Source organism: Klebsiella sp. BIGb0132 (assembly GCF_024810075.1).
GTDB lineage: Bacteria > Pseudomonadota > Gammaproteobacteria > Enterobacterales > Enterobacteriaceae > Klebsiella > Klebsiella terrigena.
The window spans coordinates 115,344-343,643 of record NZ_JANUDW010000001.1 but is presented as its reverse complement, the minus strand read 5'-3'; the positions used below and the strand labels follow the sequence as shown (position 1 = coordinate 343,643).

Annotated in this window: 214 protein-coding genes, 1 pseudogene and 1 other annotated feature (2 of these 216 running past the window's edge); of the genes and pseudogenes, 94 read left to right on the top strand and 121 right to left on the bottom strand. The window is 58.5% G+C overall.

Annotated features, from left to right (window positions below):
* A protein-coding gene (locus tag M2416_RS01555; protein ID WP_259221758.1) for an AraC family transcriptional regulator crosses the window boundary here: on the bottom strand, positions 1–267 show its 5' portion. Its footprint begins 528 nt before the window's first position; 267 of the gene's 795 nt are visible here — the first part of the coding sequence; it begins with the start codon at positions 265–267; the stop codon falls past the left edge of the window.
* 77 nt (positions 268–344) lie between these two features.
* Here M2416_RS01555 and M2416_RS01550 point away from each other — a divergent pair, with 77 nt between their 5' ends.
* From M2416_RS01550 to M2416_RS01540, 3 genes are read left to right on the top strand one after another with little or no spacing between them, the layout of a single operon-like run.
* Positions 345–2,408 carry an FUSC family protein gene (locus M2416_RS01550; protein ID WP_259221757.1) on the top strand — a complete coding sequence of 688 codons (2,064 nt, stop codon included), beginning with the start codon at positions 345–347 and terminating at the stop codon, positions 2,406–2,408.
* Positions 2,398–2,613, top strand: coding sequence for a DUF1656 domain-containing protein (locus M2416_RS01545; RefSeq protein ID WP_259221755.1), 216 nt, complete (start codon positions 2,398–2,400; stop codon positions 2,611–2,613). Before M2416_RS01550 ends, M2416_RS01545 begins: the two co-directional genes overlap by 11 nt.
* Positions 2,610–3,473 carry an efflux RND transporter periplasmic adaptor subunit gene (locus tag M2416_RS01540; protein ID WP_259221754.1) on the top strand — a complete coding sequence of 288 codons (864 nt, stop codon included), beginning with the start codon at positions 2,610–2,612 and terminating at the stop codon, positions 3,471–3,473. Before M2416_RS01545 ends, M2416_RS01540 begins: the two co-directional genes overlap by 4 nt.
* A 5-nt stretch (positions 3,474–3,478) precedes the next feature.
* Here the strand turns inward: M2416_RS01540 and M2416_RS01535 are convergent, their stop codons facing one another.
* The 3 genes from M2416_RS01535 to M2416_RS01525 all read right to left on the bottom strand — a co-directional run bounded on the left by M2416_RS01535 (position 3,479) and on the right by M2416_RS01525 (position 6,333).
* Entirely contained in the window at positions 3,479–4,510 is a 1,032-nt protein-coding gene (locus tag M2416_RS01535; RefSeq protein ID WP_076945245.1) for a methionine synthase, read from the bottom strand.
* A gap of 26 nt (positions 4,511–4,536) precedes the next feature.
* On the bottom strand, positions 4,537–5,514 hold the full coding sequence (locus M2416_RS01530; protein WP_259221749.1) for a DUF1852 domain-containing protein: 978 nt from the start codon (positions 5,512–5,514) through the stop codon (positions 4,537–4,539).
* Between the two features lie 288 nt (positions 5,515–5,802).
* A complete protein-coding gene (locus M2416_RS01525; protein ID WP_259222856.1) occupies positions 5,803–6,333 on the bottom strand; it encodes a VOC family protein in 531 nt (176 codons plus the stop codon).
* Between the two features lie 426 nt (positions 6,334–6,759).
* Between M2416_RS01525 and M2416_RS01520 the strand changes: the two genes are divergently transcribed.
* Positions 6,760–7,299 carry a DUF2058 domain-containing protein gene (locus M2416_RS01520; protein ID WP_041145028.1) on the top strand — a complete coding sequence of 180 codons (540 nt, stop codon included), beginning with the start codon at positions 6,760–6,762 and terminating at the stop codon, positions 7,297–7,299.
* Positions 7,300–7,449: 150 nt separating this feature from the next.
* Here the strand turns inward: M2416_RS01520 and M2416_RS01515 are convergent, their stop codons facing one another.
* Together M2416_RS01515 and M2416_RS01510 are read right to left on the bottom strand one after the other, a co-directional pair.
* Positions 7,450–7,932 carry a cold-shock protein gene (locus M2416_RS01515; RefSeq protein WP_041145029.1) on the bottom strand — a complete coding sequence of 161 codons (483 nt, stop codon included), beginning with the start codon at positions 7,930–7,932 and terminating at the stop codon, positions 7,450–7,452.
* A gap of 191 nt (positions 7,933–8,123) precedes the next feature.
* Complete coding sequence (locus M2416_RS01510) at positions 8,124–9,179, bottom strand: SDR family oxidoreductase (RefSeq protein ID WP_259221747.1); 1,056 nt, start codon at positions 9,177–9,179, stop codon at positions 8,124–8,126.
* Positions 9,180–9,293: 114 nt separating this feature from the next.
* Here M2416_RS01510 and M2416_RS01505 point away from each other — a divergent pair, with 114 nt between their 5' ends.
* The gene (locus M2416_RS01505) at positions 9,294–10,223 is read left to right on the top strand and encodes a LysR family transcriptional regulator (protein WP_259221746.1); all 930 of its coding nucleotides are present in this window, start codon (positions 9,294–9,296) and stop codon (positions 10,221–10,223) included.
* Positions 10,224–10,233: 10 nt separating this feature from the next.
* On the opposite strand, the gene M2416_RS01500 is transcribed toward M2416_RS01505, so the two are convergent.
* Positions 10,234–11,427, bottom strand: coding sequence for an MFS transporter (locus M2416_RS01500; protein ID WP_259221745.1), 1,194 nt, complete (start codon positions 11,425–11,427; stop codon positions 10,234–10,236).
* A gap of 154 nt (positions 11,428–11,581) precedes the next feature.
* Positions 11,582–12,808, bottom strand: a complete 1,227-nt coding sequence (locus M2416_RS01495; RefSeq protein WP_175636941.1) for an ester cyclase — start codon at positions 12,806–12,808, stop codon at positions 11,582–11,584.
* 523 nt (positions 12,809–13,331) lie between these two features.
* Here M2416_RS01495 and M2416_RS01490 point away from each other — a divergent pair.
* A complete protein-coding gene (locus tag M2416_RS01490; RefSeq protein WP_374761778.1) occupies positions 13,332–14,582 on the top strand; it encodes an MFS transporter in 1,251 nt (416 codons plus the stop codon).
* A gap of 60 nt (positions 14,583–14,642) precedes the next feature.
* Here M2416_RS01490 and M2416_RS01485 read toward each other — a convergent pair whose 3' ends face one another.
* The gene (locus M2416_RS01485; RefSeq protein WP_076945252.1) at positions 14,643–15,428 is read right to left on the bottom strand and encodes a DeoR/GlpR family DNA-binding transcription regulator; all 786 of its coding nucleotides are present in this window, start codon (positions 15,426–15,428) and stop codon (positions 14,643–14,645) included.
* Between the two features lie 270 nt (positions 15,429–15,698).
* Between M2416_RS01485 and M2416_RS01480 the strand changes: the two genes are divergently transcribed.
* The 3 genes from M2416_RS01480 to M2416_RS01470 are packed head-to-tail and all read left to right on the top strand — an operon-like array spanning position 15,699 to position 18,785.
* On the top strand, positions 15,699–17,141 hold the full coding sequence (locus M2416_RS01480) for an FGGY-family carbohydrate kinase (RefSeq protein WP_076945253.1): 1,443 nt from the start codon (positions 15,699–15,701) through the stop codon (positions 17,139–17,141).
* An 11-nt stretch (positions 17,142–17,152) separates the two neighbouring features.
* On the top strand, positions 17,153–18,379 hold the full coding sequence (eutH, locus tag M2416_RS01475; protein ID WP_259221741.1) for an ethanolamine utilization protein EutH: 1,227 nt from the start codon (positions 17,153–17,155) through the stop codon (positions 18,377–18,379).
* Positions 18,380–18,422: 43 nt separating this feature from the next.
* Positions 18,423–18,785 carry a DUF1937 family protein gene (locus tag M2416_RS01470; RefSeq protein ID WP_076945255.1) on the top strand — a complete coding sequence of 121 codons (363 nt, stop codon included), beginning with the start codon at positions 18,423–18,425 and terminating at the stop codon, positions 18,783–18,785.
* 264 nt (positions 18,786–19,049) lie between these two features.
* Here the strand turns inward: M2416_RS01470 and M2416_RS01465 are convergent, their stop codons facing one another.
* From M2416_RS01465 to hisD (M2416_RS01430), 8 genes are all read right to left on the bottom strand, one after another.
* Positions 19,050–20,261: an NAD(P)/FAD-dependent oxidoreductase gene (locus tag M2416_RS01465; RefSeq protein WP_259221739.1), complete on the bottom strand. Its 1,212-nt coding sequence runs from the start codon at positions 20,259–20,261 to the stop codon at positions 19,050–19,052.
* Complete coding sequence (locus M2416_RS01460; protein WP_259221738.1) at positions 20,258–21,655, bottom strand: NAD(P)/FAD-dependent oxidoreductase; 1,398 nt, start codon at positions 21,653–21,655, stop codon at positions 20,258–20,260. Before M2416_RS01460 ends, M2416_RS01465 begins: the two co-directional genes overlap by 4 nt.
* A 215-nt stretch (positions 21,656–21,870) precedes the next feature.
* A complete protein-coding gene (locus tag M2416_RS01455) occupies positions 21,871–23,055 on the bottom strand; it encodes a cupin domain-containing protein (protein ID WP_076945258.1) in 1,185 nt (394 codons plus the stop codon).
* Between the two features lie 10 nt (positions 23,056–23,065).
* The gene (locus tag M2416_RS01450) at positions 23,066–23,848 is read right to left on the bottom strand and encodes an HpcH/HpaI aldolase family protein (protein WP_076945259.1); all 783 of its coding nucleotides are present in this window, start codon (positions 23,846–23,848) and stop codon (positions 23,066–23,068) included.
* Positions 23,830–24,570: an alpha/beta fold hydrolase gene (locus M2416_RS01445; RefSeq protein ID WP_259221737.1), complete on the bottom strand. Its 741-nt coding sequence runs from the start codon at positions 24,568–24,570 to the stop codon at positions 23,830–23,832. The genes M2416_RS01450 and M2416_RS01445 overlap by 19 nt, the downstream gene beginning before the upstream one ends.
* The gene (locus M2416_RS01440) at positions 24,567–25,769 is read right to left on the bottom strand and encodes an MFS transporter (protein ID WP_259221736.1); all 1,203 of its coding nucleotides are present in this window, start codon (positions 25,767–25,769) and stop codon (positions 24,567–24,569) included. Before M2416_RS01440 ends, M2416_RS01445 begins: the two co-directional genes overlap by 4 nt.
* 14 nt (positions 25,770–25,783) lie before the next feature.
* Positions 25,784–26,548 (bottom strand): SDR family NAD(P)-dependent oxidoreductase, encoded by a 765-nt coding sequence (locus M2416_RS01435; protein ID WP_259221733.1) that lies wholly within the window; start codon positions 26,546–26,548, stop codon positions 25,784–25,786.
* Positions 26,549–26,558: 10 nt separating this feature from the next.
* Positions 26,559–27,866, bottom strand: a complete 1,308-nt coding sequence (gene hisD, locus M2416_RS01430; RefSeq protein ID WP_259221731.1) for a histidinol dehydrogenase — start codon at positions 27,864–27,866, stop codon at positions 26,559–26,561.
* Positions 27,867–28,049: 183 nt separating this feature from the next.
* On the opposite strand from hisD (M2416_RS01430), the gene M2416_RS01425 reads away from it, so the two are divergent.
* On the top strand, positions 28,050–29,102 hold the full coding sequence (locus M2416_RS01425) for a LacI family DNA-binding transcriptional regulator (RefSeq protein WP_076945264.1): 1,053 nt from the start codon (positions 28,050–28,052) through the stop codon (positions 29,100–29,102).
* An 11-nt stretch (positions 29,103–29,113) separates the two neighbouring features.
* Here M2416_RS01425 and M2416_RS01420 read toward each other — a convergent pair whose 3' ends face one another.
* Together M2416_RS01420 and M2416_RS01415 are read right to left on the bottom strand one after the other, a co-directional pair.
* Positions 29,114–30,898: a sensor domain-containing diguanylate cyclase gene (locus tag M2416_RS01420; protein ID WP_259221730.1), complete on the bottom strand. Its 1,785-nt coding sequence runs from the start codon at positions 30,896–30,898 to the stop codon at positions 29,114–29,116.
* A gap of 83 nt (positions 30,899–30,981) precedes the next feature.
* Positions 30,982–32,181, bottom strand: a complete 1,200-nt coding sequence (locus M2416_RS01415) for an HD domain-containing phosphohydrolase (RefSeq protein ID WP_259221729.1) — start codon at positions 32,179–32,181, stop codon at positions 30,982–30,984.
* A 311-nt stretch (positions 32,182–32,492) separates the two neighbouring features.
* Between M2416_RS01415 and fraE the strand changes: the two genes are divergently transcribed.
* Complete coding sequence (fraE, locus tag M2416_RS01410) at positions 32,493–33,536, top strand: fructose-asparagine asparaginase (protein WP_259221727.1); 1,044 nt, start codon at positions 32,493–32,495, stop codon at positions 33,534–33,536.
* Positions 33,537–33,561: 25 nt separating this feature from the next.
* Here the strand turns inward: fraE and fecE are convergent, their stop codons facing one another.
* The 7 genes from fecE to fecI all read right to left on the bottom strand — a co-directional run bounded on the left by fecE (position 33,562) and on the right by fecI (position 41,164).
* Positions 33,562–34,329: a Fe(3+) dicitrate ABC transporter ATP-binding protein FecE gene (fecE, locus tag M2416_RS01405; protein WP_259221725.1), complete on the bottom strand. Its 768-nt coding sequence runs from the start codon at positions 34,327–34,329 to the stop codon at positions 33,562–33,564.
* Positions 34,330–35,277 (bottom strand): Fe(3+) dicitrate ABC transporter permease subunit FecD, encoded by a 948-nt coding sequence (fecD, locus tag M2416_RS01400; protein ID WP_259222855.1) that lies wholly within the window; start codon positions 35,275–35,277, stop codon positions 34,330–34,332. It abuts the gene before it with no gap.
* 2 nt (positions 35,278–35,279) lie between these two features.
* On the bottom strand, positions 35,280–36,278 hold the full coding sequence (fecC, locus tag M2416_RS01395) for an iron-dicitrate ABC transporter permease FecC (RefSeq protein ID WP_259221724.1): 999 nt from the start codon (positions 36,276–36,278) through the stop codon (positions 35,280–35,282).
* Positions 36,278–37,180, bottom strand: coding sequence for a Fe(3+) dicitrate ABC transporter substrate-binding protein FecB (locus M2416_RS01390; protein ID WP_259221721.1), 903 nt, complete (start codon positions 37,178–37,180; stop codon positions 36,278–36,280). Before M2416_RS01390 ends, fecC begins: the two co-directional genes overlap by 1 nt.
* 91 nt (positions 37,181–37,271) lie before the next feature.
* The gene (fecA, locus tag M2416_RS01385; RefSeq protein WP_259221719.1) at positions 37,272–39,602 is read right to left on the bottom strand and encodes a TonB-dependent Fe(3+) dicitrate receptor FecA; all 2,331 of its coding nucleotides are present in this window, start codon (positions 39,600–39,602) and stop codon (positions 37,272–37,274) included.
* A gap of 96 nt (positions 39,603–39,698) precedes the next feature.
* Complete coding sequence (fecR, locus tag M2416_RS01380) at positions 39,699–40,646, bottom strand: ferric citrate uptake sigma factor regulator FecR (protein WP_259221718.1); 948 nt, start codon at positions 40,644–40,646, stop codon at positions 39,699–39,701.
* On the bottom strand, positions 40,643–41,164 hold the full coding sequence (gene fecI, locus M2416_RS01375) for a ferric citrate uptake sigma factor FecI (RefSeq protein WP_076945274.1): 522 nt from the start codon (positions 41,162–41,164) through the stop codon (positions 40,643–40,645). Before fecI ends, fecR begins: the two co-directional genes overlap by 4 nt.
* Before the next feature lie 265 nt (positions 41,165–41,429).
* Between fecI and M2416_RS01370 the strand changes: the two genes are divergently transcribed.
* From M2416_RS01370 to M2416_RS01355, 4 genes are all read left to right on the top strand, one after another.
* Positions 41,430–42,212 carry a class I SAM-dependent methyltransferase gene (locus M2416_RS01370; RefSeq protein WP_076945499.1) on the top strand — a complete coding sequence of 261 codons (783 nt, stop codon included), beginning with the start codon at positions 41,430–41,432 and terminating at the stop codon, positions 42,210–42,212.
* A 574-nt stretch (positions 42,213–42,786) separates the two neighbouring features.
* Positions 42,787–43,701, top strand: a complete 915-nt coding sequence (gene lpxP, locus M2416_RS01365) for a kdo(2)-lipid IV(A) palmitoleoyltransferase (RefSeq protein ID WP_167691908.1) — start codon at positions 42,787–42,789, stop codon at positions 43,699–43,701.
* Positions 43,702–43,792: 91 nt separating this feature from the next.
* Positions 43,793–44,431 carry a leucine efflux protein LeuE gene (leuE, locus tag M2416_RS01360; protein ID WP_041145044.1) on the top strand — a complete coding sequence of 213 codons (639 nt, stop codon included), beginning with the start codon at positions 43,793–43,795 and terminating at the stop codon, positions 44,429–44,431.
* A 127-nt stretch (positions 44,432–44,558) separates the two neighbouring features.
* Positions 44,559–44,822 (top strand): DUF2534 family protein, encoded by a 264-nt coding sequence (locus M2416_RS01355; protein ID WP_041145045.1) that lies wholly within the window; start codon positions 44,559–44,561, stop codon positions 44,820–44,822.
* Positions 44,823–44,864: 42 nt separating this feature from the next.
* On the opposite strand, the gene M2416_RS01350 is transcribed toward M2416_RS01355, so the two are convergent.
* From M2416_RS01350 to M2416_RS01340, 3 genes are all read right to left on the bottom strand, one after another.
* Complete coding sequence (locus M2416_RS01350; RefSeq protein WP_115193110.1) at positions 44,865–44,987, bottom strand: hypothetical protein; 123 nt, start codon at positions 44,985–44,987, stop codon at positions 44,865–44,867.
* Positions 44,988–45,190: 203 nt separating this feature from the next.
* Entirely contained in the window at positions 45,191–45,295 is a 105-nt protein-coding gene (locus M2416_RS01345) for a YoaK family small membrane protein (RefSeq protein WP_041145046.1), read from the bottom strand.
* Positions 45,296–45,352: 57 nt separating this feature from the next.
* Entirely contained in the window at positions 45,353–46,366 is a 1,014-nt protein-coding gene (locus M2416_RS01340; protein ID WP_076945277.1) for a sensor domain-containing diguanylate cyclase, read from the bottom strand.
* A gap of 299 nt (positions 46,367–46,665) precedes the next feature.
* Here M2416_RS01340 and M2416_RS01335 point away from each other — a divergent pair, with 299 nt between their 5' ends.
* The gene (locus tag M2416_RS01335) at positions 46,666–46,917 is read left to right on the top strand and encodes a putative hemolysin (protein ID WP_041145048.1); all 252 of its coding nucleotides are present in this window, start codon (positions 46,666–46,668) and stop codon (positions 46,915–46,917) included.
* Here the strand turns inward: M2416_RS01335 and M2416_RS01330 are convergent.
* Positions 46,907–47,272, bottom strand: coding sequence for a DUF488 domain-containing protein (locus M2416_RS01330; protein ID WP_076945278.1), 366 nt, complete (start codon positions 47,270–47,272; stop codon positions 46,907–46,909). The genes M2416_RS01335 and M2416_RS01330 overlap by 11 nt on opposite strands.
* Positions 47,259–47,735 carry a 2-thiouracil desulfurase family protein gene (locus M2416_RS01325; protein ID WP_259222853.1) on the bottom strand — a complete coding sequence of 159 codons (477 nt, stop codon included), beginning with the start codon at positions 47,733–47,735 and terminating at the stop codon, positions 47,259–47,261. The genes M2416_RS01330 and M2416_RS01325 overlap by 14 nt, the downstream gene beginning before the upstream one ends.
* Before the next feature lie 685 nt (positions 47,736–48,420).
* Between M2416_RS01325 and M2416_RS01320 the strand changes: the two genes are divergently transcribed.
* Positions 48,421–49,704 carry an HAAAP family serine/threonine permease gene (locus tag M2416_RS01320; RefSeq protein WP_041145050.1) on the top strand — a complete coding sequence of 428 codons (1,284 nt, stop codon included), beginning with the start codon at positions 48,421–48,423 and terminating at the stop codon, positions 49,702–49,704.
* 63 nt (positions 49,705–49,767) lie between these two features.
* Positions 49,768–51,135 carry an L-serine ammonia-lyase gene (locus M2416_RS01315; protein ID WP_041145051.1) on the top strand — a complete coding sequence of 456 codons (1,368 nt, stop codon included), beginning with the start codon at positions 49,768–49,770 and terminating at the stop codon, positions 51,133–51,135.
* A 95-nt stretch (positions 51,136–51,230) separates the two neighbouring features.
* Here M2416_RS01315 and M2416_RS01310 read toward each other — a convergent pair whose 3' ends face one another.
* Positions 51,231–51,671, bottom strand: coding sequence for a helix-turn-helix domain-containing protein (locus M2416_RS01310; RefSeq protein ID WP_259221714.1), 441 nt, complete (start codon positions 51,669–51,671; stop codon positions 51,231–51,233).
* A 335-nt stretch (positions 51,672–52,006) separates the two neighbouring features.
* Between M2416_RS01310 and M2416_RS01305 the strand changes: the two genes are divergently transcribed.
* The gene (locus M2416_RS01305; RefSeq protein WP_076945280.1) at positions 52,007–52,699 is read left to right on the top strand and encodes a CTP synthase C-terminal region-related (seleno)protein; all 693 of its coding nucleotides are present in this window, start codon (positions 52,007–52,009) and stop codon (positions 52,697–52,699) included.
* Between the two features lie 65 nt (positions 52,700–52,764).
* Here M2416_RS01305 and M2416_RS01300 read toward each other — a convergent pair whose 3' ends face one another.
* Positions 52,765–53,949 carry a CynX/NimT family MFS transporter gene (locus M2416_RS01300; protein ID WP_259221711.1) on the bottom strand — a complete coding sequence of 395 codons (1,185 nt, stop codon included), beginning with the start codon at positions 53,947–53,949 and terminating at the stop codon, positions 52,765–52,767.
* 97 nt (positions 53,950–54,046) lie between these two features.
* On the opposite strand from M2416_RS01300, the gene M2416_RS01295 reads away from it, so the two are divergent.
* A complete protein-coding gene (locus M2416_RS01295; RefSeq protein WP_167692454.1) occupies positions 54,047–54,841 on the top strand; it encodes an AraC family transcriptional regulator in 795 nt (264 codons plus the stop codon).
* On the opposite strand, the gene M2416_RS01290 is transcribed toward M2416_RS01295, so the two are convergent.
* Positions 54,825–55,271: a DUF441 domain-containing protein gene (locus M2416_RS01290; RefSeq protein ID WP_041145056.1), complete on the bottom strand. Its 447-nt coding sequence runs from the start codon at positions 55,269–55,271 to the stop codon at positions 54,825–54,827. The two genes, M2416_RS01295 and M2416_RS01290, sit on opposite strands and share 17 nt — an antisense overlap.
* A 126-nt stretch (positions 55,272–55,397) precedes the next feature.
* Positions 55,398–55,898: a YbaK/prolyl-tRNA synthetase associated domain-containing protein gene (locus M2416_RS01285; protein WP_259221708.1), complete on the bottom strand. Its 501-nt coding sequence runs from the start codon at positions 55,896–55,898 to the stop codon at positions 55,398–55,400.
* Between the two features lie 263 nt (positions 55,899–56,161).
* Between M2416_RS01285 and M2416_RS01280 the strand changes: the two genes are divergently transcribed.
* Positions 56,162–57,310 carry a glycosyltransferase family 9 protein gene (locus M2416_RS01280; RefSeq protein WP_076945500.1) on the top strand — a complete coding sequence of 383 codons (1,149 nt, stop codon included), beginning with the start codon at positions 56,162–56,164 and terminating at the stop codon, positions 57,308–57,310.
* A 133-nt stretch (positions 57,311–57,443) separates the two neighbouring features.
* On the opposite strand, the gene ttrA is transcribed toward M2416_RS01280, so the two are convergent.
* From ttrA to ttrB, 3 genes are read right to left on the bottom strand one after another with little or no spacing between them, the layout of a single operon-like run.
* Positions 57,444–60,509 (bottom strand): tetrathionate reductase subunit TtrA, encoded by a 3,066-nt coding sequence (gene ttrA / locus M2416_RS01275; protein WP_259221704.1) that lies wholly within the window; start codon positions 60,507–60,509, stop codon positions 57,444–57,446.
* On the bottom strand, positions 60,502–61,524 hold the full coding sequence (ttrC, locus tag M2416_RS01270) for a tetrathionate reductase subunit TtrC (RefSeq protein ID WP_259221703.1): 1,023 nt from the start codon (positions 61,522–61,524) through the stop codon (positions 60,502–60,504). Before ttrC ends, ttrA begins: the two co-directional genes overlap by 8 nt.
* Positions 61,525–62,253, bottom strand: a complete 729-nt coding sequence (gene ttrB / locus M2416_RS01265) for a tetrathionate reductase subunit TtrB (protein ID WP_041145060.1) — start codon at positions 62,251–62,253, stop codon at positions 61,525–61,527. It lies immediately after the preceding gene.
* A gap of 178 nt (positions 62,254–62,431) precedes the next feature.
* On the opposite strand from ttrB, the gene ttrS reads away from it, so the two are divergent.
* Together ttrS and ttrR are read left to right on the top strand one after the other, a co-directional pair.
* Positions 62,432–64,204, top strand: a complete 1,773-nt coding sequence (gene ttrS / locus M2416_RS01260) for a tetrathionate respiration histidine kinase TtrS (protein WP_259221700.1) — start codon at positions 62,432–62,434, stop codon at positions 64,202–64,204.
* Complete coding sequence (ttrR, locus tag M2416_RS01255; RefSeq protein WP_041147584.1) at positions 64,179–64,793, top strand: tetrathionate respiration response regulator TtrR; 615 nt, start codon at positions 64,179–64,181, stop codon at positions 64,791–64,793. Before ttrS ends, ttrR begins: the two co-directional genes overlap by 26 nt.
* A gap of 54 nt (positions 64,794–64,847) precedes the next feature.
* Here ttrR and M2416_RS01250 read toward each other — a convergent pair whose 3' ends face one another.
* Positions 64,848–65,735 (bottom strand): LysR family transcriptional regulator, encoded by an 888-nt coding sequence (locus M2416_RS01250; RefSeq protein WP_076945287.1) that lies wholly within the window; start codon positions 65,733–65,735, stop codon positions 64,848–64,850.
* A gap of 112 nt (positions 65,736–65,847) precedes the next feature.
* Here M2416_RS01250 and argC point away from each other — a divergent pair, with 112 nt between their 5' ends.
* Entirely contained in the window at positions 65,848–66,771 is a 924-nt protein-coding gene (argC, locus tag M2416_RS01245) for an N-acetyl-gamma-glutamyl-phosphate reductase (RefSeq protein WP_259221698.1), read from the top strand.
* Between the two features lie 30 nt (positions 66,772–66,801).
* Here argC and M2416_RS01240 read toward each other — a convergent pair whose 3' ends face one another.
* The 9 genes from M2416_RS01240 to M2416_RS01200 all read right to left on the bottom strand — a co-directional run bounded on the left by M2416_RS01240 (position 66,802) and on the right by M2416_RS01200 (position 74,401).
* Positions 66,802–67,191: a GFA family protein gene (locus M2416_RS01240; RefSeq protein ID WP_128878454.1), complete on the bottom strand. Its 390-nt coding sequence runs from the start codon at positions 67,189–67,191 to the stop codon at positions 66,802–66,804.
* Positions 67,192–67,307: 116 nt separating this feature from the next.
* Positions 67,308–67,601: a YciI family protein gene (locus M2416_RS01235; protein ID WP_259221696.1), complete on the bottom strand. Its 294-nt coding sequence runs from the start codon at positions 67,599–67,601 to the stop codon at positions 67,308–67,310.
* Positions 67,602–67,781: 180 nt separating this feature from the next.
* Positions 67,782–68,153, bottom strand: coding sequence for a VOC family protein (locus tag M2416_RS01230; RefSeq protein WP_259221695.1), 372 nt, complete (start codon positions 68,151–68,153; stop codon positions 67,782–67,784).
* A 110-nt stretch (positions 68,154–68,263) separates the two neighbouring features.
* Positions 68,264–69,376, bottom strand: coding sequence for a M20 family metallopeptidase (locus M2416_RS01225; protein ID WP_259222851.1), 1,113 nt, complete (start codon positions 69,374–69,376; stop codon positions 68,264–68,266).
* A 2-nt stretch (positions 69,377–69,378) separates the two neighbouring features.
* Positions 69,379–70,134, bottom strand: coding sequence for a glutamine amidotransferase (locus tag M2416_RS01220; protein WP_259221693.1), 756 nt, complete (start codon positions 70,132–70,134; stop codon positions 69,379–69,381).
* 14 nt (positions 70,135–70,148) lie between these two features.
* Positions 70,149–71,228: a phosphotriesterase family protein gene (locus M2416_RS01215; protein WP_076945293.1), complete on the bottom strand. Its 1,080-nt coding sequence runs from the start codon at positions 71,226–71,228 to the stop codon at positions 70,149–70,151.
* A 3-nt stretch (positions 71,229–71,231) separates the two neighbouring features.
* Positions 71,232–72,233 carry an ABC transporter permease gene (locus M2416_RS01210; RefSeq protein ID WP_166793722.1) on the bottom strand — a complete coding sequence of 334 codons (1,002 nt, stop codon included), beginning with the start codon at positions 72,231–72,233 and terminating at the stop codon, positions 71,232–71,234.
* 18 nt (positions 72,234–72,251) lie between these two features.
* Positions 72,252–72,998 (bottom strand): ATP-binding cassette domain-containing protein, encoded by a 747-nt coding sequence (locus M2416_RS01205; RefSeq protein WP_161795676.1) that lies wholly within the window; start codon positions 72,996–72,998, stop codon positions 72,252–72,254.
* 380 nt (positions 72,999–73,378) lie between these two features.
* Positions 73,379–74,401, bottom strand: coding sequence for a LacI family DNA-binding transcriptional regulator (locus tag M2416_RS01200; protein WP_041145070.1), 1,023 nt, complete (start codon positions 74,399–74,401; stop codon positions 73,379–73,381).
* Positions 74,402–74,744: 343 nt separating this feature from the next.
* Here M2416_RS01200 and M2416_RS01195 point away from each other — a divergent pair, with 343 nt between their 5' ends.
* Positions 74,745–75,698, top strand: coding sequence for an ABC transporter substrate-binding protein (locus M2416_RS01195; RefSeq protein ID WP_041145071.1), 954 nt, complete (start codon positions 74,745–74,747; stop codon positions 75,696–75,698).
* 3 nt (positions 75,699–75,701) lie between these two features.
* On the opposite strand, the gene M2416_RS01190 is transcribed toward M2416_RS01195, so the two are convergent.
* Positions 75,702–76,571 (bottom strand): PfkB family carbohydrate kinase, encoded by an 870-nt coding sequence (locus M2416_RS01190; RefSeq protein ID WP_259221688.1) that lies wholly within the window; start codon positions 76,569–76,571, stop codon positions 75,702–75,704.
* Between the two features lie 26 nt (positions 76,572–76,597).
* Between M2416_RS01190 and M2416_RS01185 the strand changes: the two genes are divergently transcribed.
* Complete coding sequence (locus tag M2416_RS01185) at positions 76,598–77,443, top strand: BtpA/SgcQ family protein (protein ID WP_259221687.1); 846 nt, start codon at positions 76,598–76,600, stop codon at positions 77,441–77,443.
* Complete coding sequence (locus M2416_RS01180; protein ID WP_259221686.1) at positions 77,443–78,087, top strand: TenA family protein; 645 nt, start codon at positions 77,443–77,445, stop codon at positions 78,085–78,087. Before M2416_RS01185 ends, M2416_RS01180 begins: the two co-directional genes overlap by 1 nt.
* A 193-nt stretch (positions 78,088–78,280) precedes the next feature.
* Here M2416_RS01180 and M2416_RS01175 read toward each other — a convergent pair whose 3' ends face one another.
* Entirely contained in the window at positions 78,281–78,979 is a 699-nt protein-coding gene (locus M2416_RS01175) for a GntR family transcriptional regulator (protein WP_259221685.1), read from the bottom strand.
* Between the two features lie 261 nt (positions 78,980–79,240).
* Between M2416_RS01175 and M2416_RS01170 the strand changes: the two genes are divergently transcribed.
* Together M2416_RS01170 and M2416_RS01165 are read left to right on the top strand one after the other, a co-directional pair.
* Positions 79,241–80,776, top strand: coding sequence for a PTS transporter subunit EIIC (locus M2416_RS01170; RefSeq protein WP_259221684.1), 1,536 nt, complete (start codon positions 79,241–79,243; stop codon positions 80,774–80,776).
* A gap of 11 nt (positions 80,777–80,787) precedes the next feature.
* Positions 80,788–82,116: a 6-phospho-alpha-glucosidase gene (locus tag M2416_RS01165; protein ID WP_259221683.1), complete on the top strand. Its 1,329-nt coding sequence runs from the start codon at positions 80,788–80,790 to the stop codon at positions 82,114–82,116.
* Positions 82,117–82,303: 187 nt separating this feature from the next.
* On the opposite strand, the gene M2416_RS01160 is transcribed toward M2416_RS01165, so the two are convergent.
* Positions 82,304–82,789 (bottom strand): NADP oxidoreductase, encoded by a 486-nt coding sequence (locus M2416_RS01160; RefSeq protein ID WP_076945301.1) that lies wholly within the window; start codon positions 82,787–82,789, stop codon positions 82,304–82,306.
* Positions 82,790–83,048: 259 nt separating this feature from the next.
* Here M2416_RS01160 and M2416_RS01155 point away from each other — a divergent pair, with 259 nt between their 5' ends.
* From M2416_RS01155 to M2416_RS01145, 3 genes are all read left to right on the top strand, one after another.
* The gene (locus tag M2416_RS01155; protein WP_076945302.1) at positions 83,049–83,663 is read left to right on the top strand and encodes a TetR/AcrR family transcriptional regulator; all 615 of its coding nucleotides are present in this window, start codon (positions 83,049–83,051) and stop codon (positions 83,661–83,663) included.
* Between the two features lie 74 nt (positions 83,664–83,737).
* On the top strand, positions 83,738–84,844 hold the full coding sequence (locus M2416_RS01150) for an efflux RND transporter periplasmic adaptor subunit (RefSeq protein ID WP_259221682.1): 1,107 nt from the start codon (positions 83,738–83,740) through the stop codon (positions 84,842–84,844).
* Positions 84,841–87,933, top strand: coding sequence for an efflux RND transporter permease subunit (locus M2416_RS01145; protein WP_259221680.1), 3,093 nt, complete (start codon positions 84,841–84,843; stop codon positions 87,931–87,933). Before M2416_RS01150 ends, M2416_RS01145 begins: the two co-directional genes overlap by 4 nt.
* A 66-nt stretch (positions 87,934–87,999) precedes the next feature.
* On the opposite strand, the gene M2416_RS01140 is transcribed toward M2416_RS01145, so the two are convergent.
* The 5 genes from M2416_RS01140 to M2416_RS01120 form a co-directional block, all read right to left on the bottom strand.
* Complete coding sequence (locus M2416_RS01140; protein WP_259221678.1) at positions 88,000–89,313, bottom strand: amidase; 1,314 nt, start codon at positions 89,311–89,313, stop codon at positions 88,000–88,002.
* 59 nt (positions 89,314–89,372) lie between these two features.
* On the bottom strand, positions 89,373–90,683 hold the full coding sequence (gene hisD / locus M2416_RS01135) for a histidinol dehydrogenase (protein WP_259221677.1): 1,311 nt from the start codon (positions 90,681–90,683) through the stop codon (positions 89,373–89,375).
* Positions 90,680–91,822 (bottom strand): nuclear transport factor 2 family protein, encoded by a 1,143-nt coding sequence (locus tag M2416_RS01130; RefSeq protein ID WP_076945307.1) that lies wholly within the window; start codon positions 91,820–91,822, stop codon positions 90,680–90,682. Before M2416_RS01130 ends, hisD (M2416_RS01135) begins: the two co-directional genes overlap by 4 nt.
* A 117-nt stretch (positions 91,823–91,939) precedes the next feature.
* Positions 91,940–92,911 (bottom strand): nuclear transport factor 2 family protein, encoded by a 972-nt coding sequence (locus tag M2416_RS01125; RefSeq protein WP_076945308.1) that lies wholly within the window; start codon positions 92,909–92,911, stop codon positions 91,940–91,942.
* Positions 92,908–93,978, bottom strand: coding sequence for a LacI family DNA-binding transcriptional regulator (locus M2416_RS01120; RefSeq protein WP_076945309.1), 1,071 nt, complete (start codon positions 93,976–93,978; stop codon positions 92,908–92,910). Before M2416_RS01120 ends, M2416_RS01125 begins: the two co-directional genes overlap by 4 nt.
* A gap of 302 nt (positions 93,979–94,280) precedes the next feature.
* On the opposite strand from M2416_RS01120, the gene M2416_RS01115 reads away from it, so the two are divergent.
* The 6 genes and pseudogenes from M2416_RS01115 (at position 94,281) to M2416_RS01090 (ending at position 98,199) form a co-directional block, all read left to right on the top strand.
* A complete protein-coding gene (locus M2416_RS01115; protein WP_076945310.1) occupies positions 94,281–95,519 on the top strand; it encodes an MFS transporter in 1,239 nt (412 codons plus the stop codon).
* A 224-nt stretch (positions 95,520–95,743) separates the two neighbouring features.
* Positions 95,744–95,908 (top strand): annotated as a pseudogene (locus M2416_RS01110) (helix-turn-helix transcriptional regulator); the annotation flags it as partial.
* 12 nt (positions 95,909–95,920) lie between these two features.
* Positions 95,921–96,433 (top strand): helix-turn-helix transcriptional regulator, encoded by a 513-nt coding sequence (locus tag M2416_RS01105; protein ID WP_254846072.1) that lies wholly within the window; start codon positions 95,921–95,923, stop codon positions 96,431–96,433.
* A gap of 68 nt (positions 96,434–96,501) precedes the next feature.
* Positions 96,502–97,251, top strand: coding sequence for an SDR family NAD(P)-dependent oxidoreductase (locus M2416_RS01100; protein WP_259221676.1), 750 nt, complete (start codon positions 96,502–96,504; stop codon positions 97,249–97,251).
* A gap of 51 nt (positions 97,252–97,302) precedes the next feature.
* Complete coding sequence (locus M2416_RS01095) at positions 97,303–97,803, top strand: P-loop nucleotide/nucleoside kinase family protein (RefSeq protein ID WP_259221675.1); 501 nt, start codon at positions 97,303–97,305, stop codon at positions 97,801–97,803.
* A gap of 51 nt (positions 97,804–97,854) precedes the next feature.
* Complete coding sequence (locus M2416_RS01090) at positions 97,855–98,199, top strand: cupin domain-containing protein (RefSeq protein WP_259221674.1); 345 nt, start codon at positions 97,855–97,857, stop codon at positions 98,197–98,199.
* 57 nt (positions 98,200–98,256) lie between these two features.
* Here M2416_RS01090 and M2416_RS01085 read toward each other — a convergent pair whose 3' ends face one another.
* Positions 98,257–99,135 (bottom strand): LysR family transcriptional regulator, encoded by an 879-nt coding sequence (locus M2416_RS01085; RefSeq protein ID WP_254846060.1) that lies wholly within the window; start codon positions 99,133–99,135, stop codon positions 98,257–98,259.
* Between the two features lie 146 nt (positions 99,136–99,281).
* On the opposite strand from M2416_RS01085, the gene M2416_RS01080 reads away from it, so the two are divergent.
* Both M2416_RS01080 and M2416_RS01075 read left to right on the top strand, forming a co-directional pair.
* A complete protein-coding gene (locus tag M2416_RS01080) occupies positions 99,282–99,998 on the top strand; it encodes an AzlC family ABC transporter permease (protein ID WP_259221672.1) in 717 nt (238 codons plus the stop codon).
* On the top strand, positions 99,988–100,293 hold the full coding sequence (locus M2416_RS01075; RefSeq protein ID WP_076945316.1) for an AzlD family protein: 306 nt from the start codon (positions 99,988–99,990) through the stop codon (positions 100,291–100,293). Before M2416_RS01080 ends, M2416_RS01075 begins: the two co-directional genes overlap by 11 nt.
* On the opposite strand, the gene M2416_RS01070 is transcribed toward M2416_RS01075, so the two are convergent.
* The gene (locus M2416_RS01070) at positions 100,294–101,487 is read right to left on the bottom strand and encodes an MFS transporter (RefSeq protein ID WP_259221667.1); all 1,194 of its coding nucleotides are present in this window, start codon (positions 101,485–101,487) and stop codon (positions 100,294–100,296) included.
* 200 nt (positions 101,488–101,687) lie between these two features.
* Entirely contained in the window at positions 101,688–102,824 is a 1,137-nt protein-coding gene (locus M2416_RS01065; RefSeq protein WP_259221665.1) for an alpha/beta hydrolase, read from the bottom strand.
* A gap of 197 nt (positions 102,825–103,021) precedes the next feature.
* Between M2416_RS01065 and M2416_RS01060 the strand changes: the two genes are divergently transcribed.
* Together M2416_RS01060 and M2416_RS01055 are read left to right on the top strand one after the other, a co-directional pair.
* Complete coding sequence (locus M2416_RS01060; RefSeq protein WP_259221663.1) at positions 103,022–103,906, top strand: LysR family transcriptional regulator; 885 nt, start codon at positions 103,022–103,024, stop codon at positions 103,904–103,906.
* A 99-nt stretch (positions 103,907–104,005) separates the two neighbouring features.
* Entirely contained in the window at positions 104,006–104,596 is a 591-nt protein-coding gene (locus M2416_RS01055) for a nucleotidyltransferase family protein (protein WP_259221661.1), read from the top strand.
* Positions 104,597–104,649: 53 nt separating this feature from the next.
* On the opposite strand, the gene ampR is transcribed toward M2416_RS01055, so the two are convergent.
* Positions 104,650–105,519 (bottom strand): LysR family transcriptional regulator AmpR, encoded by an 870-nt coding sequence (gene ampR / locus M2416_RS01050; RefSeq protein WP_259221658.1) that lies wholly within the window; start codon positions 105,517–105,519, stop codon positions 104,650–104,652.
* Between the two features lie 128 nt (positions 105,520–105,647).
* Between ampR and ampC the strand changes: the two genes are divergently transcribed.
* On the top strand, positions 105,648–106,805 hold the full coding sequence (ampC, locus tag M2416_RS01045; protein ID WP_259221657.1) for a class C beta-lactamase: 1,158 nt from the start codon (positions 105,648–105,650) through the stop codon (positions 106,803–106,805).
* Positions 106,806–107,079: 274 nt separating this feature from the next.
* Here ampC and M2416_RS01040 read toward each other — a convergent pair whose 3' ends face one another.
* Entirely contained in the window at positions 107,080–108,612 is a 1,533-nt protein-coding gene (locus tag M2416_RS01040) for an EAL domain-containing protein (RefSeq protein WP_259221655.1), read from the bottom strand.
* Between the two features lie 345 nt (positions 108,613–108,957).
* Between M2416_RS01040 and M2416_RS01035 the strand changes: the two genes are divergently transcribed.
* Both M2416_RS01035 and M2416_RS01030 read left to right on the top strand, forming a co-directional pair.
* Positions 108,958–109,269, top strand: coding sequence for a hypothetical protein (locus M2416_RS01035; protein ID WP_041145099.1), 312 nt, complete (start codon positions 108,958–108,960; stop codon positions 109,267–109,269).
* 266 nt (positions 109,270–109,535) lie between these two features.
* A complete protein-coding gene (locus tag M2416_RS01030) occupies positions 109,536–109,838 on the top strand; it encodes a putative quinol monooxygenase (RefSeq protein ID WP_041145100.1) in 303 nt (100 codons plus the stop codon).
* A 202-nt stretch (positions 109,839–110,040) separates the two neighbouring features.
* On the opposite strand, the gene M2416_RS01025 is transcribed toward M2416_RS01030, so the two are convergent.
* Complete coding sequence (locus M2416_RS01025) at positions 110,041–111,321, bottom strand: YeaH/YhbH family protein (protein ID WP_041145101.1); 1,281 nt, start codon at positions 111,319–111,321, stop codon at positions 110,041–110,043.
* A 155-nt stretch (positions 111,322–111,476) separates the two neighbouring features.
* Entirely contained in the window at positions 111,477–113,411 is a 1,935-nt protein-coding gene (yeaG, locus tag M2416_RS01020; RefSeq protein ID WP_041145102.1) for a protein kinase YeaG, read from the bottom strand.
* 429 nt (positions 113,412–113,840) lie between these two features.
* On the opposite strand from yeaG, the gene M2416_RS01015 reads away from it, so the two are divergent.
* The 3 genes from M2416_RS01015 (at position 113,841) to M2416_RS01005 (ending at position 117,089) form a co-directional block, all read left to right on the top strand.
* Positions 113,841–114,587, top strand: a complete 747-nt coding sequence (locus M2416_RS01015; RefSeq protein WP_041145103.1) for a MipA/OmpV family protein — start codon at positions 113,841–113,843, stop codon at positions 114,585–114,587.
* Positions 114,588–114,678: 91 nt separating this feature from the next.
* Positions 114,679–115,533: an aldo/keto reductase gene (locus M2416_RS01010; RefSeq protein ID WP_259221654.1), complete on the top strand. Its 855-nt coding sequence runs from the start codon at positions 114,679–114,681 to the stop codon at positions 115,531–115,533.
* A gap of 98 nt (positions 115,534–115,631) precedes the next feature.
* A complete protein-coding gene (locus M2416_RS01005) occupies positions 115,632–117,089 on the top strand; it encodes a DASS family sodium-coupled anion symporter (RefSeq protein WP_041145105.1) in 1,458 nt (485 codons plus the stop codon).
* 92 nt (positions 117,090–117,181) lie between these two features.
* Here the strand turns inward: M2416_RS01005 and M2416_RS01000 are convergent, their stop codons facing one another.
* Both M2416_RS01000 and gapA read right to left on the bottom strand, forming a co-directional pair.
* Positions 117,182–118,066: a D-hexose-6-phosphate mutarotase gene (locus M2416_RS01000; protein WP_259221653.1), complete on the bottom strand. Its 885-nt coding sequence runs from the start codon at positions 118,064–118,066 to the stop codon at positions 117,182–117,184.
* An 87-nt stretch (positions 118,067–118,153) separates the two neighbouring features.
* On the bottom strand, positions 118,154–119,149 hold the full coding sequence (gene gapA / locus M2416_RS00995; protein ID WP_041145107.1) for a glyceraldehyde-3-phosphate dehydrogenase: 996 nt from the start codon (positions 119,147–119,149) through the stop codon (positions 118,154–118,156).
* Between the two features lie 339 nt (positions 119,150–119,488).
* On the opposite strand from gapA, the gene msrB reads away from it, so the two are divergent.
* Together msrB and M2416_RS00985 are read left to right on the top strand one after the other, a co-directional pair.
* The gene (gene msrB / locus M2416_RS00990) at positions 119,489–119,902 is read left to right on the top strand and encodes a peptide-methionine (R)-S-oxide reductase MsrB (RefSeq protein ID WP_041145108.1); all 414 of its coding nucleotides are present in this window, start codon (positions 119,489–119,491) and stop codon (positions 119,900–119,902) included.
* Positions 119,903–119,946: 44 nt separating this feature from the next.
* Entirely contained in the window at positions 119,947–120,222 is a 276-nt protein-coding gene (locus tag M2416_RS00985) for a YeaC family protein (protein WP_045855010.1), read from the top strand.
* A 72-nt stretch (positions 120,223–120,294) separates the two neighbouring features.
* On the opposite strand, the gene yajD is transcribed toward M2416_RS00985, so the two are convergent.
* From yajD to sppA, 5 genes are all read right to left on the bottom strand, one after another.
* Positions 120,295–120,639, bottom strand: coding sequence for an HNH nuclease YajD (yajD, locus tag M2416_RS00980; RefSeq protein WP_041145110.1), 345 nt, complete (start codon positions 120,637–120,639; stop codon positions 120,295–120,297).
* A gap of 149 nt (positions 120,640–120,788) precedes the next feature.
* Positions 120,789–122,042 carry a chitinase ChiD gene (gene chiD / locus M2416_RS00975; RefSeq protein ID WP_259221649.1) on the bottom strand — a complete coding sequence of 418 codons (1,254 nt, stop codon included), beginning with the start codon at positions 122,040–122,042 and terminating at the stop codon, positions 120,789–120,791.
* 169 nt (positions 122,043–122,211) lie between these two features.
* The gene (gene pncA / locus M2416_RS00970) at positions 122,212–122,853 is read right to left on the bottom strand and encodes a bifunctional nicotinamidase/pyrazinamidase (RefSeq protein ID WP_259221648.1); all 642 of its coding nucleotides are present in this window, start codon (positions 122,851–122,853) and stop codon (positions 122,212–122,214) included.
* Positions 122,854–122,863: 10 nt separating this feature from the next.
* The gene (gene ansA, locus M2416_RS00965) at positions 122,864–123,880 is read right to left on the bottom strand and encodes an asparaginase (RefSeq protein WP_259221647.1); all 1,017 of its coding nucleotides are present in this window, start codon (positions 123,878–123,880) and stop codon (positions 122,864–122,866) included.
* A 559-nt stretch (positions 123,881–124,439) separates the two neighbouring features.
* Positions 124,440–126,293 carry a signal peptide peptidase SppA gene (sppA, locus tag M2416_RS00960; RefSeq protein ID WP_076945331.1) on the bottom strand — a complete coding sequence of 618 codons (1,854 nt, stop codon included), beginning with the start codon at positions 126,291–126,293 and terminating at the stop codon, positions 124,440–124,442.
* Between the two features lie 165 nt (positions 126,294–126,458).
* Between sppA and M2416_RS00955 the strand changes: the two genes are divergently transcribed.
* Positions 126,459–127,010 carry an NAD(P)H nitroreductase gene (locus M2416_RS00955; RefSeq protein WP_259221646.1) on the top strand — a complete coding sequence of 184 codons (552 nt, stop codon included), beginning with the start codon at positions 126,459–126,461 and terminating at the stop codon, positions 127,008–127,010.
* Positions 127,011–127,055: 45 nt separating this feature from the next.
* Here M2416_RS00955 and phoC read toward each other — a convergent pair whose 3' ends face one another.
* Positions 127,056–127,802 (bottom strand): acid phosphatase PhoC, encoded by a 747-nt coding sequence (gene phoC / locus M2416_RS00950; protein WP_041145115.1) that lies wholly within the window; start codon positions 127,800–127,802, stop codon positions 127,056–127,058.
* Between the two features lie 227 nt (positions 127,803–128,029).
* Between phoC and selD the strand changes: the two genes are divergently transcribed.
* Both selD and M2416_RS00940 read left to right on the top strand, forming a co-directional pair.
* A complete protein-coding gene (gene selD, locus M2416_RS00945; protein WP_259221641.1) occupies positions 128,030–129,073 on the top strand; it encodes a selenide, water dikinase SelD in 1,044 nt (347 codons plus the stop codon).
* Positions 129,074–129,077: 4 nt separating this feature from the next.
* The gene (locus M2416_RS00940; RefSeq protein ID WP_259221640.1) at positions 129,078–131,036 is read left to right on the top strand and encodes a DNA topoisomerase III; all 1,959 of its coding nucleotides are present in this window, start codon (positions 129,078–129,080) and stop codon (positions 131,034–131,036) included.
* An 84-nt stretch (positions 131,037–131,120) separates the two neighbouring features.
* Here the strand turns inward: M2416_RS00940 and gdhA are convergent, their stop codons facing one another.
* Together gdhA and M2416_RS00930 are read right to left on the bottom strand one after the other, a co-directional pair.
* Positions 131,121–132,464 carry an NADP-specific glutamate dehydrogenase gene (gdhA, locus tag M2416_RS00935; protein ID WP_045855019.1) on the bottom strand — a complete coding sequence of 448 codons (1,344 nt, stop codon included), beginning with the start codon at positions 132,462–132,464 and terminating at the stop codon, positions 131,121–131,123.
* 296 nt (positions 132,465–132,760) lie between these two features.
* Positions 132,761–133,171, bottom strand: a complete 411-nt coding sequence (locus M2416_RS00930) for a pyrimidine (deoxy)nucleoside triphosphate diphosphatase (RefSeq protein ID WP_259221638.1) — start codon at positions 133,169–133,171, stop codon at positions 132,761–132,763.
* 87 nt (positions 133,172–133,258) lie between these two features.
* Between M2416_RS00930 and M2416_RS00925 the strand changes: the two genes are divergently transcribed.
* Positions 133,259–133,882, top strand: a complete 624-nt coding sequence (locus tag M2416_RS00925; RefSeq protein ID WP_259221636.1) for a CDP-alcohol phosphatidyltransferase family protein — start codon at positions 133,259–133,261, stop codon at positions 133,880–133,882.
* Positions 133,883–133,887: 5 nt separating this feature from the next.
* Here M2416_RS00925 and M2416_RS00920 read toward each other — a convergent pair whose 3' ends face one another.
* The 8 genes from M2416_RS00920 to xthA all read right to left on the bottom strand — a co-directional run bounded on the left by M2416_RS00920 (position 133,888) and on the right by xthA (position 141,550).
* Positions 133,888–135,195, bottom strand: coding sequence for a sulfurtransferase (locus tag M2416_RS00920; protein ID WP_259221635.1), 1,308 nt, complete (start codon positions 135,193–135,195; stop codon positions 133,888–133,890).
* An 87-nt stretch (positions 135,196–135,282) separates the two neighbouring features.
* On the bottom strand, positions 135,283–135,915 hold the full coding sequence (locus M2416_RS00915; RefSeq protein WP_259221632.1) for an ATP-binding cassette domain-containing protein: 633 nt from the start codon (positions 135,913–135,915) through the stop codon (positions 135,283–135,285).
* Positions 135,915–137,450 carry an ABC transporter permease subunit gene (locus M2416_RS00910; protein ID WP_259221630.1) on the bottom strand — a complete coding sequence of 512 codons (1,536 nt, stop codon included), beginning with the start codon at positions 137,448–137,450 and terminating at the stop codon, positions 135,915–135,917. The genes M2416_RS00915 and M2416_RS00910 overlap by 1 nt, the downstream gene beginning before the upstream one ends.
* Positions 137,423–138,592, bottom strand: a complete 1,170-nt coding sequence (locus tag M2416_RS00905; protein WP_259221628.1) for an ABC transporter substrate-binding protein — start codon at positions 138,590–138,592, stop codon at positions 137,423–137,425. Before M2416_RS00905 ends, M2416_RS00910 begins: the two co-directional genes overlap by 28 nt.
* Positions 138,593–138,594: 2 nt before the next feature.
* Positions 138,595–139,164: a carboxymuconolactone decarboxylase family protein gene (locus M2416_RS00900; RefSeq protein ID WP_076945342.1), complete on the bottom strand. Its 570-nt coding sequence runs from the start codon at positions 139,162–139,164 to the stop codon at positions 138,595–138,597.
* Positions 139,161–139,871 carry a TVP38/TMEM64 family protein gene (locus tag M2416_RS00895; RefSeq protein ID WP_259221625.1) on the bottom strand — a complete coding sequence of 237 codons (711 nt, stop codon included), beginning with the start codon at positions 139,869–139,871 and terminating at the stop codon, positions 139,161–139,163. The genes M2416_RS00900 and M2416_RS00895 overlap by 4 nt, the downstream gene beginning before the upstream one ends.
* Positions 139,858–140,517 (bottom strand): TVP38/TMEM64 family protein, encoded by a 660-nt coding sequence (locus M2416_RS00890; RefSeq protein ID WP_259222849.1) that lies wholly within the window; start codon positions 140,515–140,517, stop codon positions 139,858–139,860. The genes M2416_RS00895 and M2416_RS00890 overlap by 14 nt, the downstream gene beginning before the upstream one ends.
* Before the next feature lie 226 nt (positions 140,518–140,743).
* Positions 140,744–141,550, bottom strand: a complete 807-nt coding sequence (gene xthA, locus M2416_RS00885; protein ID WP_041145127.1) for an exodeoxyribonuclease III — start codon at positions 141,548–141,550, stop codon at positions 140,744–140,746.
* 446 nt (positions 141,551–141,996) lie between these two features.
* Here xthA and astC point away from each other — a divergent pair, with 446 nt between their 5' ends.
* The 6 genes from astC to spy all read left to right on the top strand — a co-directional run bounded on the left by astC (position 141,997) and on the right by spy (position 148,858).
* Entirely contained in the window at positions 141,997–143,217 is a 1,221-nt protein-coding gene (astC, locus tag M2416_RS00880; protein WP_159236312.1) for a succinylornithine/acetylornithine transaminase, read from the top strand.
* Positions 143,214–144,245 carry an arginine N-succinyltransferase gene (astA, locus tag M2416_RS00875; protein ID WP_259221622.1) on the top strand — a complete coding sequence of 344 codons (1,032 nt, stop codon included), beginning with the start codon at positions 143,214–143,216 and terminating at the stop codon, positions 144,243–144,245. Before astC ends, astA begins: the two co-directional genes overlap by 4 nt.
* A complete protein-coding gene (gene astD, locus M2416_RS00870) occupies positions 144,245–145,723 on the top strand; it encodes a succinylglutamate-semialdehyde dehydrogenase (RefSeq protein WP_259221620.1) in 1,479 nt (492 codons plus the stop codon). Before astA ends, astD begins: the two co-directional genes overlap by 1 nt.
* On the top strand, positions 145,720–147,045 hold the full coding sequence (gene astB / locus M2416_RS00865) for an N-succinylarginine dihydrolase (protein ID WP_259221619.1): 1,326 nt from the start codon (positions 145,720–145,722) through the stop codon (positions 147,043–147,045). Before astD ends, astB begins: the two co-directional genes overlap by 4 nt.
* 10 nt (positions 147,046–147,055) lie before the next feature.
* Positions 147,056–148,021 carry a succinylglutamate desuccinylase gene (astE, locus tag M2416_RS00860; protein WP_076945351.1) on the top strand — a complete coding sequence of 322 codons (966 nt, stop codon included), beginning with the start codon at positions 147,056–147,058 and terminating at the stop codon, positions 148,019–148,021.
* Positions 148,022–148,375: 354 nt separating this feature from the next.
* A complete protein-coding gene (gene spy, locus M2416_RS00855) occupies positions 148,376–148,858 on the top strand; it encodes an ATP-independent periplasmic protein-refolding chaperone Spy (RefSeq protein WP_076945352.1) in 483 nt (160 codons plus the stop codon).
* Positions 148,859–148,940: 82 nt separating this feature from the next.
* Here the strand turns inward: spy and cho are convergent, their stop codons facing one another.
* Both cho and nadE read right to left on the bottom strand, forming a co-directional pair.
* Positions 148,941–149,813 (bottom strand): excinuclease Cho, encoded by an 873-nt coding sequence (gene cho, locus M2416_RS00850; protein WP_115193059.1) that lies wholly within the window; start codon positions 149,811–149,813, stop codon positions 148,941–148,943.
* Between the two features lie 101 nt (positions 149,814–149,914).
* Complete coding sequence (nadE, locus tag M2416_RS00845) at positions 149,915–150,739, bottom strand: ammonia-dependent NAD(+) synthetase (RefSeq protein ID WP_045855467.1); 825 nt, start codon at positions 150,737–150,739, stop codon at positions 149,915–149,917.
* Positions 150,740–151,016: 277 nt separating this feature from the next.
* Here nadE and osmE point away from each other — a divergent pair, with 277 nt between their 5' ends.
* From osmE to chbG, 7 genes are all read left to right on the top strand, one after another.
* Entirely contained in the window at positions 151,017–151,355 is a 339-nt protein-coding gene (gene osmE / locus M2416_RS00840) for an osmotically-inducible lipoprotein OsmE (RefSeq protein ID WP_041145135.1), read from the top strand.
* Between the two features lie 283 nt (positions 151,356–151,638).
* Entirely contained in the window at positions 151,639–151,959 is a 321-nt protein-coding gene (chbB, locus tag M2416_RS00835) for a PTS N,N'-diacetylchitobiose transporter subunit IIB (protein WP_041145136.1), read from the top strand.
* Positions 151,960–152,126: 167 nt separating this feature from the next.
* Positions 152,127–153,485, top strand: a complete 1,359-nt coding sequence (gene chbC, locus M2416_RS00830) for a PTS N,N'-diacetylchitobiose transporter subunit IIC (protein ID WP_259221618.1) — start codon at positions 152,127–152,129, stop codon at positions 153,483–153,485.
* 52 nt (positions 153,486–153,537) lie between these two features.
* Positions 153,538–153,885: a PTS N,N'-diacetylchitobiose transporter subunit IIA gene (chbA, locus tag M2416_RS00825; RefSeq protein WP_041145138.1), complete on the top strand. Its 348-nt coding sequence runs from the start codon at positions 153,538–153,540 to the stop codon at positions 153,883–153,885.
* 12 nt (positions 153,886–153,897) lie between these two features.
* Complete coding sequence (gene chbR, locus M2416_RS00820; RefSeq protein WP_041145139.1) at positions 153,898–154,737, top strand: transcriptional regulator ChbR; 840 nt, start codon at positions 153,898–153,900, stop codon at positions 154,735–154,737.
* A gap of 102 nt (positions 154,738–154,839) precedes the next feature.
* Positions 154,840–156,186 (top strand): 6-phospho-beta-glucosidase, encoded by a 1,347-nt coding sequence (locus tag M2416_RS00815; protein WP_237374133.1) that lies wholly within the window; start codon positions 154,840–154,842, stop codon positions 156,184–156,186.
* A 12-nt stretch (positions 156,187–156,198) separates the two neighbouring features.
* Complete coding sequence (chbG, locus tag M2416_RS00810) at positions 156,199–156,957, top strand: chitin disaccharide deacetylase (RefSeq protein ID WP_259221612.1); 759 nt, start codon at positions 156,199–156,201, stop codon at positions 156,955–156,957.
* 55 nt (positions 156,958–157,012) lie between these two features.
* Here chbG and katE read toward each other — a convergent pair whose 3' ends face one another.
* Positions 157,013–159,271 carry a catalase HPII gene (katE, locus tag M2416_RS00805; protein ID WP_259221611.1) on the bottom strand — a complete coding sequence of 753 codons (2,259 nt, stop codon included), beginning with the start codon at positions 159,269–159,271 and terminating at the stop codon, positions 157,013–157,015.
* Between the two features lie 185 nt (positions 159,272–159,456).
* Here katE and cedA point away from each other — a divergent pair, with 185 nt between their 5' ends.
* Positions 159,457–159,696 carry a cell division activator CedA gene (gene cedA, locus M2416_RS00800; protein ID WP_041145143.1) on the top strand — a complete coding sequence of 80 codons (240 nt, stop codon included), beginning with the start codon at positions 159,457–159,459 and terminating at the stop codon, positions 159,694–159,696.
* A gap of 70 nt (positions 159,697–159,766) precedes the next feature.
* Here cedA and M2416_RS00795 read toward each other — a convergent pair whose 3' ends face one another.
* The 4 genes from M2416_RS00795 to hxpB all read right to left on the bottom strand — a co-directional run bounded on the left by M2416_RS00795 (position 159,767) and on the right by hxpB (position 163,550).
* A complete protein-coding gene (locus M2416_RS00795; protein WP_076945358.1) occupies positions 159,767–161,158 on the bottom strand; it encodes an L-cystine transporter in 1,392 nt (463 codons plus the stop codon).
* A gap of 135 nt (positions 161,159–161,293) precedes the next feature.
* Complete coding sequence (locus M2416_RS00790) at positions 161,294–161,884, bottom strand: metal-dependent hydrolase (RefSeq protein ID WP_041145145.1); 591 nt, start codon at positions 161,882–161,884, stop codon at positions 161,294–161,296.
* 91 nt (positions 161,885–161,975) lie between these two features.
* Positions 161,976–162,737, bottom strand: a complete 762-nt coding sequence (gene kduD / locus M2416_RS00785; RefSeq protein ID WP_143716884.1) for a 2-dehydro-3-deoxy-D-gluconate 5-dehydrogenase KduD — start codon at positions 162,735–162,737, stop codon at positions 161,976–161,978.
* Positions 162,738–162,881: 144 nt separating this feature from the next.
* A complete protein-coding gene (hxpB, locus tag M2416_RS00780) occupies positions 162,882–163,550 on the bottom strand; it encodes a hexitol phosphatase HxpB (protein WP_076945360.1) in 669 nt (222 codons plus the stop codon).
* Between the two features lie 151 nt (positions 163,551–163,701).
* Here hxpB and M2416_RS00775 point away from each other — a divergent pair, with 151 nt between their 5' ends.
* Positions 163,702–164,238, top strand: a complete 537-nt coding sequence (locus M2416_RS00775; protein WP_076945361.1) for a YniB family protein — start codon at positions 163,702–163,704, stop codon at positions 164,236–164,238.
* Between the two features lie 32 nt (positions 164,239–164,270).
* Here M2416_RS00775 and yciA read toward each other — a convergent pair whose 3' ends face one another.
* Positions 164,271–164,669 carry an acyl-CoA thioester hydrolase YciA gene (gene yciA / locus M2416_RS00770; protein WP_041145149.1) on the bottom strand — a complete coding sequence of 133 codons (399 nt, stop codon included), beginning with the start codon at positions 164,667–164,669 and terminating at the stop codon, positions 164,271–164,273.
* Positions 164,670–164,851: 182 nt separating this feature from the next.
* Between yciA and M2416_RS00765 the strand changes: the two genes are divergently transcribed.
* Positions 164,852–165,088: a hypothetical protein gene (locus M2416_RS00765; protein WP_259221608.1), complete on the top strand. Its 237-nt coding sequence runs from the start codon at positions 164,852–164,854 to the stop codon at positions 165,086–165,088.
* A gap of 129 nt (positions 165,089–165,217) precedes the next feature.
* Here the strand turns inward: M2416_RS00765 and M2416_RS00760 are convergent, their stop codons facing one another.
* Together M2416_RS00760 and M2416_RS00755 are read right to left on the bottom strand one after the other, a co-directional pair.
* Complete coding sequence (locus tag M2416_RS00760) at positions 165,218–165,754, bottom strand: septation protein A (protein WP_045855040.1); 537 nt, start codon at positions 165,752–165,754, stop codon at positions 165,218–165,220.
* 54 nt (positions 165,755–165,808) lie between these two features.
* Complete coding sequence (locus tag M2416_RS00755) at positions 165,809–166,552, bottom strand: YciC family protein (protein WP_259221602.1); 744 nt, start codon at positions 166,550–166,552, stop codon at positions 165,809–165,811.
* A 363-nt stretch (positions 166,553–166,915) separates the two neighbouring features.
* On the opposite strand from M2416_RS00755, the gene ompW reads away from it, so the two are divergent.
* A complete protein-coding gene (gene ompW, locus M2416_RS00750; protein WP_259221600.1) occupies positions 166,916–167,551 on the top strand; it encodes an outer membrane protein OmpW in 636 nt (211 codons plus the stop codon).
* Positions 167,552–167,636: 85 nt separating this feature from the next.
* On the opposite strand, the gene M2416_RS00745 is transcribed toward ompW, so the two are convergent.
* Together M2416_RS00745 and M2416_RS00740 are read right to left on the bottom strand one after the other, a co-directional pair.
* Complete coding sequence (locus M2416_RS00745) at positions 167,637–169,112, bottom strand: alpha/beta hydrolase (RefSeq protein ID WP_259221598.1); 1,476 nt, start codon at positions 169,110–169,112, stop codon at positions 167,637–167,639.
* 301 nt (positions 169,113–169,413) lie between these two features.
* Positions 169,414–170,121, bottom strand: coding sequence for an SDR family NAD(P)-dependent oxidoreductase (locus M2416_RS00740; RefSeq protein ID WP_259221596.1), 708 nt, complete (start codon positions 170,119–170,121; stop codon positions 169,414–169,416).
* Between the two features lie 120 nt (positions 170,122–170,241).
* Here M2416_RS00740 and M2416_RS00735 point away from each other — a divergent pair, with 120 nt between their 5' ends.
* Positions 170,242–171,150 (top strand): LysR family transcriptional regulator, encoded by a 909-nt coding sequence (locus M2416_RS00735; RefSeq protein WP_259221594.1) that lies wholly within the window; start codon positions 170,242–170,244, stop codon positions 171,148–171,150.
* 157 nt (positions 171,151–171,307) lie between these two features.
* Here the strand turns inward: M2416_RS00735 and M2416_RS00730 are convergent, their stop codons facing one another.
* On the bottom strand, positions 171,308–172,255 hold the full coding sequence (locus M2416_RS00730; protein ID WP_259221593.1) for a quinone oxidoreductase family protein: 948 nt from the start codon (positions 172,253–172,255) through the stop codon (positions 171,308–171,310).
* A gap of 76 nt (positions 172,256–172,331) precedes the next feature.
* On the opposite strand from M2416_RS00730, the gene M2416_RS00725 reads away from it, so the two are divergent.
* Positions 172,332–172,796, top strand: a complete 465-nt coding sequence (locus M2416_RS00725) for a MarR family winged helix-turn-helix transcriptional regulator (RefSeq protein WP_076945372.1) — start codon at positions 172,332–172,334, stop codon at positions 172,794–172,796.
* 23 nt (positions 172,797–172,819) lie between these two features.
* On the opposite strand, the gene trpA is transcribed toward M2416_RS00725, so the two are convergent.
* From trpA to trpL, 6 genes are all read right to left on the bottom strand, one after another.
* Positions 172,820–173,629, bottom strand: a complete 810-nt coding sequence (gene trpA, locus M2416_RS00720; RefSeq protein WP_259221592.1) for a tryptophan synthase subunit alpha — start codon at positions 173,627–173,629, stop codon at positions 172,820–172,822.
* The gene (gene trpB, locus M2416_RS00715) at positions 173,629–174,822 is read right to left on the bottom strand and encodes a tryptophan synthase subunit beta (protein WP_128878382.1); all 1,194 of its coding nucleotides are present in this window, start codon (positions 174,820–174,822) and stop codon (positions 173,629–173,631) included. The genes trpA and trpB overlap by 1 nt, the downstream gene beginning before the upstream one ends.
* Before the next feature lie 14 nt (positions 174,823–174,836).
* Positions 174,837–176,195 (bottom strand): bifunctional indole-3-glycerol-phosphate synthase TrpC/phosphoribosylanthranilate isomerase TrpF, encoded by a 1,359-nt coding sequence (gene trpCF / locus M2416_RS00710; RefSeq protein ID WP_259221591.1) that lies wholly within the window; start codon positions 176,193–176,195, stop codon positions 174,837–174,839.
* A 3-nt stretch (positions 176,196–176,198) separates the two neighbouring features.
* Positions 176,199–177,794, bottom strand: coding sequence for a bifunctional anthranilate synthase glutamate amidotransferase component TrpG/anthranilate phosphoribosyltransferase TrpD (gene trpD, locus M2416_RS00705; protein WP_041145171.1), 1,596 nt, complete (start codon positions 177,792–177,794; stop codon positions 176,199–176,201).
* The gene (locus M2416_RS00700) at positions 177,794–179,356 is read right to left on the bottom strand and encodes an anthranilate synthase component 1 (protein ID WP_076945375.1); all 1,563 of its coding nucleotides are present in this window, start codon (positions 179,354–179,356) and stop codon (positions 177,794–177,796) included. Before M2416_RS00700 ends, trpD begins: the two co-directional genes overlap by 1 nt.
* Before the next feature lie 35 nt (positions 179,357–179,391).
* Positions 179,392–179,487: a sequence feature (Trp leader region), on the bottom strand.
* Positions 179,464–179,511 (bottom strand): trp operon leader peptide, encoded by a 48-nt coding sequence (gene trpL, locus M2416_RS26955; RefSeq protein WP_115193975.1) that lies wholly within the window; start codon positions 179,509–179,511, stop codon positions 179,464–179,466. Its footprint overlaps the feature before it by 24 nt.
* Before the next feature lie 135 nt (positions 179,512–179,646).
* Here trpL and rnm point away from each other — a divergent pair, with 135 nt between their 5' ends.
* The 9 genes from rnm to M2416_RS00655 all read left to right on the top strand — a co-directional run bounded on the left by rnm (position 179,647) and on the right by M2416_RS00655 (position 194,007).
* Positions 179,647–180,510: an RNase RNM gene (gene rnm, locus M2416_RS00695; protein ID WP_259221589.1), complete on the top strand. Its 864-nt coding sequence runs from the start codon at positions 179,647–179,649 to the stop codon at positions 180,508–180,510.
* Between the two features lie 15 nt (positions 180,511–180,525).
* Positions 180,526–181,146, top strand: a complete 621-nt coding sequence (locus M2416_RS00690) for an L-threonylcarbamoyladenylate synthase (RefSeq protein WP_076945377.1) — start codon at positions 180,526–180,528, stop codon at positions 181,144–181,146.
* Between the two features lie 166 nt (positions 181,147–181,312).
* Entirely contained in the window at positions 181,313–182,746 is a 1,434-nt protein-coding gene (locus tag M2416_RS00685; protein ID WP_259221587.1) for a GGDEF domain-containing protein, read from the top strand.
* Positions 182,747–182,820: 74 nt separating this feature from the next.
* Positions 182,821–185,301, top strand: coding sequence for a bifunctional diguanylate cyclase/phosphodiesterase (locus M2416_RS00680; RefSeq protein ID WP_259221586.1), 2,481 nt, complete (start codon positions 182,821–182,823; stop codon positions 185,299–185,301).
* A gap of 26 nt (positions 185,302–185,327) precedes the next feature.
* Entirely contained in the window at positions 185,328–187,931 is a 2,604-nt protein-coding gene (locus M2416_RS00675) for a bifunctional diguanylate cyclase/phosphodiesterase (protein WP_167691864.1), read from the top strand.
* 289 nt (positions 187,932–188,220) lie between these two features.
* Entirely contained in the window at positions 188,221–189,099 is an 879-nt protein-coding gene (rluB, locus tag M2416_RS00670) for a 23S rRNA pseudouridine(2605) synthase RluB (protein WP_041145177.1), read from the top strand.
* A gap of 174 nt (positions 189,100–189,273) precedes the next feature.
* Complete coding sequence (locus M2416_RS00665) at positions 189,274–190,638, top strand: MFS transporter (RefSeq protein WP_076945381.1); 1,365 nt, start codon at positions 189,274–189,276, stop codon at positions 190,636–190,638.
* A gap of 18 nt (positions 190,639–190,656) precedes the next feature.
* Entirely contained in the window at positions 190,657–193,008 is a 2,352-nt protein-coding gene (locus tag M2416_RS00660; protein WP_259221582.1) for a beta-glucosidase family protein, read from the top strand.
* A 24-nt stretch (positions 193,009–193,032) separates the two neighbouring features.
* Positions 193,033–194,007 (top strand): helix-turn-helix transcriptional regulator, encoded by a 975-nt coding sequence (locus tag M2416_RS00655; protein ID WP_259221580.1) that lies wholly within the window; start codon positions 193,033–193,035, stop codon positions 194,005–194,007.
* Here the strand turns inward: M2416_RS00655 and cobO are convergent.
* Together cobO and M2416_RS00645 are read right to left on the bottom strand one after the other, a co-directional pair.
* Positions 193,979–194,569, bottom strand: a complete 591-nt coding sequence (cobO, locus tag M2416_RS00650) for a cob(I)yrinic acid a,c-diamide adenosyltransferase (protein WP_076945384.1) — start codon at positions 194,567–194,569, stop codon at positions 193,979–193,981. The genes M2416_RS00655 and cobO overlap by 29 nt on opposite strands.
* A complete protein-coding gene (locus M2416_RS00645) occupies positions 194,566–195,327 on the bottom strand; it encodes a YciK family oxidoreductase (protein ID WP_041145182.1) in 762 nt (253 codons plus the stop codon). The genes cobO and M2416_RS00645 overlap by 4 nt, the downstream gene beginning before the upstream one ends.
* A gap of 255 nt (positions 195,328–195,582) precedes the next feature.
* Here M2416_RS00645 and sohB point away from each other — a divergent pair, with 255 nt between their 5' ends.
* A complete protein-coding gene (gene sohB, locus M2416_RS00640) occupies positions 195,583–196,629 on the top strand; it encodes a protease SohB (RefSeq protein WP_259221576.1) in 1,047 nt (348 codons plus the stop codon).
* A gap of 61 nt (positions 196,630–196,690) precedes the next feature.
* Here sohB and M2416_RS00635 read toward each other — a convergent pair whose 3' ends face one another.
* A complete protein-coding gene (locus M2416_RS00635) occupies positions 196,691–196,942 on the bottom strand; it encodes a YciN family protein (RefSeq protein WP_041145184.1) in 252 nt (83 codons plus the stop codon).
* 411 nt (positions 196,943–197,353) lie between these two features.
* On the opposite strand from M2416_RS00635, the gene topA reads away from it, so the two are divergent.
* The 4 genes from topA (at position 197,354) to acnA (ending at position 204,737) form a co-directional block, all read left to right on the top strand.
* Positions 197,354–199,951, top strand: a complete 2,598-nt coding sequence (gene topA, locus M2416_RS00630) for a type I DNA topoisomerase (protein ID WP_159869334.1) — start codon at positions 197,354–197,356, stop codon at positions 199,949–199,951.
* 324 nt (positions 199,952–200,275) lie between these two features.
* Entirely contained in the window at positions 200,276–201,250 is a 975-nt protein-coding gene (cysB, locus tag M2416_RS00625; RefSeq protein WP_076945387.1) for an HTH-type transcriptional regulator CysB, read from the top strand.
* 244 nt (positions 201,251–201,494) lie between these two features.
* Positions 201,495–201,662: a YmiA family putative membrane protein gene (locus M2416_RS00620; RefSeq protein WP_071844914.1), complete on the top strand. Its 168-nt coding sequence runs from the start codon at positions 201,495–201,497 to the stop codon at positions 201,660–201,662.
* Between the two features lie 402 nt (positions 201,663–202,064).
* Entirely contained in the window at positions 202,065–204,737 is a 2,673-nt protein-coding gene (gene acnA, locus M2416_RS00615) for an aconitate hydratase AcnA (RefSeq protein ID WP_259221569.1), read from the top strand.
* Between the two features lie 44 nt (positions 204,738–204,781).
* Here the strand turns inward: acnA and ribA are convergent, their stop codons facing one another.
* Positions 204,782–205,372 (bottom strand): GTP cyclohydrolase II, encoded by a 591-nt coding sequence (ribA, locus tag M2416_RS00610; RefSeq protein WP_041145188.1) that lies wholly within the window; start codon positions 205,370–205,372, stop codon positions 204,782–204,784.
* 164 nt (positions 205,373–205,536) lie between these two features.
* Here ribA and pgpB point away from each other — a divergent pair, with 164 nt between their 5' ends.
* The 5 genes from pgpB (at position 205,537) to yciH (ending at position 209,183) form a co-directional block, all read left to right on the top strand.
* Positions 205,537–206,295 (top strand): phosphatidylglycerophosphatase B, encoded by a 759-nt coding sequence (pgpB, locus tag M2416_RS00605; protein WP_259221568.1) that lies wholly within the window; start codon positions 205,537–205,539, stop codon positions 206,293–206,295.
* Between the two features lie 144 nt (positions 206,296–206,439).
* Positions 206,440–206,748 carry a LapA family protein gene (locus M2416_RS00600; protein ID WP_259221567.1) on the top strand — a complete coding sequence of 103 codons (309 nt, stop codon included), beginning with the start codon at positions 206,440–206,442 and terminating at the stop codon, positions 206,746–206,748.
* A 6-nt stretch (positions 206,749–206,754) separates the two neighbouring features.
* Positions 206,755–207,924 (top strand): lipopolysaccharide assembly protein LapB, encoded by a 1,170-nt coding sequence (lapB, locus tag M2416_RS00595; RefSeq protein WP_041145191.1) that lies wholly within the window; start codon positions 206,755–206,757, stop codon positions 207,922–207,924.
* A 195-nt stretch (positions 207,925–208,119) separates the two neighbouring features.
* Positions 208,120–208,857, top strand: a complete 738-nt coding sequence (gene pyrF, locus M2416_RS00590) for an orotidine-5'-phosphate decarboxylase (RefSeq protein ID WP_259221566.1) — start codon at positions 208,120–208,122, stop codon at positions 208,855–208,857.
* On the top strand, positions 208,857–209,183 hold the full coding sequence (gene yciH / locus M2416_RS00585) for a stress response translation initiation inhibitor YciH (protein ID WP_041145193.1): 327 nt from the start codon (positions 208,857–208,859) through the stop codon (positions 209,181–209,183). Before pyrF ends, yciH begins: the two co-directional genes overlap by 1 nt.
* A gap of 103 nt (positions 209,184–209,286) precedes the next feature.
* Here the strand turns inward: yciH and osmB are convergent, their stop codons facing one another.
* The 7 genes from osmB to M2416_RS00550 all read right to left on the bottom strand — a co-directional run bounded on the left by osmB (position 209,287) and on the right by M2416_RS00550 (position 215,983).
* The gene (gene osmB / locus M2416_RS00580) at positions 209,287–209,505 is read right to left on the bottom strand and encodes an osmotically-inducible lipoprotein OsmB (protein ID WP_032688354.1); all 219 of its coding nucleotides are present in this window, start codon (positions 209,503–209,505) and stop codon (positions 209,287–209,289) included.
* 288 nt (positions 209,506–209,793) lie between these two features.
* The gene (yciT, locus tag M2416_RS00575; RefSeq protein WP_076945392.1) at positions 209,794–210,543 is read right to left on the bottom strand and encodes a DNA-binding transcriptional regulator YciT; all 750 of its coding nucleotides are present in this window, start codon (positions 210,541–210,543) and stop codon (positions 209,794–209,796) included.
* Between the two features lie 72 nt (positions 210,544–210,615).
* Complete coding sequence (locus M2416_RS00570) at positions 210,616–210,798, bottom strand: YciZ family protein (RefSeq protein WP_041145195.1); 183 nt, start codon at positions 210,796–210,798, stop codon at positions 210,616–210,618.
* 177 nt (positions 210,799–210,975) lie between these two features.
* Positions 210,976–212,910 carry an exoribonuclease II gene (locus M2416_RS00565; RefSeq protein WP_259221563.1) on the bottom strand — a complete coding sequence of 645 codons (1,935 nt, stop codon included), beginning with the start codon at positions 212,908–212,910 and terminating at the stop codon, positions 210,976–210,978.
* A gap of 80 nt (positions 212,911–212,990) precedes the next feature.
* Complete coding sequence (locus M2416_RS00560) at positions 212,991–214,148, bottom strand: CMD domain-containing protein (RefSeq protein ID WP_076945394.1); 1,158 nt, start codon at positions 214,146–214,148, stop codon at positions 212,991–212,993.
* 206 nt (positions 214,149–214,354) lie between these two features.
* The gene (fabI, locus tag M2416_RS00555) at positions 214,355–215,143 is read right to left on the bottom strand and encodes an enoyl-ACP reductase FabI (protein WP_041145198.1); all 789 of its coding nucleotides are present in this window, start codon (positions 215,141–215,143) and stop codon (positions 214,355–214,357) included.
* A gap of 297 nt (positions 215,144–215,440) precedes the next feature.
* A complete protein-coding gene (locus M2416_RS00550) occupies positions 215,441–215,983 on the bottom strand; it encodes a HutD/Ves family protein (protein ID WP_259221562.1) in 543 nt (180 codons plus the stop codon).
* A gap of 312 nt (positions 215,984–216,295) precedes the next feature.
* On the opposite strand from M2416_RS00550, the gene M2416_RS00545 reads away from it, so the two are divergent.
* Complete coding sequence (locus M2416_RS00545) at positions 216,296–217,672, top strand: purine-cytosine permease family protein (protein ID WP_165972974.1); 1,377 nt, start codon at positions 216,296–216,298, stop codon at positions 217,670–217,672.
* A 71-nt stretch (positions 217,673–217,743) separates the two neighbouring features.
* On the opposite strand, the gene sapF is transcribed toward M2416_RS00545, so the two are convergent.
* The 10 genes from sapF to M2416_RS00495 form a co-directional block, all read right to left on the bottom strand.
* Positions 217,744–218,553 carry a putrescine export ABC transporter ATP-binding protein SapF gene (gene sapF / locus M2416_RS00540; RefSeq protein WP_041145205.1) on the bottom strand — a complete coding sequence of 270 codons (810 nt, stop codon included), beginning with the start codon at positions 218,551–218,553 and terminating at the stop codon, positions 217,744–217,746.
* Position 218,554: 1 nt separating this feature from the next.
* The gene (sapD, locus tag M2416_RS00535; RefSeq protein WP_041145206.1) at positions 218,555–219,547 is read right to left on the bottom strand and encodes a putrescine export ABC transporter ATP-binding protein SapD; all 993 of its coding nucleotides are present in this window, start codon (positions 219,545–219,547) and stop codon (positions 218,555–218,557) included.
* Positions 219,547–220,437, bottom strand: a complete 891-nt coding sequence (gene sapC, locus M2416_RS00530; protein ID WP_259221561.1) for a putrescine export ABC transporter permease SapC — start codon at positions 220,435–220,437, stop codon at positions 219,547–219,549. The genes sapD and sapC overlap by 1 nt, the downstream gene beginning before the upstream one ends.
* A complete protein-coding gene (gene sapB, locus M2416_RS00525; RefSeq protein ID WP_076945399.1) occupies positions 220,424–221,389 on the bottom strand; it encodes a putrescine export ABC transporter permease SapB in 966 nt (321 codons plus the stop codon). Before sapB ends, sapC begins: the two co-directional genes overlap by 14 nt.
* Entirely contained in the window at positions 221,386–223,059 is a 1,674-nt protein-coding gene (gene sapA, locus M2416_RS00520) for an ABC transporter substrate-binding protein SapA (protein WP_259221560.1), read from the bottom strand. The genes sapB and sapA overlap by 4 nt, the downstream gene beginning before the upstream one ends.
* 550 nt (positions 223,060–223,609) lie before the next feature.
* Positions 223,610–225,088, bottom strand: a complete 1,479-nt coding sequence (locus M2416_RS00515) for an EAL domain-containing protein (RefSeq protein WP_259222846.1) — start codon at positions 225,086–225,088, stop codon at positions 223,610–223,612.
* Positions 225,089–225,470: 382 nt separating this feature from the next.
* Entirely contained in the window at positions 225,471–225,785 is a 315-nt protein-coding gene (locus M2416_RS00510) for a PTS sugar transporter subunit IIB (protein ID WP_041145210.1), read from the bottom strand.
* 153 nt (positions 225,786–225,938) lie between these two features.
* Positions 225,939–226,136: a hypothetical protein gene (locus tag M2416_RS00505; protein ID WP_041145211.1), complete on the bottom strand. Its 198-nt coding sequence runs from the start codon at positions 226,134–226,136 to the stop codon at positions 225,939–225,941.
* Positions 226,137–226,287: 151 nt separating this feature from the next.
* Complete coding sequence (locus M2416_RS00500; RefSeq protein ID WP_115193009.1) at positions 226,288–226,575, bottom strand: hypothetical protein; 288 nt, start codon at positions 226,573–226,575, stop codon at positions 226,288–226,290.
* Between the two features lie 174 nt (positions 226,576–226,749).
* Positions 226,750–227,655 (bottom strand): SDR family oxidoreductase, encoded by a 906-nt coding sequence (locus M2416_RS00495; protein WP_076945403.1) that lies wholly within the window; start codon positions 227,653–227,655, stop codon positions 226,750–226,752.
* Between the two features lie 97 nt (positions 227,656–227,752).
* Here M2416_RS00495 and M2416_RS00490 point away from each other — a divergent pair, with 97 nt between their 5' ends.
* Positions 227,753–228,300: the 5' portion of a helix-turn-helix transcriptional regulator gene (locus tag M2416_RS00490; protein WP_259221558.1), read on the top strand. The gene runs 295 nt beyond the window's last position; only the first 548 of its 843 coding nucleotides appear in the window; the start codon lies at positions 227,753–227,755; its stop codon lies off the right edge, out of view.

Genomic DNA, 228,300 nt, shown 5'->3' with positions numbered 1-228,300 from the left:
TAAATAGTTGAGATGCGCGTTCCACGTGGCTTTAGCGCTATGAGGGACGCCGCCGGGGATCCACACGGCGCAGTCGGGTGGGACGATCCACAGGTTGTTCTCCGCGCGACAGATAACGGCGCCGTAAAGCGCGATAATCAGCTGCCCCTTACGGTGGGTGTGGACCGGCACTTCCGCGGCGTAATCAACGAAATCAAGCTGCCGGGCGACCGCTGGCGATCCTGCGGCGTCCGGGTCAAAGAATGTGGTGGCGTATTGGGACGGCATCGTATTGGCAGTATTTAGGTATTTTTTGACAGAATATAGTATTTAATGAGATGCGCAACCCGGTAATAATTGCCGGCATGAGCCAAATAAACGATTGTCCCTCCCGCCTGCTGCGGGCTAAAAGCGTGTTCTTCCGTCGTGCGGGAGCGCTACTCTCCTCATCAGGCCTCCTGAGCGATGCCGATGCTCTGCTCTATTCCGCAAGAAGTTTTGCGGCCGCGATGCTGGCCTATTACCTCGCCTTATCTATCGGCCTGGAAAGACCCTCCTGGGCCATTATTACCGTCTACATTGTGTCGCAAACGTCGGTTGGTGCATCGCTGAGCCGGTGCGTCTATCGCCTGATCGGTACGATAGCCGGCGCCGGGGCGACCGTGCTGATCGTGCCGGCCTTTGTCAATACGCCGCTGGTCTGCAGCGCGGTGCTCGCCGGCTGGATTACCTTCTGTCTTTACCTGTCGCTGCTTGAGCGCACGCCCCGCGCCTATGCCTATCTGTTAGCCGGCTACACCGCCAGCCTGATCGGCTTTCCTGCGGTACTCGATCCCGGCGCCATTTTTGATGTCGCCATCACCCGGGTCCAGGAGATTGCCATCGGCATCTTCTGTGCAGCCCTGGTCCACAGGTACGTTTTGCCAAAGCGGCTATCCGGACTGTTTAACAGCAAGGTTGCGGATACGCTGCGCGCCGTGCGCCAGACCCTCGCCCACGCGCTTACGGGTAAACCCGATGAGGCCGCGGGTAGCCTGCAGCTGGCGCTGGCGCTACAGTTCCTGCAGGGCGTCAATCACCATCTCCCCTATGACTTTGCGATCCCGGGATTTGCCCGCAACGGCAGAAAAGCGATCCATGACCGGCTGGCGCAGCTGCTGGTGGTCAGCTGCGAATTACGCGATCGCCTGCAGATGAACGGCGCCATTCCGGGCGATCTGCAGCGGCTGCTGGAGGATGTCAAAACATGGCTGGCCTGCGAGGCGGCGGGGCAGCGGAAAATAGCGGGAGACGCTCTGGCAGAACGCAGCGCGCGCCTAACGGCGCGGCTCGCGGCCGATGCGCAGACGTTTGCCCGGTATCAGCAGCTGAGCCTGGCCCGTCACCTTCAGCAGGCAATCATCCTGCTGCAGCAGTGCGAGCGGCTCGCTGACGCCATCCGCCATGCGCAGCCCGGGCAAATAGCCGCCGAAAGCAGGGCGGTAACGGGCTACGTTTTCCACCGCGACGGCCTGTCGGCCGCGCGTACCGCGCTGGGTGCTTTCACGATAATAGCGAGCGGCTGCGCGGTCTGGATTTACTCTGCCTGGCCCGATGGCGGCACGGCGGTTTCCATTCTCGGAGTCTGCTGCACGCTGTTTGGCAGTTTCGATACTCCGGCGCCCCATATCGTTAAGTATATCGTCGGCTCGGCCTACGGCGTGGCGGCCAGCCTGCTCTACAGCTTCGTGCTCCTGCCCCAGATTACCGATTTCAGCGTGATGGTTGCGGCGCTGGCCCCGGTCTATTTGCTGGCCGGATCGCTGCAGGCGCGGCCGCCCACCACGTTTATGGCCATGGGGATTACGCTGACGCTGCCTATTTTATGCGAGCTGGGCCCTCACTACAGCGGCGACTTCGCGGTGGCGATCAACACGGCCATCGCCCTGTTTGCCGCCACCGGTTTTGCCGTGGCGAGCATGCGCGTGCTGCAAACGGTGCAGGCAGACTCTGCCATCAATCGCCTGCTGCGCATTTGCCGCCGCGACGTCAGGCGCAGCCTGAAGGGGACGTTTGCGCCGGATGAGGCGCAGTGGACGAATCTGATGATTGACCGCACGGCGCTCCTGCTGCCGCGCCTGCCGCGAAGCCGGCAATCGTCGGGGCAGGCGCTCAACCACATGCTGCACCATCTGCGCGTGGGGCTCTGCGCGATGCGGTTACGCCGCCTGCGTCTTCAGATGGGGAGCGAGGCGGCGAAAGAGATTAACGCGCTATTTTCCCGGCTGGCCCGTGGGGAAGAGGCCTCCGTTTTACGCCAGCGGATCCTGGCCATAGCGGAGCGCTATGCGCCGGCGACGGATGGCCTATCGCGTCGGCTGACGGACGAGCTTGTCGATCTGCACTGTGCCCTGAGCGAACAAAACAGGAAGCTATCCGATGATGAATGACGTTAATTTTGGCGGAGTCTTCGTTCCCGGCCTGCTGGTGGTCGCACTGGTGGCCCTGCTGTGCACGCTGCTGCTGGTGGCGTTTTCCGCTTTCAGCAGGCTATACCGCAGTTTGCCCTGTCGTCCACTGATTGGGCTTTCGACCTATATTTTCACCTTTTTCCTGCTGCTGCAGGGACTGAACGCGCTGGGGTTATTAGCATGAAGTCATTTTTGTCTCTACTGAGCCGCTACGCGCTGACGCTTATTGCGGTCGCGGCGGCATCCATTCTGGCTTTCATGATGTGGAAGCATTATGCCCAGAGGCCCTGGACCCGGGATGGCCGGGTTCGCGCGGATGTGGTGCGGATTGCGCCGGATGTTTCCGGGCCGGTGAACGGCGTGGCGGTGAGGGATAATCAGTGGGTCAATCGGGGCGATGTGCTCTATACCATCGATCCGCACTGGCTGAAGCTGGCGGTAGCCAGCGCCGAGGCCGAAGTTGAAGCCCGGCGCCATGAGATGTCCATGCGTCAGGGCGCAGCCCGCAGGCGCGCGCAGCTCAGCAGCGTGATTTCGCAGGAGGATTTACAGCAAACGGGCAGCGCGGCGAACGTCGCGGCGGCGAACTATCACGGCGCGCTGGCGGCGCTGGAGCTGGCGCAGCTCAACCTGGCTCATGCCACGGTTCGGGCGCCGGTCGCCGGCTACGTCACCCATCTCAGGCTGCGTCCCGGCGATTACGCCACCGCCGGAGTGACCACCGTTGCCGTTATCGATGCGCAGAGTTTCTGGGTAGTGGGCTATTTTGAGGAGACGAAGCTGCGCCATATTCGGGTGGGCAACAGCGCGCAGATCGCGCTGATGGGATTTGAAGCGACCATCGTCGGCCACGTTGAGAGTATCGGACACGGCATCGGCGACAGTAATGATGACACCGGCGGGCTGGGTCTACCGGAGGTAAACCCGACCTTCAGCTGGGTGCGGCTTGCGCAGCGGGTGCCGGTACGTATCCATATAGACAGGCTACCGGCAGGGGTTGAGCTGGTCGCCGGGCTGTCGGCGAGTATCGCCATTACCCCGTAACGCGACTACCCGTTGGCGAGCTCGCGGCGAATAATCTCCGCGCCCGCGCTTAGGGCGTTGAGTTTCCCCGTAGCTACCCGGCGAGAGAGGGGAGCCATGCCGCAGTTGGTCGAAGGGTAGAGCTTGTCGGCATCGACAAACTGCAGCGCTTTTCGCAGGGTAGCAGCGACTTCATCTGCCGTCTCGATGGTATTGGTGGCCACGTCGATGGCCCCGACCATCACTTTTTTACCGCGGATCAGTTCGAGCAGATCCATCGGCACGCGCGAGTTGTGGCACTCCAGCGAGATGATATCAATATTAGAGGTTTGTAGTTTGGGGAACGCTTCTTCGTATTGCCGCCACTCTGAGCCGAGGGTCTTTTTCCAGTCGGTGTTGGCCTTGATGCCGTATCCATAGCAGATATGTACCGCAGTTTCACATTTCAGCCCTTCGACGGCGCGCTCTAGAGCGGCGATCCCCCAGTCATTCACCTCGTCAAAAAAGACGTTAAAGGCGGGCTCATCGAACTGAATAATATCGACGCCGGCCGCTTCCAGCTCTTTTGCTTCCTGATTGAGAATTTTTGCGAATTCCCAGGCGAGTTTTTCGCGGCTTTTATAGTGGTTATCGTAAAGCGTATCGATCATCGTCATCGGCCCCGGCAGGGCCCATTTAATCGGCTGGCTGGTGAGCTGGCGCAAAAAGCGCGCATCTTCGACGAAAACGGGCTTTTGACGCGCCACGGCGCCAACGACCGTCGGAACGCTGGCGTCGTAGCGGTTACGTATTTTAACCACCTCGCGTTTCTCAAAATCAACGCCGCTGAGGTGCTCAATAAACGTGGTGACAAAGTGCTGACGGGTTTGTTCACCGTCGCTGACGATATCGATCCCCGCACGAAGCTGATCTTCCAGGGAGAGGCGCAGCGCATCCTGTTTCCCCTCGACGAGCTCCTCGTTGTGCAATTTCCACGGCGACCACAGGGTCTCAGGCTGCGCAAGCCAGGAAGGTTTCGGTAAGCTGCCGGCGGTTGAAGTCGGTAATAACGTTTTCATAATGGATGACCTTTATTTTCTATTAATCAAAGAGGGCAGCTAGCAGACCATTGCGCAAGAATATTGTGGTATGGTTTGATGAAATGCTCTTCGGTAAATTTTCCCTGCTCGATAGCCAGCCGGCTACGCTCTTCCCGGTCATAAACGATTTTGGTCAATGAATGATCCTGGTGATTCAGGTTGGGCTGATAGTATTGCCCTGCCGCGGAGTTGGCATTGTAAATCTCCGGGCGGTAAATTTTCTGGAATGTCTCCATGGTGCTGATGGTGGCGATCAGCTCAAGGTCGGTGTAATCGCTCAGCAGATCTCCGGTGAAATAAAAGGCCAAAGGCGCCGCGCTATTTTTAGGCATGAAATAGCGAACCGCTAAGCCCATTTTGCCGAAATACTCTTCGGTCAAAGACGATCCGTTTTGCTGGTATTCGATACCTAATACCGGATGCCGGTTGCCGGTCCGCTGATAGGTATCCTTACTTGAAATACTTAAACAGATGACCGGCGGCTTTTTAAAGCTCTCTTTATATTCGCGGGAGCTAACAAAGTTTTTAAATATATTGCCGTGCAGGACGCCGAAGTTGTCCGGGATGCTAAACTGCGGCTGGTTCTTATTGTGCTCTAACAGCACGACGCTAAAGTCATAATCTCTCACGTAGGACGAGAAATTATTCCCCGCAATACCGTCAAGGCGCTGCTGGGTCTTTTTATCAATAATATAGGGTTTTAAAATTTCGATCGCCGGGAAGGTTTCGCCGTTGGCTTCGAGCTTCATTTCAACAGAAATAATTTCAAGTTCGACGGCATAGCGATCGCCTTTAGGGTTATCCCAATGCGCCAGCGTATTAAAACGATTGTCAATCATCACCAGGGTGTTGCGCAAATTCTGCTGACGCTCTTTGCCACGGGCTAAATTCGCGAAGTTGGTAGTAATACGCGTATTTTCAGAAGGGTTATAGTTTTCATCGAAAAGAGTGCTCTTAACCGTAAACGTAAAGTCTTTATTCATCGCGATCTGGTATCCCTGGTTCTGACATGAAAACTGAACTTGCGTGGTGATTTTCCAGCAGCGGCTGGTGTTCTCGTCCGCCGCTGTTCATGTTGTCAATAAGTTAATATTGTGTATTTATGCCAGAGGCGTTAGATGAGCGAAAGCGAGTTAATTTCATTACAACATGAGCTATCTTCATGATCCGGGATCGGACTGAATGCGTCGGCGCCGCGCACGGCCCTGGAGTGGAGGATGTCCCCCGTCAACCGACGGGGGAAGGGCGCTACGCGGAGGCGTTGGCGGGGATTAGCTTTCGCAGAAGCGCAGCCTGTTACCAAAGGGATCGTGAACCTCGAGGGTTTTTCCCCACGCCTGGTGCACGATTTCCGGCCGCCCGTAGCCGTAATTCTTGTGTCTTAACTCATCCCTGAATAATTCAATGTTGCGCATCGGTATGAAAATTGTCGCTCCCGGGCTGGCGTCGCCGTGATGTTCAGAGAGATGAATCTGCAGGCCGTTTCGGCCGATCCCGAGATAAAGGGGGAGGTCTGGCGCGAAACGATGCTCGAATTCAACGCTGAAGGCGAGGAAATCGACGTAGAATTCGCGCGCTTTGCGCTCGTCAAACATGCGTAAAATAGGAATGCTTTTTTCAAATGAGACCGCAGCGGGCGCCGCCGGCGGATCTAACCTTGCCGCTGCCGTATTCCAGTCCTTATAGCCCAGCTGCTGCGCCACAATTTCAAGCGCGGAAGAGTGGGGGAGGGTGACGTTGCGCGACTCAAGGGTGTTGCGCAGTTTGGTTGCCATAAGCTTTGCCTGCTCGATCGAAAACATCATTTCTCCTGTCGTCAGGGCGTTTTGGCGCTCGCATTACCAAACCCCGATCGTCACAAGATGTGAGCTAAGCAACGTGGGTCAATGACGTGCTTTCACCTTTTTCTTCCGGAAGCGAGCGGCGGGCAGCACGGGCCAGGGATTAAAATATATAATGAGGGTCAATGACGCAAGCCCTGCGCCAGGCCGCTGTCCCTGAATGAAAAAGCGCTAACAGCGGGCGTCGGTTTCTTCGTCCGACCATCGCCGATCGCTGGCGTACCGCTTATCGCTGCCCGTAGGTTCTTAAGCGGCTTAACGCGGATGAGCGCTTTTGCTCGGGCGCGCCGTTTGGGAAACCCCTCGCAAACGGGGCAGGTGGCCTGGTATATCGGCTAAAATTACGGGTATAATCCCACGCATTATTCAACGGGTTCAGAAGCGGAAATGACAAAACTTACCTTACAAGAGCAGATGCTAAAAGCGGGTCTGGTGACCAGCAAGAAAATGGCTAAAGTCCAAAGAACGGCTAAAAAATCACGGGTTCAGGCGCGTGAGGCCAGAGAGGCGGTGGAAGAAAACAAAAAGACCCAGCTTGAGCGTGATAAGCAGCTGAGCGAACAGCAAAAGCAGGCCACCTTATCGAAAGAGTATAAAGCGCAGGTCAAGCAGCTGATTGAAATGAACCGAATCAGCGTCGCCAGAGGCAATATCGATTTTAACTTTACCGATAACAACTTAATTAAAAAAATCGTGGTCGATAAGCCAACCCACGCTCAGCTGATTAGCGGCCGTCTCGCCATCGCACGCCTGATTGCTGAGGGCAGCGGCGAGAACGAATACGCGATTATCCCCGCCGTCGTCGCCGATAAAATTGCCCAGCGCGATGCCAACAGCATTGTCTTAAACAGCGCGCTGAGTCAGGAAGAGCAGGATGAAGACGATCCGTACGCCGACTTCAAAGTGCCTGATGATTTGATGTGGTAAATCTGCCTGTACCGCCGCGTTCAGATGAAAAGTCCTGTCGGACTTTTCATTCACTCTGCGGTGCGGATAGCTTTTGCAAAACGCGGCCCTGGTCCCGGACGCTGCGCCATGCGCAGGCGGGGCTTTGGCAGCGGGCCCGTTCGCAGGTTCTCAGACCTTGAGCATTTTCACCGTGGCATCGACGTCTATCTCGTCTTCCGAGAAGATGAGCGTTGTTCCCTGGAAGGTGGTGATCGCCAGCTTTTTCAGCGCGCGCATTTCACCCGGCTCGGCGGCTGCCTTCGGCCGAATGCTGCCCATCAGCGCCCCCACGGAGAGCACCGCATTTTCTTTATCAATGCGGATATCGGCAGGCACTTCTTCGCTGTAGACCAGGTAAGACTTGATCGACGTGAGCTTAATGCGCTCGCCGGCGATATAGATATATTTGCTTTCCGGGGCCACCTTCACCGCATAGGCTGACAGGCCCTTGTTATTGGTCGTGGGCTCAAAAGTCACCGCCGCATCTTTCTTAATCAGCTCCGGATTGGCGACCTTAATCACATGAAAATAACGGTTATCGCCGTTTTCATCTTTGATAAATCCAAAGCCTTTATCTTTAAACCAGGTTGTGATTGTTCCGTTCATCGCCATTACCGCCTACTTAATCGTTTATCTACTGAGTTTTTGCAGCGCGCAGTGTAAAACACAATCCCTGCGCAGACTACGTCTTTGCTTTAAGTCTGGATGATAAATTTCAGCTATGCGAATAGGCGGCGGCCGGCTAACGGCGAATGAGCCGCGGCCAGGCTCATTCAGCGCGGGTTAACCCGCGCAGGCATCGCTCAGGGAATGAGCTTCAGCTGGCGGAACTGGGTAAACAGCTGAAAGAACATCTGCTCGGTTTCACAGTAATCATGGAAGCCGGCGCGGCGTATTTTGCTGCCATCGGCGAACATGTCGTAGTCCCAGCTGAAAACGAAATCGACGAATTCCCAGCCCGTAATGGCGCCGATATTGCTCTCCCTGAGCTGATATTTGGCCGCCATTTTTTGCCAGATGGCCGCTTTATCCGCCATCACCTCCTGCAGCGACATCGGCAGAGGCGGGGCGACCGGCAGATCGAACCAGGCGGCAATACGCGGCCACATCTCCTGCCAGCGGAACAGATCGCCATTATTGACGTTGAACGCCTGGTTCTCAGCCGCCTCGCTGGTGGCCGCCCACAGCGTCGCCCTGGCCAGCAGGCCGGAATCGGTCATCTCAATCAAGCTGTGCCAGGCGCCCGGTCGGCCGGGGAAGCGCAGGGGAATATTGAGCTCCTTGCAGATAGCCGCATACACCGCCAGCGACAGGGCAAGGTTCATCGGATTACCGGTGGATAGCCCGCCCACGACCGACGGGCGTAACGCCGTCCAGTGCCAGTTTGTTCCCGGCTGACGCGCTTCCAACAGCATCTGCTGCGCCACGTTGAACTCCGGGGGCATATGCCCCGCATCGCTTTCGCGCGCCGGGGTCTTAAACGGGCCAAGATGCGCGCCATAGACCTTATAGCCCTGCATCAGGCTGACGTGCACAAGCCGGGGCGACTGCTCGGCGGCGCTGAGCACGTTATCCAGCATCCTGAGGTTCGGCTCCACCAGTCCGGCCCAGCTATCGGCATGCTGATAGGCGGCATAAAACAGATGGCTGACCGGCAAATCCGCCAGCGCCGCCATCGTCGCCTGGCGATCGTGCAGGTCCACCGCCAGGTAGCGAACGCCGGGACGCGAGGCGCCTCCCCGCCGCGACAGCCCGATGACCTGCCAGCCGGAGCGCTCCAGCTCATCGATAAGCTTGTTTCCGGCGACGCCGTTGGCGCCGGCAACCACGGCCAAACGCTGATGTTGTTGAGTCTTCATGCTAAGCACCTCTTTGCGAGTCGAAAGTGAAACCTGAGCATGATTCATTAGCGATGAAGGCAGAAGAGGGGCGTTTGTAATAAGATTAATAACAAAATCTTTGAAGTGAAGGCGATGAACAAGCTCAAAGCGATGGAAGTTTTTATCCGGGTGGCTGAAACCGGCAATCTCTCGGCCGCGGCCCGCAGCCTCGGGCTGACCCAGCCGGCGGTCAGCCAGCAGGTGATGGCTCTCGAGCAGAGCCTCGGGGTGGCGTTACTGTTGCGCACCACCCGCTCGGTGACCCTGACCGAGCCGGGCGAGCGCTACTACCAGCAGATCCGCCCGATCCTCGATGCGCTGAGCGAAACGGAAGAGACGCTGCTTGAGCAGCAGCAGAAACTTAGCGGAACTCTGCGCGTGCAGGCGCCAACGGGGATTGGCCAGCATCTTCTGACGCCGATCGTTGTCGCCTTTCAGCAGCGGAATCCGCAGCTCAGCGTCGAGCTGACGCTGGAGGACCGGCTTGCCGATGTGGTGAGCGAGGGCGTCGATCTGGCCATCCGTCTGGGAGAGCCCGCAGGGCTTAGCCAGGTCGTCAGACGGCTGGCTAACGTTCAGCGCGTGCTGGTCGCCGCGCCGCACTATCTGCAGCAGGCGGGGACGCCGGCGCGGCTGTCAGAGCTGGCACAGCACCGGACGCTTCGCTACAGCGGCCTCGCCGCCGGGGACGAACTAACCCTGCAAGGCGCGGACGGCAAAGAGAGCGTCCGCCTGAATCCTGTCTTCCGCGCCAACAATAGCTTCTCGCTCATTGCCGCGCTGGAGGCGGGGGCCGGGATTGGCGGTATACAGCAGCCGCTGGTGGCCAGACAGCTGGCACAGGGAACGCTGGTCCAGGTGCTGCCGGAGTATCGCTGGCAACCGCTCACGCTGTATGCGCTCTATCCTACCCGACGCTTTATCCCGCTGAAGGCGCGGATGCTCACCGAGGCCATTATCAGCGGGATGAGCAACGTCAGCGGAATAGCCATGCACCCGTCCCTGGACCCTCGCAGAATATAGTTTGTCGGCCTCAGCCGACGGCCGGCGCCGGTTCGCGACGGGCCTCAACCATGCGGATAACGTGGCGGATCAGGACGATGGAGATAATGGAGATGATGCCGACCACGAGGAACCCCTGCTTCATGGCAAAGTAGTATTTAATGTAGCCCACCAGCACCGGGCCAAAGAAGATGCCGGCGGAGTAGATGCTCTGATAGAGGCCCACGCGGGTGGACTGCTGCCACACCGGGGTATGGGTGACAATCAGGGAGTTAAGCACGGTAAAGATCATGCCGAATGCGGTGCCGGCGAGGGCCTGCAGGGCGAAAAGCACCATGATGTTGGGGGCGTAAGGCATGGCAATGGCCACCACGCCCTGCAGAATGCCGCCGATAACCGCGGTTCTGGCGAGGCCGAGGCGCCGATAGAACAGCGGGGCGCAGAGGGCGGTGGAGAGAGCATAGAAAAAGAGGTGAATGCTGCTCAGGGTGGCGAGGGAGCCGGCGGCCATGCCGAAGCCTTCGGCCAGCAGGGGCGTGAGGGTGTCGCGGGTGGCGAAGGGGACCATCATTACCGCGGCGCAGAGGGCGCCAAGATACCAGACGGATTTATCGGTAAGCTGGCTGCGCACGGCGGACTGGGCGGCGTCCTCGCGGGCCTGCAGCGGACGACGTTCCCGAATAAAGAAGGTCAGCGCCAGCGCGAGGGTGGCGGCGGCGGAGGCGACGAGGAAGCTCGACTCGGGGCCAAAATGGCGGGCCATAAAGCCGGCGAGGGAGATGCCGATAAAGGTGCCGACGGGAGAGGTCACGCTGAGGAGTGCGACGGCGGCGGCGGCCTCAAGCGGGGGGAAGAAGGCGACGAACATGACGTTGTAAATCACCCAGGTGGCGCTGGTTACGCCGTCGGCGAGCTTGGCGATGAAGAGGGTCTCCGGAGTGGGGTGCAGGAAGACCACCGGCCAGGAGAGAATGGTGAAGAGGAGGCCAATCTGAATAATGCGCTTGCGGTTATGGAAGCGGTCAGAAAGGATGCCGGTGGGGAAACGGAGCAGCATGGAGGCGAGTCCGGTGGCGCCGATGATGATGCCCATGGTCCTGGCCTCGACGTTGAGCGAGGTGATGTAGGGTGCCAGGAACGGGTCGAAGGCGTGAATGCTGACAAAAAAGAGCAGGCTGATAATAAAGAACAGCAGGACATCACGACGCAATAATGGCAGGGACATAGTAGCCTCCAGATTCAGAGTGCGGGAAGAGTTACATCGTAGAAACCCGATAGCGCAGCATTGAAAAAACACCTTCACGATCGGGTGGTACAGAGCGCTGCGGCTTAGCGTCGATATGAATAAGGGGCTGAGCGCCCCTTATTTAAGGCAAAGATCAGGAAACGAGCTGAGTGATCACGCCAAACTCGTTAAAGATGGACCACTCTTGCTGAATGATATTGTCCTGAATGCGGTACTGGCTGATCCCGACCAGATGGACCTCTTTACCGGTTGGCTTACCGTAAATACCGTGACCCAGGTGGGTACCCTGCGCGCTCCAGCGAACGGAAACCAGATATCCGCTTTGATCGTTACCCATCCAGTAAACATCGTCTACGGAGAACGTCAGGTCCGGGAACATCGCGAGCAGGGAGAGGATCCACGATTTGTAGTTGCCAAGGCCTTGATACACGCGCTCCGTCGGTCCCTGGTAGGCGATGTTGGGTGAACAGAAATCCGTCAGGGAGCGCAGCATTCTGCGATTCCACACGTTCTGATAGAACGCATTGATAAAGGCGCGCACGTCCAGCTTATTCCCCTGGGGTAAAGGCAGCAGGGCCGGCTTGCCCTGGCCCGGCACGCGGAAAGGCTCGCTTGAAACGAAATCGCGCGCCAGCGGGTTTTCGCCGTGACTGGTCATCATGTCGCGGGCAACGTCAAATACGTTAAGACCGAGTTGCTGGATCAGGCTCGCCGTGTTATGCAGCACGTGTTCATAGAAGATCTCGTTTTCCAACATCACGCAGTTCGCAATACACATGAAGCGGACGGGCCTGTTCGTCGGTGCGCCAAACTCGCTGAAGCCGGTATTGGTTCCCATGATGTAGCTACGGTGGGAGGAGTGGAACCCCACGTTCTCATCGCCGGCCCAAATCACCTCGTCCCCCAGAATGCGGATATCAGGATAAGCGTTCAGCGTGCGCGCCGTGCCGGCCACGACGCGATCGCGACCGACGTGCAGTCCCACATCATCCCACACGTTACAGTCATGACTGTAGGTATCGTAGATATAGCCGATATCTCCCTCTTCCCAGATGCGGTGGGTGATGCGGATGATGTAATCAATGATGTTGACGTACTCTTTGTCAAAACCGCGCATCGGATGACGGTGCAGGTGAGACGGGGTCTGGGCGAGGAATTTGTCCGTCCCGCCTCGCTTATAGCTGTCCCATGAGATAGTAAAATCTGCCGGCATGTGCTGTTCGTCGAGCTGACGCGGCAGGCGGTTTAATGAAACCGGCACCGTTTTCTTATCTTTCTGATTTTCATTGCTATTCTCGGCTTTTACTTCTGCCGCAGTTTTATTGTCGCTAATATCATTGACGATCTGTGGTTTGTTCATCATGCCCTCTGTATGCGGTTTAGCTTTATTTAATGTGTTATTTCAATGAATTAATTAATCACGCTGGCTGACCGGCCTATAACCCCACGCTGACTTGTTGTTGTCTTAGTGTTGTTTATGTAAAATCTTTTACGTTAAAAACAACTAAAAGCAACATAAATGTCACAGGCTAAATTGTTTTAGTGATCGTGCTCACACTAAAAGGCTAAATCCGTTCAACCAACCGCAATCTCTAACCGCGTGAGGGGCTGACTTTAGCGCTGAGATGTGACTTGTGTGTTGTTTTTATGTTGTTATGTGCGCTTTTGTGGGTTGTTATTGTGTTGTTTTTCTGTGTACACTGAAAGCAGAAGGTCGGCCCGCAGCGGTGACGGACCTCCTGCTCGCACGGAGTCGAGCGCGGCTAATAACGGGTAGGGATGAGCGAGAAAAAACAAAGGCGAGCGGTATGAGTAATATCAATTAAATATTTATCATCTACCTGCGGCGCGAATGCAGCGTGACGTGTAATAAATTCGTTCTTATGACTGTAATAACAAACCAGGATGCGAATATGTTTAAACAATTATTCACCCGGCGGGAAATTTTCCTCTTTTTTATTATGAGCCTGCTGTTTTTTATTTGTATTAATGGCTATGACGCGTTTCTCGCGTCATATATGGTTCAACACGATATTCCCCCTGAGATTGTCGGGCTGATTATGGGCGCGACCGGGCTGGCTACGGTATTACTGCGTTTTCCGTTAAGCGTTATATCCGGAACGCTGCATAACCGGAAAATATTTATCCAGATCAGCCTCCTGCTACCGATGGTGATGTGGCCTGTGGCCTATTTTCATACCAACGATATCACGCTGTACATTGCCAAAACCTCTTCAGGCATCGCGTCGGCAACGTGGGTACTCTACAACATCATGTTCATCCGCTACTTCAGTAAGAACGAAGCGCCAACCGCCGTGGCGTTACTGGCCCTCGCAAGTCCGGTTGGCGTCTTCCTGGGTAACACGCTGTGCGGCATTATTGTGCAGAATTTCCCGCCGAACCTGGGCTTCTTGATCCCTAGCGCGGCGGCGTTAGCCGCGTTATTTATCTCCTTATTCTTACAGGAACATGTTGAAACTCCGGTAAAATCGCGGCTCAACGACTGTTTTAAAAGCGCGTGGGGGCAGCTGACGGACCGCACTATCTGGTTTGTCGGGATCCTGTGCGCCATCGTGCTCCTCGTGCCCTTTGCCACCCGCGATACCCTGACGCCTATCTATATGCTGAGACTGGGAAATACGGGCATGCTGATCGCGGTGCTAAGCAACCTGCATCTGCTGTTTTATGCGCTCGCCGTCGCGCTGTGCAGCGCCGTCTTTTATCCGCGGCTGGGGCTGGTGAAAACCGCCGTCATTGGATCGCTGCTCCAGGCGATTGCCGCCCTGGGTATTCCGTTGACGCAAAACTACATGGTGATTTCGGCCTTTCAGGCGCTGGCGGGCTTTTCGTTCGGCATGGCCTTCGCCGTCATGATGTCGCTCAGCGTGGTAAACACCACCTCTGAAGAACAAACCGCAAGGATGGGCCTGTTCCAGACTATCTATTCCACCGGTATGTTCTGGGGGCCGGTGCTGATGGGGATTATGTTGAAATACTTCACGATGCAGGCCGGCTATATGCTGATCGCCGCTCTTTCGTCCGCTGCCGCGCTGCTTATTGCGCTGGCGGCCAGGCTGGTGCAGCAGCGGACGCCGCGCTGTAGCCTGCCAATCTCGGTGGAAAAAAGCGCTTAACGTTAATGGCCGTGGTAAGGGGTACCGCGGCCAGCGCGCTCAAACGCGATGACCGCGGGATTACTCCCGCTCCGCTTTGGCGAATGTGACCTGAACATTGTCCGGGAATTTGCTTTTCTTCGCCTGAGAGCCGTCATTAGTGGTAAACAGGTAATGGATTTTGTCCCACTCGCAAACGAGGGTGGTTGCGTGATTTTGCAGCTTGTGGCCATCGGCGAGAACCACCGTACGGCTGCTGTTTTCAATCATCTGGCGGGCAATGGTCGCTTCGTTAATATCCTGGTCCATTACCCCGACGGCGGTATGTACCGCGCCGGCGCCGATGACCGCATAATCCACAAAGAAGCGCTTAATATTATCGAGGGCAATGGCGCCGACGCACTCAAATTTTGAACTGATAAACTCGCCGCCAATCAGGATCGTTTTTATCGAATCATTTTCATGCAGCACGTTAGCAATCAGCGGTGAATTAGTGATAACGGTTAGATCATTTATTTCAGCCAACTGGCGGGTAAACTCCAGAGTGGTGGTACCAAAGTCGATAAACAGCGAATCTCCGGGCTTAAACAGCTTTACCGCGCTGCGCGCAATGGCCTTTTTTTCACTCGCCGCAATCTTCGCCCGCTCATTAAACTCCATTTCGAAGCCAAACTGGCTGCTAACGGCTCCGCCGTGGATTTTTTTAATCAGGCGCTGCTCTTCAAGCTTATTCAAATCGCGGCGAATGGTTTCCTGAGAGACCTGAAATATATCAGCAAGCTCATTCACAGAAACCTGACCATTATTTTTAAGTTTCTCCAGAATGATGGTTCTTCTGTCTGCCGAACTGACGATTTCAGTATTCATTGATTTTCCCTGATCGTTTTATTTTGATGCAAAAGGGCATCATAAAAGCCCTGTATATTTTCCCGACGCGCAATTATACATTACCAGCATAAACGCCTACATCATTTTATGTAACACCCGTCCAGCCGAGAGCAAATTAAAACGAGATCTCAGTCACAAATCCCTGGCGAACGATGCCTTTTCGTGTTGTGTATTTGTGGATTATGTGTAAATCTCACATTAAACACACATATAAACAACAGTTAAATCACACCTGCAAGTGAGCCGATTATGTTGAATCAACGCTATGCCGCTATCGATCAGGGAACGACGGGAACACGGGTGGTGGTCTTTTCAGAAGATGGAAAGCACCACTCGCCAGCGAGCGTTCCCCACAAGCAGATTACGCCTAACCCGGGTTGGGTTGAGCACGATCCGCTGGAGATCCTGCGCAACATCCGCAATTGTCTGGGAAGCTGTAATGCCGTTGACGCCATCGGCCTGGCTCATCAGGGGGAGAGCGTCGTTGCCTGGGATGCACGCAGCGGGCTGCCGCTCTATAACGCTATTATCTGGCAGGATCAGCGGACTGAAAACGTGGTTCGCGCGCTGAAGCTGGATGGCGTCGAAGAGATGGTTAAGGCCCGAACCGGCCTGCCGCTTGATACCTATTTCTCGGCCACGAAATTAGGCTGGATCATGCGCAACGTGCCGGGCGCAGATACGCTGGCAAAGCAGGGGCGCCTGCGTCTCGGCACGATGGACTCCTTTTTCCTGTTCCACCTTTGCGGCGTGCACGCAACGGACTATAACTCGGCCTCACGCACTTCGCTGTTTAATATCCACACGCTGGCGTGGGATGAAGAGCTGTGCCGCCTGTTTGGCGTGCCGGTCAATGCGCTACCGGCGGTACAGGATAACGTCGGTCATTTTGGCGACGTCATGCTGGACGGCAACGCGGTGCCGCTCACGGCCTGTATCGTAGATCAGTTTGCCGGGACCTACGGGCACGGCTGCCTGTCGGCAGGGCAGATGAAAATTACCTTCGGCACCGGGGCCTTCCTGCAGTCTATCGCAGGTCATACGATACCCGATCCGCAGGACTCCGGCCTTTTGCCCACCCTGTGCTGGAAAATGCCTGGAGAGGCGCCGGTCTACGGGCTGGACGGCGGCGTGTACAATGCCGCCTCTGCGATTAACTGGGCGCGCAAAATCGGCCTGTTTACCGATATCGAAGAGTTCAGCGATTTCCCCACCCAGTCGGCGATTGCGCGGGGTCTGGCCTTTGTACCTGCCCTGTCCGGATTAGGTTGCCCGTACTGGGACCGCTCTGCCGCAGGGCTGTGGGCCGGCCTGTCGCTGGAAACGGAGCGCAAGGATATGCTGCAATCTATTCTGGAAGGGATCGCGGTACGTTCGGCCGAAGTCATTACCGCTATGGCAAAGGTCGGGACCGTCGGTGAATTCATTTCTGTTGATGGCGGGCTGGCCGCCAATCACTATTTCAAGCAGTTCCTCGCTAACCTGCTACAAAAGAATATTGTTACCCCCAGCAATAAAGAGATGACGGCCCAGGGTATTGCAATGCTCGCTCGTAAGGGTTTAGGGGTCGATCGTGAATTAAAGATTAACCATCAACGGGAAGTGATTACACCCTCGGAAAATAACCTCGCGGATCTGTTCTTACGCTATCAGGACATTATCTCCCGCGCCCGCAATTTACGCCCTGAATAAGAGATTTGTTTATGTCAGAAATTGGCAACGCGATCGTTTACATTATTATGGCGGGTACGCTGTTAGGGGCTTTAGCCTCGATTATCCGTCCTGAAAGCGGCCTCGGGCGTGAATTTGTTAACGGTATTCACTCCATCGGCCCGGTTTTTCTGGCGCAGGCGGGTATTATGGCCGCGCTTCCTCTGTTAACCCATGCGATTTTGCAAACCGTCGGGCCGCTGTTTCAGGCAATGGGCTCCAATGCGGCCGTGGCGGCGCTGTCGGTGATTGCGGTCGATATGGGGGGCTATCAGCTGGCTGACGCGCTATCCGCGAATCGCGATATGTGGATAACCGCTATGCTCGTCGGCTATACCTCCGGCGCGAGCATCGTCTATCTCATTCCCGTGGGGCTGATTATGCTTAACAAAGCTGACCATAAATACCTTGCGCTAGGGGCTATGGCCGGGCTTGTCAGCATTCCTTTTGGCGTGCTGGTTTCGCTGCTGGCCATCACGCTATATCACGTGCCGGTCCGGGAGATGATCTCCACAACCTCTCCCGCCAATTACATGCTAAGCATCGACCTGTTCTCCGCGCTAAAGCTGCTGGCGCCGCTGTTCGCCTTTTGTTTTATCCTTGCTGTCGGCCTGAAGTATCGGCCATTGATTATGGTCAGCGCTTTTCTGATATTTGGTAAACTCATGGACGCTTTTATTAAAATCGTCCTCGCGCTGAGCATTATTGAACATTTTACCGGCGTATTTACCCGGCTTTTTGGCGGCTGGATTTTCGACCCGCTGTTTGCCGATGAGAAAAGCCTGTACCGCGCTATCGAAATAGCGGGATATATTGGCATTATGCTGGCAGGGACCTTCCCGATCTGCTTCCTTTTCCAAAAATATTGCCAGGGATTTATGCGCTATATCGGCAAAAAGCTTTCCCTGACCGAGACCGGCGCGCTGGGACTGGTGATGGTGCTGGCGAATATCATCGCGGTGTACCATTTATTTCGTAATATGCGCGCCAGAGACAAAGTGCTGTGTATCGCGTTTGGTATCTGCGCCCAGGCCACCCTGGGTGACCACCTGGCGTTCACCGCCAACTTCCAGCCCTCGCTGGTTATTCCAATTATGGCCGGTAAGTTTATTGCCGGAATCTTAGCCATTGCTATCGCGATGGTTATTTCGGTGCCCGCGGCAGAAAAGCTGGAGGCGCAAGCGTCGGCGTCCGCCGCAGGTAAAAAATTAATCGCCTGATGCCATCCTATATTCCCCCCTGTAAATATGGAGAGTACCCGTAATGAGAAAGGTTTTTCTGGCCTGTCCCTATAGCCACGTCGACGAAGCGGTCGTCAACCAGCGCTTTAATTCATGTAATCAGGTCGCGGCGGCGATTATTGAGTCCGGCAATCTTGTTTTTAGTCAGGTGACGCTATCGCACCCCATCAATCAGGTCATGCGACACACTGCGAAGCAGGATATTGGTAAACGCTGGGCGCCGGTGGATGCATTTTTTATGGGCGTCGTGGATGAGCTGATTATTGTTGACCTGCCGGGCTGGGATAAAAGCCTCGGTATTCAGCGGGAGATCGAGTTTTTTGAACAGCGGGGGCAGAGGGTAAGCCTATGGTCAGAGGTCGAGGACGAGTTTATTGCCAGCTAAAATAGCCTGCGGCGCGGCGGCTATCACCCGCTGCGCTTATTATCGGTAACCGGGTAAAGGGGAAGCGTCGTCTTCCCCTTTGTCATCTCTGCGGTTGACGAAGCGAGAGCGTTTGTTCCCTTTGAACCCTCGTTGGGCGGCAGGCGGAATTTCCCTGGAGAAGAGGGCGGCAGAGTCGTTGCAAAAGATGACGGGGCGTGTCGACAGGGGCGAATGCCTGCCGGCACGAGTGGCGGCAGGCGGCGGAGCAGGATCGTAAGGGCGTTAGCGCGTTTCGATAGCGATATGCAGGACGCTTTGCGCCGTGACGCCGCTGATATCAATATCTTTGAGCAGGATCCGGCGTTCTGGCATGCAGCGACGGCGGCGGCGGTAGAGCTCTTTATCGCCGTCGCGTACCACGACATCGCCAACGATAGGACGCTGTACGCGGATATTCACCGTGGTTCTGGCATCGATCCTATCGATACGAACGATGCTGGGCGCTGAGATGCGGATGCTGTCGTCATGCTGGAGCGAAATAAAGGTGGCGTCGGCAACCTCAGACCGCAGCACCCGTGACAGGGTTTGACCGATACGCAGCCCTTCCTGATAGCACTGGTCGCCCATATCGGCCGGGTGGGTCATGTTACCTACGGCATAATACTGTGGGTCGGAGCAGGCGCCGTGTTGGTCAAATAGCGGACGCCCGGTGCCAAAGTCTGCCGCCAGATGGCTTTTACGTATCAGGGTATACTCCCCGGTGAACCGGCCGGTAAAAATCACGCTATCGCAGGGTATGACTTTCTCTACTCCGTTGCCGATCGTTTCGACCGCCTCAACGCGTTCGCTGCCGGTGATTCTGGATACGTGGCTGTTGAAGTAGACCGGCACCTGCAAGAGTTTGGCAAAGAGCAGGCAGCAGCGCCAGGCCGTAGGGCGCGGGCCCTCTTCAATCATCGCCACCGCCCGAATTCCCGCGCTTCTGAGGGTCCAGATGGCGGAAAAGCTGACTAACTCCGTTCCGACGATGACCGGGCGGTTTCCCGGCTTCAGCCCGCGCAGATAGACAAACTGCTGCAGCGCCCCGGCGGTCAGCACGCCCTGCGGCCGAACGCCGCTCACCAGCCGCGGGTGGCGAGGGGTCTCCCTGACGCCGGTGGCCAGCACGATTTTCCGCGCCCGTAGCGTTTCCATGCCGCTATCCGACGAGACTTCGATCTGCCCGTTCGGCAGCAGCGCGGTGACGGTAGTTGCCGTGCGGATAGGGTAGTGGACGTAGCTCAGGAGCTTTTCCGCCCAGGTGTGCCCCTTCATCGGCCGCCAAAAGGTCAGCAGGCCAAAGGTGGGATGGCGGCAGTGTTTGGGAACGCCCCCCGGCTGATTTTCACGTTCGATCAGCAGAACGTCCTTCACGCCGGCTTCCTGCAGGGCGCGCGCAACGCCCAGTCCCGCCGGTCCGGCGCCAATGATGATGACATCGTACAGCTTGCTCATTTTATCTGTCCCGTGATCAACGTATTGCTAAAGCGATCGCCGACAATTTCGGCAACGTGGTTGCTACAGAAAAATCCGTTGCAGCGCCCCATCATGACGCGGGTTCGCCGCCGCAGCCCTCCGATGCAGCCCGGGGGAACGGCGGAATCAAACGCCGCCTCCAGCTCCCGCCGCGTGACCCATTCGCAATGGCATACCACGCCGCCGTTACCCGGGCAGGTATAGTCGCGCGGCTCATAGTCCGAGAGCATCGGCATCTGCGGCCACTCCAGGCGCTCGGGCGGCGCGTGCTCGAACAGGGTCGCAAAGTCCTGGTGATAGAGCGCTTCCAGGTAACCGGCGATACCGAGCGCGGCGGTAAGACCGGTAGAGCGAATACCGCCGACTGTTATCCACTGTTTCTCAGGGTAAGAGTAAATTCGGTACTCTTTTGACTCGGTCGCAGGGCGCAAACCAGCGTAGGTGGCGGTCACCGTGTAGTCGGCTAAGGAGGGTAAAATGCGCTCACCCTGAGCAATCAAAGACTGCAATACCGCCTCGTTGACTTCGGCGCAATCGCGATCGGTCTGCTCTTCGGCCGTCGGGCCTAAAAGTAGATTGCCGAAAATGGTTTTTGACAGCAGCACGCCTTTGCTGCGCGCGGTGGGAACCGGCAGAATAATCGCGTTGATTTGCGCCGAGGCCGGTTTATCGAATACCAGGAACTGGCCTTTACGCGGCCTGATCTCAAATTCCGGGGTACGCCATAAAGCATCGATACGATCGCCATGGTTTCCCGCACAGTTGACCGTCAGTGCGGCCCGATAAACTCCCGCGGAAGTCTGGATTGACCACCGGCCGTGATGAAATTCGGCGCCGGTCACTTCGCAGTTAAAGCGGTACTGCCCACCGTGTTTAACCCCCTGCGTCAGATAGGCCAGCGGGCTGCTCCAGGGGTCAATAATACCTTCGCCCGGGACCAGAACCCCGCCCAGCGCGCCGGTGGCCAACTGCGGCTCGCGCCGGTAGACCTCTGCCGGTGAAATTTGCGCGACGTCCTGCACCCCGTTCTGGTGCGCCTGAGCGACAATTCCCGGTAGCGCCTCCAGCTGCTCCTGATTCCAGGCGACGACAATAGCCCCGGTTTCCTGCAGCGGAAGATTCATTTTCTGGTGAATGGCTTTGTATTCGCTATATCCCGCCTGCATGCAGGCCAGCTCCAGGCTATCCGGAGGCGCATCGAAGCCGGTATGCAGAATGGCGCTGTTTGCCTTGCTGGCGCCCGAAAGAATATCGCCGCCTTTCTCGAGTAGTAGCGTACGCGCGCCCATCAGGGTGAAGCGGCGAAAGACCGCGCAGCCAATAACGCCGCCGCCAATAATGACGACATCAAAATCGTGAGTCTTCTGCTCCATAGAAATTTTGCCTGTGCTGGAATGATGCCTAATGTCACCATAAAGCAACATCAAAAACAACACATAAAAAGAAAAAACAACACCAAAACCACACAATGAGATGAGCGAACAAATAAAAAGCCATCTGATTGCTCAGATGGCCTTGCGGGAAGAGGGATTTTGGCGCCGTTTTCAGCCCGCGGTTAGCGGCCAGCGGCGCAAACATCGCGGGCGCGCTACTCCCCGAGACGATTCTGGTAGGCGCGCTGCACGCGGGGATAAACCCTGCGCGCCGTCAGCGGAAGGAGTTCGGCGGCGGCGAGATAGCCGTCGGGATCCACAGCCCAGCCCTGCTGCTCGGCGGCGGCAACGATCTCTTCGTCCCAGTAGAGGGTTTTACGTTCGTCGCCGCGGGTGGTTAAGGTGACTTCGCAGACGCCGTCCAGCGCGCGGTACTGGCGCCAGCAGTTTTCCGGGATAGAGATAACCGAGCGTTCGGGCGCGGTTATCACCACCTCTTCGCCCCGCTGGTTAAAGGTGACCTCCAGGGTGCCTTTAAACACCATAATGACCTGCACCTGCTCGCAGCGGTGGCGGCCCATTTTGCCGCCTGCCGGCAGCTTCAGCCACTCCACGGAGAACCCATGCGGGCGGATGATTTTCGCCCGGCTGCTGCGGTCCTGGCTTATACCAAAGCCAATCACCGGGGCGATTTCGGCGCCGTGGCCAGGGATGGCCGCGTCGAGTAACCCCTGCGTCGACCACTCGCGCTGCTCGCCCGTCACCGCAAACTCGGCCATCTGCTGCGGGGTATAGTGCGTCAACGCATCGATGTCGGCCTGGGAAATCTCAGGCATCAGCGCCGACTCATCGGGAACGGCGTCTCCCTTTTCGGTATCAATCAGCATATTGTCACGGCTGAGGTACAGGCCGTACTCCTTAGCCGCCTGCATCACCGAAGGGTGCCAGATAATGCCGCCGGTGTTGTCCCCGCCGAGGACGGTGAATACCCAGCCGTTGGTGTCCGTAGGAGAGGCGTTGGTAAAGCCACGGAAGATCCACGTCGGGATCGACAAAATCGCCGGGGCGCTGAAGGTCGCTTCATTTTCACCGTTTGCTCCCCAGCGAAAACGCCAGCTTCCTTCATGGATAAGGAATACCTCGGCGGTGAAGTGAAGGTGCAGGTTATTGGTGACCCCCTTCGGCATGGCGGCGGCGCCGATATTAAAGCCGTGCGGCAGCGGAATATTGATTACCTGCTCGCTCGACTGGGTCACGCCGGGGCCGATAAACGAGTAGTTCTGCTTGAGGTGGGAACCGGGCAGCTTACAGTCGATAAAGGCCACGCTGCAGGACACCATATCCGCCGGGGTGACCAGGCGCTGACGCGCTTCTTCATGTGTTAACACGGTATTTTTCATAAGGTCTCCATTAATAACCTGAACCCGAACGGGCGGGGGGAACTTCGCCGCGGGACTGCGCGACCGCATCACGTCCGGCCTGAGAGAGCTGCATAACGTCGTTGGCGGGGGTCACCATCGTAAAGCCCTGGGCGATACGCGCCGCTGCCGCAGGGCCCGAGGTGCAGAATATTCCGGCGATTTTATTGGCCGCTTTGGTATGGGTCAGCACGCGATCGATCGCCGCCAGCATCTCCGGGTGCTGAGACTCCGCGCTGGCGGTGCCGGTCAGAGTCAGGGAGAGGTCGTTAGGGCCGATGAAGATGCCGTCGAGGCCCTCGACGTCCAGAATGGCCTCGAGGTTTTTTAAGCCGTCGCGGGTTTCAATCATGGCCAGCGTCAGGATCTGCTCATTGGCGTGCTGGGGATAATCCTTGCCACCGTAGAGCAGCGCACGCGCGGGACCAAACGAGCGGTTGCCCAGCGGCGGATAGCGGCAGGCGGCCACGAAGCGGCGCGCTTCTTCAGCGCTGGAAACCATCGGGCAAATGATGCCGTAAGCGCCGGCGTCAAGCAGCTGCATGATCAGCGCGCCGTCGTTATGCGACACCCGCGCGATAGGCGTGGCGGGAGTGGAGGAGAGCGCCTGCAGCATGCTCAGCGCCGAAGCGAAGTCAATCATGCCGTGCTGCATATCAACGGTGACGCAGTCATAGCCTTGATGGCCGACAATCTCGGCGCTGTAGCTACAGGGGAGGGCCAGCCAGCCGTTGACGATCGGCTGCTGGCGCTGTTTTAGCGGATTGAATCGCATACAAGAACCTCGTTTATCCATGAATGAAGCGCAGCTGCCGTCTCCCGCGCCGCCTCAAGCGGCACAAAGTGGCCTACGCAGGGCAATTCCTGCCAGCGGGCAGAAGGCGCCGCCAGCAGCGCCGCCCGGTGATGTTGCGCCGTACAAATAGGATCCTCCTCGCCGCTGAGGAGCAGGATCGGTACCGCGAGCCGGCTCAGGTCGGCGCGGCGGTCGCGGCGACCGATGGCGATTTCCGTTTGTCGGCAAAAGACGTCATGGCCGCAGGCGTCGGCCATGGCGATAATCTGCTGGCGCAGCGGCGTCTCGTTCTGCCGCCGGCGGGCGACGTAGCGCGGCCACAGCTGCTGGGTAATAAACGCCGCGAAGCCGACGGCCCTGGCGTGCTCGACGGCCTGCCGCCGGCCCGCCGCGTTTTCCGCTTTGTCGGCCAGTGGGTTTACCGAAATCAGCGCCAGCCCGGCAATCCTCTCCGGCGCGATGGCCTGCATCTCCAGCGCGACGATCGCCCCCAGCGAGAATCCGGCCAGGCAGAAGCGCGGCGGTAATTGCGCCAGCAGGCGCTCCGCTGCGGCCGTGGCCGAATCATCCGCCTGCAGGGTAAAACGCCGCGCGTCGCTGACGTCGAACTGTTCCAGCACCGGCTGCCACAGCCGCTCATCGCAAAGCGTACCGCCGAGCAGGATGAGCGGTACGCTGGCGTTGTTGATTGGCCGCATCATACCGCCGGCACGCCTGCAGGCTGGGGTTCGCGACGGGCCTCAACCATGCGGATAACGTGGCGGATCAGGACGATGGAGATAATGGAGATGATGCCGACCACGAGGAACCCCTGCTTCATGGCAAAGTAGTATTTAATGTAGCCCACCAGCACCGGGCCAAAGAAGATGCCGGCGGAGTAGATGCTCTGATAGAGGCCCACGCGGGTGGACTGCTGCCACACCGGAGTATGGGTGACAATCAGGGAGTTAAGCACGGTAAAGATCATGCCGAATGCGGTGCCGGCGAGGGCCTGCAGGGCGAAGAGCACCATGATGTTGGGGGCGTAAGGCATGGCGATGGCCACCACGCCCTGCAGGATGCCGCCGATAACCGCGGTTCTGGCGAGGCCGAGGCGCCGATAGAACAGCGGGGCGCAGAGGGCGGTGGAGAGAGCATAGAAAAAGAGGTGAATGCTGCTCAGGGTGGCGAGGGAGCCGGCGGCCATGCCGAAGCCTTCGGCCAGCAGGGGCGTGAGGGTGTCGCGGGTGGCGAAGGGGACCATCATTACCGCGGCGCAGAGGGCGCCGAGATACCAGACGGATTTATCGGTAAGCTGGCTGCGCACGGCGGACTGGGCGGCGTCCTCGCGGGCCTGCAGCGGACGACGTTCACGAATAAAGAAGGTCAGCACCAGCGCGAGGGTGGCGGCGGCGGAGGCGACGAGGAAGCTCGACTCGGGGCCAAAATGGCGGGCCATAAAGCCGGCGAGGGAGATGCCGATAAAGGTACCGACGGGAGAGGTCACGCTGAGGAGTGCGACGGCGGCGGCGGCCTCAAGCGGGGGGAAGAAGGCGACGAACATGACGTTGTAAATCACCCAGGTGGCGCTGGTCACGCCGTCGGCGAGCTTGGCGATGAAGAGGGTCTCCGGGGTGGGATGCAGGAAGACCACCGGCCAGGAGAGAATGGTGAAGAGGAGGCCAATCTGAATAATGCGCTTGCGGTTATGGAAGCGGTCAGAGAGGATGCCGGTGGGGAAACGGAGCAGCATGGAGGCGAGTCCGGTGGCGCCGATGATAATGCCCATGGTCCTGGCCTCGACGTTGAGCGAGGTGATGTAGGGTGCCAGGAACGGGTCGAAGGCGTGAATGCTGACAAAAAAGAGCAGGCTGATAATAAAGAACAGCAGGACATCACGACGCATTAATTGCAGGGACATAATAACCTCCAGATTCAGGATGCGGTCCAGCCGCCATCGACTAATAGCGCGGTGCCGGTGATCAGCGCTGCCGCCGGTGATGCGAGAAATACCACCGGCCCCATCACATCTTCCAGCTGCCCTAAACGCCCGAGTTTGATGTTGCTCAGCACCTGCTGATGGAATGTCGGGTCGGCAAGCGAGGTCCGCGAGAGTTCGGTGGCAATAAACGTCGGGCAGAGGGTGTTGACGCGGATCCCGCTGGGCCCAAGCTCGATGGCCATCGCCCGCGTCATGCCCTCGAGGGCAAACTTTGACGCGCAGTAGACGCTGCGCATCGGTCCGCCGACGTGGCCCATCTGGGATGAAATATGCACGATCGAGCCCTGAATACCGGCATCGATCATCCGCCGCACCACCTGCTGCGACACGAAGAAGGTGGCGCGAACGTTGATGTCCATGACGGCGTCATAATTCTCCCGGCTGACGTCGGTAAACGGCTGATGCCTGGCCAGGCCCGCGCTGTTGACCAGGATATCAAGCGCCGGGAGACGCTCGATGGCCCGCTCTACCTCTGCGGATTGGGTGATATCAACCACCAGCGGGCTGAGCGTGAGCCCGGCCTCGCCGGCGGCGTCCACGGCCGCCTCAAGCTGCGCGCGGTCGCGCGCGGCAATCCATACTTCGGCGCCGGCCTCGGCCAGCGCCAGCCCGGCGGCAAAGCCGATGCCGCGCGATCCTCCGGTGACCAGGGCGCGCTTGCCGTCCAGGCGAAAGCTGGGTGTTTTTGGCAAGGTCATATGCAGGTCCTTATTCAACAATTCCGGCGTAAGGGACGTCTCTGTGGCCGTAGCGACGGACGCGAATATTGGCCTGCTCGCCGTGGCCGGCGAAGCCTTCGAGCGCGCAGAGGCGAGAGCAGTATTCGCCGACGTGGGCCGACGCTTCATCGGTCAAGACCTTTTGATAGGAGCAGGTCTTCAGGAATTTGCCGACCCACAGGCCGCCGGTATAGCGTGCTGCCTGACGGGTGGGCAGCGTATGGTTGGTGCCGATCACCTTATCGCCGTAGGCGACGTTGGTGCGGGGCCCGAGGAACAGCGCGCCGAAGTTACGCAGATTCTGCAGGAACCAGTCAGGATTACGGGTCATGACCTGGACGTGCTCGAAGGCCAGGCCATCGGCAATATCCCGCATCTCCTCGTCGCTTTCGGCGACGATCACTTCGCCAAACTTGTCCCACGCCTGGCGGGCAATGTGCGCGGTGGGCAGGACAGTCAGCAGACGCTCGATTTCGCCAAGGGTCTCTTTCGCCAGCGCTTCCGAGGTGGTCAGCAGGATGGCCGGCGAGTCAGGCCCGTGTTCGGCCTGGCCGAGCAGGTCGGTGGCGCAAAGCTCGCCGTCGACGCTGTCATCGGCAATCACCAACGTTTCGGTAGGACCGGCAAACAGGTCGATGCCAACGCGTCCGAAGAGCTGGCGCTTGGCTTCGGCGACAAAGGCGTTGCCCGGGCCAACCAGCATATCAACCGGCGCGATCGACTCCGTGCCGATAGCCATCGCCGCGACTGCCTGAATGCCGCCCAGGCAGTAGATTTCGTCGGCGCCTGCCATATGCTGCGCCACCACGATGGCCGGAGCCGGCTTGCCGTTGAAGGGCGGCGCGCAGGTGATAATGCGCGGCACGCCGGCGACTTTGGCCGTGATCACCGACATATGCGCGGAGGCTAAAAGAGGGTACTTGCCGCCGGGAACGTAGCAGCCGGCGGCGTTGACCGGGATGTTTTTGTGGCCAAGGATGACCCCGGGCAGGGTCTCCACCTCGATGTCCCGCATGCTATCGCGCTGATGGCGGGCAAAATTGCGCACCTGCTCCTGGGCGAAGGCGATATCGGCGATGTCACGCTCTGAAAGCTGCTCATAGCAGGTGGCTATCTCCTCGACGCTCAGACGATAGCTGGCGCGATCGAGGTTATCAAAGCGGATGGAAAGCTCGCGCACCGCGGCATCTCCTCGTTCAGCGATATCGGCCAGGATACCTTCTACCGTTTCCCGGACCTGACGGTCGGCGATTTTGACGGCTTCCGCCTCTGCGCCCTGTTTCAGCCATTTAGCCATGATTGTTAACTCCCGATGATGTATTGTGTGCAGGTGAATTCGAATGCAAACATATTTATCGCGAATGAATCAGGAAGGAAATCACTAATGCATTCGAATGCAACGCAGATCGCAAAAATTATGCATCGGCGCGTCAATCGCCCATAATGGGCCTACGGTTTTTCTGTCAGGAGGGATGTCTCAATGGTTGAGCGTATACGTCGCCCCGTGACCAGTTACGATGTGGCGAAACTGGCCGGAGTCTCACAATCTGCGGTATCGCGTGCGTTTACTGAGGGCGGGAAGGTCTCGGCGACAACGCGCGAAAAAATCAAAGATGCGGCCGCCCAGCTTGGCTACCGGCCGAGCTTTGTTGCCCGCTCGCTGATTACCCGCCGCTCAAACCTTATTGGCGTTGTCGTTCCTGGCCTGATGAATCCCTTTTACGCCGGCCTGGTGGATGAGCTGGCGCAGGCCTTCAAGGAGATGGGCTACAGCGTACTGCTCTTTTCGATGAACAGCGACGGGGATACCGATCCTATTCTCGAAGATATCCTGCGTCACCGGGTTGAGGCGCTGATCTTAGTTTCCACCATGCTCTCCTCACATTTTGCCGAAGAGTGTCAGCATAACGGCCTGCCCGTGCTGCTGCTCAACCGTAAGAATGTCAGTAAAAACGTCTCCAGCGTCACCAGCGATAACCTGCGCGGCGGGGAGCAGATTGCTGATTTTCTGGTGGCGGGAGGGCATCGCCAGCTCGCCTTTATTGCCGGCTTTGACTCCTCCTCAACCAGCAGAGACCGTGAGCAGGGCTTCACCGAGCGCCTGCGTCGGCACGGTTTTCCCGCGCCGCTGCGGGCTCAGGGACTCTACTGCGTGGAAACGGCGATGGCGGCGACGCGCGCCCTGCTGAACGGCAAGCAGCGCCCGGACGGCATCTTTTGCGCCAACGATATTATGGCCATCGGCGCGCTCAACGTGGCGGTAGGCGAGTTTGGGCTGGTTGCCGGGCGCGATATTTCGATCATCGGTTTTGATAATATCGCGATGGCCGACTGGCCGTTATTTAACCTCACCACCTACGTTCAGCCCATCGATGAAATGGTGGCTTGCGCGGTACGCACTATTACGCGGCAGTTTGCCGATGCCGCATCGCCGGCAGTGCAGCAGGTGCTGACCGGCCGGCTTATTGTGCGCAGGAGCGCGCGTATTCCCGCTCAGCCGACGCTGAATGAAAGCGTTGCCGAGCGGGTTTAGGCGACCCGCCGTCAGTCGCTTTTTAGCATCCCGAAGCTGACGATCCGCGAGCGGCCGAGCTCTTTTGCCCGGTACAGCGCGGCATCGGCGGCGCGCAGCAGGCTGTCGCTTTGCGTATGCTGCGGGAAGCTGGCGATCCCGATAGAGACATCTATCTGACCCATTTCGCTCAGGCCGTAGCGCAGCGTCATGTTGCGAACGTTGTTGTAGATATCCTCGGCGCACGCCAGGGCGGACTCTTCATTGGTCCCGGCGAGCAGGACTAAAAACTCTTCCCCGCCGTAGCGGAAAGCCATGCCGATATCACGCACCGCGCGCTGCACGATGGTCGCCACGTTTTTAATCACCAGATCGCCCGCCTCGTGACCGTACCTGTCGTTGATCGCCTTGAAGTGATCGATATCGATCATCAGGCAGCTCAGCGGCGTACCGTTGCGCACCGCCAGGTTCATCTGGGTATGCAGGGCGTCTTCAAGGTGATGGCGATTGCGCAGCCCGGTTAGCGAGTCGAAAAGCGCCTTTTCCAGCAGGGCGTTGCGCAGGCGCTGGTTCGCCAGCGCCAGGCCCAGCGCTTCGGCCATCAGCTCAAGGTAGGCGCGGGAAGGGGCGGTGGCCGGAGTGACGTTTCTGAAGGAGAGCAGGCCGATGGCTTCCCCTTGGGCAATCAGCGGAACGCAAAGCGAGCACTCCGCGCTTGACTCCGGCAGATGGTAGCAGGCGATATCCGGCTCGCCGTTGACCGGAGGGTGGCTCAGCCCGCGGCGCACGGCCCAGCAGTCATCGGGATGAAAGATCTCGGGCTCAGCCGGCGGCGAGAGCCAGCTGGCGACGCAGCGCATCTGCCAGGGATCGAGGTCGAGAATATAGAGCCGCCCGGGGATCTCCGGCGCGATGTTGGGCGCGAAAAGCTCGGCCACTTTAATCACATCCTCGAAAGACTCGCACCCCTGCAGGCGCTGGGTCATCCGCGCCAGCAGCTCGCGGATCGCCCAGTCGGCGTCCCGCTCCTGTTCCAGACGCTGGCGCACCAGGCCGTTCTCGCGGAAAATGCGGATCGCCTGCGCCATATCGCCAATCTCATCAATCTGGGTGAAGTTAGGCGCTTCAACGGCGTAATCCTGCGAGGCGAGCCTTTGCACGACATCGCTCAGGCGCACAACCGGGTACAGCACCCGGCGCTGCAGAATAAATCCCAGCACAAACAGGAACATCAGCGCCGTCAGCCCGACCATCAGCTCGGAGAGGCTGCGCCAGGTGTGGGACTTCTCGGTGGCCTGCGCAATAGCGCCGTTGGCCCGGCCTTCCAGCAGCAGGCGGAAGTGGTCGATCTGCGTCTGAACCCGCTCGAGCTCGCGCTCATAGACCTTGCCGTAGAGCAGGCCGATAGCCTCTTTCTCTTCGCCGCGGGCGATATTAGCCAGCGCCGCCTGCTGCTCGTCCTGCAGCTCGTCGGCGATGCGTAAACCCTCGTGCAGCAGCGCCAGCTCCTGGGGCGTTGCGCCGCTATCTTTAAGCTTTCCTAGCCGCTGCTCGATAGCGATCGTCGCCTGAGCCTGCTGGCTATACTCCTCTAAAACGTCCGGGCTTTTATTGATGACATAGGTCCGCGCGAGGTCTGAAAGCGCCCAGGCGTCGGTTTCAACTTCTTCGGTTAGCTGGTCGAAAATCTGGCGCTGCTGTACCGCCTGGCGTTCGGCAGTATCCGCGTTTGAGGCCATCAGCATCGCAATGCCTGAGGCGAGGGTCAGGGCGACGGTTATACCGTAGGCCCAGTTGGTCATGGTGGCGATTCTCACCGGTAATTTCCTTGCGTGCAGATGAATTTATAACGTTATTTTTTTATTATAGAACCCCGTCCTGTCCGCAGGCTGCCGGCAGGTTACGGCGGTGACCGGTCGCGTTTTTTACCGATGATTTCGCGATGAAGCGTGTCGGCATGCTGGCATAAAACGGCAAAAACATTCGCGTCCAGCGCGCCATTTATAACATCGTTTTCAATCAGCCGTAATGCCTGCTGATAGCCCATCGCCTGGCGATAGGGGCGATTTTCGGTCAGCGCGGTAAAAATATCGGCGATGGCGATGATTCTGTCCGGCAGATGCAGATAATCCGCGTTCAGATGCAGCGGATAGCCGCTGCCATCGAGCTTTTCATGATGGTTGGCGGCCCAGTTAATAATCTCGCCGAGCTCGCTAAAGGCGCTGAGGAGCTCGCCGGTCATATAGCTATGTTCGCGCACCTGCAGGAGCTCATCGGGGGCGAGCTCCCCCTGTTTTTCCAGAATATCCAGCGGGATAAAGATCTTGCCAATATCATGCAGGTAGCCGGCGGCCTCTATTTTCTTACACTCCTCGGGCGGCAGATCCATATAGCGCGCCAGCTGCCAGGAGATTTCGCCGACCATAATGCTGTGGCTGGCGGTGAAGCTGCTGTAGGTATCAACGATTTTGGCGATCAGCAGGCAGATATCCTTCAGGCCGTCGACGTCGATGTACAGATCGTTAATCGGGCCGATAATTTCCAGCATCCGCTGAATGTGGCCGGGATTGAGATGCAGCCAGAAGTGCTCCTTTTTCGCCAACTGACACAGGGTCTGGCACAGCTGCGGATTCAGCTCCTGATGCAGGGTGCGGAATTTATCAATAATCATATCAGTCTGATACTCGGCGTTGGCTTCGCCGACGGCGAGCAGGCGTTCGAAGGCGTCGGCAAAACAGACGATATGCTCGTCGAGGCTACCTTTGTAGTCCGCGCTGAGGTGGTGGTGGCGAATAATGGGCAAAATGGGCGCGAGGGTGGCGAGGCCGCTGAGCATCTCCGCCCCCCGGTGCTGGTGAGGATCGTTCAGATTATCTATCGCATTGAGCGAGGTAATCATCCGCTTGTCGCCCAGTACGCCGATGTCGTGCAGCAGCGCGGCGCAAAAGATGGTCTGCTGCTGCTGACGCGGCAGCCCCAGCGCCAGCGAGAGCTCAAGGGCGATCAGCGCCGTGCGCTGCATATGCAGGTGGAGTTCGGGATTGATTATCTGTATGACGCGAGTGGTAAGCATCAATGCTGATTTTAAGGCGAGACGCATCGTTTTTCCCTCATCGCGATATCCACATAAAATAGGTCGATCGTGGCCGTTATGGTATTGATAATTTAATGGCAAGGCGTCTGAAGCGGGACGACGAAAAATAATAAACGGTGAGCCCGGCGGCGGTTTTATTGCCTGACGCGCCCGTCCAGGAAGCATCGCTGCACCAAATTTGCGCGAAAAATCAATGAAAAAGCCTTTGTTGCCCGATAGTTAACCATTTTGCCCGTAAAAAGAAAATAAATAGTGGCAAGCCGTTTGCATTAACTCTCCGCCAGTTTGATAAATGTCTATTTTGGGGAAGAGTGAATATGAATTTTAGAGCATTACTTGCGATTGCGTTACTGACGATGAGTTCCCTGGCTGCCAGCGAAACGCGCCTGCCGCATATCGTGATCCTCGCCACCGGCGGAACCATTGCCGGGTCGGCGGCCAGCAATACCCAAACCACCGGCTATAAGGCCGGCGCGATTGGCGTCCAGACCCTGATTAACGCGGTGCCAGAAATGAGCAAGGTGGCGCGGGTGGACGGCGAGCAGGTGGCGAATATCGGCAGCGAAAATATGACCAGCGACATTATCCTCAAACTCTCTAAGCGGGTGAATGAGCTGCTGGCCAGGGATGACGTTGACGGGGTGGTGATCACCCACGGTACCGATACGCTCGATGAGACGCCTTACTTCCTCAACCTGACGGTGAAAAGCAATAAGCCGGTGGTGCTGACGGCGGCGATGCGGCCGGCAACGGCGATAAGCGCCGATGGCCCGATGAACCTGCTGGAGGCGGTGACCGTCGCCGCCGATCCCGAGGCGAAGGGGCGGGGCGTAATGGTGGTGCTGAACGACCGCATCGGCGCCGCGCGCTTTGTGACCAAAACCAACGCTAACAGCCTCGATACCTTCAAAGCGCCGGAAGAGGGCTACCTGGGCGTTATCGTTGGCGGCAAGCCGCAGTTTGAAACGCGCGTCGATAAGATTCATACCCTGCGCTCGGTCTTTGACGTTCGTCAGCTGAATACGCTGCCGAAGGTGGTGATTATCTACGGCTATCAGGACGATCCGGAATATATGTACGATGCGGCGATTGCCCATCACGTTGACGGCATCGTCTACGCCGGAACCGGCGCCGGTTCGGTATCCGTGCGCAGCGCCGCTGGGATCGAAAAAGCGCAAAAAGCCGGCATCGTGGTGGTCCGCGCCTCCCGCACCGGCAGCGGCGTGGTCCCGGCCGACGATAGCCAGCCTGGGCTGGTGGCCGACTCGCTGAACCCGGCAAAAGCGCGCATCCTGCTGATGACCGCCCTGACGCAAACGCGTAACTCGGAAGTGATTCAGAACTACTTCCATACGTACTGATCGTCCTGTTAGCCGATGGACCGGGCTATTTCATCACGCACATCGGGCGTCGTGAGATAGGGTCGGGGTGGATTTCCGCCTCCAGCTGGAAAACGCTGCGCAGCAGCGCGGGCGTCAGCACCTGCTCCGGCAGGCCCTGGGCCCGCACTTTTCCGCTTTCCAACACCACCAGGTGGTCGCAGTAGCGGCTGGCCTGATTCAGATCGTGAAGGACGGTCACCACCGTGTTTCTGCACATCTGCAGCTCGCGCATCAGCTTCATCAGCTCCACCTGATGATTGATATCCAGCCAGGTTGTCGGCTCATCAAGCAGTACCAGCGGCGTCTGCTGGGCAAGGATCAGCGCCACAAACGCCCGCTGCCTCTGCCCGCCGGACAGCTCGCTCAGCGCCTGCCCGGCGAGCGGCGTCATGCCGGTACGCTCGAGTGCTTCGTCAACTATCCGCCGATCGTCGGCATTGAGGCGTCCCCACAGCGGCAGCCACGGGCTGCGGCCGTAGCTCACCAGCTCGCGTACGCTAATCCCCTCCGGAACGTGGTGCTGCTGCGGCAGCAGCGCCAGATGCCGTGCCAGCTGGCGCGGGCTAAAGCCCGGCAGGGGCTGCTCGCCGAGCCATATTTTGCCGGCCGTCGGCGCCAGCAGCCGCGAGAAGCACTTCAGCAGCGTCGATTTACCGCAGCCGTTTGGCCCGAGGAGGGCGCTGATCTGCCCGCCGGGCAGGGTCAGATCCAGCCGGTCGATAATGCGCTTTGCGCCATAGCCGGCGCTCAGGTTTTCGGTTCTCAGTTCCATTCAACGTATCCTTACCAGCAGCCAGATGAACCATGGCGCGCCGATAACGGCGGTTAATACGCCCGCCGGCAGCTCCATTGGGGGATGAACCGTACGGGCCAGCAGGTCGGCCAACAGCAGCACCAGCCCGCCGGTCAGCGCCGAAACGGGCAGCAGGTAGCGATGGCTGCCGCCCGTTAAGCGGCGCACGAGGTGCGGCACCACCAGGCTAATAAACGCGATTGGGCCGCAGACGGCGACGCTCACCGAAGCGAGAGCGACCGCCAGCAGCAGGCCGCCGCGCTGAAGCTGGCGGAGATTGACGCCGAGGGTTCCGGCCCGCTCATGACCGAGCGCCAGCAAGTCCAGGCCGCGGCTGAGCAGCAGGCTTAACGGCAGCAGGAGCGCCAGAACGGGCAGGGCGATAGTGACGAATGAACCGTCCCGCGCCCACAGGCTCCCCGTCAGCCACAGCAGCGCATTGTTGATCTCCTGGGGTCGGGAGAGCAGCAGGTAGTCGGTAAGGCTGGCCCAGCAGGCCGACAGCGCCACGCCGGTGAGCGCCAGGCGCATCGGGCGGGCAAAGCCGGCCAGCGCAACCAGCGTCAGCATCGCCGCCATGCCGCCGCTAAACGCCACCAGCGGCAGCCACAGCACGGACAGCGAGGGGATAAAATAGAGCGTGGCGACCGACGCCAGGCTGGCGGCGTGGTTGATGCCAAGAATATCCGGCGAGGCCAGAGGGTTGCGCACCAGGCCCTGAATCAGCACCCCGGCGACCGCCAGCGCGGCGCCGACGATCTGCGCCAGCACCACCCGCGGCAGGCGATACTGCGTCAGCGCGTAGTGGTACTCGCTGGCGCCGTTCCAGCCCTCGAACAGCGCCCGCCAGGGCAGCGGAACGGCCCCCATAAGCAGGGAGATAACGTTTAACGCCAGCAGCGCCAGCAGCAGGCAGGCGATGCGCATTTTCATCCGCGCCTCCTGACCAGCCAGACAAAGCACGGCGCCCCAACCAGCGCCAGCACCGCGCCCGCCGGAAGCTCCGCGGGCCAGGCCAGAGCGCGGGCGAGAATATCCGCCAGCAGCATAAATATGCCCCCCAGAAGCACCGCCATCGGCAGCAGGACGCGGCAGTCCTGGCCCACCCACAGCCGCGCGAGGTGCGGTACCAGCAGGCCGATAAACGCCACCGGCCCCGCCACGCTGACGCAGGCGCCGGTCAGCAGCAGCACCGCCGCGTTGATTAGCAGCCGCAGCCGGGAGAGATTCACCCCCAGCGAGTGGGCGGTGCTATCGCCGACGTGGAGTAAATTCAGGGCGTTCGCCAGCAGAAACACGCCGGGGATAATCAGCGCCGCAAAGGGAAACAGCTGCCAGAACTCCGGCCAGCGAACGTGCGAAACGCCCCCGGCCAGCCAGTATAAAATGCCGTAGGCGCGATCTTCGGCGAGCAGCAGCGTGACGCGGGTCAGCGCCATGCACAGCGCTGACAGGGCGATCCCGGCGAGGATCAGCCGGCTGCGATCGAGCTCCTGACGCCAGCCGCCGCCGGCCGCCATCACCAACAGCCAGCAGACGCCGCCGCCGCAGGCGGCAATAAATGCCAGAGAGTAGCCCGCCAGCGGCGCCGGGCTGAAAGCGCTGGTCAGCGACATCGCCAGCGCCGCACCGCTGTTGATGCCGAGCAGGGACGGCGAGGCTAGCGGATTGTGGGTCAGAATTTGCAGCAGCGCGCCCGAAAGCGCCAGGCTGGCGCCAAGCGCGATCGCCACCAGGCTACGCGGCAGGCGCAGATTAAGCACCAGCGCCTGGGCCAGAGAGGGGTTTTTGGGGGCCAGCAGCGCCTGCAGGGCCTCCAGCGGCGCAATGGGGATCGGCGAAAAGCCAAACAGGCTCAGCCACAGCAGGCCCGCCAGCCCGACCAGCGGCAGCCCCCAGATCGGCAAAGCGGAACGGGATGATTTCATTATTGCTGCCCGTCGACCGCCCGGTGGTGAATGATGTTAACCGCATCAGCGGCGATGCGTTCGGCGGCAAACATGCCGCGCATCCGCGCCCAGCTGTTGCTGTCCACGGTGGCCACCTGCTGCTTCTGCTGCGCCTGCAGCATCTGCCATAGCGGGTCCTGCTGCCATTTGCGTACGATGCTTTCCGTCCGATAGTGGGCCACAAACAGCCACTGCGGGTTGATGGCCAGCAGCTGCTCGAGGCCGATCGTCGCCATCGGCGCGCCGCCGATAGCCGCCGGAACCGACAGCCCCAGCGCGCTCAGCACGCTGCCGGTATAGGTATCGCGCGAATGGAGGTTGAACTGCTGTTCGCGGGAGGTGCCGAAGACCACGCTGGCGCCTGCCGGCAGCTGAGCGGCGAAATCGGCCATCCGCCGGCGGTGCTGCGCCAGGCGCTGCTGCATAAGCGGGTCCTGGCCGACGACTTTGCCGATAATGGCCGCCGACTGCAGGTTTTCGGCATAGGTTTCATTGCGCGACTTTAGCAGCAGCACCGGAGCGATTTGCCGCAGGGCGGCATAAATACCGCGATGGCGGCTGCTATCGGCTACGATCAGGTCCGGGCGCAGGGCGCTAATCGCCTCCAGAGAGGGCTGGGCGCGGGTGCCGACCGACCGCCACGGCTTCAGGCGCGCGCGGACCTCGGGCAGAATGCGCTCGGGGTCGTTATCGTCAGCGATGCCGACGGGGCTGAGGTCAACCGCCGCCAGCGCATCGGCGAAAGAGAGCTCCAGCACGACGATCCGCTGCGGGGTTTTATCGAGGGTAAACTGCCCCTGCAGATCCTCGACCGTCACGGCAAAAGCCGGGCCGCCGAGCGCCAGCAGCGCGGCAAAGACAAGACGTAAAATAGCCAACATACTCACTCCACAATGGCGGGACGCTGCAACCGTCCCGCCGATATCAACCGGCAACAGCGCCGCCTCAGGTCGAGGCGGCGAACGGGCAGTGTCAGAATTTCAGCGATCCCTGCAGGTACAGGGTGCGCGGCTGACCGGCGTAAATGCCTTTGTTGTTGTCGTCGTACGAGCGGGTGTAGTACTCGTGGTCGAAGATATTCTTCACCCCGACCGCGAGGTTGAGGTCGGCCATCTGCGGACCAAAGTCGTAGGCGACGCGCGCCCCCCACAGCATAAAGCCCGGGATGCGGCCGGTGCTGCCGTCGGCGCTCTCTTCGACGGTGTTGGCGTTGTCGGCAAACTGGCTGGACTGGAAATCGCTATTGAGGTTGAAGGTCCAGCTGCCCGGCTTATAGTCGACGCCGAGGGTGCCTTTATGCTTCGGCGAGAAGGGGACCTGATTGCCGTAGGTGTCGCCTTTTTCGCGGATTTCAGCGTTAACGTACGCGTAGCTGGCGTAGACCGACAGGTTGTCGAAGCGCGGCGAGAGATCGCCGAGATCGTAGCGTGCCTGGGTCTCCAGCCCGCTGTGGCGGGTTTTGCCGCGGGCGGTGACGGTATCGTTGGTCTGGTTGGAGTCATACTGATTATTGAAGTTAATCAGGAACAGGCCCATTTCCGCGCTCAGGGCGCCGTTGTCGTAGCGGCTGCCGATTTCCCAGGTGCGGGCCTTTTCCGGCTCCACGTTGCCGCTCTCCACAGCCTTGCCAATTTGGCTGTACTGTACGGTGCCGAACGATCCTTCGGTGTTAGCATAAAGATTCCAGCTGTCGGTGAGATGATAAAGCACGTTAAGCGCCGGCAGCGGGGCGTTGTAGCTGACCTGCTCGCGGCTACCCTTCAGGTTATTGTCCTGATAAGACTCAATATGTTCGAAGCGCATGCCCGGGGTGATCGTCCAGTTGCCGATATCCACCCGGTCGTCGATATACCAGGCGTGCGCCTCGGTACCGGAGCGGGTATCGCGATCGTAAGGGCTGGCGGTGCTCGGCAGCTCGCCGCTGGCGGTGGTGGTGTAGTAGCGCATCTCATGGGTGGATTCGTTCACGTAGCGATAGCCGACGCCCACTTCGTGCGCGGTAGCGCCGAGCGTAAAGCTCTGGCTGTAGCGCGGCTCGATCCCTCGCACCCAGTATTCGCGCGGCGAGAGCGTAATGCGTTTGCCCTGCTCAAGGTAGCCGCTGCGCAGCGTATGGGTGTAGAAGCCCTGAATATTGAATTTATGCATGGCGTCCGGCTGAAACTGATAGCCGAGGCTGGCGAGCTGGCGGCGTCCCCAGAAGCGATCGTACGGGCGGGTAGACTGCCAGCGGTCGGTATCATAATCGGCGCGGGAGAGCCCGCCGGGCATGTCGGCCTCGCCGTCATAATATTGCAGCAGGCTGTTAAAGGTATGCACCTCGTTGGGCGCATATTTACTTTTCAGCATCACGTCGTCAATGCGGGTAGCGCTATGCTCGCGCCAGTCGCTGCCGCGGGTGCCGGAATAGAGCAGCGCGGAGCCAAAGCCGTTATCTGCCGTGCCGCCAATCATCAGGTTGTGCGTCTCTTTGGGATTGTTCTGCGAGGAGGTTGGGCTCAGCTGGCCCTCAACACCGCCCGCAATGGCAAAATCCTGCGGAATGGCGCGGGTGACGAAGTTAACGACGCCGCCCACGTTCTGCGGCCCGTAGCGCACGGCGCCCGCGCCGCGAACCACGTCCACGGCATCCATATTGCCCAGCGATACCGGCGCCAGCGACAGCTGGGGCTGGCCGTAGGGGGCGAAGGGCACCGGGATACCGTCCATCAGCACCGTCGAGCGGCTGGCCAGCCGAGGGTTGAGGCCGCGGATGCCAAAGTTCATCGCCAGGTCGTGACTACCGGTTCCGGTATTCTCCGGGGCGTTGACTCCCGGAATGCGGTTCAGCACCTCGCGCATAGTGGTGGCGCCGGTTTTGGCAAACTCCGCGCGGCGAATAACGTCGCGGGCGCCGGCGTGCTCAAACACGTCGTTTTCCCGGGCGTCGCCGAGCCAGTCGCCGACAACCGTCAGCGTCGCCTCGTTGTCAACGGGGGCGGGCTCCAGCGTCCAGGCGTTATTGCCCAGCGCTTTGAGCCGCAGGCCGCTGCCGTCGAGCAGCGTCTGCAGGCCATCCTCAACGTCGTAGCTGCCGTGCAGGCCGTCGCTGTGCTTGCCGCGGGTCAGGCTGGCATCGGCTGCGAGGGTGATGCCGCTGCGGGCGGCGTACTGATTGAGTGCGGTAGCTAAATCTCCGGCGGCAATATCAAACTGCGCGGCGGCAAAGGCCGGCGCGGCGGCGAGCGCTATCAGCGGCAGCAGGCTTAAGCGGATTGCCATCACCAGAGGCATTGGTTTGCGTAGAACGCGTAAAGGCGTCATCTGTTCTCCACGATTGTTTTGGTTGTTTTCACCTGTTAAGTCGAACGAGCAGGGGAAAAGGGACAATGGAGAATGAGAATTTTTTGTATTTTTTTCTCAGGCGGGCACGACGGTGACCCAGTAGCGGGTGGCAAACTGCAGTTTTACCGGCAGCGTCTGCGTAATAATCTGCAAAATCTGCCCGCTATCGCTCAGCGGAAAGGTGCCGCTGAGGCGTAAATCGGCTACGCGGGGGTCGCAGCGCAGAATGCCGGGACGATAGCGAGAGAGCGTGGCGATAACCTCGCCCAGCGGACGGTCGCGAAAGCTGAGCACGCCCTGGGTCCAGCTATCTTCCCCGGCGCTCAGCGTCCGTATGGGCGAGAAGGCCCCGGCGCTGAAGCGCAGGCTTTCTCCGGCCTCTACCCGCTGAATCTGGCCGTGCGCTAAGCGCACCTCAACGGCGTGCTGCTGCACCGCCAGACGGGTCTCATCGGCAAACTGGCGCACGGTAAACTCGGTGCCCAGCGCGGTGAGGTTCCCGTCGCGGGTCTGCACGCGAAACGGCCGCCGGCTCTCGTCGCGGGCGGTGCGGATAGCAATTTCGCCGTAGCGCAGGCGCACCAGGCGCTGGCGCGCGTCGAAATAGACGTCGGCGGCGCTGTCGGTGTTGAGGGTCAGAATCGAGCCGTCCGCCAGCGGCTGGCGTCGCGTCATCCCCTTGGCGGTGCGGTAGTCGGCGCGAAGTCCCTCCGCCAGCTCGCTGTCCCACATCCGCCAGCTTCCGCCGGCGACGGCCAGCAGCATCAATCCTTTCAGCACCTGACGGCGGGTGGCCCGACCGTCGTTGAGCGCCCGGCTGGCGAGCGCGCCCGGAAGATGGCCCATCTGCTGACGCAGGTTTTCGACCTGCTGCCAGGCCCACTGGTGATCGTGGTCCTGCTCGTACCACTGCTGCCAGCGGGCCTCCTGCTGCGGACTGGGGCGGCCGTCGCTGAGCAGGGCATACCAGTGGGAGGCCGAGCGCAGGGCCTGGCGACGGGAGTCGCTAAGCTTCGGGGTCACAGACCGTTCTCCAGGCGAAAAATCAGGCAGTGCTCGGTCGCTTTGGCAACATATTTCTTCACCGAGCTGACGGAGACCGTCAGGCGTACGGCGATCTCGGCGTAGGTCAGGCCTTCCAGCTGCGAGAGTAAAAACGCCTCCCGCGCCTTCTGGCTCAGACCGTCCAGCATCGCGTCGATCTGCTGCAGCGTCTCCAGCTGAATTTGCTGCAGCTCGGCGGAGGGCGCCAGCGCCTCCGGAAGCTGGGCGATCATCTCCAGCCAGGCGCGCTCCAGCGCATTGCGGCGAAACAGATCGATCATTACCCGCTTCGCGATGGTGCACAGAAAGGATTTCGGATCGCGGATGGTTGTTAAGGGTTCACCGCCCATCACCCGCATAAAGGTGTCCTGGGTGACGTCATCGGCGTCGAAAGAGGATTGCAGCCTGCCGGTCAGCCAGTTTTTCAGCCAGCCGTGATGGGCGTGATACAGCGAAGCAAGCGTCAGCGGTGCGGCGGTGGCGGAGAGTGAGGACATGGCCGGATTCAGGAAAAATTGAACGATAGCGCATATGTTAATATGAGAATGTTTCTCATTACAATTAAAACGCAGCGCGAAGTGCGTCTCCAGGTCGGGTTATCACCTTAAGTAATTGTTACCCATTACAATTGATTTTGTCTGCGCCTGGCGCGCGGCGGCGGCTTCTCACTGGTCAAATGCAAATAAATGTCATTATCAATATTCCCTCATCAAAGATAATAATGTATTTATAATGCATCTTATAAATCATGAGGTGCTGCAGATGAATGCGAGTGAAAAGGCCGGACACACATTTTTAGCCAGCCTGGGGAAAACCCGGCTGCGGCCCGGTGGCGTAGAGGCGACGGAGTGGCTGTTCCGCCAGGCCGATTTGTCCTCGGACAGTACGGTGCTTGAGGTGGCCTGCAATATGGGGACCACCTCAATAGAGCTGGCGAAACGATTTGGCTGTCGGGTGTACGCCATCGATATGGATAAAGACGCGCTGGCGAAGGCCCGGCAAAATACCGTTCTTGAGGGCGTGGATAATAAGGTTCTGGTGATGGAGGCTAACGCTACGAGCCTGCCGTTTCCCGACGCCACCTTTGACGCGGTGATTAATGAGGCGATGCTGACCATGTATGCCGATAAAGCCAAAGCAAAGCTGGTGGCGGAATATTATCGCGTGCTCAAGCCCGGCGGCCGCCTGCTGACCCACGATATTATGTACACCCGGCAGGCGCTGGGAGAGGGAGACCGCATGGCGCTGCAGGGAGTGGTCAAATCTCACGTTAGCCCGATGAGCCAGGCGCGCTGGCAGTCTCTCTTCGAAGAGGCGGGGTTTGACTCCGTGCGCTGCCACGCGGGACCGATGTCGCTGATGTCGGCGCGGGGGTTGATAAAAGACGAAGGTTTCCGCCAGGCCCTGAGGATCATCTGTAATGGCCTGCTTAAGCGGGAGAATCGTCCGCGTTTTCTGGCGATGATGCGCTTTTTTCGGCGTCAGCGGCGGCAACTTAATTTTATTGCCTGCTGTTCGGCTAAAGGCCGTACTGTACAAAAATAATGCGTAATAAACGTTCGAAATAAAAACAACTCTCTATATCTGTCATTATTTGTCAGGAAGATAAAATAAGCCGGGTCTTATTTTACGCTTCACCGCCGGCGGTAAATTTTTTGGCCGAATATGCGCGCGGGGATTTATTCTTCCTGCTGCCGCCGGCGATGCCGCGGCTGACTTCGCGCCGCCTCGTTCCGCGTCATGATTAAGCAGCGCCTGGGGGAGGCTGAAGGCGCGGGCAGCGCCGGATCGCCGGGCTTTTACCGATCGCCGGCGATGCCGGCAACGGCGGCGGAAAAGGGCGTTTCAGCAGGCGCAAGTTTGGCGCTTGTATAAATGAATAGCATGAAAATGATTTTCCAGATGAATATTCTTAATTAATTATTGATTTTTAATTTACATTTTGTAACAAGTGTGCTGGCATTATGTTTTTTTACCCTCAGCGTTCGTTTTTACTTGCCCGAGTGAATTTAGGCAGATTACTATTGTCGTACTTGCTATATGTACCGCCTAACGACTGATGAAGGGAATCGTTTTTTCCTTAAGCGTTACCTCATTTAGGATGTCTACAGGAAAAATGATGCCCTCCGCTTTTGATAAGAGTCTTTTGCATCCCCGCAATTGGGGAACCTGGTTTGGCCTGGCCATTCTTTGGTCGCTCGTGCAATTACCCTATCCGCTCCTTCACCGCATCGGCACCCGCGCCGGTAAGCTGTCGCGACGCTTCCTTAAGCGCCGGGAGCAGATTGCCAGAAGAAACCTTGAGCTCTGTTTCCCCGACATGTCTGCTGAAGCGAGAGAAAAGCTGATCGAGCAGAACTTTATGTCGCTGGGAATGGGGTTAATTGAAACCGGCATGGCGTGGTTCTGGAGCGACGAGCGCGTCAGGAAATGGTTTGATGTCGAAGGTCTCGACAATCTCGAAAAGGCGATGAGCGCGGGTAAAGGCGTCATGGCGGTCGGCGTGCACTTTATCTCTCTTGAGCTCGGCGGCCGTACGATGGGCATCTGCCGACCGATGATGGCAACCTACCGCCCGCACAACAGCCCGCTGATGGAGTGGGTGCAGACCCGCGGACGCCTGCGTTCGAACAAAGCGATGATCGATCGCCGCAATTTATCCGGCCTGGTGCACGCCCTGAAAGCCGGTGAGGCGGTGTGGTTTGCGCCCGATCAGGATTACGGCCCCAAAGGCAGCGTCTTTGCCCCGTTCTTCTCCGTGCCCCAGGCCGCAACGACCAACGGCACCTACGTTCTGTCGCGCCTCTCGGGTGCCAAAATGCTGACCATCAGCATGGTGCGAAAAGCGAACGGCAAAGGCTACACCTTATATATCGGCGACACGCTGGACGATTATCCTGTTGAAGATAAGCAGGAAGCGGCCACCTATATCAACAGGGTTATCGAAAAAGAGATCCTGCGCGCGCCTGAACAATATCTGTGGGTTCACCGACGCTTCAAAACGCGTCCGCTGGGCGAAGCCTCTCTGTACTAAGCCACCAGGCAGAGTAAGCTCTTTCAAAATCACGTTAGTTGCGTTAACGTGAGCGCGATCATATTTCTTGTTGAACGCGAAGGAGTGCAGTGTGTTCGCTGAGTTTGGTGTTTTGAACTATTTGACCTACCTGGTCGGGGCTATTTTTATCATCCTGGTGCCCGGCCCCAATACCTTTTTTGTCCTCAAAACCGGCATCGCGCACGGTATCAGGAAAGGCTATCTGGCGGCGGCTGGCGTGTTTATCGGTGACGCGGTGCTGATGCTGCTGGCCTTTGCCGGCGTCGCGACGCTGATCAAGACGACGCCGGTACTGTTCAATATCGTGCGCTATCTCGGGGCCATCTATCTGCTGTGGCTGGGTGGCAAAATGCTCTACGCGGTGCTGACGCAGCGGGAAGGGCATAGCGATACCGACGCCGAGCCGGCGAGTGCGATCCTCAAGCGTTCGCTGACCCTCAGCCTCACCAACCCTAAAGCTATCCTGTTTTACGTCTCCTTCTTCGTCCAGTTTATCGACGTCAGCGCGAAGACGCCGGGCCTGGCCTTCTTTATTCTGGCGCTGACTCTGGAAGTGATTAGCTTTATGTATATGAGCTTCTTAATTGTTTCCGGCTCTTTCGTGACGCGCTACGTTAAAACGAAGAAGAAGCTCGCCAAAATTGGCAACAGCCTGATAGGCCTGGTCTTTGTCGGCTTTGCCGCGCGCCTGGCGACGCTGCAGTCATAGCCGTCCGGTCGGTGGCGTTGCGCCGGCCGGCAGCGATAATCTCTGTATTGTAACAAAAGCCCTTCAATTTTAATTGCATTGGTGTTACATATACAGCCGATTATCGGTCAGATAAAAGGGAACCCGGATGATTCTGCATAAACTCATCAGCAATAAAAACAGTAAGAAATTTTTCTTGTCGATAGCGGTGGTGTTTGCCATCGCGCTTGCCGTGGTTGGTCGCGCGACGTTTGGCGGCGTGGTGAGCGAGTACAATATGCCGTACTCCGAATGGACAACCTCGATGTTCTTCCTGCAAGGGGCGATGGTGACGGTCTACAGCATCGTATTTACGCTGCTTTTTTCCATTCCGCTGGGCTTCGTCTTCTTAGGTTCTGACCGCCAGGACTAAATGAAACAAGGCGAACCCAGGTTCGCCTTGATCCGCCTTTTTTCACCAGCCTCTGCCGTCGTAATGATGGTGGTGGTGTCTGTGATGATAGCCATCATCAACAATGCATCCCGATAACAGCGTGCATAGCGCGAGCATCAACGATAACACGATCGGTTTTTTCATTTCTCACTTCTCCGTTAGTCCGCCGTTCGCCCGCAACTGGCGGACGGGTTCGGCTGGTGAAGTGAGTGTATCGCGTTAAGTTATTGAGTGGATAAGACAACTCTGCAATTTAAGCGCCCCGGAAAGGAGCGGTTACCACCAGCCAAACTGCACGCCGGCCAGCGCAATAACGGCGATAATAATCATCAAAATGGTGCTTTTTTTCACGAAGCACCGCCCGGCGCCGCGTATCCGCCAACAAAAAACCAGCCAAGAAAAATGACGGCGATAATAAAAATTACTACCGGGAAAAGAATACCCAATTTCATTGTGTTGTCCCTGAGCCTGCAAGTGATGTCCGCTATCATACTGGAAATCCCGCCGGGTTAGTCAATATCCAGGAAGGTCTCTTTGCGGCGCGACTTTTTATCCTGATACATCGCATCGTCAGCGGCCCGCAGCGCGCTCTCCATATCCATCGTTTGCGGCTCGACGTCGATCACTCCAAAGCTGGCGCCAGGGTAGCTAATCCGGTGCTCGGCGAGGAAGTAAATTCCGCCGAGCTCCTTGCGCAGATTGGCGATAAACGCCTGCTGCTCTTCGGCTTCGAGACCCGCGCCGATAATTAAGAACTCGTCACCGCCGAGGCGACCCACCAGATCCCCCTGGCGCACGCGGGCGTTTAAACGCTCGCCGACCTGGACAAGGAAGCTATCGCCGCACGGGTGGCCGAACCGATCGTTGATCGCCTTAAAGTCGTCGAGATCGATGAAGATCAGCAAGATATTGCGCTGCAGTTCGCGCGCGCGCGGGAACATCGTCGAGAGATGCTTGAACAGCGCGCGGCGGTTGGGTAAGCCGGTTAATTCGTCGGTGTAGGAGTGCAGCTCCAGCGCCGAGTTGGCGGCGCGCAGCTGCTCGACCAGCGTCTCTTTCTCAACGTAGTGCGAGATGAGGTTGGCGAACAGGCCCATCACCTGCTCGCCTTCCAGGTTGTAGGGCTGTTTCTGGCGGCTGGTCGCACAGAGCGTGCCGTACAGCGAGCCGTCGGTCAGGCGCACGGGGATACTGAAAAAGGTAGTGATCCCAAGCTCCTGGGCGGCAATGCACGAGCGCCAGCGGCTGGCGACGTCGTTGCTGAACAGGCAGTTATCATCGATAGCGCGCTTGCACAGCGACTCGTTCCACGGGACGGAAAAGCCCTCCGGGATCGTCATTTCGCTACTGTTATGCGCATACATAACCAGCTGGCGCTGGGCGCTAAGATCAATTCGGGTCAGATAGGTCGACTCCATTCGGGTCACAAGTTCCAGCATCTCAAGCAGTTGTCGCACCAACAGCTCCAGCGAATGTTCGTTGGCGAGCGTTTGCGAGACGCGAGCAAGAATAAAATCTGACATGAATGTACGGCTCCCGATCGCCGAGCGCTATCGCCGATAAAAGGCTGAAACGGCTAACAGCGAAAAGTAAACATAGATACAACAAATTTAACACATTAGCGGCGGGAATACCTGCGGTCGCAGTGGGAAAAAAAGCCCCGTCGGGGGCGACGGGGAAAAACTCATTGATTATGGAATGATCTGTTCTCTGGTCAATTCGAGAACAAGGGCTACTCTACGGCGCAAAAGTGTAGTTAAAATGGAGAAATCGTGAAGAATCAGGGCCCTCATCGCGGCGCTGGTCAATAGAAGGAGTCAAAATGAAGTGGATGACAATACTACTGCCGCTGGCGCTGGCCGGATGTGCGAAGCCGACAACGCCGCCGGATGCACCGCCGCCGCCGAAGTCAATCGGCATGGCGAACCCGGCCTCGGTCTACTGCGGCGAGAAGGGCGGTAAGCTGATACCGGTACAGACGCCGCAGGGCGTGCGTAGCGACTGCAGGCTGCCCGGCGGTGAAACCCTCGATGAATGGGAGCTGTGGCGCCGGGATCATCCTGCTAAGGCGTAACCTCGCCGACCGGCAGGTTTTCCAGCCACTCGGCCAGCACCAGCGCGTGGTTTTGCCGGGTATCTTTTGCGGCGTAGATCAGCGTTAGCGGCTGCCGGTGAGCCAGCGTGGCCAGGCGTAGCCCCTCGTCACGATGGCTTTCCAGCTCCCGGCAATACTGCTCGCGGAAGCTGGCGAAGTCGATAACGTCGCCGTGCAGGGCCTTGCGCAGCTCCGCGGATGGGGTCAGGGTTTTGCACCACTCATCGTAGCGCAGCGCCTCTTTTTTAATCCCCCGAGGCCAAAGCCTGTCGACCAGCACGCGATAGCCGTCGCCGTCGTCGGCCGGATCGTAGACGCGTTTACATTGAATCATCGCTATTCTCCATCCGTTGCATCCAGGCAAGCAGCTGCGGGATCTGCCCGTCGGAAAAAACCGTAATACCCTGTTCGCGCAGCAGCGCTGCCGCCACGCCGGAGCCGGGCTTGCGCTGCCCGCTAAAGGAGCCGTCGTAGATAAACTGGCTGCCGCAGGTCGGGCTGCCGTCGGTGAGCAGCGCCGCCTGGCAGCCCTCCTCCCGGGCGGCCTTCAGCGCCAGCCAGGCGGCCAGCTGATAGTGTGCGGTGACGTCGTGGCCATCGCTTTCCACGATGCGCCCGCGATTTTGCATCACCTCCGCGCCCTGAGAGTCGACAATTTCCGCCGGCAGTCTCGGCACCGGTAGCCCGGCGGCCAGCTCGGGGCAGTGGATAAACAGCCGGTTTTCGCGCTGCCAGCGCGCCAGAGTCTCGGCCAGCTGCGCCTTGTCGCTGCCGTTATAGCGTACCTGGAACCCCATCAGGCAGGCGCTCACCAGTAGCTTACCGCCGCCGGGGCGGGGCGAAAGCAAACGGGTCGTCCCCTCATCGGCCGTAATGGGAAGTGGTTTTTGCATCGGTCTCTCCGGTATAAAAAATTCACCGTAATGCCTCATCGATTCCGCAGCAGGCGCGGAAAGCTGACGGCAGCGTGTGGCGATACCGATATTATCATCTGCCGCACCGACTGCCAAAGCGTCGTCAGGGCGTCGCCGCCGGCGGGCCGGCCTGTTGTCAAAGCGGGGGAATCCCCCTGGAATCAGGAGTGTTATTTTTTTGCACGACGCATAGAATAGCGCAGGACACATTGAGTTGTTATTGCTACAAATGGATTTTGCGCTTTGAATCAGCCCGTATCTCTGCGGGTTTTTTTAGTTTAAAAACGGGACTTTTCTCCGCTATAGCGCTCTTGTAATATATTATTTTACGCCTTCTGAAAATCTCTTATTTATAATAACGTATTAAAAATGATACCTTAAAAATATATTAAATTTCAGGTGCTATTTTTGATACTTTAAAAGTCCTCGCGATAAATCAGGTTATGTGATCGCCGTATATACATCAGTTTGGCTTAATTTAATAAAATAGCAAAACAAACACAGCAATTTATTACCTGAAACAGAGTCAGTTAAATCTGGCTCCTCTCTATATTATTGAGGCCATATTATGGAAAGCGTTCAAAATACCCTCGTTGCTCGCGAAAGCAGCGGCTGGAGAAAAAGTGACACCGTCTGGATGCTGGGGCTGTACGGGACGGCGATTGGCGCCGGGGTGCTTTTTCTGCCGATTAACGCCGGGGGTGGCGGCCTGATTCCGCTGATCATCATGGCCATCCTCGCCTTTCCGATGACCTTTTTCGCCCACCGCGGTTTAACCCGTTTCGTGCTCTCAGGTAAAAATCCTGGCGAAGATATTACCGAAGTAGTGGAGGAGCATTTTGGTGTCGGTGCCGGCAAGCTGATTACCCTGCTGTACTTCTTTGCGATTTACCCGATTCTGCTGGTTTATAGCGTCGCGATCACCAATACCGTCGACAGCTTTATTACCCATCAGCTCGGCCTGGTTTCTCCGCCGCGCGCAATTTTATCGCTGATTTTAATTGTGGGCATGATGGGCATTGTGCGTTTTGGCGAAAAAATGATTGTTAAGGCCATGAGCGTACTGGTATTCCCGTTTGTCGCGGCGCTGATGGTCCTGGCGCTCTATTTGATTCCTCAGTGGAACGGTGCGGTACTGGATACCCTGTCGTTCAGCAGCGCTGCCGCCACCGGTAACGGTCTGTGGATGACGCTGTGGCTGGCTATTCCGGTGATGGTGTTTTCCTTCAACCACTCGCCGATTATCTCCTCCTTCGCGGTGGCGAAACGGGAAGAATATGGTCAGGACGCCGAACGTAAATGCGCCCGCATCCTCAGCTATGCGCACATCATGATGGTGCTGACGGTGATGTTCTTCGTGTTCAGCTGCGTGCTGAGCCTCTCTCCGGCAAACCTCGCGGAAGCGAAGGCGCAAAACATCTCCATCCTCTCCTATCTGGCAAACCACTTTAACGCGCCGCTGATTGCCTGGATGGCGCCGATTATCGCCATGATCGCGATTACCAAATCCTTCCTCGGCCACTACCTCGGCGCGCGTGAAGGCTTTAACGGTATGGTTATCAAGTCCCTGCGCGGTAAAGGTAAAACCATTGAAATTACCAAACTGAACAAGATCACCGCGCTGTTCATGCTGGTGACCACCTGGATAGTGGCGACCCTCAACCCAAGCATTCTGGGGATGATCGAAACCCTGGGCGGCCCGGTTATCGCCATGATCCTGTTCCTGATGCCGATGTACGCCATCAATAAAGTACCGGCCATGCGTAAATACAGCGGCCACATCAGCAACGCGTTTGTGGTGGTGATTGGGCTGATTGCCATCTCCGCCATCTTCTACTCTCTGTTCAGCTAAGCTCCCGGCGCCTCCCGTCACGGGAGGCGCATTCGTTTTGCTTTGTAACCCTATGGGTGCCACATGATTAGCGTTTTCGATATTTTTAAAATCAGTATCGGGCCCTCCAGCTCACACACCGTCGGGCCGATGAAAGCGGGAAAACAGTTTGTTGATACCCTGCAGGAAAAGGGCCTGCTGCATAAAGTGACTCGCCTGGTGGTGGACGTCTACGGCTCCCTTTCGTTAACCGGTAAGGGCCACCATACCGATATTGCGATTATTCTTGGACTCTCGGGTTATTTGCCGGATACCGTCGATATCGACGCCATTCCCACGATTATCCGTGACGTTAATACCCTGCAGCGTCTGCGTATTGAAGAGGGCCAGCGGGAAATTGAGTTCCCGGTGGTGGAGTGCATGCGTTTTCATAATGAGTTTTTACCGCTGCATGAGAACGGTATGAGCATCACCGCGCTTTGCGACGGAAAAATCGTCCACTTCCAGACCTACTACTCCATCGGCGGCGGCTTTATCGTCACCGAGGAGGAGTTCGGCAAGAGCCAGGATGCGGAGGTCGATATCCCGTTCCCGTTCTACTCCGCGCGCAACCTGCTGGCGCACTGCCACGATAACTGCCTGTCGATTTCCGCGGTGATGATGAAAAATGAGGTTGCCCGCCACGGCAGAGAAAGCGTTGAGCAAAATATGGCGAAAATCTGGGAGACCATGAGAAACGCCATTAATCGGGGCATGAGCACCGAAGGCCTTCTGCCGGGGCCGTTAAAGGTGCCGCGTCGCGCCTCCGCGCTGCACCGCGTGCTGGCTCCCCAGAGCCAGTCCATAACGCCGCTCAGCGCGATGGACTGGGTCAATATGTTCGCGATGGCGGTCGGGGAAGAGAACGCCTCCGGCGGCCGGGTGGTCACTGCGCCCACCAACGGCGCCTGCGGCATCGTGCCGGCGGTGCTGGCCTATTACGACCGCTTTATCAAAACGGTGACGCCGGAAATCTATATGCGCTACTTCCTGACCGCCGGCGCGGTAGGCATATTGTACAAAATGAACGCCTCCATTTCCGGCGCGGAAGTTGGCTGCCAGGGGGAGGTGGGCGTGGCGTGTTCGATGGCTTCCGCCGGGCTGGCGGAGCTGCTGGGCGGCAGCCCGGAGAAGGTTTGCATTGCCGCTGAAATCGGCATGGAGCACAACCTTGGGCTGACCTGCGACCCGGTTGCTGGCCAGGTTCAGGTGCCCTGTATCGAGCGCAACGCGATTGCGGCGGTGAAGGCGATCAACTCCGCCAGCATGGCGATGCACCGCACCAGCGATCCGAAGGTTTCGCTGGATAAGGTCATCGATACCATGTTTGAGACGGGTAAAGACATGAACGCCAAGTATCGCGAAACCGCCCGCGGCGGGCTGGCGATTAAAGTCGCGGTCTGCGAATCCTGACGTTTGCTCACGCCGCCTGCGCCGCAGGCGGTTTTTTTTCGGCTATTCTTTGCCCGCGCAGCTGCCTCAGCCGGCGGGCGATTTCCCCTGCCAGGCTAGCTTTTTTTCTCTGCTTCCGATGGCGGAAAAGACCAGACAACGCTGTGAGACGCTGACGAAGTGTACCATTCGTTAATGGTGGCGTTCGCGTCGCTGGCCTTTTCGACAACGGCGCATTTCTCTTTTGGCGGCTGCGCTTTTTTGCGAATACGGATGCGGGGAGGGGCGGTGGCGTTGATTTGCGCATTAAAAGTACGAATGTGCGAATCGAATAAAACGGACTCCAGCTGATGCAAACGATCGAGACCGCGCAATATTCCGATTAGCGTGCTCAGGGTAACAGATTCACCTAATTCTACGCGTTTGATGGTTGCTGCGCCGACCTGCGCACGTTCGGCGAGTTCAATTTGGGAGAGCCCGAGCTGCATACGCGTTTCTTTAATTCTGCGGCACAGTTCAGAGATAATTTCGCTATCGGACATGGTACTGAAACGCATCTTGCTGCCTCTACTGCTTAATAAATCATTACGGATTATTTAACAGGCTGATTTATAAATAAAGTGAATAATTCCTTTTTTGCGAGAGTAATAACACTGTTTTTTTATTTAACAAAGTAGCTACAAAAAGAGCGGGGTAAATAAATGGCGGGAATTGAATAAGATAGTCAAAAAGCGGAGAGAGCATTTAATTTATTTTCAGCGCGGGCAGCGCCTCTCACGCCAAATGCGGATCGCCCGCCGGGCGGAAAATAAGGATTGTGTTCCGTGAGGGAGATCGCTAACCTGAGGCTCCTTGTGTTGCCCGAAAATCGTTCTGACATAAGGACCCTGCTATGAACACTCCCCTGCGTATTGCCCTGGTTGGCGACTACAACCCTGACGTTGTCGCTCACAAAGCGATTCCCCTGGCCATCGACGATGCTGCTGCCGTGCTGGAGCTGCCTCTGCGCTACGACTGGCTGGCAACCAGCGATATCCACGATGCCGAAGCGCTCGCCGACTATGACGCCATCTGGGTGGTCCCCGCCAGCCCCTATAAAAATGCCGCCGGCGCGTTTATCGCGATCCGCTATGCGCGCGAAAACAGTATTCCGTTCCTCGGCACCTGCGGCGGTTTTCAGCACGCGATCGTTGAGTATGCGCGCAACGTCCTGGGCTGGCAGGATGCGGCGCATGCGGAAACGGATAGCGAAGGGCGAATGGTGATTGCGCCGCTGAGCTGCTCGCTGGTGGAGAAAACGGCGGCGATTGAGCTGCGCGCGAATACGCTGATTGCCCGCGCCTACGGCCGCGACAGCATCGAAGAGGGCTATCACTGCAGCTACGGCATTGCCGAGGAGTTTGCCCGCGAGCTGGAGCAAGGCGACCTGCGGGTGACCGGCTGGGACGAAGAGGGGGATATTCGGGCGGTGGAGCTGGTAACGCATCCGTTCTTTGTCGCGACCCTGTTCCAGCACGAGCGCAACGCGCTGGCCGGAAGCCCGTCGCCGCTGGTGCACGCCTTTCTACGCGCCGCCAGCCAATAGCGCGCTCTGAACCCCGTCACGACCCCGGAACGCCGGGGCCGTAAGGCCGAGGGCAAAAGAGCGCTTTAGCCGTTAATCTCCCTGGCGCGGCCGGCAAGGGCGCCGAATATGGCCATCACCACGGCGGTCAGCGCTACGGCGATGAGCGGAATATGCCAGTCGCCGTTGGCATCATGAATTTTCCCCATCACCGGCGGCCCGCAGGCGGCCAGCAGATAGCCAACGGCCTGCGCCATGCCGGAGAGGGCCGCCGCCTGGTGCGCCGAGCTGGCGCGCAGGCCGATAAAGGTCAGCCCCAGAATCATCGTTGCCCCGGAACCGAAACCAAAGATCAGCGTCCAGAGAACCGCCTGCCCCGGCGCCAGCCACAGCCCGGCCGAGCTGACGGCGCACATCAGCGCCACCAGCACCGCGATGCCGCGCTGGTCTTTCAGGCGGTGCAGAATCAGCGGGATCGCGAGACCCGGCGCGGCGGTGGCCAGCTGAAGCAGACCGTGCAGGGAGCCGGCCTGCGCTTCGCTATAGCCGAGGCTCTGCAAAATGGCCGGCAGCCAGCCGATTATCACGTAATACACCAGCGAGTTAATGCCGAGGAATAGCGTCACCTGCCAGGCCAGCGCCGAGCGCCAGATCCCACGGTTGTGCAGGGCGCCTGACGCGGTCAGCGGGGCGGCGGCCTCTTTGCGCGACTGCGGCAGCCAGATGAACAGCGCCAGCAGCGGGAAGACCATCAGCATCAACAGCGCCCCGCGCCAGCCAAAGCCGGACAGCGCCAGCGGGACCACCATGGCGGAGCCCAGCGCCGCGGCGGCACCCATGGTGAGCGAGTAGGCGCCGGTCATTTTAGCCACGTGCTGCGAAAAATCGCGCTTGATTAAGCCCGGCAGCAGCACGTTGCCTAACGCAATCCCGCAGCCTATTACGGCCGTTCCGCCAAACAGCATGGCTGCGGAAGGCAGCGAGCGCAGGCCGATGCCGAGGCAAATCAGCCCCAGCGCGATCAGCAGGCTGCGCTCGATACCAAAGCGGCGGGCAACGCCTGCCGCCAGCGGCGAAACCAGGCCAAAGGCCAGCAGCGGCAGGGTGGTTAACAGCCCGGTTTGGGCGGTGGTCAGCCCGTACTCCGCGCGAATGGCGTCGAGCAGCGGGGCGGCGCCGGTAAAGGTCACGCGCAGCGTGGTGGCGATAAATAAAATACCGGCAATCAGCAGCAGATTACGGCGGCCGGCAGAAGGAAGAACAGAACTCATGGCTATCTCAAACGAGTAAACAGGGAGGCTACAATAGCGCGTTTGCCGAATGTTTAAATCAAGCTAAAATGACAGATTATCGCTAATATCGGACAATCTGATGATTGGATTAAATCTTGACGGCTATGACCCGGACAGCGGGCACGAGGCGGCTCTCGCGTTCCATATTCGGGTGGTGGAGGACGAGCAGTTTATTCCGCGCCACCAGCACCGCAAGGGGCAGCTGATCCTCGCGCTGCACGGCGCGCTGACCTGTGAGGTGGAAAGCGGAATGTGGATGGTGCCGCCGCAGTATGCGGTGTGGGTACCGGGCCAGCAGCCCCATAGCAACCGCGCGACGCCGGGGGCGCGGATCTGCTTTTTATTTATCGAGCCGGGAGCGGCGCCGATGCCGCAGCGCAGCTGCACGCTGAAGATCTCTCCGCTGGTGCGTGAGCTGATCCTGACCCTTGCCGGGCGCAGCGCGACCGAGAGCGACGCTCCCGCCACCCGACGGCTGGTGCAGGTGCTGTTTGACGAGCTGCCGCAGCAGCCGGAGGAGCATCTGCAGCTGCCGGTTTCCGCGCACCCGAAAATCCGCCAGATGGCGGAGCTGATGGCGGTGGCGCCGGCACAGTGGCAGACTCTTGGACAGTGGGCGGCGGAGTTCGCAATGAGCGAGCGCAACCTGGCGCGGCTGGTGGTTCGCGAAACCGGCCTTAGCTTTCGCCGCTGGCGCCATCAGCTGCAGCTGATCCTCGCGCTACAGATGCTGATCCGCGGGCAAACGGTGCAGCAGACCGCGCACGGCCTGGGATATGACTCGACGACCGCCTTTATCACCATGTTCAAAAAGGGCCTCGGCCAGTCTCCCGGACGCTATCTTGCCAGCCTGACTACGACTTTCCGATAAACAGCGAGATGATCCCCGCGGCGATCAGCGGGCCGACGGGCACCCCGCGGAACAGCGCGACGCCGAGGACGGTTCCCACCAGCAGTCCGGCGACCAGCTGCGGCTGCGAGCCCATCAGCGAAATACCGCGCCCGCCGAGCCAGGAGACAAACACCCCGACGGCGATAGCCAGCAGCGACTTCCAGTTCACGAACGAGTGCAGCAGCGTCGAGGGCGGCAGGGTGCCGCTGGCGATAGGCGCCATCACGCCGATGGTCAAAATGATAATACCGATCGTCAGCCCCTGTTTTTCAATCCACGGGAAAAAGACGTTGAGCGGCGTGACGCGCACGATAATTAACACCAGGATAGAGATTGCCACGGTGGTGTTGTGGCTGATAAAGCCGAGCGCGGCCAGCCCCAGAAGCACGAACAGGGTGGTATCGAACATGTCAGGAGATCCTTGCCAAAATAATAAGCCCGTCTACTTTACGCATAATAGCGTGAATAAACAGGCTTATTTGTCACGCCGGCGCGCTTTCTGCTGCCGCCCTGGCGCGGCAGAGAGGGAGACTCCTCAGGCTTCCCGGCGAAAGGCAACCAGCTCGGGGCGGGCGATGCGCAGATAGTCTGCCGTATTGAGGATAATCGAGCGGTCCAGCCGCCCGGCGTTAAAGGCGATTTCGCTGAAGTTCGCAAACAGCAGCGGGTCGGCCACCAGGCGCAGCGCCGGATGGAAGCTGAAAGGGGGAATGGCGCCAAAAACGCAGGCGGTTAGCGCATCGACTTCGGCGGGGCTGGCCAGCGAGGCTTTGCTGCCGCCAACGTGCTGCGCCAGGCGCGCGAGGTCGGCCTGCTGGTCGGCGGCGAGGATCGCCAGCAGGTGCTGATTGACGCCGTGGCCTTTCACTTTGCAAACCAGCGCCTTGGCCCCTTGTCCGAGCGCGGTGCCGCGAATTTCAGAAACGGCCTCGCATTTCCCCACCGCCTCATGCTCTACCAGCCGATAGCGGGCCTGGCGCTCGTCGAGCAGCGCCAGCAGCAGTTGGTGGGTGTTCGGTTTTTCAGGTGCGTTCATGCGCGGTTCTCTCCGGGGATAAAACCGCCAGTCTAATCCTCCCCGCGGCGAATGAAAACCGTCGGCTGGCGCCGCATTCTTCCACATTAAATCCATATTTCACTCATTTTATCTGCGTAACGATATGCTGGAATAGTGAAACGTATTACTATCCTTGCGCTGCTTAAAGCGAAAGGAATTTATTAATCAAGCGAACTTTTCTCATTTTCTTTAGTCCTTAATGGGACTAACGAGGTGCTGTTGATAGTGGTAACGAGGTTATGATGATGGAAAACGCAGCGGTGCAGGTATCCCCCCGGAAGTTCAAAAAAATAAGGGAACTGAACAGGCGCCGTAATTATTTTATTAAGAAAGTCCGTAACGTGATGCGCGTGTATATTGCAAAAGCGTTTTGGGACCAGCATACCCGTCGTGAGGCCGACGTCGGGGCGGCGAAAACCGTGCTGCTGATGCGCAACGAAGGCGCCGTCGGGGACGTGGTCGTGGACTCCGCGCTGGTGAAATGCCTGCATGAATCGGGCTATACCGTGGATTTCCTGCTGACTAAATCGAATAGCCAGGTGATGCGCCATAACCCGCGGATCCGCCATATCTATGAGGCTGATAACGTCGACTCCGCCGCTTTTCTGCGGAAATTTACCCACAACGTTCCTCGGTCCGTTATTAATGAGCTGGCAAATAATAAGTACGATATCGTTATTGACCCCTCTTTGTTTGATATGCCCGTACACCGAATGCTGCTTCTCCGACAAATAAAAGCAAAAGCGGTGCTCGGCTTTAATAAATGGCCATCAATTAACCATTACACCACCTCGTTTAAATTTGATTGTGAAAACTGGCATGTCAGCAAAACCTTTGATTTTATTGCTGAGCATATGCAGCTGGATAAGAAACATCTCGGGACCTACGACCTGCATATTCCACAGGATGTCCATCAGCAGGTTCGCCAGCATCTGGCCGCTATTGAGGGGCCCAAAGCGGTGGTGAACATTTTTGCCGGCCATCAGGACCGCAGCCTGTCGCAGGAGCAGCTGTCGGCGCTTATCGCCAGGCTGCAGGCGGAGTATCCTCGGGTCAACGTTATTCTGCTCGATCATCGCAACGAAATTCGCATTCCGCTTGCGGAAAAGGTGAGCGTGAATCCGTTTAAAACCCTGCACCACGCGATGGCGCTGATTGCCGAAGCCGACCTGGTTATCTCGCCGGATACGTCGATCGTCCACATGGCGGCGGCGTGGAAGAAACCGCTGGTTGCGGTCTACAAAGATGTGCAGATGAACAACCGGCTGTGGGCGCCGGGGTACGACAACGCCCGGCAGATCATCGTTAAATGCGGCAAGGTGCACCAGCAGCACGATCTTGCCGAGCTGATCGTCGCGCAGATCGATCCCCAGGCGCTGAAGAGCCGCTAGGCCCAGCACCGATTCGGATTGCGGCCCCGCGCTAAAGACGGCGCCGGGGCCGAAGCCCGCCACGGGATGCTCACGCCGCCAGCCGGGCCCGCCGGCTTCAGCGCGCGCCCGGAGACCGCAATCGTCGCGGGCGCTATACCCGCTCGATCCTCGCCGGTAGCCCCTGACGTACCGCCGCGCCGGAGACCCAGTCCAGCCAGGTATTACTCACCTTGCGGGTCGGGTCCGCAAACCCCAGATCGTTCAGGTTCACCCCCGAACCTACCTGCGGGCTGAACGGCAGCGGTTCGCCGTCCAGCGTATGCTGCGCCGCCCCCAGTTCCCGATGTCCGTAGCCGTGTTCGATAGCGATAACCCCCGGCATCACGCCGTGCAGCAGGCTGATCCCCGCCTCTACCTCGCCGCCGGGGGTGATAATGCGCACGCTGTCGCCGTGCGCCACGCCGAAACGCTGGCCGTCGAGGGGATTCATCGCCACCAGGTTGAGCGGTTTAAGGTGGTGCAGCCGGGGGATCGTCGCCGAAGCGCTGCCCATGGTGTTCGACTTAAAGGAAATAAGCTTCAGCGGCCACTGCCTGGGCGGAAAAAGCTCATCGATAGCGCGGCCGTCGGAGAGCCTGGGCGGATACCACGTCGGGCAGCCGCTGTAGCGCTCGCCGGTGATAGCGTGGCGATGGGCGGCCACCTCCGCGTTCCAGATCTGCAGCGGTTTTTCCCAGCTAGTGCCTATCTGGTTGCCGCTGCGCCCGCTTTTATCGGAGGCGAAGCGGCCCCCGCGCGAGTAGATAAAGGCTACCCGGCTCACCTCATCGGATTTCAGCGTCTGCGCCATAAGCGGCAGAATACGCTCGACGCCGGTCAGGGTGAGGTCCTCCTGGACGGCCTTGGCGACCGGGGTTTTGCCCATAAACGCGATGTTGGCGGCCATGCGCAGGTAGTAATCCTCGGCGCGATTCAGCGGGTAGCTGTTGCCCTCGGCGTCGGTTATTGCACGATCGCCGAACCCCGGCAGCTCCAGGCGCCGGGCGACCGCGATGCAAAAAGACTCCATCGAGATCGGCTGACCGTCGGCGCTACGCGCGGTCGCCGACGGAACAATGGGCCAGCGCGCGGTGCTGGCTTTGCTGGCAACCCCGGCCCACGGGGCGCTAAATCCCCAGCTTTCGAAATTATGCGTATCCGGCACGATGTAATCGGCCAGGGCAGTGGTTTCGTTCATAAAGGCATCAATGGCGATAAACAGCGGCAGGCGCTGCGGATCCCTGAGCTTCTCCTCCGCCACGGCCCGCAGGCCAGGAATGCCGTACAGCGGATTGGTCATGTTGGAGATCCACGCCTTCAGCGGATAAGGATACCCCTCCAGCGCCGAGCTCAGCAGCTCGGTCAACTGCCCGGCAACAAACGGGTACCACGGAGCCTTCGCCGGGAAGGGGGAGATCCCGGCCGCCACCTTGTCGCGGTACTCTTCGGAGGATTCATACGCCGTTTTACTGCGCGCAATGCTCAGCCCTTTGGGCTTCACCTTGCCGGGGAAGCTCTGCAGATTGTAGCGCGGGCCGTCGGTCGCGCCGTTGAAGCGGCCGCCGCCGACGAAGACCCCGCCCTGCAGGCTAAGGTTGCCAATTAGCGCGTTGAGCATCATCACCGCCCAGGCGTTGTAAAAACCGTTGCCTGCCATCATCCCGCCGTGGGTGATAACCGCCGCCCGGCGTCCGTGGCGGGTAAAGGCATCCGCCAGGGCGATGATTTTTTCCTCCGGCACGCCGCACCGCTGGCCGTATTGCGCCATCGTCAGCTTTTCGGCTGACTCTTTCAGGCAGAGGAAGCTGCTTTTCACCGTCACTTCGCGCCCGTCGGCAAGCGTGACCCGGCGGGAGACCAGCAGCTGCGCGCGCGGGCAGGTGGCGGCGGAGACCAGCTCGCCGGCCTCGTTAACGACCAGCGGCTCATCGGCGCCGCCGGCGCTCAGATGGGTGAGGGTTAAATGCTGCCCGGCCAGACCCGGGATCTCATCGGTTATCACCAGATGGCTGGCGTTGGTGGTGCTTTTTTCTCCGGCCTGGCGCATCGCCTGCGCGCCGGGCATCGCCAGGTAATCAGCGTTAAAGCGTTGGTTTTCGATTATCCAGCGGATCATCGCCATCGCCAGCGCCGAGTCGCTACCGGGGATCACCGGCAGCCAGCGGCCGCGTTCGTCGGCCATCACCGTGGTCAACGGCAGCGCCGGGGCGACCACTACGTAGCGGAAGTCGCTACGCAGGCGGGCGCTGGCGAGCTGCCTCGCCTGGCGCTTAAAGGGGTTGCCGGACTGGGCGGGGGAGGTGCCTATAAACAGCGCGAACTCAACGTGCTCCCAGTCGGGTTTCACGTGCGGGTTTTTATCCAGATCGCCCATCAGCGCACCGGAGCCCGCGCGGTAGGCCAGGCCGCAGTATGAGCCGTGGGCGCCAAAGTTTTTGCTGCCAAAGCTGTTCAGCGCAAAGCGGCGTAGAAAGGTATCGCGACCGTCGTCGCTGGTATTGGTGACCAGCAGCTGGTTGCTTTTGGGGCCGAACCCGGGATGCTGCGGGTCCACCGGCGTTGTCGGGGCATGGATGGCGCGCAGGCCCTCAACGTGGCCCTCGCCAAACAGATCGCCGCCTTCCACCACCTCGTGGATCAGCTGTTCAAAACTGATGCGCTGCCATCGGCCTTCGCCGCGTTTACCTGCGCGCTTCATCGGTTGCAGAATGCGCAGCGGGCTGTAGAGCCCTTCCAGCAGCGTTGCGCCCCGCGCGCAGGCGGTGGAGCGGCCATCGAGGCCGCTTTCGCCCGCCAGCTGCTGCATTGCGCTGGCAAAAGGAACCGCCGAATCTACGTGCTGCTCGTGCGACAGCGGATGATAGGGGTTGCCGGCAATGCGCAGCGCCTTGTGGCTTTGACGATCGACGCGAACCCGCACGCCGCACTGGGTCCAGCAGCCGAAGCACTGGGTCATGGAGATGACCTGCTGCGGGTTTTGCTGCCAGCGGGGCCGCGCGTTCGCTTCAGGGATCAGCGCATTGCCAACGATGCGGTCGCGGGTGATTTTACCGGACGTGCCGTTGAGCAAGCCGTCGAGGGCGCGTCTGGCAACCTCCCGATAGCTGAGGGCGAAGGTTGCCATACCGCCGACGGCCAGGCCGACTTTGAGCCACTGGCGACGGGTTAAATTAGCCATGTTGCACTCTCCTTGCGAGGCCGTTTACGGTTTCGCGCACAATAATCAGCAGCGCCGCCCACAGGCCAAATGTGCCGAGGATCGCCAGCCAGCCGTCGGTGCCGGCGGGCAGGGTATAGGGGTTAAACCCGGCGTTGAATTTCGGAATCGTTTGTACCTGGATAAGCAGCGTCCAGCGGATCAGCCAGCACAGCGCCATCGCCACGACCGCCAGCGCCACGCGCGCGCGCAGCGCCAGCGGACGGCGAAGCGCGAGACCGCAGCAGGCCAGCGACGCCGCCCACAGCAGCGCCCAGCCGGCGGCGTAGCCCCGGGCCGACGGTGAGACCGCCAGCCACTGACGAATGGCGTGGCCGGAGAGCGTGTCGCCGCTGAGCCAAATGATGACCACCGCAGCCAGCAGGATCAGGGCCGCGAGCTGTCGCCGCGCCAGCCGCTGCTGCAGGTGAAAATCATCCCCCGCGGCCACCGCTATCAGGCTGAAAAAGGCCTGCAGCGCGCTGAGGAACATCACGACGGGCAGGGCGTAGCTGAACCACACCGGGCGGGCCAGCACCACCGATACCTCGCGGCCGGTGTAGAGCAGCAGACCGACCGCCAGCAGGGCGCTGGCGAGGGCTAACCATTTTGTGACAATGTAACTTTTACGCCACAGCCGCTGCGCCAGCAGCGCGAGGAACCACAGCCCGAGAAACAGGGTAAACAGCGGTAAAAACAGGGCTCCCCACGGCATCCACGACCACGGGGTGGGCCAGGCATAAAAGTGCCAGAAGCGGGCGGTCTGATGGAGATCCGCGGTAAGCGCGAGCGGGGCGGTTATCGCGCAGGTCAGGGTAATCAGCAGCGTCAGGTATTCCAGCTTTTCGCTGCTCCCGGCGCGCCAGCGCAGCGCGCAGGCAAACAGCGCCCCGCAGGCGGCAATGCCGATAAAAAAGAAATACTGCACCGCCCACGGGAGCCAGCTCACCTCCTGCGGCTGGGTCAGAACCTCTGCAATCAGCGCTGAATGCGTCATTTAAACCTCCTGCCAGAGAGCGGGCTGCGCCCGTCCCATCAATGGGCTAACAAACGCCGCGTCCAGCCCCAGATAGAACACATGGGGGGCGGTGCCGTTTTCCGGCTTCAGCACCCTGATGTCGTCGTGATGCTGGTGAAGCATCTGCGCGATGCGGCTGTGCGGATCCTTGATATCGCCGATGATGCGCGCCCCGCCCACGCAGGACTCCACGCAGGCGGGAAGCAGCCCGGCCTCGAGGCGGTGGACGCAGAAGGTACATTTATCGGCGGTTTGCGTCTCATGGTTGATAAAGCGCGCGTCGTAGGGGCAGGCCTGCACGCAGTAGGCGCAGCCGACGCAGCGGGTGTTGTCCACCACCACGATCCCGTCCTCGCGCTGAAAGGTCGCCTGCACCGGACACACCGGAACGCAGGGCGGGCTATCGCAGTGGTTGCACAGGCGCGGCAGCAGCACGTTGGTCACCTCATCCGCCAGCCGCACCTGATACTGATTGACGTGGGTACGGAACTCCCCCTGCGGAGTCTGGTTTTCTATCGCGCAGCTGACGGTACAGGCCTGGCAGCCGATGCAGCGACGCAGATCGACCAGCATCGCATAGCGCCGCTGCGCAGACCCGCCGTGGCGCTCCGGCGACAGGGGGAATTTTGCCTGCGCCAGCGGCACCAGCGAGGCGCCGGCGGTCAGAACGCCCAGCTGCTGGAGAAACTGCCGTTTACTGCTGTCCATATTTTCTCCCCTCTCGCGGCAACAACGAAACATGGGTCACGCCGTTGGTTTACGTATGATGAATAAACAATGTCGATGATTTACAGTGTAAAAATCGCCGCCGGGCGGCTCTATTGTGGTTAACCACATACCCGGCGGCTTGTTGATCTAAAACAACATAATCGGCATGGATGATGGGGTGAGAGAGAAAACGGTGAGATCTCTGGCGTTACTGGGGCTGGCATGGCTGCTGACCGGCGCGGCGTGGGCGGGGTCATGGCAGGTGGGCGTCCTCGCGATGCGCGGAGAGGAGGCCACGCGCGGCCACTGGCAGCTGCTGGAGGCGCAGCTCAATCAGCAGCTGCCGGGCGAACGGTTTCATATTCTGCCGCTGGATTTGCCGCAGATGCAGGCGGCGGTGAGCAGCGGCAGCGTGCAGTTTGTGGTGACCAACCCCGCGCAGTTTGTGCAGCTGAACAGCCACGCGTCGCTGCGCTGGCTGGCCTCCCTGCGCTCTTCGCCCGCAGCGGGCAACGTCACCGGCAGCGCGATCCTCGTGCGCCGCGACGGCGGCATCACCGCCGTTCATGATTTGATCGGCAAAACGGTGGGCGCCATCGACCCGCTGGCCTTCGGCGGCTACCTGCTGGGATACAAGGCGCTGAGCGATAGCGGCCTGCGCCCCGAGCGCGACCTTCGCCTGACGTTTAGCGGCTTTCCCGCCGATGCGCTGATCTATCTCCTGCGCGAAAAGGCGATCGACGCGGCGATTGTCCCGGTGTGTCTGCTGGAGAAAATGGACCACGAGGGGCTGATAAATAAAAGCGATTTCGTCGCCCTGATAAAGCGGCCGACCGCCATTCCCTGCTTAACCAGCACGCCGCTCTATCCCGACTGGTCGTTTGCCGCGCTGCCTGCGGTGAGCGATGCCCTCGCCGACAGGGTCACCCGGGCGCTGTTTAATGCGCCGCATCAGGCGGCATTTCACTGGGGGGCCCCGGCGTCTACCGCCGAGGTTGAGGCCCTGCTGCGCGAGGTGCAGCAGCATCCGCAGCAGCGGCGTCTGTGGCTGGACGTTAAAAGCTGGCTGATTCAGCATCGGCTGCTGATGGGCTCCGCGGCGCTGGCGCTGCTCCTGCTGACGCTGAACTACGTCTGGGTGATGCTGCTGGTGCGCCGGCGCGGCAGGCAGCTCGAGCGTAATGGCGTCCAGCTGCGCCAGCAGGAGCAGGCGCTGGCGACGGCAAGGCAGATGAGCGTGCTGGGGGAGATGACCTCCGGTTTCGCCCATGAGCTGAACCAGCCGCTTTCGGCTATCCGCCATTATGCGCAGGGCTGCGCGATCCGTCTGCAGGCCGAGGATCGGCAGCATCCGTTACTGCCCGCGCTGGAGCATATTGACCAGCAGGCGCAGCGCGGGGCCGATACCGTGCGTAATCTGCGCCGCTGGGTCAGCCAGGCGCAGGGAAACCCCGTCCCGACGGACGAGTGGGAGAGCATCGCCGTTGGCGATGCGCTGCAGCACGTCTGGCAGCTGTTAGGCATGGCGCAGCATTTTCCCGCGCTGGCGCTGCACAACGGAGCCCGCGGCGACCTGAGGATAACCCTGCCGCCGGTTCTGCTGGAGCAGGTGCTGGCTAACCTGATCCTCAACGCCGCGCAGGCGGGCGCCACGGCGGTGTGGCTTGAGGCGACTGGCGAAGCCGGCGGCCTGCGCATCACGCTGCAGGACAACGGGGGCGGAATTGATGACGCGCTGATGCAGCAGGTTTTCCAGCCGTTTGTGACCAGCCGCCGGGAGGGCATGGGGCTGGGGCTGGTAATTTGCCAGCGGCTGGTGCGCTACTGTCAGGGGGAGATAGCGATCGTCAACCGGACGGCGCCCGACGGGCTGGCCGGAGTGGCCGTGGTACTGGATTTCACCCATCGGGAGGAGAAGCGTGACAATGGCGATAATACATCTGCTGGATGATGACGTGGCGGTGACTCGCGCCTGCGCCTTTCTGCTGGAAAGCCTCGGCTACGCGGTGCGGTGCTGGGAGCAGGGCGAAAGGTTTCTGGCCGAGGCCGATCTGTATCAGCACGGCGTGCTGCTGCTGGATATGCGCATGCCGGTGCTGGACGGCCAGCGGGTGCATGAGGCCCTGCGACGGCGCGAAAGCACCCTGGCGGTGGTGTTTCTGACCGGCCACGGCGACGTGCCGATGGCCGTGGAGCAGATGAAGCGCGGGGCGGTGGATTTTTTGCAGAAGCCCGTTTCGGCTCAGGCGCTGCAAACGGGGCTGGAACACGCGCTGGCGGTCTCTTCGACGGCGATCTCCCGGCGCCAGATAGTGAACTGCTATCAGCAGCTCACGGCGAAGGAGCGCCAGCTGCTCGGGCTGGTGGTAAAAGGGCTGATCAACCGCGAGATTGCCGAAGCGATGAGCATCGCCGTGCGTACGGTTGAGGTGCATCGCGCAAGGGTCATGGAAAAGATGCAGGCCGGCAGCCTCGCGGAGCTGGTCAGCAGGGTACAGGCCGTGCCCGATACCCTGCGCGGGGAGGCCACGGGGAGATAGCCCCGGCCGATCCGGCGGCGCGCGCTCAACCCCATTCGGCAGCGGCCGATGAATCTACGCCTGGCGCAGTTCCCGCAGGGAGGAAAGCAGGTGCTGCGTCGAAAGCTCGTTTTCACTCTCCCGCCAGGCTAATCCCAGCTCTCTCCACAGCGGCGGCTGTAAGGGGCGAATGGCGATGCGGCTATCGGCGGCTAGCTGGGTGCCCGATTCAAGCGGCAGCAGCGTGGCGCCATAGCCGGCACCCACCAGACTTTTAATGGCATCGTTATAGTCCAGCTTGATCCGCGGCGTGGGACTATGGCCGGTATCGGCAAACCAGCCGTTGGTCAGCTGCGACAGGTGGGTGCCGGAGCCGTTGAGCAGCAGGGGCCTGGCAATCATCCATTCCGGGGTCACAAACTCCGGGGCCGTCCAGTCCGCGGGCAGAAAGGCGACAACGGGGTCCCGCCGCCAGGCGTCAATCTTCAGGCCGCTGCTCCGGGGCTGCGGAAGCGCCACAATACCAATATCGAGCGAACCGGATTTCAGCTGCTCAAGGGTCTGCTGCGACGTCAGGATGGTGATGTGCACGTCAATATGCGGATGGGACTGCGCCAGCTTTTCAAGGGCCCGGGGCAGGAGGTAAGCAATGGCGCCGGTGGAGGCGCCTAGCCGGACCTGGCCGGTGAGCCCCTGAGCCTGGCGGGATATGTCGTCAAGCGCATAGGCGACGTCGGCAAGGAGCCGGCGGGCGTGGGCGACCATGTTCTCGCCAATGGCCGTCGGCCTGACTTTGCCCCGGGTGCGGGAGAGCAGCTTCGCCCCCACGCGGCCCTCGAGCTCGGAGATGTGCAGGCTGACCGTCGGCGGCGCCAGGTGCAGCTGCCGGGCGGCTTCGTTGAAGGAGCCGGTATCGGCAATGGTGATCAGCGTGCGCAGCTGATCGAGATTGATCTCCCGCATTGGCTTACCTCAGAAAAACTGAATTTGACGTTAGGATAATGCAACTTTACCAATACTTAAACCTGGCACAACATTCATGCACTGACGTTCTAACCGGTTTAAGGAAATGACGATGACTCACGTATTTATTGATGGCGAGCAGGGAACGACGGGTTTGCAAATCCACGACCGCCTGCGCCAACGTACGGATATTAAGCTCATGACTCTGCCCCCGTCCCAGCGCAAAGACCGGCGGCTCCGGGCGGAGATGCTCAACGGCTGCGATATCGCCATTCTGTGCCTGCCCGATGAGGCGGCGCGCGAGTCGGTGGCGATGCTGGAGAATCCGCAGGTGCGCGTAATCGATGCCAGCTCGGCCCATCGCACCGTCTCCGGGTGGACGTACGGTTTCCCGGAGATGAGCGCCGACCAGCCCGCACGCATCAGAGCCTCGAAGCGCGTCACCAACCCAGGCTGCTACCCAACCGGCGCTATTGGTCTGCTGCTCCCGCTGGTTAACGCCGGGCTGCTGCCCGCTGATTACCCCGTTTCCATTCACGCCGTGTCCGGCTTTTCGGGCGGCGGCAAGGCGGCGATCGAGCTGTACGAAGGCGGGGAGGCGGGCTCCGGCCCTGCTTTTCAGGCGTATGGCTTAGGCCTCAGACACAAGCATGTTCCGGAGATCGCGCGCTACGCCGGGCTCACCACGCCGCCGTTTTTCATGCCGGCTTACGGCGCCTACCGCCAGGGGATTATCCTCAGCGTGCCGCTTCAGCAGCGCCTGCTGCCTGAACATGCCGATGCGGCAGCAGTACATGCCTGCCTGGCGCAGCATTATCGCCATAGCGAGCTGGTCAAGGTGCTGACGCCTGAAGCCGTCGGCGAGATTGAGCGCCTCGATCCCCAGCAGCTGAATGGCAGCAACGAGATGGCGCTGGGCGTATTTTCCAATCCTGAGAGTGGGCAAATCCTGCTGACGGCAGTGTTCGATAATCTCGGCAAAGGGGCATCGGGCGCCGCGGTGCAAAACCTCGACCTGATGATCGGCGCCGGCTAACCCCGGCGTGAGAGCGGGGGGCAGGCGCATTTATACGGATGAATCAGGCATGATTTTTCGCCACCATTCAGGCTTCATATCTTCAAATGAGTGGGTTTCGGGTGAGAAAAAAGCATGATGATTATTGTCAAAAACACCGCTAAGCAAAGCAATAACCGGGGCATCATCTATGGCGCCGATGGAGGCGCCACACTGGCCGCAGAACGCCCTCGATGAAGCCGCAGACGAACGGTATACGGAAGGCCTGCCCCCTTCACCGGTCCATGCAACGTCAGCCGAACGGAACTCAAGCCATACTGCAGTCTGGCAGCCGGAATGCTTCTGACATATATCGCAGGAGCAGGTATGACGGGAGGAAGGATTGACCGCAACGAATCTGATAAAACCGCACAAACACCCCCCGGACAGCTTAATATCCATACCCATCAACTCCTCATGAATGCCCTAAAGGGCAACGATATCATTCCTGGCCTAAGCGGCAAACCGGCGGCCGCTCGCGCCGTTTTAGCCGCCCGGCGAACGGTTCCGACGTAAAGTCAGAAAATATTTTCGAGCAGCGGAGCTCTCATACTGCTATCGAAGGGAATAATATCCGCGTTAGCTATTTTAAATTTTTGGAATGGATCCTCGCTGAGACGTGCTTTCAGCATTTCGATGCTGTCAGATTTTGCAAGGATGACGCCGCCATTACGGGGAATTCTCCTGCCTGACGCCAAAAACACCCCATCCGAGTAGCCCTGTTTAAGCCACTCAACGTGAGCAGGTATGTGGGAATCAACCTCTTCGAGCGGTTTTATATAAGTTAAAACAATGACGTAAATGATGCTCATTTTAAAATCCTTATCAAAAGAAAGCCTTAAAATGTAACCACCGAAGGACGCCGGGCTAAAGCGGCAAAAGAAACGCCCGGTGTACTAGCGTCTCACACGGGAGGCCGAAAGCGACGCCGTGCGGGGAGGAATATGTTACGCATAAAGACGTATGGGGTTGGGTCGTAAAGCCGGCCTTAATTACTTCTGCAGTATCTGCCCAACGTCGATACGATTTCCATCCGGATCGGCGAACACAAATGCCCGAATACCATAATCTTTATCCTCCAGGCTTTTAATAATCCTCGCGCCAATTTCCTGACAGCGGGCGTATAAGGCGTTGGCATCATCCACCAGCAGGTGCACGCCAGGCCAGGAGGGGGCTTTGTGCTGCGGCTGGAGGGTTAAATGGAGTTCAGCCTCTTCACGCTTTATGATCATAAAACCCACCGGATCGCCGTTTTCAAAAACAGCGCTGAAGTTCAGCCCGTTGATATAGAACTCTTTGGCGACGGCGATGTTTTTAACCGGTAGCACGGCCGCGATACGACCAAATTTGACAAGATCCTTCACGATCGGCCTCGAGATTGTTAATCAATGAATCGCTTAGCGGCGGGCGGTGCCGGGTGATTGATGAAGATATAATATTTTTTTCCCGGGGTGACATTGAAACTTTTGCGGCGCTACGCCATCCAGTCGCCGATAAGCTCCCCGTACAGCCGCTCGGCCTCCTCCAGCCGGCTGAGCAGGCAGTACTCGTCGGTCTGGTGGGCCATCGACGGCTCGCCGGGACCGAGAATAATGCACGGCGGATTACCCAGCGCGGGCAGCAGCAGAGAGGCGTCGGTAAAGTAGGGCACCACCCGCGGCGCCAGCGGCCCGTCATGCAGCGGCTGGCAGCGCTGATAAACCCGGGCTATCCACGCGTGCCGCGCTTCGCTCAGCACCGCGGGCAGATCGACCAGGGTGGTAAGCGTCACGCTCTCGCCAAGCAGCGCGCTCAGCCGCTGTCGAATGACGGCGTGCTGTAAATTGGGGGCGCTGCGGATATCGACATCAAAGCACGCGCGATCCGGCACGGAGTTAATATTGAGTCCGCCCTCAATGCGCCCGACGTTGAGCGTGGGCTGCTTCATCAGCGGATGCGGCGCGCCTGGCGAAAAATGACGAATCTTACCCAGCGCATCCGCCGCCAGATAGATGGCGTTAATCCCCAACTCCGGCATCGCGCCGTGGGCGGTTTTGCCCCGGGTTTCAGCGCGCAGCCATAGCGCCCCTTTGTGCCCGATAACCGGGTAATTGGCGGTAGGTTCACCGACGATCAGCGCGCCAATCTCCGGCAGCGTGCCGGAGGCGATCAGCGCCCGCGCGCCGTCGCAGCCGGTCTCTTCCCCGCCGGTGATCAGCAGCACCGCGCCGCGCCCTTTGAGGATCGCCTCCCGCCGCTGGACGCAGGCGACGGCAAACGCCGCTATCGCCGCCTTCATATCGCTGGATCCTCGCCCATAAAGCCGGCCGTTCTCAACCTGCGAGCCGAAGGGATCGAAGCGCCACTGCGCATTGCCGAGCGGCACGGTATCGAGATGGCCGGTAAAGGCCAGCGGCTTACCCGCCGTCGCCCCCGGCAGCCGGGCAATCAGGTTGCAGCGCCCTTCGCCGAACGACGACAGCGCAACCTCGAAGCCGCTATCGCGCAGCCAGTCGGCAAAAAAACGCATGCAGTCGGCTTCGTTTCCCGGCGGGTTGATGGTGTTAAAGCCCAGCAGCCGCTGGGCCAGTTCGCGGGTAGCGTTCACCATCAGCCGCGTTCCGTCAGCCAGTCGAGGCAGTTAATCCACAGCTGGCGATAGCCGGGCCATTGCGCAAACTCCTCGGGCAGCCAGTGGGCGGACATATCGCTGGTCCACACCAGCGAACGGCCCTGCTGATATTCGCGCACCGCCAGCAGCGGATGTCCGGTCCCGGCAACCGTCGCCAGCAGCCTGCCCTCCGGGTGCATTTCCACCTCGTTATAGCCCAGCAGCCACGGCCACTCGCCGGGAATATCGTTAAACAGGGCGTGGGATTCGGTGACTTCGGCGTAGCAGCCTTCCGGGGTTTCAATACGATCGTCCCACGCCAGGCAGCGCACCGGCAGAACCTTCTCCACCGCGGTATGGCGATAGCGGGCGCCGCCGTTAATCCCCTGGAAGCTGTAGTAGCCGCCGATCATCATCAGCGAGCCGCCGGCGGCAACGTAGTCATGCAGCAGCGTCAGGCGGTTGGCGGTGCGGCGGCTTTTCAGCCAGGTGTCGGGGTGCAGTAGCAGCGTGTTGGCGCCAATGTCCGAGAGGATAATCGCATCCCATTCCTGCAGTTCCTGCTGGGTCAGCGGGAACTCGGTCGCCGCCGCGTGGGCCGGCATATAGGTGATGGCATAGCGGCTGTCGGCCAGCGCGGCCAGAAAATCCGTCGCGCCGGTGTGCCAGGTGGCGGTAGCAAACTGATCGAAGCCTTTAACGTGCGTTGAGGTGCTGGTCCAGGATTCACCGACCAGTAAAACTTTCTTCTTCATTATAACTTTCCTTTTTATCCGCCAAATACCCGCTGGGGATTGCCAATCATCAGGGTTTCAAGCTGTTCGCCGCTGACGCCGTGGCGGCGCAGGCGAGGAACGAAATGCTTGAGTATGTAGCCATATCCGTGACCGCCGTAGCGGGTGAGCATGGTCTTCAGGAAGACGTCCTGCGACAGCAAAATCTGCTGGATATAGCCGTCATCAATCAGCTCCCGGATGGCGCGGGCGTTCTCCTCGTCGGAGGGCGACTGCGCCGACTCATCGGCGTAGTAGTAGCTCATGCCGATCATGTCGTATTCGAGGAACGCCCCGCGCTGCGCCAGCTCGCGCTGATAGCGCTTGTCGGCAAAGCTTGGGTTCATATGGCACAGGACCGTATGGCGCAGATCGGCCCCTTCCTGTTCGAGAATATCCAGCACCCGATGGCCCAGCCGCTCCCAGCCCGGCAGGTGGACCTCGATCGGCACGCCGGTCGCGGCGCTTGCCCGGCCCGCCGCGCGCAGGGACTTCTCTTCATCGGCGGTGAAGCGGCTGGAGACGCCGATCTCGCCGATCAGCCCGGCGATGACCTCCGGCTTCTCCTCCGCGCCGCCGAGGTCGTAGATCAGCCGCTCGGTCAGCCGTTCGACGCTGCTGCTCTTGACCCATTCGGGGTGCGACGGCTCCAGATAGAAGCCGGTGCCCATAACAATGTTCAGGCCGGTGAGGCGAGCGATGCGCGCCAGCGCCAGCGGATCGCGGCCGATGCCGATATTGGTCGGATCGACTACCGTTTGCCCGCCCAGGGCGCGATATTTGGTCAGCTCTTCGATAGCCACGTCGACGTCAAACAGCTGGCAGTTATCCCGGCTGATCAGCGGGTTCAGCGACAGCTCGCCGAGGTTTTCCATCTTCACCGGCATTTCGGCAAGATGGCGATCGCTGCAGCAGCAGGGCGGTACCCACTTGCCGGAGGCATCCAGCAGGATATGCTCATGCATCAGCGTGACGCCCATCTCGCTGACCGGCAGCGGGCCGAGCACCGTCATCACATAGCCGCTGCCGACGCCGACCGGCAGCGGAGTAGGGTGGCGAAAAATTGATCCTTTCATGAGCTATCCTTTCGCCGCAGATCGCGTGGGGTTAAGAATGCGGGTGTTGAGCCAGATAGCCAGCAGGATAATAGTGCCGGTGGCTATCTGGGTGTAGAACGGCGAGATATGCGACAGGATCAGCCCGTTCTGGATAACCGCAATCGACAGCGCGCCGAGCAGCGTGCCGATAATGGTGCCGAAGCCGCCAAACAGGCTGGTGCTGCCGAGGACCACGGCGGCAATCACCTGCAGCTCGAAGCCTTCCCCCTGGTTGGACGAGCCGCTGCCGAGGCGCGCGGTAATGATCATGCCGGCCAGCGCGGCGGCCATTCCGCTGATGATATACACCCGCATGGTCACCGCTTTGGTGTTAATCCCGCTGCGTCGTGCGCCCTCGGCGTTGGCGCCGATCGCCGTGACGTAGCGGCCAAAGCGCATATGATTCAGCACGATATGCCCGATAACCAGGATCATAATGCCGATCAGCGCCGGCATCGGGATACCCACAACCCACGCGCGCCCGATAAAGGTAAACAGGCTGTCGGCGGGAACGGGGATCGAGTAGCCCTGGGTCACCAGCAGCGCGATGCCGCGGACCACGGCGAGGGTGGCGAGGGTGACGATAAACGCCGGAATGCCTTCATAGGCAATAAAGAAGCCGTTGATGGCGCCGACTAATCCGCCGAGCAGCAGGCCGCCGAGCAGCACCACCGGCCACGGTAAACCCCAGTTGTTGAGGGCGATGGCGGAGAGCGCGCCCACCAGCGCGAGGGTGGAACCCACCGACAGGTCGATGCCGCCGGTGGTAATCACCAGGGTCATCGCGGTCGCCACGATCAGCAGCGGGGCGCTCTGGCGAATGATATTCAGCCAGTTGGTCCCGGTAAGGAAGTTGCTGGTAATGAGTGAAAACACCACGCAGCAGAAGACGAAAAACAGCGCGATGCTGACCACGCCAGAGTGGTTATGCAGCAGGCGGCGCGGCAGCGAATGCTGGATCATGCGGGAGCTGCTTAAGTTCATGATACTCATCCTGTTACCTCAGTGTGCTGCCGCTGAGCGAGCGGTGAATTTTTCGCCCACGATCAGGTTTACGATATCGCTCAGGCTGGTGTCGGCCACCCGCCGGTCGGCGACGTTGGTGCCTTCATACATCACCATGATCCGATCGCAGACGAGGAACAGATCCTGCAGACGGTGGGTGATCAGAATGACGCTCACGCCGCGAGCCGAAACGCGACGAATCAGTTCCAGAACCGCCTCCACTTCCGCCACGGCAAGCGCGGCGGTGGGCTCATCCATAATCAGCACCTTGGGATCAAAGGCCGCCGCGCGGGCGATGGCAATGGCCTGGCGCTGACCGCCGGAGAGGTTGCGGACCAGCAGGCGGGTATCGGGAATGGAAATACCCAGCCCCTTGAGCATCTCCCGCGCGTCGGCGTGCATTTTGGCCTCGTCGAGGAAGGGGATGCCGAGCACCGATTTCATCGGCTCGCGGCCCATAAACAGGTTGCCCGCAACGTCAACGGTGTCGCACAGCGACAGGTCCTGATACACCATCTCGATATGGCAGCGGCGAGAGTCCGCCGGGTTAGTAAACTGGTGCTGTTCGCCGTCGATGCGGATAGTGCCGCTGGTGGGGATCACAGCCCCGGACAGCACTTTGGTCAGGGTTGATTTCCCCGCGCCGTTATCGCCCACCAGGCCCAGCACTTCGCCCGGAGCCAGCTCCAGGTTTACGCCGCGCAGGGAACGTATCGACCCGTAGGTCTTGGTGATATTGATCATCTCTACCCTTGGCGGGATAGTTTGTGGCTGCTGCATCCGATCGCTCCCATCGCTATTGCCGGGAAAATGTTTGCCGTCGTGGGTAAAAGACTCCATCCAACACGGTTTACGCCCTTGTAAACCGGTTTACCTGCGGAGTGGAGCTTTCACAAGCACAGTCAGGTCAAACGCTATTTAAGATATTTGTTCGCCAGTAAGAACATTGCAGCATCCGTGCCAGGGCAGAAAAACCACAGCAGCCCCATCACTTAACCCTATGTAACAGAAAGAATTTATTAACGGTTTATAAGTAAACCGGTTTACTAATTATAATAAAGAGATTTTAAGTTGAACGTTTTTTGCGCCAAAATTGGGCGCTTTTGCGCCATTTTGGGACGCGCTTAACAAATCTTGATCGAATCGCGGCCAATCCATTCCACCGGCAGGCGGGTTTCCGCCGGGATATCCTGCTCGTTATTCAGCAGGCGCAGCATGATGCTCACCGCGGTGCGGCCCAGCTCCCGCGCGGGCTGGCGGATGGTGGAGATGCGCGGCTGGGTAAAATCGGCATAGTTAGCGTCATCGAAGCCGACCAGCGACAGCGCCTCCGGCGCCTGTAGTCCGCAGGCGCGCAGCCCATCGAGCAGGCCAAGCACCAGATAGTCGCTGGCGGCAAAGACGGCGGTGGGGCGCAGCGGCTGGCTGAACAGGCGCTTAAGCGCCTGCTGGCCGAACTCGCGCTGGTAGTCGCCGTACATGACCCACTCGGGGGGCCAGCTGAGGCCGGCCTGCTCCATGGCGGTGCAGAATCCCTGGTAGCGTTCACGCACGCTCATCAGCTTGTCCGGCCCGCCGACGAAGGCGATACGGCGATGCCCGGCGGCGATTAGCTTTTCCGTGGCAATTCGCCCGCCCTGGACGTTATCGGCAAAGACCTTCGGCACCTTGCTGCCGGGAATATCCTCATCCAGCAAAACGATGCGCTCGTGACGCTGAACCTCTTTACGCAGCAGGCCGTTATCGGGGCGGTTGGTGGTGAACAGCAGGCCGTCGACCTGGCAGGTATCCAGCCAGCGAATGAACTGGCACTCTTTTTCCGGGTTGTTGCGGGTGATGCACAGCACCAGGCTGTAGCCGCTGGCCGAAGCGGCCTCCTCGGCGGCGTCGGCCAGTTCGGCGAAGAAGGGGTTGGTGATATCGGGGAGGACCAGACCGAGGGTCTCGCTGCCCCCTTTGCTAAGGCGCCGTGCCAGGCTGTTTCCGCGATAGTCCAGCTCGCGGATCGCCGTTTCAATGCGGTCGATAGTTTCCTGCGGCAGCACGATATTGTTGTTCATATAGCGAGATAAGGTGGCCTTCGACAGTCCCGCCAGCTTTGCCACATCGGATAACAATACGCGTTTTATACTCATTTCCTGCGCCATTTCTGCCAGAGTCGGCTATCTGTAACATAGTTAAGCGCGGTCAATACAGCAATTTTTCCGCCCGCGGCGGCGCTAAATAAATGCTTGACAAAATTTAATCGGCGGAGAATTGTATAGGAAGTTTACCGCATCATCCGGGAAGTCATTCCCAAACCCGCTTAAAACATTCCAGTCGCGCACCGAAACGGACCGGTTGCCGGAATGCATCAAGCAGGTATTAGCCAGGCGATCTGCGATCGTGCTGGCCATATACGATATTTGCCCGCCAAAAAAATACTCCTTCTGCGTTCGCACCGCGGCGCGGAACTCTGCTGGCTATCAATTATTCCCGACGAGGATACTGATGATGTTATTTAACACCGGAAAACTGCGTTTTATTGCTGTTGCAACGTCTCTGCTGGCATCGGTTAGCTTTATTTCTTGCGCCAGTGCCGCCAATCCAACCTATGCGTTAGTGCAAATCAATCAGCAGGCGCTGTTTTTTAATCTGATGAATAAAGGCGCGCAGGATGCGGCCACGGCGAGCGGCAAGGATTTAGTTATTTTCAACTCCAACGATAACCCCGTCGCGCAGAATGATGCGATTGAAAACTATATTCAGCAAGGCGTTAAAGGCATCCTGGTTGCCGCCATCGACGTTAACGGAATTATGCCAGCGGTAAAAGAGGCCGCCGCCGCTAACATTCCGGTGATTGCTATTGATGCGGTATTACCGGCGGGACCTCAGGCGGCCCAGGTCGGGGTGGATAATATCGAAGGGGGACGCATTATTGGTAAATACTTCGTTGACTACGTGCAGAAAGAGATGGGCGGCCAGGCGCGGCTGGGGATCGTCGGCGCCCTGAACTCGGCGATTCAGAACCAGCGGCAGAAGGGCTTTGAGGAGACGCTGAAAAGTAACCCGAAAATTACCATCGCCAACGTCGTTGACGGCCAGAACGTGCAGGATAAAGCGATGACCGCGGCGGAAAACCTGATTACCGGCAACCCGGATTTGACGGCGATCTACGCCACCGGCGAACCCGCGCTGCTCGGCGCGATTGCCGCGGTGGAAAACCAGGGGCGACAGAAGGATATTAAGGTCTTCGGCTGGGATCTGACGGCGAAGGCGATTTCGGGCATCGACGGCGGCTACGTTACCGCCGTGCTGCAGCAGGATCCTGAGCAGATGGGGGCCCAGGCGCTGAAGGCGCTGAACACGATTACTTCGGGTAAAACCGTGCCGAAAACCATTCTGGTTCCGGCTACGGTGGTAACCAAAGCGAACGTGGATTCCTACCGCTCGCTGTTTAAGTAATCTTCAGGCATCGTCCGCCGCGAGCAGGGCGTCGAGCTCGCGGCCGTCGGGAAAGGCGCTGAACGTACCCCGACGGCTCACGGTGATGGCGGCCGCGCGGCTGGCATGAGCCAGCGCCAGAGCGTCGGGCGCCACGCCACGCCGCAGCGCGGATGCCAGCATAACGGCGAGAAAGGTGTCGCCCGCGCCGGTGGTATCAAGCGCCTCGGCGGCGGCGGCGGGAGAGAACCGGCGCTGGCCATCGCGAACCAGCCAGGCGCCGGCGGCGCCCTGGGTAATGACGAGGGTGGGTACGCCGTAGGGCTGTAGCTGCTCCGCTTCCGACTCATTCACGACCGCGATATCGATGAGCGGCCACAGGAGGGAGAAATCAGGATTGACCGGCGAAGGGTTAAATACCGTGGTCATCCCGCGCGCTTTGGCGAACTGGAACAGGGCCCGGGTCTTTTCCAGCGAGAAATTACCCTGCTGCAGCACAATATCGCCCGCAGCGCCCTCTGCCAGATGCGGCAGAATATCATCGAGGCTAAAAGTATCGGCGGCAGCGGTAGTGGTAATAATGGCATTATCGCCATCGGCGCTATTTAAAATAATCGAGGTGTCGCTATGTTGGTTGAAATTTTCGACGGGTAGCAGCGTCAATGGTTCATTTATTAGCTGCTGGCGAATCCAGGCTCCGTTGCTGTCATTTCCCGTGGCCGCAATTAAGCGCGTATCTATACCGCAGCGGGATAATATAATCGCCTGATTCGCGCCTTTTCCGCCGAGATCCTGCGAAACTTTAATGCCATGAATCGAGGTGCCTTTTTTCGGTATATCCGAAATAGACCAGGTTTCATCTACGGTAATATTACCGATAACGTAAACACGCATAGTGTTCCCTTAACAGGATGGATAACATGACTTCTATATCAGCAGAAAAACCTAACGCAATACAAGATATTTTTTCTCGTCGCAAAGTTGTCATCGGTGTCATTCACTGTGACCCCTTTCCAGGTACGCCTAAATATCGTGGTAAATCAGTGAGCGCTATTATTGAAAGAGCGCTTAGGGATGCCGAGAATTATATTGCGGGGGGCGTTCACGGCCTGGTTGTTGAAAACCACGGTGATATTCCCTTTGCCAAACCGGAGGATATTGGCCCTGAAACATCGGCGCTGATGGCGGTCATTACCGAGAAAGTTCGCGAACGTTTCGGCGTGCCGCTGGGGATTAACGTGCTGGCCAACGCCGCGATTCCCGCGCTGGCTACCGCGCTGGCCGGCGGGGCCGATTTCGTCCGCGTAAACCAGTGGGCCAACGCCTATATCGCCAACGAGGGGTTTATTGAAGGGGCGGCGGCGAAGGCCCTGCGCTATCGCAGCCAGCTGCGTGCGGAGCATATTCGCGTCTTTGCCGACAGCCACGTTAAGCACGGCAGCCACGCCATCGTCGCCGACCGTTCGATTCAGGAGCTGACCCGCGACGTGGACTTCTTCGAGGCCGACGCGGTGATCGCCACCGGTCAGCGCACCGGCGATAGCGCCACCATGGAGGAGATCGATGAGATCCGCGCCGCCACCGAGCTGCCGCTGCTGGTGGGCTCCGGCGTGACGCCGGCCAACGTCTGCCAGATCCTCGGGCGCACGCAGGGGGTGATCGTCGCCAGCACCATGAAGGTGGACGGCGTCTGGTGGAACGATGTCGAGCTGGCGCGGGTGAAGCACTTTATGTCGGTTGCTCAGGCCGTGCTGGAGGAGGCGTAATGGAGGACTTTAGCGAGCGCCTGCTGCGTGAACATCAGCCGGTCTGGCAGGCGATGCAGCAGCACCGCTTTGTGGTCGATATCGAGCAGGACAGCCTGCCGGAGACGGTTTTTAACCGCTATCTGGTCTTTGAGGGCAACTTTGTCGCCACGGCGATTGCCATTTTTGCCCTCGGCGTCAGCAAGGCGCCGGATATTCGCCAGCAGCGCTGGCTGATCGGCGTCCTCAACGCGCTGGTGGACACCCAGATCGCCTGGTTTGAACAGGTGCTGGCCGAGCGCCGGGTTAATCCTGCCGACTATCCGGACGACCGCCCCGGGGTGTGCCGCTTTCGCGACGGTATGCTGCGCATCGCCCGGGAGGGGAGCTATGAGCAGATTATTACCCTGATGTTCGGCGCGGAGTGGATGTACTACTGCTGGTGCCGGCGGGTGAGCGATCGCCCCCAGAGCGACGCGGATCTGCGGCGCTGGGTCGAGATGCATGCGGAGGAGGAGTTCTACCGCCAGGCCTGCTGGCTGAAGGCGGAGCTGGACCGCTGCGCAATGGCGCTTAATGAAAGCGAAAAGCAGGTGCTGTCGGCGCTGTACGGCGAGGTGCTGCAGTGGGAGATTGATTTCCATACCGCGGCGTACGAGGCGTAGCCGCAGCGATAAACACGGGGCGACCTGAAACGGCGCCCCTGCCGCCGGGCGTTAAAAAGGGTATCCGGCGCATCGTGGGGCAGAGGGGACAGCCGATTCCCCTGCGCTGCACGATGCGCCGCTTGCATGCGTGCGCTCCGGCGGGCCGCAGGAAGTCTCAGGCCGTCGCGCGCCGCCTTCGAAGTCTGGCGGCCTAACGACGGGTGATATGCTTGACGTTGTATTTGTTGGTGTTCTGGTAGATATCGGATAAATCGACGCAGATATTATTCTGCGCGTAGCTGAGCGACTGGACCCGCAGCAGGAGGCTGTTTGCCGGTACCTGCAGGAACTCCGCCTGTTCCCGGGTGGCGAGAACCGGGGAGTAGCTGCGGTGGCTCTCCAGAATGGAAATATTGCACTCTTTCTTGAAATAGTTAAATTTCGATCTTTCCAGATTGCCGATGCTCAGCCATGGAAAAACCGCCACCGGGATATAGCTGTTTTCAATCAAAATGGGCACGTCGTCGATAAGGCGAAGGCGCCTGACGTAATAGACTTTTTCTCCCGGCTCAATTTTTAGCTGCTGGGCGATCGCCAACGGGGCGTCGATCATGGTGAATTCAATCACCTTATTGCGGTAATTGGTCACGCCGACGACATGCATCTGGTAATTAAACCCATCAAGTTCGCCGCCGTGGTAGTTGCTCTTGCGCGCCACGTACGAGCCGCTGCCGTGCCGTTTGACGATCAGCTTTTCCTCTTCAAGCAGCGTCAGCGCCTTGCGGATAGTCATCACCGACGCCTGCAGTTCCTCAGCCAGCGTCTTCTCGCTGGGTAGCGCATCCCCGATTTCGTACTCATCGCTGTTGATGCGATTTTTTAGCTCACCGGCAATTGATTTATATATCACTTATAGATGTCTCAGATTGATGAGTGACTTTGCGAGATCTCAATTAATTTATTGATTAGTATGTAAATAAATTAAATCATGAAAGCTGGTGGCGCAATGTCATCTAAAAATAAGGTTTTACATATATATCTATTCCACCTAAAGGTATATGACTTCTATCACAAATGATGGTTTTGCCGATCTGATTTATTTCGGCCTCGACATAAGCTGGGTTCCATGTTCCGCGACGCTGGCAGGCGTCGGATGGTAAAGGGGTCGACAATGGTTGGGGTTAAAAAATTACAGGACTTTTCGAAGGCGATGATTGGGCCAGTTTTATATCTGCCGGTCGTTGGCCTTTTGATTGCATTACTCAGCATCACTAGCAATAAATTATGGGTGGCCGAAAGCAGCACGCTTTATCTACTGGGTAAATATGTTTCCAGTATGCTTTGGGCAATAATGAATAACCTCGGCTTTTTCTTTTGCCTCGGGCTGGCCAGCGGGCTGGCAAAAAGCCGCAAAGCGGAAGCGGCTTTCGTGGCGGCCATGACCTGGTTTATGTATCTGGCGGCGAATAACAGCTGGCTAACCCTCACGCAACGACTGGCCGAAGGCAGCAGCAATGCGCAGCTATACGGCAGCGGCCAAACCTTTATTTTTGGCTTCCAGGTTATTGATATGGGGGTGTTTCTCGGCATCATTCTCGGCTGCGTCGTGGCGTTTATCCATAACCGCTTCGTGGCGATAGAGTTTCAGGGCGCGTTCTCCATCTACGGCAACAGCAAACTGGTGCTGATCGTCATGATCCCGCTGGTGGGCCTGTTTGCCATCGGCACCGTCTATATCTGGCCGATTGTTGAGCATGGCATATCGGCGCTCACCGGCGTGATGAAAACCTTCGGTGCGGCGGGCGTGTTTCTGTACGGCTTTCTTAACCGCTTTCTTATACCAACAGGCTTACATCACCTGATCTGGTCGCCCTTTGTGTTTACCTCCATCGGCGGGCAGCTGCTGATAGACGGCCAAACGGTCGTCGGGGCGAAGCCCATTTTTCTCGCCGAAATTGCCAGCAATACCGGCGGCGCCTTAAGCGATTCGGCGCGCTTTTTAACTTACGGGATGGTGAAAATATTCGGTACGGCGGGAATGGCCCTGGCATTTTATAAAACCGCGAGGCCGGAGAATAAGCAGAAATTAAAAATCACCCTTATTCCGCTGATCGTCACCTCGTTTCTGGTCGGCATCACTGAGCCCTTTGAGTTCCTGTTCATCTTTACCGCACCGCTGCTCTGGCTGGTCTATTCGCTGCTGGATGGCTTTTTCCAGATGCTGGCCTGGCTCCTTAACGTCCGGGTCTGTGCAACCAACGGCATTATCGATTTCATTGTTTATAACATCCCGGCAGGGGCGCACCTGACGCGCTGGCCCATCTTTGTGGTTCTGGGCCTGATGGAAACCGCGACCATGTACTTTGTCGGTAAATTCCTGATAACCCGCCTTCGGCTAAATACGCCGGGCCGGGAGCAGGGCGAGCCCGGCGCTGAAAAAAAGGCGAGCGCCGGTGCGGTGGGTCAGGCATCGGGTGAACAGGTGGTCCTCGGGCTTGGCGGCAAAGGGAACGTCTGCTCTGTCGATAACTGCTTTACACGACTGCGGGTTGACGTGCGGGACCCCGCTTTGATTCAGGAGAGCCTTCTGAAGAGCAGCGGCGGCGCCAGCGTCATTATCAACGGTCATCACGTTCAGGTTATCTACGGCGTCGGGGTGAATAAAGTTCGCAGTGCCGTAAATAGCTATTTAGATATTCATGAATAAAGAGGTGGAAAATGAAAAATAAATTTGTTGTCACTATTGCCGGCGGTGGCAGTACCTATACTCCGGGGATTGTTATGATGCTGCTGGAAAATATGGACCGCTTCCCCCTGAGCGAGATCCGGCTGTATGACAATAACCCCGAGCGTCAGCGCGTTATCGGCGAAGCCTGTACCATTCTGGTGGCGGAGCGCTATCCGCAGGTTGCGTTCAGCTTCACAACCGATCCGCAGGAGGCGTTTACCGGCGTTGATTTCGTGATGGCCCATATTCGCGTTGGCCTGTATGAGATGCGGGAAAAGGACGAAAAAATCCCGCTTAAGTACGGCGTTATCGGCCAGGAAACCTGCGGGCCGGGGGGCATTGCCTACGGTATGCGCTCCATCGCCGGCGTGCTTGAGCTGGTGGATTATATGGAGACCTACTCGCCGGGGGCGTGGATGCTTAACTATTCCAACCCGGCGGCTATCGTTGCTGAGGCGACCCGTCGATTACGCCCCACGGCGAAGATTATCAATATTTGCGACATGCCGGTCGCCATTGAAGGATTGTTTGCCGACATCCTCGGGCTCTCGTCGCGTAAAGAGATGAACGTCAGGTATTTTGGCCTGAATCATTTCGGCTGGTGGACCAGTATTACGGATAAAGCCGGTAATGATTTAATGCCCGTCCTGAAGCATCACGTTGCCGAGCTGGGGTACTGCAGCCCGAAAGAGGATTTTCAGCATAAAGCGCCGAGCTGGATTGAGACCTTCAAAAAGGTGAAAGACGTCTTCGCCCTCGATCCCGATACGCTGCCGAATACCTACCTGAAATACTACTTCTACGCCGATTACGAGGTTGCCCACTCCGACCCTGATTTTACCCGCGCCAATGAGGTCATGGCGGGAAGAGAGAAGGAGGTGTTCGATATGGCCAGAGAGATAGTCGTGCGCCAGAGCGCCAGCGAGGCCCATTTCCACGCCGGGGCGCACGCGACCTTCATCGTCGACCTCGCCTGCGCCATCGCGTTTAATACCCAGGAGCGGATGCTGCTGATCGTGGAAAATAACGGCGCTATCGCTAATTTTGATGATACGGCGATGGTTGAGGTCCCTTGCCTGGTGGGAATTAACGGTCCGGAGCCGCTGGCGATGGGAAAAATTCCGCTTTTCCAGAAGGGGATGATGGAGCAGCAGGTGGCGGTGGAGAAGCTGGTTGTTGATGCCTGGGTTGAGGGCAGCTATCAGAAGCTCTGGCAGGCCATCACCTTGTCTAAGACGGTGCCGAGCGCCTCGGTGGCTAAAGCTATTCTCGATGACTTAATTGCTGCTAACCGCAGCTACTGGCCGGCGCTGAAGTAAACCTCTGCCGTCCGTCGCTATGCCCGATGACCCCTGTCGGGCATAGACGGGAGCAGGGCGCCAAACGTTGTGCACCTTGCTCATCCGGGGCGCCGGCTGCCGCTTGCCCGGCGCGCAGGGCTTATTCTTCTCTTTCGCCGGGCTGCGGATTTTGTGCACTGCGCCGGACGCATAAAGAGGCAACGTATCACCTAAAACCGGTGGTGACCGAATCAAACTCGGCTTCATCAGCCACCACGCACAGCGGTCCCAGCAGGGAAAACAGGCGCTGAATATGGTCATCGGCGGCGGTCAATATAACGGCGGATTTGTTGATTTCATCGGTAAAGGCCAGCATTAATCTGACGCAATCCTCGTGGCGAAACAGCCGGCGTAGGGTCTGAGAGCGGATTGCCGGGACAAGAGAAATCAGCGTCTGCGAGCCGCGCAGCTGCAGATGTTTTGCGAGCTCGTACAGGGCTTCGGGGCCAGCGTTGATAATAACGACATCCGCCTCATCAATCACCGACCCGGGACTATCCAGCGTCCAGCAGGGAAACTCCCCGGCGAGCATCTGGGCAATCCTGCTTTTACCCGGATAGAGGAACACCTGGGCATCAGGTTGCGCGCGGAAAAATCCTCTCACCAGCTGTTCCGTCAATGCATCGACGCCCAGAATTCCGATCCTTTTCATCCGTTCCCCCGGCTAATGCTGCGATCTGGCGCAGTACCCGCGCTCAAGGGCTGCCAGATATGTGGTAGCGTGCGTACTCAGGCCAGTCCGTTTTATCCCGAGGTTGTGGAAGCGCCGCCCGCACGCTCCGGTCGCTGCTCGCCGCGGGGCAAAGAGGCGAAGGGAGCCCGTTAATTTTCCCGGAGCGGGATCGCGCTGTGACCACATTACCAAATGGTCACTCGTTGTCAATCAGGACGCATTACGCTAAGCTGAAAAAATGAATAAACATACAGATGTACATCCCCCACGGGGACCCTCGGACCACGGCGTCCGCGACCGGGTTGTCGAAGCCGCCACGGAGCATTTCGGGCATTTTGGCTATGAGAAAACTACGGTCTCCGACCTGGCTAAAGCCATAGGCTTCTCAAAAGCTTATATCTATAAATTCTTCGATTCGAAGCAGGCAATCGGCGAGGTTATCTGCGCCAATCGGCTGGCAATGATTATGGAGATTGTTGATGCAGCGATCGCTGATGCGCCGACGGCTTCCGAAAAGCTGAGGCGCTTATTCCGATCGCTCACCGAAGCCGGTAGCGATCTCTTTTTTCACGATCGCAAGCTTTACGACATTGCGGCGGTGGCCGCGCGTGACAGGTGGCCTTCGGCGGAAAAGTATGAACATCACCTGCAGCAGCTGATTGAGAAAATCCTGCTGGAAGGGCGACAGAGCGGGGAGTTTGAGCGCAAAACGCCGCTAGACGAGGCGACACACGCGATTTATCTGGTTATGCGGCCCTATATCAGTCCGGTTGAGCTGCAATACAATCTGGATACCGCATCGTCAGCCGCTGCGCTGCTCTCGTCACTGATATTGAGAAGTCTGTCACCCTAATTTGTGACTGTTGACAAATTTGGTCACTAGTTTGAGAATGCGGCTACCGTCCTGCTAAATCGATAAGGGTACCCATGCTCAGGCTCAAACCTGCTACCTTTGCTGTCTGCCTGTTGCCGTTTGCCCTTGTGGGCTGCGGCGACGCCTCTACTACCGACGATCCCCGTACTCAGCCTCCTCTGGTAAGGTCTGCGACCGTAATGAGTGCGATGGATGCCTCCCGCGCGTTTACCGGCGTTGTTGTCGCCCGGGTGCAAAGCGATCTCGGTTTCAGAGTGCAGGGCAAAATCCTTGAACGCCTGGTCGATACCGGCCAGACCGTCAAGCGCGGCCAGCCGCTAATGCGCCTGGATCCCGTAGACCTGAGCCTGCAGGCTCAGGCTCAGCAGCAGGCCGTCGCGGCTGCCCGGGCCCGCGCAAAACAAGCCACTGCGGATGAGGCGCGCTACCGCGGTCTGGTCGCCACGGGCGCCGTTTCTGCATCGGCCTACGACCAGATAAAGGCCGCCGCCGATACGGCCAAAGCTGAGCTCAGCGCGGCGCAGGCGCAGGCGAACGTGGCGCAAAACGCGACGGGCTACGCCGTGCTGCTGGCCGACGCCGACGGCGTGGTCATGGATACGCTGGCGGAGCCCGGCCAGGTGGTCAGCGCCGGTCAGGCGGTGGTTCGCCTGGCCAGAGCAGGCCAGCGCGAGGCCATCGTGCAGCTGCCAGAGACGCTACGTCCGCCCGTCGGAAGCGCGGCCATGGCAACGCTGTACGGCACGGACAAACAGCCGGTTCCGGCAACGCTGCGCCTCCTTTCCGATGCCGCGGACTCCGTCACCCGTACCTTCGAAGCGAGATACGTGCTTGAAGGGGCGCTGGCGAGCGCGCCGCTGGGTTCGACCGTGACGCTGCATATTGCCGACGATAAATTACCGGGCCAGGTGATGCAGGTGCCACTCGCTGCCATCTACGATCCGGGCAAAGGGCCGGGGGTCTGGGAGATTTCAGGTCAGCCCGCCAAAGTCTCGTGGCGGCCCGTGCAGGTGCTGGGATTGGGTGATGATGTGGCGCAGGTCTCCGGTAACCTCCAGGCTGGTGAGCTGGTGGTCGCTCTCGGGGCGCATTTGCTGCATGACGGTGAGGCCGTACGTACGGCCCAGGGCGATGCCAGCGTCGCCGGGAGTCAGCCATGAGCGAGGGAAAATTCAATCTCTCAGCGCTGGCCGTTCGCGAGCGCTCAATCACGCTGTTCCTTATTATCTTGATTACCGTGGCCGGGATCCTGGCGTTCTTCGAGCTGGGGCGGGCAGAAGATCCCCCGTTTACCGTCAAGCAGATGACGATTATTTCTGCCTGGCCGGGCGCCACCGCGCAGGAGATGCAGGATCAGGTCGCGGAACCGCTGGAAAAGCGCATGCAGGAGCTCAAGTGGTATGACCGCACCGAAACTTACACCCGTCCCGGTCTGGCTTTTACCATGCTGTCACTGCAGGACAGCACGCCGCCTTCACTGGTGCAGGAAGAGTTCTATCAGGCGCGCAAGAAGCTCGGCGATGAGGCCCAAAACCTGCCGGCAGGCGTGATCGGGCCGATGGTCAATGACGAATTCTCCGACGTGACCTTCGCGCTCTTTGCGCTGAAGGCGAAAGGGGAGCCGCAGCGGCTGCTGGTCCGCGATGCAGAATCGTTGCGCCAGCGAATTTTGCACGTGCCGGGGGTCAAAAAGGTCAATATTATCGGCGAACAGGCCGAGCGCATCTTTGTCTCCTTCTCCCATGACCGGCTGGCGACGCTGGGCGTTTCGCCTCAGGATATTTTCTCCGCCCTCAACAGTCAGAACGTGCTGACGCCCGCCGGTTCGATTGATACCAAAGGGCCGCAGGTCTTTATCCGCCTGGATGGCGCCTTTGACAAGCTGGAGAAAATCCGCAAAACCCCCATTGTTGTCCAGGGCAGAACCCTGCAGCTATCGGACGTGGCAACCGTGGAGCGGGGCTACGAAGACCCGGCGACCTTCCTGATCCGCAACCAGGGTGAAGCGGCGCTGCTGCTGGGCATCGTGATGCGTGACGGCTGGAACGGTCTGGATCTGGGGAAGGCGCTGGATGCGGAAACGGCCAAAATCAATGAAAGTATGCCGCTCGGCATGACCCTGACCAAGGTGACCGACCAGTCCGTCAACATCAGCTCCGCCGTTGACGAGTTCATGATTAAATTCTTCGTCGCGCTGCTGGTGGTGATGGTGGTCTGTTTTGTCAGCATGGGCTGGCGCGTGGGCGTCGTGGTCGCTGCCGCCGTGCCGTTGACCCTGGCTATCGTTTTTGTGGTGATGGAGGCTTCCGGCAAAAACTTTGACCGTATCACCCTGGGCTCGCTGATCCTTGCGCTCGGGCTGCTGGTCGATGACGCCATTATCGCCATCGAAATGATGGTGGTGAAAATGGAAGAGGGCTACGACCGCATCAAAGCCTCGGCCTATGCCTGGAGCCACACCGCCGCCCCGATGCTCGCCGGTACGCTGGTCACCGCCGTCGGTTTCATGCCCAACGGTTTTGCCCAGTCCACCGCCGGGGAATATACCAGCAACATGTTCTGGATTGTCGGTATCGCCCTGATTGCTTCATGGATTGTGGCGGTGGTGTTTACGCCTTATCTGGGCGTGAAGATGCTGCCCAACATCAGGAAGGTTGAGGGCGGACACGCCGCTATCTACAACACCCGCCATTACAACCGCTTTCGCCGGCTGCTGACCCGGGTTATCGCCCGCAAGTGGATGGTCGCCGGTACCGTGATTGCCGTCTTTACGCTGGCGATACTCGGCATGGGGCTGGTGAAAAAACAGTTTTTCCCCACCTCCGATCGCCCGGAAGTGCTGGTGGAGGTGCAGATGCCTTATGGCACATCCATTGAACAGACCAGCGCCACGGCGGCGAAAATCGAAGCCTGGCTGAGCAAGCAGAAAGAGGCCAAAATCGTCACCTCCTACATCGGTCAGGGGTCGCCGCGCTTCTTTCTGGCCATGGCGCCTGAGCTGCCCGATCCGTCATTTGCGAAAATTGTGGTGCTGACGGACAATCCGCAAGCACGCGAGGCGCTCAAGTTCAGACTGCGTGAAGCCGCGGCCGGCGGGCTGGCGCCTGAAGCGCGCCTGCGCGTGACCCAGCTGGTGTTTGGCCCGTATTCACCCTATCCGGTGGCATATCGTGTTATGGGGCCGGATCCCTCCACGCTGCGTGAAATTGCGGATAGGGTCGAAAAAGTGATGCAGGCCAGCCCGATGATGAGAACCGTCAACACCGACTGGGGCCCGCGGGTACCGGCGCTGCACTTCACGCTCGATCAGGATCGTCTGCAGGCGGTGGGGCTGACATCGAATGCGGCCGCGCAGCAGCTGCAGTTCCTGCTTTCAGGCATTCCGATCACCTCGGTGCGGGAAGATATCCGTTCGGTGCAGGTCATGGGGCGCGCGGCGGGCGATATCCGGCTTGACCCGGCAAAAATAGCCGGCTTCACCCTGGTAGGTTCTGCCGGTCAGCGCGTTCCGTTGTCTCAGATCGGAGAGGTCGAGGTGCAAATGGAAGATCCGGTTATGCGCCGTCGCGATCGCACCCCAACCATTACCGTGAGGGGCGACATTGCCGAAAATCTGCAGCCGCCGGATGTTTCCACCGCCATCACCAAGGCGCTGCAGCCGGTCATCGATACGCTGCCGGCCGGATACCGCATCGAGCAGGCGGGTTCGATTGAAGAATCGGGGAAAGCCACCAAAGCGATGGTTCCGCTGTTCCCTATCATGATTGCCATCACATTGTTAATTATCATCCTGCAGGTACGGTCGATGGCGGCGATGGTGATGGTCTTCCTCACCGCGCCGCTGGGGCTGATTGGGGTGGTGCCAACCCTGCTGCTCTTCAACCAGCCTTTTGGCATCAATACCCTGGTGGGGCTGATCGCGCTGTCGGGTATTCTGATGCGTAACACCCTGATCCTGATAGGACAGATCCATCACAACGAGCAGGAAGGGCTGGCCCCTTTCCATGCGGTGGTGGAGGCGACGGTGCAGCGTGCCCGGCCGGTGCTGCTGACGGCGATGGCCGCCATACTGGCGTTTATTCCGCTGACGCACTCGGTGTTCTGGGGAACTCTGGCCTATACCCTGATTGGCGGGACCTTTGGCGGCACCATCATTACGCTGGTGTTCCTGCCCGCGATGTATGCCATCTGGTTCAGGATTCGTCCTGATGCTCAGCGGCACAGCGCAGAACGGGCGGCCCATTCGTAACGCGTCCGCAGGCCGCAGGAGGCGTATCCTGCGGCCTGCGTGGACGTTTCCCCCAACGCGCCTCGCTTAGGCAGGCTGAAAAATGCTTTCGCAGGCGAGGGCGATGGACAGTAAAGCGCCCTCGTCCCGCGTTTTCGCCAGCAGCTCCATGCCAACCGGTAACCCGTTCGGCACCAGCCCGCACGGCAGGGTGATGGCGGGCAGGCCGCTGATAGCCGCCAGCTCCGGCGCGCAGCCCGGAGGCATTTTTTCAAGGCTTACCGGCTGACGACTGACGGTGGGATAGACAAAGGCGTCGATCGCGTTGTGCTCTGCGGCCTGGCCCAGGGTCCGATACAGGCGGCGCTGAAAGCGGCGACCGCTCAGCCACTGCGGCGTTTTCAGGCCGTTCGACGTGAGCATCTGTTCCAGCAGCGGCCGAAACTCGGGGAGATATTCGCCGGAGTCGATAATCGCCCGCAGGCTGGCGGGCGCGCCCGGCTGATGCGCCAGCCAGCCGTTGATAGCCACCTGAAATTCACAAAGGCTAAGGCAGGGCCGGGAGCGCACCTCCGCGAGAATGGGCAGAACTACCTCGACAAGCGTCGCGCCGGCCAGCCGAAGCGCCTCCAGCGCGCGATGCCAGACCTTTAGCTGGGCCGGGTCTGCGCCCTCCAGCGCGCTAATCACCCCTAAGCGGAGCGATTTCAGCGATGCGGATGGCGGCTCAACGGGCCGCTCGCCGTGCATAATGGCGTGTAAAAGGGCGGCATCGCGCACGCCGTGGACCATCGGGCCGACGGTGTCCTTGCTGACGGAGAGCGGAGCAACGCCTTCAAGCATCTGGCGACGAAAGGCGGGGCGCAGCCCCACGAGTCCGTTGTAGCTACAGGGAATGCGAATCGAACCGCCGGTATCCGTTCCCAGGGCGCCGTCCGCCATACCGACGGCCACGGCGGCCGCGCTGCCGCCGCTCGAGCCGCCGGCGGTCACCGTGGGATGCTGCGGATTACGCACGTCGCCAGCCAGGGAGCTGCGGGAGCGAACGTCAAAAGCAAACTCGGACATATTCGCCCTGGCGAGAATAATCGCTCCGGCGGCCTTCAGGCGACGGATGACCCGCGCGTCGGATGTCGCCCGTAGCGATGCCAGTCCCCGGCACCCGAGGGTTATCGGCAGGGAGGCGCAGGCGATATTGTCCTTCACGATCAGCGGTACGCCGTGCAGGGGCCCGGCGAGGCCGCCTTCGCGCCGGAGCCGCTGGCAGCGTTCGGCCTCGGCGATGGCATCCGCGTTGACGCCAATAATGGCGTTGAGGTGATGATGGTCGGCGATCAGCTGGAGCCTGCGGGCTATCTCTTCGCGACAGTCCGGAGGTGGGATAAGACGCATTGCGCGCATAGCGTAGGTTCCTGAAGAGGGTAATGCGGCAGGCCGCGCGGCCTGCCGGTGCTCGCAGCCTAATCTCGCAGGCCGGCGGTAATGGCGTCAATCTCCTGCGGACGCAGGCGGATCTCCGCCGCGCGGCGGTGTCCCTGCATTCCCTCGGTGCGGCTTTGGCGAATGGCCGGTTCCGCTATGGCCGCGATGCCGTGCTCGTCGATCCACTGATGGGTGCAAATTTTGACGTAGGCGCCAACCCACAGCCCGCCGGTGTAGCGTGCCGCCGCCATGGTCGGCAGCGTATGGTTGGTTCCGCAGCACTTATCCGAAAAGACGACGCTGGCATTTTGGCCGATAAACAGCGAGCCGTAGTGGCGGATCTTTGCCGCGGTGGCGTGCGGATCGCGGGTATGAACCTGCAGATGCTCGGTGGCGATATGGTCGGCAAAGGCGATCAGCTGCTCTTCCGTCTCGCAGACCACGATTTCGCCCTGACGACGCCAGGCCTCTCCCGCCGTGGCGGCGGTAGGCAGGTTGCCCAGCTGGCGCTCAATCTCGGCAAGGGTCCGTTTCGCGATATCTTCGCTGGTGGTCGCCAGCCCGACGCGGGTATGGACGTCGTGCTCCGCCTGGGCCAGCAGGTCAGCGGCGAGAATGCGCGGATCGGCGTTCTCATCGGCCACGGTGAATATTTCGCTCGGCCCGGCAAGGGCATCAATCCCCACTTTACCGAACGCCTGGCGCTTGGCCTCATTAACGTAGGCGTTGCCGGGGCCGACGATTTTATCCACCGCCGGAATGCTCTCGCTGCCCCACGCCATCGCCGCAATCGCCTGCGCGCCACCCACCTTAAAGATGCGGTGGGCCCCGGCCAGATGGCAGACGGCTATCATCGCCGGATGCGCGCCCGGCGGCAGGCAGGCAATAATCTGCTCGCAGCCCGCAACGGTGGCGGGCACAATCGACATCACCGGCGCGGAGAGAATAGGGTAGCGCCCACCGGGGACGTAGCAGCCCACGCTCTGTAGCGGGATGATGCGATGCCCAAGATGTACCCCCGGCAGCGTTTCCACCTCCAGCGGCAGCATCGTGGCAAACTGGGCCTGCGCAAAGCGGCGTACCTGGGCGATGGCAAATTCGCTGTCGCGACGGGTCTGCGGGTCCATGTCGGCCAGCGCCTGCGCTATCTCGTCGGCGGTGACTTCAAACTGCTGCGGCACCAGGTTATCAAACTGGCGGGAGTAGTCCCTGAGCGCCTCGTCCCCGTCCTGCCTGACGCGCGCGATAATGGCGCTGACGGTCTCGGTCAGCGTGCGGTCCGCCTTCTCATCCTGCCCCTGAGGATGTTTAATCCACGTAACCCGATCGGCAATCGACTGTGCCATCATGCGTTCTCCATCTGACCAAGTTTGATTTGCGCCAGCAGCGCCAGGTGATCGTAAACCACCCACTCATCGACAATTTTGCCGTTCACGATGTGATAGTGGGACATACCCATTACGAACAGACGCTCCCCGGTGGGTTTGCCCAGCTCGCCGTAGCCGAGGTGATGACCTTCCATAATCCAGCGGATCGCCACCTTCACGCCGCCCTCATCGCACGGGTTGGAGCAGATATGCTGCGGAAGCCACGCGCCGTCCGGGATCATGCCAATCAGCGCCAGCGTCTGGTGGGTCACGGACGCCACGCCGTACAGCTCTTTCATCAGCGGACCGTGCCATTGAACGTTAGGGGCGTACACCTCTTTGATCTTGCCCAGCATCCGGCGGTTATAAATTTCGTGCATCCAGCGCAGGCACTGCTCTTCGGTATCGGTATGGGCGATGGAGGTATCGCACTCTATCTCCGGCGGATACTGGCCCAGCAGGCGGCCGTTCTCGCCGATATCGGTCACGCGGAAGCCCTTATCAAACTGCTCCTTCGCCATGTTGCCGGCGATTTCATCGGTATTCAGCCCCAACTGCTTCATCAGCGACATGTTGTCGCTGACCACCCACTCGCGGTAGATCTTGTTCTCGTGGATCATGCAGTCGGCAACGGTGCGGGTGACAAACGTGCGGTTGGTGGGCTGGCCGAGATGGCTGAACTGGGTATGCCGGCCGCTGCCGGTGACCAGATGCGAGGTATAGAAGCCGTCAACGTCATTCCCGTTCCAGATAACCTGGGTGGCCATGCCCCGACGCTCGGGGAAGGCCACCAGCCGTTTCAGGGTATCCTGCACCACCTCCTCGCGGTTATACAGCGTCCCCAGCGCGTTATAAAGCACGCAGTTGTGGGTGTAGTGGGTATAAATTAAGCCGACGTCGCGTTCATCCCATATTTTATGGGTACAGCGTACGATATAGTCGACAATATCCGTATAGCACTCATCGAAGCCTTTTAAGGACTGCGCGCGCGGACGTTTTTCCGGAACCAGATCGATAAAGTCGCGGCGCTCAACCTGTAATACCGGTTCGTCACGCTGAATTTTACTATTATTTTTTTCGGGTACTGCTGGAGCTTTATTTGTTACTTCTGTTGAAGACATAGGACCTCCTGCATAGATGTTCAGAGTTATTCAGACAATAAGCGACCTGCACCCTATAAATGGGCGATGTTATTACCGCAATTAATATTGCGGCAGATAAACTATGATAAATATTTGCTAGTTAACGATTTGCGACCATATTGATAATTCATCGATACCGAGATATTCGCGAATAATTAAACCATCGCGTAATTCCAGCTGGCTGATGCCGGCAATAGAAATAGGTTTGCGCGTCGGCGCGCCAAATTTGCCGTAGCCGTCGTGCCAGGTTAATAGCGACCAGCGCAGCGAGATGCGCACCGGCTCATGGGCATCTTTACGCACGGTCAGATGATGCAGCTGGGTTTCGCTATCGGCGAAGGAGGCGCGGTAGCCGGAGAGCAGCGCGCTGATTTCCGCCTCTCCGGTGCCCATACAGTGACCCGGCGCGTAGAGCGTCGCGGCGGGGTGATATAAACCGGGCACCGTCCCGCTGTTGCCGCCGGCCCACATGGTCAGATAGCGCTCAATCACCCCGGCGATGGGGCCATCGACGTCGTCCCCGTCGGGTCCACCGGCCCAGCGCGCGTCCAGCGCCTCCGCCGGCGTCTTTTCCAGCCCCAGCTGCTGGCGGACGCTGTCCAGGCTGCGGGCAAATTCGCGGACGTCCAGCCCCAGCTGGGCCAGGATCGCCGTGCGGTCCTGCAGCAGCCACTCCTGGCGTATCGCCCCGTCGGCGCAGATGCGGTCCGCCCAGGTGCGCACCCAGACGCTTTTGCCGGTCGGCGCGCCGAAAAAGCCCTCGCCCTGATGGCGAATAGAGGCCACGGTGCGCTGGGAGGCGTAATACTCGCCGCCCTCGCTTTCCGCGCAGAGAATATCCTCCGTCAGCACGCTGCGCTGCGGGAAGCTATGCATGGCTTCCAGGGTATGGCGCATAAACTGGGAAAGGTCGGTCAGCTGCTTTTCCGGGGTAATAAACACCACCGGCGAAGCGTAGAAATCAGCCAGCTGGCCGATATCCTTCTGCTCCCAGACCACGTGGGTCAGCGTGGTAATAAACTGCTGAATAGAATCAAACTGGGGGCTGAAGCCGCGTAATCTGCTCATTTAAGCTCCTGGGGCTGAAACAGGGATAGACCCTCTTTTTCAATAATGCCGCTGTGCGGACGGCGGGCGGAGTGGCGCACAACCAGCATGCCGGGCACGGTAATCTGCTCGGGCTCGATGGTGCCGCTCTCAATTTGCTTCATCAGCAGCCCAACCGCTGCCTCCACCATCTCCTGTACCGGCTGAGAAGCTGAGGTCAAGGCATACGAGGGCCAGCCGGATGGGCCGGTATCGTCATAGCCAATGACCGACAGGTCCTGAGGGATCTGCAGGCCGAACTCGTAGCGGGCGACATCCATCACCGTTATAGCCATATGATCGTTGGCGACAAAGATGGCGTCCGGCAGCGGAGGCGTTGAGAAGAGGCTATAGGCGGCACGAATGGTCTGCCTGGTGTCATAGTTGCCGTTGACCACCCGCACGTCGGTGATCCCCTGTTCCTGTAGCGCCGTCAGGTAGCCGCGCTGACGGGCGATATTCACCGACGAGTCGGCAACGCCGCCGACGTAGGCGTAGCGCTGGTGCTCGCCGGCCAGCAGAAACTCGGCGATTTGCCGCGCCGCCGCTTCGTTATTGCTGTTCACGCTCGACGCCATGCCGTTCTCCTGGCTGCGGTTAAACAGCACCACCGGGATCCCCGCCGCCAGGCACTCTTCGGAGAGATCCAGCGACAGCGTGACCGAGGCCAGCACGATGCCGTCGACCCGGTACTGCATAATCTGATCGAAAATCCGGTCGACGTTGCCCTCTCTGTCGCCGACAAACAGCAGCAGGTGGTAGTTGAGGGTATCGAGCTTTTGCGCCAGCGCTTCCAGAACCTGCGGATAGAACTGGTTATCGAAATAGGAGATAACCACGCCGATGATGCGCGACCGGGCGGTATTGAGAGAGCGGGCGATCGCGTTTGGGCGATAGCCAAGCTCCCGGGCAGCCTTCAGCACCTTTTCACGCGTCGCCGGGGAGATGCTCGCCCCTGGCGTAAAGCTGCGCGATACCGCCGACTGCGATACCCCTGCCAGCTGCGCCACCTGTTGCGACGTGACCGCCGCAAAACTCTTACGTTTCATTACCCCGGTTCCTCATCCTGGACTCTCGCCAACGCCGTTAGGCCGCCGTCAGCAGGAGGGTGTTTTTTATACTTACACCATCTTTGCATGCGTATGCAACAGTAAAAATTAAATTTCTCACAATGTTAATTAGGTTACTTTACAAAATTGAAACCTTTTCGTAACTTCAATAATTGAATACGTATTCACGACAATTTCATGCCGTCAACGATACCGGGCAAAGGGAGATTCAGCCAGAGGGAAGAGCCGGTAAATGCCGTTCTTGATTGGTTAAAAACCATTAATTCTCAGAGGTTCAAACCATGTTTCAAGCACTACTTCGCCGACCTGAAGCCCGGCTCTTTTTTATCATTAGCATTCTGTTTTTTATCTGTATTCACAGCATTGACGCTTTTCTGGCGCCGATGATGCTGGAGAGGGGCATTGAACCGCAGGTGATGGGGATAATCATGGGGGCCAGCGGGCTGGCGACGCTGCTGATCCGCTTTCCGCTGGGGATCGTCTCTGACGTGGTGAAAAGTCGGAAAATCTTTATTCAAATCAGCCTGCTGCTGCCTATCTTCACCTGGCCTCTGGCCTGGCTGGAGCCGAATGCGGTGACCCTGTATCTGGCGAAGGCGGCGGACGGCGTAACGGCCGCGACGTGGGTTTTGTATAACATCCTGTTTATCCGCTACTTTGACCGTAAAGAAGCCCCGGCCGCCGTGGCGCTGCTGGCGCTGGCCGGTCCGGTGGGCGTGTTCATTGGCAACTGCATCGGCGGGTTATTAATTCACTATTTTGAGAACAACATCGCGTTTTTACTCTCCTGCGTCTCCGGGCTGCTGGCGCTGATCCTGACCACTCGCATCAGCGACGTGCACGATTCGGTGCGCGCCCCGACGCTGCAGGCCTGTATCGCCGGGGCGCGTAAGCAGCTCTGCGATCGCTCCGTGTGGCTGATTGGTATTTTAGCCACCATCGTTATTCTGGTGCCGTTCGCCACCCGCGATACCCTGACCCCTATTTACGCCGAAAAGCTGGGGGCCCGGGCGGGGATCCTGTCGCTGCTAAGCAATATCCATCTGATCTTCTATGCGCTCGCCATCGCCCTGTGCAGCTCGGTTTTCTATAAGCGCCTGGGCGTGATGAAAACCGCCGTGGTGGGGATTATTCTGCAGATCCTCTCGACGCTCGGTATTCCCTTTACCGACAATATGTACCTCATCTATGCCCTGCAGGCGTTGGCCGGTTTCTCATTCGGTATGGCCTTTGCCGCGTTCATGTCTCTTAGCGTGATTAATACCACCCCGGACGAACAGTCCACCCGGATGGGGCTTTTCCAGACGATTTACTCGCTGGGAATGTTCGTCGGCCCGGTGATTATGGGACTGATGCTGCAGCATATTAATCTGTCGTCCGGCTATCTGTTAATTGCCGCGCTGTCGGTGGTTGCCGCCATTATTACGCCGCTGTCCGTGCGCTGGGTTAATAACCGGCAGATAGATGCCTCATCTCAGCTATCCGATAACGCACGGCTGGCCTCCGCCCGCGAACGGTAATTTTTCTCAGCGAACTTCTCTATCCTGACCCGACTACGGGTTTCAAAGGTGGTCTGCAATCAGGCCTGCGATAGATGCCGCCGCATTGAGGAATGGGGTATTCTTCAGCTATCTATTATCAGGCCGTTGCCGATCGGCGTTTGATTCTCTGCGCCCGTCCCGGTATTAACACCCGCTGCCGGGCAAAGCGCAGAACGAGGCACGGCGAATAACAGGAAAACGCGATGACCCGCACGCAAAGGCTTCTTGAAATGCTCCAGATCCTGCGGGAGCACCGCTATCCGGTTACCGCATCGACCCTTGCAGACAGTTTGGCGATAAGCGTGCGCACCGTTTACCGGGATATTCAGACGCTCCAGCAGCAGGGGGTCTGCATTGAGGGCAGTTCCGGCATGGGATATATGATTAAGTCGGACTATCATCTGCCGCCGCTGGTTTTTACGGCCCAGGAAATTAACGCCCTGACGCTTGGGCTAAGCTGGGTTTGTCATAATACCGATGCGGATTTTAAAAAGATCGCTAAAAGCACGCTGGCTAAAATACATTCGGTGACGCCTGATAAATTAAAGGAGCATATCGAGTATCAGTCATTGCTGACCGGGCCGGGTGAAAAAGATGAGGCTTTTTTTCCTGAGCTGCGCCACGCAATTAATCACCGACATAAAGTTCAAATAGCCTATTGCGCTAAAAACGAGCGGCGCTCTTCCCGAGTAATATGGCCGGTGGCGCTGGTTTATATGGAGGAGTGCTGGCTGCTGGCCGGATGGTGCGAACTGCGAAAAGATTTTCGCCACTTCAGAACCGACCGGATAATACACATCGCGCTGCTTGCTGATAAATATAACGAAAGCAGGATCGGCTTATTGCGAAAATGGAGGGCGCAGGAGGGGCTTCGCCTGGACGACGAGTACTGACAAAAGCTGTCACTGCCTTTTCATATACTCCTGTAGAGCAAAAAACATCATTCTCTACAGGAGCGAACATGAGCTTTCAACACAAAGTCGCAATAGTGACCGGCAGCACCGCCGGCATCGGTGAGGTGGTCGCGGAGCAATTACACCAGGCGGGGGCGCGGGTGGTCGTGGTCGGTCGATCCCGCGAACAGGCGGAGCGCAAGGCTAAATCGCTGTCAGCGGATGGACGCACCGCGGCGGGTATCGCCTGCGATGTTTCGCAGCCGGAGCAGGTGAGGCGGATGATCGATGAGGTGGTGTCCCGCTTTGGCAGACTGGATTATGCGGTTAATAACGCGGGAATCACCGGCGAAAGTAATAAAAATATTGCGCAGCAGACGATAGATAACTGGGAGAAGGTGATCGCCACCTCTTTGAGCAGCGTGTTTTACTGTATGAAATATGAAATTCCGCCGCTGCTAAAATCCGGCGGCGGGGCGATCGTGAATTTATCCTCAGTCAATGGCCTGGTCGGTATTCCCGGGCTGGCGCCCTATACGACGGCCAAACACGGCGTTATTGGCCTCACCCAAACCGCCGCGCTGGAGTTTGCGCAGCAGGGCCTGCGGGTCAACGCCGTGGCTCCGGGATACGTCAGCACGCCGCGTATAAATCAACTGCCCGCAGACGTTCAGCGCGCCTTTGCGAATAGCCATCCGCTAAAGAGAATGGCTAAAATGCAGGAGGTGGTGGATTTTATCCTGTTCCTGCTGTCAGAAAAGTCAGGGTTCTGCAGCGGAGGCGTCTATCCCATCGATGGCGGCTACCTGGCGGAGTAAATGCTTGCCTGTGACGATATTCTCCGGCCAAAGGGAGATTAAGGACCAACGATGTTCATTATTTTCAGCGGCTTACCCGGTAGCGGGAAAAGCACGATTGCGCAGGCGCTGGCGAAGCGATTCGGCGCCTTCTATCTGCGGATAGACACCATCGAGCAGGCAATCCGCGAAGCGGATGAACATCCGCGGGATATGGGGCCTGAGGGCTACTTTGTCGCCTGTTCAGTGGCGAGGGAAAACCTCAAGATGGGGGCGACGGTCGTTGCCGATTCGGTGAACCCCCTGACCCTCACGCGCGATGCTTACCGCGACGTTGCGCGCTCTACGGGGCGCGACTTCTTAGAGATAGAAGTGGTGTGCTCCGACAGGGATGAACATCGCCGGCGAGTCGAAACCCGGACATCAGAGGTCAAGGGATTAATCCTGCCGGAGTGGCATAACGTTACCGGCCTGCATTATGAGCCCTGGAACAGAGAGCGGCTGGTGCTCGACAGCGGAAAACTGTCCGTTGAGCAATGCGTTACGCTGGCGGTCGCCGCGCTTGCTCGGTAAGCTTGTCGTCACTTCCCCGAGCAGCGGATAGCTTAAAAAAGGAGCAGGGTGATGATTTCAAAAGAGAACGCTGAGCATTATGTCTGGGGCGATAGTTGCGACGGTTGGTATCTGCTCAACCGCCAGGACATGCTCATTATTCACGAAAAAATGCCGCCGGGCACCTGCGAAAAGCGCCACTATCATTGCCTGTCCAGACAGTTTTTCTTCGTGCTGCAGGGGGTTCTTACCATGGAGCTGGCGGGGAAGAGGCTCGAGATCGGCGCTCAGCAGGGGCTGGAAATTCCCCCCGGGTCAGAGCACCAGGCGAGAAACGATAGCGATTCTGCGGTGGAGTTTATCGTTATCTCCCATCCGATGACGCGCGGCGATCGAACCGACCTCGCGCCATCCTGACAGTCAATCCCGGGCTGGCGCCGTTAGCGGCGATCGTCCGGGGCATAAAACGGGCCGTCAGCGCTGCTCGGGGTCGCGATAAGCGAAAGGGTACGCCGCCGACGTTCTCAGCGTCCTCAGCAGCGACTCATACAGGCTCCCGACCGCCTGAGAGTCTTTTGACGCCCGGCTGCGGTATAAGGCCACCGCCATCGGCTCAAGCGGCCCGAGCTGCTGCTCCCTGCCCAAAATTTGCAGGTGCGGCGGGGCGCTACACTGGGTCAGCACCGCGACCGCCAGCCCGCTCTCCACTGCCGCAATCTGACCTGAGAGGCTGGAGCTGTTATAAACCACTTTATACCGGCGTCCCTGTAGGGCTAGTGCGTTGATAGCGCTGCGTTTTGCCATGCTCGTACTTTCGTATACCGCCACGGGCAGCGGGTCGCGCCGCCAGACCTCAAACTGTGCAGAACCGACCCACACCATCGGTTCATAGAATAGCAGCGTCCCCTGGCCGGAATTTTCCCGCGAGACCAGCGCAAGGTCTAAATCGCCGCTCTCAACGCGCGGGATCAGCGACGTCGATTGTTCGCAGCTGAGCTCGATCTCTATCGAGCCAAAGTTAGGGGCAAACCTCTTGAGGGCCGGCGTCAGGTATTTGGCCGCATAGTCGTCCGGCACGCCCAGCCGAATGCGCCCCGTGAGCTCCTCGCCGTGAAAGGCGGCCTGGGTCTCAGCGTGCAGATCAAGCATCCGCCTGGCATAGCCCAGCAGCTTCTGTCCTTCGGGCGTGAGCTGGTTTTGCCGGGGGCCGCGCAGGATAAGCTGGCAACCGAGAGCCGATTCAAGCTTTTTAAGCTGCATGCTCACCGCCGACTGGGAGCGGTGAACCTCAGGCGCTGCCGCAGAAAGCGATCCCGCATCGACGACGGCGACAAAGCATTTGAGCCAGTCCATCTGGAGATCCTGAAAATGCACGCTGTCTCCATATATTCGATAATCAAATAGTATCATCCATTATTATGCGTTTTTATCGATCGCGCAACGCGGGCATAGTGGCTCTCAATTGAGGTTTGCGCCACTGGAAGAAGACGATGCCCGCGATGACGAAAAACAGCGCCGATTTAGCTTTGCTGAGCGGTTCACTTATTGGCTCCGGCTTTCGCGAGCTGATGCCGATTTCATTATTTGTCGCCGTTTTCGGCGCCGCCTTTGGCCTCGCGGCCTCGCAGGAGGGCCCAAGCCATCTTACGGCGACCATGATGAGCCTGCTGGTTTTCGCCGGCTACGCCCAGTTTGCCGCGCTTGGCCTGTGGGGAGAGCCGGTGCCGCTAGTCACGCTTGCGGCGACCGTTTTCGCGATCAATGCCAGGCATCTGCTAATGGGGGCCACGCTGTATCCGTGGCTACGCTATTTATCCCCGGCCAGGCGCTATGGGATCATGGCGGTCGCATCCGATGCGAACTGGGCGATGGCGATACAGGCATTTAGCAGGGGCAAACCGGGGCTGGGCCTGCTCTTTGGCGGCGGTCTGGCGCTGTGGCTTTTTTGGGTTGTCGGCACGGTGGTGGGGCTCTACTTCGGCAGCGCAATCCACGATCCCCAACGCTACGGTCTCGATATGGTGATGGGATGCTTTCTCCTCTCCATGGTGTTTGAGGGGGAAAGAAGCCCGCGGACGTGCATTATCTGGAGCGTGGCGGCGGGCGCCTCGCTGATGGCCTATAAATGGCTGCCACAAAACAGCCACGTCATTGCCGGCGCTATCGCCGGAGGGATCGTGGGCATCGTGCCGGGAGGCAAAAAAAGTGAACGTTGAGATGTCGGATGCCGGGGCGGTAATGGTCATTATCGTGATGGCGCTGGTGACGCTCGCCACCCGCTGGGGTGGCGTGTACGTGATGTCTTTTGTGCCGCTCAACGGCAAAATAAAAAGCTTTATTCAGGCCATGTCCGGGTCCGTGCTGGTGGCCATTATCGCCCCCACGGCAGCGAACGGTGACAGAGGCGCCCAGATGGCGTTGCTGACCACCGCCATCCTGATGCTGGTGCTTAAAAGGCCCCTCATTGCCATCGCTGGTGGGATCCTCGTCTCAGCATTCGTCAGACGGTGATTAACGCGCGTCGGCTTGTTGACGGGCGGTGAAAAACGTCAGCACGACGGCGGCAAGCAGCAGCGCGAGACTCATCGCAAAAGCGTACTGCCAGCCGAAATGGTCAAACACAACGCCGCCTGCCGTCGAACCCAGGGCGATAGAGAGCTGGATCGTCGCGACCATCAGCCCACCTCCGGCCTCGGCATCTTCGGGCAGGGTGCGGGCTACCCATGTCCACCATCCGGTGGGCGCAGCGGTGGCAAACATCCCCCAGAGGCCCAACAGCAGGGCAACAATCCACAGGCTGTGCCCGGCCAGTATCAGCATCCCGGCGATGGCGGCCATCAGCAGAGGCAGGGCCATCAGCGTCAGGTAAAACCTTGCGTTGAGGAACGCGGAGACGAACAGCGTGCCAACAAAACCCGCCACCCCGATAGTGAGCAGGATAAGCGACAGGCCGGAGCTATTTACCCGCGTTACCGTCTCCAGAAACGGGCGCACGTAGGTAAATAACGCAAACTGCCCCATAAAGAACAGGCCGCAGGCAGACATGCCCATGGCGACCGCCGGGCGGTCGAACAGCCGAAACACGTTTGCGCGCGGCGCGCGGCTTGTGCTGCCCGCCATATTGGGCAGGCTGAAGCACTGCCAGATGAAGGCGACTATCGCCACGGGCACCAGGCACAGGAAGGCACCGCGCCATCCAATAGTGGTCCCGAGATAGCTACCCAGCGGCGCGGCCACCACCGTCGCCAGCGCGTTACCGCCGTTAAAAATAGCCAGCGCGCGGGAAACCTGGTGCTGCGGCACAAGGCGAATGGCGGTGGCCGCAGACAGCGACCAGAATCCGCCGATGGCAATACCAATCAGGGCTCGTCCCGCCATGTAGATCGCAAAGCTGGAGGCGAGGGCGATAACGATCCCCGACAGCGCCATCAGAGCCGTCATCCCCAGCAGGAGGTATTTGCGATTCACGTTGCCGGCAATAGTGGAAAGGGTCAGGCTGGTCAGGACCGCCAGCGCCCCGGAGATGGCAATTCCCTGGCCTGCCAGCCCCTCGGTCACGGCCAAATCTTTGGCAACCGGCGTCAGCAGGCTGACCGGCATAAATTCCGAGGCAATCAGCACGAAAACGCACAGGGTCATGGCAAAAATGCCGCCCCAGCGGGCGTGCTCTTTAGCGCGGGGTGTTACAGGATTCAGTGTGGACATGGGCTACATCTCTGAATATCGCTCCGGGCTGGCGGTGCTCGCGCCGGAACGGACGCTATTTATGCAATAGCGATCGACATTATGGATAAGGATGAAGTGCGATGTTGTCAGCGGGGCTCGATAACATCAGGCTGGAGGCGGCGGAATAAAAGCCGCCGGCCAGCGTCCGGCGGCTTGTTAAAGGTTAGCTTTCGAGGTTTCTACTTTAAGCCGTCTTTGAAGAACTGCTCGAAGCGCGCAAAGGGTATTTTACCGGCGACGTTGTCGTAGAGGTCCACGTGGTTCGCGCCCGGCACAATAACCAGCGCCTTCTGCTTGCTGCCGACGGCTTTAAAAGCATCTTCCGCAAAGTAGCGCGAGTGGGCCTTTTCGCCCGTCACGATAAGCGTTGGGATGGTGATTTCACTGGCGTAGCTCAGCAGCGGCATATTCATAAACGATAAAGGCGTTGTCGCCGTCCATGCGCCGGTGGAGTTCACCGAACGTTCGTGGAAACCGCGCGGCATCCGGTAGTAGTCAAAGAACTCTTTCAGCACCGGGTGAGGATCGGCGGGGAGGGTCTCAGGCAGAATACGTTCTGCAGCGCTGGCTTTGCCGTTCTGGTCGACGTAGATGTCGTGACCGGCATGGGCGAAGGTTCCGCTCTGCGCATCCTTCCAGCGCTGCTCGTTCAGGTACTGCAGGACGGCGCGGCGATCGGCCGTGGAATAACGGTCTTTGCCTTCGCCAACGCCGTGGCCCATCGCCCGGCTCATGTCGTACATCACGCTGGTAGCGACCGCCTTAATGCGGGTATCCATTGCCGCCGCGTTCAGCGCCATCCCGCCCCAGCCGCAGATGCCGAGGATGCCAATACGGTTGCGATCGACCTCTTTTTGTAAGCCGAGGAAATCAACCGCCGCGCTAAAGTCCTCGGTGTTGATATCCGGAGAGGCGACGTTACGGGGGTGACCGCCGCTCTCGCCGGTATAGGAGGGATCGAACGCCAGCGTCACAAAGCCTTGCTCAGCCATAGTCTGCGCATACAGGCCGCTGGATTGCTCTTTCACCGCGCCAAAGGGCCCGCTGACCGCGATTGCCGCCAACCGGCGATCTCCCCGCTGTTTGGGGAGATAAAGATCGCCCACCAGGGTGATGCCATACCGGCTCTGGAATGACACCTTACGGTGATCCACCTTACTGCTTTCGGCGAAGGTCTTATCCCATTTTTCAATCATCGAAACGGGCGCATTTGGATTGGTCGTATCAGCATAACTCATTGTCGTGACTCCACTTAATGATGCACATAGCAGCATCGCAGGTATAGCGGACGTCAGTTTTTTGGTGAAAGCATTCATCAAAATTCCCCTGGGAAAAAGGATACAGGTACAGGTTTCATCCGCACAACGCGGCGGTGCTTTGTTTCATGGGGGCTCATTATAGTTAGCAAAAATAGTGCTGATTAGAGGGGGTAAAGTGCTAGGATTAATATCATATTGTTATAGAAAGGGCGGCGAAGCGGGCGAGATGTCGCCCGGCACCGCAGGAGGCACTGGTGGCAAAACGGGAAAACTACAATGAGCTCTACCTGTTTATGCAGGTGGTGCGGGAGGGGAGCTTCACCGCAGCGGCCCAGCGGCTTGGGCTGGCGCAGTCGGGAATTAGCCGTTCCGTTCGCGAGCTCGAAGAAAGGCTGGGCGTCCAGCTTCTGGTGCGCACCACGCGCAGGCTATCCCTGACGCAGGCGGGCGAGCAGCTCTACCAGACGGCCGAGTCCGGATTTGACGCCTTAGATTCGGGGCTTACCACGCTGGCGCACTATCGTCAGACCCCGTCCGGCACGGTGCGCATCAATGCCAGCCAGCACGCCATTGATAAATGCCTCCTGCCAAAGCTCGCGGTATTTAAGCAACGCTATCCCGATATCCGGCTGGAGCTGATGAGTGAAAGCCGCTTCGTCGATATTATTGCCGAGAGATTCGATGCGGGCGTCCGTTTGGGTCCGGAGGTGGGCAGCGGCATGATCGCGGTACGCATTACGCCGGATATGGAGATGGTCGTTGTCGCCACTCCCGAGCATTTTCGTCGCTACGGCTTTCCGCAAACTCCGGCTGAGCTGGCGGCGCACCCCTGTATTGCCTATCAGTTTGGCGACGGAAGCCTGTACCAGTGGGAGCTCAATCTGGACGGTAAAAAAATGACCCACCGACCGCAGGGGCAGTGGGTCTTCTCCGATAGCTACATGGAGGCAGAGGCCGCCCGGCTAGGCCTGGGGCTGGCCTATGTTCCCGAAGAGCTGGTGGCCGATGATTTAGCGCGCGGCGTGCTTATCCGAGTGTTACAGCCCTACAGCCTGCGCATGGAGGGCTCATTCCTCTATTATCCCCATCGCAACGTGTCGCCGGCCCTGAGAATCGTCATTGATACACTGAAGATATGAGGCGCGCCGCGACAGTTTAATGCAGGGCATCAGGGAACCAGGAGCGAGCTGCGGGGGCTAAAGCGACAATAACCGGAAGGGGAACAGGTGAGGAAGACGATGGAATATCAGCAGGCGTTGCAGAGATTGTTGTTAGACGATGCCGTGAGGATGAAGGCGCTTTATGCCGTTCAAACCTTAAGGCTCAACGACGGCTGGATCGGCGCTGGATTCGTGCGGGATGCGGTCTGGGACCACCTGCATGGATACGGCCAGCGGCCCGTCGGCGGAGACGTTGACGTGGTGTGGTTTGACGCTGTGCGCTGCGCTGCCGATGGCGATCGCCTTCTGGAAGCCGCGCTGAATCAAGTGAGCCCCGCATTCGACTGGTCGGTGAAGAACCAGGCCAGAATGCATCACCATAGCGGCAATGCGCCGTACCGCTCTACGGAGGATGCTATCCGCTACTGGCCTGAAACGGCCACGGCTGTCGCCGTCAGAATAGGCGACACGGGCCTTATTGAGGTTATTGCTCCCTACGGCCTTGCCGATCTATTCGCGCTCCGCCTAAGGCCGACGCCGCAGTTTGAGCAGCAAAGGTTGTCCGTGTTTAAACATCGGGTTGCCGCCAAAAGGTGGGTTGAGCGTTATCCCCAGCTGCAGCTTATTGTTCCCGGAGAGCCGGAGCAGGGCGAACGGGCGCTTTCCTGATGGGCGTCACTCTCTCGAACCGGGGATATTTTTCGCAATTATAGGGCAATGGCTTACCACTGCTTCGCTATCCAGGCAGCAAAGTCGCGCATGGCTACAGTTTCGGGGCGTGACTGCAGCCGAGTGAGCCAGTATCCGCCGCAATGAATCTCCGTCGGGAACGGCTGCACGATGCGCCCGGCGCTGAGCAAGTGGCTAAACATGCTGGCTGGCGCAATCGCAATTCCGGCCCCGCACTGCGCCACCTCCAGCATCGCCAGCGAGGTGTCAAAAACCATCACCGGATGCGTCGGTGCCGGCGGGGCTTCACCGGCCTTCGTCATCCATGTTGCCCATTCGTCGCGGCGGTAGGAGCGCAGCAAGGTGTACTTAAGCACATCCGCCGGTTTGTAGAGCGTCTGGGCTATCGCCGGCGTGCAGAGCGCGGTGAGCGGCGCATCGCAAAGAAATATGGCCTCGGTATCGTGCCAGGCGCCGTTGCCGAAACGAAGGGTATAGTCCAGCCCTTCGGCTGCGGGATCGACCCGGTTGTTATGCGTCGACAGATGCAGGTCGATATGCGGGCAGCAGCGGCGAAAATCCTCCAGCCGGGGCAGCAGGAACCCCACCGCAAATGTTCCGACGACGCCTATTTTTAGTTTTTCTCGCCGTTGCGGGGCGCTAAATCGATCGAGCGTATCGGCGATGATGTCGAAAGAACCGTTCAGCACCGGCAGGAGGTTTTCGCCCTCTGTCGTCAGCGTCAGCCCGCGCGATACCCGCACAAATAGCTGACAATTAAGGTGTTCTTCCAGCGATCTTACCTGCTGACTGATCGCAGAGTGCGTGACGTTGAGCTCAACGGCTGCGCGAGTAAAGCTTAAGTGCCGGGCGGCGGCTTCGAAAGCGCGTAGGGCATTCAGTGGGAGATAGCTTCTGGTCATGGCCATATGTGTTAGAAAAACTGCAGGCAGATGCTAAGTTTAATCGTTTGTCAGAGCGAGTCAAAGCCCACAGACTTAGCGCGTTTTCAGGCCCTGAACTCTCTCTCACTCTATGGAAGGTTTTACCCATGCAAAAAATGTTGAACGGCGTTCTGGCACTGTCCGCGCTTTCGCTCACCGCGGCAAGTCTTGCTGCGCCGAAGACGCTCACCGAGCAGCAGATTTCTCAGGTGGTCACCCAAACCATCGAGCCTCTGCTCAAAGAGCAGGCGATCCCTGGCATGGCGGTGGCGGTTATTTATCAGGGCCAGCGGTACTATTTTACCTGGGGCAAAGCGGACGTCGGCAGCGGCCGCCCGGTCACGACGGACACGCTGTTTGAACTTGGCTCAGTGAGCAAAACTTTCACCGGCGTACTGGGCGCAGACGCCGTGGCCCGCGGCGAAATCAAGCTCAGCGACAACGCCAGCCGCTACTGGCCGGAGCTTAACGGCAAGCGGTGGCAGGGGATAACGCTGCTGGATCTGGCAACCTATACCGCAGGCGGGCTGCCGCTACAGGTGCCGGATAACGTTACGGACAGGGCCTCGCTGCTCGATTTCTACCGGCGCTGGCAGCCGCAGTGGGCGCCGGGCAGCATGCGCATTTATGCCAACAGCAGCATCGGTCTGTTCGGCATGCTGGCAGTGAAGCCTTCCGGGCTCGGTTTTGAAGACGCCATGAGCCAGCGGGTCCTGCGGCCGCTGAATCTCAACCATACCTGGATTAACATTCCGGCTGCGGAAGAGAAAAACTATGCCTGGGGCTATCGCAGCGGCCAGTCGGTGCACGTTTCACCCGGTATGCTGGATGCCGAATCCTACGGGGTGAAATCAACGATTACGGATATGGCCGCCTGGCTACAGGCCAATATGGCGCCCCGGGAGGCCAGCAGCCCCACGCTCAGAAAAGGCCTCGAGATGGCGCAGGCGCGCTACTGGCGGATTGGCGATATGTATCAGGGGCTGGGCTGGGAGATGCTCAACTGGCCGGTCAATGGCGCGGCGATAGCGAAAGGTGGCGATAACGAGGTGGCGCTGGCCCCGCATCCGGCAGCGGCGATAGAATCGCCGGTCCCGGCGGTCGCCGCCTCATGGGTACATAAAACCGGCTCTACCGGGGGATTCGGCGCCTATGTGGCGTTTATCCCGCAGCTGCAGCTGGGGATTGTTATGTTAGCGAATAAGAGCTACCCGAACCCGGCGCGCATCACCGCCGGATATACCATCCTCAACGCTTTGCAGTAAATCCGCGCGCCCGCAAGATAGGCTCTTCGGGCGCCGCGGTATTTCGGTGAGCCGCTTAAACGCCAGCGGTAGCTAGAATGTTTGCCATTGATTGTCTGCGAAAAGTAACGTCTTCCTGACGTTTTTGGAACGGCCTGCCGCACGGCGGTGGCCTGCACCCGATCGGACAACATCCGTGACAGATGGCGCGAAGCAGGCTGCTGTCGGACTTACAGCGAGAGGGGGGGCATTAACGATTTTTTATCTCGTCGGCCAGAATGTCGGGCCGATCCTGTCACTCAACCTGCACCCGTACTTTCGGTTTGGATAACAAAATAGTGACTAATTCAGCGAAAGGGACGGGCCTGAAGAAATAGTACCCCTGCATAAATGTGATTTTTTTGCGCATGAGATAGTCGAGCTGCTCCTGCGTTTCCACACCTTCAGCAACGATGCTTATCGAGAGTTTATGTGCCAGGTCAAGAACGGAATCCAGTATAAGCGTCGAGTCTTCATGCTCATTTACCCTGCCGACAAAACTTTGATCAATTTTGATGTAATCGATATGAAGGTCCTGCAGGTAGGAAAGCCCGGAGTAGCCGGTGCCAAAATCATCAAGCGCAATGGCAAAACCATTTGCATGCAGTTTCTTGAAAGTCTGGACAAGTGTTTCATTGATCTCCAGAGGCTCACGCTCCGTCAACTCAATGACCAGGTTCAAATCGCGCCGGCTGAAACTGTCCTTATATTTCAGACACTCTTCAGGGAATGTCGGTGCAGCGATATGGGAAGCGCTGTAGTTAAGCCCAACGTGGAAGCCTTCCGGCAATTTACTGGCAATGGTGTTCATATCAGACGCAACCTGGGCCATCAGGCTTTGCGTTAACGGCACGATCAAGCCTGATTTTTCCGCTACAGGAATAAATGACGCCGGGGAAATATCGCCTTCTGGCGGATGCCGCCATCTGGCCAGCACTTCCACACCACGCAGCGTGCCGTCTTTGCCATTTACGATGGGCTGATAAAAAGGGACAATTTCACCCTCGACAATTGCCCGCTGGAGCTCTTCTTCAGGGGACGTATTTTTAGTCAGATACTTCTTCAGAATATAAGCGGCAAGGCAGGACATCAGCAGTAAAAACAGTAATACACCTCCGGCCCGGCTGAGCATATTCAGCAGGTTTTGCAGACTGAAAAACGCAGTGGGGTCGTATTGAATGCTGAAGGGATATTCTGTAGCCGCAAGGTGTAGAAGATGATGCTGCGCTTCATTTACCTTGGTGACGTCACCCGAGATACCTAAGAGAGTATTTCCTACCTTCAGTGCGTACCCGGCGCCTTTTAGCGGGATGTCCAGGGCATCCCTGATATGCTTGTCGCTCACGGTGACGATGATACGGCTGTCAGCAAATTCTGTCTGAATTAAAAGAACAGGCAGACCGTTTACGGTGCCGCTGGCAGGTATGAGGAACAAAGGTGAATTCGGCCATGCGGAGGCGTTAACAAGTAGCACGCGATTCCCCGGCAGGGATGAACACCAGACCACGCCCTGGCGGAGAATAATGATCGTTCTGAGATGGGGCTGCAGTGATGCTTCGCTGCCGAGCCGATATTGCTCTTCCGGGCCACAGCCTTTTTCGACAATACTCATTGCCGTCCGCGTGGCAAGCCTGGCTTCATTAAGAATCACATTCATATTCTTTACCGCATGCTCTGCGCCGGCAAGTCTGTCTGCGCGCTCGGTATACCAGAATTGTGTATTCAGAATAAAAACACCCAATATAAACATTGCCACGGCTACGACAATGGGAATAAGCGTGTTGCGCATTTATATATCCTGGGTAAGTTCGAAGCCGACTTCTCTGGGGCATCAGAAGTGCCTGGTTTTATCATTATAAAAAGCATGGTTGATAAAATTTAAATTAACCATCATTAACATTGAAATATATCATAAGAAACCAGTACTTATTCTGAGAGGCTAAGTTCCAGGCTTAAAGCGGGCGATGGCCTTGCTTGCGGGTCCGCGGTGAGCGAAAAGGGGAGCGACAGCCGTGAAGAAGCCTGTGCTGGCACCCTGAATTTTTTCGAACTACGCAGCGACGCTTCCGGGAAAAACCATAAGGTGCTTTCCAGGGGTATGGTTATATCTTTAGCATCACACGAGGAAGAATTGATGATTGTCAGGACCTGGCACGGCTGTGTTCCGCTTAAACATGCGGAAGGTTTTGCGAAGCACCTTGAAAGGACCGGCGTGGAGCATTCAAGGAGCATACGCGGAAACCGGGGGGCGTTCGTACGCCGGGAAACCCAGGGAGACCGGGAGCATTTCTTTCTGGCAACCTACTGGCAGGATCTGCATTCGGTAAAGGAATTCGCGGGAGAAAACTATCACGTAGCAGTGACTTACCCGGACGACGAAGAGTTTGAGCTCCTTTCCGATCCTTACGTTTTCCAGCACGTTGTCGAAGCTGTTTCACCGCTTTGACTTGATCTCCGCGGCACCCGTCTACCGGTTGCCCGGATTTGCTTTCACATTGGTCATCGCTGCGCAGTGCTAAAGGCCTGATTGGGGCTTTCGGAGCGGCTGACTTTCTGCAGGGAAGGGCGTGCCGTCGTGCACTTCCCGAGAGCAAACGCTATGCTGCTGCCAGCAAAAAATGACGGACGTCGGCGCGAACGGGCCCGGTGCGGCCGAGGTCCCGGTCATCCCCGGGACGATTGCGTATCCGTTTTCACTGAGAGGACGACCCTATGCTAAAAGTTATTGCCGAAGATTTTATCAAGCTCGAATGCGTTGCAACCGTTCTGCCGTTATACCGGGAGCTGGTCGCGGCAACCAGGCTGGAGCCGCTGTGCATCGCCTACGATCTCTATACTGATGAAAAGGATCCCGGACATTTCATTTTTATCGAGGAGTGGCCAGACCATGCGGCCCTAGACGCCCACTGTGCCAGCGAGCATTTCAGACGACTGGTCCCGTTGATCGACCGGCACAAGCGGGAAGAGGCCCGATATATCCTGATGAACGGTCAGGTGAACCCGACGGGTGAGTAAAGCCGGCACCAGCTCTATAATTACTCAGGCGACCCGCCGTGGCGTTCGTACTAGCCTTCCCGGCGACGGATGGCCCGAGGCGGCTTTAGGCGCAGGGGCATGGTGAAACGGGAAGAAGCGCAGCGGCAAGGGGAGAATAGCTCTTCGGCAGTGATGAGAAAATCAGCCAGAAAATAGCATTAACTGGCTGATTTTTTTTGGGTTAACTGGTGGTAGTGCCCTGCTTATGGAACAGCTCGCGGAACACCGGGTAGATATCTTCCTGGTCGCGTATATGCTGCATGGCGAAGTTTTCAAAGGTCGTCTGCAGATGTTCATATTCACGCCATAGCGTCTGGTGGGCGCGGCGGGTTATCTCAATGTAGCTGTAGTAGCGCACCACCGGCAGGATGTTCTTCGCCAGCAGCTCGTGACACAGCGGCGAGTCGTCCGCCCAGTTATCGCCGTCCGACGCTTGCGCGGCGTAGATATTCCACTGCGACGGGTCGTAGCGCGCTTTAACCACTTCATCCATCAGCTTCAGCGCGCTGGAGACGATAGTGCCGCCGGTTTCCTGCGAATAGAAAAACTCGTGTTCATCCACCTCTTTTGCCTGGGTATGGTGGCGGATATAGACCACCTCGACGTTTTTATAGGTCCGGCTGAGGAACAGATACAGCAGGATATAAAAACGTTTGGCCATATCTTTGGTGACCTGATCCATCGAGCCGGAAACGTCCATCAGGCAGAACATCACCGCCTGGCTGGAGGGCTCGGGCCGTTTTTCGTAATTCTTATAGCGCAGATCGAAGGTATCGATAAACGGCACGCGGTCAATCTTCGCCCGCAGCTCGGCTATCTCCTGGCGCAGCCGCTCCTCTTCCAGCAGCTGTGCGGGCTCGCTTTTGCTAATGACGTCCAGATCCGCTTCCAGCGCGCGCAGTTCGCGGCGCTTGCCGGCGGTCATGGCGGTACGTCGCGCCAGCGAGTTTTGCAGCGAACGCACCACGCTGATGTTCGCCGGGACGCCGTTAGCGGTAAAGCCCGCCCGGTGCGTCTTGAACTCGGTCAGCTGCCGCTGCTGGTTTTTCTTCAGATTCGGCAGGGCGAGATCTTCAAACAGCAGGTCGAGATACTCGTCTTTGGATATCTGAAAGACAAACCCATCTTCGCCTTCGCCGTCGGCGCTGGCTTGCCCCTGGCCGCTACCGCCGCCGCCTCCGCCGCCCTGCGGGCGTTCAATACGGTCGTTTTGCACAAAATGGTCGTTGCCGGGATGCACGCGATTGCGCAGGCCGCCGCGACCCTGATGAAACATCGGTTCGTTGATATCATCCGTCGGAATAGAGACGGATTCTCCGCTCTCAATATCGGTCACCGAGCGCTTGTTGATAGCCTCAGAGATCGATTGTTTTATCTGCGCCTTGTAGCGACGCAAAAAGCGCTGGCGATTCACCGCACTTTTATTCTTTCCGTTCAGGCGCCGGTCTATAAACCAGGTCATATGCCCCCCGTACTGCATTTGCCAACCATACACGTCATACTTCAAGCCGCATTTGCGTTGCTTACCCCGGACGCTTACCTGAGTAAACGTCCGGAGCTCCCTGCAACTCGAATTGCTGGTCTCTCTTACCCCGCTGCGAGCGGGCTTGCCGAACGTCAGGACGATTTACGTACCCGCAAATACCATTCGCACAGCAGACGTACCTGCTTACGGGTGTAGCCTTTCTCCATCATCCGGTCGACGAAGTCGTCGTGCTTTTTCTGCTCGTCGGTAGAGGTTTTGGCGTTGAACGAAATAACCGGCAGCAGCTCTTCGGTATTGGAGAACATTTTCTTCTCAATAACCGTGCGCAGTTTTTCGTAGCTGGTCCAGTTCGGGTTGCGTCCGCTGTTATTTGCTCTGGCGCGCAGCACGAAGTTGACTATCTCGTTACGGAAGTCTTTCGGGTTGCTGATCCCCGCCGGTTTTTCAATTTTTTCCAGCTCCGCGTTCAGCGATTCACGGTCAAACAGCTGGCCGGTATCCGGATCGCGGTACTCCTGATCCTGAATCCAGAAATCCGCATAGGTGACGTAACGGTCAAAAATGTTCTGCCCGTATTCGGAGTAGGATTCGAGATAGGCGGTCTGGATCTCTTTGCCGATAAACTCGGCGTATTTCGGGATCAGGTAGCCTTTGAGGAACTCGAGGTAGCGCTCCGACTGCTCCTGCGGGAACTGCTCGCGCTCGATTTGCTGCTCGAGGACGTAGAACAGATGCACCGGGTTAGCGGCAACCTCGGCGTGATCGAAGTTAAATACCCGCGACAGTATTTTAAAGGCGAAGCGGGTGGAGAGACCGTTCATGCCTTCATCGACGCCGGCATAGTCGCGATACTCCTGGTAGGATTTCGCTTTCGGGTCGGTATCTTTCAGGCTCTCACCGTCATAGACGCGCATTTTAGAGTAAATGCTCGAGTTTTCCGGCTCTTTCAGGCGCGACAGAATCGAGAAGCGCGACAGCGTTTCAAGAGTGCCTGGGGCGCAAGGCGCGTGGGTCAGTTCGCTGTTGTTGAGCAGTTTTTCATAGATACGCATCTCTTCGGAAATGCGCAGGCAATAAGGCACCTTGACGATATAGACGCGGTCGAGGAAGGCCTCGTTGTTTTTGTTATTACGGAAGGTCACCCACTCGGATTCGTTCGAGTGCGCGAGGATAATCCCGTTAAACGGCAGGGCGGAGATCCCTTCTGTGCCGTTATAGTTGCCTTCCTGGGTGGCGGTCAGCAGCGGATGCAGCACCTTAATCGGCGCTTTGAACATCTCGACGAATTCCATGATCCCCTGGTTGGCGCGGCACAGGGCGCCGGAGTAGCCGTAGGCATCCGGATCGTTCTGCGCGTAGTGCTCGAGCTTGCGAATATCAACCTTACCGACCAGGGCCGAGATATCCTGGTTGTTCTCATCGCCGGGTTCGGTTTTGGCGATGGCAACCTGCTCCAGAATCGACGGCCACACCTTGATGACGCGGAATTTGGTGATATCGCCGCCAAACTCATGCAGGCGCTTGGCCGCCCACGGCGACATAATGGTGCCGAGATAGCGGGTCGGTACGCCATATTCCTTATCGAGGATCTGCGCATCTTCCTGCGGATTAAACAGGCACAGCGGGTGGTCGTTCACCGGGCTGCGCTCGCCGTTGGCGCTCAGCACGTAAACCGGTACGCGCTGCATTAATGATTTCAGACGCTCGGCAAGGGATGATTTACCGCCGCCCACCGGCCCCAGCAGATACAGAATCTGTTTCTTCTCTTCCAGACCTTGTGCGGCATGCTTCAGGTAAGAAACGATCTGCTCAATGGCATCTTCCATGCCGTAAAACTCTTCAAATGCCGGATAGCGTGCGACAACCCGGTTTGAAAAGAGACGGGACAGCCTTGGCTCCAGGGCCGTATCGACCATTGCAGGTTCACCAATGGCCATCAGTAGCCTTTCTGCCGCGTTGGCATAAGCACTGCGATCTTGCCGGCAGATGGTAAGAAACTCCTGCAGTGTGAACTCTTCGTCCTTGGCAGCTTCATAACGCTGGCGATAGTGATCGAATATATTCATGGCATGCCGTCCTTTCGTATTTAGCACAAGTTGAGAGCGTTCATATGAATAGTGGGTGCTCCCGGAAGAGGTAAGCAGAGCGCGACGTCTACTGATTCTCCAGCAACCCTTATGCCAGGTTGTCGACGAGATTAAGATAACGCGCCCTGCAATGACGCCTTCTAAATTAAAGCGTAGATGCATTTAGAAAACTTGCATGCAGCGAAAAATCAATTTCAATGACATATCAATAACTCATCCCAAAAAGGGCCGCTATTTCGCACGTCTTGCCGGGGTCCTTCATCCTGTTGTCATGAAGCCGCAGGTGGGGGCACGCGAATTGACGAGAGAGTGAGTCATTTTTTGTAATGACGGGTAAAGAATTTGAGGCATGAGGCCTACGACGTTAAACTGCCTGCGCGGATTATTTGACAAACGGGAATATGGATTGTGAAGAAGATCAAATCTCTGGCACCAGGCGTGTGTCTTTTGGCTTGTGTCTCGGCAGCGCACGCCGACGGGAAGTTAACGCTGGGGGCCGGCGTAGGTATCGTCGAAAGCCCGTATAAGCAATATGACGTTGACGTTTACCCGGTGCCGGCTATCAGCTACGAAAGCGATAACTTTTGGTTCCGCGGCTTAGGCGGCGGTTACTATTTATGGAATGACGAGACCGATAAGCTGTCGGTTACCGCCTACTGGTCGCCGATGTACTTTAAGCCCGGCGACAGCGACAGCGAGCAGATGCGTAAGCTGGATCGGCGTAAAACGACGATGATGGCCGGGCTCTCCTACGTGCACAATACCCAGTATGGATTCCTGCGTACGGTGCTGGCCGGCGACACGCTGGACAAAAGCAACGGCATTACCTGGGACATGGCCTGGCTCTATCGCTATACCAACGGCAACCTGACCTTAACGCCGGGTATCGGTATGGAGTGGAGCAGCGACAACCAGAACGAATACTACTACGGCGTCTCGAAGCGCGAATCCGAGCGCAGCGGCCTGCGCAGCTACGACCCGGATAGCAGCTGGAACCCGTATCTCGAACTGTCGGCAAACTATCGCTTCCTCGGCGACTGGAGCGTGTACGGCGTGGCGCGCTATACCCGTCTGTCCGACGAAATCACCGACAGCCCGATGGTGGACAAATCCTGGAGCGGCCTGATTTCTACCGGGATCACCTACACTTTCTGATAGTGCATCTTTATAGAGATATCTGTGCATCAAAACAGGGCGTAATGCCCTGTTTTGCATTACGGTGGTGCAATAGTGACAGGAGGTAGCGATGAGCGTAAAAATGCGCCGTTTCGGCGACCAGCAGGCGGTTCCCGCCATCGGGCAGGGAACCTGGTATATGGGGCAAAGCAGCGCGCATCGTGCGCAGGAAGCGGCTGCACTGCGAGCGGGCGTTGAGCTCGGGCTGACGGTTATCGATACCGCCGAAATGTACGCTGACGGCGGGGCGGAAGAGGTGGTGGGCGAGGCGATTCGCGGCCTGCGCGACCGCGTAACGCTGGTGTCGAAAGTCTATCCGTGGCACGCCGGCGGGCAAAAAATGCGCGAGGCCTGTGAGGCCAGCCTGCGTCGCCTGAAGAGTGATTATCTCGATCTCTATCTGCTGCACTGGCCGGGGGAGTTCCCGCTGGCCGAAACCGTCGAGGCGATGGAGGCGCTGGTTGCCCAGGGCAAAATTCGCCGCTGGGGCGTCTCCAACTTCGATACCGACGATATGCAGGCGCTGTGGCAGGTGCCCGGCGGCAGACGCTGTGCGACCAACCAGGTGCTGTATCATCTGGCATCGCGCGGCATTGAATACGATCTGCTGCCGTGGTGCCAGCAGCAGCCGCTGCCGGTGATGGCCTACAGCCCGCTGGCCCAGGCCGGTCGCCTGCGCGATGGTCTCATGAATCATCCCGCTCTCAACGGCCTGGCGCGGGAAAAGGGCGTCACGGTCGCGCAGCTCCTGCTGGCGTGGATCATCAGCCACGAAGGGGTGATGGCAATTCCAAAAGCCGGGAGCATTGCCCACGTCAAAGAGAACGCTGCCGCGCTTGAGTTAGTGCTCGATGAGAACGATATCGCGGTGATGGAACAGGCCTTTCCGGCGCCGGGGCGCAAAACGCCCTTAGATATGGTGTAAGGGGGCTGATTTTGTAACGGTATCTACGTGATTCGTTGATGGATATCAATGCTCAGCCGTGCTTCTCCTCCTAAAGATAAAAGAAAAAGGAGAATCACATGACTGAACCTAACAAACCCCTGGACGTGAAGCTGGCTTTTCCCCTCTGGAAAGCCGCCCTGACAATCCTGTTCGGCGCACTTATCTGGTTTATCCCTCCCCCCGATGGGTTAGCCATTCACGCATGGCAAATGTTTGCTATTTTTACCGCAACGATCTTTGCCATCATCCTGAAGGTAATGCCGATGGGGGCGGTGACGATGATCGCGCTGATCGTCTCCGCATTTTTAGGGGTAACGCCTCTCTCGCCGGGTAAAAGCGACAAAGTCGCGGCGCTGTCCGGTTTTGCCAACGGTACGATCTGGTTGATTGGTATCGCGATGTTTATCTCCCGGGCGGTGATTAAGACCGGGCTGGGCAAGCGGGTGGCGCTGTGGTTTATTTCCAAATGCGGCTCAAGCATGCTGGGCGTCGCCTATGGTCTGGCCCTTTCTGACGTGGTCCTCGGGCCGGGCATTCCCTCGGCATCGGCGAGGGGCGGCGGCATTATGTATCCGATCACGCAGTCCATTGCCACCGCCTACCAGTCGGAGCCCGGCCCGACGGCCAGAAAAGCCGGCGCCTTTTTAATGCTCTGCGTTTCTCAGATTGACGCCATTGTCTGTACGATGTTTTTAACGGCGATGGCGGGTAACCCGCTGATCGCCGAACTGGCGAGAAGCCAGGGCATTGAAATCACCTGGACGACCTGGTTTGTCGGCGCGATCGTGCCGGGGATCGCCTCGTTGATCCTGCTGCCGCTGGTGCTGTACGCTATTTATCCGCCGCAGCTGAAGAAAACGCCGGAAATCCCGGCGATCGCCAGAGAAGAGCTGCGCAAAATGGGGCCGATGTCGCTGGCGGAAAAAATCCTCGCGCTTGATTTTGTCCTGCTGATCCTGCTCTGGACGGTGGGTGACATTTTCTTTGCCATTCCCGCCACCCTTTCCGCGTTTATTGGGCTGATGGTGCTGCTGGTCAGCAATATTATGTCGTGGAAAAATATCATCGAAGAAAAAACGGCCTGGGATACGATGTTCTGGTTTGCCGTGCTGGTGATGATGGCCAACGCGCTCAATAAATACGGCATGATTAGCTGGATATCTGAGCGAATTGTCGGCTACGTCGGCCACTTTGCATGGATAACGGTGTTTTTACTGCTGGTGCTGGTCTATTTCTATACCCGCTACTTCTTCGCCTCGGCGATGGCGCATATTTCCGCGATGTATCTGGCGTTTCTGGCCGTTGCCGTTTCCGTCGGCGTACCGCCGCTGTTCGCCGCCCTGGTGCTGGGCTATACCTCTAACCTGTCGATGGGCCTGACGCAGTACTCTGGCGGCCCGGGGCCCGCTCTGTTTGGCTCCGGCTATAACACCGCGGGTCAGTGGTGGGGCGTCAGTTTCGTGGTGTCGGTGGCGTCTATTCTCATCTGGCTGGTGCTGGGTGGCGCGTGGATGAAGCTGGTGGGATTCTGGTAACGCGACAGCGCCTGCGGCGTCATGCGTAAAAAAACAGGGCGATTGCGCCCTGTTTTTGATCCTGCGCCTGTGGTTCAGGCAGCGCTGCGGGCTTAGCGCCGGGTGACGCGAATAGTCTGCGCCAGGCGAGACGGCTTCTCTTCGCTGGCTTTCTGCGGCTCGGTAACGCAGCAGGTTTCGACGCAAACGAAGGTTTTGTAGCCGTCGTCCGGCATATCGCCCATGCTCACGGACAGCGCCGGGCCCGGGTTCCAGCCCACCACGTTGTGGTGATGATGATGGACAACGTCAATGCTGCGGTTCAGCGCGCCGTCGTGGATAACGCTGCAGGCATCCGCGTTGAGATAGACGCGGTCGGTGCGATCCGGGAAGGTCTCTTCGCCGTTGCTCAGCACGCCTTCCTGGGCGTTGTTCACCTTATCGATATAGCGATCGCCGAGGCCGCTGACCTTCACCGCCGCGATATCCCCAACGTTGAAGTAGCTATGCAGGGCGGAGGTGGTTTCAAATTCGCCGTGCGCTTCCAGTTCGATTTCGCAGGTTTTACCCAGCTTGAAGCGCGCGTAGAGCGTAAATTCGTGCGGCCAGTACTGACGGGTCTTATCGCTGCTTTTCAGTTCGAAGGTCAGCATCACGCCGCTTTCATCTTCATCATGGCCCTTCAGCGTCCACGGCAGATTGCGGGCGAAACCGTGGGAGGGAAGGCCCTGCTGTGCCGACGGACCAAACCACGGCCAGCAGACAGGCACGCCGCCGCGCAGCGCGACGCCGGTTTTAAACGGCGTGTTCCCGCTCAGCCACAGCACCTCTTCTTCTCCGGCCGGTTTCCAGGAGAGCAGGTGCGCGCCCTGGTAGGCGACGGAGGCTTTGACCAGCGGATGGTCAATGACAATCAGCTCGAGATCGTCAAGCTGGCGGCGGGAGAGGGTAGAGGTAACTTGTTCAATAACCGGGAGAGCAAATATTTTGTTAATCATGGTGCAATCCTTGGTGTGCAGGTACTGAGTTAAGCCATAAAAAAAGGCGACCGAAGTCGCCTTTTTGGATCAGGTTCTCATCTCAACTTATTTGGAGATGTGAGCGATCAGGTCCAGAACTTTGTTGGAGTAACCAGTTTCGTTGTCGTACCAGGAAACCAGTTTCACGAAGTTGTCGTTCAGTGCGATACCCGCTTTAGCATCGAACACGGAAGTGCAAACTTCGCCGTTGAAATCGGTAGATACAACGTCGTCTTCGGTGTAGCCCAGAACGCCTTTCATTGCGCCTTCGGAAGCAGCTTTGATTGCTTTCTTAATTTCTTCATAAGAAGCAGCTTTTTCCAGACGAACGGTCAGGTCAACAACGGATACGTTCGGAGTAGGAACGCGGAACGCCATACCGGTCAGTTTGCCATTCAGTTCTGGCAGTACTTTACCTACTGCTTTAGCAGCACCGGTAGAGGACGGGATGATGTTCTGGGATGCGCCGCGGCCGCCGCGCCAGTCTTTGTGAGACGGGCCATCAACGGTTTTCTGAGTTGCGGTGGTCGCGTGAACGGTGGTCATCAGCGCTTCGACGATGCCGAAGTTGTCGTTGATAACTTTAGCCAGCGGTGCCAGGCAGTTAGTGGTGCAGGATGCGTTAGAAACGATGTCCTGGCCTTCGTATTTGTCAAAGTTAGCGCCTTTAACAAACATCGGAGTGTTGTCTTTGGACGGGCCAGTCAGAACGACTTTTTTCGCGCCAGCAGTGATGTGTTTACGAGCGGTTTCGTCAGTCAGGAACAGACCAGTTGCTTCAGCAACGACGTCAACGCCTACTTCGTCCCACTTCAGGTTAGCCGGATCGCGTTCAGCGGTAACACGGATTTTTTTACCGTTAACGACCAGATGACCGTCTTTCACTTCAACGGTACCGTTGAAACGGCCGTGAGTGGAGTCATACTTCAGCATGTAAGCCATGTAGTCAGCGTCTAACAGGTCGTTGATTGCAACGATCTCGATGTCAGAACGTTCTTGAGCAGCACGGAAAACAATGCGACCGATACGGCCAAAACCGTTGATACCTACTTTGATAGTCATATATTCCACCAGCTATTTGTTAGTGAATAAAAGGTTGCCTGTAAAATTACAAAAACCTTACGCAGCGTCAAGCGGAATCGTGTCAATCATTGCGACAAATCAATCCTGAGCACACCTTTGCGCGATCGATTTGCCTCACTCTCCCTTTGAGCCCAATTCCATATGGGGACTGCGCGCGGAATTTTAAAGGTCGTTAAAGATAAAAATGTGATTTGCATCACAATTATCTAGCTGCCCATCGGCATCGAATAAGTTTAGAACAAAAGTCCACGCTTCATTGTTAATGTTTTGTTAGAATCGAGCGGTTAAAGTTGTCCTTTCACAGCGAGAAGCATGCACATGTCGAATAAACCCTCCTCGGACGAGCTCAAAAAAGAGTTGAGCGAGATGCAGTTTTACGTGACGCAGAATCACGGCACCGAGCCGCCGTTCACCGGCCGACTGCTCCACAACAAGCGAGACGGCGTCTACCACTGCCTGGTGTGCGACGCGGCGCTGTTTCACTCGCAAACCAAGTACGATTCAGGCTGCGGCTGGCCGAGCTTTTTTGAGCCGGTGAGCGATGAGGCTATTCGCTACCTGAATGATTACTCCCACGGTATGCAGCGCACGGAAATTCGCTGCGGCAAATGCGATGCTCACCTTGGACACGTCTTCCCGGATGGTCCGCAGCCGACCGGCGAGCGTTTTTGCGTAAATTCGGCGTCGTTAAGCTTCAACGACGATGATAACGGCGAGCAGATCAAGGGTTAGAGAAACGATTCAGCAAATTATTCCAATGCGGAGTTGAGCGGACGATGGATATCGAGCAAATTATCGACAGTATGACCCCGGAAGTTTATCAGCGTCTGGCCACGGCGGTGGAGCTGGGAAAATGGCCGGATGGGGTGGCGCTAACCCCGGAGCAGAAAGAGAACAGCCTGCAGCTGGTGATGCTGTGGCAGGCGCGACACAACGTCCAGGCCCAGCATATGACGATTGATACCAACGGGCAGATGGTGATGAAGAGCAAGCAGCAGCTGAAGGTGGAGTTCGGCATTACGCCAGAACCTATTGTGACGTTTAAATCCTGAGCGGCACGCGCGGGGGATGCTTGCGCAGGCCCGGCGGGTTTCGCCGCCGGGCGCTGAAGCTTTACGAACCGGTTACTTCTTGTTCATCATCGCTTTAAGATCGGCAAACGGGTTATATTTCGCCTCACCGACGCTCTTCTGCGCGTCTTCGCCCGCCACTACCGTTGAGCCATACTGATCGGCTTCCGTGTACTTGGAGTGCTCGTGGTCGTGGCAGTACAGGCACAGCATCTCCCAGTTACTGCCATCTTCCGGGTTGTTGCCGTGATCGTGATCGATATGGTGCACCGTCAGCTCACGCAGGTTCGAATAGACAAATTCACGGGAACAGCGTCCGCAGACCCACGGGAAGAGCTTCAGCGCCTTTTCGCGATAGCCGACTTCCAGACGGGCGTAGTTTTTGGGGATAAAAGCCATAAAGCCCCATGCCTCCTGTAGCAAATGAAAAGCTGCGCCAAAGCCTGGCGCAGCCGATTGCGACAATCATAACCTATCCCAGGACGCGACACACCTCATCTCCTCCAGAGCGCCACGTCCCGCGCTGCGGGGCCGTAACGGTCCGCAGGCTAGTGCTTAATGCCTAACGACTCTGCCAGCTGTTTCGCCAGCTGATTTTGCTCGTCGGCGCCGTACTCCCAGAACATCGCCCCTGCCAGCCCCTTACTCTTGATATAGTCAGCCTTGAGGGCCACGGAGCGCGGGTTTTCGTAGGAGAGCGCAAACAGCGCCTTGCCGTCCGCCGACTGCACCGACAGCCACGGCACTTTCGCCTGCTCATCCCAGTGCTCGCTAAAGCGCTTGTGCGGATCGTTAAGCAGCTTCGCGACGATATCGTTGTACTTCACGTAGGTATCTTTGCTCAGATCGAAGCCCAGAGATTTGAACAGCGCGATCTGCTCGCTGCCGAAGTACGGCTGGGTGACGGGATTTTTCTGCGCATCGGGTTTGCTCCAGTCGATGCCCGGCTCAACCGCCCGTTTTGGCACCCGGCCATAGAAACCAATGCCGAGGTTCATCTGGCTCGGCTTTAAACCGGCGGCAAGATAGTTATTAACCACAAAATCGGCGCTGTACTTATCCGCTGCCGCCACCGTCGGCCAGCGCGTTGAATCGTACAGATTCGAGTTGAAGTACTGGGTGCCGTAGGCCATGTCGTAGGTCATCAGGTTGATGTAATCCAGCAGCGGGGCGATAGCTTTGACGTCGACCCAGCTTTTTGGGCTTTCGGCGTTAGCACCCACGGCGATGGTCACCAGCTTTTTATGACCCAATGCGCCACGCAGCTCCTTCAGCAGGGCGGTGAAGTTGTCGCGATCGGCAGGCTGGCTGGCGACCAGTCCCCACGCGCCGTTGACCGGATACTCCCAGTCGAGGTCGATACCGTCGAGGCCATACTGCGCGACGATCTCCTGCGCCGAGCGGATAAACGTCGCGCGGCTCTCCTCGCTGGCCGCCGCGCCGGAAAAGCCGCGCGCGCCCCAGCCGCCAACGGAGAGCAGAACCTTCAGCTCCGGGTTCTGCTGGCGCAGGGCGGGGATTTTGCGTAAATCAGCCTGCACTTTTGGCGACAGCCAAATCTGATGCAGGCGGGCAGGGTCTTTTAGCGCCGCGTTGGTTTCATCCTTTTCGTCGTTGTAGACCAGGCCAAAGGAGTAGTTGAGGTGGGTGATCTGGCGCACGTCCAGCTTATCGATGTCGCCGCCCGGACCGGCGGTCACGTCGCCGCCGCCGTTAAAGTAGCCGACGGACATCAGGGTTTGAGCTGAGACCGCAGAAGCGCAAAGCAGGGGTAATGCTGCCAGCAAAGGCAAAAGTTTCATGGACGATCCTCTTTGACATTAAAAAAGCAAACACGCCACGGAATGGCGTGGCGAAAAAATAGCCCGCCCACACTATCAGCAATAGCCTGTTGAATCTGCGAGTTAGCTCAATGAATCGCGCAGAGGAAGCGCAAGGGAGTGGCCCGAAGCGGCGGCTTCGGGCGAGGGGTCAGGCCTGGGTTTCCAGCCAGTCGCTGAGGGTATAGAGCGTTGCGCCGGCGGCGGCCATGGCCATAAAGGCGTGGGCGCTGTCCTGTGGCTGGATATTGACGCCGCGACAGCCGTCAGTAATCACGTTAACGCGATATCCGAGGTTGAGCGCATCGAGCACCGTAAACTGGACGCAGTAGTCGGTCGCCAGACCCAGCACGATGAGCTCGGCGATCCCGCGCGCGCGCAGCCAGTCGTCAAGCTGAGTTTTGTGGCGATGGCCGTTGTCGAAAAAGGCGCTATAGCTATCAATCGCCGGGTTTTCGCCCTTGTGGAACACGGCGGCAATATCCTGCCGCTTAAGCAGCGGATGCAGCTCTGCGCCGGCGCTGTGCTGCACGCAGTGATCCGGCCAGAAGGTCTGCGCCAGCCCGTCGAGCTCACCCTGCGAGTAGGGCTCGGCCTGGTGCTGGCTGGCGAAGCTGCCGTGGTTTGCCGGATGCCAGTCCTGGCTGGCGACCACGATTTCGCCGCGCGCCAGGCTCCAGTCGATCAGCCGGTTGGCGACATCAACGGTGCTATCGCCCTGCGGAACGGCGAGCGCGCCGCCCGCGCAAAAATCATTTTGTAAATCAACAAGCAGCAGTGCTCGATTGCTCATCATCAGCTCCTTACTCATCGGGAGTCAGCTCGCCGCGCAGGTTTTCCTGCATCAGGCGGCGAATGGCCTCTACGTCCAGATTCTGGCTCAGCAGGTAGTGCAGCTTGGTCAGCGTCGCCTCGACGGTCATATCGAAACCGCCGATCACGCCCGCCTGGGCGAGGGCGTTGCCGGTGGCATAGCCGCCCATGTTAACTTTGCCGGACATACACTGCGTCAGGTTAATCACCACAATCCCGCGCTGGCTGGCCTCGGTCAGAACCTGAATAAACTCGCCGTTCTGCGGGGCGTTACCGACGCCGTATGAGCGCAGGATCAGCGCCTTCACCGGCTGGCGGAGAAAATTGCGCACCACATCGGCGGAGATCCCCGGGTAAATCGTCACCACGCCGATCGGCTGCGGCGTAATCGGGTGCACGATCAGCTCGCCCGCGCCGTGCGGTGCCGGCGGTGTCCCGAGACGGCGGATATGGATCCCGGCCTCCAGCAGCGGCGCCAGATTTGGCGAAGCAAAGGCGTTGAAGCCGTCGGCATGGGCCTTGGTGGTGCGGTTACCGCGATACAGGCAGTTGTTGAAAAACAGCGCCACTTCGTTAATCGGGTAGTTCGCGGCAACGTACAGCGCGTTCAGCAGATTGATTTGCCCGTCGGAGCGCAGCTCGGCCAGCGGGATTTGTGACCCTGTCACAATTACCGGCTTGCCCAGATTCTCCAGCATGAACGACAGCGCCGAGGCGGTAAACGCCATGGTGTCGGTGCCGTGGAGGATCACGAAGCCATCGTACTCATCATAGCGGGCGCGGATGTCTTCCGCGATATGCTGCCAGTCCTCCGGCGTCATATCGGACGAATCCATCAGCGGGGCATATTCGTGAATGGTAAAGTCCGGCATCTCCGGACGGTGGAACTCAGGCATCAGCGCGAGCTGACGCTGCAGGTGGCCGGAAACGGGGATATAGCCGTGTTCGGAGCGCTGCATACCGATGGTCCCACCGGTGTAGGCAACGTAAATCGATTTCTTTTGCATAGCATCGCTTAGGTTGTACGTAGACAGGCGCAGTATAAGGTGGTCGCGAAAAAAATACAGCGTCTATACCCGTCATACTTCGAGCTGCAGGTGCGTTGGCGGCGCGTACTCACCCCGGCCTATACCCGTCATACTTCGAGCTGCAGATGCGTTGGCTGCGTGTGCTCACCCCAGTCACATAGTGGCCTATGCTCCCGGGGATTCGCTCACTTGCCGCCTTTCTGCAACTCGAATTATTTAGGGTATACCCGTTATTCGGGTTACAGATGTGCTGGCTGCGTATGCTCGCCCCGTGGCCTGTGCTCTCGGGGATTCGCTCACTTGCCGCCTTTCTGCAACTCGAATTATTTAGGGTATATCCGTTATTCGAGTTACAGATGTGCTGGCTGCGTATGCTCGCCCCGGTCACATAGTGACCTGGGCTCCCGGGGATTCGGCCACTTGCCGTCATCTTGCAGCCGGAATTATTTAGGGTATACCCGTTAACTTGAATGTAGATATGTTGGTTGGATTTGCTCACCCCGGCCTGTGGCCGGGGTGAGCTGTCGAACGAGGAGGGCTAGCGGATATTGGCGCAGGTTAAGCAGAACGCGTAGCGGTTCTGCGGATCGTTAAACGCCGCCAGCTTGTCGCTTTCGGCTTTCACCGCATTAGCGGCCGCTGCGACAGGCGCGGGCAGCCAGGCCTGCAGCGCCGTCGGCAGAGAGGCGCGAACGGAGCCGGTCAGGCTATCAACCACCATTGAGAAGAAGGTCGGATCTTCCTGGTAGTAGTCGATGTGCCACTGCTTCAGCTTCGCCAGCTCAGCGGCTTTCGCCACCGCGTCATCGAAGTCGCCGAGGCTATCCACCAGGCCGTTGGCTTTGGCATCTTCACCGGTCCAGACGTGGCCCTGGGCAATCTGGTCAACTTTCTCCGGCGTACTCTTACGCGCGTTAGCCACCAGGGTAATAAAGCGCTTATAGCCGTTCTCAATGCTCATCTGCATCATCTGCTGCACTTCTGGCGGCAATGATTTGGTGGTGGAAACATCCGCCAGCGGCGACGTTGATACGCCGTCGGTATGCACGCCGATAGAGCCGAGGGTGTTTTCAACGGTGTTGATCACGCCAAAGATGCCGATTGAACCGGTGAGGGTGCTCGGGTTCGCCACGATGTAGTCCGCAGGGGTAGAGATCCAGTAGCCGCCGGAGGCTGCCATGCCGCCCATGGAAACCACCACCGGTTTGCCTGCCGCTTTCGCCGCCGCCAGCTCTTCGCGAATCACTTCCGAAGCGCTGACGCTGCCGCCGGGGCTGTTAACGCGCAGCACGATGGCTTTCACCTTCGGATCGAGGCGCGCATCGCGGATCTGGGCCGCGGTGGTATCGCCGCCGACGTTGCCCGGCGTTTCTTCACCGTCCATGATCGCGCCGTTGGCGAAGATAACCGCAATCGAGGCGCCCTGGTCGGAAGGCGTCTTAACGCTGTAATCGTAATAGCTGATGGCGCGATAGTTGTTATCCGCCTTGCTCCAGCCAAACTGTTTGGTCAGCGCTTTTTCGATGTCGGTGGAGGTCGCCAGCTCGTCAACCAGCTTGCTGTCCAGGGCGTATTTCGCCGTATCGCCATCGACCTTACGCAGGCCGTCGAGCACGCCCTGAGCGCCGGGGAAGAGCTGCTGGGCGGTGATCTGCCGGTTGGCAGCGATGGTATTGAGATAGTTCTGCCACAGTTCGCCTATCCAGCGGCCGTCGGCTTCACGGGCGGCCGGGGACATATCGTCGCGGATAAACGGCTCGACCGCTGACTTGTAGGTGCCGACGCGGAAAACGTGGGTTGAGACCTTCAGCTTATCGAGCAGCGATTTGTAGTACAGGCCGTTAGTGGCAAAACCGTGCAGATCGACTTCGCCCTGCGGCGAGAGCCAAATTTTATTGGCGAAGCTTGCCAGATAGTACTGCCCCTGGCTGTAGCTGCTGCCGACGGCGTAGACCGGCTTGCCGCTATCGCGGAATTCGCGCAGCGCTTTACCGATGTACTGCATCGACGGCTGGTCACCGCCGGCAAAATTTTTCAGATCCAGCACGATACCGGTGATATTACGGTCGTCTTTGGCCTGACGGATGGTTTGTACGATATCAAACAGCGAGTTTTCCTGCAGGCGATCGGAGCTGGCGCCAAACAGCTGACGGCCAATGACCCCAAGCTTGCTGCTGGCTGAAGGCTTGTCGACCACCACGCCGGTGATATTCATCAGCAGCGCGCCGCGGGCGGCATGCTCGGTAGTGGTGCTGCTGAACTGCGCCCAGATGCCGAAGCAAACCAGCACCAGCAGCAGGAAAACCAGGTTCAGCGCGAGCTGACGAATAAAATTAAGTACTCGCCACGTCCATTTAAAAAATCCGGCAATCAGTCGCCAAAGGGTTCGCATGTATTCTCCCTAACATTATCAAAAGTGGGCTAACCGCAGGGGCTGCCGCGTCTGGCTATCCTAAAGAGACCATCGGCGCTTGTCAGCAGGAATCACCCGTCGGGCTGTAACAAAATTCGTGTGCATGTTAATTTTATGAAAAATAACCTCACAGGAGTCACATAGATGGATGCTCTCGACCTACTGATTAACCGCCGCAGCGCCTCGCGCCTGGTTGAACCAGCCCCGGCCGGCGAACAGCTGGAAAATATCCTCCGCGCCGGCCTGCGCGCCCCGGATCACGGGACCTTACAGCCGTGGCGGTTCTTTATTATTGCCGATGAAGGGCGCGAGCGCTTCAGCCAGCTGTTGGAAAAAGGCGCCGTTGCGGCCGGACAGGATGAAAAGGGCGTCGAGAAAGCGCGCAGCGCGCCGTTCCGGGCGCCGCTGATTATTACCGTGGTTGCCCACTGTGAGGATCACCCCAAGGTGCCTAAGTGGGAGCAGGAGATGTCGGCGGGCTGTGCGGTCATGGCGATGCAGATGGCCGCGGTTGCTCAGGGATTCAACGGTATCTGGCGCAGCGGAGCGTTAACCGAAAGCGCCATCGTGCGTGAAGGGTTTGCCTGCCGCGAGCAGGATAAGATTGTCGGTTTCCTCTATCTGGGGACGCCGCAGCTGAAGGCATCAACCAGCATCGCTGTGGCCGACACCGCGCCGTTCGTCGTGCGTTTCTGAGGATAAATTGCCCGGCAGGCGCCTGCCGCCGGGCTGCTTCAGGCGCTACTTCTGCTGTTTAGCAAACTCATCTTTCGCTTTCTGCAGCTGCTGCTGGAAAGCCGGGTTGGTATGCAGCGTCGCGACGACCGCCGAGCCGACAATGCGCGCCGCGTCGACGTCGCTTTGCCAGTGATAGCCGCAGATCACCCGGCTCTCGCCGAGCTCGTAGCCGCGCTTGAGGATCTCATTCTGCCGCTGCGGGTTAACTTCGGCCAGCACCAGCGCCGTGGCCCAGCCGATAGAGGTATGGCCGGAAGGATAGGAGCCATTCTTCGACAGCTTATCCTGCTCGGTGGTGTTGCAGGTGGCGACGCCGTAAAACGCGAACGGACGAATGCGCATGTACTTCTCTTTCGCCCCGCGAGTCGCCAGGTCGCCCGCATCTTCAATCATATTGGTCAGCAGCTTGTGCAGCGCCGGCGCGTCCTTTTCGGTGATCGGCGAGCCGAATGCGCCGGAGAAGGCGTTCGCCACGCCGCCTGCGCTGAGGTTTGCGTCCTCCGCCGCTAGCTTACCGCGCTCGGTGGCCCGCAGCAGACGTCCTTTTTCATACATCGCCTGATCGTTTAAAAAGGCGATACTGCCCACTTCCGGCGGCGGCGGCAGGAGCGCCAGGCTATCGATGGCCTGAGCATTTTTCAGGTAGTAGAGGTCAGGTTTAGTCGTGGCATCGTTACCCGTTGCCGTCAGGGCAAAAGCGTTAACGGAGAAGAGGCCTGCCAGGCAAAGGGCGAGAACGCGCTTTTTCATCAAAATTTCCTTTCGTTGGTATCTGTCCACAGAGAGCAGAACGTTTGGCTGTCACATTTCTGTCATCTTTTAGTTAAAGTTAAAATGACGCTGAAAAAATGGTTCTCTATCGCAAAATCGCATATTTGTCTGCTTAATGAGCAACTATTCGCGATTTCAGACTGTCGTACTTACCACCTTGACGTTTGGGCGCTACCATAGCGGGATTGCAATGACAGGAGATGTCCATGAGCGAGCAAGCTATTCGTTTAACGCAATACAGCCACGGAGCCGGTTGCGGGTGTAAAATTTCCCCTAAAGTGCTGGAAACTATCCTTAAAAGTGACCAAGCAAAATTTATTGACCCCAATCTGCTGGTGGGCAACGAAACCAGCGACGATGCGGCGGTCTACGACCTGGGCAACGGCACGTCCATCATCAGCACCACCGACTTCTTTATGCCGATTGTCGACAGCCCGTTCGACTTTGGCCGCATTGCCGCGACTAACGCCATCAGCGATATTTTCGCCATGGGCGGCAGGCCGATTATGGCGATAGCGATCCTCGGCTGGCCGATTAATACCCTGGCGCCGGAAATCGCCCGTGAAGTGGTTGACGGCGGCCGCTTTGCCTGCCAGCAGGCGGGGATCGCGCTGGCCGGCGGCCACTCCATTGACGCGCCGGAGCCGATTTTTGGCCTCGCGGTGACCGGCGTGGTGCCCACCGAGCGGATCAAGAAAAACAGCACCGCCGAGGCGGGATGCCGGCTGTTCCTCAGCAAACCGCTGGGGATCGGCGTGCTGACCACCGCCGAGAAAAAATCGCTGCTCAAGCCTGAGCACCAGGGGCTGGCTACCGAAACTATGTGTCAGATGAACCTCGCTGGCGCCGCGTTTGCCAATATTGACGGCGTGAAGGCGATGACCGACGTCACCGGCTTTGGCCTGCTTGGCCACCTGAGCGAGGTGTGCCGCGGGGCGGGCGTACAGGCGCAGCTGAACTATGCCGACATCCCGAAACTGCCGGGCGTGGAGGAGTACATTCTCGCCGGCGCGGTTCCCGGCGGCACCGGACGCAATTTCGCCAGCTACGGCCATCTGATGGGCGAAATGCCCGCGGAGTGGCGCGATCTGCTGTGCGATCCGCAAACCTCCGGCGGCCTGCTGCTGGCGGTCTCGCCGGAAGCTGAAGACGAGGTCCGCGCGGCGGCAGAGGCGTCCGGCGTGACGCTGGCCGCTATCGGCGAGCTGGTTACCGCCCGCGGCGGACGCCCCATGATCGAGATCCGTTGATTACATGCGGCTGTTTATTGCAGAAAAACCGAGCCTCGGCCGCGCCATCGCCGAGGTGTTACCCAAGCCGCATCGCAAGGGTGACGGCTATATTGAGTGCGGCAACGGGCAGGTGGTCACCTGGTGTATTGGCCATCTGCTGGAGCAGGCGCAGCCGGATGTCTACGACGGGCGCTACGCGCGCTGGAACCTGGTCGATCTGCCTATCGTCCCGGATAAGTGGCAGCTACAGCCGAAACCCTCGGTCAGCAAACAGCTTAACGTTATCAAGCGGCTGCTGGGCGACGCCGAAGAGGTGATCCACGCCGGTGACCCGGACAGAGAAGGTCAGCTGCTGGTGGATGAAGTTCTCGACTATCTGCAGCTGGCGCCGGAAAAGCGTCAGCAGGTGCAGCGCTGCCTGATAAACGATCTTAACCCGCAGGCGGTTGAGCGGGCGATCTCTCGCCTGCGCGCCAACAGCGAGTTTATTCCGCTCTGCGTATCGGCGCTGGCGCGCGCGCGCGCCGACTGGCTGTATGGGATCAACATGACCCGCGCCTACACGCTGCTCGGGCGCAACGCGGGCTATCAGGGCGTGCTCTCGGTCGGGCGCGTGCAGACGCCGGTGCTCGGGCTGGTGGTGCGCCGCGATGAAGAGATCGAGAACTTTGTGGCAAAGGATTTCTTCGACGTCAAAGCCCATATCGTCACTCCCCAGGACGAGCGCTTTGTCGCGACCTGGCAGCCGAGCGATGCCTGCGAATCCTGGCAGGATGATGAAGGACGCCTCCTGCACCGCCCGCTGGCCGAACACGTCGTCGCGCGGATTACCGGTCAGCCGGCGCTGGTCACCGCCTACAACGATAAGCGGGATTCAGAGCCCGCTCCGCTGCCGTTTTCGCTCTCTGCGCTGCAGATTGAGGCCGCAAAGCGTTTTGGCTTCAGCGCGCAAAACGTGCTGGATATTTGCCAGAAGCTCTACGAGACCCACAAGCTTATCACCTACCCGCGTTCGGACAGCCGCTACCTGCCGGAGGAGCATTTCGCCGGTCGCCATACGGTACTCAACGCCATTGGCGTCCACGCGGCGGATTTACTGCCCCAGCCGGCGGTTAACCCGGAGATCCGCAACCGCTGCTGGGACGATAAAAAGGTTGATGCGCACCATGCCATCATTCCCACCGCGCGCAGCAGCCAGGTGCGGCTGACGGAGAACGAGATCAAGGTCTACGGCCTGATCGCGCGTCAGTACCTGATGCAGTTTTGCCCGGACGCGGTGTTCCGCAAATGCCAGATTGACCTTGAAATCGCCAACGGCAAGTTTGTCGCCAAGGCGCGCTTCCTCGCCGAGGCCGGCTGGCGGGCGCTGCTGGGTAATAAAGAGCGCGACGAAGAGAACGACGGTACGCCGCTGCCGGTGGTGGCGAAAGACGATGAGCTGCTGTGTGAGAAGGGCGAAGTGGTGGAGCGGCAAACCCAGCCGCCGCGCTATTTTACCGACGCGACGCTGCTCTCTGCGATGACCGGGATTGCCCGCTTTGTGCAGGATAAGGATCTGAAGAAGATCCTGCGCGCCACCGACGGTCTGGGCACCGAGGCGACCCGCGCCGGAATTATTGAGCTGCTATTTAAGCGCGGCTTTTTAGTCAAGAAAGGGCGCTATATCCACTCGTCGGACGCGGGACGGGCGCTGATCCACTCCCTGCCCGAAATGGCCGCTCGGCCGGATATGACCGCGCACTGGGAATCGGTGCTGACGCAAATCAGCGAAAAGCAGTGCCGCTATCAGGACTTTATGCAGCCGCTGGTGGGAACGCTGTATCAGCTTATCGACCAGGCGCGCAGCACGCCCGCGCGTCAGTTCCGCGGTATCGTTGCGCCGGGTGGCGCTAAGAAAGCGTTCAGCAAAGGCAAGCCAGGAGCGAAGGCCAGGGGCAAGGGCAAGAAGCCGGCGGCGGATGCGCCTGCCGACAATCCATAATCAAAGACCCCGCAGGCGGGGTCTTTTTGGTTGGGCTCCGTCAGCTGCTCTCCCGGAAAAGCGCGACCCGGGAGAGCCTGCGGATTAAATCACACCCTGTGCCAGCATCGCGTCGGCGACCTTAACGAAGCCGGCGATGTTGGCGCCGCGCACGTAGTTAGTCTGCTTCGCTTCGCCGCCGTACTCCACGCAGGCGTGGTGAATATCGAGCATGATGTGGTGCAGGCGAGCGTCAACCTTCTCTGCTTTCCAGCTCATTCGCGCGGCGTTCTGCGCCATTTCGAGGCCGGAAGTCGCTACGCCGCCGGCGTTAGCGGCTTTACCCGGCGCGAACAGCACGTCGGCTTCGAGGAACAGATCGGTTGCCGCGATGGTGGTCGGCATATTGGCGCCTTCGGCCACGGCCTTCACGCCGTTGGCGATCAGCTGGCGGGCGGCGTCAACGTCCAGTTCGTTTTGCGTGGCGCACGGCAGCGCAATATCCACCGGCACGGACCACGGCTGCTGGCCTTCGAGATACTGCAGGCCAAACTCGCGGGCGTAGTCGGCCACGCGACCGTCGCGGCTGGCTTTAATTTCGCACAGGCGCGCCAGCTTCTCTGGGGTAAAGCCCGCTTCGTCGACCACGGTTCCGCTGGAGTCGGAGGCGGTAATGACGCGCGCGCCAAGCTCCATGGCCTTTTCGATGGCGTACTGGGCAACGTTGCCGGAGCCGGAAACCGCTACGCGCATCCCTTCGAAGCCCAGACCGTGGCGTTTAAGCATCGCTTCGGTGAAGTAGACCAGACCATAGCCGGTTGCTTCCGGGCGAATCAGGCTGCCGCCAAAGGAGAGCCCTTTGCCGGTGAAGACGCAGGCGCTGTTGTTGGAGAGCTTACGCATCATCCCGGCCATAAAGCCCACTTCGCGACCGCCAACTCCGATATCGCCAGCCGGTACGTCGGTGTCCGGGCCTAAGTGACGATACAGTTCGGTCATCAGCGACTGGCAGAAGCGCATCACTTCGCCGTCGCTCTTGCCTTTCGGATCGAAGTCGCTGCCGCCTTTACCGCCGCCCATAGGCAGGGTGGTCAGGGCGTTTTTGAACGTTTGCTCGAAGCCGAGGAATTTGAGGATCGACAGGTTGACCGACGGGTGGAAGCGCATGCCGCCCTTGTACGGGCCGATAGCGGAGTTGAACTGCACGCGCCAGGCGCGGTTAACCTGAACCTGATTACGGTCATCAACCCATACGACGCGGAACTGGATAGCCCGCTCCGGTTCAACCAAACGTTCCAGCAGATTGAGCTGGCGATAGCGCGGATTTTCCTCAAGGAAAGGCCACAGGGTGGTCATCACCTCGCGGACGGCCTGAGCAAATTCGGTTTGATGAGGATCGCGCTGTTGAACGCGGGCGAGAAAACCTTCCAGAGTGCACGTCTGATCCATAGATATAACTTCCCCTTATAGTTGTGGTTGCGTTTATACATGTCATCCTTCAGGCTGGCGGCGCTCGCTTACCCGGTGCGCCTGCTCGCGTAAGCAGCCGGAGAAAGGCTCCCATGCTGCCGCGGTGCAACCTGAATGATTTTATGGATATTTATTATGATTCGGCCCTTGAAAAAGCCGATTTTCCGACTATAACACCAGCAATCGTTAGGCAAGCAAGGAAAAGTTATCCTGAAAGCAAAATTTATAATCCGCCGGCTGTCATAACTAAAAGCGATGACCGCGGCCTGACGGGATTAGCGGGAAAGGAGAGACGCGCTTTGGGCGATAAAGGCTTCCAGCAGGGGGATATCCGCTGGCGCGAGGTTGAAGGTTAAGGCTTCCTGCGGCGCGCACCAGCGCAGCTGGCTGTGGTAGTGCGCGGTTGGCGTACCGCTAAAGTGGGGCACCCACCAGGCGTGGAGATGGATCAGCCGGCCGGAGACCTCCCGCCGGTGGCTGGCGATATAGCGTGCGGGCAGGGCGACGATGCCGAGCTCCTCCTGCAGCTCGCGGGCAAGGGCCTGCGCCTGGCTCTCGCCGGACTCCACCTTTCCGCCGGCAAACTCCCACATTCCCGGCTGGTCAGCGTGCGGCGGGCGCTGCGCAAGCAGGATATTGCCGTCCTGCTCGATAATGGCGGCCACAACATCAATGGTTTTTAGCATCTGAATCATCGTTCCATGAAGGATAATGGCCTATTATCACCGCCTTTGTGACGCCCAGACAACCCCTTAGCCCGCTGGAGATATGCCGTGCTCGACCGCCATCTGCACCCCCGCCTGAAGCCACTGCTCAACGCCTGCGCCGCGCGGCTCGATCGCCCCGGCATCTCCGCCGATGGCGTAACCCTGCTGGGCTTCGCCGTTGGCGTACTGGCGCTGCCGTTGCTGGCGGCAGGATGGTACTACGCGGCGCTGGCGGCCATTGTCTTGAACCGGCTGCTGGACGGGCTTGACGGGGCGCTGGCGCGCCGCAGAGGGCTAAGCGACGCCGGGGGCTTTCTCGATATTGCGCTCGATTTCCTGTTTTATGCGCTGGTGCCGTTTGGCTTTATCCTCGCCGATCCGCTGCACAACGCCGTTGCCGGCGGCTGGCTGCTGCTTGCCTTTATTGGTACCGGCAGCAGCTTTCTCGCCTTTGCGGCGCTGGCGGCAAAGCACCAGATTGATAACCCGGGCTATGCGCATAAATCGTTTTACTATATTGGCGGCCTGACGGAGGGGACGGAGACGATCCTGCTGTTCGTGCTGTGCTGCCTGTTTCCGGCGCACTTCGCCTGGCTGGCGTGGATCTTCGGCGGACTGTGCTGGCTGACGACGGCGACCCGCATCTACAGCGGCTACCTGACGCTGAAGCAGGTTCAGCGCCAGGCGTAGGCCAGCTATATGCTGCTATCCGGGCCGCGCTCGCCGCTCTGTACCGGATTTTTAGGATCGCTGCTCCACTCGTACCAGCCGCCGTCGTAGACCGAGACATTTTTCCAGCCCATCGCGCGGGCGTACATAAAGGTCTCGGAGGCGCGCCAGCCGGTTCCGCAGTAGAAAGAGACCTGCTGATCGGGGCGAATATTCCACTGCTGCCACATGGCGGTAATGTCGTCGGCGCTGCGCATGGTGCCATCCGGATTATGGAAATCTTCCATATGGGTGGAATCGCTTCCCGCATGGCCCCAGCGCGCGCCGGCAATCTCACCTTTGGGCTTGATGTAGCTATAGCCGCTGGTGGTGCCGATAAACTCCGGCCACGAGCGAATGCTGACCAGCGAGGCATCCTGACGATGCAGCAGCCCGCGGGCCTGCTCCATATCCAGCATCAGCTGCGGCTGTCCGGGGATAACGGCGCCAAAGTCCGGCTCCGGCTTCTGCTTCGCCGGCATGCCGCGTTCGACCGGCAGCCCGGCGTCGGACCAGGTTTTCCAGCCGCCGTCGAGCAGGCGGACGTCCTTCACTCCCGCATACAGCATGATCTGCGCCACGCGCGCGGCGGCGTAGACGTCGCGGCCGTAGAGAATGACCGTGGTGTCATGACGAATGCCGTTTTTTGCCAGCAGGGCCTGCAGCTGCGCGTCGGAGACTTTGTTCCACAGTGGTTCGCTCTCCACCTCGTTGGTGTCGATATAGCCGGCGGCAGGAATGTGGTTCAGCAGATAAAATTTCGGTGCGCCCCAGGCGGCTTCAAAAACTTTCCACTGGCCGGCGGGCGCGGCGGCGACCGCTTTACCTTGCTGCAGATCGTGCAGCCACTGAGGGTAGACCAGCTGTTCGACGTGCGGCAGCTTTTGCAGGCGCGCGGGCTGGCTGAGGGCATCGCTGAGGGTGTTGATATGGGTAAAGCCCGCGACCTTCAGGCGAGCGGCAACCCGGGCGTTGTCCTCATCGCTACCGTACAGCGCGATGGGCGTCGCGGCCTGCAGCCGATGCCGGGCTGCCCATGCGCCGAGCTGCTGGTCGTTCATGGCGCCCAGCCAGCTGGCGGAGAGGTTCAGCGCCTGCGGCTCGTGGCCCTGCGGGCCGCCGTTGGCCTGCGGCCAGCCGTTATAAAACGCGCTCAGGCGGGTATCGATGGCGACGCCGTGCTGTTGTTGCAGGGCGGAGAGCGTCAGCGCTGGCATGGCGTCAGCAGCGAAAGTAGAGGAAGCAGCAAGCCCAACCAGCAGGGCGAGCGCGGTCAATTGAGAAACACGTTTCATCGAAATGCCCGACAGTAGAAAATTGAGCGGCTATTCTCCTCGCTCCCGGCGGTGAATTCTTTGCGATAACGCAGGTCAGGGCGGTTTTCATTGCCAGCGGCTCATCTGCAGGCAGCGGCCAACTGCGGGGATATCGTGGCTGTCGTGGGTGACCAGCACCGCCGGGATCGCCAGCCGGGCGAGCTCGTCGAACACCCAGCGGCGAAAATCGGCGCGCAGTTCGGCATCGAGGCGGTTAAACGGCTCATCCAGCAGCAGCGCCAGCGGCCGGGCCAGTAGCGCCCGTAGCAGGCTGACGCGCGCGCGCTGTCCGCCGGAGAGCGTCGCCGGATCGCGAGGGTAGAACCCCGCCAGACCGGCGCGATCCAGGGCGTGCTCCACCAGGGCGCGCCGTTCGGCACCGCGAACCTCAGGCGCAACCGCGAGCATCAGGTTTTGCCCGACGCTAAAGCCATCGAACAGCAGGGCATCCTGAAAAAGGACGCCGATTCGCCGCCGCTCGGTGGGGCGTCCGTCGCAGCGCTCGCCGTCCAGCCACAGTTCGCCTGCGGCGTGAAAATTCTCGTCAAGCGCGCCGGCCATCCAGGCAAACAGCGTCGATTTCCCGCTCCCGGAGGGGCCCATCAGCGTCAGCACTTCCCCCGGGGCGACGCAAAATTCAACGTTCCGCAGCAGCGGCCTGCCGTTGAGCGTTAGGGTCAGGTTGTTCACGGTCAGCACTAGCGTAATCCTCGTCGGTAGCGGCCCGCCAGCCAGGCCAGCAGGGCGGTGAGGGTAAAGAAGATCGCGGGCAGCAGCAGCTGCCATAATGCCTGAGCGGCAAGGCTTTGCGTATCCCCTCCGCTGCTCAGCGCCACGGCTTCGCTGGTTAACGTCGGCGTGCGTCCGGCGCCCAGCCAGAGCGTTGGCAGATACTGGGCAATACTGACCGAGAAGCCAACCGCCAGCGCCGCCAGCAGCGGGCGAACGAGCAGCGGCAGCTTAACCAGGCACAATATCCGCCCGCGTCGCCAGCCGAGCGTGCGGGCGATCAGCTCCAGGCGCGGATCGCGGTTGCGCCATGCCGGGCGCAAAATAAACAGCATCCACGGCACGACCCACAGCAGGTGACCCCACAGGACGGTGAAGAGCCGCCCGTCCAGCCACGCGTAGAGCGCCAGCTGATACTGACCGTCCGCCAGCGGCAGCGCCGGGAGAAGCGGCGGCAGCCAGACCCAACCGTCGCCGCGGGAAGGTCCATACTCCAGCCACAGCAGGCAAATGATGCCGCCCAGCGCGCAGGAGAGGAGCGCCAGGGTCAGGCTGTTGGCGACGCTGGCGCCTGCCGGAACGGCGGTTTGCGCGACGGCGGCGAGAAACAGGGCGCAGAGCAGGCCGCTCAGCGGCACGGCGATGGCCACCACGCGCCCGACGCCCGCGCCGGAGTGGAGACGCCGCACGCCGCGCAGGTCCGGTATCCGTCGACGCCACAGGCGCCAGGATCCCCACGCGCCGGCGGCCAGCAGCCCCAGAATACCCACCAGCAGCAGGCTGGCGAGCGCCCCTTTTGCCTGCTGCAGTTCGTCTCCCTGGTTTAGCCACTGCCAGGCCAGCACCGCCAGCGTTGACGGATTTCCCGGACCGAGGATAAGCGCGACGTCTACCGCCGACAGGCTCCAGGCGGTGGTGGCGAGCAGGATAATTGCCAGCGAGGGCATCAGCGTCGGCAGAATAAGCCAGTGCAGGCACTGCCAGCGGCCGTAGCCGAGGCTCTTCAGCACCGTGACCTGCTCAGCCAGCCGCTTTTCGCCCATCAGGCCGTAGATCGCCCACAGCAAAAAGCCGCTCTCCTTCACCGCCAGCGTCAGGCCGAGCCCCAGGCCGTAGCGATCGACGGCGGGCGTGCAGAAGGTACAGACCCGATACCACCAGCCGCCTTCGGCAAACAGCAGCAGCGCGGCGGTGGCGAAGGCCACGTGCGGTACCGCCAGCAGCAGCGGCAGACGCCCGGCCAGCCGCCGCCAGCGTCGGGAGGGCCACAGCGCCCCGGTGACGGTCAGGGTGAGCAGCAGCGCGCCGCCGACCGCCAGCAGGGTTGAGACCAGGGTTGCGCTGAGCGCCTGCCACAGCTGCGGATCGGCAAACAGCGCCTGCCAGCGGGAGAGACGCAGCGCGGGGGCAAGCATCAGCCCTGCCGCGGGCAGCAGGGGCAGATAAATCAGCCCCATCGCGCCCCACGCCAGCAGGCTCAGCGCGTGCCGTAGCGGCGCAGCCATTCCTGCTCCAGCGCGTCAACCCAGGCGGCGTGCGGTTCCGCCAGTACCGGCGGCATATTCTGCGGCATCAGCCGTCGCAGAGCCTCGCCCTCGGCCGGCGGCAGAGCCTGCGGGTCAAGCACGCTCGGATCGCCCCATACCGCGGGATCGGCCTTGCGCAGCTGCGCCGCCGGCGACAGCAGAAAATTCGCCACCACCTTCGCCCCCGCCGATGCGCGGGCGTTGGCCGGGATCGTCACAAAGTGCACGTTGCCGAGGGTGCCTTTGGTGAAGCCAAATCCGTAGCTATCCTTCGGCAGCTCGCCGCTGGCGGCCTTCTGCTGCGCATGCAGCGGGTTAAAGGTGAGCGAGAGGCGCAGGGTGCCGTTCGCCAGCATGGTATCCATGCGCGCCGCGGAGGGCGGGAAATCGCCGCCTTCGCGCCACAGCAGCGGATGAAGCTCGTCGAGATAGCGCCACAGCGGGGCGGTGACCTCGGCAAAACTCGCGGCCTGCGGCGGCTGGCGAAGGGCGTCGGGCTGCCGGGTCAGCTCGATAAGCAGCTGCTCCAGCAGAGCGGTACCGATGAAGTCCGGCGGGCGGGGATAGGTGACGCTTCCCGGATGGGCGGCGGCAAACGCCAGCAGCGCCTGCGGGTTTTTCGGCCCGTCCGGGGTTTGCGAGCGGCGGGCGATAAAGGTGAGCTGGGCGCTGCCCCACGGCGACTCCGCGCCGTCGGTGGGCATGGAAAAATCCTCGCTGACCGGCTTCTGCCGATCGACATAGCGCCAGTTGGGCAGCGTCTGCGCCCACCCGGTTTGCAGCAGCCCGGCGGCTTTCAGGGTGTGAAAGTTCTCGCCGTTAACCCACAGCAGGTCAATGGAGCCGCCCCGGCTGCGCCCGGCCCGCGCTTCGGTCTGGATCCGCCTGACGGCATCGGCGGCATCGGCAATATGAACGATCCGCAGGTCAATCGCATAGTCGCGCTTAACCGCTTCGCTGACCCAATCCAGGTAGCGGTTGACCGCAGGATCGCCGCCCCAGGCGTTAAACCACACCGTTTGCCCGCGCGCCTGCGCTTCGGTCTGCTGCCAGCTCTCGCCGGCGTTGACCGCCAGCGGCATCAGCAGCAGCGCCGCCAGCCAAATCCAACAACAACGCATACTCACTCCTTATGATTTGAATCTGCAGGCCCGGAGGTCGGGATCCGACACAGGCCCTGCGCCGGGATGGCCATGGCGGAATTAAAGCGCGCGGAGAGATTTTGCAGGCCGATCAGCGCCGTCAGCTCGGTGAGCGCCCGGGCATCAAAGCGTGCCGCCAGCCGGTCGCGCAGCGCATCGTCAACGGTGGGGGGCGTCAGGCTGGCGGCCTCGGCATATTCCAGCGCCAGCCGCTCGCTATCGCTGAACAGCCCGCTGTGCCGCCAGTCGGCGACCGCCAGTAATTTATCGCGGCCGCCGCTGCGTTGCGCCAGCTTCATCTGCGTAATATCAATACAAAATTCGCACAGGCACATCTGGGCGATACGCGCGCTGACCAGCGAACGCAGCACCGGGTCGAGCGGCGAGCGTCGGCGTTCGAGATAGCCGACAAACATCGACACCAGGTAAAAAATAAACGGAATGCGCCCCCACCAGCGAATGGGGTTGAGCACCTCCCCGTAGTGGCGGCGGTGCAGCCAGGCCTGCGGGCGGAGGATCGGCGGTACGGAGTCCAGCGGCGGCAAACTCATGGTGAATTCCTCTTTTGACGTTCAGAATAGCGCGCTTTGGCGATAGCGATAACCACCGCCAGCGCCAGCAAAATAGAGAGTCCGGTGACCAGCCAGAAGATTCCGCCGGTTAACAGGCTGCCCGCCCAGGAGTAGATGATGGTGGCCGGGAGCTGGCCGACGCCGGTGGCAATCGCAAACTGGCGAAAGCGAATGGAGGTCAGGCCGGCGGCGTAGCTGATGGGATCGAACGGAACAAACGGCAGCAGCCGGCAAACCAGCACGGTGTGCCTGCCGTAGCGGTCAAAAAAGGCGTCCATGCTGCGGAGGATCGTTTTTCCGCTCAGCTTCTCAACCGCCTCGCGGCCGCAGACTCTGGCGATGAAAAAGCACAGCGCCGCGCCCGCCATCGCGCTGGCCCAGGAGAGAACGCCGCCCCAGAATGCGCCAAACAGCGAGGCGTTGGCGAAGGTGATTAAAAAGGCGGGCAGCGGGGCGACCACGGCCTGCAGGATCATGAGGGCGAAGGAGACCAGCGCCGCCTGCGGGCCGTACGAGTCGATAAAGCGCTCAATGGCCTGCGGATCTAACGCCGAGAACGCCGCCAGGCTGCGCTGGATAAACTCATTCGCGGCAGGGACCCGCCAGCCGATGAGCAGCGCGGCGGCCAGCGCGACGACGGTCGCGAGCCGATAGTAGCGGAACGGGCGCGGTTTAGCGGGTCTCATCCTCAGCCTTGATATTATCGGGTGCGATCCGCCGACGGCGGGCAAACATTTTCGCCGCCTGAACCAGGCCAAACAGCGCCATGCCGGCGAGGCTCAGTTTAAGCATAAACGCGAGGGTCATGCCCTCCCTGGCGAGCTCGCTGGCCATCAGGGTATAGATAAAGATACCCGGCAGGGTAGTGAGCGCGGAAATAAGCGTAAATGACCAGAATGAAATGGCCGTCAGGCCATAGGCATAGTTTTGGATATTATACGGAAACAGTGGAACCAGCCGCGTCAGAATTAAAAAATCGCTGCCGTTACGGGCAATGCCGCGCTCGATTGCCCGCAGCGTTGCCGTATCGCCGGCGTATTTCAGCAGTGCGTCGCGGCCCAGCCAGCGGGCCAGCAGGAATGAAAGCGCAGAGCCAACGGTGGCGGCGCAGAGCGATAAAAGCGTGCCCGTCAGCGGGCCAAAGACAATACCGCCGACCGCCACCAGAATAGTGCCGGGGATCAGGCACAGCGTGGCGACAATAAATAGCGCGATATAGAGCAGATAGCCGCAGGCGCCGCTCTGAGCGATCAGCGTCTGCAGATGGCGGAAATGGGTCAGCAGCCCGCCGAGGCCGAAGTGATAGACGGCGCCGGCGGCAGTGCACAGCAGAATAGCGGCAAGCAGCAGTTTATATTCAGCGGGATAACGGCTTCTTTTGCATTGGGGGCCTCCTGTAAAAACCGCGCCCCTTGAGCCTGTTCTCGGGAAATAACGGTGCGCGCGACAGTATAGTAAATCGCGCAGCGCAACAACGGATTACCACCGCTTTGTTGATTTTGCTCAGGATAATCAGACTCTCCGCCCGGCAGAGGGCGGAGAGTCAGGTCAGCGTGGGTTACGGCTTAAAGCTGGCCCACACCGGCGCGTGATCGGAGGGTTTTTCCATGGCGCGAATTTCGTAATCAATGCCGGTTTCGATACAGCGCTGCGCCAGCGGGGTGCTGGCCAGCAGCAGGTCGATACGCAGGCCGCGATTGTCGTCGAAGCCTTTGGAACGGTAGTCGAACCATGAGAACTGCTCGTTGTTTTCCGGGTTGGCGTGACGCCAGGTATCGACCAGGCCCCAGCCCAGCAGGCGCTGCATCCACTCACGCTCTTCCGGCAGGAACGAACATTTACCGGTGCGCAGCCAGCGCTTGCGGCTCTCTTCGCCGATGCCGATATCGAGATCCGTCGGGCTGATGTTCATATCGCCCATGATCAGCACCGGATTGTCCTTTTTCAGCTCGTTATCGAGGTAGTCCTGCAGGTTCTGGTAAAACGCCGCCTTGGCGGGGAATTTTGTCGGATGATCGCGGCTTTCGCCCTGCGGGAAGTAGCCGTTGATCACCGTCACGTTGCCGGACGCGCTGGGGATTTCCGCCATGATAATGCGACGCTGGGCCTCTTCATCATCGCCCGGGAAGCCGCGACGGACGCTAACCGGCGTCTCTTTGGTCAGCAGGGCGACGCCGTAGTGGCCTTTCTGTCCGTGGTAGAACACGTTGTAGCCGAGCTTTGCCACCTCTTCGAGAGGGAACATGTCGTCGTGAACTTTGGTTTCCTGTAGGCCAATGACGTCAGGCTGATGCTTGTCGACGATGGCGGCCAGCTGATGCGGGCGCGCACGCAGGCCGTTGATATTAAAAGAGACAAATTTCATAGTCGCTGCCACTGTGCAAGGTGAATAGTGCAGGGATGTTAGCAGAAATTCGGCAGGCTGGCTGCCGGAAGGCATTTTATTGTCCGCCGCGCCGGGCGCACGGCGGCGAATGGCCAAATCCTGCACCATTCTGGCGCGTCCCGCGCCAAAAAAGGGCGAATATCTACGATAAATTTCGTAGAGGATCACAAATACAGAATTATATCTTACTGATGAATAAACTATCTGTTTTATTCACTGTTCATCGGCCTTTATCGGATTGTTATTCACTATTTATGCATTTAATGTGAATATTCCATTTTTGTAAGCTATTGATATTCCGCGATCTACCTCAGTTTATGCATTTTTTCCTCTGGCTGGCACGATGCGTGCAATCTACATTTACAGCGTAATCACTCATAATATTTAACATTATTCATACTTTTTATTTACCGGAAGAGGTCGATATGTCTCAGTCAATTACGCGCAGCAACTTTGATCAATGGATGATGCCGGTTTACGCGCCGGCGGCGTTTATTCCGGTACGCGGTGAGGGCTCACGCCTGTGGGATCAGCAGGGGAAAGAGTATATCGATTTTGCCGGCGGCATCGCGGTGAACGCGCTGGGGCACGCGCACCCTCGGCTGGTGAACGCGCTGACGGAGCAGGCCGGGAAGTTCTGGCATACCGGCAACGGCTACACCAACGAGCCGGCGCTGCGGCTGGCGAAACAGCTTATTGACGCCACCTTTGCCGATCGCGTCTTTTTCTGCAACTCCGGCGCCGAGGCCAACGAAGCGGCGCTGAAGCTGGCGCGCAAATACGCTCATGACCGCTACGGCAGCCAGAAAAGCGGCATCGTGGCGTTCAGGAATGCGTTCCACGGCCGGACGCTGTTTACCGTTTCTGCCGGCGGCCAGCCGGCCTATTCCGCAGACTTTGCGCCGCTGCCGCCGCAGATCCAGCACGCGGTCTATAACGACCTGGACTCCGCCCGGGCGTTGATTGACGACAATACCTGCGCGGTTATCGTCGAGCCGATGCAGGGCGAGGGCGGCGTGGTGCCGGCGGACCCGGCATTCCTGCGCGGCCTGCGCGAGCTGTGCGACGCCCACAATGCGCTGCTGATTTTCGATGAGGTGCAAACCGGCGTCGGGCGCACCGGTGAGCTGTATGCCTACATGCACTACGGCGTGACGCCGGACGTGCTGTCGACCGCCAAGGCGCTGGGCGGCGGCTTCCCGATTGGCGCGCTGCTGGCCAGCGAAGAGTGCGCCAGCGTGATGACCGTGGGTACCCACGGCACGACCTACGGCGGCAACCCGCTGGCCTGCGCGGTCGCCGGCGAGGTGCTGTCGATTATCAATACGCCGGCGGTGCTGAACGGCGTTAAGCAGCGGCACCAGTGGTTCAGCGAGCGGCTGGAGGCGATTAACGCCCGCTATGGCCTGTTCAAAGAGACCCGCGGCCTCGGGCTGCTGATTGGCTGCGTGCTGAAGGATGAGTACGCCGGTAAGGCCAAAGCCATCAGCACCCAGGCGGCGGAGGATGGGCTGATGATCCTGATTGCCGGCGCGAACGTGGTGCGCTTCGCGCCGGCGCTAATAGTGAGTGAGGAAGAGGTGAACGCCGGTCTGGATCGCTTTGAGCTGGCCTGCCGTCACTTCCTCGCGGGAGCGTCATCATGATGGTTATCCGTCCGGTGGAACAGGGCGATCTGGCGGGGCTGCTGACGCTGGCGGGTGAAACCGGCGGCGGCCTGACCTCGCTGCCGGCCGACGCAGCGACGCTGGCAGCGCGGATCGAACGCTCGCAAAAGACCTGGCGCGGCGAGCTGCCGAAAGGCGAGCAGGGCTACGTCTTCGTCCTTGAAGATACGGACAGCGGCGCGGTGGTGGGCATCTGCGCCGTCGAAGTGGCGGTAGGGCTGAACGATCCCTGGTACAACTACCGCGTCGGCACCCAGGTGCACGCCTCAAAAGAGCTGAACGTCTATAACGCGCTGCCGACTCTGTTTCTCAGCAATGACCACACCGGCAGCAGCGAGCTGTGCACGCTGTTTCTCGACCCGGCGTGGCGTAAAGAGGGCAACGGCTACCTGCTGTCGAAATCACGCTTTATGTTTATGGCCGCCTTCCGCGAGCGCTTTAATGAAAAAGTGGTCGCCGAGATGCGCGGCGTCATTGACGACAGCGGCTACTCGCCGTTCTGGGAAAGTCTGGGCAAACGCTTCTTTGCGATGGAGTTTTCCCGCGCTGACTATCTGTGCGGTACCGGGCAGAAGGCGTTTATCGCCGCGCTGATGCCGAAGCATCCGCTCTATATCGACTTTTTATCCGATGAAGCGCGGGCGGTCATCGGCGAAGTGCATCCGCAAACCGCTCCTGCGCGGGCGGTGCTGGAGAAGGAGGGATTCCGCTACCGCAACTATGTCGATATTTTTGACGGCGGCCCAACCCTGGAGTGCGATATCGACCGGGTGCGGGCGATTCGCAAAAGCCGGCTGGTCGCCGTGGCTGAAGGACAACCGGCGCCGGGCGAGTGGCCGCTGTGCCTGGTTGCCAACGAGCAGTATCAGCAGTTTCGCGCGATGCTGGTGCAGGCCGACCCCGATACCGATCGTCTGCTGCTGAGCGCCCGCGAGCTGGATGCCCTCAAATGTCACCCCGGTGACCGTATCCGTATGGTGCGCCTGATCCCCGAGGAGAAAAAGTGATGAGTCTATGGATTAACGGCGACTGGCAAACCGGGCGCGGCCCGGCCCGCAGTAAAAGCAACCCGGTAAGCGCCGAGCCGCTGTGGCAGGGCAATGACGCCGACGCCGGGCAGGTTGCGCAGGCGGTTGAGGCCGCCCGGCGCGCGTTTCCGGCGTGGGCCAAAGCGCCGCTTCGCGTGCGCCAGGCGATCGTCGAAAAGTTTGCCGCCCTGCTGGAGGCCAACAAAGCGCCGCTAACGGCCATCATTGCCGCCGAAACCGGCAAGCCGCGCTGGGAGGCGGCGACGGAAGTTGGCGCGATGATCAATAAAATTGCCATTTCGCTCAAGGCTTACCACAGCCGTACCGGCGAGGCGCAAACCGCCATGGGCGACGGGTCGGCGACGCTGCGCCATCGACCGCACGGCGTGCTGGCAGTATTCGGTCCGTACAATTTCCCCGGCCATCTGCCAAACGGCCATATCGTACCGGCGCTGCTGGCGGGGAATACGGTGGTGTTTAAACCGAGCGAGCTGACGCCGCAGAGCGGCGAGGCGGTGGTGAAGCTGTGGGCCGAAGCGGGCCTGCCGCCGGGAGTGCTGAACCTGCTGCAGGGCGGGCGCGAAACCGGCGAGGCGCTGAGCGGCCAGCCCGATATTGACGGGCTGCTGTTCACCGGCAGCTCCGCTACCGGCTTTCAGCTGCATCGCCAGCTGGCCGGACAGCCGGAGAAGATCCTCGCGCTCGAAATGGGCGGCAACAACCCGCTGATCGTTGACGAGCCGCAGGACATTGATGCCGCCGTGCATTTGACCATCCAGTCGGCCTTTATTACCGCCGGGCAGCGCTGCACCTGCGCCCGCCGTCTGCTGGTGAAGCGCGGCGAGGCCGGAGATGCGTTCCTGGCGCGATTGGTGGCCGTTGCGCAGCGGCTTATTCCCGGCGCGTGGGACGCTGAGCCCCAGCCGTTCCTCGGCGGCTTAATCTCCCCGCAGGCGGCGCAGAAGGTCCATCAGGCCTGGCTGCAACACGTCGCCAACGGCGGCAGAACGCTGCTGGAGCCGCGGCTGCTGGAGACTGGAACCTCGCTGCTGACCCCGGGGATCGTCGAGCTGACCGACGTTGCCGGGGTGAAAGACGAAGAGGTCTTTGGCCCGCTGCTCTGCGTCTGGCGCTATGACGAATTTGCGCAGGCGATCGCGCTGGCCAACGCCACGCGCTTTGGGCTGTCGTGCGGGCTGATTTCAGCCGAGCGCGAGAAGTTTGACCAGCTGCTGCTGGAGGCGCGGGCCGGGATCGTGAACTGGAATAAACCGCTGACCGGTGCCGCCAGCACCGCACCCTTTGGCGGCATCGGCGCGTCCGGCAACCATCGTCCCGGCGCCTGGTACGCGGCGGATTATTGCGCCTGGCCGATGGCAAGCCTGGAGTCGCCGGAGCTGACGCTGCCGGAAACCCTCAGCCCGGGCCTCGACTTCCGGCAAGGAACGGCACGATGAACGCGTGGGAAGTGAATTTTGACGGGCTGCCTGGCCTGACGCACCACTACGCCGGGCTCTCCTTTGGCAACGAGGCCTCGACGAAGCATCGCTATCGGGTATCGAACCCGCAGCTGGCGGCGAAGCAGGGGCTAAAAAAAATGAAGGCGCTGGCGGACGCGGGCTATCAGCAGGCGGTGATCCCGCCGCAGGAGCGGCCAAACGTCGCGCTTTTGCGCCAGCTTGGTTTTACCGGCAGCGATGAGCAGGTGGTGGAGCGCGCCGCGCGGCAGGCGCCGGATCTGCTGTCCGCGGCCAGCTCCGCTTCGTCAATGTGGGTGGCCAACGCCGCGACGGTGTCGCCTTCTGCCGATTCGCTGGATGGCAGGGTGCATCTGACCGTCGCCAATCTGAATGACAAATTCCACCGCGCCAGCGAGGCGCCGACCACCGAGGCGCTGTTGCGCGCCATTTTCCCGGATGAGCGGCGGTTTGCCGTGCATCCGGCGCTTCCGCAGGTGGCGCTGTTTGGCGATGAAGGCGCGGCGAACCATAACCGCCTCGGCGGCGAGTACGGCGCGCCCGGTCTGCAGCTGTTTGTCTATGGGCGCGAGCAGGGAGGCGACGCTCTGCCCGCGCGCTATCCGGCGCGCCAGGCGCTGGAGGCCAGCCAGGCCGTCGCGCGGCTCAATCAGGTCAACCCCCAGCAGAGAGTCTTCGCCCGGCAGAACCCGGCGGTAATCGATAAAGGCGTTTTTCATAACGATGTCATTGCGGTGAGCAATCAGCAGGTGCTGTTTTGTCATGAGGAAGCGTTTGTCGATCAGCCGCAGCTGCTGCACTGGCTGGCCGGACAGGTGGCCGGATTTACGCCGCTGGTGGTGCCGACCAGCGCGGTGACGGTTGAAGAGGCGGTGGCGACCTACCTGTTTAACAGCCAGCTGCTGAGCAAACCCGGCGGCACGATGCGGCTTATTTTGCCCCAGGAGGCGCAGGAGCACGCCGGCGTCTGGCGCTATCTGAACCGGCTGCTGGAGCAGGACAACCCCATCGATGAGCTGCAGGTCTACGATCTGCGCGAGAGCATGGCCAACGGCGGCGGCCCGGCCTGTCTGCGCCTGCGGGTGGTGCTAACGGAAGAGGAACTGCGGGCGGTCAACCCGGCGGTGCTGATGAACGATCGCCTGTTTATCGCCCTTAACGATTGGGTCGAGCGCTACTACCGCGATCGTCTGACGCAGGCGGATCTGGCGGACCCGCAGCTGCTGAGTGAAGGACGCGAGGCTCTTGACCGGCTGACGCAGATTATGCAGCTCGGTTCCGTTTACCCGTTCCAGCAATAGAGGTGGCGCAGTGGACGACTTTCTGGCATTAACCCTCGCGGGGCGTTTGCCCCATCATTTTCACGGTGAAACGGCGCACTTCCGCTGGCACTGGCTGGACCACGGCGTGCTTCAGCTCACGCCGCACTCGCGCTGCGAGCGGGCGCTGGTGCTCTCTTCCGGACTTCACGGTAATGAAACCGCGCCGGTAGAGATGACCGACATCCTGCTGCAGCAGCTGTTCAGCGGCGAGCTGCCGCTGCGCTGGCGGCTGCTGGTGGTGTTGGGCAATCCTCCGGCGCTGCGGGCCGACAGGCGCTATCTCGATAGCGACATCAACCGCATGTTTAGCGGACGCTGGCAGAGCTTCCCCGCCAGCGATGAAACGAGGCGGGCGCGGCGGCTGGAAACGGTGCTGACGCGGTTTTATGCCGACGCCAGCGGCGCGCGCTGGCATCTCGATCTGCATACCGCCATCCGCGGCTCGCATCACGTCCGCTTTGGGGTGCTTCCGGCGCGACCGGCGCCGTGGGATGACGCCTTCCTTAGCTGGCTGGGCGCGGCGGGGCTGGAGGCGCTGGTCTTTCATCAGCAGCCGGCAGGTACCTTTACCCATTTCAGCAGCGACCGCTTTGCGGCGCTTGCCTGCACCCTTGAGCTGGGCAAGGCGCTGCCGTTTGGCGCGAACGATCTGACGCAATTTGCCGTTACCCAGCGCGCGCTGATGCGTTTACTGGTCGGCGACCTGGCGGTAGAAGAGGGGCACGAAGCGCTGCGCTATCGGGTGGTACAGCAGATCACCCGCGCCAGCGAACGTTTTCAGCTGCATATGTCGGCGCAGACGCTTAACTTTACGCCGTTTAGCGCCGGGACGCTGCTGGCGGAGGACGGTGAGACCCGCTACGTGGTGGAAAAGGCCGAGGAGTACGTGCTGTTCCCGAACCCTTCGGTCGCGCTGGGCCTGCGCGCCGGGCTGATGCTGGAGCGCCTGCCCTGAACATAAATACGCCGCTGCCTGAGCGCGGCAGCGTAAATTTTCACCGTCGGTCGTCTTGTATAATCTTATTTTTTCGTGCGCTGAAGTTTGATTACAGATTATTCCTGGCTAACCGCTTTGTTTTTAATCTCTGCTGCTTTATAATCTCCACGATTTCTTTATAAAACAGCTTCTTAATTATTTTCGTTGCAATTATCTCCTCATTTTCCTTATTTTCTCCACAATTGGTGAGAAAATGTTTTTTACACTTTCATTGTTTTACGCTTGCTCTGACTAATTGACGATAAACGTCGTAAAGTTTATCTCGTCAACACGGCATCAGGCCGTAAGAATAACTTAAAGTAAGGACTGAATATGAAAAAGATTACTGCTCTGTTTGTTGCCTCTACTCTGGCTCTGGGTGCCGCTAACCTTGCTCACGCTGCGGACACCACCGCGGCCCCGACCGACAGCAAACCTATGATGCACCATAAAGGTATGCCTGGCGGCCAGCACGATATGATGTTTAAAGGTCTGAACCTGACCGATGCGCAGAAACAGCAGATCCGCGACATCATGAAGAGCCAGCGCGAAAATATGAAACGTCCGTCTCTCGACGAGCGCCGCGCGATGCATGCGCTGATTGCCAGCGATACCTTCGATAAGGCGAAAGCGGAAGCGCAAATCGACAAGATGGAAGCGCAGCATAAAGATATGGCGCTCTCTCGTATCGAAACCCAGAACAAGATTTACAACATTCTGACGCCGGAACAGAAAAAACAGTTCAATGCTAATTTTGAGAAGCATCTGACAGATCGTAAAGCGCCGGAAGGTAAAATGCCTCCATCTGCTGAGTAATTCAGCCCGCGGAATGAAGACCGCCGGTTCTGCCCAACATACGCCGTCTGGCTTTGGGCAGGACCGGCGGTTTTTTCGTTTGTCAGGACCCTGGCTGGAGAGGGTGGAGCGTAAAATCGCCGCGCAGCAGCGGCTTGCAGAGAATTTTGTAGCCGTCATGATCGAAGCCCGCCGGCAGCTGCGTCAGCGTTTGCGCCTGCGCTAGCGTCTCGACCGCCCCCAGCCACAGCCAGTTATGAATCACATGATAGCGGGTCATATCGGGCCCTTTCTCTTCCAGCGCAACCGGGCCCGGCCAGGGCCAGCACACCAGCCGCATCTGCGCCATACTGGCGTGCAGCCGCGCGTTGTGGGCTTCAACGCTCTCTTTACCGCAGCAGGCGCCGGCGCAGCGCCCCAGCGCGGAACGAAAGCAGGCCCGGCCGCGGCTGAGCGGTTCCAGCCCCAGCAGCCCGTAGCACAGCCGGTGTTCATCGGCGAGGCTGGTCAGCGCCTGCAGGGCCGCGCGGCGGTTGGCGAACAGGCCGTACAGATGCTCCTGGCGGGAAAAGTCCAGCTCACGGGCATACGCCACCTGCGGGCGGGCGTCGCTCAGCAGCAGCGAGCAGAGCTGTTTCGTGCGCCGTAGCCGCTTGTTGAACAGCGGCTGCTGCTGCTTAATCAGCTGCGCTTCGAGCAGCAGCGCGCCGAGTTCGCCTGCGGTACGATGCCAGCTAATGCGCCGCGCCTGGCGCAGCATGGCGGCTTCGTCCGGGGTGCGCAGATGCGACAGCACCCGGCTGCGAATGTTGACGCTTTTACCGATATAGAGCGGCAGGGTATCGCTTTCGCCGTGAAACAGATAGACGCCCGGCAGGCTGGGCAAAGACGCCAGCCAGGGACGCAGATGTTCGGGATATGCATAAATTGCCGCCGCTTCAAACTCCAGACGCGGGGCGGATTGCCTTCTGACCACAATGGCTCCTGATGCTGTTTATTTAACCAGTATAGCAGCCAGGGGAGAGGGCGAAAAGGACAAAAAATAACCCCGGCCGGCGCCGGGGCGATGGGCCTGGACTATCTCTTCCAGAAGTCGTCGAAGACGGTAATCGGCGTCCGACGCTTGTGTTCCGTTTTCAGGTACCAGCCTTCGATAATTTTGGCCGTCTTCTCGTCGAGGGTTTTGCCTTCCAGATAGTCGTCAATATTATCGTAGGTGACGCCCAGCGCGGCTTCATCCGGCAGGGACGGGCGATCGTCTTCCAGATCGGCGGTCGGCAGCTTCTTGTACAGATGCTCCGGGCAGCCCAGGCGCGCCAGCAGCTGTTTGCCCTGACGCTTGTTGAGGCGGAAAATCGGATTGATATCGGTGCCGCCGTCGCCGTATTTGGTAAAGAATCCGGTGATCGCTTCCGCCGCATGGTCGGTGCCGACCACCACGCCGTGGGTCATGCCGGCGATGCTGTACTGCGCTTTCATGCGCTCGCGTGCTTTTTCATTGCCGCGAACAAAGTCGCTGAGCTCAATCCCGGCTTCCCGCAGCGCCTGCTCGCTGGCCAGCACCGCGCCCTTAATATTGACCGTCAGCACGCGATCCGGCTGGATGAAGGCGATGGCATCCTGGCAATCCTGCTCATCCGCCTGCACGCCGTAAGGCAGGCGCACGGCGATAAACTGGCGGCTATCGTCACCCTCTGCCCGCAGCTCATTAATAGCCTGCTGGCAGAGTTTACCGGTCAGGGTTGAATCCTGGCCGCCGCTGATGCCCAGAACCAGCGCCTTAATAAAGGGATAGGTCTGCAAATAGGACTTTAAAAAATCTACGCTGCGGCGGATCTCACCGTCTGTATCGATCTGGGGACTGGCACCCAGCGCCTGAATAATTTCTTGTTGTAGCGTCATCGCGCCCTCCGGAAAGTGAATCTGTTTGGCAACCAGCATGGCTTAAAGCTACCTCTTTGCCGTTGAAACGACAAGGATCGTCGTTTTGAGTGCTGCAAAAGAAGGCAATCAATGACATACGATTTTTTTATGGTACGCGCGGCGGCCGGCTGACGGCACGCTGCGGCGGGCTAATCCGGCATATCGCACTGAAATTTCGCTTAAATCGACCTTCGGCTTGAAAAATAACGATATTTATTCCAGGCTTATTCACACGCCAAATAAAAGAGGACGGAATATGAATAAGAATTTAGCAGGACTTATGGGCGCAGCGGCAGTACTGACCATGCTGGCTGGTTGTACAGCCTACGATCGTACTGCAGACCAGTTCACACAGCCGGTTGTTAAAGATGTCAAAAAAGGGATGTCGCGCTCCCAGGTACTGCAGGTGGCGGGCAAACCGTCATCTGAGGTGACGATGATCCACGCCCGCGGCACCTGCCAGACCTACATCCTGGGTCAACGGGATGGTAAAATGGAAACCTACTTTGTCGCGCTTGACGAGACCGGTCATGTCATGAACTCCGGCTACCAGACCTGCTCGGAGTACGATACGGACCCGCGCAACAGCAAGTAGTACGTGATACTGAGCTCTACGAATGCCCGACCCCTGGTCGGGCTTTTTTATACGTGCTGATGCTTATTTAATTGCGCGAATTATTTGAGGGAAATGTGAAGGTAGTCAAAACGCGAGGTCAATGAGAGACAATTTTGTTTAACCAGGAATTATCCAGGTGCCAGGGGATGCCGTATACTCAATGCATAAACAATATCAATTGAACAGTGACAGGCCTTACCCGGTTCTTCGGCATAATATTCTGCCAGGAGGCCGCCAGGTTCTACAAATTGAGGAAGCGTTCATGGAAAAGAAACATATCTATCTGTTCTGCTCGGCTGGAATGTCCACTTCGCTGCTGGTATCCAAAATGCGTGCCCAGGCTGAAAAATATGAGGTGCCGGTCATTATTGAAGCATTTCCTGAGACCCTCGCCGGGGAGAAGGGGCCGGAAGCCGACGTGATTTTATTAGGCCCACAGATTGCATATATGCTTCCCGAGATTCAGCGGCTGCTGTCCAACAAGCCGGTGGAAGTGATCGACTCTGCGCTGTACGGCAAGGTTGATGGTTTAGGTGTTCTGAAAGCGGCCGTTGCGGCCATTAAGAAAGCTGCTGCACAATAATTTAATTTTAAAACTCACTTTTCGGGTAACGGATAAAGTCAATTTCGCTTTCATGAAATATGTATGCTGCCGGCTACCCGAATATTAAAGAGTTTATTTTCCCGTCAAAGAGTAATTTCATCATTATGCCGTAATTGCACGATTACGGCTTTTAAAGGGTATTGACTATGAGTAAAGTGATTGACTCGCTTGAAAAGGTACTCCTTCCTTTTGCTGTTAAAATAGGAAAGCAACCGCATATTAATGCGATTAAAAACGGCTTTATTAAATTAATGCCGCTGACCCTCGCCGGGGCCATGTTCGTATTAATTAACAACGTATTTCTTAGCTTTGGTGAAGGCTCGTTCTTCTATTCAATGGGGATCCGCCTGGATGCCTCAACCATTGAAACCTTAAACAGCTTTAAGGCCATTGGCGGTAACGTTTATAACGGTACGCTCGGCATTATGTCGCTGATGGCCCCGTTCTTCATCGGCGCGGCGCTGGCGGAAGAGCGCAAGGTCGACCCGATGGCCGCCGGGCTGTTAGCCATCGCGGCATTTATGACCGTCACCCCTTATAGCGTCGGCGACGCCTACGCCGTGGGCGCCAACTGGCTGGGCGGGCAAAACATTATATCGGGGATGATCATTGGTCTGGTGGTGGCTGAGCTGTTCACCTTCGTTATTCGCCGCAACTGGGTCATTACCCTGCCGGAGAGCGTGCCGTCATCGGTATCGCGTTCCTTCTCGGCGCTGATCCCGGGCTTCCTGATCCTGTCGATCTTCGGCATCGTCTCCTGGCTGCTGGCCTCGTATGGTAGCAACTTCCACCAGATTATTATGGACTCCATCTCCACGCCGCTGGCGGCGATGGGTAGCGTTGTCGGCTGGGCGTACGTTATTTTCAACTCCCTGCTGTGGTTCTTTGGCGTACACGGTTCGCTGGCGCTGACCGCGCTGGATAACGGCATCATGACCCCGTGGGCGTTGGAAAACATCGCGCTGTATAACCAGTATGGCTCCGTTGAAGCGGCCATCGAAGCGGGCAAACAGTTCCACTTCTGGGCCAAGCCGATGCTCGACTCCTACATCCTGCTGGGCGGTTCCGGTGCGACTCTGGGTCTGATTATCGCCATCTTTATCGGCTCACGCCGCGCTGACCATCGTCAGGTTGCTAAGCTGGCGCTGCCGTCAGGCATCTTCCAGATTAACGAACCGATCCTGTTCGGCCTGCCGATTATCATGAACCCGGTGATGTTTATCCCGTTCGTGCTGGTGCAGCCGATTCTGGCAGCCATCACCCTGGCAGCCTACAGCATGGGGATTATTCCACCGGTGACCAACCTGGCTCCGTGGACCATGCCGACCGGCCTCGGCGCTTTCTTTAACAGTAACGGCAGCGTCGCTGCTCTGCTGGTGGCGCTGTTCAACCTGGGTATCTCGACCCTGGTCTACCTGCCGTTTGTCGCGATTTCTAATAAAGCGCAAAGCACTATCGAGCAGGAAGAGAGTGAAGAAGATATCGCTAACGCACTGAAATTCTGATGTCGAGCGGTACGGGAGGCTTCCCGTACCGCCTGAGAAATGAGGGAATATTATGTTTGATCTGGACCATATTGAAGCAACAGAGATGCCTGAGAATGACCTCGAAGAGGTGGTGATGGGGCTGATTATCAACTCCGGACAGGCCCGCAGCCTGGCTTATGCCGCGCTGAAGCAGGCGAAACAGGGCGACTTCGCCGCCGCGAAAGCGATGATGGAGCAGTCGCGGATGGCGCTGAGCGAAGCCCACCGCGTACAGACTCAGCTGATTGAGAGCGATGAGGGCGAAGGAAAAATGAAGGTCAGCCTGGTGCTGGTTCATGCGCAGGATCATCTGATGACCTCAATGCTGGCCCGCGAACTGGTTGCCGAATTGATTGAGCTCCATGAGAAGGTACAATAGGCCATCTACACGATGAGGCAGCCAAAGATGATGACCACAGAAATTAGTACCGCCCGCGAACAGCAGCTCTTCAACGGGAATAATTTTCATGTGGTTATCTACAACAAGACCGAGAGCGTGAGCGGGCTTCACCAGCATGACTATTACGAATACACCATCGTTTTGACCGGGCGCTATTATCAGGAGATTAACGGCAAACGGGTGCTGCTGGAGCGCGGGGATTTTGTCTTCATCCCAATGGGGTCGCACCATCAAAGCTTTTACGAGTTTGGCGCGACGCGCATTCTTAACGTCGGCATCAGCCGCAGTTTCTTTGAGAAACACTATCTGCCGCTGCTGCCGTTTGGTCTGGTTGCTTCTCAGGTCTACGCGGTCAAAAGCACCTTTCTCAGCTACATCGAATCGGTGATTGCTTCGCTGAACTTTCGCGAAACTGAATTTGACGAATTTATTGAGCTGGTCTCGTTTTATACCATTAACCGTTTACGGCACTACCGCGAGGAGCCGGTGCAGGATGTTATTCCGCAGTGGCTAAAAAATACCGTCGAGGATATGCACGATAAACATAAATTTGGCGAAGGGGCGCTTGAACAGATGGTTGAGCTCTCCGGGAAAACTCAGGAATATTTAACCCGAGCGACCCAACGCTATTATGGTAAAACGCCGATGCAGATTATTAATGACATTCGCGTCAACTTCGCTAAGAAACAGCTGGAAATTACCAACTACTCGGTAACCGATATTGCTTACGAATCAGGATACAGCAGCCCCAGTTTGTTTATTAAAACATTCAAAAAGCTGACCTCATTTACGCCAAGCAATTATCGTAAAAAGCTTACCATCCTTAATTAACCGGAGCGGAACCTTCCGCGCTGGAAAATATTCAAGTTAACTCTCCGTATTGATACGGCGAGTGGGCTACGCGCAATTCGTGGCGCCACAAGGGAGAATATGATGAGCCAGAAATTAAAAATCGTTACTATCGGCGGCGGCAGCAGCTATACCCCTGAACTCCTCGAAGGATTTCTCAAGCGTTATCACGAGCTGCCGGTTACGGAGCTGTGGCTGGTGGACGTGGCGGAAGGGCAGGAGAAGCTCGATATTATCCACGCTCTCTGCGAGCGGATGGTCGAAAAAGCCGGCGTTCCGCTGAAAGTCTACAAAACCCTGGATCGCCGAGCGGCGCTGGAAGGCGCGGACTTCGTCACCACTCAGCTGCGCGTTGGCCAGCTGAAGGCGCGTGAGAAAGACGAGCGTATCCCGCTTAGCCACGGCTATCTTGGCCAGGAAACGAACGGCGCCGGCGGCCTGTTCAAAGGCCTGCGTACCATTCCGGTGATTTTTGATATCGTTAAAGATGTGCAGGAGATCTGCCCGGACGCGTGGGTGATTAACTTTACCAACCCGGCGGGAATGGTGACCGAAGCCGTGTATCGCCACACGGGCTTCCGGCGCTTTATCGGCGTGTGCAACATTCCGATCGGCATGAAAATGTTTATCACCGACGTGCTGCGCCTGAGCCCGAGCGATGAGCTGAATATCGACCTGTTTGGCCTCAACCACCTCGTGTTTGTCCGCGACGTGCTGGTGAACGGCGTATCGCGCTTTGACGAACTGCTGGACGGCGTCGCCTCCGGCAGCCTGAGCGCCAACTCGGTGAAAAACATCTTCGACTTGCCGTTCAGCGAAGGGCTGATCCGCTCCCTGCGCCTGATCCCGTGCTCCTATCTGCTGTACTACTTCAAGCCAAAAGAGATGCTGGCGATTGAAATGGGCGAGTACTATAAGGGCGGCGCGCGCGCTCAGGTGGTGCAGAAGGTGGAAAAACAGCTCTTCGAGCTGTATAAAAACCCGGATCTGAACGTTAAGCCGAAGGAGCTGGAGCTGCGCGGCGGAGCCTATTACTCCGACGCGGCCTGCGAAGTGATCAACGCTATCTACAACGATAAGCAGACCGAGCACTACGTTAATATCCCGCACCATGGGCACATCGATAATATTCCGGCCGACTGGGCGGTGGAGATGACCTGTACGCTCGGCCGCGATGGGGCGAAGCCGACGCCGCGCATCACCCATTTCGATGAGAAAGTCCAGGGGCTTATTTACACCATCAAGGGCTTTGAAGTGGCGGCGAGCCAGGCGGCGATAAGCGGTGAGCTGAACGATGTTCTGCTGGCGCTCAATCTGAGCCCGCTGATTCACTCCGACCGCGATGCCGAAATGCTGGCGCGTGAAATGATCCTCGCGCATGAAAAGTGGCTGCCCAACTTTGCGGCGACGATTGCGAAACTGAAACAGTAACGGGAGCGGCTGATGGAACGCGTGTTAATCGTTAATGCCGACGATTTTGGCCTCAGCAAGGGGCAGAACTACGGCATTATTGAAGCCTGCAAGAACGGGCTGGTGACCTCCACCACGGCGCTGGTTAACGGCGCGGCGATCGGCCACGCGGCCCAGCTCAGCCGCTGCGTGCCGGAGCTGGGCGTCGGGATGCACTTTGTCCTGACGCTGGGCGAGCCGCTCTCCGCGATGCCGGGTCTCGTCCGTGAAGGGCGTCTGGGGAAGTGGATCTGGCAGATGGCGGAAGAGGGTAGCCTGCCGCTGGATGAGATCGCGCACGAGCTGGAGTGCCAGTATCGCCGGTTTATCGAGCTGTTTGGCTGTGAACCGACGCATATCGACAGCCATCACCATGTGCATATGATCGCGCCGGTGTACCCCATCGTGGCGGCGTTTGCCCGCGAGAAGGGCGTGGCGCTGCGTATTGACCGCCAGCTGGCGCAGCGCGACGGCCTGGATCAGGAGGCTGCGCGCAGCAGCGAGGGTTTTGCCAGCGAGTTCTACGGGGAGGCGATTTCTGCAGCGCTGTTGCTGCAGATCCTGGATGATTCAATCCAGCGGGAAGAGGCGTCGCTGGAGGTGATGTGCCATCCGGCGTTTATTGACCACGCCATTATGAGCAGCGCCTACTGCTATCCGCGGCTGACGGAGCTGGAGGTGCTGACCTCCGAGGCGCTGAAATATGCGGTTGCCGAGCGCGGGTATCGTCTCGGTACCTACCGCGACGTCTAAAGAAGGGGGCGTCGGTGATAAGGGCCCGACGGCGGTGACGCCGGCGGGCCTTTTACTATGCCGGGATCGTCGCCGTTTTCCCGCTTCTGGACCATACCCGATGCGCCTTCATCAGGGTTAACAGATTATCCATTGCCGGTGAGTCGACGGCGTCGGTCTCGACAATCCCTTCTTCGCCCTGGCTGGCAACCTGCAGCAGCGACTTGAACCGTCGCGCATCGCCGGCCAGCAGAATGGGCTTCAGGTGTTTGTAGGCCTCCAGCAGGTAGTACTGCGCGTCGCCGCTGGTGCTGAGGCTGGCCGCGTTGCCGCCGGGAACAATCACCGCATCCACCGTTAGCGAAGGCGAGCCGGCATAGGTTCCGGCAACGGGTAGCAGGGTCCCGTCATCGGCGCTGACTTCCCCCATCCGTGAGAAAAGTAGCTTAGCATGGACGCCTTTCGCCTGCAGGGCCTGCAGGAGAGTGAGTATTTCCTGGGCAAGCGGACGGTCGTTGAGCAATACCGCCACCACGCGGCCTTTGATCTCCCCGTCGGGAATGGCGTACAGGCTCAGAGAAGGATCTTTTTTCAGGCCGTTGACGTCCGCCGGCGGCGTGATGGCGCGCTGGGCGTCGCTAAGCGCAATACCGAGATTTTTCCCTACCGCCTCGGCCAGCCGGATATCGATATGGGCCAGCTGATCGACCATCCGCTCACGGATCCAGGTTCTGACCACCTTACTCAGCTCAAAGCTGAAGCCGTCGATAATGTGCTGCTGCTCAAACGGGGTCTGGCTGCGCCAGAAGAGCAGCGGATGCGAATAGTATTCGCCGAAGGAGGGGCTGCGCTGGCGAATTTTTTCGCCATCCACGCGCTCGGCGTAGGATTCAAAGCCGCCGCGCCGGGGAGCGGGTGGCGTTTCGCGCGGCCAGTTATCGCCGATCGAATTTGGCTCATAGTTGGCGGGATTGGTGTCGATATCCATCCGGTGCATGCCGTCCCGCTGGAAGTTGTGGTACGGGCAGGTGGGCTTGTTGATCGGGATTTCATGGAAATTGGGCCCGCCGAGGCGGCTAATTTGCGTGTCGGTATAGGAGAACAGCCGCCCCTGCAGGAGCGGGTCGTTGCTGAAATCGATCCCCGGCACAATATGGCCTGGATGGAACGCCGCCTGTTCGTTTTCGGCAAAGAAGTTATCCGGGTTGCGGTTGAGGACCATTTTGCCCACCCGCTGCACCGGCACCAGCGCCTCGGGGATCAGCTTGGTTGGGTCCAGCAGATCGAAGTCGAAGGCAAACTCATCCTCTTCGGGGATCAGCTGCAGGCCGAGCTCATACTCGGGAAAGTCACCGGCTTCAATGGCTTCCCACAGATCGCGGCGGTGGAAGTCGGGATCGCGCCCGGTCAGCTTTTGCGACTCGTCCCAAATCAGCGAGGCTTTGCCCGCCACCGGCTTCCAGTGGAAGCGGACGAAGGTGGCCTTACCCTGGGCGTTTATCAGGCGGAAGGTATGGATCCCAAAGCCCTCCATCGTCCGGTAGCTGCGCGGCAGCCCGCGATCGGACATCGCCCACATGACGTTATGCAGCGTTTCGGGCTGCAGGGAGACGTAGTCCCAGAAGGTGTCGTGAGCGCTTTGCCCCTGCGGCATGGCGCAGTGCGGTTCGGGCTTCACGGCGTGGACGAAGTCAGGAAATTTCAGCGCGTCCTGGATAAAGAAGATCGGCGTATTGTTGCCAACGAGGTCGAAAATCCCCTCGTCGGTATAGAACTTGGTGGCGAATCCGCGGATATCGCGCACCGTATCGGCGGAACCGGCGCCGCCCTGCACGGTAGAGAAGCGGACAAATACCGGCGTTTTCTTCGCCGGGTCGGCGAGAAAATCGGCTTTGGTGACGTCGCTCAGGCTGCGATAGGCCTGAAAATAGCCGTGTGCGGCCGAACCGCGGGCGTGGACGATCCTCTCCGGAATACGTTCGTGGTCAAAGTGGGTAATTTTTTCGCGCAGGATAAAATCTTCCAGCAGCGTCGGGCCGCGGTTTCCCGCGCGCAGGGAGTTCTGATCGTCGGCGATGCGGACGCCCTGGTTGGTGGTGAGCGGGAAATTTTCCCCGCCTTTACGCTGGCTCTGCAGGGCGTCAAGCTTGTCGCTGTGCGTATCGGGCGCTTTCAGGCTGCCGGGGGCGGTTGGCTCTTCGCCAGGGGCGGTGGGGTGCGGGGTTGGCCGCCACTGCTGGTCATCAGGGGCCAGCGAATCAAGACCGGGTTTCGCTTCGCGGTCATCGTCTACAGACGGTAGGGGGTACTGCGGGTTATGGTGTTTATCAGACATTGCTCGTCTCCTGTTTCCATTACTGAAAATGGTCGTTGCTGAACCAAAACCCTTCTAACTATAGAACATTACGGCCATCGTGCCTTGCTGGAGCAAAACGAGCGGCAAGAGGGGGGCGACGCAAAGGGGGATTTTCGGCTATGATGGCGGTTCTGTTCCCGCTTTGTTTAGTGAATCCATGAGCTATGAAAACACTTCGCCAACAAAATCGCCCTGTCATTAGCTACGTGCCTCGAGCGGAGCCAGCGCCGCCGGAACACGCCGTCAAAATGGACGGTTTTCGCGATGTGTGGCTGCTGCGGGGGAAGTACGTTGCCTTTATTTTGCTCGGAGAGCACTTTCGTCGTTCTCCGCCGTTTAGCGTGCCGGAATCGGCGCAGCGCTGGGCGATGCAAACCCGGCAGGAAAACGAACTGGCTCCCTGAGCGCAGAATTGAGCAATAAAAAAACCGCAGGTAGCGCGCTATCTGCGGTTTTTTTTATCCCGGTCTGAGGCTAGCGATGCGCCAGTTCGGCGTTGTCTTCGCTCTCAAGAATGGTTTTATCGGTCTGACGCAGCCACTGGCTGGTCAGGGTCCCGGCGGTCATTGAGCCGTTGACGTTCAGCGCGGTGCGGCCCATATCGATCAGCGGCTCAACCGAAATTAACAGCGCGACCAGCGTTACCGGCAGGCCCATCGCCGGCAGGACGATCAGCGCGGCGAAGGTTGCGCCACCGCCAACGCCGGCGACACCGGCGGAGCTCACGGTCACAATGCCGACGAGGGTGGCAATCCACAGCGGATCGAGCGGGTTGATCCCGACGGTGGGGGCGACCATCACCGCCAGCATGGCCGGATAGAGGCCGGCACAGCCGTTCTGACCAATGGTGGCGCCAAAGGAGGCGGAGAAGCTGGCGATAGATTCCGGGACGCCCAGACGACGGGTTTGCGCTTCCACGTTCAGCGGAATCGACGCGGCGCTGGAGCGGCTGGTGAAGGCAAAGGTCAGCACCGGCCACACTTTACGGAAGTATTTCAGCGGGCTCACGCCGTTCACCGCCAGCAGCAGCCCGTGGACCACGAACATGATGCCAAGGCCGAGGTAGGAGGCGACAACGAAGCTGCCGAGCTTGATGATGTCCTGCAGGTTGGAGCCCGCCACGACTTTGGTCATCAGCGCCAGTACGCCGTACGGCGTCAGCTGCATCACCAGGCGCACCAGCTTCATCACCCAGGCCTGCAGGGTGTCGATGGCGGTCAGAACGCGCTGGCCTTTGGCGACGTCATCCTTCAGCAGCTTCAGGGAAGCGACGCCGAGGAAGGCGGCAAAGATAACGATGCTGATGATAGAGGTCGGGTTAGCGCCCGTCAGGTCGGCAAACGGGTTCTTCGGCACGAAGGAAAGGATCAGCTGCGGAACGCTGAGGTCCGCGACCTTACCGACGTAGTTGCTCTGAATAGCGTTCAGGCGGGCGGTTTCCGCGCTCCCCTGCACCAGCCCTTCGGCGGTCAGGCCAAACAGGTTGGTCACCAGCACGCCCACCAGGGCAGCGATAAGGGTGGTGAACAGCAGGGTGCCAATGCTCAGGAAGCTGATTTTACCCAGCTGCGAAGCGTTGTGCAGGCGCGCGACGGCGCTCAGAATAGACGCGAACACCAGCGGCATGACGATCATCTGCAGCAGCTGTACGTAGCCGTTGCCAACGATATTGAACCATTGAATGGAATCTTTCAGTACCTGGCTGTCGGAGCCGTAAATCAGCTGTAGCGCAAGACCGAATACGACGCCAATGACCAGACCGACCAGCACTTTTTTGGCAAGGCTCCACTGTTTGTGGCGGGTTTGGGCCAGCGCAAACAGCAAAATCGCGAACACGATAACGTTCGCTATAAGTGGAAAGTTCATCCCCGTTCTCCTGATATCTTTTTATTACCTGGGCTGGCCTGTGGACCAGCTCTTATGGCGCAAGGTTAGCAGAAGCGGAATTCATTCCTTATATTCAAATGGAATTGATTATAACTAATTTGATATTTCGTTTATTTATCGCCCGGTCTGCTGACTAATAAAGCGATTGAAGGTTATCTGCAGCGTATTAATCATGCCGGACGACCAGCGAACGGCGCTATTATCGGCGAAAGTCTGCGGCATCCACACCGCGTAGACAAACAGCGCCATGCACAGCGCGCGCTCCAGCTGGTTGCCCTTGCGCGGCGCCAGGATGGGCAGGCGAAAACGCCAGCGGCAGGGCCATAGCAGCGGCACCCCGGCGGGGGTCAGCATATCGGCAAGAATATGGCTGAGGTAGCCGAGCACCAGCCCCTGTAGCGCGTCGGCGGGCACAAACCAGCTTTCCGGGACTTTCAGATAGAACAGGGTGATTGCCGCGAATACCGCCAGCAGGCTGTGGGTGAATCCCCGATGGCCAAACGCGCGTGCCACCGGTCTGGAGACCCAGCTCAGCCGCTGGCCGAGAAATGATTTAGGGTGATCGATATCGGGCAGCAGGCAGGTCAGCACCGCGGACGGGACGATATGCCACCAGTCGCCCTGTGCCAGCACGGGCGTGAGTTCCGCATTTTTAGCAAATACCGCACAGGCGATAGAAAAGAAGAGATGGCCTTCCGCCGTCATGATAAAAACCCTAAACTGTCAATTCATACAGTATAGGGTTTTTATACAGTGTGTGAAAGAGGTGACGGTGTAACTCTTTGTCACAAAATTGTCAGCGTGCCAGCCACCCGCCGTCCACCGCCAGGGTGTAGCCGTTCACGTAATCCGCCGCGGCGGAGGCGAGAAACACCACCGGTCCCTGCAAATCGTCCGGTCGCCCCCAGCGCCCGGCGGGGATGCGGTCGAGGATCTCTTTACTGCGCTCGCTATCGTCACGCAGCTGCCGGGTATTATTGGTCGCCATATAGCCCGGCGCGATGGCGTTAACGTTAATTCTATGTTCCGCCCATTCGTTGGCCATCAGGCGGGTCAGGCCGAGCACGCCGCTCTTTGAGGCGGTATAGGAGGGGACGCGAATTCCGCCCTGGAAGGAGAGCATCGAGGCGATGTTAACGATCTTGCCGCCGCCGCCCTGCTGAATAAACTGCCGGGCGACCGCCTGGGATAAAAAGAACACCGACTTCAGGTTGAGGTTCATGACGTCATCCCAGTCGCGCTCGCTAAACTCGAGCGCGTCGGCGCGACGAATTGTCCCGGCATTGTTGACCAGGATATCTATCCGCCCCATGGCGGCAACGGCTGTCGCCACGATTTGGCTTATCTCGTCCTGGCGGCTGAGATCCGCCTGAACCGCGCTGAAGCGGCGGCCCAGCGCCCGGACTTTTTCTGCGGTTTCGTGCGGGACCTTACGGTTGACGCTGACGATATCGCACCCGGCTTCGGCAAGCCCGACGGCCATTCCCTGACCCAGTCCAGTGTCACATCCCGTCACGATCGCGACCTTACCCGTAAGATCGAAGGCGTTAAGTCCCATATGTCCCTCCGTATGCTGATGTATGCGTGAGTACACGCCGTTACGGCCAGCATAGAGGCGCCTGCGGGAAAACACAATTAAAAATGAAACTGTGTTTTATTTTATGTGATGAGGCAGCCGCTGCTCCCTCATCACGCCGGCATGTTAGCCGCGCAGGTCGCTGACGCTAAGCGCCGCCAGCGTCGTTAGCTGAACGTCGGCGAGGGCAAACCGGCGGTCGTGGCTATGCTCCTCGGCGGGGATGACGATTGAGCGCATGCGCGCTGCTTTACAGGCGATCATGCCGTTAATCGAGTCCTCCAGCGCCACGCAGTGCATCGGGTCGACGCCGAGCTTTGCCGCGCAGTCGAGATAGACCTGCGGATGCGGTTTGCTGTAGGTCAGCAGCTCGGCGGAGGCCAGGGCGTCAAACTGGTCGCGCAGCTCAAACATGGTGAGCACTTTTTCCAGCATCCGCAGCGGCGAGGCGGAGGCGAGGCCGATCTTCAGCCCCTGGGCCTTGCACAGCGCCACGGCCTCGCGCACGCCCGGCAGCAGCGGGCGCGAGGCTTCCACCAGCTCAATGGCCCGGCTGATGATACGCGCGGTGACGTCGGCGCGATCCGGCCCGGTCCACGGCTGCTGTGCAAACCACAGGTCCACCACTAAATCGATGCGTAACCCGAGAATATCGGGCAGTTCGCCGCGACGGCTGATATCTACCCCGAGGCTGGCTATCACCTCCAGCTCCGCCTGATCCCATAGCGGCTCAGAATCAATCAGTAATCCATCCATATCGAAGATTGCGGCATGAATTTGGCGCCTGGCTGACATATGTCCCTCTCCTGTAGCGTAAGTCGATAACCAATTTGCGTTCATGGTATATCATACCGCGCTTTATTGGGCGAAATTCGCCAGTGAAGGTAGACTTAGGACCTGACCGGTTGGTTCTTGGCAGTGAAGGCGTCTTAAACAAGGGGAACCCATGACGTATCAACAAGCTGGACGCATTGCAGTACTTAAACGTATTTTGGGGTGGGTCATCTTTATTCCGGCGATACTATCGACGCTGATTTCCGTACTGAAGTTTATGTATGAGCACAGCGAGAAGAAGCCGGGTATTGACGCGGTGATGATGGATTTTGCGCACGTCATGATTGAAATGATGCGTTTTAATACGCCGTTTCTTAACTTTTTCTGGTACAACTCGCCGCTGCCGGACTTTAAGCACGGCCTCAACGTTGGCTTCTGGATAATCTATATTCTGGTCTTCGTCGGGATGGCGCTGCAGGCATCCGGCGCGCGCATGAGCCGCCAGGCGAAGTTCCTTCGCGAAGGGGTTGAGGATCAGCTGATTCTGGAACAGGCCAAAGGTGCGGAAGGTCTGACGCGGGAGCAAATCGCCGAACGTATCGTGGTGCCGCGCCACACCATCCTGGTGCAGTATTTCCCGCTGTACGTTCTGCCGGTGGTGATCATTATTATCGGCTACTTCTGCTTTTCTCTGCTCGGCTTCCTGTAAGCGAGAAATTGCCCGGCGCGCCGGGCAATGTGTCACTCGCCGGGAATGGCGCGCGGTTTGCCCTGGTTATCCACAGCCACGTAAATAAACAGCGCTTCCGTTGCCTTGTAGCGCTGGCCAATAGGCTCAGATGAGACCTTTTTCACCCACACTTCGATATTAATGGTGATAGAAGTATTGCCGCGCTTTACGCAGCGGGCGTAGCAGCACACCACGTCGCCGACGGCCACCGGGCGCAAAAAGGTCATGCCGTCCACGCGGACGGTAACCACGCGGCCGTGGGCAATCTCTTTGGCCATAATCGCGCCGCCGATATCCATCTGCGACATCAGCCAGCCGCCAAAAATATCGCCATTCGCGTTGGTATCTGCCGGCATTGCCAGGGTGCGTAAAACCATTTCGCCCTTGGGGACGAGATCCGTTGTTGTCATTCTGTACTCTGTCAGGGTCAATGAAGATCTGGCGCGATGCTACTATGAAAACCGCCGTGTGAGAATAGCTCTCGCTGCTCTGGCCGTTAGCCAGCGCCGGGTCGGCTAAGAATTAAGGGGTATGGAAAATGTATGACGGCTAAATCATACTCACTTCCTCTGTATAAGTTGAGGACGCGAGCATGAACGACGATTTCCAGGCGATAAAAGATGAATTCGAGAAGCACGGGGAAGAGGCCGGGGAAGGGATCGCCCAGGCAATGTACGGGGCCTTATCGCAGCGCCTGGCGCCTTACTTCTTTAACCTGGATGACATCAATAAGCGCAGATTTCTCATCAAGTTAGATGAGGGAGAAAAAGAGATCGGCACGCGGCAAAAGTATGACTGGTTTACCGCCCTCAGCAGGAGCAAACCCTAGGCCGGGTATTGCCGTAAACCCTGCGCAGCGGCGCGCAAAAAAAAAGCACGCTTTGCGTTTTCAGAATCCGCAGGCGTGCTTTTTAGCGCTAAACGCGCAATCAGCGCGACGGGCCTTTATTGATTATGATTACTTGTCATCCTGCGGCATATGGCGGTAGATATAGACGCCGCTCAGCAGGGTGAAGACCAGGGTCAGGGCAGTCAGGCCAAAGACCTTGAAGTTGACCCAAATGTTCTGCGGCAGCCAGAACGCAATGTAGATATTCGCCAGCCCGCAGAGGATGAAAAACACCGCCCAGGCGAGGTTTAAACGTGACCACACGTGCTGCGGCAGCGTGAGCTCTTTGCCGAGCATGCGCTGAATCAGCGGCTTTTTCATGACCCACTGGCTGAACAGCAGGGCGCCGGCGAACAGCACGTAGATAACGGTCACCTTCCATTTAATAAACTCGTCGTTATGGAAGAAGATCGTCAGGCCGCCAAAAACGGCGACCAGCACGAAGGTGATCAGCGCCATTTTCTCAATTTTGCGATAGCGCACCCAGGTGTAGATCAGCACCACCGCGGTGGCGACAATCAGCGCCGTGGTGGCGGCGTAGATATCGTAGAGCTTATAGAATGCGAAGAAGACGACCAGCGGTAAAAAATCCAGAAACTGCTTCATGCATAGGTTCCGTAGTTCAGAGCGGGTCGGGAGGTTTCCCGACCCTGGTTAAATTTAGTTGCGGATAAGCATATACAGGCGGAATAAATAGATCAGCAACAGCGCGGAAATCAGGTTGCTGATGGTATTGATAACCACCGCGCCGACGTTTGGCGTCAGCACTGCAAAGCTGGAAGCCAGCAGCAGCAGCGCGGTTTTGGCCAGCAGCCAGCCGAGAACCGCCGGCGCCACCAGGCGCATATTTGCCCACGCCAGGCGGATGCTGCCGCGCATCGCGGTGAGGATCCCCAGCTTATCCTGCACCAGCATAATTGGGGCAAAGGCCAGCACGATGGCTAACAGCACGCCCGGCACCAGCACCAGCATCATCCCAATCTGCACCAGGAAGGTGGTGAACAGGATCAGCAGCAGCAGCTTTGGCAGAACCGGCGCCGCGGCGCCAATCGCGCGCAGAGCGCTGACGCGCTGCCCGGCAGAGACCAGCTGAATCATCAGCAGCACGCCGCCTGCAAGGATGGCGTTACCCACCAGTCCGGAGAAGGTTGAGGCCGCAGAGGCGCGCAGCAGAACCTGCTGTTGCTCCGGCGTCATGTTCTGTACCAGCTCAAACAAGCCTGCGCTACCCGCCAGATTATCGCCTTCGCTCAGAATCGAGAGCTGCTCTTCGCTGGGTGAAAACGCGTGACCAAGGACTACCGTTATTAGCGCGCACAACAACGCAACCAGCAAAATGGTAATGAACTGATTACGAAAAAAATTTCCCGTGTCACGGTAGACGGACTTCGCCGTGATAGACATGCACTCTCCTTGAGTATTGCAGGTGTTAACTAGCCGGCGATTGTACCGCAAATCACTGCAGCGTAGCAGCCTCTGCTCACGCCAGGCTAAGTATATCTTTGTAAAGAGGAGTGAGCGCCGTATCCCGCTGAGTATGGCTTTTGCCGCGGGCGCTGTCGCCGTAAAAGCGGGGCGCCGGTGCGTCGGCGACGAAATATGGCGAAAATTGATCTGCTTAATCATTCGCTTATTGCATCCTGTTGCAAAAATTAATCTGGATCAACAAATGTTAAAACTAATGATTTTGTGTGATCTATGTTGGATCAAACCTAACTCATTGTGGGTATATTCTCCGCGCTGAATAACCATAATGAGGAAGTGGATATGAAGAAGTTAGCAGCGGTAGGATTAATTTTGAGTACGCTTTCCGGGGGCGTCTGGGCGCACGAAGCCGGAGAGTTTTTCATTCGCGCAGGTTCGGCCACCGTTCGTCCGACGGAAGGTTCTGATAACGTGTTAAATAGCCTGGGCAGCTTTAACGTCAGCAATAACACGCAGCTGGGATTAACCTTCACCTATATGGCGACGGATAATATCGGCATCGAGCTGCTGGCGGCCACGCCGTTCCGCCATAAGGTCGGCACCGGTCCGACGGGCACTATCGCCACGGTACACCAGCTGCCGCCAACCCTGATGGCGCAGTGGTATTTTGGCGATGCGCAAAGCAAGGTGCGCCCTTATATCGGCGCCGGTATTAACTACACCACCTTCTTTAACGAAGACTTTAACGACACCGGCAAAGAGGCCGGACTCTCCGATCTGAGCCTCAAGGATTCGTGGGGCGCCGCCGGGCAGGTAGGTCTGGACTATCTGGTTAACCGCGACTGGCTGCTCAATATGTCGGTGTGGTACATGGATATCGACACCGATGTGAAATTTAAGGCCGGCGGCGTGGACCAGAAGGTCAGCACCCGCCTGGATCCGTGGGTGTTTATGTTCTCTGCGGGATACCGGTTCTGATTTCTACTGCAAAATTCCGGCAAGGCGGATCATGATATGACCCGCCTTGCCGGGGCGACCGGGTCATTCGACTCCGCAGCCGAAATCAATCACTGCCGGGAGCGGCGGCGGCACCGGCGTCGATTCCTTCATCGATCCGCGTAATCATATAGGGGAAGAATGGATTTGAAGACTGGCGCATGAGTGAATCCAGCCCAACAACAAGCACCGAGCGCTCGCCACGGGCAGCAAATGTCCCGAGGCTGATACCATATTGATTCAGCGGATGTGGATAGCGCCCATATAAGGAGTCACTTAAAGGGAAGGGGAGAGCAACGTGGGAAAGGGAGTAGACGTCCGGCAAATAGCGCTGCCCCTGCAGGGTTTCCACAGATTGTTCTGTTTTCCCGGCCGGCGTGGTGCGGATCTCCATTTCTGTCGTGCCGGGATTCGCGTTAGTGATGATCGTGGTGCTATAAAGCCGCGGAGCTGCAGGGAGCAACCGGGACAGCGCGGTGTATGATGTTCTGCGTAATAACGAATTAAACCTCACCGCATGATTCAAATCGAACAACACTAGTTCACTGCCGTTATCCGGTAAACGGTTGTACAACGCCGTGACGATCGCCCGCGTACTGACGGTTGAATCCATGACCGATTGAAATGTCAGCACCGGAGGTAGGCTTGCCATTTTTTTGTTACGCGAGTTAGTGATAATTTGGCTCTGAAGCGCCTTTGTCAGCAGGAACGACTGGCGGGCGGCATTGGTCGGGAATGAGTTATATTTAAACGGATTGAACTCCGGCATTATGCCTAACCATGCGGCTTTGGCGAATGCGGGTAGAAACGCAGGCCAACCCGCCAGGCCGGAAAAGCGCGCGAAGCTCGTAATACCAATCATCGGCGAAATCAGGATCACGCGCTGTGGCTTAGCCAGGCCGGGATTATCCAGTGCATCCAGCGTATATTTCATCGCCAGAGCACCGCCATTGGAAAATCCGACCATATGCAGCGGCACATCGTGACCAGCAAGCTTTTGCGCTTCTCTCACCGCAAGGCGCGTTGCGGCAAGCCAGTCCTGCCAGTTCACGTCGGTCAATGCTGCAGGGACGGTGCCATGTCCCGGTAATCTGATCCCAATGGCGATATAGCCATGCTGACGGTAGTTATTAGCAATATGCCTTAGGCTGTAGGGGGTATCCGTCAGACCATGCAATAGCACCACTGCCCCTTTGGGCCTGGCGTCCGGCATCATGATGTAAGACCGATTCCAGTTTGTTGGGAATGTGTCCGGATAGATAGGGCTATCGGCATAGTAACGATTCAGTTCAGTTTGCTGCTGAACATCAAGCTTATCCGTGACGTTACGTTTAACTTCGTTGAAGAGCGAATTTTCTCTCTTGATGTAATCATTCCAGTCTGCACTGTCGATTTCATCCGCGTCCATCTCATCAGGGACGTACGTATGCCAGAGCTGCAGGTCGGGTCCGCGCTGAATGTCATACAGACGTATCCCAATAGCGCCAACCACTAAAAGAAGTAAGGAGAATACGATACGTTTTAACCACTTTGCGAATTTCATCGCTTTGGTTCCTGTCCTAATCCCATATTTTTTAAGTATAAAATAAAATCAGGCGTTACATACAGACCGTCTTGACGCTTATGCAGAACTTAAGTCGTTTTCGGCGGGTTATCCCGGGTAGAAAGCGGGCTATTTTTCGAACCTGCAAAAGGGCTGAGCTGCTCCCCGTTGATGAACAAATCCCGATGTTACCGGTTCTCAGCTTCTTGTAGCCCTGGTCGTTGTATGACCAGGGCCTGCTGTGGTTCTCTGCCGGCTCTCGATGCCTTTGTGCCTTACCCCGCCTGCCGTTCTGTACCCATCACCACGGTACGGTGCGGCCCTGATAATCCAGATACTCCAGCCCCGGGCGCTGGCGTTTCTCCAGCAGCACCTTGACCAGGCTGGGGATGGTCTCCTCGATGGTCAGCGGCGCAGCTATGCCGCCCAGCGCGGTGCGGATCCAGCCCGGCGCCATCGCCACCATCGGATGCGTCGCCGAAGCCGCGCGGGCGGCAAAGCTGCGCATAAACATATTCAGCGCGGCCTTGCTGCCTCTGTACAGCTCGCGCTGCCCGCTAAGGTTATTGCCGAGACTTCCCTGTCCGGAAGACATCACGCCGAGCAATCCTGACGGGGCCACGTGGCGCTGCAGGCGCTCTATGACCCGCATTGGCGCCAGGGCATTGGTCTGCATCACCTGCATAAACTCTTCAGTGGAGACTTCGCCGATGGTCTGGGAAGGATCGCGGTTGGTGGTTCCGGCATTGACAAAGAGCATCTCCAGGCGGCTTCCCGAGAGCCTGTGGTCCAGGGCGGCCAGTTGGTCGTCGTCGCAGACGTCCAGCGTTTCAAGGCGCACCCGGCCGGGGTTATCCCGGGCGAGCTGGTGAAGCGGCGTAGGGTGCTGAATATTGCGGACGGTGCCGATAACGTTCCAGCCGTGCTGCAAAAATTCGGCGGCCATCGCGTGGCCCAGCCCGCGAGAGGCGCCGACGATTAAAATGCTGTGATGATTCAGAGGGGTCATAGTCGAAATCCGCAGTAAAGAGTGAGGATCTGACTATAGTCATAGGCTATATCAGGCGGAAGGCGCAGCATGTGCACTATTAGCATGCGCCGCACGCTCTATCTTACGGCAGGATACCTTATGACCGATCCCGATTTTAATCTTCTTGTTGCCCTCGACGCGCTGCTGGCCGAAGAGAGCGTGGCCGGGGCGGCGCGACGGCTGGGGCTCAGCGCATCGGCAATGAGCCGGACGCTCACCCGCCTGCGCGACGCGACCGGCGATCCGCTGCTGGTCAGGGCAGGGCGTAAAATGGTGCTAACCCCGCATGCGCAAAATATCAAAGCGCGCGCGCAGAATGCGCTGTTCGAGGTGCGTTCAGTCCTGAACGCGTCGCTTTCGCCGCTCCAGCTCCCGACGCTGGAGCAAACCTTTACCTTGCGCACCAACGAAGGCTTCGTTGAAACCTTCGCCCCGGCGCTGATTGCCGCCTGCGCGCGGGATGCGCCGGGAGTGACGCTGACATTTGTGGCGAAGAGCGAAAAAGATCCGCAGTTTTTACGTGAGGGGCGGGTGGACCTCGAGATTGGCGTACTCAAGAATATGGGGCCGGAAATCCGCCTGCAGGCGCTGTTCCGCGATCGCTTCGTCGGCGTGCTGGCGAAGAGCCACCCGCTGGCGCAGTCGGCAGGCATGACCCGGGAAGCGTATATCTCCTGCGGGCACGTGATTACGTCTCGTCATGGCATGGTGCGGGGGCCGGTTGATGACGCCCTCGCCGGGTTCGGCCTGCAGCGTAAGATTGTCGCCGTGGTGCCCAGCTTTGCCGCCGCGCTGGCGGTCGCCCGCCGTTCGCCGCTGATTGCGCTGGTGCCGGCATCCTATATTGGCGACGGCCCTGCGGCCGATATCGCCGTTTTTGAGCTGCCGGTACAGACGCCGGAAATCACCGTTTCACAGATGTGGCATCCCCGACAGGAGCAGGAGCCCGGCCACCGCTGGTTGCGTCAGCAGGTGCTTAGCGTATGTCGTTGGGCGCACCAGGGGTAAAAAAAAGCCCGCAACGAATGCGGGCGAAAAATACTGGAAGCAATGTGAGCAATGTCGTACCGAATACCTGAGTGTTTTGCTCAACTATTCGGTAATGAGAAAGATAATGTTTCTCATTTAAGATATCAACCCCATCTTTTGTGCGGAAGTGATTTTTTTAATCGATCACGAAAACGCTGCGCTTCTGGCTATTGTCGCGTGGCCAGGCGGCCGCCACTTCCCGCAGCGGCAGCGGCGTGGTGGCGATAGTAAACCCGCCGGCCGCGGCGGCCTGCAGCATCTCCCCGGTTGCCGCCAGCAGCTGGGCCATCGACAGGCTGCCGATCCCGCTGCCTAGCAGCTGCAGCGGCGCCGAACGCAGCACCGCGCCGTTGAGTGAAATATTCGCCCCGGAGAGAGAGCCGACCTGGACATAGCGTACCGGCGCATGGCCGGGGCTGCTTTTTGCCAGCGCCGGGAGCAGCAGCTCGGCGCTATGTCCCCACAAATAGTCGACGACGACGTCAATCTGCCCTGCAGCAAGCTCGGCGAAGCGAGCGCGCAAAGTCGCGTCATCCGCGCTCAGGTTGATGCAGACGTCCGCGTCGAGCGCGGCCAGCGCCTGCGCGTTACGCCCGGTGGCGATCACTTTTTTCGCACCCAGATAGCGGGCGATCTGGATGGCCAGCTGTCCGGCGCTGCCGGTGGCGCCGTTGATCAGCACCGTCTCACCGGCGATAAAGCCCGCGCGTTTAACCAGCGCGGCCCAGGCCGACATTCCGGGGTTGGCCATGGCGGCGGCGGTGACATCGTCCAGCGCGTCCGGCAGCGGAATGCAGTTAGCCGCCGCCACCGGCGCCCGTTGCGCCATGCTGCCCCAGGGCGCGCGCGGGAAGGCGAAGTAAACGCGCTGTCCGTCGGGCAGGGTCCCCGCGCCGTCGATGCCCACCACGAAGGGCAGACGACCGTCAAAGCTGTAGTGCTTGCCGCTCGCCCGACCCTTGACGACGTGGCTGATGGCGGCGGCGCGTACGTCGACCAGGAGGTGATGCTCATCGGCCTGGGGATCGGCAAAGTCGGCCCACACCGGGCCCTGCTGGAGTTCGAATACGACGGCTGCTTTCATGGTGTTACCTCCGGGATGAATTACGTGTAAAATGCACATATCAGATAACGGCACTATACACCGGGTTAAATAATATATGCAAGATGCACATAATAATTACGATATCACCGACTTTCACGGCGCGCTGCTGGATATCATTCGGGTGATGAATCTGCCGGTGCGCGATGAGCAGATACTGCAGGCCGCCGGGGTGCAGCTCGATCAGATCCTCTTCCCGCTGCTGGTGGCGATAGGGCGCTATGGGCCGGTGGGCGTGGTTGAGCTGGCGGATAGCCTGGGACGGGATTACACCACCGTCAGCCGGCAGGTGAAAAAGCTGGAAGCGCAGGGCCTGGCGCTGAAGCAGCCCAACGTTAGCGATCGACGGATTAGTGAAGTGACCTTGACCGGGCAGGGTCAGACGCTGATTGAACGTATTGCGCTAGCCAGAACGCGGCTGATGAATCAGGTGCTCATGGACTGGACGCAGGAGGATGTGCTGGCGCTGTTTCGCCTGACGCGTAAATACGCGGACAGCCTGCAGCAAAAAATAACCGCCTGACGAATGGCCAGGCGGTCGGGGCGTTACGCTGCTTTAGTGGCGGCTTTAAGGCTCTGCACAAAAGCCTTCAGCTCGGCCAGCATCGTTTGCGGATCGCTGAGGTTACGTTCGATGATTTTGACGATGGCGGAGCCGGAAATTGCCCCGGCGGCGCCGGCGTCAATCGCGGCGGTCACCTGATCGGCGGCGGAAATACCGAAGCCCTGCAGCGGAGGCGCGGCGTTATATTCGCGCAGCTTCTCAATAAGATGATGCAGCGGCAGGGCGGCGCGGTTTTCCGCCCCGGTGACCCCGGCACGCGACAGCAGATAGGTATAGCCGCGACCAAAAGAGGCAATCTGGCGCAGCAGCTCGTCATCGGCATTCGGCGGGCAGATGAAGATGGGCGCGATATTGTGCCGCATCGCCGCCTGGCGGAACGGCGCCGACTCTTCGATGGGGACATCGGCGACCAGCACGGAATCCACGCCAACCCGCGCGCATTCGGCATAGAAAGCGTCAATGCCGGGGCTGAACACCAGGTTCGCGTACATCAGCAGGCCGATAGGGATCGTCGGGTGCTTGTGGCGGATTGCCGCCAGCATCTCGAAGCACTGCGCCGGCGTCACGCCAGAGGCGAACGCACGCAGAGCTGCGCCCTGGATAGTCGGGCCATCGGCCAGCGGGTCGGAGAAGGGAATACCCAGTTCCAGAGCGTCGGCGCCCGCTTCGATCAGCGTATCGATGATCTGCAGCGACAGCGCCGGGTTGGGATCGCCCAGCGTGACGAAGGGAACAAACGCGCCTTCCTGGCGAGATTTCAGTTGTGCAAACAGCGTCTCATAACGTTCCATCAGATTTCCCCTCGCGCTTTCAGAATATCGTGTACGGTGAAGATGTCTTTATCGCCGCGACCGGACAGGTTAACCACCAGCAGCTGCTCTTTTTCCGGGTTTTCACGCATCATTTTTAGCGCATGGGCCAGGGCGTGGGAGGATTCCAGGGCCGGAATAATCCCCTCATGGCGGGAGAGCGCTTTGAACGCTTCCAGCGCCTCGTTGTCGGTGATCGACACGTAGTCGGCGCGGCCGGTGCTGTTGAGGAACGCATGCTGAGGGCCCACCGACGGGAAGTCCAGGCCGGCGGAGATAGAGTAAGATTCCTCAATCTGGCCGTCATCGGTCTGCATCATCGGCGATTTCATGCCGAAATAGATTCCTACGCGACCGTGCTTCAGCGGCGCACCGTGCTCGCCGGTTTCAATTCCGTGGCCCGCAGGTTCAACCCCGATCAGCCCCACGTCGGTTTCATCGATAAAGTCAGCAAACATGCCGATAGCGTTGGAGCCACCGCCGACGCAGGCGATGACCGCATCCGGCAGACGGCCTTCGCGCTCGAGGATCTGCGCTTTGGTCTCTTCGCCGATCATGCGCTGGAACTCGCGGACGATGGTCGGGAACGGGTGCGGGCCGGCTGCGGTACCGAGCATATAGTGAGCGGTATCGTAGCTGCCGGACCAGTCGCGCAGCGCTTCGTTACAGGCGTCCTTCAGCGTGGAGGAGCCGCTGTGCACCGGGATCACTTCCGCCCCCATCAGGCGCATGCGGAAGACGTTTGGCGACTGGCGCTCAACGTCTTTAGCGCCCATATAGATGCGGCATTTCAGGCCGAGCAGCGCGCTGGCGAGCGCAGAAGCCACGCCGTGCTGGCCGGCGCCGGTTTCGGCAATGATTTCGGTTTTACCCATGCGCTTCGCCAGTAATGCCTGGCCCAGCACCTGGTTGGTTTTATGCGCGCCGCCGTGGAGCAGATCTTCACGCTTGAGGTACAGCGTGGTGCGGGTGCCTGCGGTCAGGTTACGACATTTGGTCAGGGCCGTTGGACGACCGGCGTAGTTCTTCAGCAGGTCGCTAAATTCAGCCTGGAACTCAGGATCTTTCTGCGCGCTGACGAAAGCTTCTTCCAGCTGGCGCAGGGCGGGCATCAGGATCTGCGGGACGTACATACCGCCAAATTCGCCAAAATAGGGGTTCAGTAAAGTACTCATTATTGCATTGCTCCTTAATATGCGCGCAGCGTCTGGAAAACCGAGGCCAGCTTGCTGGCATCTTTAATACCCGGCTGCGACTCAACGCCTGAATTAAAATCGAGTCCGGCACAGCCGCTTTTGGCGGCTTCTACGCAGTTATCGGCACCGAGTCCGCCTGCCAGCAGGACGTTACCCAGCTCCTGGCCCTGTAAAAGCGTCCAGTCGAAGCGCTGACCGCTGCCGCCCTGGCCGTTATCGAAGAGATATTTATCGACGTGATGTAGGCTGCGTTCCGGCAGCGTGTCACCGACGCTGAGCGCTTTCCAGATCTGGACTTGCTCCGGCAGCCGCGCGCGCAGCGCGTCGATATAGGCCTGATCTTCGCTGCCGTGCAGCTGAACCGCAGCCAGCTGCAGGCTCTCTGCGCGCTCGGCCACGTCCTCGACCGGCGCATCGCGGAATACTCCGACGTAGCGCAGCCCGGCGGCCTGGATAATCTCTTTCGCCTGCGCCTCGTTGACGACGCGCGGTGAGCCAGGGACAAAAATCAGCCCGCCGTAGATGGCGCCGGATTCATAGGCCACCTGCGCGTCTTGAGGACGGGTCAGGCCGCAAACTTTGTTTTCACCGAGCAGCACGCGCCTGACGGCCGCGTCGAGGTCATCGTGCTCCATCAGCGCGGAGCCAATCAGGAAGCCGTTAGCAAAGTGGCTGAGATCGCGGACCTCGGCGTAGGTATGAATCCCGGATTCGCAGATCACGGTGACGTCATGGCCCAGGCGCGGCGCCAGCTGGCGGGTGCGGTTGAGGTCAATCGACATATCGCGCAGATCGCGGTTGTTGATCCCGACCACCTTCGCCTTCAGCGCAATGGCGCGTTCCAGCTCTTCTTCGGTACTCACTTCGGTCAGCACGCCCATATTGAGGCTGTGCGCGACGGCGGCGAGCTGGCGATACTGTTCATCGTCAAGCACCGACAGCATCAGCAGGCAGGCATCGGCCTGGTAGTAGCGCGCCAGATAGATCTGGTAAGGATCGATGGTGAAATCCTTGCACAGTATCGGCTGCGGCGCGATGGCGCTGACGATGGGCAGAAAATCAAAACTGCCCTGGAAATATTTCTCATCGCACAGCACCGAGATGGCCGAGGCGTAGTTCTTATACACTCCGGCGATTTCCGCCGGGTCAAAATTCTGGCGAATCAGGCCCTTCGACGGCGAGGCTTTTTTGCACTCGAGAATAAACACGCTGCGCGTTCCCGCCAGGGCATCGTAAAAGTTACGCTGCGTCGGGACGACCTCGTTTTGAAAACTGGCTAACGGCTGCTGCTGCTTGCGGGCTTCTACCCAAATCGCTTTGTCGGCAACGATTTTTGCTAAAACGGTCTGCATTATTTACCCTCTTGCCGCTAATGCGGTCACTCTGTCATAGGCCGCTCCGCTGCGCAGCACGTCAATCACCTGCCGGGCGTTGGCTTTCAGGTCTTCATGCCCGTGTAAACGCATCAGCATTGCCACGTTGGCGGCGACCGCGGCTTCATGAGCGGCTTCACCTTTACCTTGTAGTAAGCGCGTCAGAATGTCACGGTTTTCTTCCGGCGTGCCGCCGGCCAGCTGCTCCTGGTGATAAGGCGTCAGGCCAAAGTCATCCGCGGTCAGCTGATAGCTTTTGATCTCGCCGTTATGGAGCTCGGCGACCACCGTTGGCGCGTGGAGCGACACCTCATCCATGCCGCCGCTGTGGACGACCGCTGCCCGCTGGTAGCCCAGCACGCGCAGGGTTTCCGCGATAGGCAGTACCAGCTCCGGGCTGTAGACGCCAATCAGCGCCAGCGGCGGGTGCGCCGGGTTAATCAGCGGCCCAAGGACGTTAAACAGCGTCCGGGTCTTCAACTGCTGACGGACCGGCATCGCGTGGCGGAAACCGGTGTGATATTTCGGTGCAAACAGGAAGCAGACGCCCAGCTCATCCAGCGCGGTGCGGGATTTATCGGCGTTCATATCGAGGTTGATGCCGAATGCGGCCAGCAGGTCGGAAGAGCCCGATTTGCTGGAGACGCTGCGGTTGCCGTGTTTCGCGACCTTTAGCCCGCAGGCTGCGGCCACAAACGCGCTGGCGGTAGAGATATTGATGCTGTTGCTGCCGTCGCCGCCGGTGCCGACGATGTCGGCAAACGGGTAGTCAGGACGCGGGAACGGCGCGGCATTTTCCAGCAGGGCGGTGGCGGCGCCGGCAATCTCCTGCGGCTGCTCGCCGCGCACCTTCATACTGACCAGGGCGGCGGCCAGCTGCTCCGGCTTCACTTCGCCGCGCACGACCGCAGAAAACAGCTGGTGGCTCTCCTGCTGGCTCAGGGTTTCCGCCTGATACAGCTTTTCCAGAATCGGCTGGATGGTGTTGGTTTGCTCCAGCTTCTGCAGCGCCCAGGCCAGCGTTTGCTCCAGCAGACGCGCGCCCTGGGTGGTGAGAATCGACTCCGGGTGGAACTGGAAGCCGCAAACGCGATCGGCATCATGACGCACCGCCATCACCATCCCGTTATAGTTGGCGTTGATGGTCAGCCCGGCCGGGATGTTGCTGCCGACCAGCGAATGGTAGCGGGCAACCGGCAGCGGGTTAGTCAGGCCGGCAAACATCGCCTGGCCGTCATGCTCGATGCTGGACGCTTTACCGTGCAGGATTTCGCCCGCCTGGCCGACGTAGCCGCCGTAGGCTTCAACAATCGCCTGATGGCCAAGGCAGATGCCGATGATCGGCAGCTTGCCGCGCATGCGAATCAGCAGCTCCGGCATGCAGCCGGCTTCGCTCGGCGTACCCGGGCCCGGGGAGAGCATCAGCACCGGATTGTCCATCGTGCCGATACGCTCGATTAAGGTTTGTGCCGGAACCGAGTTACGGTAAATCACGACGTTATGGCCGTTGGCGCGCAGCTGGTCTGCCAGGTTATAGGTAAAAGAATCGATATTATCGAGCAGCAGAATGTCGGCCATTAGAAAGTCTCCTTCGCGTGGTGAGCCTGGGCAATTGCGCGCAGCACCGCGCGGGCTTTATTTCGGGTTTCATCTGCTTCGGACTGAGGCACTGAATCGAGGACAATACCGGCGCCGGCCTGAACGGTGGCCACGCCGTCCTGCACGTAGGCTGAGCGGATCACGATGCAGGTATCCAGGTCGCCGTGGGCGGTGAAATAGCCGACCGCTCCGCCGTAGCTGCCGCGACGCTTACCCTCCGCGGCGGCGATCAGCTGCATCGCGCGCACCTTCGGCGCGCCGCTCAGGGTGCCCATATTCATGCAGGCGCGATAGGCGTGCAGCACGTCGAGGTCGTTACGCAGCTCGCCGACCACCCGGGAAACCAGGTGCATGACGAAAGAGTAGCGGTCGACTTTGGTCAGGTCGGCCACGTAGCGGCTGCCCGGCGTGCAGATGCGGGCGAGGTCGTTACGCGCCAGGTCTACCAGCATCAGGTGCTCGGAGAGCTCTTTGTGGTCGGTGCGCATTTCGAGTTCGATACGGCTGTCGAGATCGCGATCCAGCGAACCGTCGGCGCGGCGGCCGCGCGGGCGGGTACCGGCAATCGGGTAGATCTCAATCTGGCGGCTGACGGCATCGTACTTCAGCGAGCTTTCCGGCGACGCACCGAACAGGGCGAAGTCGTTATCCTGCATAAAGAACATGTACGGGCTCGGGTTGCTCTTCTTCAGCACGTCGTAGGCCGCCAGCGGTGACGGGCAGGGCAGAGAGAAGCGGCGCGATGGTACCACCTGGAAAATTTCGCCGGCGCGGATAGCGCGCTGCATTTTGCGGACCACGGCGCCGTATTCTTCGTCGCTCTGGTCGCAGTCGCAGGTCATATGCTCGACCGTCGTGACCGGCAGCGGTGCCGGCGGCTCGTTAAGCTGCTGGCGAAGCTGGGCGATGCGCTGCGTCAGACGCTGCTTTTCGCTCGCCAGCGGCGTGAACAGGCTCGACTGGATGCGCGTGCTTTTGCTCTGGTGATCGATAACCAGCAGCGTTTCGGCCAGGTAGAAGCAGTAGTCCGGACAGGCGGTGTCGCTTTCCAGCGGCGGCAGGTTTTCGAAACCGGCCACCAGGTCATAGGCAAACAGGCCGCCGAAGAACATCGCTTCGCGCTCGTCGTGCGGCACGGTGACCAGCTCCTGCAGCAGGCGGAAGGCGTCAAAGACCGACAGAGAACAGAGGCGAGCGTCCTCATCCAGCAGGGCGCTGACCGGGGGGAAGGTGAGCGTCCGGCCGTTCGGCTGACGCAGATTTTCGATGCCCGCAGGCAGGGCGTTGTCGAGTAAATCCAGCAGCGATGCGCCGTTGCTGGAAAGCGCCTGAATAGTGACGGTGTCACCTAAAGCGGTGATGCGCAGCGCGCTGTCAACCAGCAGCAGGCTCTTTAAGTCATCCTTGCTGTCGATATCCGCGGATTCCAGCAGCAGGGTTGCCGGACGCGCGCCGCACAGCTGGTGGAACAGCGCCGTCGGATTTTCGCGATAGATGGCGTCGCTGGTGAGAAGCTCGAGTGCCGGTTTTGATATTTGCATTATTGTTCTCGCCTGTTCGGTATAATAATTTGTCCAATAAAAAGCCCGCTCATTGGCGGGCCGGGTATCTGTATGCTGAGTGCAAAACGCGATCACGCCGCCCGTTATCAGGAGGTGCGCCACCAGCCGTGCAGAGTGATAGTTTGCGTTTTCATCGTGATACCCCTTCATGTGAACTTGCGTACTAGTTAACTAGTCCAGAGGAATAATGTCAACCCCTGTTTGCAGATTTTCTCCGCGAGTCGGTATGATAATGCGCTTATTTAAGTCCATGTCCAGCAGGAGTCACCTTGAGCGATACCCTTTACGCAGTGATTTACGATCTGCATAGCCATACCACCGCCTCTGACGGGCGGCTGACTCCAGAAGAACTTGTCCATCGTGCCCACCAGATGCGGGTGGGGACGCTGGCGATTACCGATCACGATACGGTGGCGGCCATTCCCGCCGCGCGGGCGGAAATTGCCCGCGCCGACCTGCCGCTGACGCTGGTGACCGGGGTGGAGATTTCCACCCTGTGGGAAAACCATGAAATTCATATCGTGGGTCTGAATATTGATATTGAGCATCCGGCCATGCTGGCCCTGCTTGATGAGCAGAAGGCGCGCCGCCAGCTGCGGGCGCAGATGATTGCCGAGCGGCTGGATAAGGCGCGGATCCCCGGCGCGTGGGAGGGGGCGATGAAGCTTGCCGACGGCGGGGCGGTAACCCGCGGACATTTTGCCCGCTTCCTCGTGGAAGCCGGCCACGCCGGCAATATGGCCGATGTTTTTAAAAAATACCTCGCCCGCGGGAAAACCGGTTACGTTCCGCCGCAGTGGTGTACAATAAAACAAGCGATTGATGTCATTCATCATTCTGGCGGCAAAGCGGTTGTCGCCCATCCTGGGCGCTATGACCTCTCCGCCAAGTGGCTGAAAAGGCTGTTGGCCCACTTTAGCGAGCAGGGCGGCGATGCCATGGAGCTGGCCCAGTGTCAGCAGGCGCCGCATGAGCGCACGCAGCTCGCCGCGTATGCCGTCCAGTTTGGTCTTCTGGGCTCTCAGGGTTCTGATTTCCATCAGCCCTGCCCGTGGATTGAACTGGGCCGTAAACTTTGGCTACCCGCAGGTGTAGAAGGGATCTGGCACAGCTGGGAAACGGCCGCAGAATAAAATTGAGAGGGAAGTATGAGCCAGTTTTTTTACATCCATCCGGACAACCCGCAGGCGCGGTTGATTAACCAGGCGGTGGAGATCGTGCGTAAAGGCGGGGTAATTGTCTACCCCACTGATTCAGGCTACGCATTGGGGTGTAAGATTGAAGATAAGGGCGCGATGGAGCGGATCTGCCGCATTCGTCAGCTGCCGGATGGCCACAACTTCACCCTGATGTGCCGCGATCTCTCGGAGCTTTCGACCTACGCGTTTGTCGACAACGTGGCGTTTCGGCTGATTAAAAACAACACGCCGGGCAACTACACGTTTATCCTCAAAGGGACCAAAGAGGTGCCGCGTCGTCTGCTGCAGGAAAAGCGTAAAACGATCGGCATGCGCGTGCCGTCGAACCCGATTGCCCAGGCGCTGCTCGAGACCCTGGGCGAGCCGATGCTCTCCACCTCGCTGATGCTGCCGGGCAGCGAATTCACCGAGTCCGATCCGGAAGAGATTAAGGATCGGCTGGAGAAGCTGGTCGATCTGATTATCCACGGCGGCTATCTGGGCCAGCAGCCGACCACGGTTATCGATCTGACCGACGATGCGCCGATCGTCGTGCGTGAAGGCGTCGGCGACGTGAAGCCGTTCCTGTAATATTTTTCCCCTCTGCCGGGCGCTGCGCCCGGCATTCACTCCGCGTTCTGCGCGCAATATTTATTTTAAGATAACATTGATATTGAGGCATTCTTTTCTCAGCCGTATTATTAGCTCGCTTACGATATCTGCTACAGACATCGTTCCTGATTAGAACCTCAATATTATGCATAAGCTGACAATCATCCCTGCCGATTTTTTTAAGCAGGAGAATCCATTATTTAATGCCGTGGTGCTGTTTTCAACGACGGTCGCGCTATATGCCGCCGGACGTCTGATTCGGCATAATGATATTGCATTATTCTGGCCGATGAATGCGGTGCTGGCCGGGCTGTTTATTCGCCATCAGGTGCTGCGTCAGTTTCACTATTTTATGATTTTTATTCTCGCGACCTTATTTTGCAGCCTGGCAGTGGGGAGCCGTAGCGTAAGCGAACTGCTCACTGACTTTTCTGATATTGCCTTTGTGGCGATGCTCAGCTGGATGATTATCAGCGAAAAAAAGCGTTGCGAAAGTTTTATCAAAATAACGATATTTCGCCTGTACAGCTATTGCTTATTAACGGCGGTCGCATGTTCCGGGCCAGGCAGCTATTTTTTCTCGCTATCCCATCAGATCGATTTTTGGCGTATTTATCCTGTGTGGCTTAGCGAAGAGTTTACCACCAGCGTACTGATTCTGCCGTTTGTCTTAATCTGTACGGTGCAGCAGCCGTTTCGTCCCACCGAGCTCAGGCGACTGATCCCAGTGGGGCTGCTGGCCGTCTCGCTGGCTATCTCGATTGCCACCGGCACGGCGGGGAGTATGGGGACGCTGTCAATGATTCTCCCGGCGCTAATCTGGTGCGCAATTAGCTACTCGCTGCCCACGACCTGCCTGCTCACGCTGCTGGCCGGGGTGGTTGAGGTGCTGATGGTCGATCAAAAGGCCGGGGGTATCAGCCTGGTGGGGCATGTTCCCCTGATAATCTCGGCCCGTTTGGGGATTGCGTCGATTGCCATTAGCCCGGTGATTGTCGCGGTTAGCGTCCAGGCCATCAATACTCTGGTCAGGCAGCTTTCTCATCAGGTCAGGTACGACTACCTGACCCGCGTATATTCGCGTTTTGGCCTCTACGAGCGGCTAAAAGAGCTGCATGATGGCGAGCGCGATACGCCGCTGAACGTACTGGTTCTTGATATCGACCATTTCAAAAATATCAACGACACCTGGGGTCACGACTGCGGCGACAAGGTGCTGGCGGCATTTGCGGTTCGGGTGCAGAACGTGGTGGGCCAGCGCGGCATCGTGGCGCGGCTCGGCGGCGAGGAGTTTGCGGTCATCATGGCGGGTAAACCGGGCGGCGAAGGCTATCTGCTGGCAGAAGAGATCCGCAAGGAGATAGAGAGTATGCAGGTGGAATGGGGCAGCAAAATGCTCTCTCTGACCGTCAGCGTTGGCCTCAGCTACGGCAAGGCCATGCGCTGGAATATCGTCGATATTTTCGACAAGCTTCTGTCAGAGGCCGACGCCTATCTCTATCAATCGAAAAAAATGGGCCGCAATCGTACCAGCGCCCCGCCGGTAACGGCCATCAGCCAGCCGCTGGCGTCAATCTGATTATTCTGCCGAGAGCTATCGGCAGGGTTATTTCATCGCTTCACTCACAACGAATTTATAAAGTAACGTGATTTATGGCAAAGTCTTCTCTTAAAGCGTATCCGTTCACTTTGTTGAAAAGTGTTCTCATCGTTTCATTACTCTCGCTGATCGTTAGCGTGTTCTGCCTGACGGGGCTGTTTAATTACCAGTCGCATCAGGTCGATGAGGCGGTGAATAAACAGCTGCTGCTCGGCAAGAGTGAATTGATACAGCATAAGCTGGAAGATTTTTTCGACTATCCTCAGCAGGTCAGTAATTTATTACTGCAGTATCTGCAGGGCGTCGAAAACAGCACAGCGGATCCCCAGCTTATTCCAGAGATGGTCTATTTAACGGCCCACGCTTTTAATACCGCCCCGGCGTTCAAGAGCCTCTCGTGGGCTGAAAGGAACGGCCGCTATTATGCTATTGCGCGCGCCAATCACAGTAACCAAATATATCTTGAGCGCACCCTGGAAGCCAATTCCCAGCGGCTGGTGAAATACAGCGGCATCACCCAGGACTCCAATATCGTCAAGGTCAACGAGCGCTTCAGCGTTCAGCAGCAGCCGTGGTTTAGCGCAGCCCGACGGCAAAAGCTGCCATATTGGCGCACGGAGTATCTGACCGACGGCCCGGTCGTGGCGTATCACCTGCCGGTGTACGACCGCCAGGGGCAGTTTCGCGGCGTGGTGACCGGCAAAACGATGCCGACCGATATGAGGGAGTACCTGCACAGCATTCTGCCGGGAAAAAACGACTCGCTGCTGATTGCGGACGGCAGGCGCAATATCGTGGTGCAGGTCGGCGCCGGCGCGCTGCTGCAGCAAAACCAGCCCGTGATTCGCCAACTGCTGAACTCGGACGGCCGCCAGCGGATGCTGACGTTTCGCGTCGGCGGAGACGAATACCTGGCGACCGCATTTGATGTGCAGGATCGCCAGCATTTACTGAAGTGGAAAGCGGTGCTTATCGCGCCGCGACACGCCGCGATTGCCGAAATGAAAAAGCAGCGGCTGATGATGACCTTCAGCAACATGCTGTTTGTCTTCGCCCTGATGGTGGTGCTGGCGCTGATTATTTCTCACTTCACCGGCACCCTGAAAGAGGTGGTGGGTAAGGTTCCTTTGGGGCTGATCCCGTGGAAAAAAGAGCGTAAGCGCCTGTTCCCGGAGATTGCCAGCCTGGATGAGGCGCTGAATAAGGTGGCGCTGGCGCTGCCGGGAACGTTTGAATTTAAGCGCAAGAAGCTGGAGGAGGACGTTGAAACCGGCTTTTTGACCCGCAGCGGTCTGCTGCATACCGAATCGCTGTATGAGAACCGAAACCTGCTGGCAATGGTGCATGTCAGCAACTACAACTCGGTCAAAAACGTGCTGGGCAACGAGCTGGCGCGGCAGTTTATCAAGCAGTTTACCCAGCGCCTGCGCGCGATGCTGCCAGAAGGGGCGCTCTGCTGCTGCGACCGGGAAGATCTGTTCATCATCGCGTTTGATGGCATCTACGAGAGCAAGGATGTGACCTATTACTGCTCGCTGCTCTCCTCGGTTTTCCGCCTGACCACGACGGATATGTCCGGCGAATCGCACATCTATACCGGCCACGTGGGAATGGTGATTGAGACGCTGTCGCAGGAGAATATTAGCGAGTGCCTGATGAACGTCAGCCTGGCACTGCAGCACGCCCAGCTCCAGCGCAACGGTGCCAGCGAGCTCTTCACGCCCCAGATGCGCGAGGAGGAGGTCAATAACCTGCGCCTGCATCAGGCGCTGTGCGACGATCTGCAAACGGAGGGCTTCCACCTGGTTTTGCAGCCGATCGTCCCTTTTGACCCCGAGCTCGCCTGTAATGAAGGCGAATGCCTGATTCGCTGGCAGTCTAACGTGCTGGGCTTTGTCCCGCCGGACAAGTTTATTGGCCTGGCGGAAAACACCGGCATGATCGTACCGCTCGGCAAGTGGATCGTCGAAACCGCCTGTCGCGAGCTGGCGATGTTTATCGCCCGCGGCGCGCCTCGGGACTTCAAGCTTCACGTCAATATCTCCGCGGTCCAGCTTCAGCAGCCTGATTTTTCGCATCATCTGCTGGAGTCAATTCATCGTAATGAACTGATGAACAGCAATATCTGCATTGAGATCACCGAAAGCGTGCTGCTTCACGATACCCACAGGATCGTCGAAATTCTGGCCTATTTACGCCGGCTGGGCGTCTCCGTGGCCATCGATGATTTTGGTTCCGGCTACTCAAGCCTCTCCTATCTGCACTCGCTGCCGTTCGATTGTCTGAAAATCGATCGCGGGTTTGTCAGGAACGTCCTTGATGACAAGAAAAGTGAGGCGGTGATCGCATCCGTTCTGATGCTGTCGCAAAGCTTTGATGTTCCCCTGGTCGCCGAAGGCGTTGAAACCGCCGAAATGGGCGCCAAGCTGCGGGAGATGGGCTGCGACCTGGCGCAGGGCTACTACTATTCGCGACCGAAGCCGTTCGATCATTTTGTTCCGCAAGACGGTGTTTTACTCATCAAACCGGAATAACAGGCGCGTTTCAGGGCAGAGCATCTATGCAAATTTTAAAAAAGCAGTTCTCGATTAAGCGCTATCCGCTGTCGTTAACCCACGCCGTTTTGCTGACGCTGCTGGCCACGGTTAGCGTGGTGCTGATCACCGTCTACGCCTTCCTTTACTACGAGGGATACGCCTTTTTTGATGAGGTCAGCGAAAATATCCTCAGCGCCAAAAAGGCGACGATTGAGGCCGCAATCCACGAATATATTGACGTGCCGATCCAGTCCAACGCGATTATCGTGCACGCCATTGGCCGCGAGGAGGGGGACTCCATTGCGGTACGCAGCCTGATTGGCGAAATGGTGAATAACATCAACAACGTTTTTACCGAGAAGCAGTACCTCAACGTGGTCGAGTTTGGCGGGGTAAACGGTGATTTCGTGCAGATCGCCCATGATAAGCACCGCACCCACGACGATTACCTGACCCTTAAAGATGCCGGTACTCACCACAAGCTGATGTCGTTTCATCACCTTAGCCCGGACTCTGCCGTCGAGCAGATCATGGATAACTACGATATCTATCAGCGGGCGTGGTTTACGTCGGCGGAAAAAGATCGCAACCCTCACTGGATAAAGCCTTTTCATGATTATGAATATAATCGGGAGGTTGCCGTCGCGTTTAGCTCGCCAGCGTTTAATCGCCAGGGCAAGTTTGTTGGCGTGGTATCCAGCGAACTGCATCTCAACGAACTCAATAAAAATCTGCAGAAATTCAATCCGTTTCCTGAAAGCATGCTGCTGATTGTCAACGAACACAACCAGCTGCTCTCGTCTTCGCTTCCGGCTTTGTCCCAGGCCATGCTGAAGGACGCTAAGCAGTCTGAGGTCGTGCTGCCAACTCTGGATAAAACCGGTATACCGGTCATTAGCGCAGTCAATAAAGCGCTGCCGCGTCCCCTGCAGAGCGGTTTTCGCTCGATTGAGATCGATGGCGATAGCTACTATGTCGACGTCTTCGCCATCCACGACCGCCAGTCGCTGCTGAAACTGAAGGGCATTATCATCAGCCCCGCCAGGGTGCTTACCCACTCGGTGGTGAAGTACTTGATGATGACGATGGGGATGCTGTTTATCGTTCTGACCTCCGGTTTGCTGATTGTTTTCCTGGTTCTGTCGCGGGTGGCCAAGCCGCTGCAGGAGATCGTGCGTAAAGCTGACCGGCTGGCGACCCACCGCTGGACGCCGCCGGACAATAAGCGCCACTTCCCGGAAATTATTTCGCTGGAAACCACCTTTATGGCGCTGTCGCACAAGCTGGCGGAGAGCTTTGAAAGCCAGCGGCAGAAAATTGAAGAAGACAGCATGACGGGGCTTCTCACCCGGGCGGGACTGCTGCAGCAGGAAGCGCTGTACAGCCGGCGAAACCTGGTGGGGCTGGTGCATATCAGCAATATGAACACCATTATTAACTCCCTGGGGGCGGAGTACGGCGATACCTTTATCAACGAGTTCGTTAGCCGCCTGCGGAGCCTGCTGCCGACGGACACGCTGATCGCACGAGATAAAGTCGATAAGCTGATTCTGGCGTTCCCGGGAATTAATCAGCAGAAGGACTACCAGCGCTACCGCGATATGCTGTCCCAGCTGTTTATTGGCGAAGGTCTGGACCAGCATCCTTCGGGCAAGAAATACGTCTATACCGGTAACGTGGGCATGGTCATGACCGAGGTCACCAGCGAAAACATCACTCAGGTACTGCAGGAGGCCTGGATCACGCTAAAACATGCGCAGAAGCAGGGTAACGGCGTCGTCTCGCTGTTTGCCAGCGAAATGCGCGAGCATGAGCTCTACAACATCCGCTTGCATGAGCATCTTAGCGATGCGATACATCATCATGAATTCCATCTGGTGCTGCAGCCGATTATCGATCAGGGAGATGAAGAGCACTGCCGCGAGGGCGAGTGCCTGATTCGCTGGCACTCGAAGGCGCTGGGCAACGTGCCGCCGGATCGCTTTATTCCGCTGGCGGAGGAGACCGGACTCATTATTCCGCTGGGGAAATGGGTGATCGAAGAGGCCTGCCGGGAGCTGGCGGCGATGATCGCCCGCGGCGCGCCGAAGGATTTTGTTATCTATATCAACGTCTCGGCGATCCAGCTGCTGCAGCAGGATTTTGCCTGGCATTTGATGGACTCGATTCGCCGCAGCGGTTTGATAAACGCCAACGTGTGCATTGAAATTACCGAGCGCGTGCTGACCAGCAACGTGCAGCGCATCAGCAAGATGCTGAACTATCTGCGCCGCCACGGGATCGCCATTGCGCTCGACGACTTTGGCGCGAACTTCTCCAGCCTTTCGTATCTGCATACGCTGCCCTTCGACAGCATCAAAATTGACAGGCACTTTGTCAGTGGCTATTTGGGGGATGATAAAGCCAAATCGGTGATTAACTCCCTGATTGTGCTTGCCCGCGGTTTTAAAGTGCCGCTGATTGCCGAGGGCATCGAAGACGAAAGCGTGAAGCTGCAGCTGCAGCAGCTGGGCTGCCAGAAAGCGCAGGGATACTATTTCCACCGTCCGGCGGAGTTTTCCAGCTTCCGCTGCGATACGGGTTCGTTCTACTACCAGCACGCTAAGCCGGAGGACGAATCGCGCTGAAATAACCGCCGGGCGGGGGAGATAAAAGCGCGAGGCTGATACATAATTCACTCTGCGCGGCACAAAAAGCGGCGCGAATTCGCCGACGAATGCAACGCGAAGAAGCTTTCATTTCGAAGTTAGTGTAGTATGTTCGGCCACGTATATACGGGCGCGTCCGGCATCGGCTGAAGATGGTGAGCGTCTGTTATTTGAAAAGTATCTACAGAACAGCAGGTTAGAACGTTTTAGCCTGCTGTTTTACAAAGTATACCAGACGCCTGGGAAGGCGACACCTTAAGGAAGCTCAATGAGCGAGAAACTACAGAAAGTGCTGGCCCGCGCCGGCCACGGCTCCCGCCGTGAAATTGAATCTAAAATCGAAGCTGGCCGCGTCAGCGTCGATGGCAAAATCGCCACCCTCGGCGATCGCGTAGAAATTGTTCCTGGTTTAAAAATTCGTATCGATGGTCACCTGATTTCGGTGAAAGAGTCCGCTGAGCAAATTTGCCGCGTTCTGGCCTACTACAAGCCGGAAGGCGAGCTCTGCACCCGCAACGATCCGGAAGGCCGCCCGACGGTCTTCGACCGCTTGCCGAAGCTGCGCGGCGCGCGCTGGATTGCGGTGGGCCGTCTGGATGTGAATACCTGCGGTCTGCTGCTGTTCACCACCGATGGCGAACTGGCGAACCGACTGATGCACCCGAGCCGCGAAGTTGAGCGTGAATATGCCGTGCGCGTGTTCGGTCAGGTCGATGAAGACAAACTGCGCCAGCTATCCCGCGGCGTGCAGCTGGAAGATGGCCCTGCGGCCTTCAAAACCATCAAATTCACCGGCGGCGAAGGCATTAACCAGTGGTATAACGTCACCCTGACGGAAGGGCGTAACCGCGAGGTTCGTCGCCTGTGGGAAGCGGTTGGCGTTCAGGTTAGCCGCCTGATCCGCGTGCGCTACGGCGACATTCTGCTGCCGAAAGGCCTGCCTCGCGGCGGCTATACCGAGCTGGACCTGGCGCAGACTAACTACCTGCGCGAGCTGGTGGAGCTGCCGGCAGAAACCACTTCAAAAGTGGCGGTAGAGAAAGATCGCCGCCGCGTGAAGGCGAACCAGATCCGCCGCGCGGTTAAACGCCATAGCCAGGTGGGTAGCAGCAATAACCGCCGCTCTGCGGGTCGTGGCAAAGATTGATGTTGACGCGTCCGGCGGCTCCCGCCGGACGCCTATTTTCCCTTCCTGATGTGACTCCTTTCACACTTCCTTATAAAGACAAAAAACAGGAAATACCCGGACAAATAACGCAAAGTGAAGCGGCGGCGAACGCCATATACTGGCAACACTGATTACAAAAACAGGTAGCCAAAAATGGATACAGCAGGAAAACTATCGGCCAGCTATGTGGTTATCGGCGTTAAAGAGAAAATAGGCTACGGCTTCGGCGACTTTGCTTCTAATTTATCATTTGGTTTCGTCTCGCTGTTTTTACTCTTCTTCTATACCAATATTTATGGCATTAGCGCGGTACAGGCCAGCCTGATATTTGTTATTGCCCGAGTCATTGATGCTATTTTTAATATCCTGATTGGTTTGGCGATTGATAAAACGCACAGCCGCTACGGTAAGCTGCGTCCCTGGTTATTATACGGTTCGATTCCGCTGGGCTTTCTGACGGTGCTGTGCTTCGTGCCGTTTGGCGGCGAAGCGAAATTCTACTTTGCCTTAATCTCTTATACGATATATTGCCTGGCATATACGGCGGTCAATACGCCGTACTCGGCGCTGACCAACCGCCTGACGCAGCATGAAGCCTCGCGTTCGTCGTTGTCGGTATATCGCTTCGTATTGGCGATCGTCGGCTATTTAATTGTTTCGACGACCGCCGACCTGCTGATTTCGCCGTTTACGGATAAACAGACGGGCTACGTTTTCGCGGTTTCGTGCTTTGCGCTGCTGGCCACTTTTCTGTTCCTCGCCTGTTTTGGCATGACCAAAGAGCGGGTGGGCGAAGACGAGGATGAGGCGCCTGCGCCGACGCTGCGCGAGATGCTGCGTGCGGTAACGGGCAATACACCGCTGCTTAACCTGTCGCTGTTTACGGTGTTCTTCTATATTGCCTATACCGTCTGGATGGCGATAGCGATCTACTTTATTAAATATATCATTGGCAGCGAAGGCTATACCGCGACCTTCTTTTTGATTCAGTCAGCTGCGTATATCGTCGGTACGGTTATTTCTGAAAAAATTATTGCCCTGATGGGTAAAAAGAGAATGACGCTGATTGCTCTGGGGATCGGTATCCTCGGGGTGATGATGCAGTATTTTGTGGCCGGAAATAACCTGTGGCTGATTATGACCGGCGTGTGCCTGTATAGTATTACGCTGGGGATGGGCTTTGTGGCGATGTGGTCGATGATTGCCGACACCGTAGAATATGCCGAATGGCATCACGGCGTGCGCAGTGAAGGCGCGATCTACGGCTTCTTTAATTTCATCACTAAAATCGCGATGGCGATCGGCGGCGGCTGCGCGGGATGGATGCTGGACTATTATCATTATGACGCAGGGAATATCACGGCGAGCGCGATTAACGGGATTAATATTTTAATGACATTATTCCCCGGCGCCATGTTTGCCCTCAGCGCCATATTTGTGGCGTGCTATTCGCTGGATGAAAAAACCTATCGCGATATTGTCCATAAAATTAGCCTGCGCAAGCAGAATGCGCTGTAACCTCAGGGAGCCAGAGAGATGAAGAGTGAATTTAATACCGTGATTGCGGCCATGACGGCAGAGGAAAAAGTGGCGCTGCTGACCGGCAGCGGCCTGTGGCGCACGGCATCGCTGCCGCAGCATGGCATCAACGATATCGTGATGACCGACGGAACCTACGGCGTGCGCTACAGCAGCGCACAAATCGACGGCAGTGAAAAGTGGAGCATGGATGACTTTATTTCGGTCATCAGCCAAACCGCAGACCAGGTCAGCGTGGAGGAGCCGGCGGCAAAAGGCGGCAGCGAAGCGCTGTTCAGCGCCTCGTTGCCGGCAACCTGCTTTCCGAACGGCTCCAGCTTAGCCTGTAGCTGGGACGTGGAGCTGGTCTATCAGATGGGCCAGGCGCTGGGCCGCGAATGTCAGCAGATGGGGGTCGGGATCCTGCTGGGGCCCGGGATCAATATTCGCCGCACGCCGCTTGCCGGCAGAGGCTATGAATACTATGCCGAAGATCCGGTTGTCTCCGGCGATATTGCCGCGGCGCTGATCAACGGCCTGCAGCACGAAGGGGTAGGCGCCAGCCTCAAGCATTTTGCCGCCAATAATTCGGAATATCGCCGCACCGAGATGGATTCGATAATCGAAGAGCGGGCGCTGCGTGAGATTTACCTCGCCGGATTCCAGCGGGCGATAGCGAAATCGCAGCCGTGGACGGTGATGTCCTCCTACAACCGCCTCAACGGCGTACAGACTTCACAGGATCCCTTTTTACTGACTCAGGTACTGCGGGATGAGTGGGGATACGACGGGCTGGTGATGTCCGACTGGTACGGTATCAAGGACCGCCCGGCGTCGCTGCTGGCGGGCAACGATCTGGCGATGCCGGAAACCCGCCGCGACAAGCGGACGCTGCTGGCGGCGATCGAGTCCGGAGAGGTGCCTCAGGCGGTGGTCGACCGCGCCTGCCGGCGAATGGTGGCGCTGCTGGAAAAGGTGCAGCGCCACCGTCGCCCGGAGACCCGGGCCGACTTCACGGCCCATCACCAGCTGGCGCAGCAGCTGGCCGGGGAGTCAATCGTTCTGCTGAAAAATGAAGATAACCTCCTGCCGCTGACCCCGGAGCGCAGCCGGCGGATTGCGGTATTGGGCAAGCCGGCGCAGGAGCCGGTGATTCAGGGATCGGGCTGTGCCACCACGGTACCTTATCTGTTGGATCGTCCTCTGGACGAGATCTTCGATCTGGCGGGCGACGACTTTACCGTCACCTGGGCGGTTGGCGCTCCGGACGACGAGCGCTGCGATGAGCAGGCGCTGGCCCAGGCGCGAGCGGTGGCGCAGGAGGCGGACGTGGCGGTTATCTTCGTCAGTACCGCGGTGGGTGAGGATGGCGAAAACGGCGACCGTCATGATTTAAACATCCTGGCGGTACACGAACGGCTGATCCGCGAGGTGGCGGCGGTGCAGCCCAACGTGGTGGTGGTGCTGGCCAATAGCGATGCGGTGGTGATGCCGTGGCTGGCGGAGTGTAAAGCGCTGCTGGAAACCTTCTTCGCCGGGCAGGGCATGGGGCGGGCGGTGGCGGAAATTCTCTTCGGCCAGCGTAACCCCTGCGGTAAACTGACGGTGACGGTGCCGAATACGCTGGAAGAGACGCCGGCGTGGCTCAACTACCCGGGAGAGAACCTGCGCCACCATTACGGCGAAGGGCTGTTTGTCGGCTATCGCTACTATGACAAACGCCGGATGACGCCGCTGTTCCCGTTTGGCTTTGGCCTCAGCTACAGCCGGTTTACCTACGGCCTGCCCGAACTTTCCGCCTCTCGCGTCGGACCTGACGAGACGCTGACCGTCTCGTTCACCCTGAGCAACGACGGCGATCGGGCGGGGAAAGAGATCGCGCAGCTGTACGTCAGCGCGCCGGACGGCGAGCTGATCCGCGAGGATCGGGCGCTGAAGGCGTTCTGTAAAGTGGCCCTTGCGCCCGGCGAGAGCCGTCGCGTCAGCCTGCAGCTGCCGATTGCCGACCTGGCCTGCTATCACCCTGGGCTTTCGGACTGGGTTATCACTCCGGGCCTCTGGCAGGTGCGGATTGGCGGCTCTTCGCGCGATCTGCCTCTCGTTGCCGACGTCGAAGTGGCCACTGCGCCGCGCTACGTGCCGCTGCGGGACGACAATTCGCTGCAGCAGCTGATCCAGCAGCCCGAGGCGCTTGACCGGGTGGTTGCCCTGATTGCGCGCAAGAGCCAGCTGCCGCCGGCGCAGATCCGCGAGAGGCTGATCCAGCTGGCGCCGGATCTCTTCTGCGGCCTGCTGATCGCCCTGACGGAGTTTTTGGCGCTTGATATCGACAGCGATGAGCTGAATCGCGTCCTTGCCGGGCGCGAATAACCGCCCGACTACAGGAGATGGCGCATGTTTCCCTTTTCAGTCACTCACCCCCGTTCGGCGACGGAAGCCGGGCGGCATACGGTGAACAGCGGCTACGAGCTGATTGCTTTTGATGCTGAGAAGCTGAACGCGTTTGCCGCCGAGGTACGCTACTGCGAACCGCACTGGCACCCGGCGCCGGAGCTGATAACCGTGCTGACGGGACGCTTCTCTATCGTTGTCGGCCAGCAGAGCGTGGAGCTGGCTCAGGGAGACATGCTGTACATCAACGCCGAGGCGGTGCATTCGCTGTGCGCGGAGGAGACCGGCAGCCAGCTGGTGACCGTGCAGTTTTCACCGGGCCTGTTCGATGAGCTGCATCCCGCGCCGGTGCTGAGCTGGTGCACCGCCGGGCGCGGCGACAGCGAGGCCGATGGCGTCGTGCGTCAACGGCTCCTGAGCTTGCTCAGCCAGCTGATTGACAACCGCGCCCCGTTTCAACGCATCGCGACTATCTATCTCCTGCTCGATGCGCTGACGCTGGCGGGAGACGCGGTGCCGCAGGCGGAAAGCTCCCTGCGCGAAGAGGCGATGATAAAGAAAGGCATCGACTTTATTAACCAGCATTTTGACCAGCCGCTGACCCTCAGCGAGGTGGCGAGCCGCAGCGGAATGAGCTATTCGTGGTTTTCGCGGCTGTTTAAGAAGGTGAGCCGGCACAACTTCAAGGAGTATCTGACGCTGGTGCGGCTGAATAAGGCGAAGACGCTGCTGCGCGATACCCGCACGCCGATTACCGAAATTAGCCATAGCTGCGGCTTTCAGGAGCATAAGTACCTGATTGCCGCCTTCAAAAAATACTGCGGGCTGACGCCGACAGAATACCGTAAGCGCTTTATTTCTCGACAAAACAGCGTCGAAAGCGTGCTGGCTCAGGGTGAGGATTGCCTGTGCCTGGCGCTAAACGGCGCGCTGCTGGAGAGGCTGGTTCTTAGTAGTCAATGCCCATCTGCGCCTTAATGCCGGCGTCAAAGGCGTGCTTAACCGGGCGTAATTCGCTGACGGTATCGGCAAGCTCCACGATGTCGCGATGGCAGCCGCGGCCGGTGATAATCACCGTTTGCTGCGCCGGACGACGGCGCAGCGCGCTAAGCACCTCTTCAAGCGGCAGATAGTCATAGGCTACCATATAGGTCAGCTCGTCGAGCAGAACCATGTCGAGACTCTCGTCTGACAGCATGCGCAGAGCGTGCTGCCAGACGGCGAGGCAGGCGGCGGTATCGCTTTCGCGATCCTGGGTATTCCAGGTGAAGCCGGTCGCCATTACCTGAAATTCGACGCCGTGCGGCTCCAGCAGATTGCGTTCGCCGTTTGGCCAGGTGCCCTTAATGAACTGGATCACGCCGGCCTTTTTGCCGTGCCCGATGGCGCGGGTAACGGTACCAAAACCGGCGGTGGTTTTACCTTTGCCGTTGCCGGTAAAGACGATAACAATGCCGCGTTCTTCCTGGGCTGCCTCGATTCGGGCGTCGACCTTCTCTTTTACCCGCTGCTGGCGTTCGCGGTGGCGTTCTTCACTCATTGTGCAATTCCTGGTTTGCGCCCCGGTTGGGCATCGAAGGTCATTCCCGTTTTGCGACGGCTATCGTCGCCCATCAGCCATAAATAAACCGGCATGATATCGGCGGGGGTCTTAAGCTTTTGTGGATCTTCCGTCGGGAAGGCGCTGGCGCGCATTTGCGTGCGCGTGCCGCCCGGATTGATGCAGTTAACCCGCAGGTGGCGGCTCTGATACTCCTCCGCCAGCACCTGCATCATCCCTTCGGTGGCAAATTTGGACGCCGCGTAGGCGCCCCAGTTGGCGCGACCCTGACGACCTACGCTTGATGAGGTGAAAACCAGCGAACCGGACTCGGACTTGAGTAATAAAGGAAGCAGCGCCTGGGTCAGCATAAAGGTACCGTTGACGTTGACCTGCATAACCTGCTGCCAGACTTCCGGCTTCTGCTCGTCCATCGGGCAGACGTCGCCGAGCAGACCGGCGTTGTGCAATACGCCGTCGAGGCGCGGGTAGTGGACGCTTATCTGCTGTGCCAGCTGCTGGCACTCCTGCGGGGTGCAGGTGAGCAGATCGAGCGTAAACCAGGGCGCCGGGATCCCGCCGTCCTGCTCAATTTCCTGCGCTACGCGGCGCAGTTTCTCTTCGTTACGGCCGACCAGGATAACGCTGGCGCTGTAGCGGGAGTAGGTCAGCGCGGCTTCGCGTCCGATCCCGTCGCTGGCGCCGGTCACCAGGATGATGCGATCTTTCAATAAATGATTCTGCGGCTGATAGTGCACGGTGACTCCTTGGGTGACCTGCTGACGGGGCACGCTTTCTCTTCGGTCGTTCACTTTTGCGTTTTATGCCTGAAACGGCCGGGTAATGCAATCGGCGAAGCGGAAACTCTTTGCGGAATTAATATCTTGCAACGATTTCATCGTCGCTGAAAAAAACAAGAAGGCGCCTCGCACAGGACACAAAGCGCAGAGACTTCCCGGCAAAGGCTGATGTACACTGTGCTTCAACGTCAGTGGTTTACACAAGGTGAAAACGTGGAATTACTTGCTCAATATGGCTTATTTTTGGCCAAAATCGCGACTGTTGTCGTCGCTATTGCGGTTATCGCCGCAATTATCGTTAACCTCGCTCAGCGTAAGAAACAGCGCGGGGAGCTGCGGGTCACCAACCTTAGCGAGCAGTATAAAGAGATGCGGGAGGAGCTCGCGGTAGCGCTGCTCGACGGCCCGCAGCAGAAGCTTTGGCATAAAGCGCAAAAGAAAAAGCTCAAGCAGGAAGCCAGGGCCGCGAAGGCGCGGGCGAAGCTCGGTTCGACGGAGCCAAACGGCAAACCGCGCGCCTGGGTGCTCGACTTTAAAGGCAGCATGGACGCCCACGAGGTGAGCAGCCTGCGCGAAGAGATCACCGCCGTGCTGGCAACGGCGAAAGCGCGCGATCAGGTCATTATCCGCCTGGAAAGCCCCGGCGGCGTGGTGCACGGCTACGGCCTGGCCGCCTCGCAGCTGCAGCGCCTTCGCGACAAGCAAATTCCGCTGACGGTGGCGGTAGACAAAGTTGCCGCCAGCGGCGGCTACATGATGGCCTGCGTGGCCAATAAAATCGTCTCGGCGCCGTTTGCCATTCTCGGCTCCATCGGCGTGGTCGCGCAGATCCCAAACATTAATCGTTTCCTTAAGAACAAGGATATCGATATTGAGCTGCACACCGCCGGGCAGTACAAGCGCACCCTGACGATGCTCGGTGAAAACACCGACGAAGGGCGGCGTAAGTTCCGGGAAGATCTGAACGATACCCATCAGTTGTTTAAAGATTTCGTCCACAAAATGCGGCCGACGCTGGATGTTGAGCAGGTGGCGACCGGCGAGCACTGGTACGGCGTTCAGGCGCTGGAGAAAGGGCTGGTCGATGCCGTAGAAACCAGCGATGAGCTGCTGCTGGGGCTGATCGACAGCCACGACGTGATTAGCGTGCGCTATCAGCAGAGGAAAAAGATGTTTGACCGCTTCACCGGCAGTGCCGCTGAAAGCGCCGATCGTCTGCTGCTGCGCTGGTGGCAGCGGGGACAAAAACCGATGATGTAGGCAAAATAACGCGAGGCCCTGGCCTCGCGTTATCGTTTAGCGCCCTGCAACACGCAAGGGCTTAATCGACCAGATGATATTTTTCAGACAGCGCGTGCGCCAGGTATTTAAACATGTTAAATACCGCCGTGCTCTTCGCCGTAGGCAGACCCTGCTCGTCAAGATAAAACTCGCCGCTAAATACCAGAATGCCGTTGCGCTGAACGACGTCGGTGGCTTCGATCCCGGCTAGCGTATCTTCATGTTCGCGAATAAGTTTATTGGCTTTTTCAAGCAGCGTCTGGCGATCGATGGGTTGGGTTGTACCTTGCATTACGGCCTCCTGTGATTCCTCGCGCAATAGTCTACGCCGCGCGGCGTGCAGGGGCAAATTTTCCATTTATTGTGCAGGGGTACTGACAACGGCCTAAGAAACATGACTTTACTGGCAGGATTCGTTTTTGCATGCTAATAAAGTTGCGTAACGAATTTTATCAGGTACAGTGTGACGCTTTCAGCGATCTGGCAGCAGATTTGCTTGACATTCGGCCAAAAATTATTCGTGCTATGTCGCCTGGCTAGACAAAGTCAGTAAACCCGGCTATCTGGTTTTATGGACGTGAGGCCGGACGTGCAGAGGGTTGATATCCTTCGACGACGACGCAACATATGACGGACGTCGCCAGCGGATGGTGAATCAATGTGCGATGTATTCCTGGATGAATCAAATTAGGTAAAGGTGAATATGGGTAAAGCTCTCGTTATCGTTGAGTCCCCGGCAAAAGCCAAAACGATCAATAAGTATCTGGGTAATGACTACGTGGTTAAGTCCAGCGTCGGTCATATCCGCGATTTGCCGACCAGTGGCTCAGCTTCCAAAAAGAGCGCCGACTCTACCGCCACCAAAGGGGCCAAAAAGCCTAAAAAGGACGAACGTAGCGCTCTGGTCAATCGCATGGGCGTCGACCCGTGGCATGACTGGGATGCGCACTATGAAGTACTCCCGGGTAAAGAAAAGGTAGTTTCAGAACTCAAGCAGTTGGCTGAAAAAGCCGACCACATCTATCTCGCAACTGACCTTGACCGCGAAGGGGAAGCCATTGCATGGCACCTGCGGGAAGTTATCGGTGGTGATGAAAAACGCTACAGCCGCGTTGTATTTAACGAAATTACTAAAAACGCGATCCGTCAGGCTTTTGACAAGCCGGGCGAACTGAACATCGATCGCGTTAATGCCCAGCAGGCGCGCCGCTTTATGGACCGCGTTGTGGGCTATATGGTTTCTCCGCTGCTGTGGAAAAAAATAGCGCGTGGCCTCTCCGCAGGCCGCGTTCAGTCCGTTGCCGTCCGCCTTGTGGTCGAACGTGAACGCGAAATTAAAGCCTTCGTCCCGGAAGAGTTCTGGGAGATTGACGCCAGCACCACGACGCCTGGCGGCGACGCTTTAGCGCTGCAGGTCACGCACAAGAACGACAAGCCGTTCCGCCCGGTTAACCGTGATGAGACCATGTCTGCCGTCGCGCTGCTGGAGAAATCCGCCTACAGCGTGCTGGAACGCGAAGATAAGCCGACCAGCAGCAAGCCGGGCGCGCCGTTCATCACCTCAACCCTGCAGCAGGCGGCCAGCACGCGTCTGGGCTTTGGGGTGAAGAAAACCATGATGATGGCGCAGCGTCTGTATGAGGCCGGCTACATCACCTATATGCGTACCGACTCTACCAACCTGAGTCAGGATGCGCTGAGCATGGTGCGCGGCTACATCGGCGATAACTTTGGTAAAAAGTATCTGCCGGAGAACGCCAACCAGTACGCCAGCAAAGAAAACTCGCAGGAAGCGCACGAAGCGATTCGTCCTTCCGATGTGAACGTGATGGCGGAAGATTTAAAAGGTATGGAATCTGACGCGCTGAAGCTCTATCAGCTGATCTGGCGCCAGTTTGTCGCCTGTCAGATGACGCCAGCGCAGTACGACTCTACCACCCTGACGGTGAAAGCCGGCGACTTTAAGCTCAAGGCGCGCGGCCGTACGCTGCGTTTTGATGGCTGGACGAAAGTCATGCCTGCGCTGCGCAAGGGCGATGAAGACCGCGTCCTGCCGGTGGTTAATCAGGGCGACAGCTTAAGCCTGGTTGAACTTAGCCCGGCGCAGCACTTTACCAAACCGCCTGCGCGCTTTAGCGAAGCATCGCTGGTTAAAGAGCTGGAAAAACGCGGTATTGGCCGTCCGTCAACCTATGCGTCGATCATCTCGACTATTCAGGATCGCGGCTACGTTCGGGTTGAAAACCGTCGCTTCTATGCGGAAAAAATGGGTGAGATCGTCACCGATCGTCTGGAAGAGAACTTCCGCGATCTGATGAACTACGACTTTACCGCGCAGATGGAAGACCGTCTCGACCAGGTGGCGAACCATCAGGCCGAGTGGCGGCAGGTGCTGGATCACTTCTTCGGTGACTTTACCGCTCAGCTGGAAACGGCGGAGAAGGATCCGGAAGAGGGCGGCATGCAGCCTAACCCGATGGTGCTGACCAGCATCGACTGTCCGACCTGCGGTCGTGAGATGGGCATTCGTACCGCCAGCACCGGGGTGTTCCTCGGCTGCTCCGGCTACGCGCTGCCGCCGAAAGAGCGCTGCAAAACCACCATTAATCTGGTGCCGGAAAATGAAGTACTCAACGTACTGGAAGGCGACGATGCCGAAACCAACGCGCTGCGCGCCAAGCGTCGCTGCCAGAAGTGCGGCACGGCAATGGACAGCTACCTCATCGATCCTAAGCGTAAGCTGCATGTCTGCGGTAACAACCCGACCTGCGACGGCTATGAGATTGAAGAGGGCGAGTTCCGCATTAAGGGTTACGATGGCCCGGTAGTTGAGTGTGAGAAATGTGGTTCTGAGATGCACCTGAAAATGGGTCGTTTCGGTAAGTACATGGCCTGCACCAACGACGAATGTAAGAATACGCGCAAAATTCTGCGTAATGGGGAAGTGGCGCCGCCGAAGGAAGATCCGGTTCCGCTGCCGGAGCTGCCGTGCGAGAAATCGGACGCCTATTTTGTTCTGCGTGACGGTGCAGCCGGCGTGTTCCTCGCGGCAAACACCTTCCCGAAATCCCGCGAAACTCGCGCGCCGCTGGTTGAGGAGCTGTACCGCTTCCGTGACCGCCTCGCCGAGAAGCTGCGTTATCTTGCCGATGCGCCGCAGCAGGATCCGGAAGGCAATAAAACGCTGGTGCGTTTTAGCCGTAAAACCAAGCAGCAGTACGTTGCGTCGGAAAAAGATGGCAAAGCGACCGGTTGGTCAGCCTTCTACATCGACGGCAAGTGGACTGAAGCGAAAAAGTAAGCACCTTACCCCGCAAAAGGGCCGCACTGCGGCCCTTTTCTTTTCCCGTTGATTGCTGAAATCCTTGAAGTTTTGCCGCATTTATTCGGGCTTATAACCGCCTTATTATTTTCCGTTAGCGTCTATACACTGTAGATATAAATGATATAGTGGTTATAGTTAATCCCTTTTTTATTATTAAATCGTCTTACTACATTCTCGTTTCAGGACGCTTTGTGGCGCCAGCGCGGCGAACCGCAGCGGCGCGCAGCCTTTCAGCCGGCAGGCGGCCTGAACGTCAACTGTATCAAGCGAATTCATTTTACGCGTTAACGGATATCAGCCATGAAACTACAGCAACTCCGCTACATCGTTGAGGTTGTTAACCATAATCTAAATGTCTCCTCTACCGCCGAAGGTCTGTATACCTCGCAGCCCGGCATCAGCAAGCAGGTCCGCATGCTGGAAGATGAGCTGGGTATTCAGATTTTTGCCCGCAGCGGCAAGCATTTAACTCAGGTGACGCCTGCCGGTCAGGAGATTATCCGCATTGCCCGCGAAGTGCTGTCGAAGGTTGACGCCATTAAGTCAGTAGCGGGCGAGCACACGTGGCCGGATAAGGGGTCGCTGTACGTGGCGACCACTCATACCCAGGCGCGCTACGCGCTGCCTGGCGTGATTAAGGGCTTTATCGAACGCTACCCGCGCGTCTCGTTGCATATGCATCAAGGGTCGCCAACGCAGATCGCCGAAGCGGTCTCGAAGGGGAATGCCGATTTTGCTATCGCCACCGAGGCGCTGCATCTCTACGATGACCTGGTGATGCTGCCGTGCTACCACTGGAATCGTTCGATTGTTGTGACCCCTGAGCATCCGCTCGCCTCCAGAGACTCGGTAACGATTGAAGAGCTGGCCCAGTATCCGCTGGTTACCTACACCTTTGGCTTTACCGGGCGCTCCGAGCTCGATACCGCGTTCAACCGCGCCGGCCTGACGCCGCGCATCGTGTTTACCGCTACCGATGCCGATGTCATCAAAACCTACGTTCGCCTGGGGCTGGGCGTTGGGGTTATTGCGAGCATGGCGGTCGATCCGGTGTCCGACCCGGACCTCGTGAAGCTCAACGCCAACGGTATTTTCAGCCACAGCACCACGAAAATAGGCTTCCGTCGCAGCACCTTCCTGCGCAGCTATATGTATGATTTTATTCAACGTTTTGCGCCGCACCTGACGCGCGACGTGGTGGATACTGCGGTGGCTTTACGCTCGAATGAAGATATTGAGGCGATGTTTAAGGATATTAAACTGCCTGAGAAATGATTCGGCTAAATATTCGGCATCCCATCCCCGGGATGCCAATACCTATAATGGACCGTATTTAACATTGTAAACCTCGTATAACTCACAAATTTCATTATTCCTTTTAACAGGGTTGCAATTATACCTACCCCGATCAAATTAACGGTTAAAGATAATAGTTCTGGGCAAAATTCACTGGATTAATAGAGTGTCCGTAATTAATATTTAACTGTACCTGATAATTTCAACGATTGGTGGTGAAGATATGATAAGTGATATCGATTATATGAAGTTGGCGATGTCACAGGCCGGTGACAAGACGGAAGTGGATCCTGTGTTGAGAAGTCGTGCCTGGGGCGCTGTGTTCATCGGGCTTGCTATGTTCTGGAGTATCGTTGCACTCGTCATCTGTAACGTCTGGATCGTGAGCTAAGCGACACTTTTTCGTCTCGCTGAAAATGTCACTTTTATGACAGTAAGAACCTCGGTGTTTATTCCAGTTTAATAAACCAACGGCATTAAGGAGGATATATTTCGCCACGATGGTTTTTAATCAACAATCCATTCCTTTGAACTAATCGTCACTGAACCGGCGATTAGTTCTTTTTCGCATTTCGCTACTTAGTACTCCTTCAGCTAATAATAATCCCTTCCGAACTCGCCTCTTTATAACCACAAAATTCCTGCTGTCTATTTTGGTGCAATATCTTTGATGCGGTTTTGCCGATTTTAGCAATTCGGGTTGTTATCAAAGTGTTATGCCTGGGATGTGTTATCTTTAATATAAACCCTGAGGAGCATCAGGGTATGCCATCCCTGAGATAAAGGAGGAGCTATGTCGTCAACCCTACGAGAAGCCAGTAAGGACGCGCTACAGGTCAATGATAAAACCTACCACTACTACAGCCTCCCGCTGGCCGCTAAACAACTGGGCGATCTGACCCGGTTACCGAAGTCGCTCAAAGTATTGCTGGAAAACCTGCTGCGCTGGCAGGACGGCGACTCGGTCACCGCAGAGGATATCCACGCCCTGGCCGCCTGGCTTAAGCAGGCCCATGCGGACCGGGAGATTGCCTATCGCCCGGCGCGTGTTCTGATGCAGGACTTCACCGGCGTGCCGGCGGTGGTGGACCTCGCCGCCATGCGCGAAGCGGTAAAACGCCTGGGAGGCGATACCGCTAAGGTTAACCCGCTTTCCCCCGTCGATCTGGTGATTGACCACTCGGTGACGGTAGACCGCTTTGGTAACGATGACGCCTTCGAGGAGAACGTTCGCCTGGAGATGGAGCGTAACCACGAGCGCTACGCGTTCCTGCGTTGGGGGCAGCAGGCGTTCAGCCGCTTTAGCGTAGTGCCGCCGGGTACCGGCATTTGCCACCAGGTCAACCTCGAGTATCTCGGCAAGGCCGTGTGGAGCGAAGAGCATAACGGCGAATGGTTTGCCTGGCCCGATACCCTGGTCGGCACCGACTCGCATACCACCATGATTAACGGCCTCGGCGTGCTCGGCTGGGGCGTAGGCGGCATCGAGGCTGAAGCGGCAATGTTAGGCCAGCCGGTCTCTATGCTGATCCCCGACGTCGTCGGCTTTAAGCTGACCGGTAAATTAAGCGAAGGGATCACCGCGACGGACCTGGTGCTCACCGTCACCCAGATGCTGCGCCAGCACGGCGTGGTGGGTAAGTTTGTCGAATTTTACGGCGACGGCCTGGATTCGCTGCCGCTGGCGGACAGGGCAACCATCGCCAACATGGCGCCGGAGTACGGTGCAACCTGCGGCTTCTTCCCGATCGATGCGGTGACCCTCAGCTATATGCGCCTGAGCGGGCGCAGTGAAGAGCAGGTGGCGCTAGTGGAAGCCTACGCCAAAGCGCAGGGAATGTGGCGCCTGACCGGCGATGAGCCGGTATTTACCAGCACCCTGGCGCTGGACATGGGCTCGGTAGAAGCAAGCCTTGCCGGGCCGAAGCGCCCGCAGGACCGCGTCGCGCTGGGTGATGTACCAAAAGCGTTTGCGGCCAGCACCGAGCTGGAGGTCAACCACGCGCAGAAAGACAAACGGCCGGTCGACTATACGCTGAACGGACAGCAATATTCGCTGCCGGACGGCGCGGTGGCCATCGCCGCCATTACCTCCTGCACCAACACCTCCAACCCCAGCGTCCTGATGGCCGCCGGCCTGCTGGCAAAACGGGCGGTGGAGCTCGGCCTGAAGCCGAAGCCGTGGGTCAAAGCCTCGCTGGCACCGGGATCGAAGGTAGTTTCTGATTATCTCGCGCATGCGCGACTGACGCCTTATCTCGATACGCTGGGCTTTAACCTGGTGGGATATGGCTGCACCACCTGTATCGGTAACTCGGGTCCGCTGCCGGAGCCGATTGAAGAGGCGATTAAAAAGGGCGACCTGACCGTGGGGGCGGTGCTTTCCGGCAACCGCAACTTCGAAGGGCGCATTCACCCGCTGGTGAAAACCAACTGGCTGGCCTCGCCGCCGCTGGTGGTTGCCTACGCGCTGGCCGGCAATATGAACGTTGACCTGACCCGCGACCCGCTGGGCGTCGGCAAAGACGGTCAGCCGGTCTATCTGAAGGATATCTGGCCGAGCGGCCTGGAGATTGCGCGGGCGGTAGAGCAGGTCTCCACCGAGATGTTCCATAAGGAGTATGCCGAGGTCTTCGAAGGCACGCCTGAATGGAAGGCCATTGGCGTCGAGCGTTCGGATACCTATGACTGGCAGAGCGACTCAACCTATATCCGCCTGTCGCCGTTCTTCGATGAGATGGACGTTGAGCCCAAACCGGTAGAGGATATTCGCGGCGCGCGGATTCTGGCAATGCTCGGCGACTCGGTGACCACGGATCATATCTCGCCTGCGGGAAGCATCAAGGCGGAAAGCCCCGCCGGACGCTATCTGCAAAACCGCGGCGTTGAGCGTATCGACTTTAACTCCTACGGATCCCGGCGCGGTAACCACGAGGTGATGATGCGCGGCACCTTTGCCAACATCCGTATCCGTAACGAAATGGTGCCGGGCATTGAGGGCGGCATGACCCGACACCTGCCGGGCAGTGAGCCGGTGGCTATTTATGACGCGGCCATGCTCTATAAGGATGAGGGGACGCCGCTGGCGGTGGTTGCCGGGAAAGAGTACGGCTCCGGCTCCAGCCGCGACTGGGCGGCGAAGGGCCCGCGCCTGCTTGGCGTACGGGTGGTGATCGCCGAATCTTTTGAACGTATTCACCGTTCTAACCTGATCGGCATGGGGATTTTACCGCTGGAGTTCCCGCAGGGCGTAACCCGCAAAACGCTGGGGCTCACCGGTGAAGAGCGGATTGATATCAGCCAGCTGCAGGCGTTAGAACCCGGCGCAACGGTGCCGGTGACCCTGACGCGGACGGACGGCAAGCAGGAGGTGATTGCCTGCCGCTGCCGTATCGATACCGCCACGGAGCTGACCTATTATCAGAACGACGGCATTCTGCACTATGTGATCCGCAATATGCTGTAAAAAAAAGGGCCAGCAATCGCTGGCCCTGAATCTATGCTGCCGAATCAGTTATTCAGCAGATGCCCCATCTTGGCGGCTTTGGTATCCAGATAGTGGGCATTTTTCGGATTGCGCCCGACGATCAGCGGCACGCGTTCCACGATATTGATCCCGGCTTCGGTCAGAATTTCTACTTTTTTCGGGTTGTTGGTCAGCAGGCGGACGCGTTCGACGTTCAGCAGCTTGAACATATCAGCACACAGCGTAAAGTCGCGCTCGTCGGCGGCAAAGCCGAGCTGATGGTTCGCTTCTACGGTGTCGTAGCCCTGATCCTGTAAGGCGTAGGCGCGGATTTTGTTTAACAGGCCAATGTTGCGGCCTTCCTGACGATGGTACAGCAGGATCCCGCGACCCTCTTCGGCGATGTGCGACAGCGCCGCTTCCAGCTGAAAACCGCAATCACAACGCAGGCTGAAAAGGGCATCGCCCGTCAGACACTCAGAGTGTACGCGAGCCAGGACGGGCGCCTGGCCCGAAATATCGCCGAAAACCAGCGCGACATGATCCTGCCCGGTTGCCAGTTCTTCAAAACCCACCATCAGGAAATCGCCCCAGGGGGTTGGCAGTTTGGCTTCTGCCACACGTTTAAGCTGCATGTGATTCTCCAGACTTTGTCAGCACCTGAATGTGCTTTCTGTTTGCCGCTATTTTGCCACAATGCCGTGAGGTTCTCCTAATTACGCACTGCTGCCTGCGCGTAAAGCGCACAAACGAACCACTTTCCGTTATGATAGTCGGCAGAAAGGATTAAGGAGATGAAATGCTGTCGATTGCCAGACGAACCGCCACCGGTGCGGCACTATTAATGATTATGCCCGCAGTGGTTTGGCTGACCGGCTGGAAGTGGCATCCTGGACTTCCGCAGCAGGGGTTAAAGCTGCTGTACTGGGTTACCGAGAGCGTGACTCAGCCATGGGGCATCATCACCCATACGATCCTTTGCGGCTGGTTCCTGTGGTGCCTGCGCTTTCGCCTGCGGGCGGCGGTGGTGCTGTTTATGATTCTGGCCGCGGCCATTTTGCTCGGACAGGGCATTAAGTCCTGGATCAAAGGCCAGGTGCAGGAGCCGCGTCCCTTCGTTATCTGGCTGGAAAAAACGCAGCAGGTTCCGGTCGATCAATTCTACGCGTTAAAACGCAAAGAACGCGCTAAACTGGTGCATGAACAGCTGGTTCAGGAGCAGGGGATCCCTAAATTCCTGCGCAAACACTGGCAGAAAGAGACCGGTTTTGCTTTTCCATCCGGACACACCATGTTTGCGGCCAGCTGGGCGCTGCTCGGCGTGGGGCTGCTGTGGCCGCGCCGCCGCTGGCTAACCATTGCACTGCTGATGGTCTGGGCCACCGCGGTGATGGGGAGCCGTCTGGCGCTGGGAATGCACTGGCCGCAGGATTTGCTCGTTGCCACGCTTATCTCCTGGCTGCTGGTGACGCTGGCCACCTGGCTGACCCAGCGGCTGTGTGGCCCGCTGACGCCGCCTGGGGAAGAGGCGCAGGATATTAAGAAACGGACGCAATAACGGGGCTAACGTTGTTTTTCGCGCCATACGGCCCCATATCCTGCAGTGGTGTCGTGCTTTTCCATTCCACCGCTGCAGCGAAAATGATACTTTATAGGGCTGAACGCGGGATTTTTTCGCGCAACCCACATAACGGGAAGTAGTGTGAAATATTTACTCATTTTCTTACTGGTACTCGCGATCTTCGTCATCTCCGTGACGCTGGGTGCGCAAAATGACCAACTGGTTACGTTCAACTATTTACTCGCACAGGGTGAATTCCGTATTTCAACGCTGCTGGCGGTGCTCTTCGCGGCAGGGTTTGCTATTGGCTGGCTGATTTGCGGCCTTTTCTGGCTGCGGGTTCGCGTCTCGTTGGTTCGCGCCGAGCGCAAAGTTAAGCGCCTTGAGCATCAGATTGCGCCTGCGGGCGTAGCGCCAGTCGACGCAGGCACCCCTGCGGTGAAGGAATAATCGTTTATGCTGGAGTTGTTGTTTCTGCTTTTGCCCGTAGCCGCCGCGTACGGCTGGTATATGGGGCGCAGAAGTGCACAACAGTCCAAACAGGACGACGCTAGCCGCCTGTCGCGTGATTATGTGACCGGGGTTAACTTCCTGCTGAGCAATCAGCAGGATAAAGCCGTGGATCTGTTCCTCGATATGCTGAAAGAGGATACCGGCACCGTTGAAGCTCACCTGACTCTCGGCAACCTGTTCCGCTCCCGCGGCGAGGTTGACCGGGCTATCCGCATTCACCAAAGCCTGATGGAAAGCGCCTCGCTGACCTACGATCAGCGCCTGCTTGCCGTGCAGCAGCTGGGACGTGACTATATGGCCGCCGGCCTGTATGACCGCGCTGAGGACATGTTCAAACAGCTGGTGGATGAAACCGATTTTCGCCTCAGCGCGCTGCAGCAGCTGCTGCAGATTTATCAGGCCACCAGCGACTGGCAGTCCGCCATTGATGTAGCCGAACGTCTGGTGAAGCTCGGCAAAGAGAAGCATCGCGGCGATATCGCCAACTTCTGGTGCGAGCTGGCGCTGCAGCAGATGGCAAACAGCGATATGGAGAAGGCCATGTCGCTGTTGAAAAAAGGCGCCGCGGCCGATCGCAACAGCGCCAGGGTGTCGATCATGATGGGCCGGGTGTGGATGGAAAAGGGCGATTATCCGAAGGCGGTCGAAAGCCTGGAACGGGTGATCAATCAGGACAAAGAGCTGGTCGGCGAGACCCTCGAAATGCTCCAGACCTGCTACCAGCAGCTGGGTAAAATCGACGAGTGGGAAGCGTTTCTCCGCCGCTGCGCCGATGAAAATACCGGCGCGACCGCCGAGCTGATGCTGGCGCAGATCCTCGAGCAGCGCGAGGGGATTGAAGCGGCCCAAAGCTACGTCACCCGTCAGCTGGAGCGCCATCCGACGATGCGCGTTTTCCATAAGCTGATGGACTACCACCTTAACGAAGCGGAAGAGGGGCGCGCGAAGGAGAGCCTCGGCGTGCTGCGCAATATGGTCGGTGAGCAGGTACGCAGCAAGCCGCGATATCGCTGCCAAAAATGCGGCTTTACCGCCCACAGCCTCTACTGGCACTGCCCGTCCTGCCGCTCGTGGTCCACCATCAAACCGATTCGCGGCCTTGACGGCCAGTAAGATTTAAAAAAAGCCCTTCTTTAGTTACAACATCCTGGTGGTTTTTTACACCGCGCCGTCGTTAGGCCATTGCGCCGCCATCGTCCTGCAGGTGCTGAAACGCAGCCTGTTATTTTCCCCTTATCGCAGGTAGAATGCTGCCCGTTTACCTTTTTTGCGCCGAGCCCGGCGCCCATCAACAATTAAGGTCTGGTCATGACGTCTACTGCTACATCTTCTTCTCGCGTTGTCACATCCTCTCCCGTTGTTGTGGCTCTCGATTATGATAACCGCGATAAGGCGCTGGCGTTCGTCGACCGCATCGATCCGCGGGACTGCCGCCTCAAGGTTGGCAAAGAGATGTTTACGCTGCTGGGGCCGCAGTTTGTCCGCGATTTGCACCAGCGTAATTTCGAAGTTTTCCTCGATCTCAAATTTCACGATATCCCTAACACCACCGCGCATGCCGTTGCGGCGGCGGCCGAGCTTGGCGTCTGGATGGTCAACGTTCATGCCAGCGGCGGCGCGCGGATGATGACCGCAGCGCGCGAAGCCCTGCTGCCGTTTGGCAAAGATGCGCCGCTGCTGATTGCCGTCACCGTGCTGACCAGCATGGAAGCCGGTGATTTGCAGGAGCTGGGTATTACGCTCTCTCCGGCCGACCATGCGGCCAGGCTGGCGGCGCTGACCCAACGCTGCGGCCTTGATGGCGTCGTCTGCTCGGCGCAGGAAGCGGCGCGCTTCAAACAGGAGCTGGGCCAGGCCTTTAAGCTGGTGACCCCCGGCATTCGTCCCGCGGGCAGCGATGCGGGCGACCAGCGCCGCATTATGACGCCGGAGCAGGCGCAGGCCGCGGGCGTGGACTATATGGTTATCGGCCGTCCGGTGACGCAGTCTGCCGACCCGGCGGCGACCTTACGCCAGATTAATGCCTCGCTGAACAAGGGGGCCTAATGACCGATTCTAACAGCCGTCTGGTTTACTCGACGGAGAGCGGACGTATCGATGAGCCGAAGCAGGTTGTCGAGCGGCCTAAAGGCGATGGCGTGGTGCGTATTCAGCGCCAGACCAGCGGCCGTAAAGGTAAGGGCGTATGCCTGATCGTCGGCATTGACGCGGACGATGACGCGCTGGCGAAGCTGGCCGCTGAGCTGAAAAAGAAATGCGGCTGCGGCGGATCGGTAAAAGAGGGGGTGATTGAAATTCAGGGCGATAAGCGCGACCTGATAAAATCGCTGCTCGAAGCTAAGGGAATGAAGGTCAAGCTGGCCGGCGGCTGATAATAACAACAGGGCCACGGTAAATACCGTGGCCCTGATTTTTTCCGGTGCGTAAGTCAGAAAATCTGCGAGCAGTTATTTTTTATTTGAACTGATTTAAAACTTATTTACCTACCTGGTGACCGATAATCCCGCCGACCGCCGCGCCGCCCAGAGTACCCAGGGTGCTGCCGTCGGTTAATACCGCGCCGCCCAGCGCGCCAGCACCGGCGCCAATGGCGGTATTACGATCGCGTTTTGACCAGTTAGAACACGCGCTCAGGGACATTACCACTGTTACAGCCAGAACTGCTGCAGCCATTTTTTTGCTCATTGAAGTCATCATATTTTTCTCCTGAATAATCTATTCATGGATACAACTTCCTTTAAAGCATAGCGTGAACTATGCGTTAAGGGCTATTCCATGAAGTTTAGTTGCGCAGGTGTTACTTTAATCACGCGGGTGATAGTCACTTCCTGTTATATCGCTAACAATAATTCTACTTTTTTTAAACTTTACCGGCAGGTAAAAAGTCTGAATTGGCGGCTCGGAATACTCTCAGACGTGGCGCGGCGCGGCCTGCGCCCACCTGAGTGGGCGATGAAGAAAGGAATAGAAGAGGGGGGCGAATCAGGCGACGTTCACGATATCGACGGTTAAACCGCTGTCAGCCAGCTGCTGGCGGGCGGTATCGTGCAGGTTGCTATCGGTAATGATGCGATCGAAGCGCCCAACCGGGCCGAGCGGGTAAGGGTGTACGGCGCTGAATTTTGAACTGTCGCTGAGTACAATGGCCTCGCAGCCTTTCTCCAGCACCGCGTTAACCACGTCCGCGCGCATCATATCCCGCCCGGTAAAACCGGTCTCAAGCTGCCAGCCGTCGATGCCAATGAACGCTTTGCTGAAATGGACCTGCTGGATAAACTGTCGGGTCAGCGGACCGACCATGCTCTCGCTGCGTTTCTGGTAGATCCCGCCGAGGAGGATCACCTCGCCAGGCGTCTCTTTCAGCAGATGAGCAATATAGCTGCTGACGGTAATGATGGTGATATCGCCACGCTCGGCAAGCGTCCGGGCGAGCAGGGCGTTGCAGCTACCGTTTTCGATAAATACCGTTTCGCCGGACGAAACCCGCTCAGCGGCCCGCATAGCCAGCTCACGCTTAATGGCGAAATAGGTCATCATACGGGTTTCTACGTCCTCGCTATCCAGCGGCACGGCAAAACCGTGGGTACGACGCAGATAGCTCTGCTTTTCCAGCAGATTCAAATCCTGACGTACGGTCACTTCAGAGACACCGGTCATTTTCGCGAGATCGGCCACACTCATGCGGCCTTTATCGATGACCATTTGCAAAATACTTTGTTGTCGGGCGTTCATAGCAACATCACAGTTAGGGGGCTATTTTACGGGCAATCGACGCTGTACGGTCGGCTGCGGCGCGAAGGGCTGTCAGATTTCCCAGGGGGCTTTCGGCTGACCGGGCTTGCTTTCCGGCTCATCGTTAGCAAGAGCCTGCAGCTCCGCCTTGAGGATCTCCAGATTATGAATCGCGGAGTGATAGTCTCCGGCAACCAGAATATCCAGCACGGTATCGATACGTTGGGCGAGCAGGCGGGCATTCAGATCAGACATAGTATTATCCTGGTTACAAAAGCGAATGAAATCAATGATGCAAAAAACGGATGCAAAAGAGAAGTGAAAAGATCGCACAACCTATCTCATCGGGAGGTTTTTAGCGCAGGCGCGGGCGGGGAACGGGGGTTGGCTAAAAGAACGGCTCCCTGAGTCGGGAGCCGCTGAGGTGCAATATCAGGCGAACGGCCGGGCAATCACGCTGCGCGTTTCCATTCTGACTTCGGCAATCTTAACGTCGATAACGTCGGTCACCTTGTAGACGGTTTCACCTTTAATCTGCACGGTGCCGTTTTCCTGGCTGCAGACCAGCTCATCGCGGACGGCGTGCAGGAACGGTGCCGGAATAAAGGCAACCGCGCCGTTATCAACCAGGCGCACGCGCATGCCGCCGCGGCTGATATCGATAATTTCCGCCGCAAAGCGCATATCGGTACCGGCGTTCGGGCTCAGGTAGCGCGCGTACAGCCAGTCGCCGACGTCGCGTTCGGCCATCCGGTTCAGACGACGGCGTTCTGCCATCTGCACCGCTACGTCATCATTAGGGCGCGCGATGGTGTCACCTTTAATGATGGCTTTCAGCAGGCGATGGTTAATCATATCGCCGTACTTACGGATCGGTGAGGTCCAGGTGGCGTAGGCTTCGAGGCCAAGGCCGAAGTGCGGGCCCGGCTCGGTGCTGATTTCGGCGTAGGACTGGAAGCGACGGATGCGGCTATCGAGGAAGCCGGACGGCTGTGCGTCCAGCTCGCGGCGCAGCTTGCAGAAGCCGTTAAGGGTCAGCACTTCCTGCGGATCGACGTGCACGTCATGGGTCTTCAGCAGCGCAGCCAGCTGTTCGGTATTGGCCGGATCGAAGCCGGTATGCACGTTGTAAACGCCAAAGCCCAGACGGTCGCGCAGCACGCGAGCGGCGCAGATGTTGGCGGCAATCATCGACTCTTCAACGATGCGGTTGGCGATACGGCGCGGCTCGGCAACGATATCCAGCACTTCACCTTTCTCACCCAGCACGAAGCGGTAGTCCGGACGGTCCTTAAACACCAACGCATGGGTTTTACGCCATTCGCTGCGGCGCAGGCACAGGTCCTGCAGCAGGGTAATCTGCTGCGCGATGGCTTCGCTTTCGGGCTGCCAGCTGCCGCTATTCTCCAGCCAGTCGGAGACGTTGTCGTAGGCCAGCTTTGCTTTCGACTCAATGGTGGCGGCGAAGAATTCAATATCGTCTTCAATCGTACCGTCGGCCGAGAGGATCATGCGGCAGGCCAGCACCGGGCGCGTTTCGTTGGCGCGCAGCGAGCACAGGTCGTCGGAGAGCTCGCGCGGCAGCATCGGGATGTTAAAGCCCGGCAGGTAGTTGGTGAAGGCGCGGATTTTTGCCGCGTCGTCCAGCCTGCTGCCTTCGGCGATCCAGGCGGTCGGGTCGGCGATCGCGACGGTCAGCTGCAGCTTGCCGTCAGCGGCGGCTTCCACATACAGCGCATCGTCCATATCCTGGGTGCTGGCGCTATCGATGGTCACGAACGCCAGCGCCGTCAGGTCGCGGCGCTCCAGCCCTTCGTCCAGCATCTCGGTAGCCACGCCGTCTGGCGCTTCTTTTTCCAGATTATGGCGCGCCAGGGTAACCCACCACGGCACGAAGTGGTCGTCGCTGAAGGTGATGAACTGGGTTAATTCGGCATAGAAGCCGCGATCGCCTTTCAGCGGATGACGGCGCATTTCGGCCACCGCCCAGTCACCCTCGCTGAAATCGTGGCTGACGCTACGATCGGCGCGGCACGGAATGGCATCTTTCAGCAGCGGATGATCGGGAACGATAGACAAGCGATCGTCTTTCTTATGCACTTTACCAACGAAACGCGTCAGGAAAGGCTCGATCAGCTCTTCCGGCTCCGCGCTTTCACGTTCTTTTTCAGTATGGACCACGGCGGTAATACGATCGCCATGCATCACTTTTTTCATTTGCGGCGGCGGAATGAAATAGCTTTTCTGCGAGTCAACTTCGAGGAAGCCAAAGCCTTTTTCCGTACCCTTAACGACCCCTTCAACGCGAGGAGTCTGAGAATGCAGTTGCTGTTTAAGCTGCGCTAGCAGCGGGTTGTCCTGAAACATAATTTGGTATTTTCGTGGCTAAAAGAGCGGCTGTCATTTTTACGCGATTATGCCTGTTGCAGCAAGCGCTGTTTGGCATTTTACGTCCGTTGACCAACATTGCCGAGGGCGATTTTCAGCCGGTTGATCCAGCCGCATAGCCCGCACCAGGCCAGAATATCGATAACCTGAGTTCGGGAAAGCCCGTATTCAGTGAGGGGCGTTAGCTGAGCGGCGCTGAAGCGGTCGGGGGAGCGGGTTAACAGCTGCACCGCCAGATAGATTGCGCGCTCGGATTGATGCCTTTCGCCCCACGCCTCAAGCGCACGATCGTCGTGGCGCAGCGCCTCAGGCAACGCCGACGAGCCGGACCATTCTCGCGCCCAGGCGTTAAAGCAGCTCACGCTGCCGTTGATCCGCGCCGCAATCAGCGCGACCAGCGGCGCAAACGGCTGATTTTCACTCAGTCGGGTCAGCAGCTCATCCTGCGCGCTGAGGATCGCATCATGTACCGCCAGCAGCGGCGCCAGCTCGGCGAGGCCGGGGTGCTGCTGCCAGCTGACCAGCCGCGCCTGGCGATCGTCGTCAGCGTAGCGCAGGTCGCTGTCGCTGACGTCGGCCAGCCAGTCGGCGTCCGCGGCGGCAAAGCCTTCTGCCGGGGCATCCTCCTGCTGCGGCATTCCCGGCATCCAGCGCACCGGAAAGCCCAGCGTCGCCTGGAAGGTGGCGATCGCGCGGGCCTGGAAGCCAACGAAACCGATAATCTGGTTAATCAGGATAATATCGCGGCTGGTTAAGCCCACTTCGTCCAGCTGGCTGCGGGAGAGGGCGGTAATGACCGAGGGCGAGCTGGCCAGCTGGCGCGCATACTGCGTGATCTGCGCCAGACGACGATTGCTCTCGCGGGATGAGTCCGGGCCAGGCAGCGGCGCCAGGCGCGCCGCATAGTGGTTACACAGCCGCTGCACGCCATAGACCTGCGCGACGGTGAGCGCCGTGCTCAGGCGGTCGTAGGCGCTAAAAGTTTGCAGACGATTCGCCGTCACGGAGGTCGGAAAGAGCGCGTCGGCCAAACATCGTGCCGGCGCCAGCCAGCCCGCATGCGCGTGGAGCAGCTCTGCGGGCAGCGTCAGGTCGAGTAAAAAACGGTCTTCGACATACGCGGCTTCAGGGACGAGCGGTAATACATCCACCGGGCAGATTGTTGACTGGGTCTCGTGATACCAGTGGTTTTTGCCATACACGCGGCGTTGCTCCATGGGCGTTCCTTGATCGATATGTGTCCGGCCGCACTTCTGTGGGCCATCTATGCATAACTATCCTGGCGTAACCCTGGAGCAGGAGAAAATATTGATACGTGCTAACAAATAGCTGATTGGAATAACAGAGCGGGAGAGATGGGGCGAAAGGTCGTCAGCAGCAGCAGAGTAAAACCCTCCTCACGGGCGTGAGGAGGGCAAAGAACTTATTTCAGTTCCAGTTCGTTCATAGCGGCAATGCTGAAGCCGCCGTCAACGTGAACCACTTCACCGGAGATGCCCGCAGAGAGGTTAGAGCACAGGAACGCTGCGCTGTTGCCGACATCTTCGATGGTCACGGTACGACGAATCGGGGTGACGGCTTCGCAGTGGGCCAGCATTTTACGGAAATCTTTAATCCCGGATGCTGCCAGAGTACGGATCGGACCGGCAGAGATGGCGTTGACGCGCACGCCTTCCGGACCCATCGCGTTCGCCATGTAGCGTACGTTCGCTTCCAGAGACGCTTTAGCCAGACCCATCACGTTGTAGTTAGGGATTGCGCGCTCTGCGCCCAGGTAGGAGAGCGTCAGCAGGGCGGAGCCCGGGTTCAGCATCTCGCGGCAGGCTTTCGCCATCGCCACAAAGCTGTAGGCGCTGATGTCGTGAGCGATTTTGAAACCTTCACGGGTTACCGCGTTAACGTAGTCGCCGTCCAGCTGATCGGCCGGTGCGAAACCGATTGAGTGAACGAAACCGTCGAATTTCGGCCATACTTTAGTCAGTTCGGTGAACAGAGACTCAATGCTCTCATCTTCAGCCACGTCGCACGGCAGTACGATGTTGGAACCCAGTGCCGCAGCAAATTCTTCCACACGACCTTTCAGTTTGTCGTTCTGATAGGTGAACGCCAGTTCAGCCCCTTCACGGTGCATTGCTTGCGCAATACCGTAGGCGATGGACAGTTTGCTGGCAACGCCAGTCACCAGAATGCGCTTACCGGAAAGAAAACCCATAGCTTTAATCCTTATCGTTATTGCTTATTTTTACTTTAACAATCATGTGGTTAGTGTTGTTATTTCAAAATAACTCAAATTTAGCCGAGAATTATATCCCACTGACGACCCCCTGTGTCACGCTATTTTTCAGCAATAGCCGACATCCCGCGGGCGACATCGGCGCTACCGCTGCGTTCATGGGCGTCAACCTTCACGGTCAGCGCAGGCGGCTTATCGTATCCCTGCCATCGCGTACTCTCCAGTATATCACCGGATATCGCGGGCGTTCGGCGCCGTTCTCCGGGCAAAATGCGGCTAACGTACGCTCAGGCGCGCCAGCAGCAGCCTGGCGTCGGCGGAGTGCGGGAGAAGCTCCCCCGGCGGCGTATCCTGCCACCAGATACCGCTCCCGGCAGCGTGCAGCTGCTCTCCCAACTGCCAGCGTCCTTGCAGCACCCAGGCGACACCCGCCGCGCCGGGCCGCCGCGCGGTGGATACCACGCTCACCTGCGCCGTGGCCCGGCTACGCTGGGTCATTATGTTGAAGTCCAGCCCCGGCTGCGTAATCCCCTCGCTGGCCAGCGGCCATTCGCCGGCAAAGGCCCACGGCTCCCACAGGTGCAGGTGATGGGCGATATCTCCGCCGCGCAGCCACAGCGAACCGCCGTCTATTAGCGTTATCACCCGATCTACGCCCGGAAAAGCCGAAAACGGCCCGTCGCTTTGCAAAGTGGCGATGCTGGCCCGCCACAGAAACGGCGCATCAGGCGACGGCACGCTGACGATTTCACGGGTTTCGCCGCCGCCGTTTTTCCACGGCGTGACGGGCAGGGAGGATAGCTGAAAAGAGACGATCATCGGAGTTGAGACCTCTGCTGGCTGGCGGTTAGGGGGCGCGTATAGCACACGTTGGGCTGCGACGAGATGTTGCTTTTTTATTTATTTTTGTCACACAAAATATTTACATCTTCATCACAAATTTATCATGTGCACGGTGCGTGTGGTTGTCAATGCTTGTATATACATGATCTGTCATATGTGCGGATCCTACGACAATGCGCGTAGATGCAAGAAACCAGGGTCCCTGGCGGTTGGAACACCGATTATAGCGAGGAAACTATGTCTTCTTTTTCTTCAACAGATGGGCAGTCAAAAGGCAGTGAACAGCGCATAACGGAAACGCGCTCGATCGATTTTATTCCCGAAGGCGAGAGACATGGACATCCTTTCAGCCAGTTTACGCTGTGGTTTGGCGGCAATCTGCAGATTACCGCTATCGTCACCGGCGCGCTGGCCGTGGTGCTGGGCGGTGATGTGGTGTGGTCGCTGATTGGTCTGCTGCTGGGGCAGGTGCTTGGGGCCGCGGTGATGTCGCTGCATGCCCTGCAGGGCCCGCGCCTGGGGCTGCCGCAGATGATCATCAGCCGCGCGCAGTTTGGCGTTTTTGGCGCGGTGGTTCCGCTGGTGTTGGTCTGCATTATGTATGTTGGCTTTTCCGCCAGCGGCACCGTCCTTGCCGGGCAGGCGATGGCAAGGCTGCTGTCGGTCTCAAACGTCACCGGCATGCTGCTGTTCAGCGCGATTATCATCGTCATTGCCGTGCTGGGCTATCGGGTGATCCATAAGCTGGGCAAAGTGGCGAGCATCGTTGGCGTGCTGGCGTTTGCCTATCTGTTCATTACGCTACTGCTCTCCGCAGACCTGACGGCCATCGCGCAGAATAGCCATTTCTCCCTGCCGATGTTCCTGCTGGCCGTGTCGCTCTCCTCGTCGTGGCAGATAGCCTTCTGCCCCTACGTTTCCGACTACTCGCGCTATTTGCCGAGCAACGTGTCTGGCGCGAAAACCTTTTTCTGCGTCTTTAGCGGGACGGTGCTTGGCACCCAGGCGTCAATGACCCTGGGCGTGCTGACGGCGGCTATTGCCGGCAGCGCCTTCCCCGGGCATGAAGTGAGCTTTATCGTGGGATTAGGTAAAAGCCAGGTGATGGCGATGGTTATCTACTTTGCGATCTGCTTCGGCAAAATCACCTTCACGACGCTCAATGCCTACGGAAGCTTTATGTCGCTGAGCACCATCGTTTCCGGCTTTCGCAGCCAGACGTCGCTATCGCAGCGATCGCGCCTCATCTTCGTGGTTCTGATGGTGTCCATATCGTGCATTATCGCCCTGCTGAGCGAGCCGGCGTTTCTGAAGAACTTCACCCATTTCCTGCTGTTCCTGCTGGCGTTCTTTGTTCCGTGGAGCGCCATTAGCCTCACCGATTACTATCTTATCTCTGCCGGCGCCGTGGATATTCCCGCGCTGTCTGATCCGAAAAAACGCTACGGCTACTGGAATATTTACGCCATAACCATCTACGTGGTGGGGGTGCTTATCCAGCTGCCGTTTATCGAGAACCCGCTGTTCCACGGCTCTTTGACGTGGATATTCGCCGGGAACGACGTGTCGTGGATTATCGGCTGGTTCGCCACCGGGCTGCTGTACTACTCGCTGCGTCGCTTTGACCGGCGGGTGCTGCCGGCGCAAACCATACTTCCGGGCTGAGAACGCGTCTGCGGGCACCGCTAAGTAACAGGCCCGGGTAAGGCGTCAGCCTTACCCGGGTGATTGAAGGGCTATTTACCGTCCTTGCGCCACGCGTCGGCGGTCAGCGCTTCGCCAAAGTGGCCGGCGATCAGCCGCTTGGTCAGATCGTGCAGCGGCGAAGCCAGCACGTCAGCGGTGCTGCCGCGCTCCACCACTTCCCCCTGATGCATCACCAGAACCTGATCGCTAATATGCTTCATCATGCCTAAATGCTGGGTAACGTAGATATATGAAATACCTTGTTTATCCTGCAGCTCCAGCATCAGGTTGATCAGCTGTGAACGCATCGACATATCCAGCGACGCCAGCGCCTCATCGCAGACAATGACCTTAGGCCGCAGGATCAGCGCGCGCGCAAGGCCCAGACGCTGCTTTTGCCCCGGTGCCAGCATATGCGGGTAGTAGCTGACGTGGTCCGGCAGCAGGCCGACCATTCGCAGCGTCTCAATAATCTGCTTCTGCCGCGCCTCCGGCTCAAGCTCGGTGTTCAGACGCAGCGGGAAGTCGAGGATCTGCGAAATGCGCTGGCGCGGGTTCAGTGAGGTTGACGGATCCTGGAAAATCATGCGGATACGCTGGCTGCGGAACGAGTAGTCGCCGAATTCCAGCGGGCGGTCGTCAATCAGCAGTTCGCCGGCGCTGGGTTCAATCATGCCGGCCAGCATTTTCGCCAGTGTGGATTTCCCCGAGCCGTTCTCGCCGATGATCGCCAGAGTCTGGCGCTCGCGCAGCGTAAAGCTCAGCGGCTTGACCGCTTCCACCGTCTGACGACGAAACCAGCCGGTACGATAGCGAAAGGTCTTACTCAGATTGCGGACTTCGAGCAACGTTTCGACCATTTCACTCTTTCTCCATGTTCAGCGGGAAATGACAGGCGTACAGATGCGCCCGCGCGCCGGTCAGCCGCGGGGCTTCGATGCATTTGCGCTGAGCGTACGGGCAGCGCGGCCCGAGCCGGCAGCCGATCGGCAGCTGCTCCAGCAGCGGAATGGCCCCGGGCATGGTGTTCAGGCGGCTTTTGTGCGGCAGCGCGCTGCCAAAATCGGGGATCGCGCGGATTAACGCCTGGGTGTAGGGGTGATGGGGCGTGGTGACCAGCTCTTCGCTCGGCGCTGATTCAACGGTTTGCCCGCAGTACATGACGTTGATTCTGTTCGCCCATTTGCTCAGCATCTGCAGGTCGTGGCTGATCAGCAAAATAGTGGTGCTGTTGTTCTGATTCAGCCGCGTCAGCAGGCGGATAATTTGCGCCTGGGTGGTGGGTTCCATCGCGTTAGTCGGCTCATCGGCGATCAGCAGACGCGGCTGGTTGGCAAGGGCGATGGCGATCATCACCTTCTGACACTCCCCGTCGGTTAACTCGTAGGGGAAACTGCGCATCGCGTCTTTATGGTCCTTGATACCCACGCGGTGCAGGAGCTCTATCGCCCGACGTTTACGCCAGCCGAGACGCTGCCACCAGCGGCCCTTAAAGGTCCAGCCGGGAATGTTCTGCATCAGCTGCTGGCCGATCCGTTCGGAAGGGTCGAGACAGGACTGCGGCTCCTGGAAAATCATCGACACGTTGTGGCCAATCAGCTTGCGGCGTTCGCGGCTGGAGAGTCGCAGCAGGTCGATATCGTCGAAGCGCATGCGGTCGGCGGTGACCCGCCAGTTGTCTTTGGTTACGCCGCATATCGCTTTGGCAATCAAGCTCTTACCGGAGCCTGATTCGCCGACCAGCCCGCGAATTTCGCCCTCGTTCAGGGTCAGGCTGACGCGATCGACGGCTTTGACCCAGCCTTCGTTGGTTTTGAATTCGATGGTTAAATTGCGAATATCGAGTAACGGCATTATTCCACCCCGGCGATAATTGCGCGGCGGATGCCGTCGCCCAGCAGGTTAACCAGCAGGACGCTAATCATAATGGCGGCGCCCGGCAGCATCACCGTCCACGGAGCCACGTAAATCAGCTCCAGCGCGTCGCCGAGCATCGCCCCCCACTCCGGAGAGGGAAGCTGCGCGCCGAGGTCGAGGAAGCCCAGAGCGGCAATATCGAGGATCGCCATCGACAGCGCGCGGGTAATCTCGGTCACCAGCCCGGAAGTGATATTGGGCAGGACCGCGAACCAGAGAATATTCAGCGTTGAGGCGCCGTCGAGTCGGGCGGCAATAACGTACTCTTTTTCCAGCTCATCGTGCACCATGCTATAGACCGAACGCACGATGCGCGGCAGCAGCGCCAGCCAGACGGCGAACATGGCGTGACTCAGATGCGGTCCGGCAAAGGCGACGACGATAATCGCCAGCAGCAGCGACGGAATCGACAGCAGGGTATCGAGGACGTGGTTCAGCATTGCCGACAGCAGGCCATGGGTCGAACCGGCAATCACGCCGAGCACCAGGCCAAACAGCGAGGCGCTGAAGGTGACGACGAACGCGCCGCCGACGGTGGGCGCCGCGCCGCTCAGCAGACGACTCAGGACGTCGCGGCCGAGATCGTCGGTGCCGAGGAAGAACGAAACCTCGCCGTAGCGCGACCATGAGGGCGGCAGCAGCTGATAGCCAAGGAACTGCTGATCGATGCCGTAAGGGGCAAACCAGCCGCCAAAAACGCACAGCAGCAGCAGCCCGGCGCAGCCGTACAGGCCGATCATGGCGCTGGTGTCGCCGTAGAATTTGCGCCACACGGTGCGCAGCGCTCCCGGGGGGCGCTTCTCCAGGTACACGCTATCGTAAGGCATACCATTCCTTATGTTTCAGAGGGTTAGCCATTGCTCCCAGAATATCAGATAGCACGTTCACGGTAATGACCAGCGCGCCGATGACCATCACGCCCGCCGAGATGGCGGCGTAATCCTGCTGACGAATCGCGTTGATCAGCCAGCGGCCCAGCCCCGGCCAGCTGAAGACCATTTCGGTGATCATCGCCAGCGTCAGCATGGTGGCAAACTGCAGCCCCAGGCGCGGAATAACCGGCGGCAGGGCGTTATGCAGCACGTGACGGTGCAGGATCGTCCGCCGCGACACGCCGCGGGTGGCGGCGGCCTTCACGTAGTTGGTGTCGTACACTTCGCTGGTGCTGATGCGCATCAGGCGAATCACTTCGGTGGTTGGCGCCACGGCAAGGGTCAGAACCGGCAGCACCATATGGCGTGCGGCGCTGACGATCATTTCATGACGCCACGGCGAATCGGACAGCCAGGCGTCGATCAGCGCAAACCCGGTCACCGTTTTGACCTCGTAGAGCAGATCGAAACGCCCGGAGACCGGGAACCAGCCCAGCGTCAGGGAGAAGAACAGCGTCAGCAGCAGCGCCAGCCAGAAAACGGGAATCGAAAAGCCGAGCAGCGCCAGGGCGCTAATCAGGGTGTCGGGCCACTTGTTACGCATAATGCCGGCCAGCATACCGACGGGAATCCCCACCAGCAGGGCAAAGCCAAAGGCGAGAATGCACAGCTCCATGGTGGCCGGGAAGACCTCTTTTAGCTGCTGTGAGATCGGCTGGCCGTTGATGCTGGAGACCCCAAAATCCCAGTGCAGCAGCCCGGTGAACCAGAACTGCCAGGCGTTCCACAGCGACGCGCCCTGTAGCGGAGCGTGCGGCGTAAAGTAGCTCAGGCTGAAGCCGACGAAGGTCAGAAAAAAGAGCGTGACCAGCAGTAACAGCAGGCGCCGCAGGGTAAAAATGATCATGGTTTTTTCACCTCATCTTTTTTGACGTCGTCTTTTTTCACATCGTCTTTTTTCTCCCGCGAAACGCCGGCAAAGGAGGCGTTACCGAACGGGCTCAGGATCAAACCTTTCATATCATAGCGGTAGGCCTGTAAACGCAGCGACGAGGCGAGCGGCAGCACCGGCAGCTCGCGGGCGAGAATATGCTGCGCCTCTTTATAGGCTTCAATGCGCGAAGCCAGCTGCTGCGAGGTTAACGCCTTTTGCAGCACCTCGTCGAACTCGCGGTTGCACCAGTGGGCGAAGTTGGTCTGCGAGGCAATCGCCGCGCAGCTCAGCAGCGGGCGGAAAAAGCTGTCCGGGTCATTACTGTCCGTGGCCCAGCCGGAAAGGGTCAGGTCGTGGTTCATATCCATCAGCCTCGCCTCCTGAAAACGACCCTCAACCGGAACAATAATCACCTTTACGCCAATCTGCGCCATATCGGCCTGAATCAGCTCGGCGGTTTTTAGCGGGCTGGGGTTCCAGGCCTGCGAGCTGGTGGGCACCCACAGCCGAAGCGTGAGGTTTTCCAGCCCCAGCGCTTTGAGCTGGGCGCGGGCGGCGGTCGGGTTGTACTCGGTTATCTTCGCTTCGTTATCGTAGGCCCAGGAGGCGCGGGGCAGCATCGAGGCGGCGGTTTCCGCGGTGCCATAATAGATAGACTGCATCAGACGCTGGTTATTGATTGCCAGCGCCAGGGCGTGGCGAACCTGCGGATTATCCAGCGGCGGTTTGGCGGTATTGAACGCCAGCCAGGCAATATTCATCCCAGGACGCAGGGTCAGGCGCAGGCGCGGGTCGTCGCGCAAAATAGTCAGCTGGCTGGCGGCGGGCCAGGCCAGCACGTCGCACTCGCCGGTCAGCAACTTCGACAGGCGGCCGGTGCCGCCGGAGCCCAGATCGACCACCACCTGCGGCATCAGCGGTTTGCCGCGCCAGTAGCCGGGGTGACGCTGCAGGCGAACGTACTGGCCCGAGCGATACTCTTCCAGCTGGAACGGGCCGGTGCCCACCGGCTGGCGGTCGAGCTGCTCCTGACGATCGCTTTTGGTTAACTGGGCCGCATACTCTGCGGACATAACGGATGCGTAGTGGGTCGCCAGGTGCCAGAGGAACGAGGCGTCCGGGCGCTTCAGGCGGAATTCGACGGTCTGGTTATCGAGCTTGCGCAAGCTCTCCACGCTGTCGGCGAACTGCAGGCTGTCGAAATAGGGGAAGCTGCTGCCGTTAACGTTGTGCCACGGATGGTCGCGATTAAAGATACGGCTAAAGGTGAAAATGACGTCATCGGCATTAAAGGCGCGACTGGGCTTAAACCACGACGTCGTCTGGAAAGGCACGTGGCTGCGCAGATGGAAGCGGTAGGTGGCGCCATTGTCCAGCACCTCCCAGCTTTCGGCCAGCTCGGGCACCAGACGGTAGGTATAAGGGTCAACGTCGAGCAGACGATCGTAGAGCTGGGCGGCCAGGGTATCGACAATCAGGCCGCTGCTGACTTTCTGCGGGTTAAAGGTATTAACCTGGCCGCTAACGCAGTAGACAAAGCCGCTATCGCGAATATCGGCGTGAGCAGGCAGCGCGGGGGCGGCAACGGCCTGCCCGCACAGCATCGATAGGGCTGCCAGTAGAGAGCATAGTTTCAGGCGCATAGTGGTTTTATGATTCCAGAGCAACGCTCTGTCTTATTAATATTCAATGACATTTCTCATCCCCTTTATCGTCCTGAGACGTCGTTAGCCGCGGTGCCTGGCGGTGAACCGCTCAACGCTCTGGCCCGATCCTGACCGCGCCGGGTTTCACCTTGAGTATATCCCGTAAACCACCCAGGCATTCTCATTCCGGGGCAGGACGACGATAAAAAAGGGTTCCGCATCAGCAGCAAAGCGCCCGGCAGGCGGAGGTGCGCCTGGCCAGGTAAGGCGTTCGGATTCATCTTTCGCTCTGTTGCGGGCCAGCTACGGGTCAAAAGGCAGAGGGCTGGCGTATTTTTGGACACATTCAGATTCTTTTAAATTTTCATGCACGGCACGGCGGGTCATCCGTTCTGGTTGCGCCAGCGGCAAATGCCGCAAAATATAAGGCGCTTGAGTTTGGGTGCGCCGGGCGCAGCCTTGTCTGGTGAGACATGGTATCTTTTTCTGGCTAACTTCTCCAGTTAGCAACGACTTAGGGCTTTGATCACCGGCCGCTGGCGGGATGTTATGGCGGCGGATCGCTGGCGGCTAAGAGATATTTCTTCAGCTCGCCGGCGCTCATGGGTTTGGCGTAATACCATCCCTGAACGTTGGCCTGCGGAATTCGCTGTTCAAGAAAGCGTTTCTGATGCGCTTTCTCTACGCCCTCAAAGATAACCTGACTGTGCATATTGCTCAGCAGCGTGATGATGTTATTGAGCAGGGCGGAATTAATTGAGTCCGTACCAATTGACTCCGTAATGGTGCGGTCGACTTTTATTTTATCCACCGCCAGTTTTGATAACCAGTCGAGGTTGGAATAACCGGTACCAAAGTCGTCAAGCGCAATCTGATAGCCTGCCGCACGGAAGCGGGCTATTTTCTCACCGAGGCTGGCAAGGTTTGCCGTCTGCCTCTCGGTTAACTCGAGGGCGATCAGCCGCGGCGGAATATGAAACTTGTTGCTGACGGTATCGAGATGGTCTTTAAAGGCTTTAGAGAACAGGTCGGAGGAATTGACGTTAATACTCAGGTATATTTTGTGGTTATTTATAATGTCATGCAGCTCATTAATTGATTTTCTGACAACGTAGTGGCTGATTTGGTTAATCACCCCGCGCTTCTCCGCCAGGGGAATAAAGACGTCCGGGGGAATAATGCCCAGCTCATTATCTTTCCAGCGTATTAGCGCTTCAACGCCCACCGTTTCTCCGCGATCCAGCGAGACGATCGGCTGATAGACGATGCTGAACCGATCGTTACGCAGCGCGTACTGAAGTCGGGTGAGGATCGAGCTTTTTTTGCGAATGTAAAGGTTGATGCTGATCGAGAGCAGGACGCCAATCAGCGTCGAGAGCATGAGCGCGGCGGCCTTTATTGTCCACGGAATATCTTTAATCCCGTGCAGGGACATGCCGGAGACTACGCAAAGGTCGTACTCCCTGCTGCAGGCTTTGGATAAGGCGTATTTTTTATAACGCTCGCCGCCGTGCTCGGTGTCATACACCGCAGCGGTCTCATTGCCGATAAAAAAGATATGCTGGCTGTGATCGTAGTTACCCACGATTGCGCTGACGTTTCTGTTTTCCGGGTCAGAGGTGAAGCGATTGAAGATGAACGGAGAAACGGTGATGGCGAGGTTGCCTTTGGCATAGATGCTGGCTTTGAATTCCTGATTTATCGCTTTATCGAGATACCACGTTCCGCCGCGATAGATAATATCGGCAGGCGTGTGGGTAATATTTTCTGCCGGCGAGAAGGTTCCCCACAGCGCCGAACAACGCATGCTTTTGCCGTCGATATAGGCAATATCTTTCAGCAGCGATTTAGACCATAAAAGCGCCCGGATGCTGCTGAGATAATCTGCTGAACAGGGCCGGCTTGGCGATATTCGACCCGCGTCAGCATAAACTTCATCGATTTGTTTTATGACTAAAATAGTTCTGGTTAATATGGTTTTAGAATATTGTTCGGTTTTATTTTTATCGAAAGTATAAAGCGCCATTTTTGCGCAAAGATAGCCAATAAATAAACAAGAGAGAGTGCACATAATGGCGATCTTTTTTTCTTTTATGCTCATTTTTCCACCGTGCGATGTTGTGCCAGGTTCCCTGAAATATGCGGCAGGCGCTATGAGTATAATTGCCAACGGCGGTGAAAGGCACCTCCCTTTTTATCAGGGGCGAACGGCGGGTTGCCGAGGTGCTGCGCTGTCGGGTTGTATGAAGAGCCGGTGACCAACGAGCTCCTACCCCAGATAAGGCTGGCGAGCAGGGAAGGCGCGAGGTTATGCTGAAGGCACAAAGCGTGGTGTGATGCTAAATCGGTGCGGATCGCATATCCACTGTCAATCCGCACGGCGTCGCGTATATAAGGCTACGGCGATATTAGAAAAGTGATTGCGGCATATGGGCGATGGCAAACTTCAGCACCTTTTCGCCATCGAAAGATGCATAAGGTAAGCTCTCGATAACGGCAATCTCCTGATGATGGTTCAGCGCGTGGGTGAATTCATTTATTTTATATTGAATGTGAGGCGCGACCAGCACGCAGTCATACGCGGGGGCCACGCTCGGGTAGTTCTCAATACCCACGGCGCTAATTAACAGATCCAGATCCTGCGCATCGGCTATTTTTTGCATTCTTTTCGCTAAAATACCGGCGGTTTCACCAAACAAGCAACATATCAGTAACTTTTTCACGGTTTAACCCTCTATGAAGTCCCGTGTTTACCTTATTACGCTGTTGGCGGTGAAAATGCGTTAGCCATCAATTTTTTGGCTAACGCTTATTCTCTTTTGTGGATCCCGCAGGCTGCGCCGCACGGAGGCTAAAAATGGCGCAGGTTGGCTCATTCAGGAAGCGACTTTCTTACGTGAGACCACGAAACGATCGTCGTTACGGGTGAGTTTGGTTCCGTTGGTGCAATATTCCATAGCAAAGTTAAAAAACGCATCAGAGTCGAGCTCAAAATCAAGCTCGATCTTAATGGGTTCACCGGACTTCAGGAGCGCTTCTGCTTGCTCTAAACTGCTGGCTTTAATGATTCCCACAACTGCACCTCGTCTTAGCTTTGGTGGCGTCCGAGCCCTGTTATACACCCTTAAGCTTACAAACATACGACAATCGCCTTTTTTATTTGTCTTTTTTTTAGGCGATTTTCGCCGGCAGGCGCGAGGTCAGAACGGGGTAAAAAGAGTGGGGTTAGTCCAGCGGCAGCAGCCGATTATAGCGTCCGATATAGTCTTTAGGGGTGATTTCTAACTCGGCGCCGTCGTGATGAACGGCGACAAAAGTGCGCAGCACCAGTCCGCTTCTTTTCTCAGTAATTTCCCAGCCCTGCTGGAGATAGGCGTCGCGGGTTGAGCGAATACACAGATCGGAAAAGATCATCATCACGGAGAGCGCCGGCGAGCGATGGCTTTTCATCGTATGGGTTAAGCTGACATGCGCTGCATAGCGACTAAGAGTATGAATGTTAACCGGAATCATGTGCGTTTTCAGTCCATTGAAAGATGATAGCGCAGATGATAATTCACATTCGCACATCTTACCAGTTACAAATCTTTAACCGCACCGGTCAGGCCTGAGGGAGTGCGCGCTCCGGCGGCCGGGAGAGGCCTCGGAGCGCGGTAAAACGGGAAGATGACGGTAGCTCGTCCGCGCTTATCGTGACGTTGTCACGCCTAGGTAGTCCATATTATTCAAATCCTCGAGCAGCGTTGGGCCCTGCGGCTGCCAGTCGAGCTGCTGGCGGGTCAGGGCGGAAGTGGCGCGTAAATCCATATTGGCAAAGGCGGCAAACCAGCCGAAATGCGCCACAGATTGTTCGGCGCTTAACGATTTAAGCGGAATGCCGAGCTTTTCTGCCACCACGTTGGCAATCAGCCTTGAGGGCACCGCTTCCTCGTCAACGGCATGATAGCGCCGACCTTTCTCACCTCGTTCCAGCACCCGCAGATACAGCCGGGCCACATCGTTGATATGCCCGGCCGACCAGCAGTTATTGCCCTCGCCGACGATCGCCGCGACCCCTTTTTCGGCGGCCTGCTGAATATAGTACGTCAGCAGCCCCTGGCGGACGGTGTCATGAACCTGAGGCAGGCGCACCACCCGCACGTCCACGCCGGCGTCCAGCAGCTGGTTGCCGGCGAGTTCTGAGGCCACGCGCGGGTTTGGGTGGGCGGGATTGAAGTTTAACTCGCTCGCCGGCTCTCCGTCGTCGGCGTCGCCCATGGCGGTGCCTGAAGTGATAATCAGGGGGCAACGCCGTCCCGCCAGCGCGTTACCGATGGCGAGAATAACCCGGCGGTCTTTTTCGCAGTTGGCGACAAAGCGGCTGAAATCATGATCGAAGGCGGTGTGGATCACCGCATCGGCAGCGCTAACCGCCGCCAGCAGCGTTTCGGGCTCGTCCAGCGTGCCGGGCTGCACTTCAGCGCCGGCGGCCTTCAGGGCAGCGGCGCTGGCGTCAGAGCGCGCGAGGCCGATGACCTGATGCCCGGCGGCCTGCAGTTCCTTGAGAATACGTGAGCCGATAAAACCGGTCGCGCCGGTGAGAAAAATGCGCATGATCTACCTCCAGAATGAGTATCCAGGCTATGGTAGTCTTAACGCGATACTATAAAAGTAGAGACATTATCAGGGTATAAAAACTAACAGGCTAATGATGACCAACTCCTCAACCCATGCACTTGGTGAATTTTTGCGGGCACGACGGTTACGCCTTGATCCGACCGCGTTTGGCTTTCAGGCCGGCCGACGGCGCACGCCCGGGCTGCGGCGGGAAGAGGTCGCCCAGCTCGCCAGTATCAGCCCGACCTGGTACACCTGGCTGGAGCAGGGGCGCGGCGGCGCGCCCTCCCGGGAGGTGCTTAGCCGCATTGCCGGCGGGCTAAGGCTGACGACGCCGGAGCGCGACCATCTGTTTATCCTGGCGTTCGGGCATTTGCCGGAGTCCCGACTCATCGTCAGCGACGATATCACTCCGCGCCTGCAGCGCGTGCTTGATGTCCTTCAGGTGCCAGCGATTATCAAAACGGCGACCTGGGACGTTATTGCGTGGAACCACGCTGCGGCCTGCATTCTGACCGACTACGGGCAGCTGCCGCTGGCCGAGCGTAACATTCTGCGCCGGCTGTTCACCAACCCCCAGGCCCGCGGCGCGCTGGAGGAGTGGCATGCCGTCGCCCGGCTTATCGTCAGCGCCTTTCGCGC

Excerpts from the sequence above, each read along its gene's own strand:
- M2416_RS01550 (WP_259221757.1), top strand. The coding sequence starts at position 345 with ATGAGCCAAATAAACGATTGTCCCTCCCGCCTGCTGCGGGCTAAAAGC.
- M2416_RS01545 (WP_259221755.1), top strand. The coding sequence starts at position 2,398 with ATGATGAATGACGTTAATTTTGGCGGAGTCTTCGTTCCCGGCCTGCTG.
- M2416_RS01540 (WP_259221754.1), top strand. The coding sequence starts at position 2,610 with ATGAAGTCATTTTTGTCTCTACTGAGCCGCTACGCGCTGACGCTTATT.
- M2416_RS01535 (WP_076945245.1), bottom strand. The coding sequence starts at position 4,510 with ATGAAAACGTTATTACCGACTTCAACCGCCGGCAGCTTACCGAAACCT.
- M2416_RS01530 (WP_259221749.1), bottom strand. The coding sequence starts at position 5,514 with ATGAATAAAGACTTTACGTTTACGGTTAAGAGCACTCTTTTCGATGAA.
- M2416_RS01525 (WP_259222856.1), bottom strand. The coding sequence starts at position 6,333 with ATGTTTTCGATCGAGCAGGCAAAGCTTATGGCAACCAAACTGCGCAAC.
- M2416_RS01520 (WP_041145028.1), top strand. The coding sequence starts at position 6,760 with ATGACAAAACTTACCTTACAAGAGCAGATGCTAAAAGCGGGTCTGGTG.
- M2416_RS01515 (WP_041145029.1), bottom strand. The coding sequence starts at position 7,932 with ATGGCGATGAACGGAACAATCACAACCTGGTTTAAAGATAAAGGCTTT.
- M2416_RS01510 (WP_259221747.1), bottom strand. The coding sequence starts at position 9,179 with ATGAAGACTCAACAACATCAGCGTTTGGCCGTGGTTGCCGGCGCCAAC.
- M2416_RS01505 (WP_259221746.1), top strand. The coding sequence starts at position 9,294 with ATGAACAAGCTCAAAGCGATGGAAGTTTTTATCCGGGTGGCTGAAACC.
- M2416_RS01500 (WP_259221745.1), bottom strand. The coding sequence starts at position 11,427 with ATGTCCCTGCCATTATTGCGTCGTGATGTCCTGCTGTTCTTTATTATC.
- M2416_RS01495 (WP_175636941.1), bottom strand. The coding sequence starts at position 12,808 with ATGAACAAACCACAGATCGTCAATGATATTAGCGACAATAAAACTGCG.
- M2416_RS01490 (WP_374761778.1), top strand. The coding sequence starts at position 13,332 with ATGACTGTAATAACAAACCAGGATGCGAATATGTTTAAACAATTATTC.
- M2416_RS01485 (WP_076945252.1), bottom strand. The coding sequence starts at position 15,428 with ATGAATACTGAAATCGTCAGTTCGGCAGACAGAAGAACCATCATTCTG.
- M2416_RS01480 (WP_076945253.1), top strand. The coding sequence starts at position 15,699 with ATGTTGAATCAACGCTATGCCGCTATCGATCAGGGAACGACGGGAACA.
- eutH (WP_259221741.1), top strand. The coding sequence starts at position 17,153 with ATGTCAGAAATTGGCAACGCGATCGTTTACATTATTATGGCGGGTACG.
- M2416_RS01470 (WP_076945255.1), top strand. The coding sequence starts at position 18,423 with ATGAGAAAGGTTTTTCTGGCCTGTCCCTATAGCCACGTCGACGAAGCG.
- M2416_RS01465 (WP_259221739.1), bottom strand. The coding sequence starts at position 20,261 with ATGAGCAAGCTGTACGATGTCATCATCATTGGCGCCGGACCGGCGGGA.
- M2416_RS01460 (WP_259221738.1), bottom strand. The coding sequence starts at position 21,655 with ATGGAGCAGAAGACTCACGATTTTGATGTCGTCATTATTGGCGGCGGC.
- M2416_RS01455 (WP_076945258.1), bottom strand. The coding sequence starts at position 23,055 with ATGAAAAATACCGTGTTAACACATGAAGAAGCGCGTCAGCGCCTGGTC.
- M2416_RS01450 (WP_076945259.1), bottom strand. The coding sequence starts at position 23,848 with ATGCGATTCAATCCGCTAAAACAGCGCCAGCAGCCGATCGTCAACGGC.
- M2416_RS01445 (WP_259221737.1), bottom strand. The coding sequence starts at position 24,570 with ATGATGCGGCCAATCAACAACGCCAGCGTACCGCTCATCCTGCTCGGC.
- M2416_RS01440 (WP_259221736.1), bottom strand. The coding sequence starts at position 25,769 with ATGTCCCTGCAATTAATGCGTCGTGATGTCCTGCTGTTCTTTATTATC.
- M2416_RS01435 (WP_259221733.1), bottom strand. The coding sequence starts at position 26,548 with ATGACCTTGCCAAAAACACCCAGCTTTCGCCTGGACGGCAAGCGCGCC.
- hisD (WP_259221731.1), bottom strand. The coding sequence starts at position 27,866 with ATGGCTAAATGGCTGAAACAGGGCGCAGAGGCGGAAGCCGTCAAAATC.
- M2416_RS01425 (WP_076945264.1), top strand. The coding sequence starts at position 28,050 with ATGGTTGAGCGTATACGTCGCCCCGTGACCAGTTACGATGTGGCGAAA.
- M2416_RS01415 (WP_259221729.1), bottom strand. The coding sequence starts at position 32,181 with ATGCGTCTCGCCTTAAAATCAGCATTGATGCTTACCACTCGCGTCATA.
- fraE (WP_259221727.1), top strand. The coding sequence starts at position 32,493 with ATGAATTTTAGAGCATTACTTGCGATTGCGTTACTGACGATGAGTTCC.
- fecE (WP_259221725.1), bottom strand. The coding sequence starts at position 34,329 with ATGGAACTGAGAACCGAAAACCTGAGCGCCGGCTATGGCGCAAAGCGC.
- fecD (WP_259222855.1), bottom strand. The coding sequence starts at position 35,277 with ATGCGCATCGCCTGCCTGCTGCTGGCGCTGCTGGCGTTAAACGTTATC.
- fecC (WP_259221724.1), bottom strand. The coding sequence starts at position 36,278 with ATGAAATCATCCCGTTCCGCTTTGCCGATCTGGGGGCTGCCGCTGGTC.
- M2416_RS01390 (WP_259221721.1), bottom strand. The coding sequence starts at position 37,180 with ATGTTGGCTATTTTACGTCTTGTCTTTGCCGCGCTGCTGGCGCTCGGC.
- fecA (WP_259221719.1), bottom strand. The coding sequence starts at position 39,602 with ATGACGCCTTTACGCGTTCTACGCAAACCAATGCCTCTGGTGATGGCA.
- fecI (WP_076945274.1), bottom strand. The coding sequence starts at position 41,164 with ATGTCCTCACTCTCCGCCACCGCCGCACCGCTGACGCTTGCTTCGCTG.
- M2416_RS01370 (WP_076945499.1), top strand. The coding sequence starts at position 41,430 with ATGAATGCGAGTGAAAAGGCCGGACACACATTTTTAGCCAGCCTGGGG.
- lpxP (WP_167691908.1), top strand. The coding sequence starts at position 42,787 with ATGCCCTCCGCTTTTGATAAGAGTCTTTTGCATCCCCGCAATTGGGGA.
- M2416_RS01355 (WP_041145045.1), top strand. The coding sequence starts at position 44,559 with ATGATTCTGCATAAACTCATCAGCAATAAAAACAGTAAGAAATTTTTC.
- M2416_RS01350 (WP_115193110.1), bottom strand. The coding sequence starts at position 44,987 with ATGAAAAAACCGATCGTGTTATCGTTGATGCTCGCGCTATGCACGCTG.
- M2416_RS01345 (WP_041145046.1), bottom strand. The coding sequence starts at position 45,295 with ATGAAATTGGGTATTCTTTTCCCGGTAGTAATTTTTATTATCGCCGTC.
- M2416_RS01340 (WP_076945277.1), bottom strand. The coding sequence starts at position 46,366 with ATGTCAGATTTTATTCTTGCTCGCGTCTCGCAAACGCTCGCCAACGAA.
- M2416_RS01335 (WP_041145048.1), top strand. The coding sequence starts at position 46,666 with ATGAAGTGGATGACAATACTACTGCCGCTGGCGCTGGCCGGATGTGCG.
- M2416_RS01330 (WP_076945278.1), bottom strand. The coding sequence starts at position 47,272 with ATGATTCAATGTAAACGCGTCTACGATCCGGCCGACGACGGCGACGGC.
- M2416_RS01325 (WP_259222853.1), bottom strand. The coding sequence starts at position 47,735 with ATGGGGTTCCAGGTACGCTATAACGGCAGCGACAAGGCGCAGCTGGCC.
- M2416_RS01320 (WP_041145050.1), top strand. The coding sequence starts at position 48,421 with ATGGAAAGCGTTCAAAATACCCTCGTTGCTCGCGAAAGCAGCGGCTGG.
- M2416_RS01315 (WP_041145051.1), top strand. The coding sequence starts at position 49,768 with ATGATTAGCGTTTTCGATATTTTTAAAATCAGTATCGGGCCCTCCAGC.
- M2416_RS01310 (WP_259221714.1), bottom strand. The coding sequence starts at position 51,671 with ATGCGTTTCAGTACCATGTCCGATAGCGAAATTATCTCTGAACTGTGC.
- M2416_RS01305 (WP_076945280.1), top strand. The coding sequence starts at position 52,007 with ATGAACACTCCCCTGCGTATTGCCCTGGTTGGCGACTACAACCCTGAC.
- M2416_RS01300 (WP_259221711.1), bottom strand. The coding sequence starts at position 53,949 with ATGAGTTCTGTTCTTCCTTCTGCCGGCCGCCGTAATCTGCTGCTGATT.
- M2416_RS01290 (WP_041145056.1), bottom strand. The coding sequence starts at position 55,271 with ATGTTCGATACCACCCTGTTCGTGCTTCTGGGGCTGGCCGCGCTCGGC.
- M2416_RS01285 (WP_259221708.1), bottom strand. The coding sequence starts at position 55,898 with ATGAACGCACCTGAAAAACCGAACACCCACCAACTGCTGCTGGCGCTG.
- M2416_RS01280 (WP_076945500.1), top strand. The coding sequence starts at position 56,162 with ATGATGGAAAACGCAGCGGTGCAGGTATCCCCCCGGAAGTTCAAAAAA.
- ttrA (WP_259221704.1), bottom strand. The coding sequence starts at position 60,509 with ATGGCTAATTTAACCCGTCGCCAGTGGCTCAAAGTCGGCCTGGCCGTC.
- ttrC (WP_259221703.1), bottom strand. The coding sequence starts at position 61,524 with ATGACGCATTCAGCGCTGATTGCAGAGGTTCTGACCCAGCCGCAGGAG.
- ttrB (WP_041145060.1), bottom strand. The coding sequence starts at position 62,253 with ATGGACAGCAGTAAACGGCAGTTTCTCCAGCAGCTGGGCGTTCTGACC.
- ttrR (WP_041147584.1), top strand. The coding sequence starts at position 64,179 with ATGGCGATAATACATCTGCTGGATGATGACGTGGCGGTGACTCGCGCC.
- M2416_RS01250 (WP_076945287.1), bottom strand. The coding sequence starts at position 65,735 with ATGCGGGAGATCAATCTCGATCAGCTGCGCACGCTGATCACCATTGCC.
- argC (WP_259221698.1), top strand. The coding sequence starts at position 65,848 with ATGACTCACGTATTTATTGATGGCGAGCAGGGAACGACGGGTTTGCAA.
- M2416_RS01240 (WP_128878454.1), bottom strand. The coding sequence starts at position 67,191 with ATGGATATTAAGCTGTCCGGGGGGTGTTTGTGCGGTTTTATCAGATTC.
- M2416_RS01235 (WP_259221696.1), bottom strand. The coding sequence starts at position 67,601 with ATGAGCATCATTTACGTCATTGTTTTAACTTATATAAAACCGCTCGAA.
- M2416_RS01220 (WP_259221693.1), bottom strand. The coding sequence starts at position 70,134 with ATGAAGAAGAAAGTTTTACTGGTCGGTGAATCCTGGACCAGCACCTCA.
- M2416_RS01215 (WP_076945293.1), bottom strand. The coding sequence starts at position 71,228 with ATGAAAGGATCAATTTTTCGCCACCCTACTCCGCTGCCGGTCGGCGTC.
- M2416_RS01210 (WP_166793722.1), bottom strand. The coding sequence starts at position 72,233 with ATGAACTTAAGCAGCTCCCGCATGATCCAGCATTCGCTGCCGCGCCGC.
- M2416_RS01205 (WP_161795676.1), bottom strand. The coding sequence starts at position 72,998 with ATGATCAATATCACCAAGACCTACGGGTCGATACGTTCCCTGCGCGGC.
- M2416_RS01200 (WP_041145070.1), bottom strand. The coding sequence starts at position 74,401 with ATGGCGCAGGAAATGAGTATAAAACGCGTATTGTTATCCGATGTGGCA.
- M2416_RS01195 (WP_041145071.1), top strand. The coding sequence starts at position 74,745 with ATGATGTTATTTAACACCGGAAAACTGCGTTTTATTGCTGTTGCAACG.
- M2416_RS01190 (WP_259221688.1), bottom strand. The coding sequence starts at position 76,571 with ATGCGTGTTTACGTTATCGGTAATATTACCGTAGATGAAACCTGGTCT.
- M2416_RS01185 (WP_259221687.1), top strand. The coding sequence starts at position 76,598 with ATGACTTCTATATCAGCAGAAAAACCTAACGCAATACAAGATATTTTT.
- M2416_RS01180 (WP_259221686.1), top strand. The coding sequence starts at position 77,443 with ATGGAGGACTTTAGCGAGCGCCTGCTGCGTGAACATCAGCCGGTCTGG.
- M2416_RS01170 (WP_259221684.1), top strand. The coding sequence starts at position 79,241 with ATGGTTGGGGTTAAAAAATTACAGGACTTTTCGAAGGCGATGATTGGG.
- M2416_RS01165 (WP_259221683.1), top strand. The coding sequence starts at position 80,788 with ATGAAAAATAAATTTGTTGTCACTATTGCCGGCGGTGGCAGTACCTAT.
- M2416_RS01160 (WP_076945301.1), bottom strand. The coding sequence starts at position 82,789 with ATGAAAAGGATCGGAATTCTGGGCGTCGATGCATTGACGGAACAGCTG.
- M2416_RS01155 (WP_076945302.1), top strand. The coding sequence starts at position 83,049 with ATGAATAAACATACAGATGTACATCCCCCACGGGGACCCTCGGACCAC.
- M2416_RS01150 (WP_259221682.1), top strand. The coding sequence starts at position 83,738 with ATGCTCAGGCTCAAACCTGCTACCTTTGCTGTCTGCCTGTTGCCGTTT.
- M2416_RS01145 (WP_259221680.1), top strand. The coding sequence starts at position 84,841 with ATGAGCGAGGGAAAATTCAATCTCTCAGCGCTGGCCGTTCGCGAGCGC.
- M2416_RS01140 (WP_259221678.1), bottom strand. The coding sequence starts at position 89,313 with ATGCGCGCAATGCGTCTTATCCCACCTCCGGACTGTCGCGAAGAGATA.
- hisD (WP_259221677.1), bottom strand. The coding sequence starts at position 90,683 with ATGATGGCACAGTCGATTGCCGATCGGGTTACGTGGATTAAACATCCT.
- M2416_RS01130 (WP_076945307.1), bottom strand. The coding sequence starts at position 91,822 with ATGTCTTCAACAGAAGTAACAAATAAAGCTCCAGCAGTACCCGAAAAA.
- M2416_RS01125 (WP_076945308.1), bottom strand. The coding sequence starts at position 92,911 with ATGAGCAGATTACGCGGCTTCAGCCCCCAGTTTGATTCTATTCAGCAG.
- M2416_RS01120 (WP_076945309.1), bottom strand. The coding sequence starts at position 93,978 with ATGAAACGTAAGAGTTTTGCGGCGGTCACGTCGCAACAGGTGGCGCAG.
- M2416_RS01115 (WP_076945310.1), top strand. The coding sequence starts at position 94,281 with ATGTTTCAAGCACTACTTCGCCGACCTGAAGCCCGGCTCTTTTTTATC.
- M2416_RS01105 (WP_254846072.1), top strand. The coding sequence starts at position 95,921 with ATGATTAAGTCGGACTATCATCTGCCGCCGCTGGTTTTTACGGCCCAG.
- M2416_RS01100 (WP_259221676.1), top strand. The coding sequence starts at position 96,502 with ATGAGCTTTCAACACAAAGTCGCAATAGTGACCGGCAGCACCGCCGGC.
- M2416_RS01095 (WP_259221675.1), top strand. The coding sequence starts at position 97,303 with ATGTTCATTATTTTCAGCGGCTTACCCGGTAGCGGGAAAAGCACGATT.
- M2416_RS01090 (WP_259221674.1), top strand. The coding sequence starts at position 97,855 with ATGATTTCAAAAGAGAACGCTGAGCATTATGTCTGGGGCGATAGTTGC.
- M2416_RS01085 (WP_254846060.1), bottom strand. The coding sequence starts at position 99,135 with ATGGACTGGCTCAAATGCTTTGTCGCCGTCGTCGATGCGGGATCGCTT.
- M2416_RS01080 (WP_259221672.1), top strand. The coding sequence starts at position 99,282 with ATGACGAAAAACAGCGCCGATTTAGCTTTGCTGAGCGGTTCACTTATT.
- M2416_RS01070 (WP_259221667.1), bottom strand. The coding sequence starts at position 101,487 with ATGTCCACACTGAATCCTGTAACACCCCGCGCTAAAGAGCACGCCCGC.
- M2416_RS01065 (WP_259221665.1), bottom strand. The coding sequence starts at position 102,824 with ATGAATGCTTTCACCAAAAAACTGACGTCCGCTATACCTGCGATGCTG.
- M2416_RS01055 (WP_259221661.1), top strand. The coding sequence starts at position 104,006 with ATGGAATATCAGCAGGCGTTGCAGAGATTGTTGTTAGACGATGCCGTG.
- ampR (WP_259221658.1), bottom strand. The coding sequence starts at position 105,519 with ATGACCAGAAGCTATCTCCCACTGAATGCCCTACGCGCTTTCGAAGCC.
- ampC (WP_259221657.1), top strand. The coding sequence starts at position 105,648 with ATGCAAAAAATGTTGAACGGCGTTCTGGCACTGTCCGCGCTTTCGCTC.
- M2416_RS01040 (WP_259221655.1), bottom strand. The coding sequence starts at position 108,612 with ATGCGCAACACGCTTATTCCCATTGTCGTAGCCGTGGCAATGTTTATA.
- M2416_RS01035 (WP_041145099.1), top strand. The coding sequence starts at position 108,958 with ATGATTGTCAGGACCTGGCACGGCTGTGTTCCGCTTAAACATGCGGAA.
- M2416_RS01030 (WP_041145100.1), top strand. The coding sequence starts at position 109,536 with ATGCTAAAAGTTATTGCCGAAGATTTTATCAAGCTCGAATGCGTTGCA.
- M2416_RS01025 (WP_041145101.1), bottom strand. The coding sequence starts at position 111,321 with ATGACCTGGTTTATAGACCGGCGCCTGAACGGAAAGAATAAAAGTGCG.
- yeaG (WP_041145102.1), bottom strand. The coding sequence starts at position 113,411 with ATGAATATATTCGATCACTATCGCCAGCGTTATGAAGCTGCCAAGGAC.
- M2416_RS01010 (WP_259221654.1), top strand. The coding sequence starts at position 114,679 with ATGAGCGTAAAAATGCGCCGTTTCGGCGACCAGCAGGCGGTTCCCGCC.
- M2416_RS01005 (WP_041145105.1), top strand. The coding sequence starts at position 115,632 with ATGACTGAACCTAACAAACCCCTGGACGTGAAGCTGGCTTTTCCCCTC.
- M2416_RS01000 (WP_259221653.1), bottom strand. The coding sequence starts at position 118,066 with ATGATTAACAAAATATTTGCTCTCCCGGTTATTGAACAAGTTACCTCT.
- gapA (WP_041145107.1), bottom strand. The coding sequence starts at position 119,149 with ATGACTATCAAAGTAGGTATCAACGGTTTTGGCCGTATCGGTCGCATT.
- msrB (WP_041145108.1), top strand. The coding sequence starts at position 119,489 with ATGTCGAATAAACCCTCCTCGGACGAGCTCAAAAAAGAGTTGAGCGAG.
- M2416_RS00985 (WP_045855010.1), top strand. The coding sequence starts at position 119,947 with ATGGATATCGAGCAAATTATCGACAGTATGACCCCGGAAGTTTATCAG.
- yajD (WP_041145110.1), bottom strand. The coding sequence starts at position 120,639 with ATGGCTTTTATCCCCAAAAACTACGCCCGTCTGGAAGTCGGCTATCGC.
- chiD (WP_259221649.1), bottom strand. The coding sequence starts at position 122,042 with ATGAAACTTTTGCCTTTGCTGGCAGCATTACCCCTGCTTTGCGCTTCT.
- pncA (WP_259221648.1), bottom strand. The coding sequence starts at position 122,853 with ATGAGCAATCGAGCACTGCTGCTTGTTGATTTACAAAATGATTTTTGC.
- ansA (WP_259221647.1), bottom strand. The coding sequence starts at position 123,880 with ATGCAAAAGAAATCGATTTACGTTGCCTACACCGGTGGGACCATCGGT.
- sppA (WP_076945331.1), bottom strand. The coding sequence starts at position 126,293 with ATGCGAACCCTTTGGCGACTGATTGCCGGATTTTTTAAATGGACGTGG.
- M2416_RS00955 (WP_259221646.1), top strand. The coding sequence starts at position 126,459 with ATGGATGCTCTCGACCTACTGATTAACCGCCGCAGCGCCTCGCGCCTG.
- phoC (WP_041145115.1), bottom strand. The coding sequence starts at position 127,802 with ATGAAAAAGCGCGTTCTCGCCCTTTGCCTGGCAGGCCTCTTCTCCGTT.
- selD (WP_259221641.1), top strand. The coding sequence starts at position 128,030 with ATGAGCGAGCAAGCTATTCGTTTAACGCAATACAGCCACGGAGCCGGT.
- M2416_RS00940 (WP_259221640.1), top strand. The coding sequence starts at position 129,078 with ATGCGGCTGTTTATTGCAGAAAAACCGAGCCTCGGCCGCGCCATCGCC.
- gdhA (WP_045855019.1), bottom strand. The coding sequence starts at position 132,464 with ATGGATCAGACGTGCACTCTGGAAGGTTTTCTCGCCCGCGTTCAACAG.
- M2416_RS00930 (WP_259221638.1), bottom strand. The coding sequence starts at position 133,171 with ATGCTAAAAACCATTGATGTTGTGGCCGCCATTATCGAGCAGGACGGC.
- M2416_RS00920 (WP_259221635.1), bottom strand. The coding sequence starts at position 135,195 with ATGAAACGTGTTTCTCAATTGACCGCGCTCGCCCTGCTGGTTGGGCTT.
- M2416_RS00910 (WP_259221630.1), bottom strand. The coding sequence starts at position 137,450 with ATGGCTGCGCCGCTACGGCACGCGCTGAGCCTGCTGGCGTGGGGCGCG.
- M2416_RS00905 (WP_259221628.1), bottom strand. The coding sequence starts at position 138,592 with ATGCGTTGTTGTTGGATTTGGCTGGCGGCGCTGCTGCTGATGCCGCTG.
- M2416_RS00900 (WP_076945342.1), bottom strand. The coding sequence starts at position 139,164 with ATGAGTTTGCCGCCGCTGGACTCCGTACCGCCGATCCTCCGCCCGCAG.
- M2416_RS00895 (WP_259221625.1), bottom strand. The coding sequence starts at position 139,871 with ATGAGACCCGCTAAACCGCGCCCGTTCCGCTACTATCGGCTCGCGACC.
- xthA (WP_041145127.1), bottom strand. The coding sequence starts at position 141,550 with ATGAAATTTGTCTCTTTTAATATCAACGGCCTGCGTGCGCGCCCGCAT.
- astC (WP_159236312.1), top strand. The coding sequence starts at position 141,997 with ATGTCTCAGTCAATTACGCGCAGCAACTTTGATCAATGGATGATGCCG.
- astA (WP_259221622.1), top strand. The coding sequence starts at position 143,214 with ATGATGGTTATCCGTCCGGTGGAACAGGGCGATCTGGCGGGGCTGCTG.
- astD (WP_259221620.1), top strand. The coding sequence starts at position 144,245 with ATGAGTCTATGGATTAACGGCGACTGGCAAACCGGGCGCGGCCCGGCC.
- astB (WP_259221619.1), top strand. The coding sequence starts at position 145,720 with ATGAACGCGTGGGAAGTGAATTTTGACGGGCTGCCTGGCCTGACGCAC.
- spy (WP_076945352.1), top strand. The coding sequence starts at position 148,376 with ATGAAAAAGATTACTGCTCTGTTTGTTGCCTCTACTCTGGCTCTGGGT.
- nadE (WP_045855467.1), bottom strand. The coding sequence starts at position 150,739 with ATGACGCTACAACAAGAAATTATTCAGGCGCTGGGTGCCAGTCCCCAG.
- osmE (WP_041145135.1), top strand. The coding sequence starts at position 151,017 with ATGAATAAGAATTTAGCAGGACTTATGGGCGCAGCGGCAGTACTGACC.
- chbB (WP_041145136.1), top strand. The coding sequence starts at position 151,639 with ATGGAAAAGAAACATATCTATCTGTTCTGCTCGGCTGGAATGTCCACT.
- chbC (WP_259221618.1), top strand. The coding sequence starts at position 152,127 with ATGAGTAAAGTGATTGACTCGCTTGAAAAGGTACTCCTTCCTTTTGCT.
- chbA (WP_041145138.1), top strand. The coding sequence starts at position 153,538 with ATGTTTGATCTGGACCATATTGAAGCAACAGAGATGCCTGAGAATGAC.
- chbR (WP_041145139.1), top strand. The coding sequence starts at position 153,898 with ATGAGGCAGCCAAAGATGATGACCACAGAAATTAGTACCGCCCGCGAA.
- M2416_RS00815 (WP_237374133.1), top strand. The coding sequence starts at position 154,840 with ATGAGCCAGAAATTAAAAATCGTTACTATCGGCGGCGGCAGCAGCTAT.
- chbG (WP_259221612.1), top strand. The coding sequence starts at position 156,199 with ATGGAACGCGTGTTAATCGTTAATGCCGACGATTTTGGCCTCAGCAAG.
- katE (WP_259221611.1), bottom strand. The coding sequence starts at position 159,271 with ATGTCTGATAAACACCATAACCCGCAGTACCCCCTACCGTCTGTAGAC.
- cedA (WP_041145143.1), top strand. The coding sequence starts at position 159,457 with ATGAAAACACTTCGCCAACAAAATCGCCCTGTCATTAGCTACGTGCCT.
- M2416_RS00795 (WP_076945358.1), bottom strand. The coding sequence starts at position 161,158 with ATGAACTTTCCACTTATAGCGAACGTTATCGTGTTCGCGATTTTGCTG.
- M2416_RS00790 (WP_041145145.1), bottom strand. The coding sequence starts at position 161,884 with ATGACGGCGGAAGGCCATCTCTTCTTTTCTATCGCCTGTGCGGTATTT.
- kduD (WP_143716884.1), bottom strand. The coding sequence starts at position 162,737 with ATGGGACTTAACGCCTTCGATCTTACGGGTAAGGTCGCGATCGTGACG.
- hxpB (WP_076945360.1), bottom strand. The coding sequence starts at position 163,550 with ATGTCAGCCAGGCGCCAAATTCATGCCGCAATCTTCGATATGGATGGA.
- M2416_RS00775 (WP_076945361.1), top strand. The coding sequence starts at position 163,702 with ATGACGTATCAACAAGCTGGACGCATTGCAGTACTTAAACGTATTTTG.
- yciA (WP_041145149.1), bottom strand. The coding sequence starts at position 164,669 with ATGACAACAACGGATCTCGTCCCCAAGGGCGAAATGGTTTTACGCACC.
- M2416_RS00765 (WP_259221608.1), top strand. The coding sequence starts at position 164,852 with ATGAACGACGATTTCCAGGCGATAAAAGATGAATTCGAGAAGCACGGG.
- M2416_RS00760 (WP_045855040.1), bottom strand. The coding sequence starts at position 165,754 with ATGAAGCAGTTTCTGGATTTTTTACCGCTGGTCGTCTTCTTCGCATTC.
- M2416_RS00755 (WP_259221602.1), bottom strand. The coding sequence starts at position 166,552 with ATGTCTATCACGGCGAAGTCCGTCTACCGTGACACGGGAAATTTTTTT.
- ompW (WP_259221600.1), top strand. The coding sequence starts at position 166,916 with ATGAAGAAGTTAGCAGCGGTAGGATTAATTTTGAGTACGCTTTCCGGG.
- M2416_RS00745 (WP_259221598.1), bottom strand. The coding sequence starts at position 169,112 with ATGAAATTCGCAAAGTGGTTAAAACGTATCGTATTCTCCTTACTTCTT.
- M2416_RS00740 (WP_259221596.1), bottom strand. The coding sequence starts at position 170,121 with ATGACCCCTCTGAATCATCACAGCATTTTAATCGTCGGCGCCTCTCGC.
- M2416_RS00735 (WP_259221594.1), top strand. The coding sequence starts at position 170,242 with ATGACCGATCCCGATTTTAATCTTCTTGTTGCCCTCGACGCGCTGCTG.
- M2416_RS00730 (WP_259221593.1), bottom strand. The coding sequence starts at position 172,255 with ATGAAAGCAGCCGTCGTATTCGAACTCCAGCAGGGCCCGGTGTGGGCC.
- M2416_RS00725 (WP_076945372.1), top strand. The coding sequence starts at position 172,332 with ATGCAAGATGCACATAATAATTACGATATCACCGACTTTCACGGCGCG.
- trpA (WP_259221592.1), bottom strand. The coding sequence starts at position 173,629 with ATGGAACGTTATGAGACGCTGTTTGCACAACTGAAATCTCGCCAGGAA.
- trpB (WP_128878382.1), bottom strand. The coding sequence starts at position 174,822 with ATGAGTACTTTACTGAACCCCTATTTTGGCGAATTTGGCGGTATGTAC.
- trpCF (WP_259221591.1), bottom strand. The coding sequence starts at position 176,195 with ATGCAGACCGTTTTAGCAAAAATCGTTGCCGACAAAGCGATTTGGGTA.
- trpD (WP_041145171.1), bottom strand. The coding sequence starts at position 177,794 with ATGGCCGACATTCTGCTGCTCGATAATATCGATTCTTTTACCTATAAC.
- M2416_RS00700 (WP_076945375.1), bottom strand. The coding sequence starts at position 179,356 with ATGCAAATATCAAAACCGGCACTCGAGCTTCTCACCAGCGACGCCATC.
- M2416_RS00690 (WP_076945377.1), top strand. The coding sequence starts at position 180,526 with ATGAGCCAGTTTTTTTACATCCATCCGGACAACCCGCAGGCGCGGTTG.
- M2416_RS00685 (WP_259221587.1), top strand. The coding sequence starts at position 181,313 with ATGCATAAGCTGACAATCATCCCTGCCGATTTTTTTAAGCAGGAGAAT.
- M2416_RS00680 (WP_259221586.1), top strand. The coding sequence starts at position 182,821 with ATGGCAAAGTCTTCTCTTAAAGCGTATCCGTTCACTTTGTTGAAAAGT.
- M2416_RS00675 (WP_167691864.1), top strand. The coding sequence starts at position 185,328 with ATGCAAATTTTAAAAAAGCAGTTCTCGATTAAGCGCTATCCGCTGTCG.
- rluB (WP_041145177.1), top strand. The coding sequence starts at position 188,221 with ATGAGCGAGAAACTACAGAAAGTGCTGGCCCGCGCCGGCCACGGCTCC.
- M2416_RS00665 (WP_076945381.1), top strand. The coding sequence starts at position 189,274 with ATGGATACAGCAGGAAAACTATCGGCCAGCTATGTGGTTATCGGCGTT.
- M2416_RS00660 (WP_259221582.1), top strand. The coding sequence starts at position 190,657 with ATGAAGAGTGAATTTAATACCGTGATTGCGGCCATGACGGCAGAGGAA.
- M2416_RS00655 (WP_259221580.1), top strand. The coding sequence starts at position 193,033 with ATGTTTCCCTTTTCAGTCACTCACCCCCGTTCGGCGACGGAAGCCGGG.
- cobO (WP_076945384.1), bottom strand. The coding sequence starts at position 194,569 with ATGAGTGAAGAACGCCACCGCGAACGCCAGCAGCGGGTAAAAGAGAAG.
- M2416_RS00635 (WP_041145184.1), bottom strand. The coding sequence starts at position 196,942 with ATGCAAGGTACAACCCAACCCATCGATCGCCAGACGCTGCTTGAAAAA.
- topA (WP_159869334.1), top strand. The coding sequence starts at position 197,354 with ATGGGTAAAGCTCTCGTTATCGTTGAGTCCCCGGCAAAAGCCAAAACG.
- cysB (WP_076945387.1), top strand. The coding sequence starts at position 200,276 with ATGAAACTACAGCAACTCCGCTACATCGTTGAGGTTGTTAACCATAAT.
- M2416_RS00620 (WP_071844914.1), top strand. The coding sequence starts at position 201,495 with ATGATAAGTGATATCGATTATATGAAGTTGGCGATGTCACAGGCCGGT.
- acnA (WP_259221569.1), top strand. The coding sequence starts at position 202,065 with ATGTCGTCAACCCTACGAGAAGCCAGTAAGGACGCGCTACAGGTCAAT.
- ribA (WP_041145188.1), bottom strand. The coding sequence starts at position 205,372 with ATGCAGCTTAAACGTGTGGCAGAAGCCAAACTGCCAACCCCCTGGGGC.
- pgpB (WP_259221568.1), top strand. The coding sequence starts at position 205,537 with ATGCTGTCGATTGCCAGACGAACCGCCACCGGTGCGGCACTATTAATG.
- lapB (WP_041145191.1), top strand. The coding sequence starts at position 206,755 with ATGCTGGAGTTGTTGTTTCTGCTTTTGCCCGTAGCCGCCGCGTACGGC.
- pyrF (WP_259221566.1), top strand. The coding sequence starts at position 208,120 with ATGACGTCTACTGCTACATCTTCTTCTCGCGTTGTCACATCCTCTCCC.
- yciH (WP_041145193.1), top strand. The coding sequence starts at position 208,857 with ATGACCGATTCTAACAGCCGTCTGGTTTACTCGACGGAGAGCGGACGT.
- osmB (WP_032688354.1), bottom strand. The coding sequence starts at position 209,505 with ATGACTTCAATGAGCAAAAAAATGGCTGCAGCAGTTCTGGCTGTAACA.
- yciT (WP_076945392.1), bottom strand. The coding sequence starts at position 210,543 with ATGAACGCCCGACAACAAAGTATTTTGCAAATGGTCATCGATAAAGGC.
- M2416_RS00570 (WP_041145195.1), bottom strand. The coding sequence starts at position 210,798 with ATGTCTGATCTGAATGCCCGCCTGCTCGCCCAACGTATCGATACCGTG.
- M2416_RS00565 (WP_259221563.1), bottom strand. The coding sequence starts at position 212,910 with ATGTTTCAGGACAACCCGCTGCTAGCGCAGCTTAAACAGCAACTGCAT.
- M2416_RS00560 (WP_076945394.1), bottom strand. The coding sequence starts at position 214,148 with ATGGAGCAACGCCGCGTGTATGGCAAAAACCACTGGTATCACGAGACC.
- fabI (WP_041145198.1), bottom strand. The coding sequence starts at position 215,143 with ATGGGTTTTCTTTCCGGTAAGCGCATTCTGGTGACTGGCGTTGCCAGC.
- M2416_RS00550 (WP_259221562.1), bottom strand. The coding sequence starts at position 215,983 with ATGATCGTCTCTTTTCAGCTATCCTCCCTGCCCGTCACGCCGTGGAAA.
- sapF (WP_041145205.1), bottom strand. The coding sequence starts at position 218,553 with ATGGTCGAAACGTTGCTCGAAGTCCGCAATCTGAGTAAGACCTTTCGC.
- sapD (WP_041145206.1), bottom strand. The coding sequence starts at position 219,547 with ATGCCGTTACTCGATATTCGCAATTTAACCATCGAATTCAAAACCAAC.
- sapC (WP_259221561.1), bottom strand. The coding sequence starts at position 220,437 with ATGCCTTACGATAGCGTGTACCTGGAGAAGCGCCCCCCGGGAGCGCTG.
- sapB (WP_076945399.1), bottom strand. The coding sequence starts at position 221,389 with ATGATCATTTTTACCCTGCGGCGCCTGCTGTTACTGCTGGTCACGCTC.
- sapA (WP_259221560.1), bottom strand. The coding sequence starts at position 223,059 with ATGCGCCTGAAACTATGCTCTCTACTGGCAGCCCTATCGATGCTGTGC.
- M2416_RS00515 (WP_259222846.1), bottom strand. The coding sequence starts at position 225,088 with ATGGCGCTTTATACTTTCGATAAAAATAAAACCGAACAATATTCTAAA.
- M2416_RS00500 (WP_115193009.1), bottom strand. The coding sequence starts at position 226,575 with ATGATTCCGGTTAACATTCATACTCTTAGTCGCTATGCAGCGCATGTC.
- M2416_RS00495 (WP_076945403.1), bottom strand. The coding sequence starts at position 227,655 with ATGCGCATTTTTCTCACCGGCGCGACCGGTTTTATCGGCTCACGTATT.